The sequence below is a fragment of the Pseudoalteromonas marina genome, from assembly GCF_000238335.3.
GTDB classification, from domain to species: domain Bacteria; phylum Pseudomonadota; class Gammaproteobacteria; order Enterobacterales; family Alteromonadaceae; genus Pseudoalteromonas; species Pseudoalteromonas marina.
Genome location: NZ_AHCB03000006.1, coordinates 172,399 through 403,084 on the forward strand (window position 1 = coordinate 172,399; position 230,686 = coordinate 403,084).

At 39.4% G+C, this 230,686-nt stretch carries 203 protein-coding genes, 1 tRNA gene and 1 pseudogene (2 of these 205 running past the window's edge); 81 read left to right on the forward strand and 124 right to left on the reverse strand.

The window, feature by feature from the left end; translation table 11 throughout:
- Window positions 1-841 carry the 5' portion of a cysteine--tRNA ligase gene (cysS, locus tag PMAN_RS09725; RefSeq protein ID WP_010557191.1) on the reverse strand. The gene continues 539 nt to the left of window position 1, outside the view, so the window shows 841 of its 1,380 coding nt (coding positions 1-841); its start codon is at window positions 839-841; its stop codon lies beyond the left edge, outside the window.
- A 132-nt stretch (window positions 842-973) separates the two neighbouring features.
- On the opposite strand from cysS, the gene PMAN_RS09730 reads away from it, so the two are divergent.
- Together PMAN_RS09730 and PMAN_RS09735 are read left to right on the forward strand one after the other, a co-directional pair.
- Window positions 974-1,465, forward strand: a complete 492-nt coding sequence (locus PMAN_RS09730) for a peptidylprolyl isomerase (RefSeq protein ID WP_010557192.1) — start codon at window positions 974-976, stop codon at window positions 1,463-1,465.
- Window positions 1,466-1,554: 89 nt separating this feature from the next.
- A complete protein-coding gene (locus PMAN_RS09735; RefSeq protein ID WP_010557193.1) occupies window positions 1,555-2,292 on the forward strand; it encodes a UDP-2,3-diacylglucosamine diphosphatase in 738 nt (245 codons plus the stop codon).
- Between the two features lie 103 nt (window positions 2,293-2,395).
- Here PMAN_RS09735 and PMAN_RS09740 read toward each other — a convergent pair whose 3' ends face one another.
- The 3 genes from PMAN_RS09740 to miaE all read right to left on the reverse strand — a co-directional run bounded on the left by PMAN_RS09740 (window position 2,396) and on the right by miaE (window position 7,442).
- A complete protein-coding gene (locus PMAN_RS09740; protein ID WP_010557194.1) occupies window positions 2,396-4,309 on the reverse strand; it encodes a sensor histidine kinase in 1,914 nt (637 codons plus the stop codon).
- Complete coding sequence (locus PMAN_RS09745) at window positions 4,296-6,521, reverse strand: EAL domain-containing protein (RefSeq protein ID WP_010557195.1); 2,226 nt, start codon at window positions 6,519-6,521, stop codon at window positions 4,296-4,298. Before PMAN_RS09745 ends, PMAN_RS09740 begins: the two co-directional genes overlap by 14 nt.
- Before the next feature lie 162 nt (window positions 6,522-6,683).
- Complete coding sequence (gene miaE / locus PMAN_RS09750; RefSeq protein WP_010557196.1) at window positions 6,684-7,442, reverse strand: tRNA isopentenyl-2-thiomethyl-A-37 hydroxylase MiaE; 759 nt, start codon at window positions 7,440-7,442, stop codon at window positions 6,684-6,686.
- Window positions 7,443-7,647: 205 nt separating this feature from the next.
- Between miaE and PMAN_RS09755 the strand changes: the two genes are divergently transcribed.
- On the forward strand, window positions 7,648-8,247 hold the full coding sequence (locus PMAN_RS09755; RefSeq protein ID WP_006793888.1) for a Yip1 family protein: 600 nt from the start codon (window positions 7,648-7,650) through the stop codon (window positions 8,245-8,247).
- Window positions 8,248-8,336: 89 nt separating this feature from the next.
- On the opposite strand, the gene purF is transcribed toward PMAN_RS09755, so the two are convergent.
- The 10 genes from purF to PMAN_RS09805 form a co-directional block, all read right to left on the reverse strand.
- Window positions 8,337-9,863 carry an amidophosphoribosyltransferase gene (gene purF / locus PMAN_RS09760; RefSeq protein ID WP_010557197.1) on the reverse strand — a complete coding sequence of 509 codons (1,527 nt, stop codon included), beginning with the start codon at window positions 9,861-9,863 and terminating at the stop codon, window positions 8,337-8,339.
- Between the two features lie 18 nt (window positions 9,864-9,881).
- The gene (locus PMAN_RS09765; RefSeq protein ID WP_006793890.1) at window positions 9,882-10,376 is read right to left on the reverse strand and encodes a CvpA family protein; all 495 of its coding nucleotides are present in this window, start codon (window positions 10,374-10,376) and stop codon (window positions 9,882-9,884) included.
- 184 nt (window positions 10,377-10,560) lie between these two features.
- Window positions 10,561-11,250 (reverse strand): SPOR domain-containing protein, encoded by a 690-nt coding sequence (locus PMAN_RS09770; RefSeq protein ID WP_010557198.1) that lies wholly within the window; start codon window positions 11,248-11,250, stop codon window positions 10,561-10,563.
- Window positions 11,251-11,261: 11 nt separating this feature from the next.
- Complete coding sequence (gene folC / locus PMAN_RS09775; RefSeq protein ID WP_010557199.1) at window positions 11,262-12,527, reverse strand: bifunctional tetrahydrofolate synthase/dihydrofolate synthase; 1,266 nt, start codon at window positions 12,525-12,527, stop codon at window positions 11,262-11,264.
- A gap of 24 nt (window positions 12,528-12,551) precedes the next feature.
- Window positions 12,552-13,427 carry an acetyl-CoA carboxylase, carboxyltransferase subunit beta gene (gene accD, locus PMAN_RS09780; protein WP_008128641.1) on the reverse strand — a complete coding sequence of 292 codons (876 nt, stop codon included), beginning with the start codon at window positions 13,425-13,427 and terminating at the stop codon, window positions 12,552-12,554.
- 150 nt (window positions 13,428-13,577) lie between these two features.
- Window positions 13,578-14,372 carry a tRNA pseudouridine(38-40) synthase TruA gene (gene truA, locus PMAN_RS09785; RefSeq protein WP_010557200.1) on the reverse strand — a complete coding sequence of 265 codons (795 nt, stop codon included), beginning with the start codon at window positions 14,370-14,372 and terminating at the stop codon, window positions 13,578-13,580.
- Between the two features lie 155 nt (window positions 14,373-14,527).
- The gene (locus PMAN_RS09790; RefSeq protein WP_198434406.1) at window positions 14,528-20,467 is read right to left on the reverse strand and encodes a FimV/HubP family polar landmark protein; all 5,940 of its coding nucleotides are present in this window, start codon (window positions 20,465-20,467) and stop codon (window positions 14,528-14,530) included.
- Window positions 20,468-20,816: 349 nt separating this feature from the next.
- The gene (locus PMAN_RS09795) at window positions 20,817-21,833 is read right to left on the reverse strand and encodes an aspartate-semialdehyde dehydrogenase (protein ID WP_010557202.1); all 1,017 of its coding nucleotides are present in this window, start codon (window positions 21,831-21,833) and stop codon (window positions 20,817-20,819) included.
- Between the two features lie 45 nt (window positions 21,834-21,878).
- On the reverse strand, window positions 21,879-23,000 hold the full coding sequence (locus PMAN_RS09800; protein ID WP_010557203.1) for a 4-phosphoerythronate dehydrogenase: 1,122 nt from the start codon (window positions 22,998-23,000) through the stop codon (window positions 21,879-21,881).
- Window positions 23,001-23,152: 152 nt separating this feature from the next.
- Complete coding sequence (locus tag PMAN_RS09805; protein ID WP_006793898.1) at window positions 23,153-25,375, reverse strand: TonB-dependent receptor; 2,223 nt, start codon at window positions 25,373-25,375, stop codon at window positions 23,153-23,155.
- Between the two features lie 461 nt (window positions 25,376-25,836).
- Between PMAN_RS09805 and PMAN_RS09810 the strand changes: the two genes are divergently transcribed.
- Window positions 25,837-26,982 carry a porin gene (locus tag PMAN_RS09810; protein ID WP_010557205.1) on the forward strand — a complete coding sequence of 382 codons (1,146 nt, stop codon included), beginning with the start codon at window positions 25,837-25,839 and terminating at the stop codon, window positions 26,980-26,982.
- A gap of 12 nt (window positions 26,983-26,994) precedes the next feature.
- The gene (locus tag PMAN_RS09815) at window positions 26,995-27,402 is read left to right on the forward strand and encodes a type 2 periplasmic-binding domain-containing protein (protein ID WP_008130121.1); all 408 of its coding nucleotides are present in this window, start codon (window positions 26,995-26,997) and stop codon (window positions 27,400-27,402) included.
- Window positions 27,403-27,615: 213 nt separating this feature from the next.
- Here the strand turns inward: PMAN_RS09815 and PMAN_RS09820 are convergent, their stop codons facing one another.
- From PMAN_RS09820 to rlmE, 8 genes are all read right to left on the reverse strand, one after another.
- Window positions 27,616-29,241 carry a methyl-accepting chemotaxis protein gene (locus tag PMAN_RS09820; RefSeq protein WP_010557206.1) on the reverse strand — a complete coding sequence of 542 codons (1,626 nt, stop codon included), beginning with the start codon at window positions 29,239-29,241 and terminating at the stop codon, window positions 27,616-27,618.
- Window positions 29,242-29,531: 290 nt separating this feature from the next.
- A tRNA-Leu gene (locus PMAN_RS09825) sits at window positions 29,532-29,616 on the reverse strand.
- 66 nt (window positions 29,617-29,682) lie between these two features.
- On the reverse strand, window positions 29,683-30,036 hold the full coding sequence (gene secG, locus PMAN_RS09830; protein ID WP_006793902.1) for a preprotein translocase subunit SecG: 354 nt from the start codon (window positions 30,034-30,036) through the stop codon (window positions 29,683-29,685).
- 1 nt (window position 30,037) lies between these two features.
- Entirely contained in the window at window positions 30,038-30,787 is a 750-nt protein-coding gene (tpiA, locus tag PMAN_RS09835; RefSeq protein ID WP_010557207.1) for a triose-phosphate isomerase, read from the reverse strand.
- A gap of 71 nt (window positions 30,788-30,858) precedes the next feature.
- Entirely contained in the window at window positions 30,859-32,208 is a 1,350-nt protein-coding gene (gene glmM, locus PMAN_RS09840) for a phosphoglucosamine mutase (protein ID WP_006793904.1), read from the reverse strand.
- A complete protein-coding gene (gene folP / locus PMAN_RS09845; RefSeq protein ID WP_010557208.1) occupies window positions 32,205-33,053 on the reverse strand; it encodes a dihydropteroate synthase in 849 nt (282 codons plus the stop codon). Before folP ends, glmM begins: the two co-directional genes overlap by 4 nt.
- Window positions 33,054-33,166: 113 nt before the next feature.
- Window positions 33,167-35,110 (reverse strand): ATP-dependent zinc metalloprotease FtsH, encoded by a 1,944-nt coding sequence (gene ftsH / locus PMAN_RS09850; protein ID WP_033019700.1) that lies wholly within the window; start codon window positions 35,108-35,110, stop codon window positions 33,167-33,169.
- Between the two features lie 66 nt (window positions 35,111-35,176).
- Window positions 35,177-35,806, reverse strand: a complete 630-nt coding sequence (rlmE, locus tag PMAN_RS09855; protein WP_010557209.1) for a 23S rRNA (uridine(2552)-2'-O)-methyltransferase RlmE — start codon at window positions 35,804-35,806, stop codon at window positions 35,177-35,179.
- 87 nt (window positions 35,807-35,893) lie between these two features.
- Between rlmE and yhbY the strand changes: the two genes are divergently transcribed.
- The gene (gene yhbY / locus PMAN_RS09860; protein ID WP_006793908.1) at window positions 35,894-36,190 is read left to right on the forward strand and encodes a ribosome assembly RNA-binding protein YhbY; all 297 of its coding nucleotides are present in this window, start codon (window positions 35,894-35,896) and stop codon (window positions 36,188-36,190) included.
- Between the two features lie 82 nt (window positions 36,191-36,272).
- Here yhbY and PMAN_RS09865 read toward each other — a convergent pair whose 3' ends face one another.
- Together PMAN_RS09865 and PMAN_RS09870 are read right to left on the reverse strand one after the other, a co-directional pair.
- A complete protein-coding gene (locus PMAN_RS09865; RefSeq protein WP_010557210.1) occupies window positions 36,273-36,782 on the reverse strand; it encodes a SixA phosphatase family protein in 510 nt (169 codons plus the stop codon).
- A complete protein-coding gene (locus PMAN_RS09870; RefSeq protein WP_010557211.1) occupies window positions 36,779-37,933 on the reverse strand; it encodes a serine hydrolase domain-containing protein in 1,155 nt (384 codons plus the stop codon). The genes PMAN_RS09865 and PMAN_RS09870 overlap by 4 nt, the downstream gene beginning before the upstream one ends.
- 112 nt (window positions 37,934-38,045) lie before the next feature.
- Between PMAN_RS09870 and PMAN_RS09875 the strand changes: the two genes are divergently transcribed.
- From PMAN_RS09875 to PMAN_RS09900, 6 genes are all read left to right on the forward strand, one after another.
- Window positions 38,046-38,849: a hypothetical protein gene (locus PMAN_RS09875; RefSeq protein ID WP_008127968.1), complete on the forward strand. Its 804-nt coding sequence runs from the start codon at window positions 38,046-38,048 to the stop codon at window positions 38,847-38,849.
- A gap of 91 nt (window positions 38,850-38,940) precedes the next feature.
- Complete coding sequence (locus tag PMAN_RS09880) at window positions 38,941-39,798, forward strand: MipA/OmpV family protein (RefSeq protein WP_008127970.1); 858 nt, start codon at window positions 38,941-38,943, stop codon at window positions 39,796-39,798.
- Window positions 39,788-40,171: a DUF3019 domain-containing protein gene (locus tag PMAN_RS09885; protein ID WP_010557212.1), complete on the forward strand. Its 384-nt coding sequence runs from the start codon at window positions 39,788-39,790 to the stop codon at window positions 40,169-40,171. The genes PMAN_RS09880 and PMAN_RS09885 overlap by 11 nt, the downstream gene beginning before the upstream one ends.
- Window positions 40,172-40,192: 21 nt before the next feature.
- Window positions 40,193-40,897, forward strand: a complete 705-nt coding sequence (locus tag PMAN_RS09890; RefSeq protein ID WP_010557213.1) for a response regulator — start codon at window positions 40,193-40,195, stop codon at window positions 40,895-40,897.
- A gap of 19 nt (window positions 40,898-40,916) precedes the next feature.
- A complete protein-coding gene (locus PMAN_RS09895) occupies window positions 40,917-42,209 on the forward strand; it encodes a sensor histidine kinase (RefSeq protein WP_010557214.1) in 1,293 nt (430 codons plus the stop codon).
- 204 nt (window positions 42,210-42,413) lie between these two features.
- Window positions 42,414-43,766 carry a sodium-dependent transporter gene (locus PMAN_RS09900; RefSeq protein WP_010557215.1) on the forward strand — a complete coding sequence of 451 codons (1,353 nt, stop codon included), beginning with the start codon at window positions 42,414-42,416 and terminating at the stop codon, window positions 43,764-43,766.
- Window positions 43,767-43,823: 57 nt separating this feature from the next.
- Here PMAN_RS09900 and PMAN_RS09905 read toward each other — a convergent pair whose 3' ends face one another.
- Window positions 43,824-44,270, reverse strand: coding sequence for a GNAT family N-acetyltransferase (locus PMAN_RS09905; protein WP_010557216.1), 447 nt, complete (start codon window positions 44,268-44,270; stop codon window positions 43,824-43,826).
- 101 nt (window positions 44,271-44,371) lie between these two features.
- A complete protein-coding gene (locus PMAN_RS09910) occupies window positions 44,372-45,115 on the reverse strand; it encodes a sporulation protein (RefSeq protein ID WP_006793918.1) in 744 nt (247 codons plus the stop codon).
- A gap of 266 nt (window positions 45,116-45,381) precedes the next feature.
- Between PMAN_RS09910 and PMAN_RS09915 the strand changes: the two genes are divergently transcribed.
- Window positions 45,382-46,959, forward strand: a complete 1,578-nt coding sequence (locus PMAN_RS09915; RefSeq protein ID WP_010557217.1) for a cation:proton antiporter family protein — start codon at window positions 45,382-45,384, stop codon at window positions 46,957-46,959.
- Window positions 46,960-47,288: 329 nt separating this feature from the next.
- Window positions 47,289-47,504 (forward strand): DUF3820 family protein, encoded by a 216-nt coding sequence (locus PMAN_RS09920; RefSeq protein WP_006793920.1) that lies wholly within the window; start codon window positions 47,289-47,291, stop codon window positions 47,502-47,504.
- 103 nt (window positions 47,505-47,607) lie between these two features.
- On the opposite strand, the gene PMAN_RS09925 is transcribed toward PMAN_RS09920, so the two are convergent.
- The 6 genes from PMAN_RS09925 to ilvY all read right to left on the reverse strand — a co-directional run bounded on the left by PMAN_RS09925 (window position 47,608) and on the right by ilvY (window position 53,034).
- Window positions 47,608-48,852, reverse strand: a complete 1,245-nt coding sequence (locus tag PMAN_RS09925; RefSeq protein WP_010557218.1) for an ATP-binding protein — start codon at window positions 48,850-48,852, stop codon at window positions 47,608-47,610.
- A 21-nt stretch (window positions 48,853-48,873) separates the two neighbouring features.
- A complete protein-coding gene (locus PMAN_RS09930) occupies window positions 48,874-49,566 on the reverse strand; it encodes a response regulator (protein ID WP_008130048.1) in 693 nt (230 codons plus the stop codon).
- Between the two features lie 14 nt (window positions 49,567-49,580).
- Window positions 49,581-49,961 carry a DUF3019 domain-containing protein gene (locus PMAN_RS09935; RefSeq protein WP_010557219.1) on the reverse strand — a complete coding sequence of 127 codons (381 nt, stop codon included), beginning with the start codon at window positions 49,959-49,961 and terminating at the stop codon, window positions 49,581-49,583.
- A gap of 1 nt (window position 49,962) precedes the next feature.
- Window positions 49,963-50,682: a MipA/OmpV family protein gene (locus PMAN_RS09940; RefSeq protein WP_010557220.1), complete on the reverse strand. Its 720-nt coding sequence runs from the start codon at window positions 50,680-50,682 to the stop codon at window positions 49,963-49,965.
- Between the two features lie 287 nt (window positions 50,683-50,969).
- Window positions 50,970-52,016 carry a GGDEF domain-containing protein gene (locus PMAN_RS09945; RefSeq protein ID WP_010557221.1) on the reverse strand — a complete coding sequence of 349 codons (1,047 nt, stop codon included), beginning with the start codon at window positions 52,014-52,016 and terminating at the stop codon, window positions 50,970-50,972.
- A gap of 112 nt (window positions 52,017-52,128) precedes the next feature.
- Entirely contained in the window at window positions 52,129-53,034 is a 906-nt protein-coding gene (gene ilvY / locus PMAN_RS09950; protein WP_008130052.1) for an HTH-type transcriptional activator IlvY, read from the reverse strand.
- A gap of 134 nt (window positions 53,035-53,168) precedes the next feature.
- On the opposite strand from ilvY, the gene ilvC reads away from it, so the two are divergent.
- The 4 genes from ilvC to PMAN_RS09970 all read left to right on the forward strand — a co-directional run bounded on the left by ilvC (window position 53,169) and on the right by PMAN_RS09970 (window position 58,942).
- Entirely contained in the window at window positions 53,169-54,641 is a 1,473-nt protein-coding gene (gene ilvC, locus PMAN_RS09955; RefSeq protein WP_010557222.1) for a ketol-acid reductoisomerase, read from the forward strand.
- A 178-nt stretch (window positions 54,642-54,819) separates the two neighbouring features.
- Entirely contained in the window at window positions 54,820-56,733 is a 1,914-nt protein-coding gene (locus PMAN_RS09960; RefSeq protein WP_010557223.1) for a methyl-accepting chemotaxis protein, read from the forward strand.
- Window positions 56,734-56,852: 119 nt separating this feature from the next.
- A complete protein-coding gene (locus tag PMAN_RS09965; RefSeq protein ID WP_010557224.1) occupies window positions 56,853-58,028 on the forward strand; it encodes a tetratricopeptide repeat protein in 1,176 nt (391 codons plus the stop codon).
- Window positions 58,025-58,942: a M20/M25/M40 family metallo-hydrolase gene (locus tag PMAN_RS09970; protein WP_010557225.1), complete on the forward strand. Its 918-nt coding sequence runs from the start codon at window positions 58,025-58,027 to the stop codon at window positions 58,940-58,942. Before PMAN_RS09965 ends, PMAN_RS09970 begins: the two co-directional genes overlap by 4 nt.
- Here the strand turns inward: PMAN_RS09970 and PMAN_RS09975 are convergent.
- A complete protein-coding gene (locus PMAN_RS09975; RefSeq protein WP_006793932.1) occupies window positions 58,915-59,229 on the reverse strand; it encodes a GIY-YIG nuclease family protein in 315 nt (104 codons plus the stop codon). The two genes, PMAN_RS09970 and PMAN_RS09975, sit on opposite strands and share 28 nt — an antisense overlap.
- A 107-nt stretch (window positions 59,230-59,336) precedes the next feature.
- Here PMAN_RS09975 and PMAN_RS09980 point away from each other — a divergent pair, with 107 nt between their 5' ends.
- A complete protein-coding gene (locus PMAN_RS09980) occupies window positions 59,337-59,696 on the forward strand; it encodes an outer membrane protein assembly factor BamE (RefSeq protein ID WP_006793933.1) in 360 nt (119 codons plus the stop codon).
- Between the two features lie 53 nt (window positions 59,697-59,749).
- Here the strand turns inward: PMAN_RS09980 and PMAN_RS09985 are convergent, their stop codons facing one another.
- Window positions 59,750-60,073 carry an RnfH family protein gene (locus tag PMAN_RS09985; RefSeq protein WP_008130063.1) on the reverse strand — a complete coding sequence of 108 codons (324 nt, stop codon included), beginning with the start codon at window positions 60,071-60,073 and terminating at the stop codon, window positions 59,750-59,752.
- A complete protein-coding gene (locus PMAN_RS09990; RefSeq protein ID WP_006793935.1) occupies window positions 60,070-60,510 on the reverse strand; it encodes an SRPBCC family protein in 441 nt (146 codons plus the stop codon). Before PMAN_RS09990 ends, PMAN_RS09985 begins: the two co-directional genes overlap by 4 nt.
- A gap of 145 nt (window positions 60,511-60,655) precedes the next feature.
- Here PMAN_RS09990 and smpB point away from each other — a divergent pair, with 145 nt between their 5' ends.
- Window positions 60,656-61,135 (forward strand): SsrA-binding protein SmpB, encoded by a 480-nt coding sequence (smpB, locus tag PMAN_RS09995; RefSeq protein ID WP_006793936.1) that lies wholly within the window; start codon window positions 60,656-60,658, stop codon window positions 61,133-61,135.
- A 421-nt stretch (window positions 61,136-61,556) separates the two neighbouring features.
- On the forward strand, window positions 61,557-64,148 hold the full coding sequence (locus PMAN_RS10000) for a TonB-dependent receptor (RefSeq protein WP_010557226.1): 2,592 nt from the start codon (window positions 61,557-61,559) through the stop codon (window positions 64,146-64,148).
- Between the two features lie 62 nt (window positions 64,149-64,210).
- Here the strand turns inward: PMAN_RS10000 and PMAN_RS10005 are convergent, their stop codons facing one another.
- The 13 genes from PMAN_RS10005 to PMAN_RS10070 form a co-directional block, all read right to left on the reverse strand.
- Complete coding sequence (locus tag PMAN_RS10005; protein ID WP_006793938.1) at window positions 64,211-64,816, reverse strand: peroxiredoxin; 606 nt, start codon at window positions 64,814-64,816, stop codon at window positions 64,211-64,213.
- Between the two features lie 234 nt (window positions 64,817-65,050).
- Window positions 65,051-65,764 carry a fatty acid metabolism transcriptional regulator FadR gene (gene fadR / locus PMAN_RS10010; RefSeq protein WP_006793939.1) on the reverse strand — a complete coding sequence of 238 codons (714 nt, stop codon included), beginning with the start codon at window positions 65,762-65,764 and terminating at the stop codon, window positions 65,051-65,053.
- Window positions 65,765-66,124: 360 nt separating this feature from the next.
- Complete coding sequence (locus tag PMAN_RS10015) at window positions 66,125-66,448, reverse strand: hypothetical protein (protein WP_008128449.1); 324 nt, start codon at window positions 66,446-66,448, stop codon at window positions 66,125-66,127.
- A 102-nt stretch (window positions 66,449-66,550) separates the two neighbouring features.
- Window positions 66,551-66,700: a hypothetical protein gene (locus PMAN_RS10020; RefSeq protein ID WP_168371063.1), complete on the reverse strand. Its 150-nt coding sequence runs from the start codon at window positions 66,698-66,700 to the stop codon at window positions 66,551-66,553.
- A 90-nt stretch (window positions 66,701-66,790) separates the two neighbouring features.
- A complete protein-coding gene (locus PMAN_RS10025; protein ID WP_198434407.1) occupies window positions 66,791-67,267 on the reverse strand; it encodes a hypothetical protein in 477 nt (158 codons plus the stop codon).
- Complete coding sequence (locus PMAN_RS10030; RefSeq protein ID WP_198434408.1) at window positions 67,227-67,664, reverse strand: hypothetical protein; 438 nt, start codon at window positions 67,662-67,664, stop codon at window positions 67,227-67,229. Before PMAN_RS10030 ends, PMAN_RS10025 begins: the two co-directional genes overlap by 41 nt.
- A 424-nt stretch (window positions 67,665-68,088) precedes the next feature.
- Entirely contained in the window at window positions 68,089-68,520 is a 432-nt protein-coding gene (locus PMAN_RS10040) for a hypothetical protein (RefSeq protein WP_010557089.1), read from the reverse strand.
- 87 nt (window positions 68,521-68,607) lie between these two features.
- Entirely contained in the window at window positions 68,608-68,907 is a 300-nt protein-coding gene (locus tag PMAN_RS10045) for a hypothetical protein (protein WP_242032463.1), read from the reverse strand.
- 238 nt (window positions 68,908-69,145) lie between these two features.
- Window positions 69,146-69,721, reverse strand: coding sequence for a hypothetical protein (locus PMAN_RS10050; protein ID WP_010557087.1), 576 nt, complete (start codon window positions 69,719-69,721; stop codon window positions 69,146-69,148).
- A 136-nt stretch (window positions 69,722-69,857) separates the two neighbouring features.
- A complete protein-coding gene (locus PMAN_RS10055) occupies window positions 69,858-70,262 on the reverse strand; it encodes a hypothetical protein (RefSeq protein ID WP_010557086.1) in 405 nt (134 codons plus the stop codon).
- Window positions 70,263-70,375: 113 nt separating this feature from the next.
- Window positions 70,376-70,912, reverse strand: coding sequence for a hypothetical protein (locus PMAN_RS10060; protein WP_010557085.1), 537 nt, complete (start codon window positions 70,910-70,912; stop codon window positions 70,376-70,378).
- A gap of 107 nt (window positions 70,913-71,019) precedes the next feature.
- Entirely contained in the window at window positions 71,020-71,397 is a 378-nt protein-coding gene (locus PMAN_RS10065) for a hypothetical protein (RefSeq protein ID WP_010557084.1), read from the reverse strand.
- Between the two features lie 125 nt (window positions 71,398-71,522).
- Window positions 71,523-72,077 carry a hypothetical protein gene (locus PMAN_RS10070; protein WP_010557083.1) on the reverse strand — a complete coding sequence of 185 codons (555 nt, stop codon included), beginning with the start codon at window positions 72,075-72,077 and terminating at the stop codon, window positions 71,523-71,525.
- 319 nt (window positions 72,078-72,396) lie between these two features.
- On the opposite strand from PMAN_RS10070, the pseudogene PMAN_RS19220 reads away from it, so the two are divergent.
- From PMAN_RS19220 to PMAN_RS10085, 3 genes and pseudogenes are all read left to right on the forward strand, one after another.
- Window positions 72,397-73,275: pseudogene (locus tag PMAN_RS19220) on the forward strand (integron integrase).
- 240 nt (window positions 73,276-73,515) lie between these two features.
- Complete coding sequence (gene dsbB, locus PMAN_RS10080) at window positions 73,516-74,034, forward strand: disulfide bond formation protein DsbB (protein WP_010557082.1); 519 nt, start codon at window positions 73,516-73,518, stop codon at window positions 74,032-74,034.
- A 5-nt stretch (window positions 74,035-74,039) separates the two neighbouring features.
- Window positions 74,040-74,342 carry a DUF6170 family protein gene (locus PMAN_RS10085; RefSeq protein ID WP_010557081.1) on the forward strand — a complete coding sequence of 101 codons (303 nt, stop codon included), beginning with the start codon at window positions 74,040-74,042 and terminating at the stop codon, window positions 74,340-74,342.
- A gap of 10 nt (window positions 74,343-74,352) precedes the next feature.
- Here the strand turns inward: PMAN_RS10085 and PMAN_RS10090 are convergent, their stop codons facing one another.
- Complete coding sequence (locus PMAN_RS10090; protein WP_008127623.1) at window positions 74,353-74,649, reverse strand: ComEA family DNA-binding protein; 297 nt, start codon at window positions 74,647-74,649, stop codon at window positions 74,353-74,355.
- 317 nt (window positions 74,650-74,966) lie between these two features.
- Here PMAN_RS10090 and PMAN_RS10095 point away from each other — a divergent pair, with 317 nt between their 5' ends.
- Complete coding sequence (locus PMAN_RS10095) at window positions 74,967-75,281, forward strand: YebG family protein (protein WP_008127619.1); 315 nt, start codon at window positions 74,967-74,969, stop codon at window positions 75,279-75,281.
- Between the two features lie 72 nt (window positions 75,282-75,353).
- On the opposite strand, the gene putP is transcribed toward PMAN_RS10095, so the two are convergent.
- Window positions 75,354-76,832 (reverse strand): sodium/proline symporter PutP, encoded by a 1,479-nt coding sequence (gene putP, locus PMAN_RS10100; RefSeq protein ID WP_010557080.1) that lies wholly within the window; start codon window positions 76,830-76,832, stop codon window positions 75,354-75,356.
- 332 nt (window positions 76,833-77,164) lie between these two features.
- On the opposite strand from putP, the gene PMAN_RS10105 reads away from it, so the two are divergent.
- On the forward strand, window positions 77,165-78,388 hold the full coding sequence (locus tag PMAN_RS10105; protein ID WP_010557079.1) for an EAL and HDOD domain-containing protein: 1,224 nt from the start codon (window positions 77,165-77,167) through the stop codon (window positions 78,386-78,388).
- A 64-nt stretch (window positions 78,389-78,452) separates the two neighbouring features.
- Here the strand turns inward: PMAN_RS10105 and PMAN_RS10110 are convergent, their stop codons facing one another.
- The 10 genes from PMAN_RS10110 to ccmA are packed head-to-tail and all read right to left on the reverse strand — an operon-like array spanning window position 78,453 to window position 86,170.
- Window positions 78,453-79,184, reverse strand: a complete 732-nt coding sequence (locus PMAN_RS10110) for an MlaA family lipoprotein (protein ID WP_008127611.1) — start codon at window positions 79,182-79,184, stop codon at window positions 78,453-78,455.
- A 9-nt stretch (window positions 79,185-79,193) separates the two neighbouring features.
- Window positions 79,194-80,444 carry a c-type cytochrome biogenesis protein CcmI gene (gene ccmI, locus PMAN_RS10115; protein ID WP_010557078.1) on the reverse strand — a complete coding sequence of 417 codons (1,251 nt, stop codon included), beginning with the start codon at window positions 80,442-80,444 and terminating at the stop codon, window positions 79,194-79,196.
- Window positions 80,445-80,906, reverse strand: a complete 462-nt coding sequence (locus PMAN_RS10120; RefSeq protein WP_010557077.1) for a cytochrome c-type biogenesis protein — start codon at window positions 80,904-80,906, stop codon at window positions 80,445-80,447.
- Window positions 80,906-81,475, reverse strand: a complete 570-nt coding sequence (locus PMAN_RS10125; RefSeq protein ID WP_006791390.1) for a DsbE family thiol:disulfide interchange protein — start codon at window positions 81,473-81,475, stop codon at window positions 80,906-80,908. Before PMAN_RS10125 ends, PMAN_RS10120 begins: the two co-directional genes overlap by 1 nt.
- Window positions 81,472-83,442: a heme lyase CcmF/NrfE family subunit gene (locus tag PMAN_RS10130; protein WP_010557076.1), complete on the reverse strand. Its 1,971-nt coding sequence runs from the start codon at window positions 83,440-83,442 to the stop codon at window positions 81,472-81,474. Before PMAN_RS10130 ends, PMAN_RS10125 begins: the two co-directional genes overlap by 4 nt.
- Window positions 83,443-83,444: 2 nt before the next feature.
- Complete coding sequence (ccmE, locus tag PMAN_RS10135; RefSeq protein WP_006791393.1) at window positions 83,445-83,924, reverse strand: cytochrome c maturation protein CcmE; 480 nt, start codon at window positions 83,922-83,924, stop codon at window positions 83,445-83,447.
- On the reverse strand, window positions 83,921-84,124 hold the full coding sequence (gene ccmD, locus PMAN_RS10140; protein WP_006791394.1) for a heme exporter protein CcmD: 204 nt from the start codon (window positions 84,122-84,124) through the stop codon (window positions 83,921-83,923). The genes ccmE and ccmD overlap by 4 nt, the downstream gene beginning before the upstream one ends.
- Before the next feature lie 2 nt (window positions 84,125-84,126).
- Window positions 84,127-84,864: a heme ABC transporter permease gene (locus tag PMAN_RS10145; protein WP_008127600.1), complete on the reverse strand. Its 738-nt coding sequence runs from the start codon at window positions 84,862-84,864 to the stop codon at window positions 84,127-84,129.
- Window positions 84,864-85,550: a heme exporter protein CcmB gene (gene ccmB, locus PMAN_RS10150; RefSeq protein WP_006791396.1), complete on the reverse strand. Its 687-nt coding sequence runs from the start codon at window positions 85,548-85,550 to the stop codon at window positions 84,864-84,866. The genes PMAN_RS10145 and ccmB overlap by 1 nt, the downstream gene beginning before the upstream one ends.
- Entirely contained in the window at window positions 85,550-86,170 is a 621-nt protein-coding gene (gene ccmA / locus PMAN_RS10155; RefSeq protein ID WP_096801179.1) for a cytochrome c biogenesis heme-transporting ATPase CcmA, read from the reverse strand. Before ccmA ends, ccmB begins: the two co-directional genes overlap by 1 nt.
- 113 nt (window positions 86,171-86,283) lie before the next feature.
- Between ccmA and fliK the strand changes: the two genes are divergently transcribed.
- Together fliK and PMAN_RS10165 are read left to right on the forward strand one after the other, a co-directional pair.
- Window positions 86,284-88,908, forward strand: coding sequence for a flagellar hook-length control protein FliK (gene fliK / locus PMAN_RS10160; protein WP_198434409.1), 2,625 nt, complete (start codon window positions 86,284-86,286; stop codon window positions 88,906-88,908).
- A 2-nt stretch (window positions 88,909-88,910) separates the two neighbouring features.
- The gene (locus PMAN_RS10165) at window positions 88,911-89,219 is read left to right on the forward strand and encodes an EscU/YscU/HrcU family type III secretion system export apparatus switch protein (RefSeq protein ID WP_008127583.1); all 309 of its coding nucleotides are present in this window, start codon (window positions 88,911-88,913) and stop codon (window positions 89,217-89,219) included.
- 31 nt (window positions 89,220-89,250) lie between these two features.
- On the opposite strand, the gene PMAN_RS10170 is transcribed toward PMAN_RS10165, so the two are convergent.
- Window positions 89,251-89,787 carry a thioesterase family protein gene (locus PMAN_RS10170; protein ID WP_010557072.1) on the reverse strand — a complete coding sequence of 179 codons (537 nt, stop codon included), beginning with the start codon at window positions 89,785-89,787 and terminating at the stop codon, window positions 89,251-89,253.
- Between the two features lie 107 nt (window positions 89,788-89,894).
- On the opposite strand from PMAN_RS10170, the gene PMAN_RS10175 reads away from it, so the two are divergent.
- Window positions 89,895-90,389, forward strand: a complete 495-nt coding sequence (locus PMAN_RS10175; protein WP_008127581.1) for a hypothetical protein — start codon at window positions 89,895-89,897, stop codon at window positions 90,387-90,389.
- A 25-nt stretch (window positions 90,390-90,414) separates the two neighbouring features.
- On the opposite strand, the gene tyrR is transcribed toward PMAN_RS10175, so the two are convergent.
- The 4 genes from tyrR to bcsE all read right to left on the reverse strand — a co-directional run bounded on the left by tyrR (window position 90,415) and on the right by bcsE (window position 95,516).
- Entirely contained in the window at window positions 90,415-91,971 is a 1,557-nt protein-coding gene (gene tyrR, locus PMAN_RS10180) for a transcriptional regulator TyrR (RefSeq protein ID WP_006791402.1), read from the reverse strand.
- Window positions 91,972-92,142: 171 nt separating this feature from the next.
- Window positions 92,143-93,723, reverse strand: coding sequence for a cellulose biosynthesis protein BcsG (bcsG, locus tag PMAN_RS10185; RefSeq protein ID WP_010557071.1), 1,581 nt, complete (start codon window positions 93,721-93,723; stop codon window positions 92,143-92,145).
- The gene (locus PMAN_RS10190) at window positions 93,720-93,896 is read right to left on the reverse strand and encodes a hypothetical protein (RefSeq protein WP_006791404.1); all 177 of its coding nucleotides are present in this window, start codon (window positions 93,894-93,896) and stop codon (window positions 93,720-93,722) included. Before PMAN_RS10190 ends, bcsG begins: the two co-directional genes overlap by 4 nt.
- 3 nt (window positions 93,897-93,899) lie before the next feature.
- Window positions 93,900-95,516 carry a cellulose biosynthesis protein BcsE gene (gene bcsE, locus PMAN_RS10195; RefSeq protein WP_010557070.1) on the reverse strand — a complete coding sequence of 539 codons (1,617 nt, stop codon included), beginning with the start codon at window positions 95,514-95,516 and terminating at the stop codon, window positions 93,900-93,902.
- Window positions 95,517-95,631: 115 nt separating this feature from the next.
- Between bcsE and bcsR the strand changes: the two genes are divergently transcribed.
- From bcsR to PMAN_RS10255, 12 genes are all read left to right on the forward strand, one after another.
- Window positions 95,632-95,826: a BcsR/BcsP family cellulose biosynthesis protein gene (bcsR, locus tag PMAN_RS10200; protein ID WP_006791406.1), complete on the forward strand. Its 195-nt coding sequence runs from the start codon at window positions 95,632-95,634 to the stop codon at window positions 95,824-95,826.
- A 15-nt stretch (window positions 95,827-95,841) separates the two neighbouring features.
- Window positions 95,842-96,555, forward strand: coding sequence for a cellulose biosynthesis protein BcsQ (gene bcsQ / locus PMAN_RS10205; protein ID WP_010557069.1), 714 nt, complete (start codon window positions 95,842-95,844; stop codon window positions 96,553-96,555).
- A 2-nt stretch (window positions 96,556-96,557) separates the two neighbouring features.
- Window positions 96,558-99,230, forward strand: coding sequence for a UDP-forming cellulose synthase catalytic subunit (bcsA, locus tag PMAN_RS10210; RefSeq protein WP_010557068.1), 2,673 nt, complete (start codon window positions 96,558-96,560; stop codon window positions 99,228-99,230).
- Window positions 99,223-101,469, forward strand: coding sequence for a cellulose biosynthesis cyclic di-GMP-binding regulatory protein BcsB (bcsB, locus tag PMAN_RS10215; protein WP_010557067.1), 2,247 nt, complete (start codon window positions 99,223-99,225; stop codon window positions 101,467-101,469). Before bcsA ends, bcsB begins: the two co-directional genes overlap by 8 nt.
- Window positions 101,469-102,599, forward strand: coding sequence for a cellulose synthase complex periplasmic endoglucanase BcsZ (gene bcsZ, locus PMAN_RS10220; protein WP_010557066.1), 1,131 nt, complete (start codon window positions 101,469-101,471; stop codon window positions 102,597-102,599). The genes bcsB and bcsZ overlap by 1 nt, the downstream gene beginning before the upstream one ends.
- A complete protein-coding gene (locus PMAN_RS10225; protein ID WP_010557065.1) occupies window positions 102,590-106,408 on the forward strand; it encodes a cellulose synthase subunit BcsC-related outer membrane protein in 3,819 nt (1,272 codons plus the stop codon). The genes bcsZ and PMAN_RS10225 overlap by 10 nt, the downstream gene beginning before the upstream one ends.
- Window positions 106,409-106,656: 248 nt before the next feature.
- Window positions 106,657-108,141 (forward strand): peptide MFS transporter, encoded by a 1,485-nt coding sequence (locus PMAN_RS10230; protein ID WP_006791412.1) that lies wholly within the window; start codon window positions 106,657-106,659, stop codon window positions 108,139-108,141.
- Window positions 108,142-108,316: 175 nt separating this feature from the next.
- The gene (locus PMAN_RS10235) at window positions 108,317-111,070 is read left to right on the forward strand and encodes a metallophosphoesterase (protein ID WP_010557064.1); all 2,754 of its coding nucleotides are present in this window, start codon (window positions 108,317-108,319) and stop codon (window positions 111,068-111,070) included.
- Between the two features lie 306 nt (window positions 111,071-111,376).
- Window positions 111,377-112,423: a 4-hydroxyphenylpyruvate dioxygenase gene (gene hppD / locus PMAN_RS10240; protein WP_010557063.1), complete on the forward strand. Its 1,047-nt coding sequence runs from the start codon at window positions 111,377-111,379 to the stop codon at window positions 112,421-112,423.
- 135 nt (window positions 112,424-112,558) lie between these two features.
- Window positions 112,559-113,872 carry a fumarylacetoacetase gene (gene fahA / locus PMAN_RS10245; protein WP_010557062.1) on the forward strand — a complete coding sequence of 438 codons (1,314 nt, stop codon included), beginning with the start codon at window positions 112,559-112,561 and terminating at the stop codon, window positions 113,870-113,872.
- 142 nt (window positions 113,873-114,014) lie between these two features.
- The gene (locus PMAN_RS10250) at window positions 114,015-115,175 is read left to right on the forward strand and encodes a peptidoglycan DD-metalloendopeptidase family protein (RefSeq protein WP_010557061.1); all 1,161 of its coding nucleotides are present in this window, start codon (window positions 114,015-114,017) and stop codon (window positions 115,173-115,175) included.
- Window positions 115,165-115,641 carry a bactofilin family protein gene (locus PMAN_RS10255; protein WP_010557060.1) on the forward strand — a complete coding sequence of 159 codons (477 nt, stop codon included), beginning with the start codon at window positions 115,165-115,167 and terminating at the stop codon, window positions 115,639-115,641. Before PMAN_RS10250 ends, PMAN_RS10255 begins: the two co-directional genes overlap by 11 nt.
- A gap of 1 nt (window position 115,642) precedes the next feature.
- Here PMAN_RS10255 and PMAN_RS10260 read toward each other — a convergent pair whose 3' ends face one another.
- Window positions 115,643-116,116, reverse strand: a complete 474-nt coding sequence (locus PMAN_RS10260) for a hotdog fold domain-containing protein (protein ID WP_006791419.1) — start codon at window positions 116,114-116,116, stop codon at window positions 115,643-115,645.
- Window positions 116,117-116,298: 182 nt separating this feature from the next.
- Between PMAN_RS10260 and PMAN_RS10265 the strand changes: the two genes are divergently transcribed.
- From PMAN_RS10265 to PMAN_RS10280, 4 genes are all read left to right on the forward strand, one after another.
- Window positions 116,299-117,474 (forward strand): multidrug effflux MFS transporter, encoded by a 1,176-nt coding sequence (locus tag PMAN_RS10265; protein WP_021032448.1) that lies wholly within the window; start codon window positions 116,299-116,301, stop codon window positions 117,472-117,474.
- Window positions 117,475-117,658: 184 nt separating this feature from the next.
- Window positions 117,659-119,503: a S8 family serine peptidase gene (locus PMAN_RS10270; RefSeq protein WP_010557058.1), complete on the forward strand. Its 1,845-nt coding sequence runs from the start codon at window positions 117,659-117,661 to the stop codon at window positions 119,501-119,503.
- Window positions 119,504-119,595: 92 nt separating this feature from the next.
- Complete coding sequence (locus PMAN_RS10275) at window positions 119,596-120,240, forward strand: LysE family translocator (RefSeq protein WP_033035729.1); 645 nt, start codon at window positions 119,596-119,598, stop codon at window positions 120,238-120,240.
- A 66-nt stretch (window positions 120,241-120,306) separates the two neighbouring features.
- On the forward strand, window positions 120,307-120,771 hold the full coding sequence (locus PMAN_RS10280; protein WP_006791424.1) for a methylglyoxal synthase: 465 nt from the start codon (window positions 120,307-120,309) through the stop codon (window positions 120,769-120,771).
- A 10-nt stretch (window positions 120,772-120,781) separates the two neighbouring features.
- Here PMAN_RS10280 and yegD read toward each other — a convergent pair whose 3' ends face one another.
- From yegD to PMAN_RS10310, 6 genes are all read right to left on the reverse strand, one after another.
- A complete protein-coding gene (gene yegD, locus PMAN_RS10285) occupies window positions 120,782-122,146 on the reverse strand; it encodes a molecular chaperone (RefSeq protein WP_021032449.1) in 1,365 nt (454 codons plus the stop codon).
- A 63-nt stretch (window positions 122,147-122,209) separates the two neighbouring features.
- Window positions 122,210-123,052 carry a DNA ligase gene (locus PMAN_RS10290; RefSeq protein ID WP_010557055.1) on the reverse strand — a complete coding sequence of 281 codons (843 nt, stop codon included), beginning with the start codon at window positions 123,050-123,052 and terminating at the stop codon, window positions 122,210-122,212.
- A gap of 33 nt (window positions 123,053-123,085) precedes the next feature.
- Complete coding sequence (locus PMAN_RS10295; RefSeq protein ID WP_010557054.1) at window positions 123,086-123,742, reverse strand: HAD family hydrolase; 657 nt, start codon at window positions 123,740-123,742, stop codon at window positions 123,086-123,088.
- Between the two features lie 57 nt (window positions 123,743-123,799).
- On the reverse strand, window positions 123,800-124,099 hold the full coding sequence (locus PMAN_RS10300) for a hypothetical protein (RefSeq protein ID WP_006791428.1): 300 nt from the start codon (window positions 124,097-124,099) through the stop codon (window positions 123,800-123,802).
- A gap of 114 nt (window positions 124,100-124,213) precedes the next feature.
- A complete protein-coding gene (locus PMAN_RS10305; protein ID WP_033018864.1) occupies window positions 124,214-126,496 on the reverse strand; it encodes a TonB-dependent receptor in 2,283 nt (760 codons plus the stop codon).
- A gap of 416 nt (window positions 126,497-126,912) precedes the next feature.
- Window positions 126,913-127,773 carry a mechanosensitive ion channel family protein gene (locus PMAN_RS10310; RefSeq protein ID WP_010557052.1) on the reverse strand — a complete coding sequence of 287 codons (861 nt, stop codon included), beginning with the start codon at window positions 127,771-127,773 and terminating at the stop codon, window positions 126,913-126,915.
- 310 nt (window positions 127,774-128,083) lie between these two features.
- Here PMAN_RS10310 and PMAN_RS10315 point away from each other — a divergent pair, with 310 nt between their 5' ends.
- From PMAN_RS10315 to PMAN_RS10330, 4 genes are all read left to right on the forward strand, one after another.
- Window positions 128,084-130,225 carry a M3 family metallopeptidase gene (locus PMAN_RS10315; RefSeq protein WP_010557051.1) on the forward strand — a complete coding sequence of 714 codons (2,142 nt, stop codon included), beginning with the start codon at window positions 128,084-128,086 and terminating at the stop codon, window positions 130,223-130,225.
- 101 nt (window positions 130,226-130,326) lie between these two features.
- On the forward strand, window positions 130,327-131,175 hold the full coding sequence (locus tag PMAN_RS10320) for a carboxylate/amino acid/amine transporter (RefSeq protein WP_010557050.1): 849 nt from the start codon (window positions 130,327-130,329) through the stop codon (window positions 131,173-131,175).
- A 74-nt stretch (window positions 131,176-131,249) separates the two neighbouring features.
- Complete coding sequence (locus tag PMAN_RS10325; protein ID WP_010557049.1) at window positions 131,250-132,575, forward strand: glycerophosphodiester phosphodiesterase family protein; 1,326 nt, start codon at window positions 131,250-131,252, stop codon at window positions 132,573-132,575.
- Between the two features lie 81 nt (window positions 132,576-132,656).
- On the forward strand, window positions 132,657-133,391 hold the full coding sequence (locus PMAN_RS10330) for a dienelactone hydrolase family protein (RefSeq protein ID WP_010557048.1): 735 nt from the start codon (window positions 132,657-132,659) through the stop codon (window positions 133,389-133,391).
- Window positions 133,392-133,410: 19 nt separating this feature from the next.
- On the opposite strand, the gene PMAN_RS10335 is transcribed toward PMAN_RS10330, so the two are convergent.
- Window positions 133,411-134,334, reverse strand: coding sequence for a LysR family transcriptional regulator (locus PMAN_RS10335; RefSeq protein ID WP_010557047.1), 924 nt, complete (start codon window positions 134,332-134,334; stop codon window positions 133,411-133,413).
- 165 nt (window positions 134,335-134,499) lie between these two features.
- Here PMAN_RS10335 and PMAN_RS10340 point away from each other — a divergent pair, with 165 nt between their 5' ends.
- From PMAN_RS10340 to PMAN_RS10360, 5 genes are all read left to right on the forward strand, one after another.
- The gene (locus PMAN_RS10340) at window positions 134,500-135,183 is read left to right on the forward strand and encodes a type 1 glutamine amidotransferase domain-containing protein (RefSeq protein ID WP_010557046.1); all 684 of its coding nucleotides are present in this window, start codon (window positions 134,500-134,502) and stop codon (window positions 135,181-135,183) included.
- 129 nt (window positions 135,184-135,312) lie between these two features.
- A complete protein-coding gene (locus tag PMAN_RS10345) occupies window positions 135,313-135,894 on the forward strand; it encodes a rhomboid family intramembrane serine protease (RefSeq protein ID WP_006791437.1) in 582 nt (193 codons plus the stop codon).
- Window positions 135,895-135,935: 41 nt separating this feature from the next.
- On the forward strand, window positions 135,936-136,778 hold the full coding sequence (gene yghU, locus PMAN_RS10350) for a glutathione-dependent disulfide-bond oxidoreductase (RefSeq protein ID WP_010557045.1): 843 nt from the start codon (window positions 135,936-135,938) through the stop codon (window positions 136,776-136,778).
- Between the two features lie 159 nt (window positions 136,779-136,937).
- Window positions 136,938-138,239, forward strand: coding sequence for an MFS transporter (locus PMAN_RS10355; protein ID WP_010557044.1), 1,302 nt, complete (start codon window positions 136,938-136,940; stop codon window positions 138,237-138,239).
- A gap of 223 nt (window positions 138,240-138,462) precedes the next feature.
- Complete coding sequence (locus PMAN_RS10360) at window positions 138,463-139,839, forward strand: FG-GAP repeat domain-containing protein (protein WP_010557043.1); 1,377 nt, start codon at window positions 138,463-138,465, stop codon at window positions 139,837-139,839.
- 57 nt (window positions 139,840-139,896) lie between these two features.
- Here the strand turns inward: PMAN_RS10360 and PMAN_RS10365 are convergent, their stop codons facing one another.
- Both PMAN_RS10365 and PMAN_RS10370 read right to left on the reverse strand, forming a co-directional pair.
- Entirely contained in the window at window positions 139,897-140,352 is a 456-nt protein-coding gene (locus PMAN_RS10365) for a hypothetical protein (RefSeq protein WP_008132298.1), read from the reverse strand.
- 12 nt (window positions 140,353-140,364) lie between these two features.
- The gene (locus PMAN_RS10370) at window positions 140,365-140,640 is read right to left on the reverse strand and encodes an EF-hand domain-containing protein (protein ID WP_008132299.1); all 276 of its coding nucleotides are present in this window, start codon (window positions 140,638-140,640) and stop codon (window positions 140,365-140,367) included.
- A gap of 292 nt (window positions 140,641-140,932) precedes the next feature.
- Here PMAN_RS10370 and PMAN_RS10375 point away from each other — a divergent pair, with 292 nt between their 5' ends.
- Window positions 140,933-141,787 (forward strand): PA4780 family RIO1-like protein kinase, encoded by an 855-nt coding sequence (locus tag PMAN_RS10375; RefSeq protein ID WP_008132303.1) that lies wholly within the window; start codon window positions 140,933-140,935, stop codon window positions 141,785-141,787.
- A 33-nt stretch (window positions 141,788-141,820) separates the two neighbouring features.
- Here the strand turns inward: PMAN_RS10375 and PMAN_RS10380 are convergent, their stop codons facing one another.
- The 4 genes from PMAN_RS10380 to PMAN_RS10395 form a co-directional block, all read right to left on the reverse strand.
- Window positions 141,821-142,492 (reverse strand): response regulator, encoded by a 672-nt coding sequence (locus tag PMAN_RS10380; RefSeq protein WP_006791444.1) that lies wholly within the window; start codon window positions 142,490-142,492, stop codon window positions 141,821-141,823.
- 74 nt (window positions 142,493-142,566) lie between these two features.
- On the reverse strand, window positions 142,567-144,009 hold the full coding sequence (locus PMAN_RS10385) for an ATP-binding protein (protein ID WP_010557042.1): 1,443 nt from the start codon (window positions 144,007-144,009) through the stop codon (window positions 142,567-142,569).
- Between the two features lie 140 nt (window positions 144,010-144,149).
- Window positions 144,150-146,075, reverse strand: a complete 1,926-nt coding sequence (locus tag PMAN_RS10390; protein ID WP_010557041.1) for an alpha/beta hydrolase family protein — start codon at window positions 146,073-146,075, stop codon at window positions 144,150-144,152.
- Window positions 146,076-146,118: 43 nt separating this feature from the next.
- The gene (locus tag PMAN_RS10395) at window positions 146,119-146,727 is read right to left on the reverse strand and encodes a flavin reductase family protein (protein WP_010557040.1); all 609 of its coding nucleotides are present in this window, start codon (window positions 146,725-146,727) and stop codon (window positions 146,119-146,121) included.
- Window positions 146,728-146,912: 185 nt separating this feature from the next.
- On the opposite strand from PMAN_RS10395, the gene PMAN_RS10400 reads away from it, so the two are divergent.
- From PMAN_RS10400 to PMAN_RS10410, 3 genes are all read left to right on the forward strand, one after another.
- Window positions 146,913-148,442, forward strand: coding sequence for a cryptochrome/deoxyribodipyrimidine photo-lyase family protein (locus PMAN_RS10400; protein WP_010557039.1), 1,530 nt, complete (start codon window positions 146,913-146,915; stop codon window positions 148,440-148,442).
- Window positions 148,443-148,444: 2 nt separating this feature from the next.
- Window positions 148,445-148,582 carry a DUF2256 domain-containing protein gene (locus PMAN_RS10405; protein ID WP_010557038.1) on the forward strand — a complete coding sequence of 46 codons (138 nt, stop codon included), beginning with the start codon at window positions 148,445-148,447 and terminating at the stop codon, window positions 148,580-148,582.
- Between the two features lie 125 nt (window positions 148,583-148,707).
- Complete coding sequence (locus tag PMAN_RS10410; protein ID WP_010557037.1) at window positions 148,708-149,145, forward strand: OsmC family protein; 438 nt, start codon at window positions 148,708-148,710, stop codon at window positions 149,143-149,145.
- A gap of 69 nt (window positions 149,146-149,214) precedes the next feature.
- On the opposite strand, the gene PMAN_RS10415 is transcribed toward PMAN_RS10410, so the two are convergent.
- Window positions 149,215-149,394: a 2TM domain-containing protein gene (locus PMAN_RS10415; protein WP_006791451.1), complete on the reverse strand. Its 180-nt coding sequence runs from the start codon at window positions 149,392-149,394 to the stop codon at window positions 149,215-149,217.
- Between the two features lie 218 nt (window positions 149,395-149,612).
- Between PMAN_RS10415 and PMAN_RS10420 the strand changes: the two genes are divergently transcribed.
- Window positions 149,613-150,377: an EAL domain-containing protein gene (locus tag PMAN_RS10420; protein WP_010557036.1), complete on the forward strand. Its 765-nt coding sequence runs from the start codon at window positions 149,613-149,615 to the stop codon at window positions 150,375-150,377.
- An 87-nt stretch (window positions 150,378-150,464) separates the two neighbouring features.
- On the opposite strand, the gene PMAN_RS10425 is transcribed toward PMAN_RS10420, so the two are convergent.
- The 4 genes from PMAN_RS10425 to PMAN_RS10440 all read right to left on the reverse strand — a co-directional run bounded on the left by PMAN_RS10425 (window position 150,465) and on the right by PMAN_RS10440 (window position 160,527).
- Window positions 150,465-155,792 carry a DNA repair ATPase gene (locus tag PMAN_RS10425; protein WP_010557035.1) on the reverse strand — a complete coding sequence of 1,776 codons (5,328 nt, stop codon included), beginning with the start codon at window positions 155,790-155,792 and terminating at the stop codon, window positions 150,465-150,467.
- 80 nt (window positions 155,793-155,872) lie between these two features.
- Window positions 155,873-157,975, reverse strand: coding sequence for a flotillin family protein (locus tag PMAN_RS10430; RefSeq protein ID WP_010557034.1), 2,103 nt, complete (start codon window positions 157,973-157,975; stop codon window positions 155,873-155,875).
- 62 nt (window positions 157,976-158,037) lie between these two features.
- Entirely contained in the window at window positions 158,038-158,658 is a 621-nt protein-coding gene (locus PMAN_RS10435; protein ID WP_010557033.1) for an OB-fold-containig protein, read from the reverse strand.
- A gap of 381 nt (window positions 158,659-159,039) precedes the next feature.
- Window positions 159,040-160,527, reverse strand: coding sequence for a dipeptidase (locus tag PMAN_RS10440; RefSeq protein WP_010557032.1), 1,488 nt, complete (start codon window positions 160,525-160,527; stop codon window positions 159,040-159,042).
- A gap of 170 nt (window positions 160,528-160,697) precedes the next feature.
- Here PMAN_RS10440 and PMAN_RS10445 point away from each other — a divergent pair, with 170 nt between their 5' ends.
- The gene (locus tag PMAN_RS10445; protein ID WP_010557031.1) at window positions 160,698-160,868 is read left to right on the forward strand and encodes a DUF2986 domain-containing protein; all 171 of its coding nucleotides are present in this window, start codon (window positions 160,698-160,700) and stop codon (window positions 160,866-160,868) included.
- A 31-nt stretch (window positions 160,869-160,899) separates the two neighbouring features.
- On the opposite strand, the gene PMAN_RS10450 is transcribed toward PMAN_RS10445, so the two are convergent.
- The 3 genes from PMAN_RS10450 to PMAN_RS10460 form a co-directional block, all read right to left on the reverse strand.
- Complete coding sequence (locus tag PMAN_RS10450; protein ID WP_010557030.1) at window positions 160,900-163,029, reverse strand: TonB-dependent receptor; 2,130 nt, start codon at window positions 163,027-163,029, stop codon at window positions 160,900-160,902.
- 108 nt (window positions 163,030-163,137) lie between these two features.
- Complete coding sequence (locus PMAN_RS10455) at window positions 163,138-163,329, reverse strand: helix-turn-helix transcriptional regulator (protein WP_008132333.1); 192 nt, start codon at window positions 163,327-163,329, stop codon at window positions 163,138-163,140.
- Entirely contained in the window at window positions 163,326-163,754 is a 429-nt protein-coding gene (locus tag PMAN_RS10460; RefSeq protein ID WP_010557029.1) for a hypothetical protein, read from the reverse strand. Before PMAN_RS10460 ends, PMAN_RS10455 begins: the two co-directional genes overlap by 4 nt.
- Window positions 163,755-163,996: 242 nt before the next feature.
- On the opposite strand from PMAN_RS10460, the gene PMAN_RS10465 reads away from it, so the two are divergent.
- Window positions 163,997-165,913: an alpha/beta hydrolase family protein gene (locus tag PMAN_RS10465; protein ID WP_010557028.1), complete on the forward strand. Its 1,917-nt coding sequence runs from the start codon at window positions 163,997-163,999 to the stop codon at window positions 165,911-165,913.
- Window positions 165,914-166,209: 296 nt separating this feature from the next.
- Window positions 166,210-167,412, forward strand: coding sequence for an MFS transporter (locus tag PMAN_RS10470; RefSeq protein WP_010557027.1), 1,203 nt, complete (start codon window positions 166,210-166,212; stop codon window positions 167,410-167,412).
- Between the two features lie 58 nt (window positions 167,413-167,470).
- Here PMAN_RS10470 and PMAN_RS10475 read toward each other — a convergent pair whose 3' ends face one another.
- From PMAN_RS10475 to PMAN_RS10490, 4 genes are all read right to left on the reverse strand, one after another.
- Window positions 167,471-168,517 (reverse strand): NAD(P)-dependent alcohol dehydrogenase, encoded by a 1,047-nt coding sequence (locus tag PMAN_RS10475; protein ID WP_010557026.1) that lies wholly within the window; start codon window positions 168,515-168,517, stop codon window positions 167,471-167,473.
- Between the two features lie 135 nt (window positions 168,518-168,652).
- Window positions 168,653-169,366 (reverse strand): DUF1499 domain-containing protein, encoded by a 714-nt coding sequence (locus PMAN_RS10480; RefSeq protein WP_010557025.1) that lies wholly within the window; start codon window positions 169,364-169,366, stop codon window positions 168,653-168,655.
- 88 nt (window positions 169,367-169,454) lie between these two features.
- Complete coding sequence (locus tag PMAN_RS10485) at window positions 169,455-170,795, reverse strand: DUF1501 domain-containing protein (protein WP_010557024.1); 1,341 nt, start codon at window positions 170,793-170,795, stop codon at window positions 169,455-169,457.
- A gap of 10 nt (window positions 170,796-170,805) precedes the next feature.
- On the reverse strand, window positions 170,806-172,713 hold the full coding sequence (locus tag PMAN_RS10490) for a DUF1800 domain-containing protein (RefSeq protein ID WP_010557023.1): 1,908 nt from the start codon (window positions 172,711-172,713) through the stop codon (window positions 170,806-170,808).
- Window positions 172,714-172,880: 167 nt separating this feature from the next.
- Between PMAN_RS10490 and PMAN_RS10495 the strand changes: the two genes are divergently transcribed.
- On the forward strand, window positions 172,881-173,096 hold the full coding sequence (locus PMAN_RS10495; protein WP_006791468.1) for a hypothetical protein: 216 nt from the start codon (window positions 172,881-172,883) through the stop codon (window positions 173,094-173,096).
- Between the two features lie 62 nt (window positions 173,097-173,158).
- On the opposite strand, the gene PMAN_RS10500 is transcribed toward PMAN_RS10495, so the two are convergent.
- From PMAN_RS10500 to hrpB, 6 genes are all read right to left on the reverse strand, one after another.
- Window positions 173,159-174,709: a sensor domain-containing diguanylate cyclase gene (locus tag PMAN_RS10500; protein WP_010557022.1), complete on the reverse strand. Its 1,551-nt coding sequence runs from the start codon at window positions 174,707-174,709 to the stop codon at window positions 173,159-173,161.
- A 98-nt stretch (window positions 174,710-174,807) separates the two neighbouring features.
- Entirely contained in the window at window positions 174,808-175,779 is a 972-nt protein-coding gene (locus tag PMAN_RS10505) for a sensor histidine kinase (RefSeq protein WP_008132344.1), read from the reverse strand.
- Window positions 175,772-176,323 carry a heme NO-binding domain-containing protein gene (locus tag PMAN_RS10510; RefSeq protein WP_006791471.1) on the reverse strand — a complete coding sequence of 184 codons (552 nt, stop codon included), beginning with the start codon at window positions 176,321-176,323 and terminating at the stop codon, window positions 175,772-175,774. The genes PMAN_RS10505 and PMAN_RS10510 overlap by 8 nt, the downstream gene beginning before the upstream one ends.
- A gap of 9 nt (window positions 176,324-176,332) precedes the next feature.
- Window positions 176,333-177,448, reverse strand: a complete 1,116-nt coding sequence (locus PMAN_RS10515) for an HDOD domain-containing protein (protein WP_010557021.1) — start codon at window positions 177,446-177,448, stop codon at window positions 176,333-176,335.
- Between the two features lie 109 nt (window positions 177,449-177,557).
- A complete protein-coding gene (locus PMAN_RS10520) occupies window positions 177,558-178,022 on the reverse strand; it encodes a nuclear transport factor 2-like protein (protein WP_010557020.1) in 465 nt (154 codons plus the stop codon).
- A 94-nt stretch (window positions 178,023-178,116) separates the two neighbouring features.
- Window positions 178,117-180,543 carry an ATP-dependent helicase HrpB gene (hrpB, locus tag PMAN_RS10525; protein ID WP_010557019.1) on the reverse strand — a complete coding sequence of 809 codons (2,427 nt, stop codon included), beginning with the start codon at window positions 180,541-180,543 and terminating at the stop codon, window positions 178,117-178,119.
- A gap of 273 nt (window positions 180,544-180,816) precedes the next feature.
- Here hrpB and PMAN_RS10530 point away from each other — a divergent pair, with 273 nt between their 5' ends.
- Window positions 180,817-181,014, forward strand: a complete 198-nt coding sequence (locus PMAN_RS10530; protein ID WP_002958133.1) for a CsbD family protein — start codon at window positions 180,817-180,819, stop codon at window positions 181,012-181,014.
- Between the two features lie 66 nt (window positions 181,015-181,080).
- Here PMAN_RS10530 and PMAN_RS10535 read toward each other — a convergent pair whose 3' ends face one another.
- The 12 genes from PMAN_RS10535 to PMAN_RS10590 form a co-directional block, all read right to left on the reverse strand.
- The gene (locus PMAN_RS10535) at window positions 181,081-183,342 is read right to left on the reverse strand and encodes a xanthine dehydrogenase family protein molybdopterin-binding subunit (RefSeq protein ID WP_010557018.1); all 2,262 of its coding nucleotides are present in this window, start codon (window positions 183,340-183,342) and stop codon (window positions 181,081-181,083) included.
- Entirely contained in the window at window positions 183,339-183,836 is a 498-nt protein-coding gene (locus tag PMAN_RS10540) for a (2Fe-2S)-binding protein (protein ID WP_006791476.1), read from the reverse strand. Before PMAN_RS10540 ends, PMAN_RS10535 begins: the two co-directional genes overlap by 4 nt.
- 196 nt (window positions 183,837-184,032) lie before the next feature.
- The gene (locus tag PMAN_RS10545) at window positions 184,033-184,728 is read right to left on the reverse strand and encodes an aspartate/glutamate racemase family protein (protein ID WP_010557017.1); all 696 of its coding nucleotides are present in this window, start codon (window positions 184,726-184,728) and stop codon (window positions 184,033-184,035) included.
- 79 nt (window positions 184,729-184,807) lie between these two features.
- The gene (locus PMAN_RS10550) at window positions 184,808-185,158 is read right to left on the reverse strand and encodes a hypothetical protein (protein ID WP_010557016.1); all 351 of its coding nucleotides are present in this window, start codon (window positions 185,156-185,158) and stop codon (window positions 184,808-184,810) included.
- 79 nt (window positions 185,159-185,237) lie between these two features.
- Window positions 185,238-185,561: a hypothetical protein gene (locus PMAN_RS10555; protein ID WP_010557015.1), complete on the reverse strand. Its 324-nt coding sequence runs from the start codon at window positions 185,559-185,561 to the stop codon at window positions 185,238-185,240.
- 140 nt (window positions 185,562-185,701) lie between these two features.
- On the reverse strand, window positions 185,702-186,091 hold the full coding sequence (locus PMAN_RS10560; protein WP_010557014.1) for a hypothetical protein: 390 nt from the start codon (window positions 186,089-186,091) through the stop codon (window positions 185,702-185,704).
- A gap of 8 nt (window positions 186,092-186,099) precedes the next feature.
- The gene (locus tag PMAN_RS19155; RefSeq protein ID WP_010557013.1) at window positions 186,100-190,788 is read right to left on the reverse strand and encodes an RHS repeat domain-containing protein; all 4,689 of its coding nucleotides are present in this window, start codon (window positions 190,786-190,788) and stop codon (window positions 186,100-186,102) included.
- Window positions 190,789-190,803: 15 nt separating this feature from the next.
- Window positions 190,804-191,634 (reverse strand): hypothetical protein, encoded by an 831-nt coding sequence (locus PMAN_RS10570; protein WP_010557012.1) that lies wholly within the window; start codon window positions 191,632-191,634, stop codon window positions 190,804-190,806.
- Between the two features lie 170 nt (window positions 191,635-191,804).
- Entirely contained in the window at window positions 191,805-194,438 is a 2,634-nt protein-coding gene (gene metH, locus PMAN_RS10575; RefSeq protein WP_010557011.1) for a methionine synthase, read from the reverse strand.
- 10 nt (window positions 194,439-194,448) lie between these two features.
- Window positions 194,449-195,519, reverse strand: coding sequence for a homocysteine S-methyltransferase family protein (locus PMAN_RS10580; protein ID WP_010557010.1), 1,071 nt, complete (start codon window positions 195,517-195,519; stop codon window positions 194,449-194,451).
- Window positions 195,509-196,456: a homoserine O-acetyltransferase MetA gene (gene metA / locus PMAN_RS10585; RefSeq protein WP_006791480.1), complete on the reverse strand. Its 948-nt coding sequence runs from the start codon at window positions 196,454-196,456 to the stop codon at window positions 195,509-195,511. Before metA ends, PMAN_RS10580 begins: the two co-directional genes overlap by 11 nt.
- A 174-nt stretch (window positions 196,457-196,630) precedes the next feature.
- The gene (locus PMAN_RS10590) at window positions 196,631-197,932 is read right to left on the reverse strand and encodes a M24 family metallopeptidase (RefSeq protein WP_010557009.1); all 1,302 of its coding nucleotides are present in this window, start codon (window positions 197,930-197,932) and stop codon (window positions 196,631-196,633) included.
- Between the two features lie 176 nt (window positions 197,933-198,108).
- Between PMAN_RS10590 and ettA the strand changes: the two genes are divergently transcribed.
- The 5 genes from ettA (at window position 198,109) to PMAN_RS10615 (ending at window position 202,734) form a co-directional block, all read left to right on the forward strand.
- Window positions 198,109-199,782 carry an energy-dependent translational throttle protein EttA gene (gene ettA / locus PMAN_RS10595; protein WP_033035741.1) on the forward strand — a complete coding sequence of 558 codons (1,674 nt, stop codon included), beginning with the start codon at window positions 198,109-198,111 and terminating at the stop codon, window positions 199,780-199,782.
- A 305-nt stretch (window positions 199,783-200,087) separates the two neighbouring features.
- On the forward strand, window positions 200,088-200,456 hold the full coding sequence (locus PMAN_RS10600) for a PilZ domain-containing protein (protein WP_010557007.1): 369 nt from the start codon (window positions 200,088-200,090) through the stop codon (window positions 200,454-200,456).
- 53 nt (window positions 200,457-200,509) lie between these two features.
- Window positions 200,510-201,418: a histone deacetylase family protein gene (locus tag PMAN_RS10605; RefSeq protein WP_010557006.1), complete on the forward strand. Its 909-nt coding sequence runs from the start codon at window positions 200,510-200,512 to the stop codon at window positions 201,416-201,418.
- Window positions 201,419-201,480: 62 nt separating this feature from the next.
- Complete coding sequence (locus tag PMAN_RS10610; protein WP_010557005.1) at window positions 201,481-201,978, forward strand: TlpA family protein disulfide reductase; 498 nt, start codon at window positions 201,481-201,483, stop codon at window positions 201,976-201,978.
- A 90-nt stretch (window positions 201,979-202,068) separates the two neighbouring features.
- Window positions 202,069-202,734: a hypothetical protein gene (locus PMAN_RS10615; protein ID WP_010557004.1), complete on the forward strand. Its 666-nt coding sequence runs from the start codon at window positions 202,069-202,071 to the stop codon at window positions 202,732-202,734.
- A gap of 1 nt (window position 202,735) precedes the next feature.
- On the opposite strand, the gene pdxR is transcribed toward PMAN_RS10615, so the two are convergent.
- The gene (gene pdxR, locus PMAN_RS10620; protein ID WP_010557003.1) at window positions 202,736-204,196 is read right to left on the reverse strand and encodes a MocR-like pyridoxine biosynthesis transcription factor PdxR; all 1,461 of its coding nucleotides are present in this window, start codon (window positions 204,194-204,196) and stop codon (window positions 202,736-202,738) included.
- 104 nt (window positions 204,197-204,300) lie between these two features.
- Here pdxR and PMAN_RS10625 point away from each other — a divergent pair, with 104 nt between their 5' ends.
- Both PMAN_RS10625 and PMAN_RS10630 read left to right on the forward strand, forming a co-directional pair.
- Window positions 204,301-204,876 carry a GNAT family N-acetyltransferase gene (locus tag PMAN_RS10625; RefSeq protein ID WP_010557002.1) on the forward strand — a complete coding sequence of 192 codons (576 nt, stop codon included), beginning with the start codon at window positions 204,301-204,303 and terminating at the stop codon, window positions 204,874-204,876.
- On the forward strand, window positions 204,876-205,463 hold the full coding sequence (locus tag PMAN_RS10630) for an FMN-binding negative transcriptional regulator (protein WP_010557001.1): 588 nt from the start codon (window positions 204,876-204,878) through the stop codon (window positions 205,461-205,463). The genes PMAN_RS10625 and PMAN_RS10630 overlap by 1 nt, the downstream gene beginning before the upstream one ends.
- A gap of 1,026 nt (window positions 205,464-206,489) precedes the next feature.
- On the opposite strand, the gene nqrM is transcribed toward PMAN_RS10630, so the two are convergent.
- From nqrM to PMAN_RS10685, 11 genes are all read right to left on the reverse strand, one after another.
- Window positions 206,490-206,702: a (Na+)-NQR maturation NqrM gene (nqrM, locus tag PMAN_RS10635; protein WP_010557000.1), complete on the reverse strand. Its 213-nt coding sequence runs from the start codon at window positions 206,700-206,702 to the stop codon at window positions 206,490-206,492.
- Window positions 206,703-206,803: 101 nt separating this feature from the next.
- A complete protein-coding gene (locus PMAN_RS10640) occupies window positions 206,804-207,832 on the reverse strand; it encodes an FAD:protein FMN transferase (protein WP_008129520.1) in 1,029 nt (342 codons plus the stop codon).
- Window positions 207,833-207,945: 113 nt separating this feature from the next.
- Window positions 207,946-209,169, reverse strand: coding sequence for an NADH:ubiquinone reductase (Na(+)-transporting) subunit F (nqrF, locus tag PMAN_RS10645; RefSeq protein WP_010556998.1), 1,224 nt, complete (start codon window positions 209,167-209,169; stop codon window positions 207,946-207,948).
- A 17-nt stretch (window positions 209,170-209,186) separates the two neighbouring features.
- Entirely contained in the window at window positions 209,187-209,795 is a 609-nt protein-coding gene (gene nqrE / locus PMAN_RS10650; RefSeq protein ID WP_006791490.1) for an NADH:ubiquinone reductase (Na(+)-transporting) subunit E, read from the reverse strand.
- A gap of 10 nt (window positions 209,796-209,805) precedes the next feature.
- A complete protein-coding gene (locus PMAN_RS10655; protein WP_006791491.1) occupies window positions 209,806-210,438 on the reverse strand; it encodes an NADH:ubiquinone reductase (Na(+)-transporting) subunit D in 633 nt (210 codons plus the stop codon).
- Window positions 210,438-211,187 (reverse strand): Na(+)-translocating NADH-quinone reductase subunit C, encoded by a 750-nt coding sequence (locus PMAN_RS10660; RefSeq protein ID WP_010556997.1) that lies wholly within the window; start codon window positions 211,185-211,187, stop codon window positions 210,438-210,440. The genes PMAN_RS10655 and PMAN_RS10660 overlap by 1 nt, the downstream gene beginning before the upstream one ends.
- On the reverse strand, window positions 211,180-212,394 hold the full coding sequence (locus tag PMAN_RS10665) for an NADH:ubiquinone reductase (Na(+)-transporting) subunit B (protein WP_006791493.1): 1,215 nt from the start codon (window positions 212,392-212,394) through the stop codon (window positions 211,180-211,182). The genes PMAN_RS10660 and PMAN_RS10665 overlap by 8 nt, the downstream gene beginning before the upstream one ends.
- 1 nt (window position 212,395) lies before the next feature.
- Window positions 212,396-213,739, reverse strand: coding sequence for a Na(+)-translocating NADH-quinone reductase subunit A (locus tag PMAN_RS10670; RefSeq protein ID WP_006791494.1), 1,344 nt, complete (start codon window positions 213,737-213,739; stop codon window positions 212,396-212,398).
- A 510-nt stretch (window positions 213,740-214,249) separates the two neighbouring features.
- Window positions 214,250-215,443 carry an enoyl-ACP reductase FabV gene (gene fabV, locus PMAN_RS10675; protein WP_010556996.1) on the reverse strand — a complete coding sequence of 398 codons (1,194 nt, stop codon included), beginning with the start codon at window positions 215,441-215,443 and terminating at the stop codon, window positions 214,250-214,252.
- 113 nt (window positions 215,444-215,556) lie between these two features.
- On the reverse strand, window positions 215,557-215,868 hold the full coding sequence (locus PMAN_RS10680; protein ID WP_033035747.1) for a BolA family protein: 312 nt from the start codon (window positions 215,866-215,868) through the stop codon (window positions 215,557-215,559).
- Between the two features lie 78 nt (window positions 215,869-215,946).
- Entirely contained in the window at window positions 215,947-216,540 is a 594-nt protein-coding gene (locus tag PMAN_RS10685) for an alpha-ketoglutarate-dependent dioxygenase AlkB family protein (RefSeq protein WP_010556994.1), read from the reverse strand.
- A 42-nt stretch (window positions 216,541-216,582) separates the two neighbouring features.
- Here PMAN_RS10685 and PMAN_RS10690 point away from each other — a divergent pair, with 42 nt between their 5' ends.
- From PMAN_RS10690 to PMAN_RS10705, 4 genes are read left to right on the forward strand one after another with little or no spacing between them, the layout of a single operon-like run.
- Complete coding sequence (locus PMAN_RS10690; RefSeq protein WP_010556993.1) at window positions 216,583-217,725, forward strand: methyltransferase; 1,143 nt, start codon at window positions 216,583-216,585, stop codon at window positions 217,723-217,725.
- A gap of 2 nt (window positions 217,726-217,727) precedes the next feature.
- On the forward strand, window positions 217,728-218,288 hold the full coding sequence (locus PMAN_RS10695; protein WP_010556992.1) for a YajG family lipoprotein: 561 nt from the start codon (window positions 217,728-217,730) through the stop codon (window positions 218,286-218,288).
- 2 nt (window positions 218,289-218,290) lie between these two features.
- A complete protein-coding gene (locus PMAN_RS10700) occupies window positions 218,291-218,911 on the forward strand; it encodes a peptidylprolyl isomerase (protein WP_010556991.1) in 621 nt (206 codons plus the stop codon).
- Window positions 218,912-218,957: 46 nt separating this feature from the next.
- Window positions 218,958-220,337, forward strand: a complete 1,380-nt coding sequence (locus PMAN_RS10705; RefSeq protein ID WP_010556990.1) for an AmpG family muropeptide MFS transporter — start codon at window positions 218,958-218,960, stop codon at window positions 220,335-220,337.
- Between the two features lie 74 nt (window positions 220,338-220,411).
- On the opposite strand, the gene PMAN_RS10710 is transcribed toward PMAN_RS10705, so the two are convergent.
- Window positions 220,412-220,651 (reverse strand): helix-turn-helix domain-containing protein, encoded by a 240-nt coding sequence (locus PMAN_RS10710; protein WP_006791502.1) that lies wholly within the window; start codon window positions 220,649-220,651, stop codon window positions 220,412-220,414.
- Between the two features lie 448 nt (window positions 220,652-221,099).
- On the opposite strand from PMAN_RS10710, the gene PMAN_RS10715 reads away from it, so the two are divergent.
- Window positions 221,100-221,288, forward strand: a complete 189-nt coding sequence (locus tag PMAN_RS10715) for a hypothetical protein (RefSeq protein ID WP_006791503.1) — start codon at window positions 221,100-221,102, stop codon at window positions 221,286-221,288.
- Between the two features lie 44 nt (window positions 221,289-221,332).
- On the opposite strand, the gene erpA is transcribed toward PMAN_RS10715, so the two are convergent.
- Window positions 221,333-221,671, reverse strand: a complete 339-nt coding sequence (erpA, locus tag PMAN_RS10720) for an iron-sulfur cluster insertion protein ErpA (RefSeq protein ID WP_006791504.1) — start codon at window positions 221,669-221,671, stop codon at window positions 221,333-221,335.
- Window positions 221,672-221,992: 321 nt separating this feature from the next.
- Between erpA and PMAN_RS10725 the strand changes: the two genes are divergently transcribed.
- The 5 genes from PMAN_RS10725 (at window position 221,993) to PMAN_RS10745 (ending at window position 228,593) form a co-directional block, all read left to right on the forward strand.
- Window positions 221,993-223,675 carry a chloride channel protein gene (locus tag PMAN_RS10725; RefSeq protein WP_006791505.1) on the forward strand — a complete coding sequence of 561 codons (1,683 nt, stop codon included), beginning with the start codon at window positions 221,993-221,995 and terminating at the stop codon, window positions 223,673-223,675.
- A 15-nt stretch (window positions 223,676-223,690) separates the two neighbouring features.
- A complete protein-coding gene (locus tag PMAN_RS10730; RefSeq protein ID WP_006791506.1) occupies window positions 223,691-224,125 on the forward strand; it encodes a CopD family protein in 435 nt (144 codons plus the stop codon).
- 116 nt (window positions 224,126-224,241) lie between these two features.
- Window positions 224,242-225,258: an aspartate carbamoyltransferase gene (locus PMAN_RS10735; RefSeq protein WP_006791507.1), complete on the forward strand. Its 1,017-nt coding sequence runs from the start codon at window positions 224,242-224,244 to the stop codon at window positions 225,256-225,258.
- 33 nt (window positions 225,259-225,291) lie between these two features.
- Complete coding sequence (gene hemL, locus PMAN_RS10740; protein WP_010556989.1) at window positions 225,292-226,572, forward strand: glutamate-1-semialdehyde 2,1-aminomutase; 1,281 nt, start codon at window positions 225,292-225,294, stop codon at window positions 226,570-226,572.
- Between the two features lie 179 nt (window positions 226,573-226,751).
- A complete protein-coding gene (locus PMAN_RS10745) occupies window positions 226,752-228,593 on the forward strand; it encodes a methyl-accepting chemotaxis protein (RefSeq protein ID WP_010556988.1) in 1,842 nt (613 codons plus the stop codon).
- 71 nt (window positions 228,594-228,664) lie between these two features.
- Here the strand turns inward: PMAN_RS10745 and mrcB are convergent, their stop codons facing one another.
- Window positions 228,665-230,686 carry the 3' portion of a penicillin-binding protein 1B gene (gene mrcB / locus PMAN_RS10750; protein WP_010556987.1) on the reverse strand. It continues 321 nt past the right edge of the window, so only the last 2,022 of its 2,343 coding nucleotides appear in the window; its start codon lies off the right edge, out of view; the stop codon is at window positions 228,665-228,667.

Here is a 230,686-nt window from a genome sequence, read left to right on the forward strand (position 1 = left end):
GCACATCGCGTACAGTAAAAAAATTATCTAACGATTTAGACATTTTTTCTTTATTTACTTGTACCATACCCGTATGGATCCACGTATTTACATACTCACCATTATTGGCACAGCATGACTGCGCAATTTCATTTTCATGGTGCGGAAACTGTAAATCAGACCCCCCACCATGAATATCAAAATGTTCACCTAAATGCTTTGAGCTCATAGCTGAACATTCAATGTGCCAACCTGGGCGCCCTTCTCCCCATGGAGATGACCATGAAGGCTCGCCGGCTTTGGCTTTTTTCCATAAAACAAAGTCCAATGGGTCATCTTTATCTTGCGCAACTTCCACACGCGAGCCTGACTGCAACATTGTTAAATCTTGCTGAGAGAGCGCGCCGTATTGCTCAAACGTTGATACATCAAATAACACGTCACCATCAGCTGCAACATACGCATGCCCTTTAGCTATTAAACGCTCAACCATTTCAATAATTTCACCCATGTGCCCTGTCACTGTCGGTTCTACATCGGGGCGTAACATGTTTAGGCTATCAAAATCTTCATGCATGGCTTTGGTCATGCGCAGTGTTAAATCGTTTATTGACTCTTTATTTTCATTTGCACGTTTAATAATTTTGTCGTCAACGTCGGTAATATTACGCACATATTTTAAATTGTAACCAATATGGCGAAGGTAGCGAACAATGACGTCAAAGCCAACAAATGTACGCGCATGGCCGATATGACAGTAATCGTAAATGGTGATACCACACACATACATGTCGATTTTACCATCGACCATAGGTTTAAATTGTTCTTTTTGTCGCGTGAGTGTGTTGTATATTTGTACCATTTAGTTGGTGTCCTTCACTATTATCAAGAAAATGTATGTTACCACTTGAAAAGCATGGGCTCTAGCGCTTTGTTAATCTTAGCTAACTAAGATAAAATAGTGCGACTATTTAAACCAGATATAGGAAAGCACATGGTTGTTCTACACACAAACTTTGGTGACATCACCATTAAAATGTTTGAGCAAGAAGCTCCAAACACAGTAAAAAACTTTTTAGAGTATGCAAACGCAGGTTTTTACAACGGTACAATTTTTCACCGTGTAATTGATGGCTTTATGGTTCAAGGTGGTGGCTTTGTTTCAGGTATGGAGCAAAAAGACGTTAACGATCCAATTCAAAACGAAGCTAACAACGGCCTGCCTAATAAAGTAGGTACTTTAGCTATGGCACGCACGCCAGATCCACACTCTGCTACAGCACAGTTTTTTATTAATGTTAACAACAACGATTTTTTAAACCACAGCAGCGAAACGTCTCAAGGCTGGGGTTACTGTGTGTTTGCTGAAGTAGTTGAAGGCATGGACATTGTAGAAAAAATTAAAGGTGTAGCTACTGGTAGCAATGGTTTTCACCAAGATGTTCCTCTTGAAGACGTGATCATCGAAAGCGTTACTGTTAACTAATAGTTCGCTTACCCACATAACGTGGAGTATCAGCGGGTGTCATTGCAACATGCATGCGCCCGCTTTATTTTTATCGAAAAGATATCCCTATGACTCAAAAAACGTATTTTATTGCTGATTTACATTTAACTGAAAACAGACCTGATATTAGCGCTGCTTTTTTTAAGTTTTTAGAATCTAACATTTTGAATCAAGACGTTGATGCGCTTTACATTTTAGGTGACTTTTTTGAAGTATGGGTAGGTGATGACTACGTCACTGAACTTGCGCGCAGTGTAGCTACAAAGCTTAAAGCAATAAGTGATTCAGGTATTCCCGTCTATTTTATTCATGGTAATCGCGACTTTATCCTGCGAGAACACTATGCAAATTTAGCAGGTATGACACTGTTAGATGAGCAAACTGTTATAGACCTTTACGGCACACCCACTGTTATTTTACATGGGGATGAAATGTGTACCCAGGATATTGAGTATCAAAAATTTCGTAAAAAAAGCCGCGGTTGGTGGTGGCCAAAATTAATGCTTGCCATGCCATTATGGTACCGAAAAAAAATAGCTCGCAATGCCCGTGAAAAAAGTAAGCTTAGCCAAGCAGATAAACCGATAGAAATTTTAGACGTTGTTGATGATGCTGTCCTTTCGACATTTAAGAGGCACAAAGTTGTTAACATGATCCATGGTCATACGCACCGACCAAATATTCATACATACTCACTAAATGGACAAACGCTTACACGAACTGTTTTAGGTGACTGGTATGAACAAGGCTCCTACTTAATTGTGACACCTCAAGAACAAAGGCTAATAAACACACCATTTAAATGAGCTATATAAAGCCATTTTTAGAGCCTCAAACCCTAAGTGTAGTTCATTTAAGGCCCTATATAGCATTTAAATAATACGTTAAAAGTTAAATGTGGGTACTCACTTAATTTTTAGGCAACGTAATTGTAAATCGAGTTTTAAATTTATCCTCCCATTGAGGATCAGACTCTAAAACCAATTGCCCTTTTAAAATTTTAGTGACCCATTGAGATACCATATAAAGCCCAAGCCCTATGTTCCCTTTACCGCGCGCTGATGTATGAAAGGGCTCAAAAATAACAGATTGCTGCTGCTGATTAATCCCGCATCCGCTGTCTGATACGATAATATTTACATCTCCCTTATCACTTTCCTCAACCTTAATTTCAATCTCACCAGATTGATTCTCTTCAAAAGCGTGGTTAAGCGCATTCATTATAAGGTTTTCAATAACCTGTGAAATAATCCCAGGGCGACTTTTAAGCGTGCAGTTATCATTAAATAGGGTTTTAATTTTAACCTTTGAGGTTTTTAATCGAGAGTTCAGAGTAATCAACAACTCTTTTATTATTGCTTCAATATTACATTCAATAAACTCTTCATTATTTCTATCTATAGCCATTTTTTTAAAGCTTTTTACAAGCACAGCAGCTTTATCTAGGTTTACTCTGGCTAAGCCTAAATTATCATCTAAGCTTGATACGCTGTTCTCTAGCAGAGACTTTGTTAAGCCAGTTTTTATACCTTCATTGAGGCGGCTCATCACCGACTCAGCGTTAGTAACAGAAATAATAGCACCGCCAATAGGCGTGTTCATCTCATGAGCTACACCCGCAACAAGCATGCCTAATGAAGATAATTTTTGCGCTTCAACAAAGCTATCCTGCAAAAGTTGCTGCTGCCTAATGGTATTTGAAAGTTGATTATTGACAGAATCCAGCTCCAACTTTTCAGCGCGTAACTGGTCAAATAAATCTTTTAGCGTTTTTGTATAGCAATATTCTCTGTATAAAATAAAGCCACCAATAAACAAAAGAATAATGCCGCCAATACCAGCATAACCTAGCGCCGTAAAGTGTATTTTATTCATCAATTTATCTTTACTTTTGATGTAAATATAAATGACTTCATTAAGGGTTTCATTATGCCTTTTTGAAAAAAGTGCGGGCAGCTTGTCTAACGAATAAATGTTTGAATCAAAATATCTTACTGTATTTTCTTGTTGGTTTTGCATAGACTCCCAGAGTGATGGGTTATAACTAGCAATTGTTAGCTCTGGCAATCCAAGCATAAACCCCCACTCTTTAGACTTATCATTGTTGAAAATCCAATACCCATCTTTATTTACAATATTAATTTGAGCGTTTTCAGAAGAGTAATTTCTAATTTTCTGAAAAAAGTCAGATAAGTTAAAATTAATTATAATGAGGCCATCAACTATATATTCGCTTGAGCTGGTTCGATAAGTAACTCTAATGGTGGGTTCGTATGGCTCAACTATTGAACCATACTCCATATTTAAATCAATTCTTGATAAAAACGAATCAGGTGCCTCTATCGATATGCCTTGCCTAAAATAATAGCGCGATATTTTGTTTTGTAGTTCACTTTGCTCAATTACTTTAGCTTCTCCATCTTTGAAGTCGACCCTAAAGCGCTCGTTTCCTACAATATCAATCCATCGTATTTGAGATATATTAGGTGACAATTGGCCAAAACTGATAAAGTACTCATTAATGGTGTTTATCGACTTTGAATCTCTAAACTCGTATCTTGGCAAGCCGCCTCTTTTTAAGTTTTTGTTATTTGCTAGAACCTGTGTTAGTTTTTTTATGCTACTTAGCTCTTTTACAAACTCTGTCTGCACTAACGATAGTTTGTCGTCCTGATAATCTTGAACAAGCGTAAGCCTTGATTGGTAAATTTGCCAATATACTAAAAAACTAATAACGCCAGCAGCAACCATAATAAACAATGCTTTAATATATAGCTGTTTATTATTTAAACTAACAGAAAGTCTATGATCAAACTTTTCCATATTGCTTTAACCATGTTGTTAAATCGTCAAAAAACAGTGGTTTTGAAAAGTAATAACCTTGGGCCACATCACAGCCTATTTTTTTAACCCATTCACACTGTTCTAGTGTTTCTACACCCTCAACAATAATAGAAAAATTAAATCGTCTGGCTAAGTTTACAATCATTTCTAGGATGTATTGGTTATTAGCATTGCGCTCAATATCAGTTAAAAAACATCTGTCTATTTTTAAAATATTTGCAGGTATCTCAGTTATGTGTGAAATAGATGAATAACCTGTTCCAAAATCATCAATACTTACTTTAATACCCAGCGCCATAAATTCATCTAACGACTCTCTAATTAAGTCGTAATTACTGATCGCTTGGGTCTCAGTAATCTCTAGCTCAAGCATTTCTGGAAGTATATTGGCATCTTTTAACTTATGAAGGACTTTTTTGCAGTAATCAGGGTCAACCAAATCAAAGGCAGATGCATTAAAAGCAATAGGCAGATTTACGCCTATATCACTTAACTTATGAATGGTCGAAATTATCTTATCGAAAATAACGCTGTCTAATTCACTAATTAAACCAGCTGTTTCAGCAAGTTCAATAAATACTTCTGGACTTACAAAACTACCGTCTTCTAATTGCCAACGAGCCAATGCCTCAAAGCCCACAGGGGTTAACGTTGCTAAGTCCATTTTCGGCTGTAAGGCTACTTGTAAAGTACCAGCACCAATTACTCTTCTTAATCGGGCCATTAAACTATATCGGTTAGTTAATGCTTCTGTTTTTTCTTGGGTATGCTTTATATATTTTAAAGATGCGGTTTGGCTATCACTTAAACTAGATTCAGCAATGCTTATTATTTTTTCGGGTACAATATTTAAAACAGAGCTTAGCGCTAAATCAAGAATTCTCAAATCAGCATATTGTTTTACAGAGGTAATTATACATTTTTGCCTTATCAGGCTAGCTATCATTTCGTCGGTTATATCGAAGTTTGCGTTTATAAGTAATCCAAAGCTACTGTTATTGATAATGGCAATACGCGCTGAATAACCATCAAAAATAGTCATTAAATTTTTATAAACTTCTTTTAATAGCTTTTGACAAAAATCGTGACCAAACGAAAAAGCTTTTTCTTCAAATTGCTCAACTTCAAAAACTAACAAACGTGTTTGGTACTGCTCGTGCAGGTTCATATTTTTTATTTCACGAGTGAGCCAGTTACGATTATGCATGTTTAACGACACATCGGTATATGCAAGTTCAGTAAGCTTGTTAAGCAGTGCTATATTACTAAACCCTGTGCTTACATTTTCACTGAATACTTTTAATAAATATTCATTTTGCTCTGATATTTCATTGTCCGACTGAACAATCGTTATATAGCTTTCCCCAGCTATTTCTTTGTTGCAAAAATAAAATATCGTGTGGTGCTCAGAAAAAATGTGCCTTTTTTCGTCCAAAGCTCGCTCAAAATCACTGTAGATTTGTGGAAGCAAAACCCTATCGTCAATAAGCTTTCCTTCAAACCCATCAAAACAACCATTAGCTGTCGAAATATGCGCTCTGATAATTTCGCCATCACTTTGAGTAGAGCACATAATCCCTCCTCCCTCAGTGACGTTTAAAATATTACTGATTTCTTCTAAAACAGCTTTAGAGAAAGATCCCATATCGTGTTTACTGTTTATGCTTCTTGAAGCATCTAAAACAAGTTGAAGACCTTTTCTGGCTGAAGATATTTGTGAAATGTATTTCCAGGTGCGTAAGTTGCTTGTAACAATAGATTGTAATTTTTCAGCAGAGACGTCTGATTTATTCCAATATTCGTCTATATCAAGCGTTTTCATTATTTGCTGTTCGGGAGCAAAGCCTGGTTGACCTGTAAGTAAAACAATACGCATGTCTGCGTTACCAATCACCTCTCTTATAGTACTTACAAGCCTAAGACCTGAGTCATCATCTTCCATAACAACATCTATAAAGGTGAGCGCTATATCTGGATGCAAACTGAGCACTAAAGCTGCTTGTGAAACCGAGTTAGCTGTGAGAACTTCTATTTCACAATTATCCTCTGGTGTCATTTCTTTTAAGCTATTAGTTAAAGCAAGCTGGTAATTTATATCGTCCTCAACAGTGAGCACTTTTATTTTTTTTATTGTTGAGCTGTCTTCTTCACGCTCCTCATCAAATACAAACAAACTGTTGCTATCGGACATCCTACACCGCCTATATAAAAAATATACAACTAAATTTAATAGATATAGTTCGTAAATTTGTATGTAACTATTTACTATATATATAGTAGAAGGCGATTTAAGTTTGGTCTAATTTTTAGTGCTTTATCTCATCAGTTACGCAAAAAATAAAGCACAGGGGGATTATGCTGGCGTGCCACTATGAAATTTGAAGTCTTCATCTGCCGATACAATAAGTTCAGCTTCAATTTCACCAAATTCCTTAACCCTTTGCGTAATATCGAAATCGGCAATTTCTTGAGCTAAGGCTAGATAATCTTGATAATGACGTGCCTCTGAGCGCAGTAGCGAAATATAAAAATCACCTAGACGTTTATCTACATGGGGCGCCAACTTTGCAAAACGCTCACACGAGCGTGCCTCAATGTAAGCACCTACAATTAATTTGTCGACAAGTGCATTTGGCTCGAATGTTTTTACATTTCGTAACATCCCTTTAGCGTAACGACATGGTGTAATACTTTGGTACTCTACACCGTACTCATCCATTATTTCTAAAACTTGGTAAAAGTGATGTAACTCTTCTTTTATGAGCAACACCATTTTGTCAATTAAGTCTTGCCCGTAAGGAGAGTTAGACTTAGGAATGATTGATTTAGTGAGCTTGTTTTTTGCTGCTAAATCACGCCAGTTACCTTCACGTTTATAAATAAGTGTTTCGAATGGTTTAAGCCAGGCTAAAAGTGCATCACCGCTTTCTTTATCTACTGCATACTTACGAATTAAAAACATTGCTGACTGAGCTGCTTTTAACTCACAAATTAAGTGATCTATTAAAATAACTGACAGATTTTCTTTTTTGATTGCTTTATCTACCCACTGAGTCGGTGTTTTGCACAATAAAAAGTCGTGAATAGGCTCTAACAGCTGGCTATGTGACACGTTTGATACTCGTTGCTAATTAAAATTAAAGAACCTGTATTTTAACACGAATTCACGGTTTGATTAAATCAAAGCCAACTTCATTTATTTGTTAAAAATTAGTTAACTTGACTTTGTACACTATGTGGCCCATAACTGTAAATGAACTGTATAAATAATACACTACAACAAAAACAATAATACCTTCCTAAACGGAGTACACACTATGATATTAAACCACCTATGGGGCTTATACGCTCACCCACTTGAAGAGTGGCAAACAATTGATAACCGACACGAAAGCTTGACCTATAGCTTGTCACACATTTTACTTATTGCTTTGTTTCCATCAATAATGGGGTATTACTCGTCTGTTTACTTGGGCTGGAGCATTGGCACTGGTGGTCTAGTATTTTTAACACATGAGAGCGCGCTATTAATAGCTATAGCCATGTATGTAGCTTTAATTATAGGTGTATTTGCACTTGCCTATTTAGCCCATTGGATGGCCGTTACTTTTGGCTCTAAACCCACCTTTACTCAAACGCTTGAACTAGCGGCTTACACAGCAACACCTGTATTTATGTCTGCGCTTGCCGCTTTTTGGCCTGTACTTTGGTTTGTTGTATGTGCTGGTATTGTTGCACTAGCCTACTCGGTTTATTTACTTTATACCGGAGTACCTATACTCATGCACATACCTGAAGAACGTGGTTTTATTTATGCAAGCTCGGTCGTTACTTGTGGGCTTATCCTACTAGTCATCATATTAGCTGCCACTGCGATTCTTTGGACAAATGGCATTGTAAGCCCCATGTTCACATAATAAATTTTAAGTAACTCGATTAAGTAATGTTCAACCAACAAAAAAGGAGCTAATTAGCTCCTTTTCTAAAATTAAAATACTCGAAAGAATTAATCTGTCTCGTTTTCTTCTTGGTTATGTATCTCTAACCCTGATGACATAGCGGTTTCGCGTGTGCTTTTAGCTGTATCGTTTCTCAGTTTATCTATTCGGTTTAAATAGTTTTGATCTATATCACCTGTTATATATTGCCCGTCAAACACAGAAGTTTCAAATTGAGTTATTTCTGGATTTTCTTGGCTTACAGCGGCCATTAGATCTGTTAATGACTGAAAAATCAATCCGTCAGAACCAATACTTGCGTTTATATCTTCAACCTCACGGCCATGCGCAATAAGTTCAGCTGCCGATGGCATATCTATACCATAAACATTTGGAAAGCGTATTTCAGGAGCTGCTGAGGCAAAGTATACATTTTTAGCACCAGACTCTCGCGCCATTTCCACAATTTGCGCTGATGTGGTACCGCGCACTATAGAGTCGTCAACAAGTAATACATTCTTACCTTTAAATTCACGATCAATTGCGTTTAGCTTTTGACGCACTGACTTTTTACGCATTTCTTGACCAGGCATAATAAACGTACGGCCAATGTAACGGTTTTTGACAAAGCCTTGGCGGTACGGTAAATCAAGTACGCGAGCAATTTCAAGCGCGACGTCACACGAAGTTTCTGGAATAGGAATGACAACATCAATGTCTTTATCTGCCCACTCACGTGCTATTTTTTCACCCAGTTTGGTACCCATGTTTACGCGTGTTGCATAAACCGACATTCTGTCTATTGTTGAGTCTGGACGAGCAAAATAAACAAATTCAAAAATACAAGGCGAGTAAGACACTTTATCTGCACAATTTAATGAGTGAAACTGTCCATCTTCCGTCACAAAAATAGCTTCACCTGGGGCTACATCGCGAATAAACTCAAAGCCATCAGGTTTTAGTGCCACACTTTCTGAGGCAAACATGTACTCTGTGCCTTTTTCAGTCTCGCGTTTACCAAAAACAAGAGGGCGAATACCGTTAGGATCACGAAACGCTACAACGCCGTGACCGATAATCATAGCAATGGCTGCATAGCCACCCGTTACTTTTTTGTTTACCTCAGCAACGGCTGTAAACACATCTTCTGGGTCTAGGTGCAACTTGTCTGAGCGACTAAGCTCATGTGCCATAATATTCAGCAATATCTCAGAATCAGACGTTGTATTAACATGTCGACGTGCTTCTGAAAATAACTGTTCTTTTAGTTCTTCAGCATTTGTAAGGTTTCCATTATGCGCAAGGGCGATACCAAATGGTGAGTTTACATAAAAAGGCTGTGCCTCAGATGAACTAGAAGAGCCTGCTGTTGGATAACGTACGTGGCCAATACCAATGGTACCTTGTAGTCGCTTCATGTGACGTGTGTGAAATACATCTTTCACTAGGCCGTTTGCTTTACGTAAGCTAAACGTATTATTTTCAATGGTAATTATTCCCGCGGCGTCTTGCCCACGATGCTGCAAAACAGTTAAGCCATCATATATCGCCTGATTCACAGGAGACGTTCCGACTATTCCAACGATACCACACATGTAATTTATCCTCGCCGATTAACGGTTTACTGAATTTAAAAAGCTGGAGTTGTTTTCGAGGTACGAAAAAAACCATTCAACAACAAAGCCAAATTCTGGAATCAAAATAGAATTACCCCACCAGTGCGTATTAGGTGCACCAGTAAAAGCATCAAGAAAGAAGAGTAACGCGCTCACGACCAACACGCCTCGTAGAGCACCAAACACTATGCCAAAGACACGGTCAGTACCCGATAAGCCAGTACGAAGTACAAGCTGACCTAAAATATAGTTTAGTAAACCGCCTAACAGGAGCGTCGCAAAGAAGAGTATGGCAATGGCCGCCGCATTTCTTAAAAGGGGTTCAGAAATGCTTGTTAGGAAGGAAGCTAAATATTGGTAAAATAAACTTGAGATGATAAACGCGCCTGCCCATACCGCTAATGACATAGCTTCTTTTACAAAGCCGCGTATTAAACCGATGATGGTAGACAGTGCAATGATGCCAAGAATGGCGTAATCAACCCAGATCATAATAACCAATTAGTCGCTATTTTGGGGCGCATTCTATACCCAAACATCCTCAGTATGCAAGTTTAAACGGGAGATAACCGCAGCCAAACTGAAACATTTAATTAACATTTTGACGGTTAATAAATTGACCTAAGTAATTGTGTAACATCAAAGAAAAAGGCCTTATTGTTTAAGGCCTTTTTAATTAGTTAGTTACTTCGTATTGGGTTATTTTACCGTTAAGCTTAGTAAGCTTTTTAAGTTCTGGTAATTGCTTTTCCAACTCAGTTTTATCAAGTGACGGACCAACAAATACTTTTGTTAGCGTTCCGTTGGGTGTTTTTATAGGTTTAGTAAACGTATTAAACCCTTTTGAAGTTAATTTAGCCTGTAATGCTTTAACATTTGCAGCATGAGAAAAACTACCTAACTGCACCACGTAGGCCATATCAGTTAGATTTTCCTCACTTTTACGCGGCGTAATAGGCTTAGGTGCCTCTTTAACTACTTTTTCGGGAACCTTAGTCTCTTCTTTCGCTTTAGCAACTTGCGGTTCAGCAATATCAGTTTTTGTAGCTTTAGGTATAACTGACGCTTCAACTATTTTCTCTTCGCTAGCAAAGTTGCTTTGTGAAATAGTATCGTCTTGCTCTAAAACGTCATCATCAGGAGAAATATCTTCAATGTTATCTTGCTTTAACGGCTCAGCTATAGCTACTTGATCATTAATTGAGTCTTGCAAGTCAATCGTTTTGAACTCAGGTCGCTCTGGGATCGCTTTAAAGCCTTCCTTGTAGTGCACTTTTTCACCATCAAGTATGTTTGGGATAAACACAATAGCTGCGATCACCACAATACTTGTTCCAACTAAGCGATTTATAAAACTTGAGTTCACCGATATCCTCTCTATTTTTTAAAATAATTAATAGCATCTGCTACTGTAAAAAATGAACCAAATACAATTAAAATAACATTGTCTTGCTGCTTAGGTAAAATAACACTCAGTGCTCGTTCAACGCTTTCAAAGCTTTGTACCTTGTCGTGAGTAGATACGCTTTGTAGGGCTTCTTTTAAGTTATTAGCACTATCACCACGAGGGCCGCCTAAGCTAGCAAGAAACCAATCATCAACAAGATGGGCTAGCTCTTTGAGCACCGCTGCTTTATCTTTATCAGCAAGCATAGCGGCTAATGCATGAACTTTAAAGCCTTTATCTTTGTAACTTAATAACTTATTGGCTAAATAGCGAGCTGATTCTGGATTGTGAGCGACGTCTGTAAATACCAATGGCTCTGTGCTTAATTGTTCGAAACGCCCTTCCACCACCAAGTTAGCTAAGCAATTCTTTATTACATCAACATTGGGTAATAAATTTAAAACGCTCAACACTGTTAGAGCAGTCGCTGCATTTTGCGCGGGTATTGCAGGCTTATTGAGTGTCAGGTTATGTTTTTCAAACTGCCAATTAAACGTTTTGTCGTGCTCTTTAAAAATAAAGTGAGTGCCTGATAATGTCATATTGGCACTAATCTCGTTACCGTAATCAATCATTGTATGCGGGATAATTAAGTCCCCAATGATAGCGGGGGTATCTTTGCGGAATATACCTGCTTTATCGTACGCCACCAGCTCTCTGGTATCGCCAAGGTATTCTTTGTGGTCTAAATCGATAGTTGTAATCACACTTGCGTATGGCGTTACTATATTTGTTGCATCAAAACGCCCGCCTAAGCCAACTTCTAATAATACATAATCTACTTCAAAGCGCTTAAAAATAGCCAGTGCCCCCAACGTACCGTACTCAAAATACGTAAGCGGTGTGCTACCCCGGCCTTGCTCTAGCGTGTTGAAGGCATCAACATGGTATTGATCATCAAGCTCTTGACCATTTATGCGAACACGTTCGTTATATCGAATTAAATGAGGAGAGGCGTAAGTACCTACGCTGTAACCTTGTGCAAGTAGTAGCGATTCTAAACAGCGCGCAGTCGTGCCTTTGCCGTTTGTGCCGCCAATAAGAATAATTTTGCTGGAAGTGTTTAATAAGCCAATGTTGTTGGCAACAGTAGCAACGCGTTCAAGACCCATTTCAATGTTGGCTGGGTGAACACTTTCTAAATAAAAAAGCCAATCATCAAGGCTTGATGATTGGCTAGGGATTGTTTTTGTCATAGCATAAATCAGAAAAGCTTAAATTTACGCTACTCTATGCTCTTGTTCAGTAGAAGGCAAGTTCATAAATTTAGCAAGCACACGTGCTAACGTATCACGCATTTCACGGCGGTCAACAATCATGTCTATTGCACCGTGCTCAAGTAAAAACTCACTACGCTGAAAACCTTCTGGTAAGGTTTCGCGCACTGTTTGTTCTATTACTCGCGGGCCAGCAAAGCCAATTAAGGCTTTTGGTTCAGCAACGTTAATATCACCTAGCATTGCTAATGAAGCCGATACACCACCCATTGTTGGGTCGGTCATTACCGAAATAAATGGCAACCCTTTTTCGCTCATTTTAGCAAGTGCTGCACTGGTTTTCGCCATTTGCATAAGCGACATAAGTGCTTCTTGCATACGTGCACCACCTGAGGCAGAAAAGCACACTAATGGCATGTTGTGCTCTAAACATTGGTCTACGGCATCAACAAACCGTGCACCAACAACCGAAGCCATTGAACCACCCATAAATGAGAATTCAAAAGCAACCGCAGCAACAGGAATGCCTTTTAAGCGGCCCTTCATTGCAACTAGCGCGTCTTTTTCGCCACTTGATTTTTGGGCTGCGCTAATACGGTCTGAGTATTTTTTAGAGTCTTTAAACTTTAATACATCTTTAGGCTCGTGCTCAGTACCAAGCTCCGTGCGGTCACCTTCATCTAAAAAGTGCTCTAAACGTTTACGGCCGCTCACACGCATGTGATGGTCGCATTTAGGACATACGTTTAATGATTTTTCTAGTTCAGCTTTATATAAAATTGAATCGCAAGCTGTACATTTAGCCCAAACGCCTTCTGGAATTTCTTTACGACCTGACGACTTAGTCGTTTTAGGTAAGATTTTTTCTAACCAACTCATTTGCAACTCTCTTAATGCTGTTCTGTGTCGCGAGTCTGCTAATAAGTAGCAGACAGATTTTTTCAATTAAAACATGAATTACACAAACACGGTATAAAAAACTGGTCTTAGTAGTTAGAGGAAATTAAATTTAGCTATTAATAATTCTAACTAAATATCAACATCAGGTAAAAATAATGGCCCTAGTGGGGTTTTAGGAATATTAAACTGCTCTGGGTAATCAACATCGACTAAATACAAACCAGCGGCTTTAGCTGTTGCACTCGCTTTTGCACGCTCTTTAACATCTAATAGTTCTTTTAACCATATAGGTTGGTGCTTGTGTAAGCCAATATCCATTAAGCAACCGGTTATATTACGCACCATATGATGCAAAAATGCATTCGCCTTAATATCAATTACAACGTAATCACCTTGGCGCTGAACAGATAAGTGATGAATTGTACGTTTAGCGGTATTAGCTTGGCAGTGTAATGCTCTGAATGATGTAAAGTCATGCTCACCAATTAAATGCTGACACGCCTCTTGCATTACCTTTTCATCTAGCTTGTGATGGAAATGAGTAACACCCTCGTTCATAACTGCTCCACGGTATGGATAGTTATAAATAACGTAGCGATACCTTCTTGCGGTTGCACTAAAACGTGCATGAAAGTCTTCTGCAACAGGTTGAGCAAATCGAATAGCAATATCTTTAGGTAGCAAAGTGTTCATACCCATAGTAAACGCGACCATTTCACGAGATGCATTGGTTTCAAAATGAACAACTTGGCCTGTTCCATGCACTCCTGCGTCAGTTCGCCCTGCACACACAATTTCAACTGGGTGGTTACAGATACTCGACAGCGCCTTTTCTACTTCTTGTTGTACGCTATTTACGTGCGATTGACGCTGCCAACCACTATAACGTGCGCCATTATATTCAACCCCAAGTGCTACTCGCATATTTATCGTTTTACCTACTGTACTAATTAACGGCGCATTTTATGCTATCTCGCGGCGCAATAAAAGCGACCGTGATGTAATCATATAAAAACAATAAAAAACCCATAATCAGCATCACCAATTATGGGTTTATCGTATTGAAATTAACACAAATGCTATTGTTGTAATTTTGCTTGCAAACTAAGCGCTTCTTCTTGAACTTCTTCAGGCCCTTTTGCTATTACGTCTTCAATCACCTTAAGCGCGGAATCGAAGTCGTCAATTTCAATATAGGCACGTGCTAAATCCAACTTAGCGGAATAACCTCCACTCTCAGCATCAACGTCTGTTGGATTATCACCAGCAAGCAATGCATCAAACTCACTTAAACCTAAATCTATATTTACGTCATTGTAAGGCTCATGCTCAAGTTCAGCATCGTCACTTTGCTCAAGTAATGAGTCAATATCTACAAAATCGTCTTCACCTAAAGGTTTTGCGTCTTCAGGGACTGGCTCTTTATGATTGAAGACTTCTTCATCAACTAAGTCTTCTTTCAATAAAGAATCAAAGTCAACATCAAACTCGCTGCTATCTTCTATAGCAAGTTCATCGGGAGCGGCTAACTCATTGAGCAATGAATCGAAATCGGTTTCACTTAAATCAGCCATAAATTCATCATCAAGTGCTTCATCTGATACAAGGTTAGTATCACCCTGAGAGTTAACTTGAGTTAGTTCAGCTTCACGATCAACATTAGTTTGTTCATTTATTTCATCGTCCGATTCACTTATAAATGCTGGATTGTCTAGCCCAACGCTGCTATCAGGCGCTAAATAGTCCGCATCAGCGTTATTCGACTCTGTGAGTAAATCATCAAGAGTGTCATCGTTTAAGTCGTTAAGATTGTCGAGCTCACCATCTAGTTCATTAAATTCATCAATTAACAGGTCGTCATTAAAGTTAGTTCCCGCGCTGTCTATATCATCTTCAGCTGAATTTTGATTATCAGCTTCGTTGTTATCAAGCTCTGAAGCTAACGTATCGTCACTGGTTATTTCACTATTATCTTCACCTGAACCTGAGAAATCAGCACCATTATTCGGTCTATTAGGAAGTAGCTCTTCAACTTCTTCTGATGAAACCGCATCATCGCTAACTTGAGCAATTGATCCCTCAACCTCGTCATTGATTTCAAGCTCAGAATCTAGCTCATCTAGTTCATCTAGTTCATCTAGTTCATCTAGTTCATCTAGTTCATCATCAACAGTTTGCTCGATGCCTAAATCAGATGATTCAAACTCTACGCTATTAGGTAAATCAGTGCTATCAGCGTCATCATCTGAAACTGGCACCTCATCTATTTCAACAGGTAAAGGATCAAGTTCTAAATCAACACCGGTTTCTGCTAAATCGTTTTGTGAGTATTCAAGGTTTTCTTCTAAAAATTGTTTTTCATCAGAAGCTTCAGACGCTGATACTTCAATCTCGTCATTAGCTTCTAGCACTAACTCTGATTCATCAAACTCATTATCAAGTAATGGTTCATTATCAAAGTCATCCTCTAGGCTATCTAAATCAAAATTTGATGAAAGTGCTTGCGATAGTTCTTGCTCTGTTTGGCTTGGTGATAATTCTGGTTCATGCTCAATGTCGACTTCCTGAGCAATCGCACTGCCGCCATCATCTAAATCTTGTTCAAATTCTTTAGTATCCGTTCTCTCAATGTCGTTTGGGGGCGTTTCTAAAACTTGCTCTTCAACGCCTTCGACACCCACTGAATCAAACTCTAAATCAGCGCCTAGTAATGAATCTTCGTCCGTATCCTCTGGGACTAAAACGTTGGCTTCTTCATTAATTTCAGGCTCTAAACTTGACTCGTCAAAATCGCTATCAATTAATGGCTCATCATCAAAATCATCTTCTAAGCTATCTAAATCAATATTTGATGAGAGCGCTTGCGATAGTTCTTGCTCTGTTTGACTTGGTGATAGTTCTGGCTCTAGGCCTGCATCTAAAGTTTCATCAATTGTGGTATCACTAACAACTTCATCTAAATTTAATCCATCTAGCTCTTCGTCGTTATCAGAATCACCATCTGGCGTCTCTGAAACAAGCTCCTCAAAGTCTTCTGCATTGACAGAATCAAATTCTAAGTCGGCGTCTAACCCTGCTAAATCAACCTGTGAATCATCAAAGTCCTCTTGCGATAACAATGCTTCATCTGTAATTTCTGGTAGTGGTTCTTCACTTTCTGAATTAGTATCAAGTCCAGAATCTGACTGTTCAAACTCACTATCGATTAACGGCTCATCGTCAAAGTCATCTTCTAGGCTATTTAAATCAATACTTGATGAGAGCGCTTGTGATAATTCTTGCTCTGTTTGACTTGGTGATAGTTCTGAATCAAGTTCTTCATCAGCCAGCACATCGATATCATTATCCGAAAAATCTGAAACCTCTTCTGCAAACTCTCCGTCATCATCTAATTCATTATGCTCTTCTTTTGTCGCGAATTCTTCAGCATCGCCTACCGCCAATAGCTCATTGTCATCAATTATTGGGGCTTCATCAAAATCAGCAGTGGCATGGGGCTCATCATCAAGTTCCTCGTCAAAGTTACTCAAGTCTGCGCCCTTAGAAGTAGAGTCAGCTAAATCTTTTTCTGTTTGACTAACAACATTTTCACCTTCATTGTTAGTAGCCTCTTGCGTTTCAGCCCCTTGATCTTCAGCTATTTCTAACTCAGGGTAATCGTCTAACTCTTCACTAGGCGTTATTGATTCTGTTTCTAGTAATTCATCCTCAAGGGATAAATCAGAGTCTGTGTCTTCTGCTAATGGATCATCACCTAGATCAACTTCAACCTCTTCAATTTCATCGTCCAGATCATCAAGTGTCCAATCAGGGCTTTCTACGTATTCTGAGTCTTCTGGTTGTTGTAATTCATTTAAGAGTTCGTCTACACTTTGCAACGCATCATCGTTATATTCATCTAGTAAATCTTCTGGATCTAAAAGCGTGTCTGATGTGTCTGTAAAATCATCGGCCCCAAAGTCTTCAAGCACTTCATTAGGCTCTAGCTCTTCTTCAAGTGCTGGCTCCTCTTCAAGTGCTGGCTCCTCTTCAAGCTCTGGCTCATCTTCAAGCTCTGGCTCCTCTAAAAGCTCAGGCTCTTCTGCAAGCTCTGGCTCCTCTACAAGCTCTGGCTCCTCTTCAAGCTCGGGCTCTTCTTCAAGCTCTGGCTCCTCTTCAAGCTCAGGCTCTTCTTCAAGCTCTGGCTCTTCTGCAAGCTCTGGCTCTTCTTTAAGCTCGGGCTCCTCTACAAGCTCTGGCTCATCTTCAGACTCATTCTCCGATTCAGATTCAGATTCAGATTCAGATTCATCAATCAAAGCTGAAGCTAAAGATTCGACATCATCAACATTTAACTCTTCTTGTGCATCAGCTAAATCATCGACAGAACCGGCCAAAGCAGTATCAATGTCATCGTTTTCTTCGACTAACGACTCTGTTAGCGTTTCATTAGCTGAATCGTCATCTGCTTCATCAATTAAGCTGTCGATGTCATCCAAATCAAAGTCATCGCTTTCTTCAACTAACGACTCTGTTTGCGCTTCACTTACGGAATCTTCATCTGCTTCATCAATTAAGCTGTCGATATCGTCCAAATCAAAGTCATCGCTTTCTTCAACTAACGACTCTGTTTGCGCTTCACTTACGGAATCTTCATCTGCTTCATCAATTAAGCTGTCGATATCGTCCAAATCAAAGTCATCGCTTTCTTCAACTAACGACTCTGTTTGCGCTTCACTTACGGAATCTTCATCTGCTTCATCAATTAAGCTGTCGATATTGTCCAAATCAAAGTCATCGCTTTCCTCGACTAACTCATCAGTTTGCGTTTCATTAGCTGAATTTTCATCTGCTTCATCAATTAAGCTGTCGATATCGTCCAAATCAAAGTCATCGCTTTCTTCAACTAACTCATCAGTTTGCGCTTCATTTACGGAATCTTCATTTGCTTCATCAATTAAGCTGTCGATATCGTCCAAATCAAAGTCATCGCTTTCTTCAACTAACGACTCTGTTTGCGCTTCACTTACGGAATCTCCATCTGCTTCATCAATTAAGCTGTCGATATCGTCCAAATCAAAGTCATCGCTTTCTTCAACTAACGACTCTGTTTGCGCTTCACTTACGGAATCTTCATCTGCTTCATCAATTAAGCTGTCGATATCGTCCAAATCAAAGTCATCGCTTTCTTCAACTAACTCATCAGTTTGCGCTTCATTTACGGAATCTTCATTTGCTTCATCGATTAAACTGTCGATATCGTCCAAATCAAAGTCATCACTTTCTTCAACTAACTCATCAGTTTGCGCTTCATTTACGGAATCTTCATTTGCTTCATCAATTAAGCTGTCGATATCGTCCAAATCAAAGTCATCACTTTTTTCAACTAACGACTCTGTTTGCGTTTCATTAGCTGAATCATCATTTGCTTCATCAATTAAGCTGTCGATATCGTCCAAATCAAAGTCATCACTTTCTTCAACTAACGTATCCGTTGGCGTTTCATTAGCTGAATCATCATTTGCTTCATCAATTAAGCTGTCGATATCGTCTAAGTCAAAATCGTCACTTTCTTCAGAAGTTTTATCAGACGTGTCTACTGGTTCGGCACTCGTTTGATCAAGTAAATCATCTATATCAAAATCATCGGTCGCAAGCTCTTCGCTCAATGCTGCCATTTCATCGTTAGATTCTAAACTATCACTTTGTGGCTCTTTTTCTGCTGGTGAATCAAACTCAGGTAAGCTGTCATCTTCGTCAAATAGGCTATCTAAGTCATCATTACTTAAAATATCATCAGTGCCAGACGGTTCTTGGTCTAAATCTAAATCAATATCGTCCAAGCTATCATCAGCACTGTCGTCAAATCCTTGTTGCGTGAAAATATCGACTTCATCGTCTTCGTCACTTTCATCATCAAAAACAATATCGTCGCTAAGAAGGCCTTCTAACTCGTCTTGATCAAGTAAGTTATCTGAATCATCAAGTTCGTCTGAGTCATCTTCTAATAAATCATCATCTGGAAGCATGTCACCTTCGAGGTGATCATCTAATTGAACGCTCAAGTCATCCAATGGATCTGGAATGATTGGGTCATCAAGTGGATCAGTTGCTAAGTCATCCTCATTAGAATAAGTTGGAGTTTGCGGTAAAAATTCATCATCTGCTTGAGACTCTTCTTGATTGCCTTTTCTTTTACGAAGAAACATAACAATTGCAAAGATAATCAATAATCCGGGAATGAACATTAACAGCCCAAGCACAATAGGGTTTGACAACAAGGCTAGTAAGTCAAAACTGCTTTGAGGTTCAACCTCTTTAGCTTTTTGCTGGGCAATTATTTCATTTTGTTTAAGTATTAATTCCTTTAGCTGCAGCTGTATTTCACTATCTTGCCCTAATTGTTGGCGAACATTTTCGAGCTCTTTAGAAATTCCAGTCAGCTGTTTTTTAAGGTTATTATTCTCAACTAAAATCTCTTCAACATTTGTTACTGAACTTTTAAACTGTTGCTGTAACTCAACTAATTTATTAGTTTGGTCGGTTTTGATTTCTTTTATTTCTTTTTGTAACTCTTTTTTGGCGTCGTCTACATCAACTTTACGCGCTTGTGTAACTTGTGTTTGAGCTGATGTTATTTCAGTTTGTGTAAGTGTTCCGTTTTTTTTCTTTTCCCATAACTCGTCATCTTGCTCAGAACGCTGCCTAGCTAGTTGAGTATTCACACGTCTAATTTCAGATAAAGTGGGTATTTTTAAATAGGCCCCACTTCGCATATGATTGAGGTTTTGATCTAAAAATGAGTCGGGGTTTTTGTTATACAAGGCCTGCATAACTTGATAAATACTTACAGAGTTATCTGGACGCACTTTTACGGCTATGCGCCAAAGTGTATCGGTGGGTTTAATCGGACCAATAGACCGCCCTTGAGCACCATAGTCAACGCCTTTAGGCCCCTTTAATTGGGTACTATCTTGTGTATATACAGGCGTTACTACCAGTGCAGACGCTAATATTATAAGTATAGCCAAACCGCGCATGCTGATCCTTTAATGTCTAAATGTTACAAAGCACTCATAAATAGGTGCGTAAACATTGATTACTCTTGCCTTATCAGTCTAATGACTGACTCACATTTGTTATTACAATCTATTTTTGTTGCAAGCTCTATTCCAATTACAAACTATAAACCACTTAGGGCACAATATCCATTGCAACACATTGAAAAGAAATACCTTAACAACACATTTTTAATATTAATTTATTGAGTATTATCAGTAACTTTATTAAATATTATAAAAAACGGCAAAAAAGTGGCACTCTATTTAAACAAAAAGCGGCAAACACATAGTGCTTACCGCTTTTAAAGAGTGCTTAACATTTAAAATGTTACATATAATTTTCTATTAACTCTTCAGCTATTTGAACACTATTGGTTGCAGCACCCTTGCGGGTATTATCACTAACAACCCACATATTTAAGCCATGAGGGTGTGAAATATCAGCGCGCAAACGGCCAACATATACAGTATCGTTGCCACTGGCATCGGAAACCGCTGTTGGATAATCACCTTCATCGTCAATTAGCTCAACGCCTGGTGCATCATTTAACAGCTGTTTAACGTGTTCGAAGTCGTATTGCATACGTGTTTCAATATTAATAGATTCAGAATGACCAAAAAACACAGGAACACGCACACACGTTGGGTTTATTGCGATTGTTGTATCACCTAATATTTTGTGCGTTTCGTTTACCATTTTCATTTCTTCGCGGGTATAGCCGTTATCTTCAAAGCAATCTATTTGCGGAATAACATTAAAGGCTATTTGCTTAGGAAATATTTCATTATCCATTGGGCGTGCATTCATCAAGTTAGCTGTTTGCTTTGCTAACTCATCAACAGCTTCTTTCCCAGCCCCTGATACCGCTTGGTAAGTTGATACATTTATTCGATCAATACCATACGCATCGTAAATTGGCTTTAATGCCAACATCATTTGAATAGTCGAACAATTTGGGTTTGCAATAATATTACGATTTCTAAAGTCGGCAAGACTTGAGGCATTCACTTCTGGAACAACAAGGGGGATTTCAAAATCATTTCTAAAATGCGAGGTATTATCAATAACTATACAACCTGCATCGGCTGCAATTGGGGCATATTTTTCTGAGACGCTCCCACCGGCAGAAAACAATCCAATATGCGCTTGGCTAAAATCAAAGCCTTCAACGTCTTGTACTTCAATTGTCTCACCACGAAACTTAATGTCTTCACCTGCACTGCGGCTGCTCGCAAGCAAAAATAGCTGATCAACCGGAAATTTACGATCTGCTAAAGTTTCGATAATTTGACGTCCTACTAAACCAGTAGCACCAAGTACGGCAACGTTATATTTTTGCGACATATTTTTTCCTCTTTAAACGATATTAAAACACCGTTAAATTAATAATTAGTTGGTTAGTTTAAAACCAAGTTGACCTAAGGCAGCTAACTGCGAGCCATCACCTTTAACGGTTAAGGTGCTAAATTCTCTTCTTACAGGATAGTTTTTACGTAAACTATCAAAACCATCCGACTCTAGATGACGAAGTAAAATCCCATCATCCCTTCTTACATCGTAAATTGTGTGCACTAAACGTGCGATGTCTTGCTCTGTAAAACTCTCAGCAATAACCACTTGCGTTATAGCTGGTACGGGCAAAAAATCGGTTAAAGATTTTGAAGCCTCAACGCCTTTAAGCTCACACAGCTTTTGGTAAAGCATTTGTGTGCCTCTGGCCTTGCCTTCAAGTGTATGGCCTGCAATATGCACACTGGCATAGCGTACATGTGCAAGTAAGTCTGTTAAAATATTAGGTTCATTTTCCCACACATCAAGCACTAAATCTAAATCAGCCCCTGCTTCCATTAAATCTAGTAAAGCACTATTGTCAATAACATCCCCTCGGCTGGCATTAATTATCGTAGTACCCGGTTTTAAGGCGTTAAGCCTTACTTTATCCATCATGTGAAGTGTTTTATGTGGCCCTTTTTTAACAAGTGGCACATGGAAAGTTACAATATCTGATTGTGCAAGTAGTTCATCTAACTCTACATGCTCATTCAATAACCCTTGTGCATGTTTTAATGGATCGCACAAAAGCAGCTTTACATTTAATGCTTTTAACTTTTTAGCCAAACAACTGCCAATACTCCCGACCCCTACTATGCCAATAGTTTGGCCTGTTAATGGGCGGGCATTTTCTTGGCTTAATGCAAATAAACTACTAATAACGTACTCTGCAACAGCAACAGCATTACACCCTGGAGCACTTGTAAAAGCGATGTTTTTGTCTTGTAAAAGATCTGTATCAATATGGTCGATACCAATAGTCGCAGTACCAACAAAACTTAATTTATTCGCTTTTGCTAATAGCTCACTAGTAACATTGGTAACTGATCGTGTGAGTAATACTTCTACGTCTATCAGTTGGTCAGGTTTTAAGTTACGTCCATCAAACCGCTCAACCTCACCAAAATCTGAAAAGTACTGCTCAACTAAAGGCATGTTTTGATCGGCAAGAATTTTCATCACAGAGTCCATTTGGCAATTAAGGGCGCTATTGTATCGAACAACCAGACCTTTGCACAAACTAAAAAGGCCGAATCAAAAACTGATCCGGCCTTTTTAGCAAAATAAAATATAATGTTTAAATTACATTGTATTTTTACGCAAACTTCAGTTTATAACTCAAAATCTTTTTTGAATTTTAAACCAAATTCGCTGCGATCATTACTTCTCATAACACCAACAAACCCTGATTGCTGTAAACGACCTACATCGTATACTTCATTCAGTACGTTTTCGCCATAAAGTGTTACTTCCATATCGCCATATGCGTTAGTGTAAGAAATATTAAAGCCAACTAGCTCACGCGAATCAATCGTTTCACTCTGGCTATAAACTGACTGACCTTGCATTTCACTACGGTATGAATAATTAGCATTTAGTGCAACCGTTGCACCACTGTCTAAATCCATAAAGTATGATGGGGCAACCATTACAGTCCAACGAGGTGTTAATGCCGGTGAATCACCTTTACCAATACCTTGAACACCCGCATCAACCTCAGTGATCTCTGAATCTAAGTAACCTACCGCACTTCTTATTGTGAAGTCGTCAGTAATTGCAACGGTGGTTTCAAGTTCTATACCTTGCGCTTTTGATTGGCCTGCATTTTCAACAATAGTTACAAAACCACCACCCGCTGTTGGGTCTGAAAACGGAAGTGCTAAATCAGTGTAATCAGTAACAAATACCGCTAGCATCATAGATACGTTTTCGTGTACTTGGCCTTTTAAACCCATTTCGTAGTTTACGGCTTTAGTTTCGTCGAACGATACAAACTGATCAGGTCCACCAAATGGACGTGGTGGGAAGCCACCAGTTTGATAACCTTTTTGAATTTGACCATAAACGTTCATGTTGTTACTGATTTGGTAAGATGCATTAATATCCCACGTCACAGCGTCAAACTCTGCACTTACGTATTTACGTTCAGCAAATGTAGGGAAAATCGCATCGGCATCTTTCTCATCTTTTGAGTATCGAAGGCCACCACCAATACTTAAATCATCTGTTAAATCGTAACTTGTATTAAAATATACAGCGTATGAGTTTGTTTCTTGGTTTATTTCAAAGTCACCATAGCCACCAAATGAAGGTGTAACACCATCATTTAATAAACCATTAGGTGTGTTGAATGGGCTAAATACAAATGGACCAGAACGCGTAAAGCCATCTTCATTAAAGAAGTAAAGGCCTGATACAAAGTCCATATTGTCGTAAGTCGCATTTAGTTGGATTTCAAACGAGTACTGGTCTGCACCACCCTCTTCTGGGAACTCAGATAAGTTAAGAGGTGACGCATCATCATCAAGTCCACCTTCGTATTCAGAAGTGCGATAACTCGAAATAAATTTAGCCGTGTACGTATCATCGATTGCCCAATCAGCAGTAAATGACGTACCCCACCCTGAGTAAGACGTAGATTCAATACCAGCAACGGTAGTGCCTAGATCATCAGGGTCTGATGGGATCATGTCCTGTGTTAATAAAGGAAAGTCACCATTAAATACATCATTTGCATCAAGCGGCTCAGTTAACTCAATAGTGTAAGGAGATTGACCCGACTCGTTATCAACACCATCAAGTGAAAAAGTAAACGCTAAATCGCTATTAGCCTGCCATTTAAGGGCTACGCGGCCGCTAAACTCTTCTTCTTCACCAATTTCTTTTTCAGGGTTCGTAAGGTTTACTGCTTCGCCAACGCCGTCACGTGTTTTGTATGACGCACTTGCTGACATACTCAACTCATCATTCAATGAGTTATTAAAGTACACATCGCCTGCAATACGGCCACGGCTACCTAACTTTGCAGACGTTGTTAAAATACCTTCATCGCCCGGCTGTTTTGTAATAACGTTTACTGCGCCACCTAACGTGTTACGGCCATATAAGGTACCCTGTGGGCCGCGCAGTACTTCAACACGCTCAACATTTGGTAATGATAAGTTAGACCCCATTTGACGACCTAAGTAAACCCCATCAAGGTATACACCCACACCTGGGTCAGTAGTAATAATGTGATCTTGTAAGCCAATACCACGGATAAATACAGAAGCATGGGCTGCATTGCCTACACCGTAACGTGTGATATTTAGATTAGGGACGTATTTACCAATATCTTCAAGGTTACTCATATTGGCTTTATCAATTAAGTTAGCACCAATTGATGTGATAGCGGTTGGAGATTCAAACAAGCTCTCTGTACGTTTACGAGCTGTAACTTCAATTTTTTCAAACGCATCTTGCTTTGCTGTTGTTTTGGTTTCTTCAGCGTTTACTGAGGTAGTCAGGGCAGCAACTATTGCTAGGCTTAACTGTGAGAGTTTGCGTAGTTTCAAAATATTCTCCAAAGGATACCGTAAATTATTTATTATGCATTTACTGGTGCAACCAGTAAGTTTTGGGCATAAAAAAAGATGCGTGGTAGCATCTTTCCTCTGGAAGGGCATTATATTACACAATTGTGAATTTATGTATTTATTTTTTGATAAAAGTAAAAATGTACCTAACGGAGGAAATTTAACACATTGCAGCGATACTTACTTCTTATGCAATTACGGCATAAAACCTCACGCTATAAATATATGTTATGAAATTAAATTGGTTGCAACTTATTTTGATATTTTACTTAAAATCATTAACCTACATTAAAAATTTCAAGTATATACCGCAAAAAACAATAACAAAGTATTAAGTTTATTAATTTTTATTACTAACTTGCTAAATTGATTAGATATAGCTCTATTTCACTTCTATAATACGCTTGAATCAACATCTAATTAACTAATAGGAAATACATATGAAAAAGCTATCTGTAGCAGTAGCATTATGTGCGGCTTTAGCAACAAACTATGCTAGCGCCGAAGTTCGAATTAATGGCTTTGCATCAATTGTCGGTGGAAAGAGCCTTGATAGTGACAGCACCTTATATGGATATGATGATGACATTTCATTTAAAAACGAAAGTGTCTTTGCATTACAGCTATCAGCTGACCTAATGGAGAAACTAACGGCCACAGCTCAAATTGTTGCCCGTGGTGAAAATGATTTCGACGCAGAATTTGAATGGGCTTACGTAACTTATGAACTAAGCGACGAGTTACAAATTAGCGCGGGTAAAATGCGAGCTCCATTTTTCCGCTATTCAGACTTTTTGGATGTTGGTTACGCTTATCGTTGGGTACGCCCACCTCAGTCAGTTTATGGTATTCCTTTTTCTACATATGAAGGTTTAAGCTTATTGCACAATACACAGCTTGGCGATTGGGATTCAACGGTACAACTAATGTACGGAAGCTACGATGGCGAATTAGATGCGATTACTGAAAAAACTCAAGGCGAACTTAACGATTTTGCAGGCATTAACTGGACACTTGCATATGACTGGTTCAGTGTACGTGCTGCATACTTGGTTGCAGAAACATCATTTGCACTTGACGGAACAGACCCTAGCGGTGCTGCGTTAAATGGCTTAGAAGCGGCACTTCGTGCAAACAGCTTAAACACGTTAGCTGACGATATTGCAATTAACGAAGATGACAGTTACTTCCTAGGCTTTGGCTTCTCAATTGATTATGATAATTTCTTATTCGACGCTGAATATACACAGTTTGAAGTAGAAAACAGCATTTTGACTGAGCAAACACAATACTATGTATCTGTAGGTTATCGCTTGGATGACGTTATAGTTCATTTTACGTATGAAGATAATGACGACAAACATGATGCATCTCGCTTCGATCCAATTGCAACAGTACCAAGTCTGAATGCTGCTATAAACGGTGCATTGACAGGTGTTCAAGCGCAAAGCAATGTATACACTATCGGCGCGCGTTATGACTTCCACCCTTCTGCAGCATTTAAAATTGACTTTAGCCGCTTTGAAGACGATGTAACCGATACAGAAACTGATGTTGTTGCTGTTGGCGTTGATCTTGTATTTTAATTGGAGCAGATAATGAAAAAATTAATTTTAGCTAGTGCACTTTCATTGTGCTCAATTAATGCTTTTGCAGAAGTTGCAGTAATAGTTAACGCTGGTAACGCAAATGCTTTAGATGCAGATACAATTAAAAAGATATACCTTGGTAAAGCCAAGTCATTTGGTGATGGTACTAAGGTAAACCCAGTAAACCAAGATGGTACCGCTGCTGCAGATGAGTTTAACGATAAAGTTGTAGGTAAATCTGGCAGCCAGCTTAATGCTTACTGGTCTAAACTTGTATTTACAGGTAAAGGGACACCTCCAGAGAAATTAGGCTCAGATCAAGCTGTAATAGATTTTGTAGCAGCTAATGCTGATGCTATCGGTTATGTAGATAGCGCAAAAGTTAGTGACAATGTAAAAGTGGTTGCGACCTTTTAGCCGTTAGCCCGTAAATTAAAAAAACCACCAAATGGTGGTTTTTTTGTACCTGTAAAAAGTTATGTCTGTTGGCTTAACAAGTTAATCTCGTGTCCAATCTTGCGTTCTAAGTTGTTCTATTGTTGCAGGCTGGTGAGACATACCTAGCTAGCCTTCAAAACAACAAAGCCTCCAAAAGGAGGCTTTAATAGAGACTTTAGCTGTTCAGGTTAATTATTCAATTCTGAATTTGGCTGTAGCGTCTAATAAGTTATCTGATAAGTAATGTAGGTTTTTAGCTACATCTCTTACAGCCAGTAATGAGTCCATGGTATCTTCAAAAGAAACATGCATATTAGATACATTTTCTACAACCATGGCTGCAACCGATGTTTGCTCTTCAGTTGCTGCTGCTATTTGTGAGTTCATGCCATTTATTTCTAGCATTTGCTCAGCAATCTTCTCAATTGATATTCCTGTTTTTTCAGCCGCTGTTGCATTATCTGTTGCCATATCTCGAGCTGAAGTCATCGCGGTAACCGAATCGTTAGCTGCGGTCGTTAAAGCACCTAACAATTCGCGTATTTCATTCGTTGAATGGGCGGTTCGTGAAGCAAGTTCTCGTACTTCATCAGCTACTACCGCAAACCCACGGCCATGCTCACCAGCACGCGCAGCCTCAATAGCCGCATTAAGCGCAAGTAAGTTGGTTTGATCGGCAATTGAAGTAATTACATTCAATATTTGTGATACGTTTTTTGTATCGTCCGCAAGTTTATTAATTGTTGTTGCTGCTTGGTTAATTTCATCACTTAGCGTACGAGATGCATTGACAGACATTTGTACCTGGGTACGGCTTTGCTCTACTTCTTTTTCTGCCGTTTCAGCCGCATGTGATGCATTTGCTGCAGATTGAGAAATATCACCAACGCTTTGCTTCATCTCTTCCATTGATTGCTTAACAATTTCAGCATCTGTTGTTTGTTTTGTTGTTGCGCGTTCAGCCTGCTCCATACCCTGTACTAAACGGGTAGAGTTTTCCATCAATGGTTCACATACAGCAATTACTTCAAGTACGGTTTCTTTTAACAGCGCAATAAAAGCATTAAAGTTAATAGAAACTTGGCCAATTTCATCTTTAGAATTCACGGTTAATTGAGTACTTAAAGAGCCTTTTCCATTTGCTAATAAGCTTAAATTATTTGCAGCATCGCTTGCTGATGAGCCAATATTTTTAGCAATCCAAATCGCCATAAATAAAAGCAGTAATAAAGATACAATAGATACAACAAGCATTAAAGTAAGCGCATTATCAGAGCGCGTATTAGTGCTTTCAACTAATTCAAAAAAACGGTTGTCTGCCTTTTGTTGGGCTGCTTTAAAGCTCTCTAAAACAGAACCATAAAGACTTGTTTTTAACTGGGCTTGCTGCTGAATTTTACTAAAATCGGCAGTGCCATTTACCATACCATTAGCAATTGTAGCTGATATCTTCTCGTAGTCGGCTAATTCTTTCACTACATCATTGCTAATGTAGCTATTACTCATTTGCTTGATTAAATTTATGTTTGATTCAATTGTTTTGTAAGTATCATCAGCTTTAGTTATTAAGTCTTGTTCGCCAAATGTAACTGCTTGGGTGTAAAGCTCATCTAGTTTTTCTAACAGCCCTACGTTCGCTGATGTTAACTTTACAACCTTATATGAAGAGTTGCCCATTTCATCTAAAGAAGCTCTATTATCATCTATGGCAAGAAAATTAATTAATACCATAATTATAAAAGCAACAACTGCAATACATGTTATTGCATGTATTTTTTTAGTTATGCTTAGGTTTTGAAAAGAGAAGCCTGAAGCCATACTATTTACCTTTTTGAGTTATCTAAATATATTATCGGCTCAATACTGATAAGTGTGAGTTAAATTTGTAAAATTTCTAGTTTTTTTTTTATTTTAATCATTAATTAAGCTAAAAACTGAAATTAACACAAGTAAATTGACTTTATTGGGTACACGATGTGTTTCCTGTTAAAAATATCACCAAAGAATCTAAATTATTGTTATAACCAAACGTTTTAAGTGCAAAAAACAACCAAAGCAAATTTTAGGTATAAAAAAACCAGTAACATAATTGCTACTGGTTTTAAATTTGGTGCGGATGGGGGGACTTGAACCCCCACGCCCTAAAGCACTACCCCCTCAAGGTAGCGTGTCTACCAATTCCACCACATCCGCATTTTAAATTTTTGTTCGCTTGTTTTATCTGTTTGAGGTTAACAAATAGCTGAACAGTAAACTGTATTAGTTTGGTACGTCTGAGTTACTTTCTTTGTTAGAAGTAACTGGAACATCTTCTTCAACCGGCACTACTGTTTCTATAGCTGGTGCTGCTTCTAGATTTTCCCATTCATCAGTCTGTTTTATCTGACCGGCTGTTAAGTTACCTAGAACAATACTCAACACAAAAAAGACTGTAGCTAGGCTTGTTGTTGTCTTTGTCATAAAGTTACCAGCACCTGAAGAACCAAACACAGTCCCAGAAGCGCCTGCACCAAATGAAGAACCCATATCAGCACCTTTACCTTGTTGGATTAAAACCATACCAACTAAAGCTAAAGCTACAACTAAATAAACTACTAATAAAATTTCGTACATCTTATACGGTCCCTTTTGCACTGTTACAGATAGCAACAAAAGATGCTGCTTTTAGACTGGCGCCACCAATAAGGCCACCATCAATATCTGGTTGTGCAAATAATAATTCGCTATTTTTTTCGTTAACGCTTCCACCATATAAGATGGTAAGCCCTTGTGCTAAATCACTGTCTAAAGACGCAATTTTGTCACGGATAAATTTATGAACAGCTTGTGCCTGTTCTGGCGATGCAGTCTTACCTGTGCCTATGGCCCAAACGGGCTCGTATGCTATCACAGAATCTTTCAGCGCTGCTACACCTAATTTTTTAATTACCGCATCTATTTGAGCAGCAACTACATATTCTGTTTGTCCACTTTCTTGCTCTGTTTCACTCTCGCCAACACAAAGAACGGGAATTAAACCAGCTGATTGAGCTCTAGCAAATTTATCAGCAATAACATCGCTGCTTTCGTTGTAAATACTACGACGCTCTGAATGGCCAACTAGTGCATAATTTACGCCAAGGTCTTTCAGTAGTTGTGCATCAACTTCACCGGTAAAAGCGCCAGGCATGTTTTCAGATACAGTTTGAGCACCTGTTATAACACCGCTTGCAATCATTGCTGAAACAAGTGGGAATGGAGGAAATAAAATAACATCTATTTCTGGTGATTTAATACTATTTATAGCATCCGACATATCTTTGACTAGCTCTATTGAGCCATTCATTTTCCAATTGCCAGCGACCATTGCCTTACGTATTGCCATTTTCCACTCCACATTAGAAAGCGGGCGAGATATTAACTTTTCTCGCCCAAAGTTACAAGAGGTTATTGTTATCAATCAGGTTGTTTGCTCATAGATTCGACAATCTCTGCAATCTTACGTGCACTGTCTAATACTATTTTTTCTTGCTCTGCTTCAACCATAACACGAACGACAGGTTCAGTGCCTGATTTACGGAGTAAAACGCGGCCTTTATTGCCTAAGTTTTGTTCCACTTCTTCGACTGCCGCAAGCACTTTTGGCGCCGTTGTAGGATCGGTACCCGGTGTATAACGCACGTTAATCATTTTCATTGGGTATTTTGTAAACCCGGCGCCTAAATCTTGAAGCGTTCTATTTTGTGCAACCATAGCAGCCAGCACTTGCAAGCTTGATATAATACCATCACCCGTTGAAATTAAGTCTAGATTGAGTACATGGCCTGAACTCTCTCCACCAATTTTCCACCCTTTTTGCTGAAGTAATTCCATTACATAGCGATCGCCAACTTTGCTTCTAGCAAACTCAATGCCTTTTGCTTTAAGTGCATTTTCAAGGCCCATATTTGACATAACAGTACCAACAACACCGCCACCTAAAATATGATCGTTCGCTGCCTGACAAGCAATTATATAAACTAAGTCGTCACCATCAAATACACGGCCATTATGGTCAACCATCATTACACGGTCGCCGTCACCATCATAAGCTATACCTACATCGGCTTTATGTTCAAGTACTTTGCGTTTTAACGTGTCTACATGAGTTGCACCGCATTCATGGTTTATATTTACACCATTTGGCTCACATGCATGCGTAATTACGTCAGCGCCGAGCTCACGCATAACTGATGGGGCAATATGATATGTTGCGCCGTTAGCGCAATCTACAACCACTTTTAATCCCTCTAAAGACAACCCTTGTGGAAATTGACTCTTACAAAACTCAATATAACGTCCGTCTGCGCTTGCCAAGCGTGTTGCTTTACCTAACTTATCTGAGGCCACACAGGTCATTTGCTCATCAAGCATTGCCTCTATTTCAAGCTCTACAGCATCATCAAGTTTTAAACCTTGACCATTAAAAAATTTGATACCGTTGTCGTAATATGGATTATGTGATGCGCTTATTACAATACCGGCTTCAGCCCTAAATGTTTGTGCTAAATAAGCAACGGCCGGCGTAGGCATTGGGCCAAGCAGAACAACATCAATACCGGCGGCTATTAAACCTGCTTCAAGGGCTGTTTCAAGCATGTAACCAGAAATACGTGTGTCTTTACCAATAATAACTTTTTTTGTTCCACCTTTTGATAGCACACGTCCTGCAGCCCAACCCAGTTTCATTGCAAACTCAGGGTTGATTGGCGCTGTTCCCACTAAACCACGTACGCCATCTGTGCCAAAATACTTTCTTTGTTTCATTCTATTATTCCTTTTATACACGCTTGGTAAACACCAAGTACATCTGCAGTTTCTTTTACGTCGTGAACGCGTATTATTTTTGCACCATTTTGTGCGGCAATAAGTGCGCCAGCTAAACTGCCGGCCATTCGTTCGCTTGTGTCTCTGTTTAACAGGTTACCAATCATCGACTTGCGAGAAAGCCCTGCTAATAATGGCAAGCCTAATTTATTAAAATCATTAAACTTGGTCAAAATTTCGTAGTTATGGCTTAATGTTTTTCCAAATCCAAAGCCTGGGTCAAGAATAAGCTGCTGAGTTTTTATTCCCATCGCCTCACAGGCACTAACGCGACGTTTAAAAAATTCATTAATATCGCCAATTAAATCATTATATTGTGGAGATGTTTGCATACTTCGGGGCTGACCCTGCATGTGCATTAAGCAAATTGCGATATTTTCAAATTGTGAAACAACATTCAGTGCGTCAGGCTCTTGTAATGCGCGAACATCATTTACCATATCTGCACCAGCTAAAATAGCCTGCCTCATCACCTCAGCTTTACTCGTATCGACAGAAATAACACAATCACTCTGAGCACGTATAGCTCTTATTATTGGAACCACTCGTTCAAGCTCATCATCAAGGCTAACTGCCTGAGCACCAGGTCGAGTAGACTCACCACCAATATCTATTATTTTTGCGCCATCAGTTAATAGCTGTAATGCACGCTGCACAGCGATGCTGGGCTCTATAAATTTACCACCATCTGAAAATGAATCTGGGGTTACATTTAATATACCCATAATCACAGGCTCAATTAAATTTAGTTCTCGACCATTTGGTAAGTTAATAATGTTGTTCATAACGAGCCTTGTTTGCTTTTCAGAATTCAAACAAATCTAACTAAAAATTAGAGCGAAATTGAAACCGATACAAAAAAGCCCCGAAGTACGGGGCTTTTTGAGTATTTTAACGATTATTCGGCTTTGTCATCAACATTTGTTTCATCTTTTTTAGATGATTCTGTTGTTGATTGACTTTCATCACTAACAGATTCCTTTACAGAATCTGTTTGTGGTGCTTTTGGCTCATGGCGGTCATGAGCATCGCGTGGCTCACGCACTGGCTGGCGCGCCATTAAGTCGTCAATTTGCTTAGCATCAATCGTTTCGTATTTCATTAACGCGTCTTTCATTGAATGAAGAATATCAATATTCTCTTTCAATATTTTTTCGGCACGTTCATAGTTTCTATCTGAAAACAAACGAACCTCTGCATCAATTACTTTAGCTGTATCATCCGACATGTTAGATGCACGACTACCGCCACCACCCATGTACATTTCGTTTTGATCTTCGGCGTAAAGTAGTGGTCCTAATTTTTCGCTTAAACCCCAATGTGTAACCATTTTGCGTGCTATGTCTGTTGCACGTTCAATATCGTTACTCGCACCGGTAGTCACTTTATCGGCACCGTAAATAAGTGCTTCAGCGATTCGACCACCATAAAGGCTAGAAATCATTGATTCTAATAGCTCTTTAGAATGACTAACACGATCTTGTTCTGGTAAATACATAGTCACACCTAGCGCACGGCCACGTGGAATGATAGATACCTTATAAACAGGGTCATGCTCTGGCACCATGCGACCAACAATTGCATGGCCGGCTTCGTGGTATGCCGTCATTTCTTTCTCTTGCTCGCTCATCACCATGGTCTTGCGCTCTGCGCCCATCATGATTTTGTCTTTAGCAGCATCAAACTCAGCCATATTTACAACACGTTTGTTACCACGTGCAGCATAAAGTGCAGCTTCGTTGACTAAGTTAGCTAAATCAGCACCGGAAAAACCGGGTGTACCGCGAGCAATAACAGCTGCATCAACGTTGTCACCTAATGGTACTTTACGCATGTGCACTTTAATAATCTGTTCACGACCGCGTATATCAGGTAAACCAACTTCTACTTGACGGTCAAAACGACCAGGACGAAGTAATGCAGGGTCTAATACGTCTGGGCGGTTAGTCGCAGCAATAACAATAATGCCTTCGTTACCACCAAAACCATCCATTTCTACCAGCATTTGGTTTAATGTTTGTTCGCGCTCATCGTTACCGCCGCCCATACCTGCGCCACGTTTACGACCTACTGCATCAATTTCATCGATGAAAATAATACAAGGCGCTGCTTTTTTGGCTTGTTCAAACATGTCACGTACGCGCGATGCGCCTACACCAACGAACATTTCAACAAAGTCAGAACCCGAAATTGTAAAAAAGGGTACTTTTGCTTCACCGGCAACGGCCTTAGCAAGCAACGTTTTACCTGTACCTGGCGGTCCAACCATAAGTACACCCTTAGGTATACTACCACCTAATTTTTGGAATTTAGACGGGTCGCGCAGGAAGTCCACCAATTCGGTAACGTCTTCTTTTGCTTCATCACAACCAGCAACATCAGCGAACGTAGTTTTAATTTGATCTTCGCTCATTAGACGTGCTTTGCTCTTGCCGAATGACATAGCGCCTTTGCCGCCACCGCCTTGCATTTGACGCATGAAGAAAATCCACACACCAATAAGCAGTATCATCGGGAACCAAGAAATAAATATGCTTGCTAAAAATGATTGTTCTTCAGGCTTTACACCTTTCACGTTTACATCACTTTTAAGTAAGTCATTTAAAATGTCTTTGTCGTAGATTGGCATAATGGTTTGAAAGCGCTCACCATTATTTTTAGTACCTGTGATTGTTCCACTGGTGCTCTCGATTGCCACTTCTTGTATTGAGCCATTTCGGGCATCTTTTACAAACTGACTGTAACTTGTTTGACGGTCGATTTGCTCGCCACCATTAAAGCTCTGAAAGACTGACATAAGCACAACTGCAATGACCAGCCATAGTATTAAATTTTTCGCCATATCGCTCAAGGGGTTAACCTCTTGTATCCAATTAATTTAAATTCAACTAAACGCCAAGCAACTGTACTACAGTTTGTATCCAGTCGCTACTATATATACTTCCCGAGAACGGGCACGTGAGGCATCAGGTTTGCGTATTTTCACTGCTTTAAAACTATTACGTACTTCCTGCAAGTATTGATCAAAGCCTTCGCCTTGGAAAACCTTAACAATAAATGCACCATTTTTCTTTAGAACTTGATTACACATATCTAGCGCAAGCTCAACTAAATACATACTTCCAGCTTGGTCCACTGAGTTATTACCACTCATATTCGGTGCCATGTCAGAGAGTACCACATCAACATTTTTTCCATCAATGCGTTTTAATAAAGCATCTAACACGGCTTCTTCACGAAAGTCACCTTGTAAAAAATCAACTCCCGCTAGAGAGTCCATAGGTAAAATATCACAAGCAACAACTTGCCCCTTGTCACCTACCTTCTCGGCTAAATACTGTGACCAACTACCCGGGGCAGCCCCTAAATCCACCACAGTCATACTAGGGCGAAGTAACTTGTCTCTATTTTGTACTTCATCTAATTTAAAAACCGCTCTTGAACGCCAGCCTTTTTTTTGCGCTTCCTGAACATATTTATCATCAAAATGTTCTTTCAACCATCGCTGTGAACTGGCTGACTGTTTTTTATTTGTCATAAATTACACGCAACTAATTAGTAATATTCTCTAGATGGCGTTAGAATACCCTTAATTCAAGCCATATTCAGCAAAATTTGTATAAACATGACATTATCAAATAAACAAAAGCAGTTTTTAAAAGGCGAGGCACATAGCCTTAAGCCTGTAGTTTTACTAGGTTCTAACGGTTTAACCGAAGGCGTAGTGATGGAAATTCAAAGTGCACTAGAAATTCACGAATTAATCAAAGTTAAAGTACCAACTGACGATCGTGAAACCAAAGCGCTTATTTTTGAAGCTATCGTTCGTGAAACAGGTGCGACAAAGCTTCAAACAATTGGCCACACTATTGTGCTTTATCGCCAAAGCCCTGAGAAAAAAATTCAACTGCCGCGTAACTAATTTACTTTCTGAGTAAATTATTGCGCTTAATAAAAAAACCAGCTATCAGCTGGTTTTTTTATTATTTATTTAGCCCTGAATTCTAAAAAGTAAAATTCATTTCTAAGTCTTTGAGTAAATATTTAATTTCTGCATGATGCTTTTTTTTGCTTAACAAGAAATAGCGTGAAAACTGCATTTCACTCATTGGTTCTATTTCTTCATTTGAAAGCAACGTTGCAAGTTCTGGAGTTGTATTGCTATGACCAATCACAGCAACTACGCCATTCAAAGACACTATCTGGCTTTTTAAATCTGCCAAATCTCTAGCATTGTAAATCTTTATTTCAGAATCAAAATGCGCAGCAAGTGGGCCTGCTGTTTGTAAAGTACGTTTATAGTTACTACTAAATACATGTACTTTATCAAATTGCTTAAATAATGTGACTAGCTGCTCTGCCCGTTTATAGCCTTTTTGGGTTAACCCTGGGTTTTTACCTGCTAGTTTTTCACTATGGCGAAAAAGGTATATTTTTTCTGGAGCCGAAAATACATATTGGCTATTAAATAAAACTGCACATAACAAGATAAAAACACCGTATTTTACTTTCATATTGTCTGCTCACGTTTGTACGTCAACAAACGATTAATAAACTCGGTTGTTAACTCATTAATTAACCCTGTCTCGGCGTTTAACACTAAGCTAAAGCCAATATTTAAATGGGGGAATACCACCAAATCACTTCGGTATCCTTGCACCCAACCACTATGATAATACAAGGTTTCATTATCGTAATTGTATACTCGCCAGCCTAAGCCGTAATAAGCTTCGTGTAACTGTTTTTTCCACACCCTGCGGTACATTTCTTTTTTAGTGCGTGTATAGGGCCGAGTTTGTTTAGACAAAGCATCAAGTGACAACACTTCAGGATATTGACCTAATTGTGCCTTTAACCAGATAGCCATATCGCTTGCACTAGCATTAACACCAGCTGCTGGTCCAACTTTGTAGTAATTTTTTTTCAGCTTTGCAGTGTACCAACGTTTTTTTCCACGTACGTGCGGTAAAGCGTAATTACTATCAACCACCATGGCTTCATAACCCAAGCTAGCATCAATCATATCAAGTGGCTGAAAAATGCCTTCATTTAGCCATTGTGAATAATCTTTATTTGTACTTTTTAAAATAACATCATCAATTAAACTAAACATGACGTTTTGATAACCGTAGCATATACCAGGCTCGCAAATAGGTTTAACCGTCACTAACTTTTGTACTATATCGGGATAATCCATTCGCGACTCAATTAAATTGTCATATGCGTTTGGCACCAAGCCGCTAGAATGGCTAAGTAAGTGATAAACTTTTAAGTTTTTTTCGTATTCTGTGCCTATAAAATCAGGTAAGTAATTACTGACGGAGTTATCTAATTTTATGAGCCCATCACTAGATAATTTTGCAGCCAGAGAGCCTGCAAATGTTTTAGACACCGACGCCAGTCTAAAACGAGTGTGAACATTAACCTTTTGACCATTTCGGGCTTTTGTTCGTCCGACCGCATGGATGTAATCACTATTGCCTAAGTTAACTATCGAAAGTGCAGCCCCTGGAATGCCTTTACTCGTGAGTTTTTTTTCTGCGTAACGGCCATACTTTTTTACAAAACTATCCCAATTTGGGTCTTGCTGCGCTGCAAAACTAACGGTTGCATACACAAAACACACTGCAGTTAAGCAATACTTTAAAAGTGGTAAGCGCTTCATTTTTTAATACTTTATCTTTTTAACTGCCTCTGTATGCATAATATCATGAACTTTTCTTTGGACTAACGTACAATACAAAAATTATTGTACTTTTTGTGGGTGTTAAGTATTTATGCGTTTTTTAGTTGTATTACTTTTTGTTTTATTTTCATCAGGTTGTGCCATTACCAAACAACCAGCAGAACCTTTGGCTATGCCGTTAAAGCCAGCATTAACAACGCAAACGTATCAGCTTAAATACCAAACAGATCATGCTTCACCAAAAGTGAAGTCGGTGCAATTGCCTGCACACAAAGTTTTACAAAATCAAACTGTAAAAATAATTACCGATAAAGCAAGTGTAACCGACACTCTACTATCGCAAATAAGCCAAGCACTTAACGATAAACAGCTTAAAGTTACGAGTAAAAATAACAGTGATTACACGCTGACTATTCAAAAGCTCGACTTAACATTTAAAGAAAACACACAGTATTCAATTGCCACACCTGAAAAGCCATTTGTCTTGTTTGAAAATATTGCAAAGCAATACCCAACGCAGCAATGTGCATCTATTTTTGCAGAAGTTAATATGCGTTTAACACACAAAGCGTCTGGCGATGTGGTGTGGTTTGCAACGTCGTCGATAGATAGCGCCAGCTTTCACCGAGAGCCGCTAATTTACAGCTTAAGTGAAGAACAAAGAATTACAAACGAACTAGAGGTTGTTGCATTTATCCACCAGCAAAACACAGAAGAAGCACGTTTAGCTAGAGTGGGTAAAGAGGTGAAAATCCCTGAGTATCAAATGCTGTCTAAATTATCTAGCCTAAGTAAGTTAAGTGGTCCGTGTAGCCGCACAGAAGTCAGTGCTCTAACACCTATGATGCAATTTTACTTAAGCAGTATCTTAATAGATAAAATTAAAGTTCAGTAAAAGTAACATTTACTACATTTTTTTACAGATTAAGGGTACACCTTAACAATATACTACGCACTATAACAACAAACAATCAGGCTCAACGTGGATGAAATATACCTTACTTAACCGTACTCTTTTTAGTATTGTCTTGTTCAGTTTGAGCCTTATAGCGACCTCAGCCCAAGCAAGTAATCGTTATTATGCAGACAACACCCTTGAGCCAACTCAAGGCTTTGCATGGGACTGGAGCGCAGGGGCAAGTTATTTTGTAGAAGATACCTACCTAGTCGGCACTAATGCCTACGACACCGATTTAGAGCTCGATTTAAGCCTTGCTGTATCATACGACCGATTTTATCTCGACTTTGACCATAACCAACTCAGTGGTGGTCTTATTATCGGCTATAGTATCATTGATAAGTATGATTGGGGCTTGGATATACTGGGCACGAACACCCAAGCAGGCTTTGACGAGAAAGGCCTTGGCTTTTATAACAGTGGTGTAATTGCAGAGCTTGATGGCATAAAGTCTCGTCGCTATGATTTTGGTGTTGGTCTAAGGCTTACACGCCGATTCGAAAACTCTCAAATTTCATTTGAATACCTTTATGATGTTTCTGGCGCCCATAACAGCTGGGTTGTTAACACCTTCTTTAGCCAAATTTTACCGTGGCGAAACTGGGAATTTAGATCCGGTGTTGGCGTAAGTGCTTATTCAGCTGATTTTACAAATTATTATTTTGGCATTGACCAAGAAGAAGTAGCCGAAAACCGACCTTTTTATGATGCACATGCAAGTACCAGCCTAATATTTGAATTTCATGCTGAATACCCAATAAGCCAAGATTGGGTTTTTCTAGCTGGCTTTCTTTCCACATGGTTTTCAGCAGAAATCGACGACAGCCCAATTATTTCTCAAGGGTATCAGCATAAAGCCAAGGTAGGCCTACGTTATGTTTTTTAGATGGTTTTGTTTACTAATAATTTTTCCTGTATCAGCGCTTGCGCAATCTAGCGATACACAAAATACTTTAACCGCGGTTCCTGATACGTGCGTAGCTCTTCGTGAAAGCCGCGATTGTTATGCCGACGTTGTTATTACGTGGCACCAACCCATTATTGGTAATTATTGCCTACGCGATGCAACATCAAAATACATTATGCAATGTTGGCTCAAACAGCAACAAGGCACATTAAATTACGCGTTTGATTCTAAGCAAAGTATCGCATTTGAACTATTTGATAGTAATACATCAAAAATAATTGGCACTGCAGAAGTAAAACTTCAGTGGGTATATCAAAACAGACAAAAAAAGCGTCGCTGGCGATTATTTTAGCCACTGCATTAAGGATAATTTATGGATAATTACGGCACTATTTTATTAGTAGAAGATGATGCATCATTGGCTCAGTGGGTAGCCGAATACCTAACTGAACAAGGCTACACTACCCATGTTTGTCACCGAGGTGATGAAGTTGTCAGTCAGGTAAAAACCTTGAACCCAAACATTGTCCTACTTGATATTATGTTACCTGGTCAAGATGGCATTAGTGTATGTAGAGAACTTCGTAGCTTTTATAATGCGCCTATTATTATGCTTACAGCACGTGATGAAGAAATGGATGAAGTTATAGGTTTAGAGGTCGGTGCGAGCGATTATATAATGAAACCAGTACGCCCGCGCGCTTTGCTCGCTCGTATAAAAGCGGCACTTCGTCAAAGCAGTGAGCCCAATAAATTGGAAAAAGTAGAAACCACAATTTCGGTCGGTTCGCTTAATATTAATACCGAATCGAGAAACGTGAAATTTAACGGCCAAGACGTTAATATTTCCAGTGCAGAATATTTACTCCTGCATTATTTGGCAAGTAATGCAGGGCAAGTTGTATCACGTGACGCGGTTTTTAAAGCCACTAAAGGGCGTGAATACGACGGACTTGATAGAAGTGTCGATGTGCTTATTTCTGCACTAAGAAAAAAGTTTAGCGACGACCCACAAAACCCTGAAAAAATTAAGACAATTTGGGGGCGTGGTTACTTGCTCGTCTCTACTGCATGGTAACTTACAGCTGTATGCTTAAATGAAAAAGTTTTACATATCACTACTTGGCAGCGCACTGATATCTATTGTGGTTTTAGGGTGGCTTATAGACGCCTTTAGCCAGCAAGCACATACCCCACAAGACGAATTTAGTGTGCAAAGTAAAATGATGATGGGATTTAGTAAACAACTGGCAAATATTCCCACCTCTGAACGTGGCGCATATGTTAAGCAGCTAGGTGAAGAGTTTGATCTATCAATCGATTATAAACCTAATGAATCACTTGCTTTACCTCCTTCATTATTACTTCAAATGCATGCTGTTGGCGGATTGATTTTAGAAGATCAGCAAGGTTTTTATATGCTGTATAGTAACCAAGCGCTAAACCCCTTTCATATTTCTATGCGACTTAAAAAAAGCGCAGACACCGATAAACGAAACGATATATTTTTAACTTTGCTTTTTTATGCTGGCTTATGCATTTTAATGGGATTCATTATTGCGCCACTCGCTAAGCGACTAAGTGTACTCAATGAGGCTGCTAAACAGTTTGCATCAGGCAATACACAAGCCAGAATTAACGCCTCGCATTTTACGTATATAAGAGATGTAGAGTTAACGTTTAATCGTATGGCGAGCCAAATAGAAAAACTTGTCGCTGAAAATAAGTTAATGGCATCAAGTTTATCGCACGATATACGCACCCCTATTGCCTGTCTTCGCTTTGGCTTAGATGCCGCCTTAGATACCCATGATGAGAAAAAAATAAAAACCTATTTAGAGCGCATGGAAAACGATTTAGATCACATGGAATCCATGCTTAAAAGCTACTTAGCGTTTGCAACACTTGAGCAAAACGCAAACAAATTGACGTACTCTTCTACAAATATAAAGCATTACCTTGAAAACATTTTAGTTCAGCTTGCCCCAAAGTTAGAATCACAAATGCTAACTGTTGACCTTAATAGCTCAACTGACATTATTGTGGCCGACCTTCATTGGTTAGCACGTGCTATTACAAACCTGCTGACCAATGCATGCGATTTTGCCGAACAATATATCTACTTGAGCGCCAAGGTTCACGAACGCCAACTTATCATAACTGTTGAGGATGATGGCCCAGGGATTGCTCAAGAAAACTTTAAAAATGTATTAAGCCCATTTTTTAGAGAAGAAGATCATAGAAACCGCGCAGATAAAAGCTATGGCCTTGGCTTGGCTATTGTTGAAAAGGTCGCTGACTGGCATAACGGTACTATTTCTGTCAGCAAAAGTAAGCACTTAGGCGGAGCCTGCTTTACCCTTAGTATTACCCAGCATTATAAATCGTAAAGTATAAATTACGCGGTGTAATTAACATTTTTAAAACAAAATCAACCCATTAATTTTAATCTACTCCTAACATTTACTAAAAACAGCGCATTAATCACACCACTGGAAAACTAAATTATGTGGGATAAGCAAATAAGCACTTTTTATTTTTTTACATTTCCAGTAGATTGTCAGCGCCGTTAAAAAACAGAGAAGTATAATAATATGAGCGCAGTTAGAGGCGAGTTTAGTTCTCGCTTTGGATTTATTATGGCCGCCGCCGGCTCTGCCGTAGGTTTGGGCAACATATGGGGCTTTCCCACACAAACAGCCAGTAATGGTGGTGCCGCATTTTTAGTTGCCTATTTAGTGTTAGCTTTCTTTTTAGCTTATCCTGCGCTAATGGCCGAACTCATGATTGGTCGACACGGACAAGCTAACGCCGTCGTTTCTTTAACTAAAGTATCTAACAAACCTTGGCAAAAACACTTTGCATTTATTGTCGGCTTTGGGGGTATTTTATGCGCCGGCTTTATACTTAGTTTTTATGCTATTGTTGCAGGTTGGATGCTCAGCGCAACAGCCCAACCTATCGCCGCCTTGGCCGGAGCCGACGCAGCATCAACTTGGCTAAGCGAGCAATCACTTACTCGCAATGTTATTTTTACCCTTGTTTTTATTGTTTTAACAATAGCAATCATTAGCCGTGGTGTTGAAAACGGTATCGAAAAATGGTCAAAGCGCTTGATGCCCGCTTTATTGGGTATTTTATTTTTATTAATTGCTTATGTACTGACTCAAGAAGGTGCAATGGAAGGGTTAAAAGCCTACTTGTTACCTGACTTTTCGTCTATTTTTGACACCCAGTTGATTGTTAGCGCATTAGGTCAAGCGTTTTTCTCATTATCGCTTGGCACAAGCGTTATGATTATATACGGCTCGTATATTAGTAAAAAAGAAAACCTAGTCTCTCTCGGTGCATACGTAACGTTAATTGATGTGTTTATTGCCTTTGTTGCTGGTTTACTTATTATTCCTGCTATGTATGTAGCTCAAGCACAAGGTGTTGAGATATTTTCTGCCAGCGGAAAATTGCTCTCAGAAGATACTTTAGTATTTCAGGTATTACCCGCTTTATTTGATGGTATGGGCAGTGTAGGTTTATTTGTTGGCTTTGCATTTTTTGCCCTAATGAGTATAGCTGCGCTCACTTCGTCAATATCAATGCTTGAAGCACCTGTTTCCTATGCTGTAGAACGCTTTGCCTTGAAGCGCATTCAAGCAACGTGGGTCATTGGCGCCTTGATAGCAGTTGTTAGCATTACGATTGTGTGTAACCTAGGCGCATTATTTGGTTTAGTGATCACACTTACCACTAAGGTTGCGCAACCATTACTTGGCTTAATGTGCTGTATTTTTGTAGGCTGGATTTGGTACAGAAATTCATTACTACAAGCCATTCAACAGGGCAATCCCGAGGTACAAACTACGCTATTTTGGAAAATATGGCCTTGGTATACTAAGTTTGTGTGCCCTATCGCAATAGGTGCTGTGTTTGTCCACTCGTTATTAAGCTAACAACTCATATAAAAGCCCACACTTGTGGGCTTTTATATGAGTATAAATTTAACTAGCCTAGTTAATTTTTAGTATCATATCTTGATGCGGTATACCGTCCTCTAAATATGCATCCCCTGTGCACTTAAAACCAAATGACTTATAAAAGTCCAACAAATAGGTTTGCGCACCGATAACTATGTCCCGTTCAGGCCAATGCGTTTTACAACACGCAATTGCCTGTTCAACCAATTTATTAGCGATCCCCTTTCCTCTGTGATGCTCACTCACTAAAACACGTCCAATTGCGCTGTACTGTCCGTTTTTTTCATAACAACGGGCGTAGCTCATTAACTGCATATTATCTAACGTATAAATATGCTGAGTAGTTTCAGAATTATCAACATCATCCAGCTCAGGGTAAGGGCACTTTTGCTCTACAACAAATACGTCTACGCGCCCTTTCATAATTGAAAACAAGGTATGAGGGGTCAGTTTATCAAATGGTTCACAGTTAAAATGCATGGTAATCCTTAAACAAAAACCCAGCAGAAGCTGGGTTTAGTATCGCTATAGTACGAAATGAAAATAAAATTACATTCATCGCTGTATAGTGTAAAAAAGTATTAAGCGAATAAACGCTCTAACTGATCACATAACTGAGACAAGTTTACATGGTCATGTTCAATGGTTACATCAATATACCCATCGCCTCTAAATGCACGGTCAAGCTCAATTAAAACGTGAGTTTTGTGGGCTTCTGGTACAAATGACAACTCGATTTCTTGAATTCCAAATAAACTTCTGCTGTTAGGTTTATATTCAAGCTCTTGGTAACACCCTGAAACAGAAGCAAATGTAGAGGCACGTAAAAAACCTTTTTCAACATCGGCTTTAGATAAACTAAAACCTAATTTATCCATTGCCTGCATACACGTTTTCACTGCTTCATTTGGGTAAATATGAAGATGGTCTTTGTCTGTTGGATCTAGTGCTAAATCAATATCTAGTCCGGTTTCTAACCAAACATGGGACTGGTTGTAACCCGCGTTAATTTCAGTGATCGGTGTTTCTGAATGCAAACGCGCTTCAAAAGGTATGCTTTTTACGTCACCGGGTTCCAACTTACCTATATCGGTAATTCGCCATTGATCAATTACATGATTAGTAAAATAATCACCTTCATCTCCAGCCACTTTAACACGGGTCATTAGTAGTAAATCTAAGCCTGCAATTTCTTGGCTAACGTCACCCGCTGTAATGACAATATTAGCGTTAAAAAGTTGACCTGGTTGCAGATGTTCAGTCTCTAAAATAGTGTCAACTTTTGCTGCACCAATACCCACTGATGCTAAAATCTTTTTAAACATATAATTCTCCTTAAGCTGAGCCGCTCTTAAATATGCCCTAACTTAAACGTCTTCGTTATCTCATCTTAACCATAATTAAAAGCCGTTGTCAGTTTAAAAGTAGGATTTAAATGCTTTTAAGGGTTAAATACGCATAATTTGTGCATTTATCATCCAAGCAAGGTGTTAAAAGCGACTAAATAAACAAAGCTCAAGTGGTAATTTAATTTTCATTAATCGCTGTTTTTAGCTACACTGCAGTACCAAATGATGTAATTTTAAGTATTATGGAACTAATCTACTTTGCTACCGCATTTGTGTGTGGTTTTGCCATTTATCAATTAAAACTTCCCCCTCTTATTGGCTTTTTGCTGGCGGGCTTTGCGCTGAATCTAGCTGGTTATAAAAGCACAGAATTACTTGATACAATCGCCGCATTGGGCGTTACTTTATTGCTGTTCAGTATTGGCTTAAAACTTAAAGTAAAAAGTTTAATAAAACCCCAAGTGTGGGCACCTGCTTCCCTTCATATTATATTTAGTAGCGCTATTTTTAGCGGTTTCATGTTGTTATTAGGTGTGTTTGCCCTACCTCTTTTTGTTGACTTAAGTTGGCAAAGTGCCTTGTTGGTCGGCTTTGCTCTTAGCTTTTCAAGCACTGTATTTGCGGTAAAAGTATTAGAAGAGCGCGGTGAAATGGCCAGCCTACACGGTAAAATCGCTATTGGTATACTTGTAATGCAAGATATTTTTGCGGTTATATTTTTAGCTATTAGTACAGGAAAAGTACCCAACATTTGGGCGCTGGCTATTGTTATTGCCTTGCCTTTAATACGCCCTATTATGTATTTTATGCTCAACCGTTCTAAGCATGGTGAATTGCTGCCCTTATTTGGTTTCTTTTTTGCGCTTGTTGCTGGTTATAACGCATTTGAATTTGCAGGCCTTAAAGGTGATTTGGGTGCGCTGATCATAGGCATGATGTTTGCTCCACATAAAAAAGCGGGCGAGCTATCAAAATCCTTACTCAACTTAAAAGATATTTTACTTGTCGGTTTTTTCTTAAGCATTGGTTTAAATGCTGAATTAACAGTTGATTCGCTTATCATTGCCATTGTGCTTATTTTTGTACTCCCTGTTAAAGTTATTCTTTATTATGTGTTTACTAACGCGTTTAAATTACGAGCACGTACCTCGCTACTTACCGCATTTACCTTATCTAACTACAGTGAATTTGGCTTGATTGTATGCGCTGTTGCAGCTTCAACAGGTATTATTACCCCTGAATGGTTAGCCGTTATGGCTATTGCGGTATCTATTACCTTTGTTATTGCCTCCCCCCTTAACAAACGCTCTAATGAATTATATGTAAAAGTAGAAAGCTGGTTAGTAAAGTTTGAAAGCAAAACACGCCTAGCCGAAGAATTACCAGTAAACCTTAATGATACAAAAATTGTTATTTTTGGCATGGGTCGTATTGGCACCGGTGCTTATGAAACTATTAATATGACTCACCCCAATTTAGTAGCGGGTATAGATATAAAACCCGAAGTTGTCGATAAACATATAAGTAGAGGCCGTAAAGTACTGATTGCAGACGCTACCGACCCTGATTTTTGGCAACGTGTAAACCACTCTCACGTTGAAATGGTCATGTTAGCAATGCCAAAACACATGCAGAATATTTTTGCATTAGAGCAGCTTCAAGCGTCAGGCTACACAGGGCAAGTTACTGCAATTGCAAACTACCCAGATCAGCAAAAAGAGCTTGAAAGTATGGGGGTGCACTCAACGTATAACTTTTACTTAGAAGCCGGTAGTGGTTTTGCTGAACATGTAAAACAAGAATTGTTTGGTGAAAAATAGTATTTACTATGTGTAAAGGCACAAAAATAATTCTTTTTCATTAGTAAATAAATAAAAAGCAATTGTATTTACATTCCTTTACAAGTGCATGCACCACGTTTGCAAAAAACAGGTAAACTGTCTTCGTTGGTTAAATATAACCCATGTTAAATACAACCTAGTTAGACTCCAGCTAACAAAAGTTGTGTCGGGCTTTTTACACCAACAAAAATTCTTAAATCAGAGGGCCTACTCCCTCACTCAATAGGCTGTTTCTTGCCCGTCACAGCCTATTTTATTACTCTAAAATACCTTACACTAACCCCATTGATACACCAAAAAGCAAACCTATGGATCCGGAACAATTAAAAATTGCCATAAACACTAAAATGCCGTTTGGAAAATATTCAGGTCGTCCATTATTATTACTTCCCGAACCTTACTTAGTTTGGTTTAAACAGCAAGGTTTTCCAGATTCAAAACTAGGCAGTCAGTTAGCTATGATGTACGAGGTTAAGCTAAATGGCTTAGAGCAAATGCTTATGCCATTGCTAGAAAAAAAATAAAATTTTACGAAACTATTTTATAAATTGGCGGTCTATTTAATTGCTACTTGTTGATTTTGGTTTTAACCACAAAAAAAGCGCCTTTTGGCGCTTTTTTTATTTTTTAGTTTTGCTCTATGGGTAAGCTAATAATGAACTTTGCTCCACCTAAAGACGAATGTTCAATACGATAACTTCCCTGATGCCAAGCAATAATTTTAGCAACAATCGCTAACCCAAGGCCAAATCCACCTGTTTTTTTGCCTCTACTTTTATCAAGCCGAGTAAAGGGCTTAAATACGTTTTCTCGCTCTATTTCAGCAATGCCCCTGCCATCATCTTCAATTACAAACTGTACTTCGTTATGCTGAGTAACAAGCGATATTTTAACTTGGCTATTAGCGTATTTAATTGCATTACCAATTAAATTTTGAAAAGCGCGCGCCATAAAATGCGGATCACATTGGTAAATCAGGCTACTTGGTAATGCTTCATCCAAATTAATTTTCTTATCAAAATTAAGCTTTTCAACGCTAACTTTTATTAACTCAACCAAATCAGTTGGGTATGGTTGTAGGCTAGGTTGTTGAGAGTCTAGTTTTGCGTAGTCAAGCATCTCAGAAACTAAACTTTCAAGCTCATTAATATCGCTGTTCATATTAGCAATATAAACTTCACTTTTTTCATCTGATAAACGTTCATCTAGCATTACTGTTGCAAACTTTAAGCGAGCTAAGGGGGTTCTAAATTCATGAGAAACCGACGAAGTCAGCTCTTGTTGAGCGTTTAATAAAAAACTGATGCGTTGTTGCATTAAACTGAGTGTTTCAGTAATTGGTAAAAAAAACGACTTGGAAGTATCAGAGAGTTGAAAGTCTTGAGCACCTTCAACGGCTTTACATGCATTACGCAATTTAGAGAAGTCACGCCAAAGTAGAAAGCTCCATAAGCCTACAGGAATCCCCACAATAGTGAGCAATAATACGTATGGCCATACAGAGGTCGATACGGGGGTATCTAACCCTATAGGCCCTACCTGCAAAAGTTCATTGTCATTGAGGGTAATATACCAAACAACTCGCTGTTGTTTGTCATATAAATATAGATAGTGCTGACTATTTAACTGAGCCAATTGTTCTTGAGGTAGTGCTAAATCAGCACGACTAATAACAAAGCTGTTGTAGTGCTTCTTTAATTTTGCTAGTCCATTGGGTGTTTGTGAAAGCAGCCAAAGCGACTGCCCAAATTTGTCATCAAGAAAAACGTGCTGTTGCGATTCATCATATGGCCATAATTGTTCTATAACACCGCTAACAACAAACAATGAAACCACAATATAAATATATAAACTTGCAAACAGCTTTCCCATTAATGCCTATTAACCTTGTATTTAAAGATCCCACGCATCGGAAACAAATAAGTAGCCTTGACCCCATACTGTTTTTATACGAAATGGCTTGTCGCTATTATCACCCAGCTTTTTTCGAATACGCGACACGCGAACATCAACGGTGCGATCGAGCCCGTCATATTGGCGACCAATCATATGTTGGTGTACATGCTCTCTACTAAGCACTTGGCCAGCGTTTGAGGCTAACAACCAAAGTAACTCAAACTCATGTGACGTTAACACAATCTCTTTGTCAGATAATTGCACTATACGGCTAGTCTTATCAATGATTAAATCACCAAACTGTAATTCTTCACTCGTTTTTGTCACTGTTTGACCTCGGCGTAATAGCGCATTGACTCTTGCGAGTAACACACGAGGCTCAGCTGGTTTAATAACATAATCATCTGCGCCAAGTTCTAAACCCAATACTTGGTCAAAATCTTCGCTTTTAGCGGTTAACATTAAAATTGGTAAAGAAAACTTATCACGCACTTGACGACACACGCTAAATCCATCTTTGCCCGGCAACATAACATCTAAGATCATTAAATCGGCGTGATTATTTTCTAAATAACTAAACACCTCATCACCACGTTCTAAAACTGCGACTTCTAATCCATTATGTTCAAGGTAATCTTTTGTGAGTTGCTGTAAACCAAGATCATCTTCAACAAGTAGAATTTTTGGCATTGATTGCTCCTAATTTAAAAAAAGCTCCATGGTGAACGAAGCCGACGCCTACTTTTTTGTACATGAGTACTTTGTACTTCAACCTGTGCTTTAGCTATTAACACGCCAGATTCCGAATTGATTAAGGAGTATATGGTTTCGACCTGAACACGCGCTTTATAATTAAACTCTCCTGCGCGCTGCTGTTGCCAGCAATGTATCTTTTTACTCTGTTCATATATGCAAACATCCCCCACCACATCGCCCTGCCATTCAAACTTTAAATCAAGATCGCAAAAGTCCTGTACCTGAGAAATGACACATACTTTGGGTGACACAGTAAACGACGCAGCTTGCGCATTACTGAGGGGGATAAGTAGTGGCGCTAAAAATAAAATGACCATTAATTGTTTCATATTAAAAAGTGCGTTCGAATCCTATAAATGCAGTCATTGAATAGTCACGCTCTAAAAGCGGACTATCATTAATAGCCGAGTAGTCATAATAAGCTAAATGGAAACGAACAGAATATTCATCTCTTAAGGGTAATCGCCCATCAATTTTTGCATAAGGTTGCCAACTGCTGGCAACCTCAACTTCGCCCAATAAAGTTTCGCCGTCTTTAAGGCCATAATAATAGGTATTTAGTTCCGCAGATTTATAATTTAATCCAAACGATGGTTTAATATTTACGGGCCCAAGTTGAGTATGGTATTGCCACTGTAATGCACCGCGAACACCGTTATAAACATTTGTCACATCATGCAGTAGTTGAACAGAAAACACATGGTGATCACTCACATAATGATAAGCAAGCCCTGTGTCTAAGGCTAGGTGGCGTTTATGTAGGTCATTTAAATTAACATTTTTTACTGATGAGGCCTCTGCAGCATGCAAATAAAAAGGGCTATCTGCACTGCTGCTTTGCAGCGTAAGCACATTACTTGGATGCCAATCTATAAAAAAACGAGACTCAGTATTAAGCTCGCTAACAATGTTTAATTGATGTTTAGAAGTTTGAAGTAAAGAATAGCCTAAACGGCCATTATCAAAAAACCAATCTTCAGCATAAAACGCTATTTGAGGAATAACGACTAAAGGAACATTATCACCACCACGCACAGGATTAGTGATCACACCGACCCCTGCGTTAATACTAAAAATTAGCTGATGAGATTGAACATGCTGCTCTGAGAACTCTTGATCCGAATACGTATTTGGCTTGGCACTTAACGTAAAACAAGTGAGCAAAAAATTTAAACAAAGAATGGTAAATAGAAAGAAATTAAACCGCATCAGCGTAAATCAGAGCATAAAATTATTCATTTACGGATAGTAACAAGGTTACCTAAAACTATCTGTAGCTGATTACAATCATTCACACTTTTTATACACAAAGTAAAAGTTTAAACCCCTTATAAAAATTAGATATCAGGGGCTATTTCTACTCGGTTGCGTCCATGTGTCTTAGCAATATAAAGTGCTCTATCGGCACGCTCAACCAGCACTGAGCTTTTTGTAAACGGTCGTAGCATAGCTAAACCAAAGCTTGCTGATATTGCACGTTTGTTATTTACATCTTGTTTTTTACGAATAGCTAATTTCGCAATTTCTTGCCTTATACACTCAGCAAAAGCAACTAAATCATTTATGGTGTCAAAATAAGCAGTAATACAAAACTCTTCTCCGCCATAGCGATACACTTTTGCTTTGTCGGTTAAATTTTCTTTTACTTTTTTTGCCACTAGCTTAATAACTTCATCGCCTTTTTGATGGCCAAAGTCATCATTAAATCGCTTAAAGTGATCAATATCAAACATAATCAGTGCAGCAAGGGAGCTTTCTGTCGTTTGCTCTGAGTACTCACGGCAAAAGTCATTAATATCAGAGTCAAATTTACCTCTGTTATAAAAACCTGTTAATGGGTCTGTGTCGGCAGCTTCTTTAGAAAGATTAAGCGCTTCTTTTAAGTCTTTAATTTCATTATATGCAACCGATAGCTTTGTTTGAAATTCGCGAGCAGAGTCTTGCATTGCAATTGACTCATCAGTCAAACGCTCAACACAACCAAGAATATCGTTAAAAGAGTTAGTATCTATCAGGCTGTTTATTTCGTTCTGCGAGTCAATAAGCGAAGTACTGAAACTTTTAGAATGACCAAGTGTGATACTTATATCTTGCTGGATATTTTCAACCGTATTATGAAATTTATCCGACATTTCCTGAAAAAGAGCTAAATCTTCATCACTAAGATGCTTATCAAATATTTCTTTTGCTTTACTTTGAGTGCATGTTTGGTGCTCTGAAATAACTTGATCTAATTCAATGTTTAAAGACGGTTTATTACCCTGAAAATAGCAATACCAAATAGCATAATTAATAGGTGTTACCGGCATACGGTACTTCACCATCATGGGTACTGCTTTTTTTAAATACTGAGCGGAATGAGAAAGTGATACAGCATTATTCATAAAGAACTCTCAAGCGTCATTTTTATTATTAGCATTCAATGTTAAGTAATAGTAAACCTTTACGCAAGCCATAATAATACTATTTTATGAACTTATTTAACGGTAAAAAAATCTAAATCGCTTTTGCGTCTAAAGTTTGTGCAATATTCCACAAAGCACTAATAGCGGGGTCGTTGAGCTCTTTTCTTAAAACTGCTAAGCCAATGTCAAAGCCTTCAGGGGCTTGCATTTTTGGTGTGAGTATCTGTACTTTGTCTTTTAGTGGACTGTTATCTAATACTATTTTAGGAACCATTGCTACACCAAATCCTAGGCTAACCATAGAGACCATTGCCTCATGCCCCGCCACTTGTGCATAAATTTTTCCGTGAATATTGTTTTTTCGCCACCACATTTCTAGGCGCTGCCTAGAAAAACCCTGTTCAGGCACAATAAACTCTAATTCAGACCAATCAAGCTCTGTATTGTTTGATGTTAATTTTTCAGTAATCGTACATTGAACTTTTGGCCCAATAAGCACTAATGGTGAATGGCCTATATCTACAAAAGCAATTTGCGCAGGTAATTTTCCAGGTTTAGCTGCTATTGCCATTGATTCATGACCATCGAGCACACGGTTTATAGCTAGTGCAGGGTCGCCCGTATTTAAAGTTATTTCTATATACTGATGCTGCGCTCTGAGTTGCTCTAAAATTTGATGCAAAAAACTATAAGAGGCGGTAACAGAGCAATAAATACTGACTTTTCCATAAATATGTTGCTGTGGCTCTTTCACATTAGCTTTAAATCTTTGCCAGTTAGCAAGGGTAGCAGTGGCGTAATCAATAAAAGACTCTCCCTCTTTTGTTAATTTTACACTGCGGTTATCGCGCATAAATAGCGCAACGCCCACCTCTTCTTCTAGGTGTTTAATATTACGACTTAATGTAGGCGCACTCACATGGCAAAGCTCACTTGCTCTAGCAAAGTGCAGTGTTTTAGCCAACGCTAAAAAATATTTTAAATGCTTATGATCCATAGCAACACCAGTATTTCATATTTTGAAATACTTTAATTCAAATATATCATTTTACGCAAGTAACATTTTTAAATATGGTGTTTACAAGCGCAAAATACAGCGCATCTAACAAACATATTTATAGGACACTAACAATGGCGAATTACTTTAATACCTTACCTTTACGCGAACAATTAGCGCAATTAGCGCAATGTGAATTTATGGACGCAAGCGAATTTACAGACGGTGTTAACGCACTTAAAGGTAAAAAACTAGTTATTGTAGGCTGTGGCGCACAAGGTTTAAACCAAGGCCTTAACCTACGCGATTCAGGTTTAGACGTGTCTTATACGTTACGCGATTCAGCTATTGCTGAGCGCCGCCAATCATTTTTAAACGCATCTGAAAACGGCTTTACTGTAGGTACTTACCAAGAGCTAATTCCAACAGCTGACGTAGTACTTAATTTAACGCCAGATAAACAGCACACAGCAGTCGTTAACGCCATCATGCCGTTAATGAAGCAAGGTTCTACACTTGCTTACTCACATGGCTTTAATATTGTTGAAGAAGGCATGCAGGTTCGCGAAGATATCACTGTAATCATGGTTGCACCTAAATGCCCAGGTTCTGAAGTACGTGAAGAGTACAAACGTGGCTTTGGTGTACCAACACTTATTGCCGTTCACCCAGAAAACGACCCACAAGGTCATGGCCTAGCACAAGCTAAAGCCTACGCTGCTGGCACAGGTGGTGACCGCGCAGGTGTGCTTAAATCGTCATTCATTGCTGAAGTTAAATCAGACCTTATGGGTGAGCAAACTATTTTATGCGGCATGTTACAAACGGGTTCTATTTTATGTTTTGACAAAATGATTGAAAAAGGAATTGATGCAGGTTACGCATCTAAACTAATTCAATTTGGTTGGGAAGTGATCACAGAAGCTCTTAAATACGGCGGCGTAACAAACATGCTTGACCGTTTATCTAACCCAGCAAAAGTGAAAGCATTTGAACTTAGTGAAGAGCTAAAAGTTATTATGCGTCCACTTTATAATAAGCACCAAGACGACATCATCGACGGCACATTTTCACGTGTAATGATGGAAGATTGGGCAAACGATGATGCTAACCTTCTTAAATGGCGCGCAGAAACAGCTGAAACTAATTTTGAAAAAACACCCGCTGGTGATGTAGAAATTTCAGAACAAGAATTCTTCGACAACGGTATTTTGATGGTCGCTATGGTTAAAGCAGGTGTTGAACTTGCATTCGAAACTATGACTGCGGCTGGCATTATTGAAGAGTCTGCATACTACGAGTCGCTTCACGAAACACCACTGATTGCTAATACCATTGCACGTAAAAAGTTATTTGAAATGAATCGTACTATTTCAGACACTGCTGAATATGGGTGTTACTTATATAACCATGCTTGCTTACCATTACTTGCTGACTTTATGAAAAATATCGACACCGATGTAATTGGTAAAGGCTTAGGTGAGCAAAGTAACCAAGTAGACAACAAAGCGTTAATTGAAATTAATACAGCGCTGCGTGAGCACCCGGTTGAAATAGTAGGCGCTAAATTACGTGGCTATATGTCAGCCATGAAAAAAATTGTTTAACGTTATCCTTTAAGTTTCGCTTGTTAGAAACCAAGCTCACATGCTTTGCGTGTGGGCTTTTTTATGCCCTATAGTTTAGTTAAAAAAGGGCTATTTTCATGTTCATTCGCATTATTTAACTCTAAATAAATTGTGTGCTAACATCATATTCTACTTCGTTGTAAAAAATTATTATAAAATGATACAAAAACTCTCTATTACCCAAAAAATCACAGCACTTGGCAGTGGCATCGCTATTTTTGTTGCAGCGCTCATTGGTATTACATCGTTATACAGTTCTGAAGATATAATAGAACAACGCATGATTGAGTCAGAGCTACCAGGTAAGTTGCAAACAATTAGTAACCACATTGGTGGTGAAATAAACATGCTAATTGGTGCTGCAGAGCAACTCTCATCTAACGAGTTTATTTTACAATGGTCACAAACTAATAATAACGATGCATTGCTTTTAAAAGAGCTAAACCGCTTGGTAGAACAATACGACCTAGCCACTGCATCGTGGGCTAACCGAAACACCGCACAATACTGGAATCAGGATGGTTTTTTACGCGTATTAAAAAACGATGAAGCCGATGGGTGGTTTTTTGCCTTCAAAGAATCAAGAAAACCCTACTCTATCAGTATTTACCAAGAGTCAGTGAACGACGTAAAAATGTTCATTAACCACCAACAAGTTAATGGTAAAGGTTTAGCAGGACTTGCAAAAAGTATCACTGACATGCAAAAGCTACTGCAACAATTTAAAATTGAGCAAACAGGGTTTGTATTTATTGCTGATAAAAGCGGCCTTATTCAATTGCACAAAGATTCAAATAAAGTAGCAAAAGCAAACATTGACTCGGTTTATGAAGCGAATATCAGTAATCAAATATTAAGCTCGAATGGCTTTAAGTTAAAAGAAATCGACCTCGATGGCCAAGCCACCCTTGTAGCAGCAACCCCAATAGAAAACACCGACTTATTTATTGTGGCTCAAGTACCAAAAAGTGAAGTATTTGCAAGTGTAAGCACGCTTCAGTGGCAAATATTTACATTTACTTTAATCATTGCCTTAATTGCTAGCCTGATTAGTTACTTATTAGCGCGTTCGTTGTCTTCGCCGTTATTTAAAATGGGCGAATTATTCTCTCGTTTAGGTTCTGGCGACGCAAACTTAGCATACAGGTTACCCGAATCAAGCCAAGCCGAGCTTAATAACTTAAGCGCGGGCTTTAATCAGTTTATTAGTAAAATTGAGGTAGCCATTGGCCAAGTTGCTACAGAAAGCCATGATATAAAGCGCAGTTCTGACCATGTGTTTGAACAAGCTAAACGTAATTCTCAGGCTATAGACAGCCAAAAAGAACAAACTATTTCTGTAGCCGCAGCCATTAACCAAATGGGTGCAACAGTGCAAGAGATTGCTCAAAGCGCAGCTAACGCCGCCAAGCTTACCGATAGCAGTCGCGAAAACACAATGCAAAGCCACAATCAGGTAATGCAAAGCCAGGCAACCATCTCTGCGCTTGCAAGCGACATTGACGGCATAACAGAGCAAGTGTCACTGCTCTCTAAAAAGACGGTTGATATTGCTAGTATTATTGATGCGATTCGCAGTATTTCAGAACAAACAAATCTATTGGCGTTAAATGCGGCAATCGAGTCTGCTCGTGCTGGTGAGCATGGTAGAGGGTTTGCTGTTGTTGCCGATGAGGTAAGAGCGCTGGCAAACCGCACTTCACAATCAACCAACGAAATTCAATCAATGATTGAAGAGCTGACCCAAATATCAGATGACGTAGTAAAAGATATTAGCCAGTCAAAAGATAAAGCGCAGCAAAGTGTGGGGGCAATGCAAAACTCCGTTGAGTTACTTGATGTGATTAGCGAAACATCTAATCAAATAAATGACATGGCAACCCTAATTGCAACGGCTACCGAACAACAAAGTAATGTAGTAGCCGATGTAGGGCGTAATATTGAGCAAATTAGCGAAATTAGCGACAACGCCATGAGTGAGCAGATGAATACTGAGCAAGCTATTCGTGACCTAGCAAGCAGCGCTCAAACATTAGATGCCTTAGTGGCAACCTTTGAAAAGCACCGTTAAAACCTCTGAACTATACCAATTCGCTTAATCAATGATCCCAATGGGTTGATATCAACGCGAATTGGTATTAAACACCTCCTCTAAACAAAATTGCGACTACAATTAGTTTGGAGGTGGTTATGCAAACCAATCAATTTAAGTTTTTGATCATATTTGTAGGGCTGTTTACGCTGAGCGCATGCAGTTCAACACCGCTTGTCGCACCACCAGTTAAACTGCTCCAAATAAATTCGTTTGAGTCACATACTCTAGAATCACCAGAAGAAATATTTACTCTTAGCGACAGCCTCAAGCAGCAGCTCAAAAGCCATTTAAAAAGTAAGCAATCTACCCAAACGCTAGCACACAATATATTGAGCTTTTTACTTAAAAATGGTGATGATTCGCTTTCATATCAATCGGGGGCAACCCTCACCGCATCACAAACCTTTAAAAACTTAAATGCAAATTGCTTATCCCTCTCTATTTTAGCGTATAGCCTTGCTGACTATTTAGGTATAAAAGCGCGGTTTAATAAAGTTCATATCCCAGAATATTGGGCTCTTAACAATGGATTTAACTTACTGACAGGCCACATTAACTTAAGTATTGATACCGCCACTGAACCTTCTAACCAGTCGGTATTTATTTACCAAGGCAAAAAACGCTTAATAATAGACTTTGACCCTAATAGCCGCCAGGCTCGCTTTAAAACAACACCTATTAGCAAAAACACTATCACAGCCATGTTTTATAACAATAAAGGGGCTATTGCACTTGTTAATAGGCAGTACGACTTAGCTTATAACTACTTTAGCCACGCAGTTAAAGCCGACCCTAATTTCAGTGCTGGGTGGGGGAATTTAGGCGTATTGATTAGACAATTAAACTACTTAACTGAAGCTGAAAAAGCCTACACCCACGCAATATTGCTTAATCAAAACAACAATACTGCACAAGGTAACTTAGCTGTTTTGTATCAGCTAACAGGCCGTTCGGAGTTAGGCACTGACATCTTAAAAAAATTACACATCAAGCGTCAAAACAACCCTTATTACCATGTATCCCTTGGTAATACAGAGTTTGAGCAATCTAATTTTGCACTTGCATTAGCACATTATAAAAAAGCCTATAGCCTTGCGCCTTCATTACACGAAAGCCACTTTGGTCAAGCTAGCGTGTACTTTAAATGGGGAAACACCCAAAAAGCGATATACCATCTTGAACAGGCAGGCAAAAAAGCTGACTTTTTACATGACAAAAAACGTTATGAGAGTAAATTAAACGCATTACTTTCATTAACAGCAAAACTATGACCATTAAATACTTTTTATGCTTAATTTTAATATGTGTGTGCACTAATAGTTATGGAAGTGCCCTACACACGCAGCTTATTGATGATTTAAACCATTTAGCAAGCAATGCGCTCATGGGCCGAAAAACAGCAACAGAAGGTGCAGTGAACACGCGAGCATACCTACATAGTAGGCTTTCTAAGTTTAATCTAAATGTAAGTGAGCAAACGTTTACTTATAAGTCAGGCATTTTTGAGCATGCACAAGGCATTAATATTATTGCAGTGCCCACCAAATCAACGCAACGTCAAAAAATAGTTATTACAGCCCATTACGATCACCTTGGTAAGCGAGGTGGGAAATATTATTTTGGGGCAAACGACAATGCAACAGGCGTTGCTGCCCTGCTTTACTTGGCGTCTTCGTTACAAAATAAAGAATTCCCTTACGAATTGGTATTTGTATTAACTGACGCAGAAGAAAATGGCTTACATGGCAGTAAACACTTTGCACAAACGCTTAACTCGAATAACATTTTAATGAATATAAATTTAGATATGCTTGGGGTGAAAAAACATAAATCCCGCGTGTATGCATTAACATCCTACTCATTAAAACAAAAACTTAAGCCCGTATTCACCGCCTTAAATAACACTAAAATAACAATCAAACCTGTCTATTCGTCAAAACAAATGAATCGGCTAATTAAATCACAAAATATTGATTGGCATAAGGCAAGCGATCATTATTCATTTGCGCAAAACAACATACCGTATGTTTACTTTGGAATGGGTCACGACCCTCACCACCACACAACTAAAGACACCTTACAGCACATTGATATACCTATGTATGTAAGTACCGTACTCGCAATAGAGGGCTTTATTAAAAAGTTAGCGCACCATCATTATGATGATTTAAACGCTGAAACATAAGCCTCTTTTTTTGCCCTTGGTAACTTTTTTATTTTACACTCAAGCTTACTCGCTTCGCTTTTACTCCCAACTTCCTGCTGATGAATAAGTATAAGAGGCCCTTTACCTTTTAAATTTTTCGCCCCTTTACCCGCTTGATGCGTTGCAAAGCGCTTATCTACATTAGTAGTAATGCCGGTATACCAGTGCCCAAACCGTGTTTGCACTATGTACAAGTGCCATAAAGTGCCTGAAGTATGTGTTTTTGGCTCTAGGGTTTGTAAACTTTTTTCATTATTGGTGGTCAAAATATTACCTTAATACCCTTAACTCAAAACAATTGCTTAAAAGGGTTTTACCTTCAGTGACTAATCGGTATCATGCAGATTATAAAAAATAAGGATCACAACAAACAATGCAGTCGTTAAAAACTTTTTCTCTTTGGCTTATCGTCGCTTTAACACTTAGCTCTGCAGCAGGTTGCTCTAGCTGGGTATACAGAATAAACATCCCTCAAGGTAACTTTTTAGAGCAATCGGATGTTGAAAAGCTTCGTGTAAACATGACTCGAGACCAAGTTATTTATGTATTAGGCCGTCCTATTGCCACAGATGCTTTTGATAACAACACATGGCGTTATGTTTACAGCTTCAATAAAGGCCGTGAAAACGAGCAACATAAAGAGCTAGTGATTAACTTTGAAAATGAAAAACTTGTTTCGCTTTCAGGTGACTACGATCAGCCAGAAAATTTTAACACCCCTTTAGAACAATAATATTGTCGCTAAAGTAAAAAGGTAAGCTTTGCTTACCTTTTTTTATACCTAAATTACCGCTCGAGTGGGCGACCGCCCGTTATTTTATTGGCTCGGCCTTCTTCTTTTGCCTTTTCAGCGCGTTTTCTTCGTGCATCTTTAGGGTCTGCAATTAATGGACGGTATATTTCAATACGATCCCCATCTTTTAATTCGTAGTTTGCCTTAACCGTTCTATTCCATACACCTAATGTAAGTGCATTTGCGTCTATCTCAGGGCACTTTTCAATAATACCCGACTGAATAACCGCTTGTTCGGCCGTGCAGCCTGGCTGCACCTCAATCGATAAACAGGTTGCAGTGGTGGGTAAAGCAAACACAACTTCAATGTTAATCATATTCGCGCTCCGTATACTTCTTTAGCTCGCGAAGTAAAGGCACTTACCATATTTTTTGCAACATCATTAAAAATTTTACCAAACGCGAGCTCAATAATTTTGCTCGAAAATTCAAATTCAAGCTCTAAATAAACTTTGCATGCATGCGCATCTAATGCTTGAAAATGCCAACGCCCTTTAAGCGTTTTAAATGGACCATCAACCAGTTTTAATAACACGGTTTGTTCGTCTATAAAGGTGTTTTCGGTGGTAAACCACTTTTTTATACCCGCCTTAGATATTTCTATACTCGCGGTCATGTTATTATGCTGCTGCGAAACAATTTTTGAATCAGAACAATTTGGTAAAAACTGAGAATAAGCTTCTACATCATTAACTAGATCAAACATTTCTTTAGTGCTGTACATAACCAGCGCACTTTTTTCTATTTGTGGCATACTCACTCCCAAATGTGTGGGCGAATTTTAGCAAGCTTTGTTCGTTTCCCCAAACTTTCATGACGCATAAATTAGATCTAATTTTTTAAAATCATTACTAAAAATCGATGTAAAACATCTCACATTACGTATATTATAGGGCACTATGGCTAAGAAAAATTCATCAAAATCGACAAGCAATACCATCGCGCTAAACAAAAAAGCGCGACATGAGTATTTTTTACACGATAAGTTTGAAGCAGGTGTCGAACTACAAGGCTGGGAAGTAAAAAGTATCCGAGCTGGTAAAGTAAATATCTCTGAAACTTATATACACCTTAAAAACGGCGAAGCATTTTTACTTGGTAGTCAAATTCAACCATTAAATAGTGCCTCTACTCACGTTATTTGCGACCCTATGCGTTACCGAAAGCTTTTACTAAGCAGACGAGAACTTGACCGCTTAGTGGGAGCAACTGAACGTGACGGCTATTCATTAGTGGCTACAGCCATGTATTGGAAAAAATGTTGGGTGAAACTTGAGTTTCATTTAGCAAAAGGTAAAAAAATGCATGACAAACGCGAAGACGGTAAAAATAAAGACTGGTCGCGCGAAAAAGAGCGCTTAATGAAGCACAAAGTTTAAATAAAACGCCTAACTCAGTTAGGCTTTTTTTTATAAAAAAACCAAACGCCATTTGTTTTATTAATACACAACAAGACCATTATTCAGCCTAAATATACCTATAAATAATTTATTACAATTTTATTGTGAGTCAATTAATTTAATTATTACTCTCAATGAGGTTGTATTTTTTATTTCTAAAATAAAGCATATGCGCCTATTTAAACCTGCTTCAGCGCATAACATCTGCTTTAAAATCATCCAAAATCACACTAAAACCCATACTAAAATCACATTTCAGTCTCATTGCTAACACTTAAGTTACATGATATTAATGTCGTCGCTTGTTATATCAATCCGCTTAAATATGGGATTTATTTAACAATTTAAAAGGATTGGTATTGAGCAACTAAACTTATTACATATCAACAAGGATTTAAGGATGAAGCAATCAATTGCATTTACGCCAAGTATTATTATTGGCGCAACACTTTCATTATCAGCGGGCTTTACAACAACAACTTACGCCGCTGAAGAAGCAAAAAAAGTAGAACGCATTGAAGTTACAGGCTCGCGTATTAAACGCTCTGACATTGAAGGCCCATCACCGGTGCAATCAATCAGTAAAGCCGATATTGAAAACATGGGTTACGATAACCTTCAACAACTACTCGAAAGAATGCCTGTTGCAGGCAGTGGTACTTTTTCTACACGTGGTAACAACCAAGATTCGACGGCAAATGGAGCTGCCGCTGTAAGCTTGCGAGGCTTAGGTGCCGACGCAACACTTGTACTGATTAACGGGCGCAGAGTCTCAATTAGTGCGTTTGCAGAAGGGATAACTAATTCATTTGTCGATATAAACAGCATTCCAGTATCGGCTATTGAACGAATCGATATTTTAAAAGACGGAGCATCTGCAATTTATGGCTCTGATGCTGTAGCCGGTGTTGTTAACGTTATTTTGAAAAAAGATATCGATGGCGTAGAAGTAAACTTAGGGTACGGCGGCACTGACGGCCCTAACTATGAAGAAACAACAGCAAGTGTTGTTTGGGGTACCACTAGCGAAAAAAGCAGTGCGTCAGTAATCATTGATTACTTTAAAAACACATCGCTTTCATCAGATGAAATGGGCCGCTTGGGTACCGCAAACCAATCTCCTTATGGCGGTGAAGATTTCCGTTCATCTCGTGGCTTCCCTGGCTACTTTTACGTTGATGGTGTAAAAACAATTGACCCAGATTGCCCAGCAGAAAACGCAACTGCAAGCGGAAGCTGTTTATTTGATTATGGCCCGTTTGGCTACATAGCCCCAGCTGCTGAGCGTATTGGCGCAATATCGCAATTTGAATATCGTTTTGACAATGGCATTACGGGCTTTTTAGAAATGGCCGTTCAGCACAATACGTCGGTTGCAGCGGGTGCACCAACCCCACTTGACGAAGATGCAGGCCTAACGGTACAAGCAAATCATCCAAATAACCCATTTGGGCAAGACATCGAAATTGGCCGCTACCGTACTGTAGACGCGGGTGCCCGCCAATGGGATATTGAATCAGACACAATGCGAATTGTAGCTGGCTTAAAAGGCGAAATTAACGACTGGAGCTGGGAAACAGCAGTACAAAAAGGTCGCAGTAAATCAATGCAAACCGGCGACCGCTCGCAAGGTTGGGTTCGTACAGATTTTTTACAACAAGAAATTGATGCAGGTAATTACAACCCATTCGGCGGTACATACAACGATCCGGCAGTTGTAGACAGAATTACCACCAGCCTTGTTCGTCGTGGCGAATCGCATATGACTTCATTTGACGCAAACATTACTGGTGAAGCATTTAGCTTTGGCGACGATGTTGTGATGATGGCCGCAGGTATCGAATACCGTGAAGAAGACGTCAGTGATATTCCAGATGATCAATTCCAACGTGGTTTAATATTTGGTACTGAATCTGTATCTGCATCAGCAAACAGAGACCAGTACGCCGCGTATGTTGAGTTTTCAATTCCACTTGCAGAAACCCTAGAGCTACAACTGGCAGGTCGTTACGATGACTACAGCGACTTTGGCACCACTACCAATCCAAAGGTTGCACTTCGCTGGGCACCAACCGATGAAATTACGGTTCGTGGTTCATGGGCGCAAGGCTTTAGAGCCCCTTCTCTTGCACAAGTTGGTTTAGGTCCATCTCAAGAAAGTCAGTTTTTTGTAGACACGTACCGCTGTCAAGCAACAGGGAAAGACTGTAGCGCACTTGATTACAACATTGAGTTTGCAGGTAACCCCGATCTACAACCAGAAGAATCTGAATCTTGGAACGTTGGCTTTATTTGGGCACCAACAGCCGAATTTGGTCTGAGCGTAGACGTGTGGAGCATCACACAAGATAACAAAATTGACGAGCAAGAATTTGGCCCTATTTACGCCTCTGAATGTAATAACCAAAACAGCACAGTATGTGTTCGTTTATCACCAAATGGTGGCGATGCGTTAGGTACTATTCAAAAAATATTTAGCACCTTTGAAAACGTATCATCGCAAGAAGTGTCGGGCGTTGATATTTCAACAAACTACAATCACTCGCTTGACGATTTAGGCTTATTAAAATTCAATTTAGAATGGGCATACCAAGATAAATTTGAAAAAGATGGCCGCGATTATACCGGTGAATATGGGTACCCAGAGCACCGCTTTATCTTCTCAACAAACTGGGAAATGGGCGCGTTTAACACTAACTTAAACATTAGTTATGTTGGTGAGTTTGAAGATACACCAGATATCGACTTCGATGGTAACTTAGATTTCGATACTAATACATCACGTATGGTTGACTCGCAAACACTGGTTGATTTACAAACGTCTTACCGTGTTTCTGACTCTGCTAAAGTATCGTTAGGTATTAATAACTTATTTGATGAAGAGCCACCATTTGCAATTGGTGACGGTGATTCTGACTTATACGGTTACGCCTCGGGTGTACATAACCCACGCGGTCGTTATATTTATACTAAAGTAAGCTTTTCTTTCTAAACACTACACAAACAAAAAAACCGCCAACTGGCGGTTTTTTTTATTTAAACAAAAGGGCTAAATTATAGCTCGCCTTCGTTTTCAGAAAGGAACTTTGCAACACCTTCAGGGCTTGCATCCATACCTTTTTTACCTTCAGTCCAACCAGCAGGACAAACTTCACCGTTCTCACTGTGGAACGCTAGTGCATCAACCATACGGATCATTTCGTCAATGTTACGACCTAGTGGTAAATCGTTAACTACTTGATGACGTACGTTACCTTCTTCGTCGATTAAGAACGAACCACGAAATGCAACACCCGCTTCAGGATGTTCAACGTCGTATGCTTTACAAATTTCGTGTTTAACGTCTGCAACTAGTGCGTATTGTACTTTACCAATACCGCCATCAGCTACAGGCGTGTTACGCCATGCATTATGAGAAAACTGAGAATCGATAGAAACACCAATTACTTCAACGCCACGCTTTTTAAACTCTTCAAAACGCTTATCAAATGCAATAAGTTCAGAAGGACATACAAACGTGAAATCTAATGGGTAAAAGAAGATTACAGCTTTTTTACCTTTAATTGTTTCGTGTAGATTGTAGCTATCTACAATTTCACCATTACCTAAAACTGCTGCAGCGGTAAAGTCTGGTGCCTGGCGGCCTACTAATACACCCATTTTATTCTCCAAATATTTTGAGTTTGTTTTCAATTGCTTTCGCAATGCTGGTACATATATGGGCGCTAAAAGTTAAAAACCAATAGCGCCTGCACATAATTGTTTTGTATATTAGATATAAACTTTTAAAAAAGATAATCGTATTTACCGATGTGGGCAATCGAAAATACCGAACAGTAAATTAAAACACCGCAAATACAAAAAAACCTGCATATGCAGGTTTTTTTAAAATGTTTAGTCCATTATATCCGACGGCATATCGCCACGAATTTTCTGCCAAATTTCACCGGTTTGATGACCATATTTACGCATCATCGAAATTGCACCGTCGTGTTCATTATTTTGCGCTAATACAGTTAAATCTTTATAAAACTGGCGGGCAAGCTCGCGGGTACCCGGATCTGAAAAGTAATGACAACCGATTTTAGAATAGAACCCTCTAAAACCGTTTAAAATTAAAACATAAATTCGGTTATTACCTGCAACGGCCAATTCATGATGCACTTTATAGTCATAATCAGCAAATGCTTGTGCCGTATCTTCAAGTTCGTGACTTAATGATAAAATTTCAATAACACGCTCAGGGTTAAGCTTAATTGCAGCACGGGTATAAATAGCACTTATATTTGTTCGTGCAGACAATAGCTGATCTGTCAGCTCAGGCATTTTATCTTCATCTAAACGTGCTAACGTTTCTAATATATTTAAGCCCGACGTTTCCCAAAAGTTATTAACCTTTGTTGGTTTGCCGTGCTGAATAGTTAGCCAGCCGTCTCGCGCTAAACGCTGTAACACTTCGCGTAATGTGGTTCTTGTTACGCCAATTAACTCAGAGAGCTCTCTCTCAGCTGGTAGAATTGAACCTGGAGGGAAATCGCCATTCCAAATAGACTCAACTATGTATTCTTCAGCAAATCCTGCTGGGCTTTTCGCTTTAAAAATTCTCATCCAATTCCCACTCGAATTAATCTACAACGTTTCGCTTACGCGAATAACTGACTGATTGTACCAGACGAAACTCAACTAACAAGTAAAGTAAGATATATTGTTAAATTGAACATACACATCAAGGTAAAGTTACTGAACGGCAAGAGCGACTGGCCATTTAAAAGGAACAAAAATCGCTTTTAATAAAACAAATTCATTGAAAATATCAAATTACGATCAGGTTAAACATGGAAGAAATGTGCAAACAACGAGAATTAATTTAGTGGCTGAACTAACAGCCAATTGTAGACATTGAAGATTTTTAATGTCTGAAGTCAAGATTTGACTCCATTCACTTTTTATATGCAAAATACTCCGCAACTAGTTGAAAAATGGTGTGAACCATGATGCAACGTAAAAAATTAAAAGAAAACTATAAGCTAACAAAAAGCCTTTGAAACACTCTTTTAGATCTGCGGCTTCATGACCATGTTTTGCCTTTTTAAAGCCTAAATAACTAGGCACTGGGTAAGTAAGCATTACCGCTACAATAATCCAATTTGCTACAACTTTATCTGAATCGGGGGCATCGAAAATAAAAACTGACATGAACAACGAAACTGGCCACGCTACTATCGCGATAGCAGGTAAAAACGCCAAAGCTAATAATGGAATTGATAATGGATGGCTGTGAGTTTGCTGCATAATTTCCTTTGCATATAACGCCCTAATAATGGGCAAAAAATTGTTGGCTAAAATGTTGAGGAACGAAAACAGCCAACTGTTTTTTGTCCTTATTAATTAGCGTTAGCTTACATTTGTATATTGGGGCATACCAACTAAGTCAATGTCTATATTCTTAGTCATTGCGCCATGTGTCCATCTTAACTCTAATTGTCGAACAGCATCAGCAAACCTATTAGCACTTTCAAAGTCTGAATAGGTCGTTATTTTCATGTCTGGAAATAACCTAGGAAGTTGCTCATTTGGAGTATCATACGGCACCTCATGAGTTGCTGTCGTTTTATGGGGCTTAGCATGAGCTAACTAATTTCGGAATTTAATCATTTCTTGTATTGTCTGCCAAGGCTGAGCAGAAAAATCAGCGTCTATACCTAGCTCTTTAGAAACCAATATGATTTTTCCAATGATCGATGTAGATTCAAAGTTTTTCCATTGGTTTTTAAACAACTGAGAACCATATACATTTGCCATAGCCTCTACAGAGAAAACTGAAAAGATCATCGATGGTATTATCCATCTAAATTTATGACCAGCTTGCTCTTCCTCTGCCATTCTTAATTGGTTTGCAGCTATGGAATGAAGAGGAATTATCTCTGGGCATTCAACTGTAACTTTTACTTTTTTGGTACGACTCAATCTGAACTCTCCATGTAAGCTAACGCCGCAAATAAACGGCAAAAAATAGCTGGCTATAATTTGAGAGGCACGAACAAAGCCAACTGTTTTTTGTCCGTACTTTTTAATTTGCTTTGTTAGGTGCGTAAGAATCCAAATACTCACCTACTCGACCACCAAATAGCGAAGGTGATGTATTATGTATTTTACGTTTAGCATATGAGCAAGACTCTTTAACTCTGATGCTGCTCTCAGATTGCCATAATGCCGCGTCTGTATTTTTTACTATTTCTTCTAATGGCTGCTTGCTGATGATAACTGCTTTATCGATGAGCTGTTTGTTACTTAAGTACCACTCATTTATTTCTTCTTGGGTTGCGCTATCACAGTATTTTTTTAAAGATAATATGTAGCTAAAAACCTGACGAGCTCTAAATGCAGCATCTTCATATGAACAAACACCATCTCGTCTTTGCTTGCCCTCTGGGACTGGTTCACAAGGTTCCACAGCAGAGACTCTAAATGAAAAAAGCAGAAGCAAAGTTAGTAATACGATCTTCATTGGCACCTAACGCCCGCTTAAGCGGAAAAATATTGTTGGCTACAATGTTGAACGGAGTGAAAACAGCCAACTGTATTTTTTCCGTTTGAAGTACTTGTTATATGGTTTTATTAGGGCGTATCCGCTTAAAAAACATTGTATACGTGACTGTAAACCAATCATAATTTACACTAACTAATTCCCAGCCTTGTTTTCCTAGTTCTGTGCAGCGAGTTTGTAACCTAACAAATTTGGTGGAGCGAAATGTAAGAAGACCACCAACTTTTTCTACTTTATACTCAAATATATCCATATACTTCTATCCTGTGATCCATATAACGCCTGGTTAAGAGGCTAGTTTAGCTTGCTAAAATGTTTGCCGAAGGCTCGAGCAAGCTATTACGAGACCTTCTTAAACCACTTGTTAAGTATTTACTTGAACAAGTTACCTTTTTTGATAACGGACCTCAAATTTACCCTTGTCTGCCTTTATATAAACAGAATTAGTTAATGACACTGATTTATAATTATCTAAGTCTTGAGCTAGCATCTCTGAGTTGTCGTATTTAACAAGTGTATTTGGAAGACAACTTTTTAAGTTAATGTGCACTTTAGTTAAAGCAGCAGAAGGTAATCCCGTGTGCTCTATATGGAGATATGAATTAACATTACTTCCAGAAATATTCATATCAAACCTTACAAGCTCAACCCTATTAATTTGAGGGATTTCTAGTTCTTTTAAGTTTACTGGACATTCGGCTAAAACTGGAATTCTTAATGTTCCATAAGCCTCATCGATTGCTTCATTTTTTGAAGCATCTCCGCATGAAATAAGGAGCATTATAGTGGTAATGATTAGACTAGATTTAAGATACATGCCGATCCTTGAACTAAATACCTAACGCCCAAATAACAGGCTAAAAATAGTGGGCTAAAATGGAGCGAAGCGAACAGCCCGCTGTTTTTAGTCCTTGTTGATTTGCTTGTTAGGGCTTAATGCTCGAATAGATTTTAAGAACTCTTTACTAAAATCGAGGTTAGCCCAAATTAATTGAGTACCACCACAATAACCCGTTATCCAATTAGAGTCGTCTGTAAAAGCAACATACTCTTTCCCCAATGAAAAAGACATTCCGTGACATGCATTAACGTCCATTGCGGAATATATGACTTTTGTGTAATTGCCCTTAAGCATACTTTTATTGTCTAAAGTGATTTTTTGATAAGGTCTATTCTCTTTATCAAATAAAATCTCCAACTTCATAATACGCCCATTTAGCACATTACTAGCGTTACTGAAATGCACAGAAGGTGGTTGTTCTGCACAACTGCAAGCAAGGGTGTTAGCACTAAACAGTATAAAAGAAATAAAAAACGCTAAACGATACACCAAATTCTCCCTTGAGCCCTAACGCCCAAATAAGGGGCTGATTAACTGTTGGCTAAAATGTGAAGCGAAGCGAAACCGAGCCAACTGTTAGCAGTCCCGCTTAATTTTCTTGTTATACACCGCTTTCACAATGTTTTGCAATGAAAGCCTCAATCATTGCATCAAACGATTTATATGCTGGATTGTGTGGATGAGTACGACCTATGAATACATTTTTATCGCTATTGTATATAGACAATGACTCTTTATATTTTATACAACCATTTACATAACCATTATCTGTAACGTAGGCATTGCCCATAGAAAATAAAGCTTTTGAAACACCCCAATAATCTCCATCCTCTTCAAATGCTTTAGCGGCTAACTCAAAGTGTTTAATTGATTTAGATGCCGTAGGATCATATTCATTGTGTTTTATATAAAAGTCTTTGTGTTCGCGGTAGCTTCTATTTTTATAAAACAACCCTAAGAAAGTATGAGCTTCAGCCACACCATAAATATTTTTTGATTTTTCAAGATCAGCGAGCGCCTCTAATCCAAGCTTTTCAGCCGCTAAACCTCGCCCATGCGTTCCCATTAGTTGATATGCGTAATTTAGTTTAGTCATAGGATCGCTTGTATATGGAACTCCTGCCGCAGCACAGCCGAGTAAAAACAAAGTGATTAGTGAAATAATGATCAGCTTCATGCCAAACTTTCCTTAGGTGTATAACTTCTAAATAAGGGGCGCAGGCATGTGGGGCATAATGGCGAAGCCGTCCCGCATGTATGCGTCCCAGCGAACGTAGTGAGTGACTTAATTTTTTTGTTAGCTCGCTTTCTGATTAATCCCACCATAGTAGCAACTTATTGTTTATGACATCACTTTCTGGATTAAAGACCATGCCTTGGTTAGTAGCTTCTTTATTTGCAATATTCAATATTGCTTCCCTTTCGTTTTGCGTAGTAGGTAAAGATATTTCCAAAGCGTCTGCGTAAGGTCCACCTTCTTGTTGGATTCGGTTGTTACTGTCATAGATTGCACTCTTGGGAATAGTCACTTTAACTGCTCCAATGCTATACAGGTTTTCTACAAACCTAATAGCGTCTTGCGTACTAGCAAATCTATTTCCTGCAAGAGCGTGCTTGTTGTTATTTGATATAAGCCATTCCCGAGCCTCGGGTGACTTTGGATAGATGAAATAAGCTATCGCTACCAGAACGAACACGAGTAAAAAAATCTTCAACACTTGAACAATCCTTTGAGAGCTAACGCCACAATAAGCGGCCAGATAATGGTTGGTTATAATTGTTGAGGAACGAAACACAACCAACCGTTAGAGGTCCGCTCTTAATTGCCTTGTTATCTAGCTAATTTAATAGTTTCGAAAGCTTTTACTGCTTGCTCCAAATAAAGCTCATTAAACTCAACCAAATCTTGAGTGTGCAAGCTAACTATTTTTGAATTAAATATATAACAGTACATTACACCGTGTGCTTTTTTTAAGCCTAAATCACCACTCCAATCGACTTTAGCCACAGGTACGTCAGATATTGTTATAAATTCGACGTCGCCTTGTTTAAAGTTATTTCTTTTTCGAGCAACACCAGATAAAAATTGAGCGAGGTACTGAGCTGCACCTTCTTTAAGTTCATCATCACTCATTTCAGGAAAAGGCTTACCAGGATTCCAAATTGTTATTTGCAACAAGGTCGCATCGTTTCCATCTCCATGTAAATGTCGAAAAGCTATTGCTGAAGTTCCTGGTCCCATACTTTGTTCAAATGGACCTTCAAAACCAGCTGGGATTTTAATAGAGGCATCGGCAAAAGAATACTCATCTGCACCGGTGGAAATGGAAATAAAAAACAACGCGAGAGAAATAAGAATCCGATTCACGTAACACTCCTTGCTAGATAACGCCCAATTAACAGGCAAAAAATAGTTGGTTAAAATAAGCGACGAAGGAGCAAAACCAACTGTTTTTGTCCTTGTTTAATTGTTTGTTAGGTAACATTTACCACGTTAGCCTTACTTTTCGACTGCCATAACCAAATAGAAGAACCAATACAGAAACCTAGAAATAATGTTTGAAGTTGTAAAGCAGAACTATCCGAAAGAACGTTTAATAAATAAAAAGCAACAGAATTAATTGCTACGTCGCTAAGCATTATAACCAGTGTTAACACCAAACCAGCGTTACGCCATTTAATTAACAAGTAAACAGCCACAATATCTATAACAGCCAACGCTGTCCAATAAATATTAACCCATTCAGGAGCAAATTTATAAGGCAAGAATCCATAATATAAATTATCAAATATGTGAGTTGCACCACCTATAAATAGGCAGAAACACAAAACGAAAATTACTACTCTATCCATGAGTCTATACACCTGATTTGTTACCTAACGCCCGCATAACGGGCTAATAAAGCTTGGCTACAATTGGTGAGGCACGAACCAAGCCAAGCTTTATTAGTCCATGCGTTAATGCGTTTGTTATTAAATTAAATACCAGCAACTTCTTTAATAAAACGGCTTACTACTTTTTGAAGCTCTTTTTGAGCTCCCCACTGGTTATCGTAAGCTTCAAAAACATTAAATTTGTCGTGCTCAAAAGCATACTCAATATTTTTTTCTGCTTGTTGATATTTTTCAATAGCAGAAATTAATTCGGCGTTTAGAAGGGGCTTGTATACATTTAATGAGTCGGAAATTGTCTTTTGGAATTGTTGATTTATTTCAGCTGAACCCTCAGTACACGTTTCATCTGGAATATTGTTCATGCGATTAAATTCTCTATCGGATAATTTAGATGAAACTTCGATTGCGTCAGCTAACGATTTAGATAGCTGTATTAGACTTTCTTTATTTATTTCCCAAACTCGATCTTTCCTTTGCTTTCTAACCGAGTCGAAGTGAATAGCAGTAGCTGTAATTGTTGCAGCTGCAATTATCAGATTAAGAGTAAATGTATGGTCAAAATCAAATTTTAAATCGAAGACTAGATACCAGACTGTTAGACAAAAACCTGTTAGAAGCCCGAGAATATATTTAATCATTTACACCTATCTTGATTGATTTACATAACATGTTTATAGCGAGCTAATCGCGCGTATTTCTACCATAGCGTAGCTCGTTTTCTTATTGGTTTATTTTTAACAAACTTGCCAACTAATTGCCAGTGTTATTAAAATTCATACATGCGCGTTTTCTTCTCAGTATAAAACGAGCGACTGGGTCGTTTTATACTGAGAAGAAAACGAGCGACTGGGTCGTTTTATACTGAGAAGAAAACGAGCGACTGGGTCGTTTTCTTGACTATGCGAGCGACTGAGCTATAACTGTATATACATACAGTCCCAATTCGATGGATTGAAAATGAAAACTCGTTCTGCGTATTTAAATTACATTGCGGACTATATGCTCACTCGACAGTATTCACTAAGAACTATTAATGCTTATTTGAGTTGGATCACAAAATTTATTCACTTTCACAACAAACGCCACCCAAGCTCAATGGGAAATTCAGAAGTCGAAGCGTTTTTGGACCATATTGTATTAAAACGTAACATGTCAGCTAAAACACAAAGTGCAGCTTTAAATGCGCTAGCTTTTTTATATAAACATATTGTCAAAAATGAACTTTCGTTAAACTTGAACTTTGTACGAAGTAAACGACAACCCAAATTACCTGTTGTGATGGAAGCTGTGTAACTGCGAGTAAAAGACGTTGATTTTGATTATAAATGTATTCAAATTTGGAACGGGAAAGGCAATAAGCATCGTATCGTTACCCTTGCAACTGAGTTACTCCCGTTACTTAGAAATCAAATAATGCAAGTTGAAGAATATTTGCAATTAGATTTACAAAACGAACAATATGCAGGCGTATGGATGCCAAACGCTTTAGCCCGTAAATATCCGTCAGCTAACAAATCACTCGCGTGGCAATACTGATTTCCTTCCTATAAATTAAGTAGTGATCCTGAAACTGGCGAGATACGGCGTCATCACTTCCATCCTACATGTGTTAGGAAAGCGGTTAAAAAGGCATTAAAGCAAACCAATATTACAAAGATTGTGACGCCTCATACCTTTCGTCATTCTTTTGCAACACACTTATTACAAAGTGGAGCAGATATAAGAACGGTGCAAGCTCAGTTAGGTCATACAGATGTTAAAACCACGCAGATTTACACTCATGTTTTACAGCAAGGGGCAAACGGTGTTGTTAGCCCATTAAGCAAAATTTTCTAGCGTAAAACCCGCCATGAGGCAAACAAATGGACAAAACACATATTTTCCAGTAGCAAGAATGTAAATCCATCAAAACCACAATATGCATAAAAACATATCACAAAGTATTTCAATATAGCCTTTTAAAGTGCAGGGACATTTTTTGCAGGGTAACAATAAAACTTTTTATATACCTCTTTTTGTTGCCGCGTACTTTTTCGTGCGTCATAATCTAACGCCTTATTTATTAGCGGACTTTTTATGAACTGGCTTGCGCATTTACCGACTCAACGAACACCTTGGCTTTTATTCACTGCGATTGTTTTTATGCTAGAAGTAACCGCATTGTTTTTTCAATATAAAATGGGGTTAGCGCCCTGCATTATGTGTATTTATCAACGTACCGCGGTGTTAGGATTACTTGGCGCGGGTATTGTTGGGTCAATTAATCCACAAAGTAAAATAGTGCGTATAGTTGCTTACATTGCTTGGGGAGTATCGAGCATTTGGGGGTATTTAATTGCCCGTGAGCACATAGATATGCAAACGACAACAGATCCGTTTGCGTTTAGCTGCGAGTTTGAGCCTAACTTTCCATCGTTTATGCCGCTGCATGAATGGATACCGAGCTTTTTTGAAGCCACTGGCGATTGCGGTAACATAGATTGGGAGTTTTTATCGCTCAGTATGCCGGCTTGGATGGAAATTATTTTTGGGCTATTCGCTCTAACATTTTTTATTGTATTAGGTAGTCGCTTAATACTAAAAAGAACGGTTTAATAATTATGTTTACCTTTTTTTCTAGCCAACTTAAACAGTTGCAACATTTAAAAATACGCGAGAGACAGCTTGTTATAGCACGTTCTTTATCAATGCTGTCACCTACCGACCGTGTATTACTGCGTATTATAAAGATATTACTATTAAGCCCGTTGTTTTTAATATTTACACTTTTTGAAGGTTGGATAATCATTCCCTTTTTAATACTCGGAGGGCTTTTTTATCCGTTATTAACCGCTCCGGTCGATATAAATTTTGCCAGAAAAAACTTAGACGAAGCACTACAACAACATGAAAAGGGCGCTTAGCGCCCTTTTGCTAAAGTTTAACTTTTCCTTCTAACTTACCCATTACTTTTTTGCCAATCCCCTTCACTTTGGCCAAGTCCTCAAGGCTTGTAAATGAACCATTTTCATCTCGGTAATTTACTATTGCTTGTGCTTTCTTTTTACCAATTCCAGGAAGTTTAGCCAACATTTTTGCATCTGCATCATTAATACTTACCGCTTCGATGGGAGCCATAGATTTGCTCACTTCAGGTAATTGCGCGTAAGAGGTAGTAATGGGTAGGATACTTAGCAAACTTGCTATAAGTAAAAGTTTAAATATTTTCATTTATTCGTCCTTATTGTCCATTTTAGAACATATTTATTTTAATTATTAGGGAAGACCATAAATGACAAACGCGAGGCTAGCCACTTTGGAAGTACCTAAATGCATTATCACTTTTATCCGAAATCCTTAAAATGCAGCTGGTACAACCAAGTGATATATTAAATAAAGTTAAGTTACCGTTTTTTGTCAAATTTAAGACACTTAAAAATTACAACTCTGCGCTTGCATATTTACTTGCAAACCTTTACTGTATATAAAAACAGTAATCTTATGGTTTTTTATAAACCACAGTGCCAAGCAAGTTTGCAGGAGAAATCATGGCTGTTGTTGTTAAATATGTTGTAGAACGAAACGGAGTCGAGCGTATGACGTTTACTACTAAGAAAGAAGCTGATGCCTATGACAAAATGCTAGACATAGCAGAATCACTTGAGCTGATGCTAGAAAAAGTAGACGTGCCATTGAGTGAGCAACAAATAGAATCGCTTGCGTTAGAAATAGCAAAAAGTAAAGACGACTTTATGTCGGTACTTAAAGGTGCTAAAGAGCCTACGACTAAAGCGGCAAGTAAAAATAAAAAATCAGATAACGTTGCATCTATTGACGATAACAACGCTAAACAAGCAAGCTAAACATTTTGCAAATAAAAAGGGAGCAACTTAGTTGCTCCCTTTTTTATAGCTTTTATAAAAAACGAATATTAATTAAAGCTCTTTTTCAACTTCATCAAATAACGTTGTTATATCTGAGTTAGGCTCATTGGTTGCTAAACTTACAACTACAATAGCAATACTTGCAAGTATAAAGCCTGGGACAATTTCGTACATTACGCTACTTAAACTTTCACCGTTGATTGTGAATGGGCCGTAAATCCATAGTAAAACAGTAACTGCACCCACAACCATACCTGAAAGCGCACCCGCAAAGTTCATACGTTTCCAGTAAAGGCTAAACAATACAAGCGGTCCAAATGCAGCACCAAAGCCTGCCCATGCATTACTCACTAAGTCTAAAATAGAGCTGTCTCTATCGTATGCGAGGTAAATAGCAAGTATTGCAACAATAGACACACTAATGCGCCCTACTAATACAAGCTCTGCGTCACTGGCTTCTTTACGTAAAAATGTTTTGTAAAAATCTTCAGTTAGTGAGCTTGAGCTTACTAATAGCTGAGACGAAATTGTACTCATTATTGCAGCTAATATTGCCGCAAGTAAAAAGCCAGCAATAAGTGGATGAAACAACAGCTCTGACAGGATCAAGAATATAGTTTCAGGATCATCCACAACTATATTATTTTCATAAGTGTATGCTGCACCAAAAATACCCGTACCTACTGCACCAATTGCAGCGACAATCATCCAAGACATACCAATACGACGTGCTGTTGGCATATCTTTAACACTGCGCACCGACATAAAGCGAACAATGATATGTGGTTGACCAAAGTAACCCAAGCCCCACGCCATTGCTGAAATAATACCTAGCGCAGACCCTGCGCCTATCCAACTTAGCATGTCTGGATTAACACTGTTTAGGGTTGACTGCAGTGGTTGCTCTAATAAAGAGTAAGCTACAGCGGGTACTAAAATAAGTGCTATAAACATAATACAGCCTTGCACGAAGTCAGTTAAGCTAACCGCTAAAAAGCCGCCAAAGAGTGTATACAAAACAACAACACCCGTTGTGATGTATAGCCCCATTTCGTAGCTTAAGCCAAATGAGCTTTCAAATAGTTTACCACCGGCAACAACACCTGAAGAGGTATACAGTGTGAAGAACACAATAATTACAACAGCCGACACAACACGGAGTAAATTTGATTTATCGTTAAATCGGTTAGAAAAGTAATCAGGGATGGTAATAGAGTCATTCGCTTTTTCAGTGTAAACCCTTAAACGCGGCGCGACTAAAAAGTAGTTTAACCATGCACCGGCAATTAAGCCAAATGCAATCCACGTGCTACTTAAGCCAGTAACAAACATGGCGCCAGGTAACCCCATTAAAATCCAGCCACTCATATCTGAAGCACCCGCTGAAAGTGCTGCAACACTTGGCGACAAGTTTCTACCACCCAGCATATAACCAGAAACATCACTTGTTGACTGCTTATAGGCATATAAACCAATACCTAACATAACAACAAAGTATAGTGACAATGAAATAATCATTCCTGTTTCCAAATTCGCCTCCATAAAACAATTAAAAGTAGCAGGCTTTTGATCCGAATATTGACTCTTAAAATTTTATAATAAAGTCACTATTAGGATAAAAGCATTCCTTCGGACTATATCATGCTTGTAACAAAAATCTCTATTTGTTGTATTTTCTTAGTTTAAAAATAATCATGTTGAAAACAATTGCTAAAAAAACTTTTTTACACGCAAAAAAATAGCCAAACGCTTTTATTTAATAATGATATTTTATTATTTAGTAAAATATACAGCATGCTATTTTGTATGTTTTCTAATATATTATTACAATAGCGACTGACTCGACTGACACGGATTTTTTTATGTATTTTTATGCTGCGCGCCAACCTATTTTAAATCGTGATAAAGAGCTTATCGGTTATGAGCTTTTATTTCGTGATGGCGTAGATAATGTATTTCCCAATATAGATGGTGACGAAGCAACTACACGCTTAATTGAAGGCAGTCAGTTTAACTTTGGTTTAGAAGACTTAACCGATAACAAACCGGCTTATATTAACTTTACACTAGAAACCTTACTTAAGGGTTACCCTACCCTGTTAGGTAAAGACACCATTGTTGTAGAAATACTTGAGACAATTCAACCGGGTAAACGTTTACTTGCGATTGTTAAAAATCTCAAAGACAAAGGCTACACCATCGCGCTCGATGATTACATTCACCAGCCGGTATGGCGCCACTTTTATCCGTTTATCGATATTATTAAAATCGACTTTTTAACGTGTGATTTAGCAACAATAAAAACTATTATAAAAGAGCTAAAGGCGCACCCTCATATAAAGCTTTTAGCTGAAAAAGTAGAAACCTACGAAGCATATAGCTTAGCGTTAGAGCTTGGCTTTGATTATTTTCAAGGGTTTTTCTTTTCAAAACCAGAAATGGTGCAAAGTAAAGCGTTACCACCATCAGAAATGGCACTTGCAGAATTACTTTACCAAACGTCAAGCGTAGAGATGGACCTAAAAAAAATCACCGATGTATTTGAGCGCGACGTAAACCTGTCTTACAAACTACTTAGATACTCAAACTCAGCAGCCTTTGCACGACGAGCTGAAATAAGCACTATAAAACAAGCACTTATTGTTTTAGGTGCCCAAGAGATCAAAAAACTTCTCTCTTTGTTATTTGCTGCACAAGTATCGGCTGATAAACCGGTAGAGTTAATTAGGCTATCACTTACACGCGCTCGCTTTTGTGAACTGTTAGCTATTTCACATGGCCAAATGAAAGACACCGGCATGGCATTTTTAACCGGTATGATGTCGTTAATGGATGCTATTTTAGATGAAAGTATGCAAAGCGTGATGCAAAAGCTTCCTTTATCTAACGATATTAAGGCAGCTCTGTTAGATAACGAGGGGTTATTAGCGCAATACTTGAACCTTGTTAAACATTACGAAAAGGCTGATTGGTCACAAGCAAACGACATTTCAACAGCACTTAATATTGCCGATAAAGTACCTGATGCGTATCACGAGGCACTTAGTTGGGTGAACGAGCAAATGAGCTTGATGGTTAATACCTAATACTTGCCAAGCATTATTCTATAAAAACGCCAGCATTAAGCTGGCGTTTTTATTTTGATTTGGCTTATAAACTTTCTAAAAAATCTTCATCAAAGTCGGCAGGCTCTTCTTTAATTGGCGGGTTGCCATCGTAAAGTTCGAATAACTGACGCTGAAAATAAATATCTTTTACAAATAAATACGGGTCAAGTGAATCATTTAAAAGGCCTTCTTGCGCCATTAATGAAGCACGCGCTTCTACCGCTTTTAACGCAAATACTAGCACCGTTTGTGGCGTAGTTAAGGCAATTTCAGGCAGAACAAAGTTGTCTACTACGTCACCGGTTAAGTTTCTTGCTGTAGTAGGCCCCATTGCAGGTAGCATTAAGTATGCACCATCACCAATGCCCCACACACCCATTGTTTGGCCAAAATCTTCATCTACTCGATTTAAGCCAAGCGAGCTAGCTACATCAAAAATACCAAAAATGCCCACGGTAGAATTCACTAAAAAGCGCGCAAGGCTAACACTTGCATTACCCGGTTTACCCTGTAGCCCCGCATTTACCATATCAACCGGTGCCGTTAGGTTATCAGTGAAGTGAACAATGCTTTGACGCACAGGCACAGGAGTCACAGCAACATAACCAACCGCTGCTGGGCGAAGTATGTAAGCGTCTAAAACATCCATATTAAAGTCATACAACGGACGGTTAATACTTTGCAGTGGATCTCTTTCATCAACTTTGCTTTCTGGTACTTGCGCACAACCGGCCAGTATCAAAAAGCTTAAAAAAGCTAAACTTTGTCTTAACATTTTTCGTCCTTAAGGTATTAATGTATCTATTTTAAGTTGGTATTCACTTACACTTTCACGCTTTAATGAGCCAGAATGCCCTTCTAATTCACCTGAACTTGGCATAACAGAGTCATCAAGCGAAATACGCGCCGATATAATAATATCTTCTGCGCTAGATAAGTTCATACCTTCAACCATGGCAGTACTGTCGTTTAACTCAACTGTAACAGGGAATGAATATGAAGTGAGTTTTACAGCAGCAATCGGCATTGGCGAACCATTTGCCGCTTTTGCAAATACAAATAAAGTCCCCTTTTCAGGCAGTTTATTTATAAGCTCACTGGCAACATTAACGGTAACAGCAATGCTGTTGGCTTTAGTTACTGGCATTACCGAGCCTTCGCTTTGCATTTGCAGTTCAATATCTGCAATACGCTGAGATATTAAACCATAGCGAGAATCATTTTTTTCCATACTGGCTAGCAATACTTCAAAGGCGGCTTTAGCTTGAGGCCAGTCTTTTCGCTCGTAAGCAATGAGCGCTAATAACGAAATAGCATCTAAGTTTGTCGGTTCTGCGTTTAATACTTTAGACAACATACCCGCTGCACGCGTCATATTCGCTTCGCTGCCTTCAAGTAGCAAAATTTGGCTGTAACTTATTAACACCTGTTTATTATCAGGGTTCATGCGCAGTGCTTTATCAAATGATTGCTGAGCCATATCAAACTCATTCAGTGACATAGCAACACGACCAAGTAACATCCATGCCATTTCATCATCGCCTGAACGGCTTAACTTGGTGCGTAACGCCAGTGCAAATGCTTGTAGCTCGTTTTGAGTAAGCTGCTCGCCTTTTTGCATCACAGCGCGCTCACCGTATTCGGTCAGGTTATCCATGGCATCGTGCCATGCTGAAATTTGCTGTTGACTACCCGTTAAACTGTAAAAAATACCGCTTAGTGCAATAACAAATGCGCCGCCTGTCAGGGCAAAAATACGGTTGTTACCTTTGCTAATTAATGATTTTTCTGGTGAAAGCTCATTAAGCAACCGGCGTTTTAGTTCAACTATCGATTCAGAATAGTTAGCATCATCTATACGTTGATTATCTAAATCGGTCTTTAAATCAACCAAACGTTGTTCGTAAATACTTATAAGCTCGGCATTTGCGTTGTGAGTAATTGTTTTAACACGCTCTTTTTGTAAAAAAGGCAGCATAACAAACGCCAGTGCAATCAGTGTGAGTAAAGCAAAACACGCCCACATTAAAATCATTTAATTTTGCTCCTGACGTTTATTTTGTTCAATTAGCTTATTTAAAAGTACTTCATCTTGGTTGCTCCAGGTCTGCTTTACAGACGCTTTACGCTGACGAATGACAATAAAACCAAACCCAACAATAACAATTAATACCGGCAATACCCAAAGCACCAGTGTTGCAGGGGTCACAGGTGGGTCGTAATGAACAAAGTAACCATAGCGGTCAATCATGTAGTCAATAACTTCATCTTTTGTGTTGCCTTCTTTAACTAGCTCTACCACTCTTTCACGAAGGTCTTTGGCAACAATAGCGTCAGAATCAGCAATGTTTTGATTTTGACATTTAGGGCAACGAAGTTCTTTTGTAAGCTCTTCAAAACGAACCGCTTGCTCGTCGGTATCAAATACGTAGCGATCAGTTTGCCCTAATGCACTCGTAGTCAGTAAAAGGCTGAGTGAAAACAATAGCCACTTCATTATTTTAGCTCCTGCATCATAGGTGCAAATTTAGAACGCCATACTCGCGGATTAATATCACCGGTATGATGTAGCAAAATAGTGCCGTTTTTATCGATTAAAAATGTTTCTGGCGCACCCGACACACCCAAATCTAACGACAGCGTTCGATGTAAATCCAAAATATTAAACTGATAAGGGTTACCCGCACGCTCAAGCATATCTTGTACTTCAGTACGTAGTGCTTGCATGTCAAACGGACCATCAAAGTCGGCGTCGTAGCCTTGCACATAATACAAGCCAATAATTTTAACGCCTTGCTCTCGCAGCTTTGTTAAGTAGCCCAGCTCAGCTAAACAAGTTGGGCACCAAGTGCCCCATACATTTAGTAAATATACCTCGCCTTTTAACGCTTCGTTAGTCCATTGCTTGTTGTCTTGCATTAAATCAGGAAGCGTAAAAGCAGGCATTTCATGGCCTATTCGCCCAGTTTGTATTTCGCGTGGGTTTGCAAATAAACCTTGGTATAAAAACACACACACAAAAGCAAATACTAAAAGAGGCGCTATGGCTAACAATTTACGGTTCATAACACACTCTCCGCTGCTGCTTTTCGAGCTGTTTTTGCAGATGTACGGTAACGTTTATCAAACAAAATCATAAACCCTGCAAGTGAAATTAATACACCACCAATCCATAACCAACGCACAAACGGCTTGTGGTATATGCGCAGAGACCAAGCCCCTTGGCTTAATTGCTCGCCTAGAGCAAGGTATAAATCACGTGTGAAGCCAGCATCAATGGCGGCTTCTGTCATAAATTGCATGCCAATATCGTATTTACGTTTTTCGGCGTATAAACGAGTGACTACATCATCGTTTTTTAGCACCGTAACAACACCAGCATGGCCACTGTAATTAGGTCCACGAATTGTTTTAACACCTTCAAAGCGATAGTTGTATTGATTAAGCTGCACTATATCGCCTTTCTTCATCGATACATCACGCTCAACAGAGTACGCAGAGGTTAACGCAACACCCGCAATAACAAATGCCATACCAATGTGGCCTAGCACCATTGCCCAATAACTAACACCTAAGCGTTTTAACCCTTCTTTTAATGTGCCATGCACTGCGGCTTTAGTGTAAATGTCAATCAAGGTTGAAACAGCAACCCACACACCCAGCGTTGTTGCTAATAGCGTAAGTGGTGTCACTTCGTCGTAAGCTGAGAACAACCATACACAAGTAATCGCCACACTGGCCAAAATACCTACAACAATTTTATTTTGCAAAAACGCCCATTTGTTTTGCTTCCAGCGTAAAAAAGGACCAATGCCCATTAAAATAGCAAATGGCACAAGTAGTATTGCAAACATTTTATTAAAGAACGGTTCACCTATAGAAATACTACCCAAGCCCATTTCTTTGTGCACCATAGGCAATAAAGTACCCAATAATACAATTAAGGTCGCCACAACTAAAAAGATATTGTTTAGCCACAATGCCACTTCGCGCGATACAAATTTGTAGCGTCCTTCGCTATGAACTTGCGATACGCGTAATGCGTAAAGCGCCAAACCACCGCCAACAACTATTCCTAAAAAGGCCAGTATAAACAGGCCTCTGTCGGGATCAGTTGCAAACGCATGAACTGATACAATAATACCTGAACGCACAATAAACGTTCCCAGCAAGCTTAACGAAAATGCTGCAATTGCCAGTAATACGGTCCACGATTTAAAAATGCCGCGCTTTTCTGTCACGCTTAGCGAGTGAAGTAAAGCGGTTGCAACAAGCCAAGGCATAAGGGACGCGTTTTCTACTGGATCCCAAAACCACCAGCCACCCCAGCCAAGCTCTGCATAAGCCCACCAACTGCCAATAGTAATACCTAAGCTTAAAAAGCCCCACGCGGTCATTGTCCACGGACGTGACCATTTAGCCCACGTGTTATCAAGCTTACCTGTTAACAGTGCTGCAATAGCAAACGAAAAAGCAACCGATAGCCCAACATAACCCATGTAAAGTAATGGCGGGTGAATGATCATTCCGGGGTCTTGTAAAAGCGGATTCAAATCTCGCCCTTCTACCGGAAAATAAGGAAGTAAACGTTCAAATGGGCTTGATAATAGTAAGGTATACATCATGAAACCAACACCTAAAAAACCAAGCACGCCTAAAACACGGGCACGTAGAACCCAAGGTAATGACTTTGAGCGAGCAGCAACGACGGCAGTCCATCCTGCTTGCATAACTAACCAAAGCAATATTGCTCCTTCATGGCCGCCCCAGGTCGATGTTATTTTGTAATACCATGGCAGTGTGCTACTCGAATGATACGCCACATAAGATACGGTAAAGTCGTCAGTTAAACTTGCGTAAATAAGCGCAGCAAACGAAATTAATACAAACGCAAACTGACCAATAGCTAAAGAGGGGGCAGCACGCATTAAGCGAAGATTACCGGTATGCGCGCCCCAAAGTGGAAAAATACATAATAAAACGCTCAGCACCATGGCGAGCGTTAAAGAAAAATAACCAATTTCTGGGATCATAGCTAATTACCACTATCTAAGTTGTATTTTGGTTTTTCATGCTTAATACCTTTAACCGCTTCAGCAACTTCTGCAGGCATGTATTCTTCATCATGCTTGGCCAGTACTTCAAACGCTTCAATGACATTAGGCTCAATTAAAACACCTTGCGCAACAATACCCTGCCCCTCACGAAACAGATCAGGCAATATCCCCTGATATTTCACAGTCACTAATGGACCTGTATCAATTAATTTAAAACTCACTTCTAAGCTTTGCTCGTTTCTTTCAACAGATCCTGGGACTACCATGCCACCAATACGAAGCTTTTGACCAATAAAAGGTTTTTCTTTGTTTGGGCCTTTGCCATCAATCAATTCGCTTGGGGTATAAAATAGGTTTATGTTTTCTTGTAAAGCATAAAGCACTAAGCCTATGGCAGAACCCAAACCAAATAAAATAGCAACAATCACTAATAAGCGTTTTTTACGTCTAGGGTTCATGATGCTTGCTCCTGCTTGGCTTGTTTTATACGCTCTTCACGCACAATCTGTTGCTCTACTGAAGCCATAATATGCTTAGTATCTCTTAAAGAGCTCACTAAAATACCCAGTAAAATAAGTGCGCATGTGCCAAATGAAAGCCATACATAAAATCCATAGCCTCCCATTGCAATAAAATCAGAAAAAGAGTCAAACTGCATAATTACCCCCTATTAAGCAACTGGCGCACCCATGGGCGATGCTTTTCACGTTGCAAAATTTCATTTTTAAGACGAATTAAAGTGACTGTGCCAACAAACGCTGCAAAGGCTAAAATATTTACCATTAATGGCCAAAACATGCTTGGGTCGACCGCATTGGTATTAAATTTAGTGATGCTTGCTCCCTGATGGAGGGTGTTCCACCACTCAACCGAAAAGTGAATGATTGGTAAATTGATCACCCCTACAATCGCTAAGATAGATGCAGCACGGCCCGCTGATTTTTTATCTTCAAAAGCGTGGTATAACGAAATTACGCCCAAATATAAAAATAATAAAATAAGCTCCGATGTGAGTCGTGCATCCCACACCCACCAAGCGCCCCACATAGGTTTACCCCAAGCAGCCCCGGTTATAAGTGCTATTGCAGTCATACATGCGCCAACAGGTGCAATTGCTATAACGGCAAGTTCTGCGTTTCTGAGTTGCCATACAAGCGCAACAATGGCAGCAATGGCCATAGAGGAATATGCCCCCATTGATAAAATGGCAGAAGGAACGTGAATAAAAATGATACGGTAGCTGTCTTTTTGTTGGTAATCGGCAGGTGCAAAACCAAGCCCCCACACCCAACCAACGAGCATACTAACAACCGTAACTACGGCAAAATAAGGCAGTAACGTATTGCATAACTGGTATGCACGCTCTGCTTTAGCATAGGGATGTAACCACTTCCACATTAACTTATACTCACTTTTAAAGCTGACGATATGGCGATTGGTGCGCTAATAATAGCGATGACTAACATAGCACCAAGGATGGCAAGTTGCCCGCTATAATCCAGCGACATAACACTGGTGTCGATAGCCGACGTTGCAAAAATTAGAACAGGAATATACAAAGGCAGTACGAGTAAACTCATCAAAATACCCCCTTTTTGTAGCCCAACAGTAAGCCCAGCACCTATTGCACCAATAAAACTTAATAACGGTGTACCCAATAATAACGTTAAAACAGTGGCCACCAGCGCATTACTATCTAAATTAAGTAATAACGCGAATAACGGGGTCATTAATACAAGGGGCAACCCCGTCACAACCCAATGTGCAGCCACTTTTGCAAGCACTGTAAGTGACAATGGGTACGATGAGGCAATTAACTGTTCGAGAGATCCATCATTAAAGTCATCTCTAAACAGTTTATCTAAACCCAACATGGTAGAGAGTAAAGCTGCAACCCAAATGATACCGGGCGCCATTCTAGCAAGCAGACCGGGCTCAGGACCTATTGCTAACGGAAACAAAGAAATAACAATTAAAAAAAACAATATTGGGTTTACAATTTCAGCTCGCTGGCGAAAGGCAAGCTTTATATCTTTCGTAAAAACCGCACTGAATAGTAACCAATAAGAGTGTTGACGAGTCATCAGTGGCGGTACTCCAATGTGATTGTTTGTAAATCACTAAAGTGAGCAGTTAGGTCTTGGTGGGTAGTTAATAATATGGCGCCATTATTATCTAGATGTTGAGTAAATCGCTGCTGTAAAAACGCAACACCGCTTTTATCGAGCGCAGTAAATGGCTCGTCTAACACCCATAAATTTGCGTCGCTTAGCCAAAGTCTAACTAATGCAACTCGTCGTTGCTGGCCTGCCGACAGCATTCTAACAGGCACATCTTCAAGACCGACCAAGCCTAGTTTTGCTAAAATTGGGTACAGGTCAGGCTCATTTGAATAACCGTTGATCCGTAACCAAAAGCGTACATTTTCAACAGCGCTCAACTGAATGTTAACACCCGTTTTATGGCCTATAAAAAGTAAGTCGTGGGCGAACTCTTCATAGTATTTATTTATTGAGCGTTCTTGATACAAAACCTCGCCTTCATCAGGCGCAGAAAAGCCAGCGATGATACGCAATAACGATGTTTTACCAGCCCCATTAGGACCCGCTAATTGCATGATTTGACCGCTTTTAAGGCTAAAATTAAGGTCCGCAAACAAACAACGTTCTTGCTTGATGCAGGAGACGGACTTAATGTGTAACAAGATGACGATTCTCTCTGCCAAAAATTAGGCGTTAGTCTACCATAATGATAGGGTAATACGAATATTGCTTTAAAATCGATTCACTTAAAATAGAGAAAACTTGATTTAAAATAATGAATACGCCAACGCAAATAACATTATCCAATTCATTGGTTATCAATTCATCAACTAATAACCAAACCAATGAGTTACCACAAATACCAAGTGAAGTACTTGCGGCTAAAAACATTCAATTTTCAAAAGACTCTATCACGCTAGAAGTGCTGGTTAATAAGCAATGGCAAACGCTCAGACTAGGCACAAGCAATGCCCCTCAATCTTTAGATAAAATTGCTAGCGCGCGCATTCAACTAAGCGAAGACGGAAAGCAGCTATATATTTTGCCAAATGTAGCAACAATTAAACTTAACCAGCCTGCCCAATTACAACGCTTATTAAATTTTATTAGTACCGGTGCAGAGGTTGAAAGCAAGCCACTTTCAGTTCAGCTTGCTTTAGCGCCTGCACCAAAGCTAATTATTGATAAGCTCAATGCTAGTATTGCCATAAATAAAGATGTTGCTCAGCTACTCAGCACAGAGCAACCTTTAAAACTAGCCATAAGTACCAACAGTAAAGGCGCACAAATTGATGTTATTAACCGCTTTGCTGATACCGTTCACACCCAGCCTTTAAGCCAAACAAAGCTGGTTAAAATGCTAGCAAGCTTGTTACCCAATGCACAACTACAGGCAACGCCTAAATTAGCCATTTTAACGCATCCGCAAAAATCAGGCTCTTTCACCACGCAAGTATCAAACACGCAGCTTGCTGAACTGCCTAACTCGCCTGTGAAAGTGACTGTTGCAAATCAAGCCGATAAGCTTGTAATAACAACACAAGCTCAAAGCGTAAAAGTGATGCTGAGTAACTCTTTTACTAAACCTTTTAATGAATTACTTACTGCGCAACACGCTAATTTACAAACCGCGCCAGCGCAGCTTAATAACACCGCTAAAGTAAGTCCGCTGGTGAGTACTAATAGCCCTATAAAGTCTTGGCTGCAAACTAGTTTTAGTGATTTAAAAACACGAATCAATGATGCAGTAAATTATTTTGAAAACAAATCGTTTGCAAACGAAAACAAAACTCAAATCGCACCATCACTCACTTTACAAAAACAGTTTATCGCCCCGTCCCCACTAACAAGTAGAATTAATTTAATTGAAAATGCAGGTATACAAGTTGCTAATAGTGCGCAAAAGCCAAGTACTGAACTTGTTAATATTTTACCTAAGCATTTTTCTCAATTACCCCCTATTGTGCAGTTAACACAGCTAATAAAAGCAAATGTTGCTATTTGGCAACCTCCTGGTGGCAAAGTTATCAGTAGTCACTTGCCTATACCCAATGCTAATACAACAAATACACCAGAAAATAAGCAGCCACCAATCGAAAAAGTCTCAGCCCACAGTAAAACAGAGGTAGGTACACAATCAGGCGCACTGTTAAGTGCTCAAATAAAAGCAGAACCCGCAACCAAAAATACAGAGCAAGTATTAAAAAACCAAACAGTGCAAGTTCAATCCACCTTGAGTAATGACCTACAAAAACAAACGACAATTAAAGAGTTAAACTCTCTTCCTGTTACAAAAGTGGGGCTTAGCCATGCTCAACAAGCTAATGCAGATAATAAACTGGCTACACTCCCTACCCTAAAAGCCAATAGCCCAGCAACCCAACAAAAACATGCTGTAACTTCTATACCAGCAAGTAACCCCCTATTTAGTGCAGTATTTAGTAACACAACGACTATTGCCTCACCAAGCCAAATGTTGCAACCTATTGAAGCTAAAATATTAACGCCGCTTTTAAAGCTGCCACCATCGCATGATTCAACTCACAAACTCACTGAAGAAAAAATTTCATTGAGCAGTCAAATAGCCGATATTCAAGTGAAAGCGACTAAGCAAACACCTGACCTTAATGCGCTGGTTAATCAAGCTTTTAATCGTATGGTATCAAGCAGCAACGTTAGCCCGACTGCCGTACAAAGAGAGATATTAGCGACGCTGCAACCTCACAGCCTCACGCATGACACCCTGCAAAGTAGCTTTACCAAAGGGCTTGAGCAGCTAGCGGTTAGTATTTTGGCGGCGCCTATTATTAACCAGTCTGTAACCCCAATTACCTTTGACTCAAAAACAGGCATAGATGCATTACTACAGGTGCTTATGCCTACGTTTAAAGCTGGCAAAGCAAGTTCAAAAATACTAGATCAACTTCAGCAATCACAAGTGCAAGCGCTTGCTGGAGAGATTACTCAGGTTAAAAACGCGCTCACACAGGTAAGTGTTTCAACACCAAGTCAGCAACCCGAAAGTAACCCGCTGGCACAGTTTTTACTTCCGATGAAATTACCGCCAGAAGCAGCCCAAACAGAAATAACGCTAGGGCAATATAAAAAACCATCGGCCGATAAACTAGAGCCTAAAAATGTCTGGTTTGTTAGATTAAATTTTGATTATGCAGATCTCGGTCAACTACAAATTACCGCCGAGCTAATGGACAAGTCGCTCGATTGCCAATTATTAGCATCAAGCCAAGAAGTGAGTGCCATTGCCCACCCTCACCTTGATAACCTGCGCTCAAAACTGGCTAAACACGGCTTACAAGTTGCTGAACTAAACCTAAAACGAGGGGAGGCAACCCATGCTGCTTTTTATAAATCCCATGCAATTATTAATATTAAGGTGTAGCTATGAGTGATTCCCCTAAGAGCAAGTCGGCAATTGGCCTTTTATACGAAGCAGGAAGCACGCCTTCAGTGAGTGTTAAGGGGTTTGGGGAGTTGGCGGAAGAAATAATCGCTGCAGCAAAACAAAAAGGGATCATGATCCACGAAGATCCCGATTTAGCTAAAACCTTATCGCACCTCGAATTAGGTGAAGAGATTCCAAAAGAGCTTTATTTTGTGATTGCAGAACTGATTGCGTTTTCGTATGTATTACGTGGGCAGTTCCCACCAGGGTGGCAGGACTTTCAAGGTAAGCTAAATATAAAAGCTTAAAATTGAAAAAGGCGCAAAGCGCCTTTTTCATTTACTTTGGTAAATTAGTCATTTTTTTCTGTTCAAGCATTTCTTTCCAATGCATTACTTCGCTGGGTAAAATAGGGGTTTTACCTTCAAAGCCAGCCACTTCAAGCATTTCTTCAATACTTATAACACCTTTTTTGCTTTTAAATACGCCACGTACGTACGCAATCGCATGCAAACCACGATCAGAATGAAATTTCTGCTCAATGTAAAAATACTTATGATCCCAGCCCACTAACTTAGTGCTAATAGTGTAGTTTTGCATGGGCTTAATATCACGAATGTAAGTAATAGCTGTTGCATTAACAATAGGAAACCAACGTCGTTTCATTATTTGTTTTAGCAAACCTACTCGCTCAGTCATCCACGTACGCGACAAGTCCATCATGGCCAAATAGCGCGAATTAGTTAAATGTAAATTAATATCACAATCGGTAGGAAGTGCTTTGTAATCAATATCTACCGTATCGAGTAAATCTTGATAGTGTTTATTACGCTTAATTTTAAAAAATAATAATAGGAGTCGAATATATAAGTTCACAACAAAGGTCTTACCAACAAAATTTTACTGAGTGTATCACAAGCACTTGCTAAGACGTATGTTCTCCCTTACTCTTTATTACTCATATATATAAAAATAAAATGCTTATGAAACCTCTACTACATATAATTACGTTTATTGGATTACTCGTACCAAGCTATTCAGCGCTAGCTGATTTTTCATTACCCGGCAAAGGCACTATTACCTACTCAACGGGTATACAAAAAGAATTTGACTTTGGTTTTGCTTGGCAACAAAAAGCTGAACAATTTAAAATTGGCGCTAAAAGCTACAATATGCAAAGTATTCCAAGTTCATACTCAGTTGCAATTACACTATCAAAAGATGAAAGCCAGGTATGGGTTCAAGAGTTTAACAATGGTTTTATTGAAGGGTTTAATTGGCAAATTGGTGAGCATACTGTGTCACTAAAAAAACAAAAGTTTAGCGACCGAGTAAAAGGCGACTATGTAATCGAGCTTAACAACCGTAGTTACTTTTTTACGCGCAACAATGCCAGTATTGTTATTAACTTTAATGAAGACGGTATAGAAACGATTGCTATTGATGGTGTTACAAAAAACATGGGGACTAAAAGCTAGTCCCCTGTTTTAATTTTAGAGTCATCTAAACCTTAACGGTTTTTCTGTTTATACCGTAGTCACGCAACTTATTTGCCACTGCGGTATGACTAAGCCCTAAACGTTTGGCAAGTTGCCTTGAACTTGGGTAAGCAGGATAAAGTTTACGCAGCAACGTTGCCTCAAAACGCTTCACAGCTTGATCAAGCGAGCCTTCAAAGTCCGACTCCAAATACCCTAACTCATGTGTAAACGTAGGTAGTTGTAAATGCTCTAAACGCAACTCGCTATCATCTAACAATGAGACTGCGCGGTAAATAGCATTTTCAAGTTGGCGAACATTACCCGGCCACGGATATTCTTGTAAAAAACTCAAACACTCTTGTGATAATAACGGGATAGCATGGCCATTTTGCTGGGCATATTTTTGGATAAAATGCTCTGCCAGAGGACCCACATCGGCTTTGCGGTCTCGTAACGGAGCAATTTCGAGAGTTAATACATTAATTCGGTAGTACAAGTCTTCTCTAAACACACCTTCTTGTACCATTGCGGGCAAGTCTTTTTGAGTAGCGGCTACAATACGAACATTAACTTTTACTTCGTTCTCATCGCCTACTTTTCTAAACGTTCCGTCTTGTAAAAAGCGCAAAAGTTTAGTTTGTAGCTGGGTCGACATTTCACCCACTTCATCTAAAAATACGGTACCGCCGTCAGCTTGCTCTAGTACACCGCGTTTAGGAGCTGCATTTTCTTCGTAGCCTGCATAACCAAAAAGCTCAGACTCCGCTACATCATCAGGTAACGACGCGCACGAAAGCGCAATAAATGGCTTCACAGAACGGTTTGACGCATAATGACACGCTCGCGCAAGTAACTCTTTACCTGTGCCTGTTTCACCCGTGATGAGTATGGGTGCTTCTAACTGTGCCATTTTTCGTGCTTCACGTACAACACGACGCATAGCAGTACTAAAGTTATGAATGGTGGCAAAGCTTTCTTGTCCGTAGCGCCTAAATGCACTAACTTGCTGACCTAAACGACTTTGCGACTTAATATTAATAACCGCACCAGCTAAAACATCGCCTTCACTGCCTTGTGGCACGGCAATTGGTAAAATATCTGCAATAAAGTCTTCGCCAGCTACTTCAACCCGAGTGGTTTGGCCTAACACTTCCTTGCCCTCTAACCAACGCGTAAAGTTAAAGCCCTTTAGTAGGTTATTTATGTTAGCGCCAATAACTTCTTTTTCACTTAACTGCAGGTCTTTACAGGCAGCATCGTTGCATAAACGTACCCAGCCCTTAGCATCAATAGAAATAACACCATCAGGTAATGCACGTAACAAGGTATTTAATTCGTTATGCTCTCGCTCAGAAGGGAGAAATGCGGTAGTGCGTACATCATGCACACCATCAATCAGACGGATAGAAGGCATGATTTTTTGAAACTGCTCAAACTCTATTTCTGGAAAGCTCACATACATACGGCAATTGACAGAATCGACCTCAATACCTTTTAAATCAACACTGTAGTTAACTAAAATATTAAGGATTTCTTGGGCTATACCGATCCTATCAGCACAGTGAATATCTAGACGCATACATCCTCAAAGCAGGAAAAACTAAATTAGCCGAATAATACGCTAAGTCGCTTTGATAAGGTAGCTTATTGTAAACATTTTTGGACAAGTCTGCGTTTTAATTAACACATAAGAATAACAACATAAACACGCTACACAGCAGAGCTAGCCTGCTGCATAGCTAAATTACTTTTAACCTTGAGGGTAAGCAGACCATTCTTCACCATCAAGTTGTATGTAAGGTCGTTTATTCACATACATCATGATTGTGCCCGCATTTTCAGCAACTTTTGGTGCTTTTGGCAAGTTTTCAACTAAATTGGCAATGCTGTTATTACCCCCAAAAACATTTGTCTCAAGTGTTTTTGCAACAATTTCAGATAAGGCAAAGTAACTAGTCGATTCGTTAATCATAATTTGCGAATAACTTTTAACGTCTGGACCAATAAATTTAATAGCAGCTGGTACAGATACAATAGTAGGGCTTGGTATTTCACGAAGACCAGCAAACTGTACCTTGTCACCTTTTAATGCTGCACCATGTTCAGGTACTATCATTAACATGACATTACGGCCGCGCTTTTTAAGGTTTTGAATAAAACGCTTAATATCAGATAATAAATTAGCGTGCCTGATTGGGTAACTTTCAAGGCTATTCATGCGTTTTTTATTGGCCAGCTGGTTACCATCGTGAAGGCTTGTTGTGTTGTAATACATTGCACACGGCTCACAATCTTGCGCTTCATTTTTAAGCCAACTATCTAGCACTGCACCGTCAGAATAAATAGGACTGTCATCAAAGCCGTATTGCGCTACTGGAAGTGAATCAATATTAAGTGGTTTATCGTTTAGGCCACCAAAGCGATTAACCAAGCCTTTAAAGTCATCGAAGTGGCCATCGTGGTTCATCACAACGCTGCTTTGATACCCTAATTTTTCTAAATTTTTAAATAGATAACATTGCTCTGGTGCATCACTAAATAAAGCTGTTTGGCTTGTTTGCCCACAACTTGCGCGTAAAAGCCTTATAGCTGCAGGCCCACTGTAAGATGTTGCTGAGTTAAAATCTGAAAACACCACATCAAAATCATTAAACATGTCTTCAACACTAACGCCAATAGCGTTCAAGTCATCAATCGCCATTGAACAAATATTTAAAACGATGACATCGAACAGTTCGCCATTAACTTGCGAAGGAAAATGGCTAATTAAATGGCTTTGTTGTTGATAAAAGTCTGACAATTTTTGATCAGGTGTTTGGCTTTCGCGCGTAATGACTTGTGCTTGATTAGTAGGCTCATTTCTAATTGTTGTATTTGTAGAGTAGGCATTTACTACTGTGCCTGATTGTTCACCCTCTCCTTGCCATCCTATCAAAAGCAGCCCAACAATTGTTATTGTTGTAAAACGTAACCACTGAGATGTATACCAAAAACACACGGTAATAACGAATAATGCCAATAGCATATCTACACTGATGACACGTGCTAAAAGTTCAAAAAAATAGCCAAAACTGAAATCTTGAACATTATCAGCTTGCTTTGTCAGCCTATTTATTGGGGGCAACCAAGAGTCTTGGTAAAATATGACAATCGCAAAAATACCACCAAGTACATGTTTTAACTTTTCAATAATCGCTTTTTTAAATTTGATTGCTAAAAGTGCTGCAAGGGCTGCATTGGTTAATACATTAAAATCAATTGCGCCGTAATAAAACAAGGCAAATTTAGCTAAGAAATAAAGATTCCACGCTCCTAAACCTGATAATTTCACTGCTCATCCTTCTTTTTTTTATTCGGTGTATAAGGTTCAAGTACTTCGTGTTTAAAAGTAAGCTTGTAATAATATGTTTTTACTCTGGCCAATATTTGAGTTGCCGACATACAAAGCACAATACCGACTATAATTGCCAAAATAACGGTAATAAAAAGCTGATTAATACTCATTGGTTAAGCCTTTAATCTCATTACAAATGACACAGCATCGGGGCGCGCATCATTTGTAAACTCAGGAGTGTCTAACGACTCAGTAATCCCTTTTGACACACCGGGTTCAAACTTATAGCTATCATTCTCTGTTAACTGTTTAGAATAATCAGTAACCTGTTTACCGCTATAAAGCCGCCTTAATTGCTTACATTCTTGCTGTATATGAAAATGATCTGAAATAACATTTTGTTGCACAAAAAAGTCACTCGTTTGTAGCTTGAATAAATGCTTGATTGCATTATTTACGTCGTTCTCTCTACACGCATGCAAGTACAAATACACGGTGTTGTCTGCAAGGCTAAATACATCCCCTTCACGCTTAATATGAAACAAGTGTAAAGGGTGAATGGGCTCTATGCGGGGTAGTAACTCAAGCTTAACCAACACGCCGCTAACCCCAAGATTAACAGCCGAGTCACTATGAACCTCCACTTGGCGCGTAAATTCATCAAAAGGTAAATAGCCTTTAGAAAACGTATTTTCAGTATATTTCAGAACGTGCTCGACAGATGGCGGTAACGGTCTAGAAAATTGAAACCCTTGAATAGATTGAATTTGAGATAATAATCGCGAAGGTTCAGAAAAGCTATACAAAATAAGGTTAACGCCTAAAGTTAAAAATAAACATTCATCTTGATGGCGAATAACGCCATCGACATTTTGTACTACCAATTTTAACCAACGACCACAGCTTTTTCTAAGTTCAAAGCATTGCTTACCAAGTAGTGCTAAATCTGTGTAACGCGTCACAGCAAACACCAATGTCGCCGCTTTTAATTTGGGGCCTTTGTCAAACAGCTCACTATTGTCTTTTGCGGTATAATAATGCGTAGGCAATTTTGTACCGATTGGTACCGCACTTTGTACTAACCAGACATCGTCTTCATCTGGAAAATGCGAGCCATTGAATACTTTTAGATCGTTTACAGTTCCCTCTTGTACCAAAAACTGATTATCTTCAAGCGACAGTTGAAACTGCATATCAGCAAATACACCCGTAGTGTGGTGCCAATAATCGTACTCTAAAACGCGGGTAGCAGAATCATTATCTACGAAAATTAAACCATCAAAAGATTTATTAAGCTGCCTTATTAAAAATCGATAGTGTGTTACTTCTGGACCAGATAGCAAAAATAATAAGGTAACCCCTGTTTTTTTTGCAAACTCACTGTAATCGTTCATTATTGTTTTTGTGCTAGCTTCGATTGCTGCACTAAGTAGCTCTGTGTTGAAGTGGATAAACACTAGCGCATTTTTTAATTTTTTATACGCGCCTATCTCTTTAATTATACCTTTGTTTATTCGCTCTATTGAGTAATGCTGTGTCTCAGATGAGAGAGAGAATGGATGAACTTTACTACGTTTGTACGCAGTATTAATTGCTGCAGAAAATGACGACTCAAAGAAAGATTCAACGTCTTGAGAAACAATGTAAATATCGTTTGCGCAATTTTGGTTAATTGCATGTAAAGCAAATTCAATTACAAAATTATCTAAAGGGGCTAAAACAGCATAACTTGAAGCCGATTTTAACTCTTTTGCAGCCGGCTCTAAACCCGTTATGTTAAAGTTATGCACTTAAAAAGCCCTCAAAAAAAATACTTTTTTACTAGTTTTGCCTGCTATTCTATATATAATAGCCAAATATTGTCCACTTTTAATAAAAATAAATATTACGCTTACAAAGGTTGTAATGAATAATTTAGCTACAAAAAGCTCACAAATACTCACATCAAGTGACATAGAAAACCTAGCTCGCCGTTTTGGTGGGAAAAGTGACGACTATATAGAAATTATGAATACACAAAAAAATCAAAAAACAATTAACAAGTATGCGCTATTGAAAGAAATTGATGACGCATTAAAAACATCTAAAGAAAAAAAATAAAAAAGGCAAACTCCATTGCAAAGGATTTTTATTAAAGGTATCAAAGGCGGCATAGGTAGCACATCAGTTGTTGCAAACTTAGCGTGCGTTTTGAAAAAATCTGATGTTGATGTGGTTGCCATAGACCTAGATACTAAAAGTGACCTTGGTTTACACTTTGGCCTTAAGTGGACAGCCACAAAAGGTTGGAGCAACGAGAGCACTTTTGACGATGCGTTATTACATTTTCGTAAAGACAGCGATGGCGTTCTTTTTTTACCCCATGGCGATAATGAATCAACGTTAGATGAAATTATAGCCACAATTAACAATTGCAAAAATCTGGATTATAAAGAATCTGCTTGGATAATATTCGATTGCCCTTCACATATTAATATTTCTCACTACCCGTTGGAAGAAAACGATATTGTTATTGAGCTAGTCACTTGCGATGCAATTTGTCATAGCCTCATATACAAGCGCCTTCAAACTCTTAAGTCAGTAGAGTCAACTTGGAAACACTTTTTTGTCGTTAATCGTTACAACGCAGCCTCAGTGTTAGAATTTGATCTATTTTCTCTTTGGCAATCTACATTGCCATTTATGGCGCCGTTTTTTATTAACAGCGATGAAGTTATTAAAGAGGCCACAGCTAATCGTAATGTAGCCCTTAATTGCGCACCATACAGTGTAGCGAACGATGACTTTGAAACACTAGCTGGTTGGCTTGTAAGTAAGGCGGCGAACTGACGATGAGCTTTACTCTTTTTTACAAAAGGCCCATACACAGCACATTGTATATTCTATTGAGTATATTATTCACTGATAAGCTTGTGCGTTACATTTTATTTAAATTTCATAGTTACTTTAACCAGCACAAGGTTAATGTAATTGAAGCATTTTTAATGCCCTTTATAACTTTGTTCGGTTCATTATTTGTAAATATAAAAAAGAACAAAGAAAACTTTGAGTTAGCGTTATATAACTATTATCCACACTTAAGGTTACCATACAGAACTTATATCTATTCCAATATTATACGCTTTGTTATTCAGAGCATATTTTTGCTTTTTGCTGTTCATAAACCCAGAAAAAAATCAGTGTCCATAAAAAAGCATGCTGTAAATTATTTTTATGACGGGGTCAGTTACAGCCTAAGGCAACTTCGTTGGTACGACCTTAAATTAGGCCGATTAATAAGGCGCCTTTTTTCCAAAAACAACAAGCCTAAAAAAAGTGCTTTTAAAACAATGGCAGACGCTCGTATTTGGCAGAACAAACTTATTAAATACATCGTTGTTGCACTGATATTATTCTTGCTTGCCATATTTGTTACCATTCCCTTTAGCCTTGAAGCGCAAGCAGTGTTTATTAGCTTTATTTTACTGGTTGCTTACGCGCTCAAACGCGTAAAAGGCCATATGGCCACGATTGTAATGATCACCTTATCTGTCACTACATCTTCGCGGTACTTGTGGTGGCGATACACTGAAACACTTAATTGGGATGACCCTTTAGCACTTACATTAGGTGCAGGCTTGTTACTAGCAGAAACATACGCATGGATGGTACTTATTTTAGGTTTTTTTCAAACCATTAATCCACTTGAAAGAAAACCTGTCATGTTGCCAAAAAATACTGATCTATGGCCAACGGTAGATATTTACATTCCTACTTACAATGAACCTTTAAGTGTTGTAAGGCCGACTACCCTTGCCGCTTTAAGCATAGATTGGCCAGCAGATAAACTAAAAGTCTATATTTTAGATGATGGTAAACGCCCTGAGTTTGGTGAATTTGCTAAACAAGTGGGTGCGGGTTATTTAACAAGACCAGATAATAACCATGCAAAAGCCGGAAATATGAATAGTGCTATGCGCTACACAGATGGTGACTATATTGCCATTTTTGATTGCGACCACGTACCTGCTCGTTCATTTTTGCAAATGACCATGGGACAGTTTTTAAAAGACAGTAAAGTGTGTTTAGTCCAAACACCACATCATTTTTTCTCCGCAGACCCATTTGAGAGAAACTTAAATAACCACAGTCAAATTCCAAACGAAAACATGCTGTTTTACGGGCTTATTCAAGACGGAAACGATATGTGGGATGCTACGTTCTTTTGTGGTTCGTGTGCGGTACTCAAAAGAGAAGCGCTTGATGAAATAGGTGGCTTTGCTTTTGAAACCGTCACCGAAGATGCTCATACTGCACTGCGAATGCAACGCGCAGGTTATAAAACTGCCTATATAAATATTCCTCAAGCTGCTGGCCTTGCCACTGACAGTTTATCGGCTCATATTGGCCAGCGAATTCGTTGGGCACGGGGCATGGCGCAAATATTTAGGCTCGATAACCCGCTGTTAGGCAAAGGCTTGAACATTCCTCAGCGACTTTGTTACTTAAACGCTATGCTGCATTTTCTATCAGGTATTCCGCGCATTGTATTTTTAACCGCGCCACTGGCACTCATATACTTTAATGCATACATTATTTACGCGCCATTTTTAGCTATTTTTATCTACGTTGTACCTACACTTATTCAAATAAAAGCAACTAACTCACGAATACAAGGTAAGTATCGCTATTCGTTCTGGGGCGAAGTTTACGAATCTGTGCTTGCTTGGTACATATTAAAGCCAACAACAGTTGCTTTGTTTAATCCAAACAAAGGTAAATTTAACGTTACCGAAAAAGGTGGATTAAACGATAAAGAGCATTATGACTGGGGTATTTCTAAGCCATATTTGGTTTTACTCGCCATTAATTTAGTAGGTATGTTAATCGGTATTTTACGCCTGTTTTTTGGCGACCCTACGCAAGTTGGTGTACTGCTGATTAGTATGGGGTGGGCGCTTTATAATATTATCATTTTGGGTGCTGCGGTTGCCGTGGCAGCAGAAGCACGCCAAGTTAGGCATTCACACCGCATTAAAGCAAACTTCCCAGCGGGAGTTCGTTTAGCAAATGGCCACACGTTAAAAGTAAAAATTACAGATTACTCCGATAACGGCGTAGGAATAGAAACCGACCATGCACATGCTTGTCGTGTAAACGATAAAATAGAATTATTAATGAGCCGCGGTAATAAGCAATTCTCGTTTACTACCCATGTTTGTAATACTCGGGGTAATCAAATTGGCTTAACCATTAAAGATTTATCTCTTGAAAAACAGCGCGCGTTTATACAATGTACATTTTCACGAGCTGATGCGTGGCTTGACTGGCAAAATAACTTTAGACATGACCGCCCATCTTACAGTTTTAAAGAAGTGCAAAAAACAAGCCTTAGAGGGTTTAGTAATTTGCTATTTCATGCGCCACGAGCGCTCCAACCGACCATTCAGTTTATTACTGATATAGTTGTATACGTAAACTCATTTACTCCAAAAAGACCAATAGTGCATAATAATTATGATTAAAAAGTTGCTTAATATATCCCTAACATTGTCGCTTATTTGTTGTGCTTTCTTTGCGCATGCAATTGAGCCATTACAAAATAAATCAATGTTCATTAATGGATACCCTGAGAGCGCTCAGGTGTCGAGTTTACGTTTAGAGTTTGAAGCGTTAGGCTTTACAGGTTTTAGGCTCAACGGGGTAAATAATAACTCCCGCGTTGACTTTACAAACCGAATAGATAAATTGAGCACCAATTTAAAGCTTAACTTTTCGTATACTAACTCGCCTTCATTAATCGCGAATGTTTCGCACTTAAAAGTATACTTTAATGATAATTTAGTCACTGTTTTACCTATTAACGAACAACTTAGTATTGTAAAGAACACAGTGCAGCATAGCCTCGATCTTAACGCTAAATACATTCAAGATTACAACCAAGTCCGCTTTGAATTGGTTGGTTATTACGACCTTAGATGTCAAGACTACTTCAGCCGTACTATTTGGACAGAAATAAATAAATCAAGCAACATAACGCTCGATCAAAAGCAACTCGCTATCGATAGCCGTTTAGAATACCTCCCAGAGCCGTTTTTTGATGAAAAAGATTACAATAAACTTAACCTACCCTTTGTATTTGCTAAAACACCCAACACCCAAGCAATTGAAGCAGCAGCAACGCTATCGAGTTGGTTTGGAGCCCAAGCTGATTGGCGTGGATTTAATTTTCCCGTAACGTTAAATAAATCGCCTGATCAACACAGTGTGGTTTTTATTACTAATGATTCAAAACCTGATTTTTTGAAAGATTACCCAGATGTTGAAAAACCAACGATTGAAATTATTTCAAACCCATTTAATCGTTACTATAAAATGTTACTCATACTGGGCCGTGATGAAGCTGATTTAAAAACAGCGGTGACTGGCCTTGCGTTTGGCCACAAAGTAATGACTGGAAGAAGCGCAAGTATTGAAGCCATAAATCAGTTGCCACTTCGAAAAGCTTATGATGCACCACGCTGGCTTAGAAGCGATCGTCCAGTGCATTTTGACGAGCTTATTGACTACCCTACGCAACTACAGGCGCAAGGCCTTAATAATGGTCCAGTAAAACTAAACATTCGCTTTGCACCTGATCTATTCACGTGGCGTGAAAGAGGAATACCTATTACTCTTCAGTACCGTAGCACGCCAGAATCAGAAGCCATCGACTCTCGTTTAAATATGCTAATAAACCAAGAGTTTATAAGTGGCTTTTTACTCGATAAAAACAACGGTTTATTACAAACAACGCAAGCGTTGTTGCCACTAGTTGCCAATACCGACACCACACAAAGCACAGAAGGTTTTTCTGTCAATGGCATTAATTTAGCTAACAGAAATGAGCTTAACTTTGACTTTAGGTTTGGTGTACTCAAAAAAGGCGAATGTGCTGTTGCACCTCCTGGCGGTGAGTTTGGTGTTATTGATGGCGATTCAAGCATTGACGTAAGTGAATTTGATCACTATATCGCATTACCAGATCTGAACGTATTTGCTAATAGTGGCTTTCCTTTTACCAAATATGCTGATTTACAACAAACACTTGTGCTTATTGATGAAAACCCAACACCAAATGCTTTAACCGTTTTATTTAACTTAACGGGTCACTTTGGCGCGATCACCGGTTACCCAACCCATAGAATGAGTGTTGCTCATTTAAATGAGGACGCTGATTTAGATGATAAAGACATACTCGTTATTGCTAAACCTAACAGTATTGCTAATGACTTAGATGAAGATGCACAAACAAATGTTTTGCTTAACAATAATCAGCGCGCAATTAAACAAGCAATTTATAATGGTGCATACGACGAACAAACGACCGATAAAGTAGAGGTTAGTATTAAAAGTAGTGGCGATATGGCTGTTATAACAGGGTTTCAATCACCGTTTGACTCAGACCGCTCTATCGTCTCGTTGAGTGCTACGACGCAAAATGCATTTACTATACTTGACGATGTTCTAATGAACTCAGAAAAATTAGCTCAAGTAAAAGGTAGTGCAGCCATTATCAACTCACAGGGTATTAAAACCATTCAAGTAGATGAGCAATACTTTGTAGGCCATATCCCAGTCCATACATTAGTGTGGTTTCACTTATCTGATCATCCATTTATTTTGGCATTACTGTCTATTTTAACGCTATTGCTGATCTCATTTATCTTATGGCGATTATTACAAGCACTAACTTACAAGCGTTTAGCTGAAGGAGACGAATAATGAAATCACTCGTTAATATGTTTTTTACTGTGATGGCACTATTTGCTTTCAATGCCAACGCACAAGTTGAACAGTGCGAACCTTGGCAGTCGTGGCAAGTGTTTAAAAATCATTTTATAAGCCAAGACGGCCGCGTTATTGACTTGGGCAGTGATCAAAGTATCACAACCTCTGAAGGCCAATCATATGCACTATTTTTTGCGCTTATTGCCAACGATAAAGCCGCTTTTGATTCTGTTTTAAATTGGACCCAAGAGCATTTATCAGAGGGCGATTTAAGTACGCGTTTACCAGCATGGAAATGGGGACTAGATAAAAACCGCGTAGGGGGTATTTTAGATTCAAATCCTGCGTCAGATTCAGACCTATGGATTGCCTACAGTTTATCGCAAGCGGCAATTTTATGGGATGAACGCCGCTATAGTATTTTAGCCGCAGTGCTTGCTCAACGTATAATCAGAGAAGAAACCGCCTACATAACGGGCCTTGGCCTGTCTTTACTCCCCGCACCTGCCGGTTTTGAGTTTGACAATGAGCGCTATAAGCTAAATCCTAGCTACTCGCCGTTATTTATTTACCAGCAATTTAAAAAGCTTTATCCACATTCACCGTGGCATCAACTGCACGAAGGATCAGCTAAGCTAATTTTAGATACCGCACAGCAAGGCGTTAGCCCTGATTGGGTTATGTTTGATTCAAACCGCGGTTTTTACTACGACAGAAAAAATACAGATTTAGGTAGTTATAATGCAATTCGTGTTTACCTTTGGGCAAGTATGATGGCAAAAGATGCACCCTACAAACAAGAGCTTCTTACTCAGTTTGCACCGTTTGTGGACACTATTGAAGAGCGTGGCCACGTCCCTTTAAATACGTATGCTCAATCAGGTAAATCTGAAAAAAGAGGGCCTTTGGGCTTTAACGCAGCCCTGCTGCCTTTGTTAGCAGAGCAAGGTAATGATGAGCTGGTAATGGCCATTCAGCAAAAGCTAATGATTGATAAGTCTTTTACACAAACTCGTTATTACGACAGTGTATTGCATTTATTTGGTGAAAGTGCTGTAAACAAGCGCTTTAAAATAACGGCTGATGGAACGCTACAACCGACTTGGAGCACTGAATGTCGTTAAGGTTGGCCTTAGCTTGTACATTGGCACTAAGCACTAATTTAAATGCCGCAACAATAAATGATATTGATACACAATCGGTTGATTGGTTATTAAACCAAATTAGTATTGGTGAAGCACAACAAAACAAAAGACTTGTTGAAGATAGCCTGCAAAAATTGGTTGCAATTGCCCCTTCGCGAATAGAAACGCAATGTGCGCTTGCACATTACGACTTTACCAATGGCAATACAGACCAGGCAAACTTGTTATTAAATAAGCTTGATAACCAACTAACACAACAAACACCTTGCGTAAAAAAACTCAAGGTTATGTCTCGTATTCAAGGTAAAGACAAGGCAGTAATTCAAGAAGCAAAGCTGCTTGCTCGTGCCGGTAGATATGAACAAGCACGTCAAATTTACAATAAAATATTTAATGATGTTTATCCTACTTTAAACTTTGAGCTTGAGCATTTAAGCTGGTATGCACAAGACAGCGCTCAATGGCAAGGGGTTAAAAATGGTTACAAGCAATTATTAAAACGCTATGACAACCTAGGCACTATAGAAGTTGCTTATGCCAGACATTTGCTAAGACGTAACCCACGCGATAAAGCAGCTATGCGTATTTTAAGTAAGTATGGATCGACATCGGGTTTTAGTGATGAAGTTGAAGGTATTTGGCTCTCTGCACTAAAAAATATGCCCATAAACAGTAATACTGACAAGCAATTTCAGCAATACTTTATACTTTACCCGTTTAGTAATAAGGGAGAGTTACAGTATCAAGACTTTAAAAAGCAATTAAAAGCACGCCAAAAATTATTAGCCGACCCGGCTTATCAGCTTTGGTTAAAAGGCAATAAGCTACTCGAACAAGAAAGATTAAATGCAGCAGAACCTCTTCTATTAAAAGCATTAAAAGGCCGCCCTACTGACGGCGAAATAATGAACAGCTTAGGCATACTTTACCTACAATTAGGGGAGCATGGTAAAGCCTATAACTATTTTACACGTGCACAAAAATACACTGCCGACTTTGCAGAGCGAAATACCCTTAAAAGCATGGCTAAAACAGCTAAGTTTTGGCTATATATTCGCCAAGCAAGAGACGCTATAGACAGCAGTGAATTTAGAGTTGCCAAATTAAAACTCGATTTAGCCGCCGCATTAGAAGAAGAACCTAATACCGTACTGGCTAATCGTGGTACCTTACAATTTGCCCAAGGGCTATATTCACAAGCTGCGCTTACCTACCAAGTGGTGCTTAAAAGCGAGCCGTTAAACGAAGGCGCCCTATTTGGCTTACTCGAAATTGCAAAGCTTGAACAAAGTGAAAAAACGCTCACCTCTTTTTTTAATCGACTTTCATTTTCACAAAAAGAAATATTAAGAGCGTCATATTTAAGCTCATTAAGTAGCGTGTATAGAACTAAGGCAACAAAGCTAACTGAAGCTGGTGAATTAGAAGAGGCTGAAAAAATATTAAAAGAGGCTATTCAAGCAACACCAGAAGAGCCTTGGTTATATTACGACTTAGCGTTTATATATCAACAAAAAGGACTCACCGACAAAGCCCGCTCATTGTTTAATAATGTATTGTGGCAATTTCCGCTAAATTCACAGCTTAGGTATAGCCATGCACTGTTTTTGCGTGCTTTAGACGATTACCAAGGTGCGCTTGCTACGCTTCAGTATATTCCATTTAAATCTCGCGATGCTGACATTGTATCTCTTGAACAACAGTTACAACTTAATGAGTCTTTAGCACAAAGCGAACGTTTTATTAATTCTCAAAATAAAGCGGCTGCTATTTATCACTTAAGTGCGTTAGAAGCACAAAATTTAACTCCACCAATGAAAGCGGAGCTAGCACGAAGCTGGTTTAGCATAGAAGAACAAAACCACGCTTTAAAACTCATGCGTGACGCATTAGCTGAAGACCCCTCATTATCAGCCTATTGGCATATGTTGTATGGAGAATGGCTTTTAGCACAGGGTAATAAAGCTCAGACTACTGATTGGTTCAATCGTTATCGGCTTCCTGAAAATGCCTCTGAGAGTGAAATAGACCAGTTTGTGCAATTACAAAATGCCTATTACTCTGAGTATTTTAGTGGCAGTGATCTTATTGCGAAGCTAAATCAGCTTGATCAAAAATACCCAAGTTCATCAGCAACAACAACTGCGCTAATAAATGCAAACTTAGCACTTGATCAAAACCAATCAGCGATTATTTTATACGAACAAAAACTAAAAAATAATCAGTTAATTGAACCTCAAGCTTTAATGGCAATATCCAAAGCCTATAGAGCGCTTGGGGATGATTTCCAAGCAAAAGAGGTCACACAGCTCGCCATTGAACAAAGTACAACGCAAGAAAGTTATTTTCAGCGTCAAATTATGGAATCGTTAAACGATTTTAATTACGCAGGTGATGCCCTTTACTTAGCCGAGCAACTTATTCAAAAAGCACCTAATGATTTAGAGCTTCGTTATTTAGGCGCGCAAGTTGCTGCTAATTTTAATGAAACAGAGCAAGCACAAACGTGGTACGCACAAACGCTTTCACCTAATCGTCAACTAAATGAAAAAGAACTCTACGCATCACTTTCGCGCATTAATGAAAACGACGAGTGGTATATAAACGGTGCCAAACGAGAACTACTCAGCCAACAAAACAAAAACCAAGCCTACATTGCTGTTGGTGTAAATTTTAGCGGACAAGTAAGTACTGAAAGTGAGGCTACATTGGGCGCTGGTTTAGTCCCTATTGAAGCGTACTTTCCGCTTTGGCAGGGGCAAGGCTTTGTAAAAATAGATCCTACAAGTATTAGCGCGCAAACAACACGATTTGACGAGCAATTTGCTGGCAGTCGATACGGTCAAGGCGCTTTGTGTATATTTACCTGTGGTATTGACGAGGTAAGTCCCGAGCAAGATGGCGTTGATATTGGCATTGGTTGGCAAAACGAAAACTGGCGCGTAGATATTGGCACAACACCACTGGGCTTTTTAATCGAAGACATTGTATGGGGTGTTAATTACTCGGACGACTTTGGTGACTTTGGCTATAGCCTTGAGTTAGAAAAACGACCAGTAACCAGCTCAGTACTCGCCTATGCTGGTCTTGAAGACGTTAATACCGGTAAAATTTGGGGGGGTGTTCGCTCAACTGGTTTAACCGCAAATGTTTCTCATGATTTAGGCGGCGATTGGGGGTTTTGGTCTAGTGCTGACTTTACATTATATAAAGGTCAAAACGTAAAAGATAACCAGCGCTACCGCTTGATGGGCGGTACCTATTATCGTGTAATAAGCAATCAAGATCGCGAATTTACAGTGGGTGCAAGTTTATTGCATTGGGCGTATAAATTTAATTTAAGTGAAGAAACCTGGGGCCACGGCGGCTACTACAGCCCACAGAACTATATTGGGTTATCGGTTCCTTTGACCTACGATGCACGATGGGGTGATGACTTTGTATACCGCGTAAAAACAGGCGTGTCGTATTCGCAAACTAAAACGCAAGCCATCGACTTTTTCCCTAATGATCCTGACCTTCAAGCTGAAGCCTTTGTTCGCCAACTTGAAACCGGTGTAGACCCTGCCTTTGATTCAGATACCAGTTCGGGCGTATCGTACAACTTAGAAGGCAGCTTTGAATACAGAATAACCCCACATTGGTTCTTTGGTGGTTATTTAGCTATTGATCGTTCTGACTTTTACGAACCTAATTTTGGCCAACTGTATATCCGTTACTACTTCAATCCTGTTTACGGGACACTCGAATTTCCGGGTACACCTATTATCCCTTATGCTGAGTTCTAACTTAGCATAAGGTGATACACCGCTCAGTACTTCCCCTCGCCTTGAGGTATATGTATACTTGAGCGCAATTGTAGCTAGGATAAGGGTGTGTCTCTTACCTTGTGGTGTTATAGCCATACAGCAAATCATTATCTTAGATACAAATAATATACTGGTGGTCGAGCACTTTAACCTTATAAACAGGCTAACTGAGCTAAAGCAAAAAATTATAAGGCCATCACAACAATTCTTTAAGTTAGGAAGTAAATATGAGTTCAGCTCCAGATAGTGGCTGGTTTGGCCACCCTAAAGGACTTTCGACATTGTTCTTCACTGAAATGTGGGAACGAATGAGTTATTACGGTATGCGAGCTATGCTCGTATTATTCATGACAGCAAGCTTACAACAAGAAGGCCTTGGCTTTACGGTTGCATCAGCGGCTGCAATTTATGGTTTGTACACAGGTGCGGTATACTTTTTAGGCTTACCTGGCGGTTGGTTAGCGGATAGATTATTTGGCGGCCAAAAAGCGGTTTGGTACGGTGGTATTATCATTATGTGTGGCCACATTATTTTGGCCGTTCCACATGAATATTCATTTTTTATTGGTTTAATTTTTGTTGCAACAGGTACGGGCTTACTCAAGCCAAATATCAGTGCAATGGTAGGCCAGTTATACAGCGATGCTGATGAGCGTCGTGATGGCGGTTACGCTATTTATTACATGGGTATTAACATGGGTTCTTTAATAGGTTACTACGTATGTGGTTACTTTATGGAGAACGTAGGTTGGCACTGGGCATTTGGTGCAGCAGCTGTTGGTATGGCCATTGGTTTAGTACAATACAAAATTACCCTTAATAACTTACCAGAGCACAGCGCTTTACCTGCTAATCCATTAAGCGCTAAAGGCACTTCACGTACATGGGGTGCTATCGCATTATTTGTAGCTGTTGTTGCGGGCGTTACCATAGCCGCTATGACGGGTGCTATCATTATAAACCCTTCGGTTGTAGCCGGTTATACAGCTGTTGCATTTACTATTATATTCTTTGTGTACTTTGGCCTGATTTATTTTAAAGGTAAATTAACAGGCGAAGAAAAACAAAGAATGTGGGCACTATTTTTAGTGTGTGTTGCCTCTGCATGTTTTTGGTCTGGTTTTGAGCAAGCAGGTTCTTCATTAAACCTATTTGCCCGCGATTACACCGACCGACTTATAGGTACTTTTGAAATTCCAACTACATGGTTTCAATCTTTAAATTCACTATTTATTATTGTTTTATCGCCATTTTTTGCTGCGCTTTGGATAAACCTATCTAAAAAAATGATATCGCCTACTTACAGCGTAAAATGTGCATTTGGCCTGATCATCATGGCCTCAGGCTTTTTAGTCATGTTTATGGCAGCACATTATGCAGCAGAAGGCTTAAAAGTAGCGCCTTACTGGTTGGTTACTACGTACTTTTTACACACAGTGGGTGAGCTTTGTTTAAGCCCTGTTGCATTAAGTGCAGTAAGCAAGTTATCGCCGCGTCGCTATACGGGTCAAATGATGGGTGTGTTTGTTTTAACTTACTCTATTGGTAATATTATCGCAGGTTTACTTGCTGGTAACTTTGATCCAAATAACGTTCAAGAAATCCCTACCCTATACTTACAAATTGCATTATTTAGCATTGGTGTAGGTATTGTTTTAGTGCTTATGAGCTTTAAAGCGAAAATATGGGAAAAACAAGGATTAGAGACCTAATTCGGTTAATCCTTTTGTACTAATAATTATTTACTGCATATTCTAAATGTAGTAACAAATAAAAAATGCCCCCATAATTGTTATGGGGGCATTTTTATACAGCTATGCTCCCATACTTTTAACTGATATTATGCATTAATAAATTGTTAAATTAGACACCCGAGGACTGCTGTATATGTTATTGGACAAGTTATTAAAAATAGCTGCAATACCATTTTTGCTCTTTATGTTAAGTGCATGCGGTGGTGCGAGTGATGCAGTAACGGTTAACCCAAATGATCCTGTTGAACCCGAGCCAACCCTACTTCCTTTAACTGCTGCTAACGGCTTAAACTCAACGTTAGATAACGGGGGGTTTGAATTAATTATCCCTGCGAATATAGCTTCATCAAATAGCGAAATCACTTACGAAAAAACGACGCTAGATGATGCCAACGCACAGTTAAACATTATCTCTGATTTACACACCCTTATACCCGACCCTGACATTTCATTTTCAGACTCCTTTACCATTAGAATAAAAATACCTGAAGACTATGTACTCGGTGGGCAATTATTCATAGCCAGACAGTTAGGCCTAAATAGGTGGGAAACGATTACTAACTCAACCGTAAGCGATGATTATGTCAGTGCACAAGTGAATCAAGTCGGCACGTATGCAATTCAAATGCAGCGTAAAGAAGCATTCGCCGATATTGGTCCAACATGTGAAGCGAGCGCAACAACACAATCGGTACGCTTTGTTCATGTAGCAGACTTACATGCTCGTTTTGGGTATCAGGAACAATACTTTAGCCGTATTAAAGCCTATTACAATCAAGTCGCCAACCAAACACCACATACCCTATTTACCAATGGTGGTGACGATTATGAAAAAGGCACGGTAGCAGAGCAACTTTCACAAGGTACAGCAACCGAAGAAGCCATTAAAGCGATGCAGTTTGACATTCGTGTTGTGGGAAACCACGACTATGCATGGGGGCCTGAAAAGCTACTGAGCTATTCGCAAGATGATAAAGCGATTGTGCTTGCAAGTAACACTCGCTATGAAGGGGAGCAACTTCAAGATTTTGCCGCTGTGAGCTTTGCAAAAGTGCAAGTGGGCTGTGTTACCTTAGGTGTATTTGGCATGACGTCGGTGCCATGGAATGAATTAGATGAGCCACAGCAAGACGATCCAATCCCAGATTTTATAAAACAATTTAAAATGAGCTGGGAGTGGCAACAAGTCGCACAAAGCATTGTAAACCAATACCGTGATGATGTTGATTACATGGTAATGCTAAGCCATCTAGGAGTAGGCCTAGACACAGATATGGCAACTGACGTTGCAGGTATTGATTTAGTATTAGGGGGCCATACCCATGGCGGCGAAAGCTTTGATACACTAGAAAATGGCGCCATTGTTATTCAACCTGACTTTTATGCAAAAGGGATAACCGACTTAACACTTGAGTTTAATTTAGCTGATAAAACATCACCTGTTGTGAACTATCAAACGATTGCCACTGAAACTATTACTGAACGTGATGAACCAACAAAGCAAGCCATTGATGAAATTATGGGCCGTTACGCGCCTGATGCACAAACCGAAATAGCTATTTCAGAAAACTACCCTAGTGCAATTGAGTTAGCTGAAATAACAGCATTAGCCGCGCAACACGAAAGTTCAATCACAGCTGCACTTTTAAACCCCGAACTGGTTCAAAAACGTTGGACACCCGGCACGCTCACACAAGAAGATTTTCACGAAGCATTTTACGTAGAAAGACAGCCTTCAAATACACCCGGTTTTAACGCAATATATAAAGTGACAGTAACAGGTACAGACTTAACGTCTATGTATGCAAGCCAACCGGACTGGTTTTTACTTACACCGGATAACATTCAAGCAACCAGCAATTATGATGTCGCTTTATTTAAAGGCGCAGCGCTTAACCCTGAATTATTTTTTAATGGTGTCACATTTTCAAACGTAGAACCCATTGCCGAAGCATGGTGGTTACTAGATCAGTACGCCCGATTTAGAACAAGCCAGTGCTTATACCTAGATACCAACAGTCAACTGTTTTCATGTACAAACGAAGAAAACATAACGGTATGGAATTTTGATAATGCAGCAAGCCCACTTACAGCAGATTTTGGACCTTCAGTACTCAGTTACTTCGATCCTGAAGAAAAAGACTGGGGCCCAGAAGAAACTCAATATAAAACCACTACCGAACTGGGCATTAGTGATTTGAGTGATGGGCCGTCAGGTGTAATGGCATTTTCAAGGCATGCACCAACCGAAGGCCTACATATTAACTTAAACACACCCGCTAACGGCGATTATGCCGCTGATGGCATGGTTTCAGACTACACACTTGTAATGGATTTATACTGGCCAGCAGAAGGCCAAGATATTTACCGTGCGGTTGTTCAAGCGGATACCGTTAACTACTTAACCGACGATGCCGACATATTTATTGACCCAAGTGGTGGTTATGGTAAATCAACCAGCGACAGCGGCTATTTTGGCAATACACAACCAGACTCTTGGCATCGTGTCGCTTTAGTATTTTATACTGCACCTACCAATGGCGTATTTGAAGTGTACATAGATGGCGAACTAGTGGGTGTAAAGGAAGATGGAGAAATAAACAACCGCTGGGCACTCAAAGACGCAGTGCTGCTGTTTAATGATGACAACTTTGAAACCGAGCCTGGCTACTTAAATGCCATGCTTTATGCCGGCCGTGCAATGAGCCGCGACGAAATAAAAAGCTTAGGTAATGCGCAGCAAAAACTCACTTATGAGCAAGCAACACGCGTACTTAATCAAACCATTGAACGCCATTACCAAGCTGCGCCTGAAATAAAACCAAACGTGTGGTTACAACAGCGAAGCAAGTTTTTTGGTGAACATGCCAAAAGTGTAAACAATTAATTACACTTACCCCTGTTTCATACCACTTCAAAAAAGAGAGTTTAGCTACTTAAACTCTCTTTTTTATTACTATAATTCATAAGCTTAATAAAAAAACAGCCACTAAAACTGCTTACTTTTACAACGTAAAAAATTTTCTACTGTATTGACTCAAAACAACTTGGCCACAAACGTCCTATAAAATTTACACACCACTCAATTACTAAATACCTGGCTGCTCTTCCCCTAAATCTAATTCTGGTTAATTATCTTGCCATTAACAAAACAACAAATAATCACAGTGCTTAAATTGTGGGAGTAATTAAAATGAGTGAAGTAAATAACTATTTAGGTTTAGTCGGTATTGAGTTTACTGAATACGCCACGCCTGATGCAGATTACATGGATAAAGTATTTACTGACTTTGGCTTTTCAAAGCTTAAAAAGTTTAAAGGTAAAGACATTGTTTATTACAACCAAAACGACATTCACTTTTTACTGAACAACGAGCGTGAAGGTTTTTCTGCTGAATTTGCTAAAAGCCATGGCCCTGCAATTTGTTCAATGGGGTGGCGTGTAGAAGACGCACAAAAAGCATTTGAAACTGCAGTAGAGCGCGGTGCAAAACCTGCAACCGATTCTACACACAAAAACCTTCCTTACCCTGCAATTTACGGTATTGGCGATAGCCTAATTTACTTTATTGACCAATTTGGCGATAAAGGCACCATTTATGAAAGTGACTTTGAAGATTTAGCAACGCAAACGGTTGTTGAAGACAAAGGCTTTAAGCGCATCGACCACCTAACTAATAATGTTTATAAAGGCACAATGGAAACATGGGCAAACTTTTATAAAGATGTGTTTGGTTTTACAGAAGTACGTTACTTTGACATTAAAGGTCAAAAAACGGCGCTAATTTCATATGCGCTTAAATCTCCATGTGGCACCTTCTCAATTCCAATCAATGAAGGTAAAGGCAACGACAACAACCAAATTGACGAATACTTAGGTGAGTACAATGGCCCAGGCGTTCAACATTTAGCATTTTTAACTGATGATTTAGTTAGCTCGCTAGACAAGCTAGATAAATCAACTATTGCAACGCTAGATATTATCCCTGAATACTACGACACCATTTTCGACCGTGTGCCGTGGGTAAAAGAAGACAAAGACAAAATTCGCGAACACCAAATACTGGTTGATAGCCAAAGCGAAAATTGTTACCTACTACAAATTTTCTCTAAAAACTTATTTGGCCCAATTTTTATAGAGATGATTCAACGCGTTGATGATGGCGGTTTTGGTGAGGGTAATTTCCAAGCGTTATTTGAATCAATTGAACGCGATCAAGAGCGCCGCGGCGTTTTATAATCTTTTTGAGTAAATTAAAAGCAGCGACCTTCGCTGCTTTTTGTCGTTTTAATATTTAAAATGTATGGCTTAAAGTGCAAGTATGCTTAAATAAATACTCCATTGTTGCCATACAGTTAAACCAAAGGAAATGTAATGAGCCTAATTAACGAAACCCATGATATTAATTTAACAAGCTGGGTAGAGTCAGCGAATGTTGCCAATTGCGACTTCCCTATTCAAAACTTACCATTTGCCGAGTTTCGTCGCAAAGGCACTAACGAAGTATTTCGTGGCGGTGTTGCGATAGGTGATCAGGTTATCGACCTTGCAAAACTAAATGAGCTAAATATATTTACAGGCGACGCTAAAATAGCACTCGATGCAGCGAGCGAGTCAACGCTAAATACATTTATGGGTTTAGGGCAGCAATACTGGTCAGCACTTCGTTTAGCCCTTTCAAAAGCATTACGCGAAGGCGCTGAATGTCAAAAAGATATTGCGAGCGTATTAATATCGCAAGCTGAAATTGAATTTTCATTACCATGTCGTATTGGTGACTACACCGACTTTTACACCTCTATTTATCATGCAACGGCAGTAGGTAGTTTATTTCGCCCTGATAACCCACTATTGCCAAACTATAAATGGGTACCGATTGGTTACCATGGCCGCTCTTCATCTATTGATGTGTCTGGGCAAACATTTCACCGTCCTAAAGGACAAACTAAAGCACCTGATGCCGATGTACCCTCATTCGGCCCATGTAAACGCCTTGATTACGAGCTAGAGCTTGGCATTTACTTAGGTAAAGGAAATGCGCTTGGCGATGCAATTGCAATCGAAAATGCAGAAAACCATGTATTTGGTTTTTGTGTATTTAACGACTGGTCTGCCCGCGACTTACAAGCTTGGGAATACCAACCATTAGGTCCGTTTTTAGCGAAAAACTTTGCATCAACAGTGTCTCCTTGGATTGTTACAACAGAAGCACTCGCACCGTACAGAACAAGTTGGACCCGTGATGAAAACGATCCTCAACCTATGGAATATCTAGAATCTGCCGCTAATCGCGAGCAAGGTGCATTTGATATTCAAATGGATGTAAAAATTCAAACCGAAAAGATGCGTAGCGAAGGGCACTCTCCCACCCGCGTATCTACCTCTAGCTTTAAGCACTCTTACTGGACTGTAGCTCAAATGGTAACTCACCACACAGTTAACGGGTGTAACTTTATGCCGGGTGATATGCTGGGTTCGGGTACGCAATCGGGCCCAACACATGAAGAAGCGGGCTCTTTGCTGGAGCTATCTCGTGGCGGTAAAGAAAAGATAACGCTAAGCAATGGCGAACAACGCAGCTTTTTAGAAGATGGCGATAACGTTATTATGCGCGGCTGGTGTGAAAAAGAAGGCTTTGCGCGTATTGGTTTTGGTTCAGTTGAAAGCACGGTTTTAGCCGCAAAATAATCTCAATCAAGCATACTTAAATGAAAGGGCTGCTTTTAAAAGCAGCCCTTTTTTATTAATTTTTGAACAGTTACAATTTTTTTCTGGCTTTTTAAGCTCAGATTGATACATTATTCCGGTTAGTAGCCAGTGTTTATATGCCATGTCAGTATTTATAAAGTCTTACAAAAAACTTTTTCCAGCTCGCCAACTCCTTATTCGTCAAAATGGCGAGGTTAAGCATGTTGTTTTAGCGCCTTGGTTACAACTTTTTGCAATAGTGCTTATTTTAGCAACACTTGTCTGGGTGAGCATTTCTAGCTTTCGTGTATACACACAAACTAACCATATCTCTGACATAGAAAAAAATCAGCTTAACAAACAAGCACTATGGGAACAAAAAGTTAGCGAGCAACAACGTCTTCACGAGCAACAACTCAAACAGCTAGTAACTCTTGAACAAAAACAAGCGCTACTTCAAAGCATGATCGAATCTTTACCTGCTTCAATCAGTCAAGACGTTATTCAGTTAGGTGAAGAGCTTGAGTCACCTATTAACGAAAATAAAAGCGAATTTCATGACCCCTTAGTTGATGAAGACCCAAATGCTAAGCAAGTTAATTTAGGTAAGCCTATTAGTTTTGAAACACGTTTGGCACATTTAAATGAGCAATACGAACAAAGCTTTAATTACCTAGACAAAAAAATAAACGAACGACATAACGCTATTTTAGCCATGCTTAAAGGCGCAGGCCTTGATGCCGCTTTGGAAGAACACCTAGCAATTAACTCTTTGCATATTGCTCAAGGTGGCCCGTTTGATGTATTCGATGAAACAAATATACCCGGTCATTTTTTGGCTATAGTTGATAAGTTAGTCGCGTTAAATAATCTAGAAAATTTATTAACTGAATTACCTAACACCCTGCCCTTACCCGCTGCAAAATATTATATTTCAAGTAGCTTTGGCTTACGTAAAGACCCAATGAATAATCGCCGAGCATTTCACAAAGGCGTAGACTTAGCGGGTTGGCACAAAACCGAAATTTTTGCTCCGGCCGACGCTGTGGTTCTTCGTGCAGGGCGTAATGGCGGATATGGTAACTTTATTGAACTTGAACACAAAAATGGCCTAGTAACTCGCTTTGGTCATTTAAATAAAATAAAAGTAAAAAAAGGCCAGCACATTGCCAAACACGATGTAATTGGTTTAATGGGGAGCACTGGTAGAAGTACTAGCACTCATTTACACTACGAAGTATTGGTTAATGGCGAACAAGTCAATCCTCTAAAAATAACAAAGGCGCTTTCTCGTGTTCGGTAGAAAAAAATCAACAAGTACTAATCTAAGAAAGGTTAATCATACCCCCTCTATTATTTCTGAAGATGTGCGCCTTACTGGCACTTTAATAAGCCAAGGTGAGGTTCAGCTTGATGGCCGCATAGATGGCGACATAAAAGCCGAGCAGTTAGTTATAGGCTCCTCCGGTGTAGTTGAAGGAATTGTTGAAGCAGTAGGCATTGTTGTTAAAGGCACTGTTATTGGTTCTATCAATGCAAGCGAAGTAAAAATACAAAGTGGTGCTCACGTCCATGGCGACGTATTTCATGATTCATTGAGTATAGATGCTGGCGCTATAATTGAAGGCAACTTAAAGCAACGCACTGAAAAAGAGACAGTAGAGTTAACTGCTGAACCAACTGAAAAAGAAGTTAAAACACTGATTGAAGAAGATGACAGCGGCTTGTCGTTTGTAAATAAACAAGCCACGGATAAAAGCGAGCGGTAGGCTATTTTTTCTCAGTAATATACATTGTAATATCTGCAGTGAATACGAGTTCGTTGCGGGTATTATAAAGCTTCACTGGTACTACTAAGTCTTCTTTATCAATCCACTGGCGTGGTAAATCAATTTCAGCAATAGCCGTAACGTCTGTATCAACCTTTGCCAAATATTGCACGGTCATTCCCTTTGGTATCCAACGATGGGTTTTTACCGGTACAGTCGCGTCAACCATCACCCCTGCACATAACTCAGCCAAATTACACTGCGCAATTGCATGAATGGTTCCAATGTGGTTATGAACACTACGACGATTTTTAACAACAGCACTACAGTGCCCTTCTCGCAGATCTAATACATAGGGCTTCATTGAGCCAAAGTAAGGTGCTTTAAAACAAACAGCTTTAGTAAAAAGCCAATTGCCAAAGGGTAAGTTTTTAAATTTATGCCACGTTTTAACTAGTGGTGATTGATTTGCCATTTTTATTATCCAGTTACAGTTACTTTATTAACGCTAACACATCAGACCAGTTTAAAAAAGCCGTTTTAATTACTGCTTTTATTATGTGTTTAACAAAAAATACGAATGACGACGTATGCATAGGCCAAAAGCCCTTTCTTTTTTACGAGTGCCCCCCTAAAATACGCGAAAAAGGAGACTCAATGCATACACAGCCCGCAAAACCTAATCTAACTTTATTACTTATCTTAGCGTTGCTCGTTATTTTTTGCCCTATGGCTATTGATATTTATCTGCCCGCTTTTCCTACCATAGCAGAGCAATTTTTGGTGACTGAGCAACAAGTGCAGCAAACTGTTGCCATTTTTATGTTAACCGTTGGACTAGGTCAATTAATTGCAGGGCCATTAGCAGATAGATTTGGCCGAAAGCCTGTCGCATTAGTAGGTATTAGCTTATATGCAGGCTCTGCGTTACTTGCTTACTGTGCCCCTTCGTTTGAAGTATTACTTTCTGCTCGTGCATTACAAGGGTTAGGTGCATGCGCCACATTTGTTGTCGCTTTCGCTATTGTAAGAGATAAATTTGGTAGCGAACGTAGCGGCCAAATTATTACTTACTTAAATGGCATTGTGTGCTTTATTCCTGCGTTAGCGCCCATTTTAGGTGCTTGGTTAACTGTTAAGTTTGGCTGGGAAATGAACTTCTTATTTTTAACTGGGTTTGCATTGGTAGGCTTTATTGTTACGTTTTTCTTTTTTAGAGAAACACGACCAGCTGATAGCGTTTATCAGGGACATATTCTCGATTTAAGACGCTTTATACCTATTATTTCAACGCCACTATTTTTATTTAATAGCTTGCTTTGCATGGTTACTATGTCGGTTATTTTAGTGTTTGTCACCCTAGCACCTGGCTGGATAATTACTGAGCTTGGCGGAAGCGTAGCTAATTTTACATTTTGGTTTTCACTAAATGCCGTTTTAAGCATTATTGCCAGTTTTATTATGCCACTGTACATTAAACGCCACCCCAAACGCGCTTTAAAAATAGGGTTACTGCTATTGGTTGGCTCGGGATTACTTATGCTCCTGTTTAGCCAATATAAATCGGCTTTGGCGTTAATGATCCCCATGTTTGTGGCTGCATTTGGTTTTGCGCTAACTCTTGGCTCTGCAGCAGGTAGAGCATTAAGCTTGTTTCCTAAACAAGCGGGCACAGCTTCAGCGTTGCTTGGTGCAATGCAAATGAGTGGGGCAAGTTTGCTGGTATTTATTACTCAATTTTTACAGTTGCAGACCCCTATATTAATTGGCGTCCACTTTTTATTATTGGTCCCTTTTAGCTATTTATTGCTTCGCAAAGCGCAGTTTTCATAACCCCCAACAAAAATTCATCATTAATGGGTAAGTAATTTTTATTTACCCCCTTTCACTGCACATTAATTACCCAATCAGAATTATTTCGTTTTTATTAACAATTCACTGTTGCAATCTAGGTACAACTGCTCTATCGTTAAATTAAGTTAACAGGTGGTTAACAAAATAATTCTAGGATGTAAAAATGAAAAAAAACAAACTTGCCTTAGCATTAATTTTATCTGGTCTATGTACTGCAGGTAATGCAAGTGCACAAAACGAACGTTTCATAATTCAAGTCGATAACAACAAAAAAGGTGTAGTAAAAGCACTTACTAAAAAACTCGGTGGTGATATAAAAGTTGACGGTAATGGGTTTATTGCCGCTAAATTTACTGGTCACGATTTAGCAAGCTTAAAAGGTTTGCTAAATAACCCTCACATAAAACTTATTGAAGAAGACCAAAAACGTGTTCCTTTATCATTATTCAATGATGACGCTGGCAATGCAATGCAACAACAAATTACACCGTATGCTGTTTATCAATCTCAAGCTGATCAGGTAACATTTGACGCAAATGCGGGTATGAAAGTATGTGTTATTGACTCTGGTTTAGACAGCACAAACCCTGATTTCATTTGGGGAAATATCACTGGCGATAATGACAGCGGCACAGGTAACTGGTTCGATAATGGCGGACCACACGGTACTCATGTGGCGGGTACCATAGGCGCTGCAGATAACAACTTAGGTGTTGTAGGCATGGCACCAGGCGTTGCTATGCACATCATAAAAGTGTTTAACGAATCTGGCTGGGGTTATTCATCAGACTTAGCACAAGCTGCTAACTTATGTTCTCAGGCAGGTGCAAATATTATCAGCATGAGTTTAGGTGGTGGTGGCTCAAATAGTACTGAGTCAAACGCTTTTGCTGATTTCACTAACGCTGGAGGCCTTGTAGTTGCAGCGGCAGGTAACGATGGCAATAACGTTCGTTCATATCCAGCTGGCTATCCATCAGTTATGATGGTAGGCGCAAATGATGCAGATAATCAAATTGCTGACTTTTCACAATTTCCAAGCTGCTCATCAGGCAAAGGTAGACGTGTTACAACTGACGAAACAGTATGTGTTGAAGTGACTGCTGGTGGTGTAGATACGCTTTCAACATACCCTGCTGGCATGGCATCCGCAGCAAATATGTCTGCTGACGGCACACCCTACGCTTCATCCGCAATGGAAAATACTGGTCAAGCATCAGCATCTGCGTACTTTATGGGAACTGCACAAAATATTGATAATGGTGCTGCTGGGAAAGTATGTTTAATCGACCGTGGTGTCGTTTCTTTTTATGACAAAGTAGCAAACTGTGAAAACTCAGGTGGAATAGGCGCTGTTATCATTAACAACGAAGCTGGTATGCTTTACGCAACACTAGGCGATACTAACAATACAACAATTCCGGCTGTGGGTGCCGCATTTGAAGATCGCACTGCACTGCTTGGCAGCACAACGATTACAATAGATATTGGCGCATCAGATTATGGATTCATGAGTGGTACATCAATGGCAACGCCTGCAGTGTCGGGTATTGCTGCTCTTGTATGGTCAAATCATACTGACTGTACGGGTACAGAGATTCGTGATGCTCTAAAGGCAACTGCACAAGATCAAGGCGCAACAGGGCGTGATGATTACTTTGGACACGGTATTGTAAAAGCAGCCGATGCTGATGCCTATTTAACTGCGAATGGTTGTGCAGGTAATGATAATGGGGGCGGTGGTACCGACCCAGAGCCTGTAGGTGACATAACGCTTTCTGCTTCAGGTTATAAATCAAAAGGCACCAAGTATGTTGACCTTAATTGGGCTGGCGCAGCAACAAGCCAAGTTGATGTTTACCGCAACGGAAGCAAGGTGACAAGTACAGCTAATACTAATAGCTTTACTGATAGAATATCGACCAAAGGTGGCGGCACATATACCTATCAAGTATGTGAAGCTCAAAGCACAAGCGCTTGCTCTAACAACTCAACCGTTACTTTTTAATAAAACGTAACTTAAAAAAGCGGGCAACAGCCCGCTTTTTATTTACCTAGTTGCTTGATAAACTCACTCATATTTAACAATCAATTCTAATAATGATTAATCCCGATTTTCTCTTCTCTTTTTTAGTTGCTAGTTTTTTAATGGCGGTTGCCCCAGGCCCTTCGAATGCATTTTTAATGGCACAAACATTTGCAAATGGCCGCACTGCGGGTATGCAAAGTGCGTTTGGTTTTGCATTAGGTGGGGTTGTACATACCTTTTTTGCAGTAATAGGCTTAAGTGCTATTTTAAAAGCATCACCCGCTGCCTATAGTGCTGTTCAATATACAGGTGCAGCTTATTTGTGTTATTTGGGCTTTATGATGATAAAAAGCACGCTAAAAAACACAGCTACTGCCACACAAACACAAAGTGAAGATAAGCCACACGTAAGCACTGCTAAAAAATCTAATGTGATGTTTCAAGCCATGATGACCGAGGTACTTAACCCTAAGGTCGCTTTATTTTTTATTGCATTTATTCCACAGTTTGTAGACCCGAACTTATCATCAGCCACTTTTCAGCTCGCATTTTTTGGCCTGCTGTACCCTATTTTTGCTTTTCCAATAGACTGCACGTATATTTATTTTGGCGACAAGATCGCACAGTTTTTTAGGCAGCATCCAAATAGTCAACTTTGGATTGATAGAGTAACGGGAATAATATTTATTGCCCTCGCTATTAATCTACTATTATAACTTTCCTAAATTTTGCTAACAGTTGGTGTAACTATGAGCATTTAGGCACAAATAAAAAGAATTAATATGGAACAAAAAACGCAATCTCTCCCTGCAAAGAAAAATATTGCCCTTGTTGCTCACGATGGCAAAAAAGCCGCGCTAAAGCTGTGGTGCGACAAACATAAAAATACACTTAGCAAGCACACCTTATACGGCACAGGTACAACGGGGCATTTAATTCAAAAAAGTACAGGGCTTGATGTTGTTCAGCTTTTAAGTGGCCCAATGGGTGGCGACCAACAATTGGGCGCAAAAATAGCAGAACATGAAATTCATGTTTTAATATTTTTTTGGGACCCTTTAGCTTCTCAGCCTCATGACCCTGATGTAAAAGCATTACTGCGCTTAGCGGCAGTGTGGAATATTCCTGTAGCGTGTAACGAGGTAAGTGCTGATATGCTGTTAAGCTCTCCTTTAATGGAAAACGAGCTTGAGCGTACCTTGCCAGATTACGAAAAATACCTCGCAACCCGACAAATAAGTCTTTAAGCCTTTTAAGTTACTTATAAAGCATGCTGGCCCATTTCGTCAGGCCAGCAGTTACACTACCAAAATGGTCACCATTAACCATATTAATATTACCTAAGTGCTCGCTAAGTGCTGCTTTGATTAGAGGAGACTGCGCACTGCCCCCCGTTAAATAAATAACGTCTGGTGTTGTTTGTGCATCACTTATTGCTTGTTTTGCCAAAGTAACTATTTGGCTAATACTACTTTCTACAGCTAGCGATAAATCATGAACAGATAAGTTTTTACTAAGTTCAGTATCTAAAAAGCGCAAGTCACAGTTAAAGTCATGTGTTGACGAAAGGGCTATTTTTGCGGCTTCACCTTGTTGAACAAGTTGATGCCCTTGCTTATTTTGTTGTAAGTGAATTAAGCGTTTATATAGGTCTGGTGCACTTACATCTCGCAACTGTGCATTAAGTTCACGCGCCTGACTTTCACTGTAAAATTGGCTTTGCAAATTAACATCGTTAATTTTACATGCCTGCCAAAACGGCTGATTTGGCAAAGGTAATCCCGATTTAAATGTGCTGCCAAGCCCTAATAAGGGCATTAACCCATGAAAGCTCAATGCAATATCTAAATCGTTTCCGCCAACGCGTTTACCGCTGTGAGCTAAAAAGTCGTTATCGCGCTGACTATTTCCTCTAAAACTTGGGCCCATTTGCACAAACGAACAATCACTGGTCCCCCCACCAATATCTATAACCAACACTTTCTGATCGTGTGTTAAATCACTTTCGTAATCGATACCTGCTGCTAGCGGTTCGTATAAAAAATTAACGTCTTTAAAGCCTGCACGTTTTGCAGCTCGCTCTAAAATACCCACAGCTTGCTGGTTCGACTGTTCACCGCCTAACGCCTGAAAGTTTACAGGCCGGCCAATAACAGTTTGAGTAAGTACTTTTTCTAAAGACTGCTCTGCGCGTTGTTTTATTTTTAAAATCATTGCCGTTGCAATGTCTTCAAAAAAGTTAATTTGGCCTTGCTTTAAACCGGTTGCACCAAAAAACGATTTGGGTGACTTAACAAAGTACCCTTCCTCAGGAAATTGAACGTATTCACTAATTGCTTCACGACCAATAAATAAGGTCTCATCTGAAGGTTGTAAATCAAGGTCTGATTTAATTCGAGGCAGCGAGTTTAAAAGGGCTTGGCGCTGAGATTTAAAATCTTGTTCATGCGCGGTTCCTTTCAAATGCTTAGCAACAAAATCAACCACCAAAGCACTGTGATGCGTATAAAGTGTAGAAGGTAAGTAATGCTTGCCTTGCTCTAAAGGCACTAACTGAACATTATTATTGTTCATTACACCCATAGCACAATTTGAACTACCGTAATCAAAACCTACAAACATATACCACCACACATTACCAAAAAGGCCGCGCAATTTAGCATATTTAAGATCACTTTTAAATTGCTATATGCTTTCTCGCACTCTTAAAAAGCTAGCAAAGCGAGGAAGGCCATTTTTAGTCACCCCATGAAAACGATAGGTAACGGTGCTACCAATGGCCGGTGGATTTTGACGTTGTGCATCGCTAAATCCTGTACCAATTGAAAATAGCTGCCCAGAGGCTGACTTAACGCGGAGCGCACCCAGCATCCCCGTGTATTTCCCTTTACCCGGCAAATGAGCAATGACAACCGCCTCAGCATCAAGGTAAGGCTTTAACTTTAACAAAGCACCACTGCGTCCACTTTTGTGTTTTGCATCAGCTAAGTGCAACATAACGCCTTCTGCACCCTGCGCAGTTATGTTATTAAAATAGTCAGAAAGCTGTTTGTTATTTTTAAATCGACGCTGATTAACAGCTTGGATATGGGGCTGATTAATATGTGTAACAAGTTGGGAATAATTTTTATAACGCTCGCTAAAAGCTAAGGTTTTATCTGGCATATCAAATATCTTGTAAGTGACGGCTTGCCAGTCTTTGTTATTTGGGATTCTAGTTCTTACTATACCGCTTAATGCAGCAAAGTGTTCTCGTTTGCTCCAAAGCTCGCCATCTAACCACGTATTGGGCAGGGATGCAGTAAACCAATGTGGTGCATTAATTATATTCCCTTTGCGAGTAACAAACTGTGTGCCCGTCCATATGGCTCTTACACCGTCAAATTTTTCGCTGACTAAATAGGCACTAATATCATTGTGCTTTTCTTCATCATACACTTTGGCTAATAATACAGAAGGCTGAGAAGTATAAGCCGAGCAGCTAAACAAAATAACCGTAATAAATAACATCCATTTTATAGCAATCATTAGCGCATCCAAGCTAGGTAATAGTGACTTACACTATAGTTGAGATTGCACCCATTGCCAAAACTCATCAAGGTCACCCATGCAATAGGTCGCTTTGCTAAAGTCATGATCTTTGGTGTGGCTATTAGCAATAGCAACCACCCTTAAACTTGCATTATTTGCGGCGCTTACGCCTGTAAATGTATCTTCTACGGCTATCGCATTTTCTGACTTTACGTTTATTTGCTTTAAAGCGAGTAGATACGGGTCGCCTGCAGGCTTAGGGTTAATTACATCGTCTTTAGTAACAAGAGTATCAAACAGCTCATAAAACCCTAATCCTTTTAGAATTGGCATAGCTTCGCTTGTTGCACTTCCGGTGACAAGCGCCATTTTTAAGCCACTATTTTTAACCGCTTTTAGCGTTTGTTCTACATATGGCATAAGCGGTGGTAAGTTCGTTTTGACGTATTCACCAAATAATCGATATTTTTCAGCAGCTAAAAACTCAGCACTGACTGATAAATTATTCTCACTTTTAATTTCAATTGCCGCTTCTAGTGTAGGACGCCCTGAAAACCGCTGACAAAATTCATCTTCTAAATAACTTACCTCAAATGGCGCTAACAATGTGCTCCAACATACAAAATGCATCGCTTCTGAATCGACTAGCGTGCCATCCATATCAAATAAAACGGCCTGTAAGCTCATGATCTCTCCTTAAATTAAAGTGCTAAAAAAAGGTGCTAGAGCACCTTTTTTTCATTATTACTGGGTTAAACCCGCCGGCGGCTCACCAAAAGCTTCTTCACCGGTTTCAATATCAACTAACTCATAGCCACGGGCTTTACGAACCACCTTAAGTACAGGTTTTTCAAAAGCAGTTTTTAAGCGCTCCGAGTCATCTTTTAACTCATCAAGGGTTGTACCAAACGGTGCTGCGCCTGTTTCTGACCAGTTAGTTACTTTACCATTTAGGTTATATTCTACTTCGTGTATTTGATATTGCGCCGCTTCATCTTTTGTTGCTTCACAAAAAATCACACGGTAATTCCAAAATCCAGCCATTATATTTCTCTATCAATAAACCAATTATGCGCTACTTTAACAGCTCTAAAAGGGATCACAAAATAAAAAGCCTGCACAAGGCAGGCTTTTAAATGTAAATTTCTAATCAATTAATTAGAAAAATTTAACTTTAAATTCAGCACCAACATAACGCTCTTCATTAACAATACCCGTGTTATTGTTAAAGTCGATAGCGCCTATTGCTTGTTGCTCATCAAATAAGTTACGAACAAAACCAGCAACTTCATATTCGTAGTCACCTTCTGCCCATCTGTAACCTGCACGAAGACCAACTTCAGTTAAAGGCTTGCCTTCAAACTCTACCGATTCATATAAGAACATGTTAATTTTGCTGCGGTAAGATATATCACCGTTTGCAAAGAAATCACCATCTTCAAGCTCTTTAGTGTAACGAAGCGTAAAGTTAGAGATCCACTCTGGTGCATGCGGTAAGCTGTTACCGTCTAAAATTGCACGATCTTCAGGCCCAAAGGCACCTGCAACTTGGAAAGTTGGATCTGTCACTGTACATTGGCCACACACAGCTACCGCTAAGTCATTATCTTTAAGCTCAGTTTTGTTATAGCTTAAGTTAAATGTTGCATTAAGCTCGTCGCTTAATACCCACTCAGTGTCTAACTCAAAACCGTAGCCTGTCGTTTTGTCTGCATTAATTAAGCGGTTAAAGTTTGCACCACCACCTACAGCGGTCAATTGCTGATCGCTCATTGTGTAGTAGAACACAGTTGCATTTACACGACCTTGTCCGTCTAGCACGTCTGATTTAATACCTGTTTCGAATGAAGTCACTGTTTCAGAATCAGCGGTTGTTACTTCATCACCAAACAAAATACGACCTTGCAAGCTTGGTGCACGGAATGTGTTAGCTACACGGCTGTACCAGTTTACGTCTTCGTTTACTTTGTAGTTAGCAGATAAATCCCAGCTCACGTGGCTATCGCTAACATCTTGCTCGATAAATAAAGCACCACCGCCAATAGGGCTTAGTGTACGATCTGCAGAGAAGTCTTTTTCATCATCAGAGTAACGAAGGCCCGCTGTTATTTTTAAATCATCAGATACAACATAATCAACAGAGCCAAATACTGCCCAAGCAGTTGTATCTTGTTGCTGTTTAACATACCCATTTAAAGCGCCGGCAGGTGATGAAAACGTATCATAGCTAAAGTTTTCAATTGTTAGCTCTTCGTCAAAGTAAAAAACACCTACTTGATAGTTTAAGTCGCCATCAAAGTTACTTGATAAACGAAGCTCTTGAGTAATTTGATCTTGCTCAGGAATACCATCGGCACTTTCTGAAGGGAAAGGAATAAAGCCAGGCCCCATGTAATCAGGAAGGAATACAGCACCGTAACCACCGTCAATATCACCACGAGAGTATATTTCAGCGCTTTCCCATGCAGAAATAGACGTTACAGTGTGGTTTTCAAGATCCCATTCAAGTCTTAGGCTCATACCCTCAGATTCTACTTGTTGAGTAGAACGAGCACCGGCATCTTGGTATACAACATCGTGCTCGTAGTTATCGACTAATTCGTTAGAACCAGACTCAATAACATTTGCACGAAACGCGATAGGTGAACCATCTAAATCACGTGTGTGATAGTTTAATAAAGCAGAAAAATCATCGCCTTCGTATAAAAACTGAATACGTGCTGCTTTTTCAGTATAACCGCCCTGTTGATCTTTAGCTTCAAAACCAGGTGCTTGGTTATCAATGTAATCATCTTTATCTTGCCATAATAATGAAACGCGAGCAGATAAACGATCTGTTAACGCACCGCCTACAGCACCTTCAGTATCTACAGCGCCACGGCTACCGTATGAAACCGCACCGTAACCGTCAAACTCTTGGCTAGGTTTAACTGAGTCAAATTTAACAAGGCCTGCAGGCGTATTACGGCCAAATAAAGTACCTTGCGGACCACGTAATACTTCTACGCGTTCAACATCAAATACAGGAAAGCCTTTTAAAATCGCATTTTCTTGAACAACTTCATCAACTACTAACGATACAGGTTGAGACGCATTTAAATCGAAATCTGTGTTACCTAAACCACGTACGTAAAAACGTGGGAAAGAACGGCCAAATGAAGATTCGATAGACAAGCTTGGAATTTTTGCGTTCATAAAACGAATATCCATGCCTGCCGAGCTGTATGCATCAAGGTTATCACCTTGCAGTGCAGATACAGCTACAGGAACCTCTTGAGCATTTTCTACACGTTTACGCGCAGTAACTTGAATAACTTCTAATTGGTTATTTTTTTTAGCCGTTTCTTCTTCAGCAGCAAATGAAGAAACAGAAGTGCCAGCAGCAGATAATAGTGCGGCATTAATGATTGTCGCTATTGCAGATTTTTTAATTGCTTTCATGTCGGGTTTTAACCTTTTGTATGCACTCTTGTTCAACGGTTTTTTGTGTTGCGCAATGTATTTATTGCGGGCTCGTACAATTTTTCGCGACTTGGCTATATGCGCGCGGACCTCATTATCGAGAGTACAAAAACGAAATAATAAGGCTGAACGAACGTAAGAGATTATACCACTGTGTAATAATTTTACTGCATAAAACTTTTCAATTTCTGAAACTTTTTTGCAACATTTAACCACAAGATAGCGACTTTTTATTACTTTTTAGATGTAAAAACCTAATTATAAGGACATATGTCCTTATCAATAAAACTACAAATAAAGTAGCAGTTTTAACGTTTTAACTAAAAAACCTAACTTAGGAACAATTTTTGCTAAGGTGAAAAACCGCACTAGGCGGTTTTTTCCTCAATGCTTTATCACGTTCGTTTTAAGGCTATTTCTCCATCTATATGAATGTCTCGTTGAGGGAACGCAATCACTACATTATTTTGCGCAAATACATCGTACAGACTAAAGCGAATATCACTGCGCACGGTTCTAAGCATGGTTTCAGATTCAGCACATACCCAAAAAACAGCGTTAAAAACTAATGAGCTATCGGCAAAGTCGTCAAATAGCACTGCCGATTTTGGTGTTTTTAAAATCGCTTTATGCTCATCAAGCACCTGTTGGATGAGCTTTTTAACTAAAACTACATCCGATCCATAAGCAACACCAACGCTTACCGACGAGCGTGCATTCCCATCAATTAACGTCCAGTTTGTTACGGTGTTTTCTAATAATTGGCTGTTGGGGATCAACATATGTACGCCATCATTTCGACGAATCCGCGTTGAACGTGTATTAATAGTTTCGACGACGCCTTTTGCACTGCCTACTTCTAAAAAGTCACCTATTCGAATAGGACGCTCCCACATTAATATCCAACCGCTTATAAAATTATTAATTATATTTTGCGCACCAAACCCCACACCTATTGCAATAGCACCCGATACAAATGCAAAAGCCGTCAATGGAATATTTAATACTTCTAGCGAGGTAAAAACTAAAATGGCGATACTTAAAATAAAATAAATACGCGTAAATAAATGAACAGCATCTTGGCTTATTTTCTTGGCGAGTAAAGTTCTTTTTATTAACTTACCAATGTGTGTCACCACAAACCACATTGCAAATAAAATAAGTGGTACCTGAATTATTTTTGCCACTGTGAGTTGTATATCGTTGTAACTAAATACAACAAAAGAAAGGATTTCGTTTATTTGTTCTAAATTCATTTATTTTCCAATCAGGGGGTCTTTAATATTATTATAGAGTGAATGTGTTTTAATTAACTAACATTAGCACGCCACAATGCAATTTAACTGACTTTAAAAATTGCACTTTGTTATTTTGCAGTACTTGTGCCACCAAAAAACAAACAACACAAGCTACTTTTACCTATCTAAACATCTATTTTTAGCTAATTTGCGTTTAAATCCTGCATAATCTCGATAAACTTTATTGTATATAAATCAAAATTTGGTAAGTTAAGTGGGTTTTTCGACTCGAAAAGCCTATCCCGGCTAATCTTTCTATGGAGTTATTATGCGTAAAACCCTAATCGCCACTACAATTGCTAGTGCATTATTACTATCTGCCTGTTCAGAAAATAAATCAGAAACACAAACAATGGCAAAAGAAAGCGCAGCACAAGTGCAAGACGTAAACGCAAGCAATGTGTTATTCAAACCAAGTCCTTTACAATACATGGCACCTGAGTTTGATAAATTTGGTACTAAAGATTACGAAGCTGTATTCGACGCGGGTATTGCAGAGCATACAGCTCAAATTCAAGCAATTGCTAATAACCCAGAGCCAGCAACATTTAAAAACACATTAGTTGAAATGGAACTATCTGGTGAGTTATTGAACCGTGTATCAACGGCATTTTATAACTTATCGGGCTTAATTTCAGATGACGAATACCAGCGCATTAGTAAAAAAATGGCGCCAGTATTATCGGCTCACTCTGATGACATTTATTTAAACGGTGCTTTATTTGAGCGCGTTCAAACAATCTACGATAACCAAGCAGCACTAAGCGCTGAAGATCAACGCCTTGTTGACTTTTACTACAAGCAGTTTGTAAAAGCCGGTGCTAAATTAAGTGACGAAGAAAAAGCAAAAATGCGCGAAATTAACGCACAACTTGCTAACTTATCTACTGCGTTTTCGCAAAACGTTTTAAAATCGTTTAAAGAAGACGTGATTGTTGTTACTGACAAGTCTAAACTTGCAGGCCTTTCTGAGGGTGAAATTGCAGGCCTAGCAGCTGCAGCTAAAAAAGCAGGCAAAGAAGGTTACATGATCACGCTTGTGAACACCACGCAACAGCCTATTTTATCAAGCCTTGAAAACCGCGAGTTACGTGAGCAAATTTTTACTGCCTCAGCAAACCGTGCAGCACAAACAAATGGCCCTATCATCATTGAAGAAACAAACTTACGTGCACAAAAAGCAGAGCTTTTAGGCTACAAAGATTGGGCTTCGTATGTAATGACCTCGCGTATGGCGCAAACAACTGAAAATGTATACGGCATTTTAGATGACCTTGCCCCTAAAGCAGTTGAAAAAGCAAAAATTGAAGCAGCAGCTATCCAAAAAGTAATTAATGATTCGGGCGAAAGCTTCGAACTTAAACCTTGGGATTGGGCATTTTACGCTGAAAAAGTACGTGCTGAAAAATACGACCTAGACCCTGCGTTAGTTAAACCTTACTTTGAAATGAGCTCAGTAATTAACGATGGCTTATTCTTTGCGATGAATAAACTATACGGTATTACGTTCAAAGAACGTCAAGACTTACCGGTTTACCACGAAGATGTAACCGTTTATGAAGTATTTAACGCTGACGGCAGTGCAATTGGTTTATTTTACATGGACCCATACGCACGTGAAGGCAAGCGTGGCGGCGCATGGATGAGTGCATATGTAAGCCAAAGCGGCTTAAAAGGCACTAAACCTGTTATTTATAACGCGCAAAATATTCCAAAGCCTGCTGAAGGCGAGCCAACGCTTATGACCTTTGACGAAGTGTCGACTATGTTCCATGAGTTTGGTCATGCGGCTCACGGTTTATTCTCAGATGTTAAATACCCAAGCCTTGCTGGCACTGCAACAGCGCGTGACTTTGTTGAGTTTCCATCTCAAGCACATGAAGATTGGATGATTGAGCCTAGCGTACTTGCTAATTACGCTAAGCACTACAAAACAGGTGAGCCAATTCCACAAGCATTGCTTGATAAAGTATTAGCATCGCAAAAATTCAACCAAGGTTTTGGTACGACTGAATATTTAGCGGCTGCTTTACTGGATATGGAATGGCATTCATTTGGTTCAGATAAGAAAATCAATGATGTTCAAGAGTTTGAAAACGCAGCGCTAAAAGCTCATGGTATTGATTACTACCCTGTACCACCGCGTTATAAATCAAACTACTTTAGCCATACATTTGCCGGCGGTTACTCTGCGGGTTACTACGCATACCTTTGGACTGAAGTATTTGCAGCCGATGCATTTGCACACATGGAAAACAACGGTGGTTTAACACGTGAAAACGGCGACAACTTCCGTAAAGAAATCCTATCAAAAGGTAATAGCCGTGACTTAATGCAAAGCTACATTGAGTTTAGAGGTCAAAAACCAACAACCGACGCACTACTTAAGCGCCGCGGTTTGGTAGAATAATAACTTAACTTATTATTTTTAATATAAAAGCCCGCTTGCGGGCTTTTATTGTTTATACCTTAATTTATAACAGATAAACTTAGCCAATTAGTTATTACAAAATGATGGTTATGGGCTATTTATTTGCAGTGACCCTACTTTGGGCATTTTCGTTTAGTTTAATTGGCGTATATTTAGCTGGGCACGTTGATGCATGGTTTAGCGTATTAATCCGTGTTGCGCTAGCTACATTGGTATTTTTACCGTTTATCAAACGCCTTCCTCCCGCCACCGCAATCAGGCTTATGTTGATAGGCGCTGTGCAACTTGGGGTTATGTACAGTTTTTACTACCACTCATTTTTGTTTTTAAGCGTCCCTGAAGTATTGCTTTTTACGGTTATGACGCCGCTCTATATTACTTTATTAAACGATACCCTTAACAAACAGTTTAATCCGCAATTTTTTATTGTTGCCTTAATTGCCGTGCTGGGTGCAGTAGCAATTCGTTATGAAAATCTCGACAATGACTTTTGGCTAGGGCTGTTGCTTGTGCAAGGAGCCAATTTAAGTTTTGCAACTGGGCAAGTTACTTACAAACGGTTAATGCAAGGCAAGCAGCTTGACGACAAGGCGGCATTTAGCTGGTTTTTTATTGGTGCGCTTTTTGTTGCAGGCTTATGTTACGCATTATTTGGTAACCCGAGCAAGCTGCCAAGCACAAATACACAATGGGGGATTTTAATTTATTTAGGGATAGTGGCCTCAGGCTTGGGTTATTTTTTATGGAATAAAGGCGCAACGCTTGTCAATGTTGGGGCGTTAGCGGTCATGAATAACTTACTCATCCCTGCCGGTATTATTGTTAATATTGTTATTTGGAATAGAGATGCCGATATTTTTAGGCTAAGTATTGGTGCAGCAATAATGCTTTTAGCGTTAGTGGTTAATCGGATAATGACGAAAAAATAAGTTCACTTTTCTGTCGCTTAATTGTCATTAAGAGTTACTAAGGTAGTGCAACTTTTATTTTTTAAGGATAAACAATGAAGCGTATTACCTTATCTGCCAGTTGCCTTCTAATTGTTGCACTTACCGGTTGTGACGATGAAGTTAAAGTAGTCGAAAAAGACGTTTTAGTAACTAACACTGAAGTTGAAATTGTAGAAGTACCCACGCCAGTAGTTGTAGAAGTTGCCCAAGGTAGCAATGTTCAACTTGGCACACGCCCTGATTATTTAATTAACGACATGGCGCCAAGCGAGTTAAAAACACAATTAGCATCATGCCAAGATGGCCCATTTTACACGACAGACTTTTCAATTGGGCATCGCGGTGCCCCAATGCAATACCCTGAACACACTAAAGAATCTTATATTGCAGCAGCGCGAATGGGCGCAGGTATTGTAGAGTGCGATGTAACGTTTACAAACGATAAAGAACTAGTGTGTCGCCACTCACAATGTGACTTACATACCACCACTAATATTTTAGCTATCCCAGAACTTGCCGCCAAATGCAGTGTGCCATTTACCCCAGCCGATCCAAATACCGGGACTCCCGCTTCAGCAAAGTGCTGTACAAGCGATATTAGCCTGAGCGAATTTTTAACCCTTGAAGGGAAAATGGACGGTGCGAATCCTAAAGCCACCACAGTGGCAGAATACCTTGACGGCACCCCAAATTGGCGTACCGATTTATACTCAAAAACAGGAACGCTATTAACCCACAAGCAAAGTATTGAGTTATTTAAAGAGTTGGGTGTAAAAATGACCCCAGAGCTTAAGTCGCCTCAAGTTAGCATGCCTTTTGATGGTATGAGCCAAGAACAATACGCACAAAAAATGCTTGATGAGTACACGCAATTAGATGTTCCCGCAAATCAGGTATACCCACAATCGTTTAATTTAGACGATGTTAAATATTGGATTAACACCAACCCTGAATTTGCAGATCAAAGTGTTTATTTAGATGGTCGCGATAGTGAAGCTGGTTTTGACCCGAGCAATCCAGCAACATGGCAACCAAGCATGGCTGAACTGGTTGCTGACGACGTTAAAATACTTGCGCCTCCCATTTGGATGATGCTTACCATCGATAACGATAACAATATTGTTCCTTCACAATACGCAATTGAAGCAAAAGCGGCAGGTTTGAAGCTCATAGCATGGAGCCTTGAGCGCTCAGGGCCGCTAAATGAAGGGGGTGGTTATTATTATCAGTCAATTGCTGATGTAATCAATAACGATGGCGATATGATGACTGTAGTTGATGTTTTAGCAAAACAAGTGGGGGTAATGGGTATATTTTCTGATTGGCCGGCCACGGTAAGCTACTACGCAAGCTGTAATAAAATGCCAGCTAGCATTTAAAAACGCATTTCAGCGGTCGTTTATTCTGCTGCGCTCAGTTACCATAAAGAAATTACCAAACCTTTTTAACTGAGCGCTTTTATGATCATCCAACAACATAATACCGACTTACCAACGCCAACAGGCCGAATGCGAACCACAGTGTATCGTCCACAAGCGGATGGGCAGTTTCCTGCCATTGTTTTTTATTCTGAGATTTTTCAGCAAACGGCTCCTATTGCTCGAAGTGCCGCACTTTTGGCAAGCCATGGTTTTGTTGTACTCGTGCCTGAGGTATTTCATGAGTTAAACCCTATCGGAACTGTACTTGCTTACGATGATGCAGGTAAAGACAAAGGCAATGCGGATAAGTGGAAAAAACCGCTTGAGCATCACGATAGCGACACACAAACATTAATCGATTTTGTAAAATTGCAGCAGTATTGCTCAGGTTCAGTGGGGGCGATGGGTGTATGTATTGGCGGACATTTAGCTTATAGAGCTGCACTTAATCCCCAAATTAAAGCAGCGTTTTGCTTATACGCAACGGATATTCACAGCAATACATTACCAGCTCAAGAAGGAAACAATTCATTTGAGCGCATGGCCGATATACAAGGTGAAATACATTTTATTTGGGGTAAACAAGACCCTCATGTACCACAAGAAGGCCGCAGTAAAATTTATCAGCAATGTGTAACGACAGGCATTAATTACCAGTGGCAAGAAGTTAACGCGCAACATGCCTTTATGCGTGATGAAGGTGAGCGATACGACGGTGCATTGGCAATCGCAATGTACCAACAAGCCGTGGCGCTATTTAATCGCACTTTATAAACACTTGAAAAACGTCTTACTAAGTACTTTTCAGCATACCCAGCGCGGTATGCTGCTTTACAAAGTACGCTTTTAAATAATCGATAAATAACCTAAGTTTTTTAGAGCCTGTAGCACCTGGCGGAAACACCCCGTAAAGCTCAATATCTTTAGTTTTGTAATCGTCTAATATGATCTCTAGTAGCCCAGCTTGCACCTTTGGCCAGGCATCATATAAGGGAATACGGCCAAGACCATGCCCTGCCTCTACAAATGCCGTGCGTGCTGCCGCATTATTTGTGCTTAAACCACCTTGCATTGTAATGTCGTGCTTTTTGCCCTCTTTTTGAAGCGTTAAAGTTTTACTCCCCAGCTGATACACAACCCATTTATGCGCTTTTAACTCAGCTGGCGTTTTAGGTTTACCAAAATAGTTAAAGTAATCTGAAGAGCCACAAATACAGGTACTCATTGTGGTCAGTTTTGTCGCTTGTAAGTTTGAGTCACTTAACGCAACACCTCGAATAGCAATATCAAAACCATTTTTTATTATATCTACTACGTCGTCGGTCAGCTGTAGGTCGATCTCAATTTTTGGATATTGGCGCTTAAACGTATTTATAGCGGGTACAATTAATTGCATCCCTACATTAACGGGGCAACTCACTTTAAGTAAACCTTGCGGCTCGCTTTTTATATTCTCTATTTGTTGATTAGCGGCATTGGCTTGCTCAGTAATAACGCGACAACGCTCGTAGTACGCTATACCGGCCTCTGTAAGTGTCATTGTGCGAGTAGAGCGGTTTAAAAGTGTAACTTCAAGCTGGGTTTCTAATTTTTTTAAGTGATAGCTTGCCACAGCACGTGTTAAACCTAATTGCTTCGCAGCGCCTGTTAAACTTCCCTGCTCTACAATTTGTGCAAACACCACCATACTTTTTAATTGCTCGAATGACACTTTCATGGCTTTTCCGCCTAGTTAAAATTCAACTCATTCATTGTATCAATTATTAAACCAATAAAGTCAAATTTATCATCGTTGTTTAAAGTAATTTAAATGCATATAGTAATGATACGAGTTTGGTGAATACCAAATAGTAATTAACTCAATTATCGAAGGAATATAGTTATGGCTAAAAAAATACTTATGGTACTTACTTCACATGCGGATCTTGGTAACACAGGTGAAAAAACCGGTTTTTGGGTTGAAGAATTTGCAGCACCTTACTATGCATTTGTTGATGCTGGCGCTGAAGTGACACTTGCGTCTCCTGCTGGTGGCCAACCGCCAATTGACCCTACAAGCACACTTGCTGATTTTCAAACCGATGCAACTAAACGTTACGATGCAGACAGCGCAGCACAAGCGCTAATGGCCAACACACATGTACTAAGCGAAGTAAACTCAAGCGATTACGACGCAGTATTTTACCCAGGCGGCCACGGCCCATTATGGGATTTAGTAGATAACACCGATTCTGTATCACTAATTGAAAGTTTTGTTAAAGAAGAAAAACCAGTTGCTGGCGTATGTCATGCAAGTGCTGTGTTTTTAAATGTTAAAGATGCAGACGGCAATGCATTGGTAGCAGGTAAAAAAGTAACTGGCTTTACTAATAGCGAAGAAGAAGCCGTACAACTGACTGACGTAGTTCCTTTTTTAGTGGAAGACGAGCTAATCAAAAAAGGTGGCGACTACCAAAAAACCGAAGATTGGGGTGTACTTGCCCTAGAAGACGGTTTGCTGATCACGGGTCAAAACCCTGCAAGTTCAGAGCTTGCTGCTAAAAAACTATTAACTAAATTGGGTTAATAGTATTTAAATACTAAGGTTAACGCGGCCTTAATTAAGCACAGCATTTGAGCTGTGCTTTTTATTTGCTTTTCATTACCAAATACAATTCCTATACTGGCAACTGTTTAAGGTCAATTAAGGAAATTTATGACAACCAAGCCTACGTCTCTGTCATTACTAACAACGACTCGCTTTGCTATATTTAGCATTGTCGCTGCTTGCTTTGTACTTCAAGTTATTAATAGCCTTCCTGGTATAAACCTCAATGGTTTAGGTATTTACCCGCGCAGCATACAAGGTTTAATAGGCATACTTTGCGCTCCGTTTCTACACGGTAGCTGGTGGCACTTTGCCAGTAACATGCTGCCTTTTGCGGTGCTCAGCTGGCTCATTTGTCAATACAGTGTTAAACGGTTCTACTCTGTATTTATTTTCACCGCACTTGTGGGCGGGTTATTAGTGTGGGCATTTGGCCGTAGTAGCCTTCATGTTGGTTTGAGCGGCGTAATATACGGGTTGTGGGGTTTTATTCTCTGCTATGGCGTGGTCAGGCGTTCGCTAAAATCAATCGTAATCGCTATCGTTGTTGCCATACTTTATAGCGGATTTATTTGGGGCGTATTGCCGCAACGCTTTCATATTTCGTTTGAAAGCCACTTATTCGGAGCCCTAAGCGGGTTGTTTTTAGGTTATAAATTAGCAAAAGCAGATAGACAAAAAGGTTTGTAAAAAACTATTTTAAGTGAATCAATCTAACAGTGAGGTTATTTATGAGCGATACAAACGATTACACACCAGCCAAAGTGTGGACGTGGGAAAGTGAAAGTGGCGGTAAGTTTGCCAGTATTAATAGACCCATAGCTGGGGCAACTCATGACAAAACCTTGCCTATTGGCGAGCATTCATTTCAACTGTACTCGCTGGCAACGCCTAATGGCCAAAAAGCCGCTATTATGTTTGAAGAACTTTTAGAGCTTGGCCTTAATGATGCGCAATACGATGCTTATCTAATTAATATTGGCGAGGGAGATCAGTTTGGTTCTGACTTTGTTGATATTAATCCAAACTCAAAAATTCCTGCGTTACTCGATCACTCAACAACACCGCCAACTCGTGTATTTGAGTCTGGCTCTATTTTACAATATTTAGGTGAAAAGTTTGACGCACTTATACCCAAAAGCCTTGTAGCAAAAACCGAGTGCCGTAACTGGTTATTTTGGCAAATGGGCTCTGCACCCTACTTAGGTGGCGGATTTGGCCACTTTTATAGCTATGCGCCAAGTAAGATGCAATACCCCATTGACCGCTTTACTATGGAAACCAAACGCCAACTCGATGTACTTAATCAGCATTTAAGCAATAACGACTATATGGCAGGTGATGAATATTCAATTGCCGACATTGCTATTTGGCCTTGGTATGGCTCACTTGTATTAGGCGACTTATACGATGCTGCTGAGTTTTTAGACGTTGCCTCTTATACGCATGTTGTTAGGTGGGCCAAACAAATCGCTGAGCGTCCAGCGGTTAAAAGAGGTCGCCGTGTTAATCGCACATGGGGGCCCGAGGAAGAGCAATTAGCCGAGCGACATAGCGCAGACGACTTTAAATAAAGTGCTACAACGCACCAAAAAAGCCAGCTTAAATGCTGGTTTTTTATGTCCGCTATAAATATGGCGCTAATAAAATGATCACCTCACCCTGCCTGAAAGTAGAATATTTAATCATATCAATCTAGTATAAATTTACTTACCTAAAAACAGTGAAAAGCCGTGGTCAAACTAACAAAAGAGCAAATTTATAAGCGCCTTAACAATGAAGAAGATGCTAAAGCTTGCAAAGAAATTGATGAGTCTGCATGTAAAGAGGTGCCCGGTAACTTCATTATTTTATTACTAAGCCAGCTGTTTAGTAAGTTTGCAGACGCACTACTCAATCCCAAAGTTACGCTTCCCTGGTTAATGCATAGCTTAAACGTACCTGGCAGCTTTATAGCGTGGCTTGTGCCAATAAGGGAGTCTGGCTCTTTACTTCCGCAGTTGGCCATTGCCGATGTGATCCGCAAATTATCTGTTCGTAAATGGGTGTGGGTAATTGGCGCTATTGCGCAATCGATATGTATATTAGCCATGGTAGGCGTTGCTTTTGTATTAGAGGGAAAACAAGCAGGCTTCGCTATTTTAGGTTTGTTAATATTATTTAGTTTAGCACGAGGCTTTAATTCAGTAGCAGCAAAAGATGTACTGGGTAAAGTGATCCCCAAAAAACAGCGAGGCAATATTAGCGGCTTAGCGGCAAGTATTGCAGGTTTGGCAACCCTAACCTTTGGACTACTGATGTGGTTTTTTTCACAGCAGAAAGAACAAAACACGGTATTAATTGCCTTGGTATTGGGCGCAATAATGTGGATTGTGGCGGCCTTTTTTTATAGCCGCATAAATGAATACAAAGGGGCTACCGACGGTGGGAAAAACGGGCTACTGCATGCATTTACAAAACTTAAAATCCTTTACCAAGATAAGCAATTTGCCCACTTTGTTGTCACACGTGCTTTTTTATTGTGCTCAGCTTTAAGCTCGCCATTTTATATTATTTTAGCGAGTCGCCAATCGTTTGAGTTTTCGTTACTTGCAACATTTATTGCTGTATCGGGGTTAGCCAGTTTAGTGTCCGCGCCAATTTGGGGGCGATTAAGCGACCTATCAAGCCAACGAGTTTTAGTGCTTAGTGCCATGCTAGTAACTTTTAATGGTTTAACGGTATTTGTTATTGCAACCTGGTTTAACCATTTGTTGAGTGCTTGGTGGTTGCTGCCTACACTTTACTTTTTACTCTCTGTTGCTCACCAAGGTGTACGCCTTGGCCGCAAAACGTACTTAGTCGATATGGCACAAGGAAACAAGCGCACCGACTATGTTGCAGTAAGTAACACGGTTATTGGCGTGCTTTTACTCCTGTTAGGCAGCATTGGATTGCTTGAGAGCTTTTTATCTACCGCTGAACTTATTTTGCTCTACAGCCTGCTTGGGTTTTGTGGCGCCATTAGTGCATTATTTTTACCTAAAATAGAGTAATTCTAACCATACCAACTTGCACAAATACCTAAAGCAGCTTACTTGATTAAACTGCACTGTGGACAATAAACCTATCTTTAGCAAATATGCTCAGCGCTTAGGTTAATTAAGCTAACTAGCATAAACATTTTATTACAATTACTTACACCCTAACGTTAGTTTTTGCCGTAGGCTGAAAAGAGTTAAATATTCGCCTACTTAAAACTATACAAAGGGATTTACCATGTTAAAACCGTTTAGTGCATTACTTATATTGCTTGCGCCTAGTACTTTATTAGCGCAAACCATGTCGATTAAAACCACTGAAGGGTTAGTAACAACCGACTCGACAACGTTATTTGCTTTTAACAAAGAGCTTAAACAGCTAGAACGCATTGATTTACTATCAGCACAAAACTCTCAGCTCGCTCTGCCTGACAATGCAATTGGTTTTGACGTGGCAACACTTGCTAATACAAATGATAAGCAAGCGCTTGTGGTAGCTAGCGATGGCATTTACAAAGCGGATAAAGAAAAACCTTCACTTTTATTTGCATATACATCAGTAATAAACCAGTTAGAAGTAACAGAGTTTGAAAAAATAAACTTTATCATTGATGCCAACAAAGATGGCCTGAGTGATATTTTGCTCCCAGACTTAAACCAAACAACCCTTTATATTCAAACTAACAACGGCCAATTTACCCCTCATACTTTTGAAAAAAAGACGCAGTTTACTGGTGATTTTTCAAAAGATGGTCTCACCCTTGAAGTTGATATTAATAACCAACCTACAATTACGGATTTTAATCACGACGGCCTAAATGACTTAGTGTTTTTAAATAAACAAGGCGCCAATGTGCTTTACGCAAATACTAATGGTTACAACAAAGCCATGGCTGACGTTAATTTTAATATTGAGTTGGGCGAGCTTAGTAACGGTGAAAAACGCAAAATAAAGCAGCTTCTTGATATAAACAACGATGGCTATTTAGACTTTATTACCAAGCAATATAAGCCAGTGGAAGGTATGGATTCGCTCGATATTGACATAGCGCATAACCTTTATTTAGGTAATAAAACAGGGTTTAGTAAAACACCTATTAAATTGTTAAATACCAGCGGCCCTAGTCAGCTTGTATTTGAAACAGACTTTAATAACGATGGCTTAATAGACCTGCAAACAATGGACTTAGACATTGGCCTTGGCACTATTGCCTCTATGGCTATGGGCGGTGGTAAAACTGACGTAGATGTAGAGATGAATATTTATAAGCAACAAACCGATGGCTCATTTGCTAGTAAATCAAGTATAGAGATTGACCTTGAGATGGAAATAAATATGAGCAATGGCGATGCAACCCCACCCTTATACATAGGCGATATAAACGGGGATGACAAAACTGATGCGGTATATAAATACAGCAAAAAAACGCTCTATGTGTACTACGGCGAAGAGGACAATTTGCTGAACAAAAAGCGTAAAAAAATAAAATTAACCCTACCTAAAAAAAGTAAAGATATTTTGTTAGTTGACATTAACCAAGACGGTAAAAAAGACTTTGTATTTAAATTTACCGAAGAAGATGGCACCAGTAAAATTAAAACCCGCTTAAACTAACCACCTACACAAAAAGCCCAGTATTACTGGGCTTTTAATGTTAGCTTTTACATATATTTACGCTTTAATACTGAGTAACGAATCAGATTCAGACAAGCCAAACTTTTCTTGAACAGCCGATAGTATAGCGTCTTTATCTTCATCGTTTATTTGGCTTGAATACTGCTCTAGTAATTCATCAAGGTAACTTACTACATCTTCTGTATTAACTTGCTCTAGTGAATTTTGTGGCGGTGGAGGCGGTCTTTGCCCTTCAGGTCGGCCAGCATCACCAATACTTTTAGCATCAAATTCAAGCTCGCTCATTAATTCTGCCAGCTCTTTAGTGGGTGAAATACCCTGCTCTTCAAACGCAGCTTGAATGCTCTTTGCATCTTCAGAGGTTAAGTTTTCGGGATCAAATTGCGCTAGCGTTTCTTTTACAAAATCACTTTGTTCTGATGTTAGCGATACAGCTTGGCTTTTTTGCTGCGGCATAAAATTAGTAGCGTTATTGTTTATTGAATTGATCATGTTAGTTTCCTTTCAACGTTCACGACGAGGTGGTTTATGTTCACTTAATTCTTGCTCGCTGATTTCCCCATTACCGTCAGCATCAATTTCATCAAAAATAGTCTGTGCGTCACCGTGAGGTGGCTTTTTAGTATTAAATTCATCAAAACTAATTGCACCATTGCCATCGGTGTCGAGAGTTGAAAAGTCTGGCTTAGGCGGTTTGTTATTACTTCCTTTTGCAGCAATATTGGCCGAAAAAACAATGCTAAGTAATACAATCATTGCTGTTGATGTTAAATGCTTCATAGTAATAACCTTATATTTAGGGCGTGTTGATACCGTAAACTTACACCTTAAAAACGCAAAAAATGTGCAAATAATAAGGAAGTATTAAATAATTTAAAAAATTGATGTGTTCTAGGGCGTTCTGGTTGCTCAATTTACAATCAGCAGATAAGCTAACGCAAGCATGTGTAAATGCGCGTAATACTGCCCTTAATTCTCAAAGCTGATATACTGCTTGAGTATATAAAACAACTAATTACAGAGCACTTTCTTAAATAATGATTAATAACCAACTCCACTTAGCAGGCAAGCTGTGAAAACACCAAAACGCTTACAACCCCTTATCGATGACGGTTTAATTGACGAAGTACTTAGCCGACTAATGAGCGGTAAAGAAGCCGATGTATTTGTAGTTCGCTGTGGTGAACACATTCGGTGTGCAAAGGTTTATAAAGATGCTGTTAAACGCAGTTTTAAAAAAGCCGCACAATACCAAGAAGGCCGAAAAGTTCGCGGTGGTCGCCAAGCTCGCGCAATGGGAAAACGCTCAAGTTACGGGCGCCAGTTAGAAGAAGAAATTTGGCAAAATGCTGAGGTTGATGCTCTTTCTCGTTTAGCTAGAGCCGGTGTGCGTGTACCCGATACATATTTTTGTGTTGATGGTGTTTTACTTATGGAGCTTGTGTCTGACAGCGAAGGCGATGTTGCGCCGCAGCTAGGCCATGTAAGTATGAGTAAAGAGGAAGCTATAAAACAACATACACTGATGATGCATTACATTATGCTTATGCTGTGCGCGGGTATTATTCATGGAGACTTATCAGAGTTTAATGTGCTTGTTGACGATAAAGGCCCTGTGATTATTGATTTACCGCAAGCTGTAAATGCGTCTGCTAACAATAGCGCTGAAGCCATGTTTGCTCGTGACGTAAACAACATGCGTCGTTACTATAGTGAGTTTGCACCTGAGTTGTTAAATACCCAATACGCTAAAGAAATGTGGGCGCTATTTGAAGAGGCAAAACTTACACCTAATTCTATACTCACCGGTGAATTTGAAGATGACAGCGAAGAAGCTGACGTTGATTCAGTACTAGACGAGATACAAGCTGCAGCCGATGAAGAGCAAGAGCGACTAGCGCGCATTAACTTTTCAGACGAAGAATAAAACGCCAACGTTTTTGTTAATCGCTTTGTTCCCTTATTGCGGGTGTACAAAGCGATAACCTACCCCATAAACAGATTGAATCACACTCTCTGTTTTAGTTAATTCATCCAGCTTTTTACGCAATTTTTTTATGTGGCTGTCAATCGTTCTATGACTCACAATACGCTGATCGGTGTACATGGTATCCATTAAGCTATCTCGTGAATAAATTCTACTCGGGTTATTAAACAAAGGTTTAAACAACTGAAACTCAAAGTTAGTTAGCTCAATGTCGTTATCTTGGTATTTTACTTTATAGGTGGTTTCATCTAATTGCATTACCGATGTTTGTACTGCTGAAACGTTGAGACGCCTTAAAATAGCTTTTACCCGCGCAACCAACTCTGCGTAACTAAACGGCTTACAAATATAATCATCTGCGCCTAACTCAAGCCCTAGCAAGCGATCTATCTCTTCTACTTTGGCCGATACCATAATAATAGGCACATTGGAAAAACGCCTAATCGCTTTACATAATTCGATTCCGCTTTGACCTGGTAACATTACGTCTAGCAAAATAAGGCTTGGCCTATTAATTTCAAGCCATGGAAGTACGTCATTCCCATGGTGTATTTGATGAGTATTAAAATGATGATTCATTAAAAAATCACTCATTAGATTAGATAATTTTTCTTCATCTTCAACTATCAAAATGTGTTCACTCATTGGCACCTCTATTCGTAACGTAAATTCAAACCACTTAATAAAGTAGGCAATTTAAAGATTAGGTTTAAACATTGTTAAATGGTTGGCAGGCGTATAATAATAGCTAAACCACCTAGGTCCGCTTTTTCTGCGACTATCTCACCATTATGACCTTCAACTATATGTTTACAGATTGATAAACCAAGGCCTGAACCACCTTCTTGGCGGTTACGCGCACCATCAACTCGATACAGGTATTCAAACAAATGCGCTAAATGTGAAGACTCTACCCCAACCCCATTATCCTCAATACTCAGCTCAATAAATGACTGCCCTTTTTTACTTATGTTTTTAGCAGTTATTGAAATAGTCGTGCACTGAGCATAATGAACTGCATTCATTAAAATATTATCAAACAACTGCAGTAGCCGTGTTTTATCAGCCTCAACATTGGCGTATTGAGCGCTATTTAATAGATATAGTTTGATTGTATGCTGCTCAAATATAACCTGATATTTTTGCTCGATTGTATTTAACAGTATTGTTAAATCGGTTGGCTGCATGGTGTAATGCATCCCCCCTAATTCGGCACTATTTAGCATATGTAAATCATCTATTAGGCGCTTTAAATGCATCGCCTCATCATTAGCTGAACTAATATTTTGGGTGTTAGGCTCACGTACGCCAAGTAACATTGCTTCAAGTTCACCCAGCAAAATACTCATTGGTGTTCTTAATTCGTGAGAAATATTAGCTAACCAGCGTTTACGTACTTGCTCATCTTTAGCTAGTGTAAAGGCCAGTGTATTAAAATCTTCACTTAATTGGCCTAATTCGTCTTTTCTATCAAGAGTCAGCTTAGTAGTGAAGTGACCTTGCGTAAGCTGATGCATCCCGGTTGCTATTTTTTTTACCGGGCTTACTAAATGCCGTGATAGTAAAAAAGTTAACAGCAACGTAAATAACGCAGCAGCTATAGCAATAAACCATAAGTAGTCTGTTTGCTGTTCTAAAAAATCAAGCTCGTAGCCATCAACCAAATTATCTCTTTTTGAAACAGCTAAATAACCAATGACTATATTGTTAACAGTAATTGGCGTATTGATATAGGTGAGTTCATCGAGATAACGCCCTCTTATCGGTTGCTTATTTTTATCAAGTAACGCGTAATGAGCAATATCGTTTGGTCTGGGAGGGCCTTTCATATCAAAGCGACCGCGTTCAGGTGGTGGTGGCCTCATTGACCGGCCTCTAGGACTTGGGCGTTCTGCAAATTCAGAAAATTGGCTGCTTTGTAACTCGGCTTCAACAAGGCGTCTAAAGCTTTTATTGTCACGGATGACTTCGTCCCACGAGGCACTGCTTTCGTATTGCTTTGCGAGCTTTGCTAGAAGCGGCTCAAGTGCTTTTATTTCTTTTGCATTCACATAATCAATAACACCTTGGCCTATGCTCCATTGTATGAGCACCACCAGCCCCGCAATAATGCTAAAGGTAAAGCTAAACAAAATTAAAAAAAGTTTATTGTGAATTTTCATGGGGAAGCGTTCACCTTAAAATTAAACCGCCACTTATAACTTGGCCATATTTAAATAAGTTTAACAACTAAACGTGCAAACAATGTGCACCTACTTAAAAAATTGTACAAAAAAGGCGACCTAAGTCGCCTTTGTATTGTTTAGTTTTTTAAATGTTTATCAAAAAAATCTAAAAAAGCCTGCAGCGTTTTAACGCGATGTGCTTGATGCGATAAATAATGATCGCCATCTTCTAACTCAATATAAGTAACGTCTTTATTTTCATCGTCTAATTCATCTTCCATTTCCCGACTATGGTAAACAGGCACTACACTGTCATCACTGCCATGAACCAATAATATAGGTCGGTTAATCTGCTTTGCATACGTTACAGGAGAGTTAGCTTCTAGCATATCGTCGTCTGTACCAAACTGTTTTCTGACTATTTCTTTATTGGTAAAGTAACGCGCTTTAAAAACAAGGTGTTCTAAATCACTTACGCCTGCAAAACTGGCAGCACATTTAAATGTTTCAGGGTGCTTAACAACCGCCATTAACGCTGCATAACCACCATAACTTGCGCCACCAATACAAATTTTTTCAGGTTGTGCAATACCTTGTTCAATAAGCCAATTGGCGCCATCTTGTAAATCGTCTTGCATGGCTAAACCAAAACCCTGAATAGATTGCATTAAAAACTCATAACCATATCCGCTTGAGCCTCTAAAGTTTGGCTGTAATACAGCGTAACCATGATAAGCCAATAATGCAGTCCAATAATCAAAGTTAGCGTAATCTCGCGCCATTGGACCACCATGCGGAAATATTATAGTGGGTAATTTATCGCCCTTTTCATACCCTACAGGCAACGTTAAATAACCTTCAATGGTTAATCCATCTCGCGCTTTATAACTAATGCGTTCTTTACCGCCGTATACTGTTTCATCAATTTGCGGATAGGCATGAGCAAGTAAAGACAATTCATTTTTAGTTCTATCGCCAAGAAGGTACATGCCAGAGGTGCTGTCTGAGGTAAAGTAAACAATATACTTTTGTTGGTCTTCGGTGGTGCTTACAATGTCAAGATCGTACTCATCTTTAGCGAGCGATGCACGTAGCGAACGGTACAATTTATCTAAATCTGCATCCCAGTAGTTTACCCCGTCCTCTAAATGAGAATCAGTAAAGCCTGCAACCTCACCTGTTTTGCTAGAATAAAAAATAGAACCATCAAAGTCGTATTTATCATTACTGTAAATTAACTCGCGCTCTTTAGTAGTTAGGTTAAGTCTAAACAATGCATCTCGCCCGTTGTGCAAAGCCGAGATATATAAAAGGTTAGGGTTTTTATCAAACCCTAATATAGAAATACTTTGCTCACTAAATACTTCGTAATCAAATAACGTGTCCCAGTCTCCGGTCTCAGCGTTAAGTAATTCATAAGTAAATTGAGTATCGTCCATTATTTTAGCGATTCGCACATTGCCTTGTCTGTCGGAAAACCACGCTGTAACATTATTACGAGGCCTTTGTATTTGCGTTCTGCGCAATGTGGTTAGGTCTAACTCGTATACCGCAGGAGTATTAGCTATTTTAAAGTCACCCTGCACTAAAATTTTATTTTTTTGCTTAGGTAAAAAACTAACAATTTTATCGGCAAACTGTGGCTGTCTCTCGCCACGAGCGGCATTTCCCCTCATAGCCAACTTAATGCCTTTATCGTTAGTTAAGTTATAAGCATACATAAGAGTTGAAGTATATTTAGCACCACCAAATTGGTACTTTATATGGCGTGCACCAAGCAACAGAACATCATCATTCGCCCAGCTATACCAGTCAAAAAATACAGTTTGGTTGTCAGACTGTAAAATAGGGGTAATAACACCTGTTTTAAAGTTTTTTACCATTAGAATTAAAGTGCCTTTGTTGTTTCTTACAAAGGCAAGGTTTTCACCATTAGGCGAAAGCTTTACTTGGCTAAAGTCTTTTAAGCCCGCAAAGGCTTCTATTGGCAATTTTTTATCTTGTTCGGCGAGAGTATTAAAGCTAATAAGAGTGATCAATGCAGCAGCAATAAGTTTACGCATCAAAAGTCCTTTTATTTTTATGTTTTTAAATCAGGTCCGTATTCTATAACTGAGGGCGCTTAAGAACAAATTTATCTTTTGTCGTACTAAAGTAATCGCCACCCATTTTCCCTACAGCCTCTAATCGAGCAGGATCAATATAACCGTTTACTAATATTGCATCATCAACGCATATACCAACTATATCCAATAACATCATTTTTCCGCCACCGGTTTTTTCTGAAACCGTAATTACCTCACGCAAGGTACATTCATAGCGTACTTTAGAAGCCTCGACACTTGGCGGGCTCACTAATGTACTTGGCGCCTGTTGTATATTTGCTTCATCAAACTCGCTTACGTTATTAGGGTAATTGGCACAGCTTTGGTTCATTTGTTCAACTAAGCTATGGCTAACAATATTGACCACGCACTCTTTAGTCGCCAGTAAATTAGTTAACGTGTCTTTGTTAGCGTGATCACGCGGATTTACCTGAGTAACACTTAATACAGGGGGATTACAGCTTGCTACGGTAAAAAATGAGTACGGGGCAATGTTCGCAATCCCTTTTTCGCTTAACGTGCTGATCCATGCAATTGGGCGCGGGCTTATACCGCCCACTAAATATGAATATACATTGTGATCAGCATTGCTAGTTAAATCTAAAAACATGTTTTTCCTTTTTATTATTAAAACTAAATCGCAATTTGAAACCTTTACGTACTAACAACTTTAACTTTTTTATTTTAGTGCGTTTTTTGTAGCAAACAGTACACGTTAATAAAAATACAAACGCAATAAAACACCAAATAAAGTGAACATCAATATACTAATTTAAGCTAAGAGTCGTAAATTAAATGCGTGAAAAAATAAATATAGTGTGGTTTAAACGCGATTTACGCTTAAGCGATCATCAGCCATTAAAAAGTGCGTTTGACACTGGCCTACCTACCTTACTAATTTACAACTTTGAACCACTTCTGCTTGAGGATGCACATTATAATGAACGACACTGGCGCTTTGTGTACCAGTCTATTGTTGATTTAAACTCTCAATTAGCGCGCTTTAATGCAAAGGTGTATATATTCAATGAGAACATGCAAACTCTGCTTCAAAGGCTTGATGGGCAGTTTGAAATATCACATATTTTTAGCCACCAAGAAATAGGGCTAAATAATACCTTTGAACGCGACTTAGCAATTAAAGCTTGGTGCCACCATAACCATATTAACTGGCAAGAGTCGCCAACAGGCGCTGTTATTCGTGGTAAAAAAAACCGTGACAATTGGAACGAACGCTGGCAAAAAACAATGCAGGCTCCGCTTGCTATACCCAATTGGAAGAATGTTAATACCGTCAAACTTAAAAATTATAACAATCCAGAATTACCTGAAACTTACACTCAAGATGATGACAATTTTCAGCAGGGCGGCCCGCTTCATGCTAGAGAAGTTATGCAAAGTTTTTTTACCCAACGCGGTAAAGGCTATCAAAAAGGAATATCTAGCCCTAGCTTAAGCCGCACCCATTGCTCTAGACTATCGCCATATTTAGCATGGGGAAATATAAGCCTTAGGCAAGTTTATCAAACTGCGATTGACGCTTATCATTCAAACCATCCTGATAAAAAAGGTTGGAAGCGCCCGCTTGCTGCTTTTGTATCTCGTTTGCATTGGCATTGCCACTTTATGCAAAAATTTGAAAGCGAATGCACTATGGAGTTTAAAGCATTAAACTCGGGCTATCATTCATTTCCGTATCGTACCGATAAACATGTAAAGCGTGACATTGAGCGCTGGGCGCAGGGGCAAACAGGCGTGCCTATAATAGATGCATGCATGCGCTGTTTAAAGGCCACCGGTTATATTAACTTTAGAATGCGCGCTATGTTGGTGAGCTTTGTAACACACCATTTAAACATAAGCTGGCAGCAAGCAAGCTTTCCGTTAGCTAACTATTTTTTAGACTTTGAACCAGGTATTCATTATCCGCAAATTCAAATGCAGGCATCGGTTACGGGTATTAATACCATTCGCCATTACAACCCGATAAAGCAATCTGAAGATCAGGACCCAACAGGCGCCTTTATAAAAAAGTGGTGCCCTGAACTTGAAAAGCTCCCTATTGAATATTTACACGAGCCGTGGGAGCAAACACCAATGGAAGCGCTTTTTAACGATTTTAAACTGGGTGAAGATTACCCCGAGCCTATGCTTGATTTAACACTCGCCTCAAAAGACGCCCGCGAGCGATTATGGCAATACCGAGATCGTCCTGAAGTTAAACGTGCCATAGGAAAAATACTTAGAAAGCATGTTGCAATCACACCTAACACAAGCAAAGTAAAAAATAAAAACACCGCTAAAAATAACACTCAGGTTAAGTAACTATGGCGCATAAAAAACTAAACCTACCGCAAAAAATTTGCCCTATCTGTAATAAACCATTTACGTGGCGTAAAAAATGGCAACGAGATTGGGACAATGTCATTTATTGCTCAGAGCGGTGTAAACGAAATAATAAGTGATTGCAATTTACTGGCGTCTATTTTGCAACATCATCTGAAATTAATGTTTTTTCGGTTTTATTTAAGCTTTTTGTAAATAACGCTTACCTAATCTGAAAAACTTACATTTAAACAAGGAGAAGATGATGACGATTAAAAAAACGGCAAACTCAAACTGGTCTGGCGATATTAAAACAGGCAAAGGCAGTATTTCAACGCAAAGTGGTGCACTTGATAAACAGCCGTACGGCTTTAATACCCGTTTTGAAGATGAGCCAGGCTCAAACCCTGAGGAGCTAGTAGGTGCCGCACACAGTGCCTGTTTTAGCATGGCGCTGTCGCTTGCATTAGGTGATGCTGGTTTTACAGCCGATAAAATTGATACCAAAGCAACGGTAAGCCTTGATGAAGTAGACGATGGCTTTGCAGTGACGCATATAGCACTTGAAGTAAAAGCACGTATTAGTGACATAGCTAATGAGCAGTTTCAGGCCTTATGTGAGCAAACTAAAAAAGGCTGCCCTATCTCAAAGCTGCTTAATACCGAAATTTCACTTAAAGCAACACTCGATAACGCCTCATAACCAAACCATAGTTATTTTCAATAATATGCAACTTAAGCCAAGTGAGTTTTTTACTTGGCTTTTCATTCATTAGCCAACCCTTTTTGAGTTGTTTAAATCTAATAAATCGTTAAGTAGTGCAATCCCCATACCCAACGCCGGCCATATTACCCATAAATAATTTGGCGAGGTAATTAAATTAATGACTGTTAACAATGCTAATACAGCTAAATAACGCTTTAGATTTTCAAAAAATGTTGATGTATTCATATTTACTCTCCTCTTTGTGTATAGGGTTATTTTTAAGCATAAACAAAACAAATACAGCTGTTAAAAGTCACTCAATATTATGACAAGTGTCATTAATTAGGGCCTACTTATTAATTATTTCTTACTACTTAAAATATAAAAACTCATACTTTAACTTGTTTGTGTTAAGATCGAACTTAAACTAACCTTAAATGCTTATATTAAAAAGGCCGAACTAAATGAATGAAAAATCAACAAATTGCACAAAAGTTACCTGCAGTAACTGTGAAGATGCAAACACACTTGAGTTTGATTTTTCAATGGCGTTTCAACCGATCATAAATTGCCAAAGCAACAATATTTTTGGCTACGAGGCATTAGTGAGGGGACTAAACGGCGAATCTGCTTATTCTATTATTTCTAAGGTAAACGAAAGTAACCGCTATGCGTTTGACCAGCTTTGCCGTATTAAAGCAATTGAACTTGCCGCCAAACTAGGCATTACCTCAATGCTAAGCATTAACTTTTTACCCAACGCTATTTATAAGCCTGAGCGCTGCATTCGTACTACATTAGAGGCGGCTAAAAAGTATAATTTTCCTATTAAAAACATCATGTTTGAATTTACCGAGGTAGAAAAAGTAGAAGATACTGCACATATAAAGCGTGTAGTTGATTATTATCAATCATTAGGCTTTAAAACCGCCACAGACGACTTTGGTGCAGGTTACTCTGGCTTAAATCTACTTGCTGACTTTCAAACAGATATCATTAAGCTAGATATGGCACTTATACGAGATATAAACAGCGATAAAAAACGCCAATTAATAGTAACCCACTGCCTAAATATGTTTAGAGATTTAAATATTACAGCACTGGCTGAAGGTATAGAAACAGTAGAAGAATACGTGTGGCTTAAACACGCGGGGGTTGAATTAATGCAGGGCTACTTATTTGCAAAGCCTGGCTTTGAGTGCTTACCCAATGTGAACCTTGATTTGTAAAGTAGAGAATAATCGCACACCTTAAATTTATACAAAGCTTGATTAATGCCGCTCATTGTAAAACGGCATTAATCTGTTAAGTCTAACCTACTGCTTACCTGACCATGCCTTCACTAATTGGGTTAATTGCTGTTTTATATCATTATTAGCAATTGCCTGACTTAGGGTTTCAGTTAACACTTTAATTTCGTCCTGATTAGTATTTTGTGCAATAACCTCACCTAACTGCTGCCCAAACATCGTAATTGTTTGATTAACATTATTAGCATTGAGTGTTTTATTGAGTTCGCTTAACTGAGAATGTGCGCTACTTTTCTCAATGACACTAATTAGCTCTGCTACACTGCTTTTATCTGGCGCTTGGTGTAATAAGCTTTGAAGTGTTTCATTAAGTAAATTAAAGCTCTGACGGTTATCTAAATTGGCCAAACCTTCGCCAACCGTGCCAATTGATGCATTGTAATCATAACTTAAGTTACTTTTACTGAGCTTACTTGCAATGCCCTCTAACGCCTCATGCAAATATCCCATTTGCTCAACCGCCATCATTACCGGGCTACCTGCACCATCAAGTTTATTTAACCTAACAAAGTCACCTTTAATTTGCTCATAGCGCGCTTGTTCTTGCGCTGTGGCGGTACCTCGCAGTTCACCTAACTTAAGTAGATTCTCTTCAGAACCTTTACTGAGTGTTTGAGCCTCACCTCGGTAATGATCGCAAATTAAATTCTCGAGCTCTTCGTCATTCATAGCTGCTACAACTTTTTCAGCCATTTTATTCATATTACGGTAGCTACCTTGTAGCTTGAACGGCGGCTCTGTACGGTAGTTGTTGTCTTGCGCAGCTGAAGCAATATATTGCGCATTTACTTTTAATACGGTGTCTCTAATAGTGATCAGTTTATTAATTACCGCTTTAATTTCGTTTGCCTCAGCTTGTGAGTAACCATACTCAAGCTCGTTAAGTGGTATATCTTCACCTTGGCAAATACGCACAAATTTGTATAAATCGTCCATATTTCTGTTTGCCAGCGGTGCAAGCACGGAGTTAGATGTAAGGGCATTTTCTATAAAGCTCATTGCAAACTCTTGCTCGCACCCTGCTAACGTATCACCTAAGTTATAAATATCGGCACGGTTAGCAAGCATATCCGGTATATTAAAGCTCTCACCCGATTCGGTATAGGGGTTACCCGCCATAACCACAGCAAACTTTTTACCACGTAAATCATACGTTTTACTTTTGCCATTCCACACGCCATCAATTCGGCGCGAGCCATCACATAGCGAAATAAACTTTTGTAAAAATTCAGGGTTTGTATGCTGAATATCATCTAAATAAAGCATTACGTTATTGCCCATTTCAAAGCTTTGATTGATTTTAGCAATCTCTTTTTCGGCAGTTGCGTTAATGGCTTGAGATGGGTCAAGTGATACTTGGTCGTGCCCTATTGACGGGCAATTTACTTTTACAAATGTTAAGCCTAGGCGGTTAGCCACGTATTCAACTAACGTAGTTTTACCATAACCAGGCGGCGATATAAGTAATAGCATCCCCATTAAATCGGTGCGTTTGTTTTTACCCGCTGAGCCAATTTGTTTTGCTAAGTTATCGCCAATAATTGGAAAGTACACTTTATTAATAAGCTGGTTTCGCACAAATGAACTCAAAGGCCGCGCTTTAAATTCATCTAATTGTAAGCGCTCTTTTTGCTCAGCTAAAATTTCACTGCGTAGAGAATGGTATTGCTCAAAGGCAGGGACTTGTTCAGTAATATACTCTCGCGTGCGTGCATAAAACGACGCATAATCAACTTGAAGTGTTTGCTCACTTATTTGCTTATGCTGCCCCATTAATCCACTAACAGTGTAATCGGCATTTACATCTAAAACGCTGTATTTGAAAGAAGTAGAGGCTGTTAAATGAAGGTAATTCGCAGCTTCAGCTTGAACTTCAGCGCTAATATTACTGTGTTGTAAACAATAGGCATTTAGCCAACTTAAATAAAGTAGACCGCGCTCATCTGTGCTATTAAGTGTGGTATTAGCTTGGGTTAGCTCTTTGCTAAACCCCTTACTATTTGCATCACTATTAAACTGCTCGGCGAGGTTTTTAGCTTGCTGAGATACTATAAACAGAGGCTCATCTGCACTTTTTTGCTGCGCCAATTGCTTAATTAAATATGCTGCGCTGAGCTCACTTGATAAATTACTAAAGTGCACAAGCATACGAGGTATCGTATTTAAAAACTCGCTGATATATTCACTCAGTTGAGATGTTAAAGCGCTAATAAAGTTAATTGCGCCAAAGTGCGTTTCCATCAACAATGCATTTTTTGCTTGGTGATAAAAAGTAGCCAACTGTTCTGCTGACAATTGTGCGCTGTAAAGCTGCGCTACTACCCTACAACTTACTGGGTAAATGAGTAAATCAAGGGTGCTTTTTTGATTAAGTAAAGACTCTATTATTGCGCTTGCGTCATGATCGTGAATGCCCTTTTCGTAACCTTCTTGGTAACGGGGCTCTGCAAATTTTTGCACTACATTTAAAAGCGTACCGTTGTCTTTAGCTTGCTGTAATTGTGTAAATGTAAGTGCATGCTCACTATTTTCGCAGGCTAATAACATTTGTGCAGCTAAATATTCACCACGATAAATAGCGCTGTTTTCAGACACGAGCGCTTGCTGCCACAAGTGACGGCTTTGCGCTAATGTTTCAACACTTTTTGCGTCGGTAATCGGCTCAAAGTAATCGGTCCCTGTTAAATGCAGCATTAGCTGCTCATCACGAGGCAGTAACGTTAAATCAAGTAATTGTTTATTAACACTAAATGCGTGTTTACCTATACTTACCGTATTACCGCCATCGGTAAATATATCTTGTTTATCACGTAATGAGCGAATGCCCTGATCTTTGCTTGCTTTTAGTTTTGACTGAATATCATCGGCACGTATTTCGTCGCCAATATCTTTTAACTCTTGCGTAAGTGCTCGTAACTTACTGATCATCGGATCAGCTGCAAAGTAGGTGTTTAATGCATCTAACTCAGTGAAGCTTTGCGAACGTCGATTAACGCCCTGTAAAATACGCTCTGCGGCATTTGCTAAATTAAGCGCACGTCGCTGACGCGCATCAATTAGGCTTTGCTTATGTGCTTCAAAGCTTTCATAAACGTCATCGCGCTTGGCTATTATTTCACTAAGGTATTCATCAAAATCGCTAAATTGCGACTCGAGCTCTTCTAGCTGTATTAGCAAACGCGATAATTGATCGTCACACGCCTCAGGGGTTTTTGCATTATTTAATGCATTAGTAATACTTTGCGAAAACAACTTAAAACGAGCGGCAAACTCAGCTTTAGCCTCAACACTGCCTAAGCTTTTTTGACGTATTTCTATGCCTGCTTTTGCCCTATTAACTAACGCATATACACCGCTAATATCTTCTAAAATTTGGGTGCGAATACGGCTATCGTCTATGTCTAAATCAAGCATTGTGTGGTTAAGTAAATCAAGTTCCACACTTTGTTTATCAAGCTCAGCAACATAGGTTTTGAGTTCGGTTACGCTTTCACTCTTAGCACTTAACTCTTCGAGCTCTTTTAACTTTTTATGATACGGCTCGAGTGCTGTTGATTGCTGTAAAAAAGCTGCAGTAGCTTGGCTTACACCGCTCAAATGCTCATCTACATCAGCTTGTAACTGGTTAAGCGCATCGGTGTCTATGTACTTAATATCTTCAAGGCTGATTATTTGCCCTTTTAGTACTTTTAACGCGTCTATTGCCGTAACAAATTCAGACACCGCTTTAAAGCTATCGGGGCGAACCTCTCGTGTTACTTCTGTGTACTGTTTAGTTATATCTGCAAGTGCTTGCTTAGCTTTGTTCTGTATTTCAGTTACTTTTTCAAACTCATCAAGTACTTGTTCTGCTGTCTCAAAAATACTGTGCAAGCTTTGCGCTATGTCAGCAAACTCACTTTCGTTGAGCCAATGGTAGCGATCAAATATATTTCGGCTCAGCGAAATCATATCTTCGTAGTGAAACAAACTTGGGCTTTGCTCGTTAATCGCTTTGCATACGCTATATAAATCTGAAATACCGCGTACTAAATCGGGGTTACCAATTTTTCCAAAAAAACTCGTTAAAGCAGGTGCATTGGCGGCAAACTCAGCTGATACAAATGGGCTTTGCCATATTTGGATTGGGTGTACGCGTTCAGCTTGTTCGTTATCGGCTTTGAAGGTTAACGCTATGCCATCGTTGTAAATACCATAACCGTGACAGTAGATTGGGTTTTGTAAGTTTTTATCAATAATATTGTAAGCAAATAAAGCATAGCGTCCTTCGCTTGGCTCATAAAATACATACAATACATCTTCGCCATTGGGCGATTTAACTTGGCGATGAAATTCTAAATCATCAATTTGTTCTTCAAATGAGCGAGCCTGTCCCGACTGCAAATAGTAACCACCGGGGAAAATAATACCATGGTCTTCAGGCAGCGTAACACATGCGCTACCAATGGCATCTTGACGCGTAACCTGCAAAGTGCGGCTGTTAAAAATAAAATAGCGCCACTGCTTTTCTCGGTATGGCAAAATTTTAAGTAAAATCAAGTCACCCACTTGCGCGTATTCAACCTCGCTATCAGCAAGCGATTGGTTTTTATCTTCAACAGGTTCTTGATGAATGCCTTCGCCGGTTTCGGTGCTGTTTTCTATTTTTATGGTGAGTGTGCCACCAATGGTTTCAACAAATACGGTATCAGCAATATTTATATGACCGTGACGCCCTTCAACATGGTCACTGCGGTCTGTTTCTTGCCATTCAAAATCATAATCGTGTGCATGCTTTATATCGCGTTCACCGCGATTATCAATATAATGAATAGTGTTATCTGGGTGTATCTCCCATCTAAACACTCGCACGTCAGAGAGCTTTTCACCAATCTGAAACAACGCAAATAACTTACCGTTTTGTTGATATAAGTGCTGTAGCTTGGTTTGCTTGTAGTAAGTATAAAGCTCTTCAAAATCTCTAATAAAACGGGTATCGGTTAAAAATAAGGTTTTTTCTGGGTAGGGTTCAATCTCAAAGTGGTCCTCTTGCTGAACCAATTTGTGCACACTAAATACATCATCAATTGAGGTTTCTTTTTTCAGACCCAAAAACACGTTGTAAGCAAAAATAACCTTGTCGCCTACAATCACAATATCGCGAGGCGTACAGTTTTGCTCGGTGCGCGCACGCACGCGCCCTTTAACTTGAAGCTCTGTACTACCAAACTCGCTAATACGCTGCGAATTAACGTTATCTGTTTGCGTTTTGAGTGTTGCGCCAAAATTATTTAAGCGACGCTTAATTAAATCGTACGATCCCTGCTCTAAAGCATGTTGTGTTGAGTCCGTCATTAAACCTTTCCTGCAGTATTACTTTTGTATGTGTGATCAAAAAAGCCGTAAATAAATTACGGCTATAGATTGAGAGGGAGTTAGTCTTGCGGGTCGAGTTTTATTTTCTCGTCAAGGCCGCTGCCCATATTGCTCCCTAGCATACTTAGTAATTGGCTTTTTTCAGCCGCTGTGGTGTTACTCAATTGCTTTAATAATTTACTCATATTAAGGTTTTTCATGGTTTCAGCTGAGCCGTTAGCGCCCGCTAATACTCCTTTCAAATCCTCAATTAAATTGCGATCGCCATTTAAGTGATCTTTAAATACAGTTTGTACTGTTTTGCTTTCATCTACTAAACCATCTATTGATTTACCTAAGCTAATAGCACTCATAAACTGGTTAAAGAACTGGCCATCGCCGCCCATAATATTAATATCGGCATCGCCTAGTGCTTTGCTCATCACTTGAGCTTGATGCTCTGCTATGTCTTTACCTGCCTCAATTTTAGCCAGCACTAGCTCTTTTTGCTGGTTTAGTTGTAGTGTAAAGCTTTCGTAGTCACGGGCATCTTGGTCCATCGCATTAAGCGCTTGTAGTTTTTCTTCAAGACCTTTGGCCTCTGCAAGCATTTTACGTTCAAGGTTAATGGCTTCAACTTCACCTTGTTTCTCATTCGCATCAGCCATGGCTGTTTGCACTTGCGCTTGAGATAGCCCTATTTCACGGTTACCTTGTGCTTCTGCTTCTAATTTTTGACGCAATACTTTAGCGTCTACTTCACCCTGCATTGCGTTTGCTTGTGCTTTAGCTGTTATAACGTCAGCTTCAGCTAAGCCCTGCGCTGCGGTTTCAACTTGTTGTGCTTGAGCAAGTATCTTTTTAGACTCTGCTTGCTGGTTAGCAATACGCAGTTCTGCATTGGCCATTGTTTCAAGTTCACGAGCTTTAAATTCAGCGGCTTGCTCTTGCGCTTTAGCGGCTTCAATATCTTTAACTAGTGCTTCTTCTGCTTCTGCTTTTGCACGAATAATAATGGCGTCTTTTTCACGCTCTGCACCCGCTAAAACCTGCACATCTTTAATACGCTCTTGCTCTTCAGCTACCGACTTTTCTACTATTACGCGATCGCGCACTACATCAGCAATTTCTTTACGTTCTACTTCAAGTGCTTTTTCTTTATTAATTCGTAAAATTTCAGTTTCTCTTTCTCGTTCAATCACTTCTATTTCACGAGAGCGTAAAACTTTTTCTTCCTCAATACCCAGTACTCGCAGTCGGTTTTGCTCTGCAATATCAAGCTCTCGTTGCTTGTTTTGCTCGCTAATTCCAATTGACTCTTCAGATTGAATACGCGCCTGCTCTGATTTTAAACGCTCTTCGTGGCGTACTTTTTCAGCTTCGGCGTGTTCACGCGCTTTAACGGTTTCAATTTCACGAACTTGACGCGACATTGCATCTTGCTTTTGGCGTTCTATTTCAAGTGATTTCTCAGTGGCTTCTTGGTTTTGTATTTCTACTTTTGCGCGCTCATCACATTTTAATTGATTGGTTAATACATTTTGCGCTGCCGTCATTTCGGTAATACGACGAATACCTTCTGCATCAAGAATATTTTGTGAATCAAGCTTTTCAATCGACGTTTGTTCTAGGTAATCAATGGCAACATCTTCAAGTGTATAGCCAGATAAGTCCTGCCCTATCACTTCTTTAATGTTGTCTCTAAATTCGTTTCGGTGAGTAAATAACTCAACAAAATCCATTCGCTTACCAACCGTTTTAAGTGCCTCTGAAAACTTAGCTTCAAATAATTCTTGCAGCGTTTCATGCTCTGATGCACGTGCACAACCTACTTGCTTTGCTACACGTAAAATATCGTCTTTGTTTTCATTAACACGAATATAAAACGTAATGGCGATATCGGCACGTATATTGTCTCTACAAATCAAGCCGCCTTTGTCTTTACGTTCAAGTACCATGCGCTTTGTTGAAATATCCATCACTTCCATTTTATGGATAACAGGGTAAACAATGCCACCGGTAGTGGTAACGTCTGGCTCACTTTTCATTTTATTTATAATGAGAGCTTGGCCTTGTTCCACTTTGCGATAAAACTTGCCAACAATTAACAAAATAGCAAAAATGACCGCTATCGCTATACCTACAAACGTTAATATAGGTAGTAAGTTATCTAAAAATTCCATGTTATGTCCTAACGTAATTATCGATTTATTATGTGTTATTTACAGCAAAAAACGGCGTTGTGTTACCAAGGTTTAGCAGTAACAATATAACAATGCTGCTTTTTTATATGCTCAAGTAATATTACCGTATCACCTGCGCTGAAGGGGTATTCATCATGCGATCTAATTTCAATGAGTTGCTCAGTGCCTTGAAAATTAACTCTGCCTTGACCAAACGTTGGTGTCACTTTTCCAGTAACAACCGTGCATTCAAGACCCAATAAGTCGCTACTGCGAGAAGTTTCTACACTTGAGAAAAAGCGTTGTAATGGTTTTGAAATAATTACTGCAATTGGTAAAGCAATAATCGCGCTTACTACCAGCATCACAAAGCCAAACACATAAAATAAAACACCATCACCAAGTAGGTAAGCAAAAAACTTATGTGCATAAATACTAATTAGCCAGCTAAGCATAACCACTAAACTAATTGATACCGTAATAGGAATACTGCCAAAACCAAAGTTTGACGCTGAATGGGCGCTATTTGAATTAGATGAACTGGGCTCTATGTCTAAATCAGATTCAAACATATCAATGTCAGCAAAGCCTAATAAAGTGATCACCCAAAAAAGGATTACAACCAAAAGCAGGGCCGTGAAAATAATGGTAGGAAACGTAAGTGCTAAATTCAAAAAGTCCATATTACTGCTATCCATCTGTATTAATACATTTACACAGTATGATTTTTACCATTTTGAAGAGAGTTTGTTAAGTTTTTTATAATAATTAGCCAGTGGTTTATAAAGAATTGTAAATAGCTCACCTCTATTTTTATTACCTCATTATAAACCCACTATTTGTAGGCATTTTTCAACGGTCAATTTAGCTCACTTACTTTTAGATTGAAATATTCTATCTGCACGTATGACTTTTTAACGATAGCTACTATATCACTGCAAGTTACACTGATAATAATAACTACGATCAATACAATATTCGCTTAGTGGTCCAATTTTAACAGATACAAAAAAGCCGCCTTACTAGTTAAGCAAGGCGGCTTTCATATTAAAACACTTATGAGCTTACATATTACCAAGCTCAATCATCATTGCGGTATACATGCGTAAATTAAGCTCTAATTGCTCAAGTGTAATAAATTCATGCTCAGAGTGGCCTGTATAACGTTTACCAGGCATTGAAGGTCCAAACGATACTGCATTATCAAATAGTTTTGCGTTAGTGCCTCCGCCAATTGATACAAAATCGGCTTTTTCGTCGCCGGTAAAGTGCTTAAATATATCAAGTAGCTTTTGCGCATGCGGCGCATTGTCTAACAGCATAGGATTACCTATCACTGTATCTATACTCTCGAGTATAACGTTATTGTTAGCTTGCCATTGATTAACGGCTGTCTCTATTTGTTGCTTTAATACATCTTCACTTTTACCAACAGGGCGACGAGCATTAACAGCTAACGTTAGCTTATTCCCGCTGCGCTCAATGACGGTTGGGGCTACGGTCATTGGGCCCATAAAGTCATGCTTATAGGCAATATCGCCAAACTGCTTACCGTGAAGATCTAACCCTATCAGTTGATTTACAAATTTAATAAGCTGTCCATCGCTATTGTTTTCAAGTGCGATTCCATCAAATAGCTCGGCTAAATGTGCAATGGCGTTCACGCCAGATTCGGGCTCAGAAGAATGGGTAGACATGCCCTTTACATTAATGGCAATGGCGTTATTTTTTTTACTAAAGTTAAATTCAACTTGATTTAGTTGCTTTGCTTTTGTTTTTAGTTGGTTAACTAGCGCATTGTTTGCATTATGCAGTACTAAACTTGCATCTTCTGGTATTTGGCTTTTGAAAGCACCACCAGCAAGGTCGCTTACATACACTGCTTTTTGATCTGATATGGCATTAAATGTAGGAGAAATTAAGCTCCAACCTTTTTCAGCAACCACTACCGGGTATGATGCATCAATGGTTACTGCATACTTTGGTTGCTCGTATGTTTTCATGAACTCAGTAAGTGGGCCCCAATCAGACTCCTCAGCCAGATAAATCATCAGCTCAATGCGGTTATTGAGCTCTATGCCTTTATCTTTAATCGCTTTCATGGCGTAAAGCGCAGTAGCGATAGCGCCTTTGTCATCTTCGGTACCACGGCCTACTAATTTACCCGGCTCTGAGGTATCAATAATAAAGGGGTTTTGCTTCCACTTACTCGCATTAGCTGGCTGCACATCACCGTGTGTTACCACTGTTACCTTGTCTGTTTGTTTACCCATGCCAATAAGCACGGTGTAACCAAGGTCTTGGTAGTCGAACCCAAGCTCGGCAGCTTTCATTTTTAATACCGATTTAAAGTTAATAAAATCTGGGTTTTGTGGTGCGGGTATTGAATCTTTATTTACTGTAGGAAAAGCAACTAAGTTAGTTAGCGTGTGTACTTGCGCATTTTGGTAGGTATTTACAGCGTAATCGGCAACATTATCAATATTTTTATGTAACTGTGCGTGCGCGCTAAATGCGAACAAAAGAGCACTGGCTAAAGCTAACTTTTTCAAAACTTATTCCATTTAATTAATAACTAAGGGCTTTAATTATAGCGCCCACACGGCATTACAAATAGCGCTTTGCGGTAATTTAACAAACTATTAAGTGTAAATATTTATATGGCGGCTTTAATATGGATAGCGGTATAATAAGCGGCTTAAAATAATTGGGGTAAATCAGTGTGAATCGTCGTAAAAAAATAGTCACTAAGTTTCAAAAGAAAGACAAACGCGCTAACGCTAAATTACACAAAAGTAATAAGCCCGCGTATATATCAAAAGCAGAGCGCGAAAAGCTAGAACAACAAGCAGAACAATCAACCCAAATTGAACAAAACCAAGAGCAGCCGTAACCTGCTCTTAGTTGTAAATTATATAATCGCCTTAAAATGCGACACTCATCCCTATATTAAACGAACGCCCCTGCCCTGCGAGCTGCTCAAAACCCGTGCTTTCGCCTTTTTTAAGCTGCGCAATGCTCACCCCACCAAGCGGTAGCTGATAGTATTCGTCAAACAAATTACTCACTTGTGCACTTAACGTTAAGTCGCCCCATGACGCTTTTGAACCTAAATTTACAATGTTGTAGCTATCGGTTTGGTTTTCTAATCGGTTGTTATCGACGCGTGTTTTAGCATCATTCCATTGCCACGACAGCGTATTTTCAAAGCGGCCCAGTTGTTGGCTTATTTCAAGCTTAGTATACAGTGGTTTTATTTGATAAAGCGGCTGGTTGGTATCATCTCGCTTTGCACGTGTATTAGTAATATTTGCATTTAATTGCCAATTACCGAGTGCTTTAGATTGATGAATATTCGCGGCTAAATCTAACTTAACCCCATACAATACGGCATCCGTATTAGTAAATTTAAGTATGTTACGTGCTGTGTTTTCTAAGCCAAATCGATTAAAAGACCTGACGAGGTCTGCATCAATGTAGTCAGATGCATTGGTATACCAAATGTTAGCACTTACTTGCCAGTCGTCGTTTTGAGCCGATTTAATATAAGTAGAGCTTATTGTATGCGCGGTTTCTACTTCTAAATTTTGGTTGCCTATATAGCCATTGCCATCACCGTACCAACCAATCATGGTGGTTGCCATATTGCTCACACCCCAGCTGTATCGCTCATACAAATTAGGTGCTCTGTTTTTGCGAGCAAGACCAAGCTGTAGCTCGTCAGTATGAGTAAGCTGATAATTAAGTAGTACACTGATATCAACCACCGTGTCTGATTTATCGTGCTCTTTGCTATTAAAAGCAGCAGCGGCACTTGCGTTACTGGGCTGCATTGGCATGGCGCTCATAGCCATCATTGCCATACCTTCGTTATATGGCTGAACATCGTCAGCACGAGTATTTACATGCTCAACACGTATACCTGAATTTAACCACAACTTAGTATTTATTTGGCTCTCAAATTCTGCAAATGCTGCAATACGCTTACGCTGACCATTATTTATATTAATGTAATCGTTTGGGCCCATCATGGCGGAACCTTCAACAGCAGACCACCAATCATCAATTCGGTAATCATAAAATGCTTGCCCAAGTAATAGGCTGCTATTGCTACCTAGGTTTAAACGCCATTTAATTTGAGAGCTTATATCGCTCGCATCTGTATTCATTGGCATCATGCCTGTTTTTTCAGCGCTAAAAAAACCCATTTCGTGTTTAACATCATGCCAATTAAGTTGGGCTTCCAATTCACTGTTTTCCAATACACGCTTGTACTGGGCCGTTGCGCCATAACTTGTGTTATCAGTCATATCCATATACTGATTGGCGAAGCCCTGATAAGGTATTTTTTGATGTGTAAGCTTAATTACAAACTGTTGTTTTTCGTCTCGTATTGCTGCAGAAAGCGCATGGTTTTGCACGCGATATAAGGTATCTAATACCAAGTCTCCATTTCCGTCGTCGTAACTTTTGGCATCACTAAACGCACCTTGGTAATTAAAACTCAGGGTATTGCTCGCAATACGTGCTCCTACCCCCACTTTTCGCGCATTGTTTACGCTATTATATTGAGCAGATACATAGCCTGAGTGCCAGTTAAGCTCATTACTTTGGCTATACTGTGGTGAAATAGTATTTACGCTTATCACCCCGGCAATATTATTGCCACCGGCACTTACCGCTGATATACCCGCAATAACATGATAAGCCGTAATTTGATTAGCAGAAACATACGAAAGCGGAGGGTTCATATGATTAGCACATGCCGCTGTAACATCAGCCCCATCGACTAATACTTTTACTCTATCCCCCATCAAGCCATTTAAAATAGGCAAATTAGACACCCCACCTGCAGCAGAAAAATCCACCCCTAAATCATTTAGTAATGATTCTGCAGAGCCAAGTGCAAGGTGTTTATTTTGCGAATGTCCCTGAACCTCAATAACTTCTAAAGAGGTGTCTTCTGCAAAGACTACTGAAGAAAATATGCTGCCTACAAAAAAAGCCAAAGGCGTTAATAAATATGTGTTTTGAGTGTTGCTTAAATCTGCCATTTTATAATTATGCCACTGTAATAGTTGGACTAATTATAATTCTTGAGGCTAGAATAAAAGCGCGACAAATTGTCGCACTTTACTCATTTTATTTTAAATACGACGGCGTTATTCATCATCAAAAATATCTTCTATTTTTAATTCAAATAACCGCGCTGCTTTAAACGCCAAAGGTAAACTGGGATCAAACTTGCCTTTTTCTATTGCGTTAATAGTTTGGCGTGATACATCTAATAATTCTGCTAGTTTGGCTTGTGTTAAATTTCGTTCAGCCCTGAGTACTTTTAAGCGGTTTTTCATTCGTCGCCCTCATCACAGCTGTAGCGTTTGTTAAGTATGTAGGTACTAATTAAATAAACCGCGCCCATTAAAAACATCAAGTCTGGTATGTCAGCCCGCACGCTAATAATGCCACTTAATTGTAAGTTACTATATGCAAGCCCACCGACCACAACCGCCCCAAGCGTAAAACCCATTGCACTTAAATGTATTTTTTGCTGTAACTCATCAAGCCCCTGTAAGTTGCGTTTATTAGCTATGATCATTGCAGTGCCCACAACAACATTTACGACAATAAAAAAGCCACTCACCACGTTATTATGATCCCAAATTAAAACCGGACCAAACGAGCAAATGGCTAGCGATAGTAACCAAATAAGCGTCCACTTAGCTAAATTAGTCGTGTTTATTTTTTGACGCTGCTTTAACGTTAATTGTGTTTGCATTTTTTAACCCTCTCAAAAAGTAAAGTGTACTTTACTATACTTGTACAAAAACAACCGCAAGTCAAATAAGCTTTACATAAAGATTGGCTTTATTGACATTACAATGTGTTACAAATCTCCAGTAAAATGTATCCAGCAGCACTTCTAAAAAGATAAAAATAACAATAGAATTACGTTATTAAATATTAAGTAACAAGTAGCCATGATATTTAATAAATACTCTAAAAAATTAAGGATATAAAATGTTAATTACAAGGCTTATAGTTTTATGCTTATTGTTATTAAGCTTTAACTCATATAGTAAAAATACGTTAGAAGATTTCTTTGATAAAAGCGGATACGTTCAAGTTAAAATTTCACCTAGTGGGAAATATTATTCACTCACTTACAGAGAAGATACTGAAGTAAAGCTGGTCATCCTTGAAAGAGAATCAGGAAAAACAACGGCCGCATTTGCATTTGGCGAAAATCAAAAAATACGTAATGTCACCTGGTTAAATGACGAAAGATTTATGATGTCAGTAGCTAAAACAGTTGGCTTTTTAGATACCAAAGGCGGACGCCCATATTATGTTGTTGCTAATTACGATGGTTCAAAAAGACGTGAAATTCTATTCTCAAACACGTCAGTTTTAGAAGTCATTAGCACCCTTCCAAATGATAAAGAAAACATTCTAGTCGCCAAAGGTCACTTTAATGATGACTTTGCCGTTAATGTTCATAAATTAAATATTTATAACGGAAAAATGGATTATGTAGGCGGCCAACCTAAAGACGACGTATTTGGTATAACTACCGATATTTCGGGTAACCCTAGATTGGCATTTCATTATGAAGAAGATGAAGAGCAAGAGCTTGGCAAAGGCGATTTAAGTGTTTATTTTAAGAAAAAAGTGAACAGCGATTGGCAGTCTTTAAATCTTGCTAAACTGAACTTTGAAAAAGGAGATGCGTTAGGTTTTTTAGGTATGAACCTAGAGGGTAACGAGGCCTTCTTAATGAGTGACTCGGGCAGAAAAACTACTGCTATTTACAGCCTTAACTTTGAAAGTGAAGAACTGACACTTTTAGCGTCAAATGACAGTGTTGATATTTCAACGCCAATATTTGGTCCTAACAGAGATGTTATAGGGGCTACGTTTGACCCTGATTACCCTCAATATCAATACTTTGATGCAAAGGGTGAAAATGCAATATTTAAAGAGCTAAGTGACACATTTAAAAATTACCGATTACAATTTACAAGCCACTCTAAAGAAAAAGGTCTTTCTGTGTTTTCTGTAGAAGCTGATAATTCGCCAACTACTTTTTACTTGTACGATACTAAAAATAAAAAAGCGACTTTTATTGCCTCAAGTGCTCCTCAGATAGATAAAAAAAGCCTCTCTATGACTGAACCTTTTAAAATAAAAGCAAGAGATGGCGTTGAATTAAACGGCTATTTAACCATACCAAAAGGAGCTGCTGATAAAAACTTACCTGCAATTGTTTACTTGCATGGCGGCCCACATGGACCTAGAGATTTCTGGCAATACAACCCTGAAACTCAGTACATGGCTTCATTAGGTTACGCTGTACTTCAAGTAAACTTTAGAGGGTCTGGTGGCTATGGCAGCGAGTTTGAGGAAAGTGGTTATAAAAAATGGGGACGCGAAATGCAAGACGACGTTACCGATGCCACTTACTGGGCTATTAATGAAGGGATAATAGATAAAGATAAAATATGTATCTATGGTGGTAGCTACGGTGGTTACACTACGTTAATGGGCGTTATTAGGGAGCCAGACCTGTACAAGTGTGCAATTGGTTATGTGGGTGTATATTCAATTCCAGAAATGAAAGAAAGCGGCGATATCCCCACCAGAGAGTCAGGTCGAAAGTATTTAGACATGGTTCATGGTACCAACATGGAAGATATGCAAGCTCGCTCTCCTTCATTTAATGTTGATAAAATTAAAGCCAAGCTGTTTATTGCCCATGGCGAGGACGATGTAAGGGTTCCTATGGAACAATATGAAGCATTAACATCAGCGCTTGATAAAATAGGCTATCCATATGAGTCAATGGTGAGAGACGAAGGGCATGGATTTCATCAACCTAAAAACATCTCTGATTTCTACACAAAAATGGCTGAATTTTTTGCAGAGAGCCTAAAATAATACGCCAATAAAATTGTGCCAGCATAAATGCTGGCACTTTCATCCGCTCCACTAAAAAACAATCTTACATAGCTTCCACTGCTTTTAATAGCATCCAAAAGTTATGCCCACCAGCATTAAATAATATAAATCGTATTTATTTAACTCTATCTAATGACTTAGCCTACCGCTTAACTTAAACTAAATGCCTCAAGTTTTTCTATATTCATTTCATAATTTTTTACATTTATAACCCATAGTGCTTTTTTGCTCTGGCGTTACTTTTTATATTTAAACATCTAATTCAAAGGGGGTTTATGAAACCTGATGTTACATCAATACCCAATCAGCTAAATAAAACGGCTATTTTAATTGTGCTGGCGTTAGGCACCTTTATTTTAGGTTTATCTGAATTTTCGATGATGCCAATGTTGCCCCTCATAAGCGAAACATTTGGTACTACACCTTCTCAAAGTGGTTATGCTATAAGCGCGTATGCTATAGGCGTAGTGGTTGGTGCACCTGTGTTAATGCTTTCAACGGCTAATATGCGAAAACGAAAAGCACTGCTGATTTTTTTAAGTTTAATGTGTGTATCTAATGGGCTTAGTGCATTGGCTACGTCGTTAGAGCAGTTAATCATATTTAGGTTTTTGAGTGGATTGCCCCATGGCGCTTATTTTGGTGCTGCCATTTTGCTTGCATCTGATATTGCGCCGCAAGGTAAACGAGCCAGCTTTATGTCAAAAGTATTTATGGGATTAACCATTGCAACTATTGTTGGTGTGCCCGTTGTAACATTGGTAGGCCAAAATTTAAGTTGGCGTTACTGTTTAGCTGGTGCCGCAGCGATTGCTTTTGTTGCATTTATTTTAGTTTATAAAGTCGTGCCCAACATAGACAACGCTAAACCCTCTAACTTATTAAACGAGTTTGGTGTGCTCAAAAACAAGCTCGTATGGTCAATTCTAGGCATTGTTATTATTGGCTTTGGTGGTGTTTTTTGTATTTATACCTACATTGCTGACACCATTTTAGATGTAACAAATACAGCGCCTTATACTATCTCGGTGGCAATGGTAATGTTTGGCATTGGCTGTACACTGGGTAATTACGTTTTAGGAAAAGCTGCAGACAAGTCGGCAATAAAAACAACAGGCTTTGCGCTTGTATGCACTATTATTTTTGCATTTGCTTATGTTTCGGCAAGTTATAATATTTGGGTGCTTTATGCGGTTATTTTTTTCATCGGATGTAGTGTCGGTTTAGCGACATTAATTCAAAGCCTACTCATGGATGTAGCACCTGAGGGTCACGCGATGATAGGCGCATTAGTTCAATGTGCATTTAATACAGCAAACGCAATTGGCCCGTGGGTAGGTGGAATCGCGATTGCCAAAGGGGCTGCGCCAAATCAAACTGGCTATGTGGCTGCGGCATTATTTTTAGGTGGCTTAGGAATGTGGTTGCTGAGCTATTTACAACTTAATAAGTCACCCAATTTAAACACAGTTAATTAATCACAACACAAAAAGAGCGACTGATAAGCCGCTCTTTTACTTTCATATCAATAAATTTTTACGAATCTAACGACGCCATATCAATGACAAAACGATAACGTACATCTGAATTTTCCATACGTTCGTATGCAGTGTTAATTTCGTCAATGTTAATCATTTCACACTCAGGTAATACATTGTTTTCACCACAAAAATCGAGCATTTGCTGAGTTTCTGCTATACCACCTATAAGTGAACCTGCAACCTGACGTCGTCCCATTAATAATGGCACTGTATTTAACTCTTCAACAGGCCCCACTTGACCAACAATAATTAATGCTCCATCTATGTCTAATAGCGGTGTATAAATTGATAGGTCGTGCTTAACTGGCACTGTATCAATGATCACATCAAATGCTGACTGTGATTCTTTCATTTCGTCATCATTTGTTGAAACTAAGTAATGCTGGGCACCAAGTTTAACAGCATCTTCTTTTTTAGATTCGCTTCGGCCTACAACAGTTACCTCAGCACCCATTGCTACGGCATTTTTTACCGCCATATGACCTAAGCCACCAAGGCCTACAACTGCAACACGGCTGCCTTTTTTAACGCCCCATTTATGTAGTGGAGAATACGTAGTAATACCTGCACATAACAACGGTGCAACGCGTGAGAGATCTAAACTCTGTGGTATTGAAAGTACAAACTCTTCACGAACTACAACATGCTTAGAGTACCCACCTTGGGTCATTTCTCCGGTTTCTCTGTCTTTACCGGCATATGTGCCAACCATGCCCTCACGGCAAAATTGCTCTTCATTATTGCCGCACTGATCGCAGCTTTTACACGAATCAACCATACAGCCTACGCCAACGGTATCACCTTGTTTGTATTTTTTAACATCGCTACCAACCGACTTAACTTTGCCAACAATTTCATGGCCTGGCACGAGTGGGTATTTTACACCGCCCCAATCGTTTCTAACGGCGTGTAAATCTGAATGGCACACTCCGCAGTATAAAATTTCAATTTCTACATCGTTATTTCGTAAATCGCGGCGTTCAAACTCAAACTCTGTAAGCTCAGACCCTTGGCTTTTTGCAGCATATCCTACTGTTTTCATCATAACTCCATAGTTGTTTAAAAATTTAAAACGCATTGAGTATGTACTTTGAGGAGTGAATACAAACTGAAAAGCAGCCACAAAAAAGCCCAAATATTATTTGGGCTCAATCACATACTAATAATTAAGGTAGTGTTACTTAGTAAGCTCTGCGTTAATTTCGTCAATTAAAGTATTAATGCGCTCGGCATTTTTACCTAAATCGCTGCGACCAACACGTGATTTACTTCTTATATCAACAAATCGCTCAGTACCTTCATCAACAATACGAACAACAACATCGTCTTTAAAGCCAAACCACGTTGTGGTGTCTGTTGCTTCTATTAAACCAAGTGGTTTATTAGCGCTTACCAATTCCCAGCCTAAGTTTTTAATTGCTTGCTCGGTTGCTGCAATTAAATCACTTTGCGACTGTGCAAAGTTAAGGGTTGTTAGTTCTGGGTAAGCTTTACGTTGTTGTACCGCGGTTTCTTCCCCTGCGTATTCAACTGGATTTGGTGCGTCAGCGCGAAGTGGTGCAATAGCAACAAACTTAGGCGGGTTAACCAAGTCAGTTGAAATATCATGAATTGGCGGTACATTTTTGGCTTTATTCATCATGTTAAGCGGCATAGCAATAGCAACCACAGAAAATACTACAGCAACGATAGCACTACCAAATGAAGCGGTTTTACGCATAAATATTAACTGTACTAGCAGTAAAACAAGTGCTGCACCACCCACATACACGCCGTATCTAAAGCCTGTAAAAGCAAGGCCTAAATCAACCACGCCAAACTTGTATAAAGGGCCAGGTAATACAACCAGTAAAAAGGCGATTAAACTCACCAAGCTGACTAAAATCTTCATTATTGTGCTCCATTTTGTGTGTAATTGTTATTTTGTAAACAGCACTTATACTGCACGTGCTTGATTTTGGTTTACCATTAGCAACTAATTACATAAAAAAGTCCAATGTTGTGCGATCAAAGTTAGTAAGATTAGGAAAAATATCGCTCAATTCAGATGATGGAACACCAAACCATTGCGCCAATGAGGCAAAGTATTGCTCATTTGCCACGCTTGGGATGAGCCTGCCACTGCCAACGTCTTGCGGGCCGTCTAAATGCTGCGTTAAAAATTCACCATAAATATCGCCTCCTTTAACCGCTCCTCCCATTACTAGTTGATTGCCAGCCCAACCATGATCGGTGCCATCACCATTTGAGGTCAGCGTTCTACCAAAGTCCGACATCGTAAAGGTCGTTACTTTGTCTGCCATATTTAGCTCTTGCATTGCGCTATTAAATTCGCTCAAGCTTTGCGCTAATGAATTTAACAAAAGCGGGTGGGTTTCTAATTGGTTGTCGTGGGTGTCAAACCCGCCCATTGAAACAAAAAACACTTGGCGCTGTGTTGCTAAAGTAGACTGCACACTAATTGCTTTTGCCACTGCGGCCAATTGCTGAGAAACACTAGAATCGCTAAATGGTGTTATCAGCTCTGGGGCAGTCTCTAACGCATTGTTCATAGTTTGAGTATTGTTAATAGCCGAATTAAAGCTTTTGGCATAAGCATCACTAAGCGGATGATGAGTATTGCCCATTATACGATTCATAATGTTAGTTACATGGTCTGTGCGTGGTTGATAACCGCCAAATGCATTTATACGACTAATCCCACTTTTATTTAGTGCAAACGCTTTTGTTTGGCTGCCTGTTTGCCACAGATTAGTTCCATCTAACGACACATTGGCAGCAAACTGATCCTGCTGATTTAAACGCTCTAACAAACGTGCTCCCCAACCACTGTTCAGCGACTGTTTTTCACGGCCATACATCCAAGATGCTTGCTGATCATTATGAGAAAATAAGTGCTTAGGTAACACCACTGCATTATTTTTGTAATCGTTATAACTTGTTGGCGCAAGCAAGGTACCCACCCCACCAACAAACGCTAAATTAGATTCATTAAAAACACGTTGAATAGGCGACAATGATGGGTGCAACCCTACACCACCTGCAAACTGGGTTGCAGTATTTAAAGTAATTGGCGATGCAACCGCTAAATTTTGTCGGCTTTGTTCGTACAAACTACGCTGCTCGCCTTCAAGGGGTACCAACATGTTGAGTGAATCGTTACCGCCATATAAAAAAATGCATACTAGTGCTTTGTAGTCGCCTAGTTCAACTGCATTAACAGAGCCTGTAAGCGCTTGTAGTTGCAAACTAGTCAGTGCGGCTGCCGATACACCGCCTTTTAAACATAACGACAAAAATTGTCTTCTATTAATGCTCATTATGTCTCTCCTAGTACTGCAAATTAAATTCAGGTGAAATAGCAATCATATAAAGTAAATACGATACCCGTTCGCGATATTGATCGTCATCAAAATAGGCATCTAAATCTAATAATGCTTGGCGTGTGTCACTACTCATAGAGCCTGCAAAATACAGTACGTTGTATTGATCGAGTAAGTAGTTAACCCCATTGTTTTGCAAAGTATTCATATCGTTAATGATGTAAACATAAATACCGCTTGGATTTAAATCCGTGTGTGCCTCGGCAGTACTCCACACTAAATCGGCAAAGTGCTCGTTCATGGTGCCTATAATCGTTGCATCGCCGGCTATTTGTAGCTCAGGAGCCACTAATGAATTTGTTCGCAACTGAGCAGGCTGGTAGTCAGGTCTAAAAAAGTTAAACACCGAACTCGACTGCATAGGCCCTTGCCCATATCGGTCAACTAAATTCCATGTTTTGTAATAACCTTCGGGTGACCTTGCGTTTAGGTTTCGCCAAAATTGGACTGTTTTAAGAAGCGGTTCTTTTATTTTACCTTGGTAGCTTAATACACTGCCATAATGACGAGCTTCATCATCTAAATATATAGCTTTTACTACTGCTGCTAGATCACCTCGAACGCCTTCGCCATTATCATTAAATACACTGGCAATTCGCTCTACATATTGCGGCGTAGGGTTTGATGTAATTAGTCGTTGTATTAACTGCTTACTGATAAAAGGCGCTACATTTTGATGGTTAAATAAATTATCAAGCGCTAGTTGTAACGACTCTTGCGCACCATACCCTTGGGGAATAATGTCGCCGTTTAATAACATTTTTTGCTTTTGTGAATGGTACTCTTCAAATGCTTGCATGGGCGCAACATAGTCGCGACTTTTGCGCTTAAATGTTTCACTGCCTGCAAATGTCCACCCTGTAAATACACGAGCAAACCCTTCTATTTCTGCTTGGCCATACGTTGCAATAGTATTACCGTTAGCGTCTAATTTAGCGGTACCGTCTTGGTTTAGCTCATCAAGCCCGATAGTAAATAACTGCATAACCTCACGGGCATAGTTTTCATCGGGGCGAATATTAAGTGCATCATCGGCCTTTTCGTTACCCAAATGGCTAAGATAAGTGCCCATGATTGGCGATAAAGTTACCGCCTCAAGTAAATCACGAAAATTACCAAATGCATGCGTTAGCAGTAAATCGTAATATGTCACCATGCCCTCAGGCTGAGAGCGTAAATCGTTATTGAGATCAGACACTACAAGTATTTCACTCAGCGCAAAGGCCACGCGCTGGCGTAGTTGATCGTCGCTTTGCATTACGGCTTTCCACCACGCGTCTATTCGGCTTATATACCTAAAATCTTCATCGTCATTAGTAAACACCATATAGTCACGATGATAGTTAATGGGCAATGCCAGTTGGGCATCAAGCCATTGCAGCTCACTTTGACCTTGCGCGTTTTGTATTTCTACAAGCGTTGGCCCCATGCTTCCTTGATGCAACAACCGAGCTGCAGAAAATGCATCCATGCTATTACGGGCAAAAAAATTGATCGTTTTAACGGTAGTGGCCCCTTCGTTATCGGTCGCGGTAACATTAAACGCATACTCTGAAGGCGTGTAAGTTAGTGCATCAGCCAATTTAACGCTAACTGAGCTTGCGTTTACTGACTCACTTAACACCGTAGGCCCCGAAGTTTGTTTCCAAATTACACTTGCGATGCTGCCATCAGCATCGCTGGCTGTTGCTTTTAGCTCAATAGTTTGGCTTTTTGTGATATCACTGGGTAAGCCCGACAGGGTTAAAGAAGGAAGTTTGTTACCATTAACGGTTGGGGTATCATCTGAGCCAGAACCACCGCAGGCACTAAGAAAAAAGACTGAACTTACTATCAAAACTAATTTATAATGCATGTTAAATCGCCATGATATTTTGGTTTAAGTAAGCAATTGCCTACTTAGTTTAATGCATTAATTGAAACACAAAATTTACATTTTTTCCTTTTATTTTTTGTAATCGAAACTTGACTAACGTTCAAAATTGCACAAACTACGGGGGTTAAACAGCCAGAGACTCATACATGAAAACAGAAATTAGTTATCGTTTTGAATCATCGCAAGTGGCCAACCGTTTTTTACATGAGTTAAAAAACTGGCCAGTGAACGATGTTAAAACACGTCTTTTTAATGGAGGGGATAGCGTAAAAGTAAGCTATGATTACGACGAAACAGGCTTCGATTATACCATTGCCGAGCTTGATGATTTAGCCGAGCAACATGGAGGAAAAGAAGTTTAGTGCAACGTAATATGTATTAAACTTTTTAGCATTAATAGTAACAATTCGCGATGCTGGTTTAATTATATTGATTTAATTAAGGCTCTGTCTCTTCCGGTGTTTTTTGCCTCGTACAGCATAACGTCTGAATCTTTAATTAATGATTTGGCTGTGATGCTTTCATTATCCATAGCCTTTGCCGTTGCAAAAGCACAGCCTACACTTATAGTTAAAACATCACTTACTTTAGAGCCTTTGTGAGGTAATTTAAGCGCATTTACATTTTTTCGTAATTGTTGAGATATTAGTTCAAATTGCTCAAACGAAAGCTGGTTAAACAGCATTATAAATTCCTCACCTCCATAACGTGCTGCTATACCATTATTTGATTGGGCAGTTTCTTTTAAAACACCACATAGTGCTTGTAAGGCACAATCTCCTTCTTGATGACCATAACAGTCGTTGTACAACTTAAAGTAATCAACATCAATTAGCATTAATCCCAACGTTGTTTTTTGATTGTGTGCAGCATGCCACTGTAATGTGTAAATTTCTTCAAAGGCACGTCGGTTATAAATTTGCGTTAACTCGTCTATTTTACTTATTTTTTCAAGTTGTTCGTTTTGTTTTTTGACCTCTTTTATTAAGGAATTAAAACCATTTATAAGTACACGCATTTCTAAAAACTGATTTTTAAAATGAAGCGGTTGAAGGTCATTTTTAAGTAACATTAAATTGATTGCCGATGCGCCATTAATTAATGGTGTAATAAAAAAACGATTAACAACAAAAAAACCTATTAAAGAGGCTACAAAAAACATTATTAAAATAATAATTAAATACAAGTCAAATAACACAGGCAACCTTTGATGGTGATGATCAATATTCATTGTCAGTAATGGGTTACCATTTATGTCTAGCAATATTCTTTGTCGCTCAGTGGCTATTCCCTCATTTTGGATTCCACCATTTAAAACAAGTAAATTTTGTGTTGCGCTATCGTCATTTATTATTGAGTAGCTAAGTTTTACTTGCGCCACTTCTGCCATCATAGCAACTTGTGATTTCCTTACTTTTTTAATAAAAACAATACTACCAACAGGCTCTCCTGTTTTATTTGTTCGTTGAATTACGTGCGATGCAAACATAACAGGACCATGCTCTGTTCTTAAAAAACCGAAGCGTTCTGACGTATTTTTTTTATAAGGTAGGATAGTACGGTTAGGTAAATGAGTATTTAGATCAAATTCTGGCAGCTCAAAGGATTTCTCCTGAATGTAATCAAAAGTATGCCCATAAACTTGTTTAAAGTTCATGTCGTAAATAAATACACCATCTATTTTGAGTGATTTAAAGGTATCGTCCACATAATTTGACTCAATATAGTCTTTATCAAAGCTCGTCATGAAATCGTAAGAGTCATCCCACACCGCATAATCGTAATTTAGGGTTTTTAAGAAAACAAACTCTCTGTTTAATGCAATTTCTAGGCTTAATAACTCTCTATTTTGGTAGTCTTTAATGTTTTCATTTATAGTTGGTAACGTAAAAAAGTATCGATAGCTAACCAATAAGCTAGTCACAAAGCACATTAAAATTAAAGTACCTATTATTACAAAAAATCTTAATGTCATTATTAGGCCCTAGGGTGTGAAGTAGCTTAATTTATTTTCTGAATAGCGCTTATCTATAGTTTTTTAAATGTGCTTGGGTTTCTTCTGCGCCAATATAATTAGTTTAACGATGATTCCGGCATTAATGTTATTGGCATGGTACAGCGCATTAGCGTACCTTCGCCAAGCTCACTTTCTACCTCAATTGAACCATTATGCTCTTTTAGCACGTTATAAACGATGGCCATTCCCATCCCCGTTCCCTTCCCTACTGGTTTTGTTGTATAGAATGGTTCAAAAATATGGCTTTTAGTTTGCTCGTCCATTCCACAGCCATTATCAGCAATTTCAATATAAATATTTTTTTCGTCTGAAAATAACTTGATGACTATTTTACCTTGCTTGCCATCAACTAAATCACACGCATATTTTGCATTTAGCAGTATATTTACAAACACTTGGTTAATTGCCGATAAATTACAATAACTCAATGGCAGCTCTTCATAATCACATTCCACCTGACAACTTTTTAGCTGATTGGCGAGTAACTTAATGGCACCATTTAATGACTCAGTAATATCAGCCATAGCCAATAAGTTATTTTTCGGTCTGGCAAAGTTAAGCAAATTATTTACTATGGCAGCGATACGTTGAAGTCCCTCATGAGTGTCGCCGAGCAGTTCATCTAAATCTTCTAAAATAAAATCTATATTCGTTTCTTGGTCGAGCTTAACCAATTGTGCTTCAAGCTCTGAAGCCGAGATAGACTTATCTATGAACTGCTTAGATATCTGCATTAATGAATGAAGTGTTGGTTTAAAGTACTTAATGCTTTCTACATTACTCATTACATAAGCAAGCGGGTTATTTATTTCATGTGCTACGCCTGCCGATAACGTACCGAGTGTTGCCATTTTATCGGTTTGCATTATGGTTACCTGCTGGCTTTTTAGCATGCTCAGCTTTTCTTTTAACTCTTGATTAGCGCAAAATAACTTACGTGTTTTATCTTCAAGTAAAACTTCTAACTGATCTCTTGCCGCTTTTTCACGCAAATACGCTTTTTTGTAGTTATAGTCGTCTTCAGCCATTTAAAGCCTCATACTTCACTTCAATAACGCACTTGTCGCAGCCGTCGTGCATACATTCAACATGGTTTAAAGAAACATCAATACCGTAGTGCGAAGCCGCACCATAAATAAGCCCTTCTGCGCACATACATAACTGCCTTTTAGAACGGTAATGCATTAAAATAAATCCATCTTCAATCAGTTTAGACTCTATTTCTGGTAGGTTTGGTTCATGGTATAGCTTAGCGACTTCAACATGAATGACCTTATCAATCCCCATTATTAACTCTGCAAAACTATTAAAGCCTTTCGCAACCGTTGGGTGGCTTCTGTTTAAGTGGCCAAACAAATACTCACCAAATGCTTTTAATACTTCAGGCATAGTCATCGATAGGGCTGTCGCTACATCTTGGGCTAAACCAATTATCTCTTCATCTGGGTAACTTTGTGCAGAAATATACACACGGCCATCAGGGGCGTTTTTTTCAAGTAACTCATCCCATGCCGCCATACCGCACTTTTCAATAACCAGTGCCTCTAAGCCTCTAAAAATTATGCCTTTCATGTTTTATCCTTATTTATTACTTAACCACCATTGCTCTATGTCGGGAAATAGCGCTAAGTCATCTATAAAATCAAACTCTTCAAGATTAAAGTTAAACGCATTATTGCAAAACATATGTTCAACAATTATGTGAATCACGGTTAATGATATGCTTTTTTGTGAGGGTAATTCATCAATCAATTGCGCATCGACTATTTTTTGGTCAAACCCCCAAAGCGCCAGTAAATAAGCACTTAACACAAACTTAGGTACAACTTCGTTATCTAAGTCGCCATGAGGATCACTCGTTGTAATTAACTCACCTATAACACTTAATAACCCTACAGCACATGCGAGTAATTGAGTTTGGCGATCTTGCTTTATATATTTTGCTAACGATTGCGATAACTCTGCTTTTTTATAGCCTTTGTCTATTAAGTGATTAATTGCTTTTTGTTTATTTTTAATAAGTAACTGATGAGATAACTCTGAAAAAACCACAATTGCTCTGAGGTTTATTAAGCCAATCCTTACAATCGCTTCTTTAACACTCGAGGTAGTACTATCAAACCCCATAAAAGCCGAGTTAGCAATTTGTAAAACTTTACCAGCCAGTAAAGGGTCGTGCCTAACATCTTTTTCTAAAATAGAAATATTAGGCTCATTTTTATTAAGTTCATTGAGTAGGTTTTGCTTTACCTCACCTAAAAACGGAAGCTCAGAGAGTTGCCCTAAAATAACGCGATGCTCACTGCTAATAGGAAGTGTTTTTAAAACAACAGCACTATTTATTACACTCTCTAAATGAGACTGAGCAAAAGGCTTAACTAGGTGAAAATGGATTACATTATTTAATTGTAGCTGGTAATTTCCACTCATATCACCTGTTAATAAACACCTAAGCGCAGATGGGCAGAGCTCTTTAGCTTGTTCTAAAACGTTTTTCCCCGTGGGAAGTTGCATCATCGAATCACAAAAAATAATATCAGGTAAGGCGTTGTTATTTATTTGCTGTTCAAATTGAGTAGCAACTTGAACTGTGCACACATGAGCACTGGGGCATAAACGGTTAAGCGTGCGTATTAACGCACGTAACAGCAGTTCGTCGTCATCAATAATAAGAATATTGATTTTTAAATCATGCATCTACTACACCTAAAGCTATAACGTACTAGTTTATAATTAAAGCGTAGTATATTTTTATCAATACCCCTACTTTCAAAGGCGCTAATTAATAAAAAGTAAATGCATGGTTTTATTCATGATATTTACGGATCATCGCCACTTTACCGTTTTCAACTTCTATTACTTCCATCATTACTGATGTGTACTCTATTGGCTGCTTACTTTGTGGGTGAATGCCTTTAGCGTGGTTTTTATAACGAATCGCAAAACCGCTATCGTTAAATATAAAAGTATTGAGTAGCTCACTTTCATAGTGGGTATGCGCGCCTAAGTAAAAGCTCATGCCTTTGCGCATTAGTTTTTTGCCCTCGGCAGTGCGAGAGTCATCTACTTGATACGGTATGTGCTGACTGCCAACATCGTCCGTTAATAAGCTAAGGTAGGCTTCAAGCTCTTTTTCAGTTGCGTTAGGCGCTTGCGTTGCGGTCATGGCGCTGTAGTAATGCTGTGCAAATTTGTTTAAGTCCAGTGCCTCTTCAGCATCAACCAAAAAGGTACTCACTAATAGCAAAGCTAATGTAAATAGTCGTTTCATCACTTCTTCCTTGTAGTTAAAAGTATTGATTTATTTATAGGTACACTATATTCATATGCTCAAAAATAAAACAAATATTTTTAAGTTAATAAACCTACATTTTGCTTTTTACTCTATTGGTTGCCGCGCTGTTGGCTGGATCGTCGGGCCAAAAATGTTTAGGGTAACGACCCTTCATTTCTTTTTGTACATCGCGATAACTACTAGCCCAAAAGTGCGCTAGATCTTGCGTAAGTTGTAATGAACGCTTACCTGGCGAGAGTAATTCCATAAGCAGTGGCAGCTTGCCATTTGCAAGCATTGGCGTACTTGTTAAACCATACACTTCTTGCATGCGCACGCTTAACTTTGCGGGGCCATCTAACTGGTAATTAATTTTTATATTTGAGCCACTCGGTACCGTTAACCTAAGCGGTAACAATGTTTTTAGGGCTGTTTGCTGTGTCCAGTCAAAACAATTTTGCAGTGCTTCAAAGTAGTTAAACTTTTTAAGCTGCTCCAGCGTTTTTATATCCTGTAAATATACGCCTAACCAATCATCAGCTGTTTTGATAAGTTGCTGCTCGCTTATTGCCGGGAACGTATCAGTCATAAACTGACTGGCTAAACTCATGCGTATTAATAATTGCTGCGCGTCGGGTTGTTCATTAAATAATGCAAAACCATGCTTGGTAAATAAATTAAGCCACGCTTTAGCGCGCTCGGTTTTATCAAGCTTTTGCTTACTTGGTTGGCTTGTAAGCGTAATAGCGCCGAGCTTTACTTCGTCTTGATGAATAAAGCGTGCGGTTTTTTCATCAAATTCACAGCGGGTAAGCGAAGTAAACAAATGCGGTAAGTAATCTTGTAGCTCAAATGGGCTAAGTGCGGTGGCTGCAAAAATACGCGTGCCTTTATGGCCGCCCATGCTTGCAATAGCAAGGTAGTCATCGTTATGCCAGTAATCGGTGTTTAAATCAGCGCCCGCACCATTGGCAAGTAAGTAGCCATTACCGCGTTTTTTTGCAATGCGATCGGGGTAAGCTAATGCCACCAGCAAACCTAAATACTCGGTGTTTAGCTCCCTGTTACTGTCGGTTACTTTTAAACGGCTTTGCCAGTATTTTAACTGCTGTTTAAATACTGGGTGTGGCCTTTGCTGTTGGCTATGTAGCGCCAAGCTTAGCTCGTTGGCGCTGTTTATTCGGCTCTCAAGCAGCGCCACTAAATAAAGTGCTAAGCGATAAATACCAGGGAGTTCTGCCTCAAGCGCTTGCGCTTTTAAAAGCATATGCGCTAAGCGAATATCCGCCCCAAAACCCAGCATGTTGTTGCCCAATTTGGTTAACTTGCCTTTGCCGTCAATGGCTTCAAGCATGGTTAGTAAGTTTGCCGCTTGCGTGCATTGCTGCGCTGTTGGCGTATCAAGTAAGGTGAGTTCGCTAATATTTGCGCCCCACTGTTTTGCCTCCAGCATAAGTTGGCTTATGTCTGAAGTGAGTATTTCGGGGCTATCGTGGCTATTACGTCGCTCAAATGTTTGTTTAGAGCCAAGCCTGTAAACAACACCGGGTTCTATTCGCCCTGCACGCCCTGCACGCTGCACAGCAGAGGAGCGCGATATACTTTGTGTTGTAAGCTCCGTTACGCCTGTTTTTAAGTTATAGCTCGCTGCGCGGCGTTTACCGCTATCAATAACAATGCGAATGCCTTCAATGGTTAAGCTGGTTTCGGCTACATTAGTAGTAAGCACAACTTTGCGCATGCCCTCAGGCGCAGGAGCAATCGCCGCTTGCTGATTGGCTTTATCTTGTTCGCCAAATAATGTGGCAACTAAGCAATTACTTGGTAAATCATTAAGGGCCTGTTGTACGCGTGATATTTCAAATTGACCAGGTAAAAATACTAATGCACTGCCGCTTTGCTCGTTTAGTGCTTGTTTTATTAAAGAGGGTATAGCATCTAACCATCGACTTTCATCTTTTATGGGTATGTATACTTCGTCTATGGGGTAGCTTCGCCCGCTTGATTGTATAACTGGGCAATCAAAAAATTGCGTATAGCGCTCGGTATCAAGGGTGGCCGACATAAGTAGTATGGTTAAATCGTCACGCAGTGCACTTTGAGTCTCTAAAGCAAAGGCCAGGGAGGTATCGGCTGCAATTGAGCGCTCATGAAATTCATCAAAAATCAGTAAATCTATATCGCTTAATTCGGGGTCGTTTTGTAGCATGCGGGTAAGCATACCCTCGGTGACTATTTCAAGGCGCGTATTACTGCTTACTTTACTCTCGCCGCGTACTCGCAAACCAACACTCTGGCCCACTTTTTCGTTTTGGCACTGTGCTAAGTAATTGGCAATATTACGTGCTGCTAAGCGGCGCGGCTCCAGCATTACAATACGTTTAAAATGGCCGTCGCGCATAAGCTGTAGCGGCAACCAGGTTGATTTACCTGCACCAGGCGGTGCTTGTAATAACGTTATAGGGTTACTTTGTAATGTAGTTAGAAGTTGTTGATATATGTTTTGAACCGGCAGCACTGCTATTTACCCAAAATTGCTTTGTATGCATTGTAACAAAAACCAAAAATAAACGCGCCGCAAAAGCTGTGTGGTTATAAAGGGCATCATAATCAGAAATAATTACAGACCGCTCTGTACATTTTTTAAGGACATGCGCGCTATATTAATTACTACTGCCTCAATAAAAGCATAACACCATGATTATAAATACAAAATTTAAATTTAACTTATTGGTACACGCCTTGCTCCTTTTATAGTGAACGTTAAATAAATCTAAGTAAGGAGAAACTTATGAACAGCGATCGTATGAAAGGTAATTGGAACGAACTTAAAGGTAAGGCGCAACAAAAATGGGGCGATCTTACTGACGACGATTTAGACAAAATTGAAGGTAGCCGTACAGAGCTAGTGGGTAAAATCCAGCAGCAGTATGGTAAATCTAAAGAAGAAGCAGAGCGTGAAGTAGATGAGTTTGAAAAAACTCACTAATCGCTAACTTCTAAAAAAACCGCCATTTGGCGGTTTTTTTGTTTAACGGCTAAAAAAGGACGTTATTTACGCTTTTAATTGGTTACCTATAGGCAGTTGCCTAATGCGTTTACCGCAGGCAGCAAAAATAGCGTTACACAATGCAGGGGCATAAACCGGTGTTGCGGGCTCCCCAACACCTGCAGGTGGTGCATCGCTTTGTATTATTTCTACTTCTACCTCTAAAGGTGAATCGCTCATACGCGGTACGCGGTAATCATGAAAGTTACTTTGCTGTACTCGGCCTTTATCAAAAGTAATACCATCGCTAATTGCAGTGGTAATACCGTAAATAGAGCCACCTTGCGTTTGGTTTTTAACGGTATCGGTGTTTACTACCGTACCCGCATCAATAGCCACCCACGATTTAATCACGTTTAAATCACCAGCGTCCGATACCTCTACCTCAACCACCGTAGCCACATAGGTTAAAAAGCTGCGGTGCGCAGCAATACCTAAGCCGCGCCCTTTTGGAAGTGTTCTCCCCCAATTTGCCATACTCGCTGCTTTTTCAATAACATGACGCAAACGGCTTGTTTCAAGTGGATAAACCGCTTTATCGCCACCGTAGTTATTATAGTTTGCGTTCTGGTTTGCAAAATCGATAGTACGCGCTGGCCCAATGGTTTCCAATAAATAATCTTTTGAGTCTTTACCCGCCTTGTGGGCAGCCTCATTTATAAATGACTGCACGGCAAACGCATGAAAAATATTTGTGACCGAGCGCATCCAGCCTATTCGGGCTTTTGCTGGTGCTTCACCTCGTTCCAGTTTCATATTGGGTGCTAAAATTGGATTATCAGTAAAACCTAGGTCTAGCTCAAAGCCACCAGGTGCAGATGCCCCTTCTTGAAAGGTAGACATAATTGGCGAAAACGCCGTGCGATGCAAGTAAGCCTCAATATTACCTTTTTCATTGAGTGACGCTTCAATATGTTGAGCCGATACCGCATGATAAAAACTGTGTTGAATATCATCCTCTCGAGTCCATTGAACGCGAATAGGTTTACCAGTTTTCATTGAAATGTAGGCGGCCTCTGCTGAAAAATCAGGTTTTGATTTACGCCCAAATCCGCCACCTAACATGGTGACATGCACGTTAATTTTACTCTCGTCCATACCCAGTAATGCAGCCACAGTTTTCATATCGGCTTGCGGGTTTTGCGTTGCAGCCCAAATATCTACACTGTCTTTATTGTATATTGCCGTGGCGCAAGGTGGCTCCATAGGTGCTTGAGTTAAGTGCGGCGCGTAATAGTCGGCAACTAATTTATTGCTCGATTTAGCCAATACGCTGGTGGTATCGCCTTTTTCGCGCACATGCGCTTGCGGCTCATTCACTGTTTGCAGTAACGACTTTTTAAAGCTCTCTGAATTATAATCGCCATTTTTACCATCATCCCACACCACGTTTAGTGCTTTACGCGCCTGCCATGCAGCCCAGGTATTTTTAGCAACAATAGCAATACCGCCTTTTGGCTGAAATTGCGGCGCACCTTTTGGTACAGGCATTTCAATAACATCAACTACGCCATTAATTGCTTTAGCGGCGCTGGCATCAAACGATTTAACTACACCACCTACTACCGGAGGACGCTCAATAATAGCCACCAGCGCTTTTGGTTCGCGTACATCGGCAGCAAATGTGGCTTTACCGGTTACTAAATCGGTTAAATCTATGTGCGCCATACCGGTATTTATATAACGCCATTCTTTACGTGTTTTAAGTGTTAGCTTATCAGGCTCTGGCGGTGTAATACCAAGCGCTAGATCTATTAAATCTTTATAGGCAAGCGTTTTACCCGAGCTGTGGGTAACCACGTGCTGATTAGCTTTACAGGTTTGTGGCTCAACTTTCCAATATTTAGCAGCTGCGTGCTGCATCATGTAGCGTACACTTGCGCCCATTTCGCGCAGGCGCTGCATGTTGTAGCGAATACTACGCGAGCCATCGGTATTTTGATCCCCGTATTTAGGGTCACCTTTACCTTGAATAACAACTACTTTATCCCATGCAGCTTCCATTTCGTCTGCCACAATTTGAGCAATGGCTGTACGAATTTGTTGGCCCATTTCAGAGCGGTGGCAGGTTATTTCAACCATACCATCGGGGCGCAGAGCTATAAATAAGTTAGCGCGCTTTGCTTGCTCAGAGGGTTGTTCTAACACGCCAGCAAACGCTCTTGGTGCACTGCCTACAAAATAAGTGCCTAATACTAATGCGCCTATTGCGCTGGTTTTTAAAAATTGGCGGCGGTTTAGGTCAAAGTACGTATTGTCGTTTTTCATACCTCTTCCCCTTGTTCATTTGGGTCAAAATACTCAACGCCCGCAATGGTTTTAGCCGCCGACTTAATCGCTTTATGAATACGCGGATAAGTGCCACAACGGCAAATATTGCCCGACATATTACTCACTATTTCATCATCAGTTGGATTGGGGTTAGCCGCTAATAAGCTTGCCGCTTGCATTATTTGCCCGCACTGACAAAACCCACATTGCGGCACTTTATGCTCAACCCACGCTTTTTGTACAGGGTGGTCGCCTTGCTCGCTTAGCCCTTCAATAGAGGTAATATTGCGCCCTACTACAGCCGATACCGGTAATACACATGAGCGCTGCGCTACGCCATCAATATGTATGGTGCACGCACCACACTGCGCCATACCACAGCCAAATTTAGGCCCTGTTAAATTTAATTCATCTCGAAGATACCAAAGCACCGGCGTTGACGGATCGCCTGTAAACTCATGTTTATTACCATTAACGGTAAGCGTGATCATATTTAACTCCTTGGCAAAGCGCTTTAAAGGAATTCCTTATTGCGCGAGAACGGTTTGAATACTTGCTACTTTTTTAGCCTACCACTTAGGATTGGTTTATTGAAATTTTTATCGGTAAGTGGCTTTAATAAGCATTGGCAAGTCGCTAAACATAAAAACCGCCCTATGGCGGTTTTATGTATAAACTAAATGCTAGTTATTTAGTTAGTGCTAATTTAACCGCGGCCTGTGCATGAATTTGGGTGGTATCGTAAAGGGGCACGGTTGTATGTTTCGGCTCTACTAATAAAGCGATTTCAGTACAGCCTAAAACAATAGCCTGTGCACCTTTTTCAAACATACGCTCAATAATATTTATAAACTCAGCTCGGGCTTCATCATTAATAATACCTTGGCATAACTGATTGTAAATTATGTCGTGAACACGCGCTCGCTCATTAGGCTCGGGTATTAACACTTCAATGTTATGCCTATCGGTTAACCGCCCTTTGTAAAAGTTTTGCTCCATTGTAAATTGCGTGCCCAGCAACCCTACTCGCGTTATTTTATCGTGTTTTAACTGATCTGCGGTTGCGTCAGCGATATGTAAAATAGGAATACTAATATTACTGGCGATATGGTCAGCCACTTTGTGCATGGTGTTTGTGCAAATAAGTAAAAAATCAGCCCCACCAGCCTCTACCGATTTAGCCGCCTCGGTAAGTAACTTAGCTGTTTGTTGCCAATCACCTTGATGCTGCAGCGTTTCAATTTCGGCAAAATCAACACTTATCATACAAATTTTGGCACTATGTAGCCCGCCCAATGAGTGTTTAACGCCTTCGTTTAAAGCCTTGTAATAGCTGGCTGTTGACTCCCAACTCATACCACCAAGCATGCCAATCGTTTTCATAAAATTGCCTTTTTAGTTTACTAAAAGAACTAAGCAGTCATCCTAAAATATCTTGATTAGCTGAGGGATTAAGCTATAGCTATTTTTTAATGCCTCGTTCGGTTTTACAAACGATTACAATAGCGGTAATAAAATTAAAGAAAATGCCAAGAACAAACCAAAGTAAAGCACTTCGACCTGTAGATTTAGCCCACCAAGCACTGAAAAAAGCAAAAAAGAATACAGCCAATGCACTACGATTAAATTCCTCTTCTAACTTTTCTGTGTCGTAAGACAAGCTCGATAACTTACTTTCTAACTCATTGACCTTTTTAGTTAATAGCATAATTTTTTCACTTTGCTCATTTTGTGCAGTGACTGTTTCTATAGGCTGAGCGTATGCCAATAATGAGCTTGCAACCCATATCATAATGCAGAGTATAAATTTCATTTTATTCCTTTAAATTATTTAAACTTAAACAGGAAATTAACCAAATGCGTTAATTGAGGTTGAGATAAAAAACCAGTATTTAAAGCTTTTCTTTGTTTATTAAAGCTCTTTCTTTAACTGCAGATTGGCGAATAAAAAACATTATTACGCAGCCTGCAATATTCCCACCTATTAATAAATTGAGTATGGCTAAAGTAGTTATTTGATTAACTTTTCTCTTAGATACAGCCCATAAATGCCAAAAAGCATAACTACAAAGGCCAAGTACTGCCAAAACTAGCGAAAATGGATGTACACTCCCTTTTTTGAGAACAATAAATACCATTCCAGAAGCAAGAATTAGTAAAGCCCAGATAGTTGACAGGCAAAAGGCAAGACGCGACCCCATTTTTTTTGACCCCATTATTTTTTCTCCGAACAGATTTTTTCAATGAGCCGCTTAGCCTGCCTTGAAAACAAACTCAAGTTACCAGAGCCAAAAAAAGCCCCACGAGTGCAACCTTCAGGTAAACACAGAGTGAGGCTTTAAACTGAAAATCGAAACTAAACTATTAAATTATCTAAATAGCTACTAAGCTCTTTAATTTGTTTTGCATCACAAAATATCTTAGTACTTTCACCACTGTCTAAATTAATTACTAAGCATTTCCATACCAAATAATTTTTGACTTCAATTGCTTTAATACTAGAAAGTTTTTTATGGTATGACAACTTCGTAATACCAATTATAATTTCTTTATTCTTAAAGCCCACTTTAGAAAATGAACCTGAGAAATAATTAATTTTTCCTTGGTTGTTATAAGTAAAACAACCAGCACATCTTATCAACTTTTCAAAATTAGTATTTATTCGGTTTCTGGTTACAAGAAGAGCCAAAAGACCGAAAAATAAATAATCTGCTATGATCGAACTTATTACTAAAAAAACTATCATTAAATATCCTACTCAAACCAAGCACTAACTCCGGTAACTATATCGGCTAATACATCTGTTTTATAAACTTCTCCATAGGTACCTGTTATTCCAGCTTCTGCGCCTACCCCTAAGGATAAACCGAACTCTCTTATAATCCCTTCGGTAGGCTCTCGCTTTCCATGAAATATATCTCGCGCGGCATCGACACCATGGTGTGATGCTGGTAAACCTATAGAGCCATTTACATTAGCCCCTGAACCACTCAATGCTAAACCATACCCACCAAAATCATCGATAGTCACATCATCACTTGTCCAAACTGCGTTCCAGAATAGGCCAAATCCTTTACCTGCACCGGCTCCTAGCTCTTTATTTGCGACATAAGCCAACTCTAAAGTATCAGAGTCAAACAGTATCATTGAACTCGCACTACCTTTACCAAAGAAAGTGAAACCACCGCCTACATTTATACCAATTGGCTCTTCACCACTGGGGTCAATAAATTTATGTGGATTATTATTAGCATATACGTAGCGATTAAAACCGTGCACGGCATTTCCACTTTCTTGGTGCCCCAAGAATTCTACCGGATCATTCGAATAAAAACGCCCGATAACTGGATCATAGTATCGTGCCTGCATATAACTCAACCCTAAGTCGGTGTCGAATTTATGCCCTGTGTACCCCACATCATCTTTGGGGGCTTCTATCGTTTCACCAAATGGACGAGCATGCTGTCGGCTTTCATCTATGCTTTGCGATGTTACATCACCATATTTAGCTATGAGTTTTTTACCTAAGTAAATATAGTTAGTACCTTCACCGGTTATGGTGTCACCTTTTTCTCTGTACAGTAATGTACCACCTTGGCTGTACATTGAATAACTTGTACCATTGATGTCAGTTTGTTTTACTCGGCGATTATGCCCGTCATATAGATAGCTATTGCCTTTTGCAGTGGTAAGTTGGTTAGCACGGTTAAAGTTAAGCGTATATGCGCCATTATCATTGATGTTCCCTCGATCATCATAACCTATTGAGCCGTATTGGCCATTTACGCCATTCACTTTAAATAAGCGATTTTTAGCATAATCATATTCATAGGTAAGTGTTTTATTTTTACTTTTATAGTATGTGATGTTTCCAAACCCATCGTAATGCATTTCACTCGAGCCGATTTCAGAGCCACCAGTGGTGCTTGTTAGGCGGTCTAGGCCATCATATTCTAAATTCGTCAAACTATATTTAGGGTTTTGGTCATCAATGATTGAGGTAACATTCGCATTATTATCGTAATCATAAGTCAATGACATAACCGTACTAGGTAGATTACTGCCACCGGCGCCTGTATCTTTTAAGCGTTTTGGCAGTAAACTATCTGTGTGTATTGTTGTTTCATGTTTTACACCGTTGCCATATGTAAATGATTTCAACAAACCATTTGCATAATATGTAGCACTTTTAGCAAAGCTTAAAGCAACAGTTCCACCATCATAACTTTGCGCTTCTGTTGGCTCACCAAAACTATTGGGCTGGAAATTTACAATAGTTCCATCGGGGTAACCTAAGTGCTCTAGCTGTTGTAAATCATTGTATTTATAATCAAGCATTAGAGGTGTTTCATCATCAACAAATAATTGTTCTTCTTCAAGAAGGTTTTGATTATTGTATTCGTAACGATGAACTACGCTGCCAGCTTCTAAAGTCAAAATGTTACCATTGTTATCCCGTTCGTAAATCACGTCTCCCGAGTTATCTGGGTAGTCAACTTTATGTAATTCGCCGTGACCATCATAACTAAAGGTGGTACTATTTTCTGGTTCTGAAATACGACATTCAGTATCATCAACTCCAGGTTTACTCCAAACTAATTCACCTAAAGCATTGTGTTTATAAAGCACGTTACCAACATCCTCACGAGTTACTAGGCATAATTGTTTATAATCATCATAGTAACGATTTTCATGAAAAGTTTTCAAGTTAGCATCGCTAGTATAACCATTTTGAGAAATTGAATTTACGTGTCCATAAACATCAACATCAATTGTTGTTGTGACATTTTCCGGTGATTCAATTCTAGTTATTACATCATAATTAGGAGAGCCAAATGCTTGAAACGAAGTAGTGGTAGTGTTTCCTTTTGCGTCGGTAACTTGAATTCTATTACCGGCTAAATATGCATAGGTGACTTGACCTAAACCACTAGTAGAAACTTCTTTAATACGACCAAACCCATCGTAAATAGTCTCTATACCATTTAAATTTATTTTTGAAGATGACCAAAATGATTCAAAAATCTTCTGGTTATTATAATCGTAGTTAAAGTTTTTATAACGCGTATCTGTACCATCTGTTTGAACAAGTTGTTTTAACCTCATCAAACCATCAAATATCTCGGTTACAGAGTAAACAGGCTCACTCTCGCAGCTACTTAGTTCAAGATCTAAATTACAATATTTGACAATCCGTTTAGGGCTTGTACCGTCTGAATAGTCCCAAGTGAAAAATTTACCATACCAATCATTACCAAACTTTTCGTCATTAGAATAACTTACAGCTTGAATAGCACCACTAGAGTGGTATGAAAAACTCGTTTGGTTTCCATTTAAATCAGTTGTTCCTATTTCCCAACCATTAGCGTCCAACTCCTTTGACATAGTAATATGATCATCGCCATACCTGGCTATTTTTCTTATCGTTTTTGCTATACCAAACTTATAATCTGAAAATAAAACAAATCGATTTCCTTGGTTATTAACCGCATTATATTCCTCTTTTATTATATTTCCTTCCGAATCATATTCAGGATAACGATTTACCCATCTCCCAAACTGTTTCTTCTCAAACGGTAAGCCTAACCCATCATATTGCCCTTTAGCTGTTACATCATCATGGTAGGTGATCTCTGAAATAGTTTGATAGCTGTTTTCACTATCATCTTCAGATACCATTACTGATGTTGGCAAACCCAATAACCAGTTATCACCGGTTTCATGTTGGTAGGATAACAGTGTAAATTTTGTTTTACCGCTAAAGCTTTCTTCTATCTTTGTTGGCTTCCCATACAAGTCATCAGATTCAAAACTTGTACTATATATACCGCCATCTTGCGAAATAATACGTCCTTTTAATCTTACTTTTGAAGTTAAAGATTTAGCTATATCTTCTGGGAAATCCAAGAAAGTAAATTCGCCTATGTCTGCTATTAATTCATAGGTATAGTTTATTTCTTTTGTAATAGAATCTTCATTCTCCGAATCATAGTTGGTGACAACTTCTCTCAATAACTTACCATGTTGAAATGATTTATCATCAGAAAAATATTTAATCGAAGTGTCCAAATCTCGAGTTGCTGTAAACTGGACCACGTTCTTTGAATTAAGGCTGCTATCTTTATAATCAAAAAACCATGTATTAGTATTATCAACACCATCATTCACTACTTTTGAATGTAACTTTCTATTTTCTCTATATGGATCGTTCCTCATACGATTAAATACTTTATACGAGTAAGATATTGTTCCCCCGCTTGGAAGGGTAACCATAGTAAGGAGTCTAGGACCATTATATTCGAAGTAATGAGGGTTACCTTCATCTCGATATGATTTCTTATCATCCAATGAAACTTCGCCATATTTATAACGCCAGACTTTTTCTCCAGAGGTAACTTCGCTTAAATAATACCTTCCATCCATCGGATTATCATAATAGCCATATTCAATAGACTGACCACCATCAACTGCTATATTTTTGATTCTCTCATTATATCTGCTAGGTGTTGATGAGAAGTAATTTACATCTATATTTGTACCGTCACTACGATTTATTTTGGTCAACCTTTGCTCTATATAAGGAACTCTTATATGCGATGCATTATGTCCTATATCATTCTTTGGCATAAAAAAGTTGCCATGAGATTCATAATCATAGGTAATGGCTGTCCCAAAAATGTTATTTACTTCTGAAGCAAATAGAGTTGTATTTCCTGTATGATTAAATTGATGACTTAAGCCAATATGACTATAAATAGCTTGAACAACGTCTATTCTATATGTAAGACCTTTTGGTGACTTTACAACAAAGCCGTTACCATCACTCGTACATGTTGCTATCCAGTCATTAGTTGTAACCCATTTAGCTGATGGATAGCGAGCATCGTCTGTATTTTTGAATAATTGCTGAGCTGACTGGCCCGGTATTTTTAAAGTCATGCCTGACCAATATTTCTTAGCGATCTGTATTCCACCGCTATTTAATGTAGAAGCACGGCCATCACCAGGGTATGGATCGTTACAGATTCCCGTTCTAGTTGTACTAACATGATCTATCAGCTTATCGTATTCAGCTTTATCAGGGGTCGCACTCCATCCTCTAGTTATGCCATAAGGTACAGTTGGTATTATTATCCTTGGAATCTCCAGGCGCCAGTTGCTCATACTGCCAATTTGACCGTTAAAACCCCAGACTCTCTCACTTTGCCCAAAACTTCTTGAAATCAAAATGTCCATACCATTTCCACCAGGAATGTGCATGTCTATAGATTCGTAACTCAGCTGACCATTTATAGGGTTAATATTCTCGCCTACACTTTGATACCCATTTTCAATAGAGTATTGTTCAGTAAACCCTTTGTAATCTTTTGCTGTTAAGCTCTCAACAGAGCTTGAAAAAAAGAGTATGACAAGTAGTGGTATTCCACATATCAAATTATTCATTTCTACTTAAATCCTTTATTTTGTCTCAGCCACAGGGCTACCTAATAGATCCGTGTGAACATAAATTATTCTTTTACCTGGCTCAATAACGTTAAATATTACTGAGCGTATATCACTATCTAAGTCGCCACTTTTGGTTGCGTAAGTACATACCTTTTTGCTTTTATTTATGTATATTGGATCAAAATATAAAAGCCATGGCTCTGATGAGTAACAACTCTTTTCTTTCTCAACTAGCCTAAACCAAACTTGTCCTGAGCTGTGAGATATTTCAAATGATGAGCCTTTTACTAAATCTCCACCATTTGGCTTAAAATACGGCGAACCTAACTTCACTTTACGTTTAATTTCTGGGCTATATAAATAGGGTGAATAAGTAGTTTGATCTGTAGAATTATTAACCCTTTTAGCCCTTACTCTAAATTTAATTGTCGAAAACGGAAAAGAACTGTAGGTATAGTAATTATGTGGTGAGTTACTTATTAACCTGTAGGAATTATTGTTCAGTTCAGATACTTCAACATCAATACTAAAACTAAAATGACCACGGCTACGCATATCGTACGAGTAAAGACTTCCTTGAGGTGGGAATATAGGAGATGGTACCGTGATTTCTCCTTCTAATGCCCAATCCCATGAAATCTTTAAGGCATCATTGTCTTGTACATATTTAAAATTAGTCGGAGCTGTTACCCCTTGGCTTGGAGGTGTAGGGGTTATAGGAATAGGATCTGGTGGATATACTGGCCCGCCTGTATAGGGTGGTAAATTAAAAACCCCACTGGCCTTAGCCCCTTCTGCATAAAACAATAAAAATAAACATACTATTAAAACTTTAATCTTCACACTTACTCTCTGTACACAAAAAAGAAACATAATAACATAAATAAGGTACAGAAAGTAAAGCGAACAATTACTTATAAACAATAAAACCTGTAGCCTAGCACTAAAAAACGAGCCTATTTTGGCTCGTTTTTCTTTTACTGATAGCTGACAACTAAAAACTGACCGCTTCGCTATGATTCCGGCTCATACCCCAAGTTAGGCGATAGCCACCTTTCGGCCTCTGCGAGCGTCATATTAGTTCGCTTGGCGTAGTCTTCTACCTGATCCTTTTGCACAGCGGCTACGGCGTAGTATTTTGCCTCTGGGTGTGAGAAATACCAGCCCGAAACAGCAGCTCCTGGCCACATTGCATATGAGCTGGTGAGCTGCATGCCAATGCGTTTTTCGGTATCGAGTAACTGCCAAATTTTCTTTTTCTCGGTGTGCTCTGGGCACGCAGGGTAACCCGGCGCTGGGCGAATGCCTTGGTAGTTTTCGCGAATTAGCTCATCGTTACAGAGGTTTTCATCGGGTGCGTAACCCCAATACTCTTTACGCACTTGTTCGTGCAGGTATTCAGCAAACGCTTCTGCGAGCCTGTCGGCAACCGCTTTTATCATTATTTTATTGTAGTCGTCTTGCTGTGCGTCGAACGCATTGGCTAGGTCGTCTTCTTCTAAACCGCCCGTTACTGCAAACGCGCCAAAGTAATCAGGTGTACCTTTTGGCGCAATGTAGTCAGCTAAACAATAGTTAGCAAAGTCGGTTTTTTCAGTTTGCTGGCGTAAATGGCACGAGGTGTTTAACAGTTCTTTACGGGTTTCGTCGGTGTAAATTTCTATGTCATCGCCCACGCGGTTTGCAGGGAATAAACCTATTACACCTAAAGGTTGCAAAGTACCTGACTTTTCGAGGTCGTCGAGCATGTCGTTAGCGTCTTTAAATAAGCTACGTGCTTGCTCACCAACGACTTCATCGTCCATTATGCGCGGATATTTACCGGCGATTGACCACGTCATAAAGTATGGGGTCCAATCTATGTATTTACGTAACGTGGCTGTTGATACATTTTTAAATTCGGTCACGCCCAGCTTTTTAGGCACTGGTGGCGTGTAGTTATCCCAATCAAGCTTGGCTGCGTTATCGCGAGCGCGCTGTATGGTAACCGGTTTTGAACGTGGTTTTTTGCGCGCTTGTTGCTCGCGCACTTTTACGTACTCGGCTTTTGTTTTTTCTAAAAAAGCTGGTTTTAGCTCTTTAGATAACAAGCTCGATACCACGCCCACCGCACGGCTGGCGTTATTTACATACACTACGCCTTTGTCGTACTGCGGCTCAATTTTAACGGCAGTATGCGCTTTAGAGGTAGTAGCGCCGCCAATCATAAGTGGGAGTTCAAAACCTCGGCGGGTCATTTCTTTGGCTACGTGTACCATTTCGTCAAGCGATGGGGTAATTAAACCCGAAAGGCCGATTATGTCGGCTTTTTCGTCAATGGCTGTTTGCAGTATTTTTTCGGCAGGTACCATTACACCTAAGTCGATTACTTCGTAGTTATTACATTGCAGTACTACGCCTACAATGTTTTTACCTATGTCGTGCACGTCCCCTTTTACGGTGGCCATAACCACTTTACCGTTAGTGGCACCTTCTTCTTTTTCGGCTTCAATAAATGGGTCTAGGTAAGCCACTGCGCGCTTCATAACGCGGGCCGATTTAACAACTTGCGGTAAAAACATTTTACCTGCGCCAAATAAATCCCCTACCACGTTCATGCCATCCATGAGTGGCCCTTCAATCACATGAATAGGTTTATCGGCAGCTGCGCGGCACTCTTCGGTATCTTCATCTATAAAGGTGGTAATGCCTTTTACAAGAGCGTGCTCTAAGCGTTTTTCAACAGGCCATGTGCGCCATTCTAAATCTTCTACGCGTTCGGCTTGTGCCATACCCGAAAACTTAGGCGCTATTTCTACAAGGCGCTCACCTGCACCGGGGTCGGTGTTAAGGATTACATCTTCTACTGCTTTGCGAAGTTCCTCGGGGATGTCGTCGTAAACCGCGAGTTGCCCTGCGTTTACAATACCCATATCCATACCCGCTTTTATTGCGTGGTATAAAAACACCGAGTGAATGGCTTCACGCACGGGGTTATTCCCTCTAAACGAAAACGAGACATTAGACACCCCACCCGACACTTTACAGTGGGGTAAGTTTTGCTTAATGCGGCGTGTGCCTTCTATAAATTCTACGGCGTAATTGTCGTGCTCTTCTATACCGGTGGCCACGGCAAATATATTAGGGTCAAATATAATATCTTCCGGCGGGAAGCCAATCTCTTCGACTAATATTTTGTAGCTGCGTGCACAGATTTCGTATTTGCGGTCTGCGGTGTCGGCTTGGCCGTCGGTATCAAACGCCATAACAACAGCAGCTGCACCAAAACGTTTAATAATTTTAGCTTGGTGTTTAAACGGCTCCTCCCCTTCTTTAAGCGATATTGAGTTAACAATAGCCTTGCCTTGAATACACTTTAAGCCTGCTTCTATTACTTCCCATTTAGAAGAGTCGACCATAATAGGTACTTTAGAAATATCAGGCTCTGAGGCAATTAAATTTAAAAACTTCACCATGGCCGCTTTTGAGTCCAGCATGGCTTCGTCCATGTTGATATCAATAACCTGGGCGCCGTTTTCTACTTGTTCGCGGGCAACATTCAGGGCGGTCTCGTAATCTTCTTCCATGATTAAGCGTTTAAACATGGCAGAGCCGGTTACGTTGGTACGCTCGCCGACATTGGTAAATACTGCAATTTGTTGGGTCATTGGCGGCTCCTTAATTTAAGTTACAGGCTTCAAGGCCTGATAAACGCATGCGAACATCAAGCTCTGGCAATGCGCGAGGTTTCACCCCTTCAAGCCCTTTAGCAAACGCACGAATATGCCCAGGCGTTGTACCACAGCAACCACCCACAATATTAATAAAGCCCGATTTGCCCCAATCTATAATCTCGGCTGCCATATCGCCCGCTTCTAGGTCGTACTCACCAAATTCGTTAGGCAAACCGGCATTGGGGTGCACTGAGGTAAATGTTTCGCATACGCGCGAAAGCTCTTCTACGTATTGGCGCAGTAAATCTGGCCCAAGGGCACAGTTAAGGCCAATTGAAATAGGCTTTATATGGCGAATAGAATTATAAAATGCTTCGGTTGTTTGCCCCGAAAGCGTACGCCCTGAGGCATCGGTAATAGTGCCCGAGATCATTACGGGTAATGTGCGCTCGGCTTGCTCAAAGGCTTCTTCTACTGCGAATGAGGCGGCTTTTGCATTTAGGGTGTCGAATATGGTTTCAATAAGTATTAAATCAGCGCCGCCTTCCATTAATGCAAGGGTAGACTCTACATACGCAGTAACCAGCTTATCAAACGTTACGTTACGGTAACCTGGGTCGTTTACATCTGGCGAGATAGAACAGGTTTTAGATGTTGGCCCTAAAACCCCCGCTACATAGCGTGGTTTTTCTGGATTTTTAGCGGTGAACTCGTCACATATAGCACGCGCGAGTTTTGCCGACTCTAAGTTTACCTCACGGCTTATACTTGCCATGTCGTAATCTTCCATCGAAATGGTGGTTGAGTTAAAGGTATTGGTTTCAATAATATCTGCACCGGCAGTTAAAAAGCCGCGGTGTATATCGGTTATTAACTCTGGCTTAGTGAGGCTTAATAAATCGTTATTACCTTTAATTAGCACGTGCCAATCTTTAAAACGCTCGCCTCGGTAGTCTTCTTCTTCAAGTTTATGAGTTTGGATCATAGTGCCCATAGCGCCGTCTAAAATTAAAATACGCTCTTTAAGCGCTTCACTTAGTTCGGCTTGTTTGTTGGCGGCTGTATTATTCGGCATAGTTGTTAGTCCTCACATCTTGGCTAACTAAATTAATATCATACGGTGTGGTTTGATACACGTAGTAATTTAACCAGTTCGAAAAAAGTAAAAAAGCATGGCTTTGCCACGTTTTTGACGGTTGCTTGCTTGCATCATCATCGGGAAAATAGTTTTCAGGTTTTGGCGCATCTGGGCTTTTTTGTAAATCACGCTCATACTCCCCTTTTAGGGTGTCGGCATCGTATTCTGGGTGGCCTGTTATAAATACTTGGCTACCCGATTTGTTTTTTAATAAGTAAGCACCCACTCGCTCAGAGCCTGCTAATACAACGAGATCGTCACACGCATTTATTTTTTTTATATCAATGTGCCCATAACGTGAGTGTGGTACTAAAAAGGTATCGTCAAAACCGCGGGTTAATGCCCCGTGTTTAAAGTGGCATTGGTGAGTAAATACGCCACACAGCTTATTGGGTTTTAAGTCGCGCTTTAAATTGTAGCTATGGAATAGCGCTGCATGAGCCGCCCAACACGAAAACAACGTAGAGGTAACGTGCTGCTCTGCCCAATCAATAATGACTTTAAGCTCTTCCCAGTAGGCAACATCTTCATACTCTAAATGCGCAAGCGGTGCGCCTGTAACAATAAGCGCATCGTAGTTGTTATTTTTTACCTCTGAAAAATAGCGATAAAAGGTATCTAGGTGTTCTTCTGAGTTATTACTGCTACGGTGAGTGTCTAGGCGCAGCAGCTCTACGTTTACTTGCAAAGGAGAATTTGCAAGTAAGCGAATAAACTGAACTTCGGTTTCTACTTTATTAGGCATTAAATTTAATATAGCCAAACGCATTGGGCGGATTTCTTGCGTTTTTGCACGGCTTTTTGGCATTACGAATACGTTCTCTTGGCGCAAACGTGCAATGGCTGGAAGCTCATCCTTTACGGTAATTGGCATATTTTTAACTCCTACTCATAAAAACTTGTGCTAATTATGAACTGAAAGCAAAAAATATCAACCTCTAGATGTATAGATGTCTAAATGAATTTATTCATTATTACTTAAGTATGTGGCAAGCAATGAGTCACTCCCTTAAAAAGAGGCTTAACTCACTGCATTTAAAATAATGAACTAATTATTGCCCACTAATATTAAATTTTGCTGAGGGGGAATTAAATACTCAGCGCCGTTTTTGGTAATTACAGCCATTTCTTCAACAGAAATGGTTTTAAACTCGGTGTTGTTTAAAGGCCAACTAAAAAAGCCATCAAAAGCAAACACCATTCCTTCTTTAAGTTTACGATGAGCAGCAGGCCTTACTTGGGCACTGCGAGAGCCACCTAAATTGGGCCCGGTATCGTGTGCAACATACCCAACTGGATGGCCGGTACTCCATGGCACAGGTTCTGAGTTGTATTTATTCATTAATACGGTTTGAGCTTGATCCACGTCTATCCCCCTTACGCCGGGTTTCATTGCATTAAATGCGGCAAAACCGCTATCTCGGGCATTAATCCAATATTGCTGAATGTTGGCTGGTGCAGAGGTTTCCCCTTCTTTAAGTACATAAGCAAAACGCTGAATGTCACTTACCCAGCGATTGTAGAGCTTTACGCCAAAATCAATTTGAATTACGTCGCCAGGCATAATGACTTTATTTGTAGAATGCGAATGCCCGCGGTCAGGGCCTGAATTTACGTTAGGATTTTGGTCGGCAGCCCATGCATCGGTTACACCTCGAGCTTTCATTTTAGCTTTTAAAAATTTAGCTACATCGGCATCGGTGGTTTTACCCGGAATAATAGTTTTATAAGCCTCTATTTGCCACGTTGCTGAAAGCATTGCGGCCTCTTTCATTATTTCAACTTCAGCAGGTAACTTAATTGAAAGCCATTGATAAACGACTTCTTCAGACGATACGAGCTTTGCTGTTTGCTTTGCGCCTAATAAGTTAGTTAATTGCTTGTATTGCGAGTGCGATAACCCATCTGCCTGTGCATTAAGATCAGAGACATTTATTGCTATACGCTCAAAGGGTTGTTTTTTTATAAACTCAGCCGCGTATTTTAACGCAGACACACTGCGTGGCACCGAGATCACTTTTTCATGTATGTTTAGCTCGTCGAGTGCTTTTGCTTCGCTTGAAGGTGAGTAGGCTACCGAATGAAACGCCCCTTTATTAAAATAAAATAAATATGCCGCTGGCGAACCTGCGTTTTCACAGCCAATATGATCAGCCAATGGGTCGATGTTATTTTCTCTACAAACAATAAGCCAAGCATCTACCTTAGCTGCTTTTAAAGCGTTTGGCAGGAGTTTATTTATTCTTTGTTTTCTTATTTCGGGCCAAGGAGAATCGACTGCGTTAGCTTTGGGGGTTGTGGTAAATAACGTAAGCAAAGCCAACATTATTATTACTTTTTGTATAGTCATGGGTTTTTCTTATTTTTACTATGGTTTAAATACGTTAGCACACCCAAATAAAACTATACATTTAACGAGATAAAACGATAAAGATATATTCCCACCCGCCATTCGTTGACTGTTTCACCTCTCAACAACTACAATACAACATTAAAATTTTTATTATTATTTGAAGGCTTTCCTCCATGGTTTTACCTGATAAGTTTATTTTCTCGATGAGTCGAGTATCTAAAGTTGTGCCGCCTAAGCGTACAATTTTAAAAGATATTTCATTGCACTTTTTTCCTGGCGCCAAAATTGGTGTACTTGGTTTAAATGGTTCTGGTAAATCATCATTGCTACGTATTATGGCCGGTGTTGACCAAGACTTTGAAGGTGAGGCACGCCCTCAGCCTGGTACTAAAATTGGTTACTTACCACAAGAACCAGTACTAGACGAAAGCAAAACAGTACGAGAAATAGTTGAAGAAGCTGTTGGCGAGGTAAAACACGCCCTTAATCGCCTTGACGAGGTGTACAACGAGTACGCAATGGAAGGTGCTGACTTTGACGCACTGGCTAAAGAACAAGGTGAATTAGAAGCAGTTATTCAAGCGCACGATGGTCATAATATCGATAACGTACTAGAGCGCGCTGCAGATGCACTTCGCTTACCTGAGTGGGATGCTAAAATTGAGCACCTTTCAGGTGGTGAACGCCGCCGTGTTGCTATTTGTCGTTTGTTACTCGAAAAACCAGACATGCTTATTCTTGATGAACCAACTAACCACTTGGATGCTGAGTCGGTTGCATGGTTAGAGCGCTTCTTACATGACTACGAAGGCACTGTTGTGGCAGTAACGCATGACCGTTACTTCCTTGATAATGTTGCTGGCTGGATATTAGAGCTTGACCGTGGTGAAGGTATTCCATGGGAAGGTAACTACTCTTCTTGGCTTGAACAAAAAGACGCGCGCTTACAGCAAGAACAAAAATCTGAAAAAGCACGTCAAAAATCAATTGCGCAAGAACTTGAATGGGTGCGTTCAAACCCTAAAGGTCGTCAGGCTAAGTCTAAAGCACGTATGGCGCAGTTTAGCGAGCTACAACAATCAGATTACCAAAAACGTAACGAAACAAACGAGCTATTTATTCCACCTGGCCCACGTTTAGGCGACCAAGTATTAGAAGTTACTAACTTACGTAAAAGCTTTGGCGACCGCGTATTAATAGACGACTTAAGCTTTACAATGCCTAAAGGCGCTATTGTGGGCATTATTGGTGCCAACGGCGCGGGTAAATCTACACTATTTAAAATGTTAAGTGGCGAAGAGCAGCCAGATAGCGGCAGTGTTAACGTTGGTGAAACCGTACAACTAGCAACGGTTGATCAGTTCCGCGACGATATGGACGAAAGCAAAACAGTTTTTCAAGAAATATCTGACGGACAAGACGTTTTAAAAATTGGTAACTTTGAATTCCCAAGCCGTGCTTACGTTAGCCGTTTTAACTTTAAAGGTAACGATCAGCAAAAGTTTGTAAAAGACTTATCGGGCGGTGAGCGTAACCGTTTACACCTTGCTAAATTATTAAAAGCCGGTGGTAACGTAGTGCTACTGGATGAGCCAACCAATGATCTAGACGTTGAAACACTTCGTGCGCTTGAGAATGCTATTTTAGAATTCCCAGGTTGTGTAATGTGTATATCGCATGACCGTTGGTTCCTTGACCGAATTGCTACGCACATTTTAGATTACCGCGACGAAGGAAAAATTAACTTTTTCGATGGTAACTATACTGAATACGAAGAGTGGCTCAAAAAGACCTACGGTGCAGAAGCTGCACAACCTAAGCGTATAAAATACAAAAAAATTGGTTAATAGCTAAATTAACTGAAATACCTTTAAAACCCTGCTTTTCGCAGGGTTTTTTTATGCCTTAAATAAACTATGTGTGTTTGTAGCTAGCAACTGTGTAATTTAAAGCTATGCTTATACCAATTTTATTTAAAAATATTATGCATTTGATTGATGTTGAATCACTCGCTAACTAAATAAAAAATTATTCACATAGAACAACCATATGCCGTAATTTTAGTGATTATTAATGAGTTGTTTTATTCGCACTATTACTGAACACTAATTTAATGCTATTGATATTACTAAAAAAACAATAAGGCAGAGTCATGCAAGAACGTCGTCAATTTTCACGTATTTTATTTTCAACCGATGCGCACATAATTTTTCAAGAAAATGAGTACCCATGTACCTTGCTTGATATTTCATTGCACGGCGCGTTAGTCAGTAAATGTGATGTGTTAAATGATCAAATAGAAAATGATGCCATACTGCGTTTTATTTTACCCGACAGCGAAATTGAAATAAAAATGGAGACAACGATTTGCCATGTAGAAGCCAATCACATTGGTTTAAAGTGTAAGCATATTGATATTGATAGTATTACCTATCTAAAAAGACTCATTGAACTCAACTTAGCGGACGATGAATTACTTCACCGCGAATTAGCCATGCTTATTCACGACTCACAAAAATAGACACTTTGAGGGGAGTTGATTACCATAGGGAAAACTTTATAGCCTGTGTGAATATGACTCTAAACCCTCATTTACCGTTAGTGTACCATCCAAACTACTCGTTTAGTTTTGATCCTAAGCACCGATTTGCAATGAGTAAGTTTGCTAATCTATACGCACACGTTAAAAAACTAGGCTTAGTTGGTAATAACCTCACACAACCTGTTTTAGGCTCTCCCGAGCCTTTAGAGTTAGTGCATTGCGACAACTACATTCACGATTTATGGAACAACCGCTTAGACGATAAAGCCATGCGTCGTATAGGATTACCTTGGTCAGCTCAATTGATGGCGCGCACATTTACTGCCCCGCAGGGCACATTACAAACCGCTCGCTTAGCGCTAAAACACGGCATAGCCTGTCACCTAGCAGGAGGCACGCACCATGCGCACTTTGATTTTGGCTCAGGATATTGCATGGTGAATGACTTAGCCTTTACCACCCAGACCTTGATTAATAGCGGCGAAGTAACCAACGTGCTTATTTTTGATTTAGACGTACATCAAGGTGATGGCACCGCTGCTATGCTTGCGCATCAGCCCTATGCTTATACCTGTTCAATACACTGCGAAAAAAACTTCCCGTTTAGGAAATCGGCTAGCGATTTAGATATTGGCTTAGCAAATCATATGCAAGATGCCGAATACTTAGCCATTGTTGACGATACCTTAAGCTACCTACTTAAAGAACTAAACCCAAGCTTAGTACTGTACGATGCCGGTGTAGATATTTGGCAAAACGATGGCTTAGGTAAATTAGATATAAGTTGGGATGGGATAGCTAAACGCGATCATTTGGTTTTAAAACGCTGCCTTGAGCACAACATACCAGTAGCAACTGTTATTGGTGGCGGTTACGATAAAGATCATCTTCGCCTTGCACAGCGCCATGGCATTGTAGTTGAACAAGCAGCACGCTTTTAATATGAAATAAAAACTTAATATTGTCGTTCTTATTTGCTAACTAGAATAAAAACGACACCACAATGAAACACATTTTTATAGTTATAACACTTACCATTTTAAGTTTTGCGGTATTTGCAGAGCAATCTATTCAAGACTCAAACCATCCTGAACTCCCTGCCTTAACATTAAACATGGCCGATGGTACAAGTATAAAAACACAAAACCTATTAGGCGAACCTTATATTCTGCACTTTTGGGCTACATGGTGTCCTTATTGCAAAAAGTTACAACCCGCCCTTCAAAAAATACACGACATGGGCTTAAACGTAATAGCTGTAAGTTTTAAAGAAGATGATAACGCCTCCCCCGCAAAAGCATTAACCAATAGGGGTTATACATTTAAAACCGCAATACAAGCAGATAAAATTGCGGCACAACTAGGAATACACGGCACACCCACTACGTTATTTATAAATGAAAAAGGCCATGTTGTTTGGGCTACTAATTCATCAGACCCAGATAATGCAAATATACATTTGAAAGCCCGCACTCTACTAAACTCAATTAAAGCTAAATAGCTTAATAATTAAGGGAGTTAATGCGCATTAAAATATGAGTTATATAAACTTTATACTACAATTTAAGCTCATAAATTAATTGGGGTTATTATGCGTTTACTATTTACTTTATTGTTGCTTTTGCTAAGTACTACAGCGTTTGCTGAAGAAGAAAAAGTAGAACTTCCACCATTAGATCCTAGCTACAATGCAGTTCACCCAATGGCACTAGTTAATAGAGGGTCTTCTATTTTTGCTATTAATCTTCCTTCTTATAGATCGCCACATGACTTGCAAGTTGTTTACGAAGTTAAAAATTCAAACGTTGCTTTTTTAAACTTTGCGAAAAATGCCGACATGATCACTATTAAGCCGCAAAAGTTTAATATTCAACATTTAATGCGCGGGGATGAAATAACAATTACAGCCGACATTTACGAAGGTGATTACCGCCAAGGGGGCACTTTAATTTATGAAGCTAAACAACTTGAGCTCGATAAGCAACTGTACGCCAGAGAACTTAATGAGCTAAGCGAATCTTCGCAATGGCATGAGTACGATATGATTGAGCTAAATGGTACAGAGCGTATTTATGTACATAAAATTCAAAAAGCACCAAGCTTCAACCACCTAATTTTTGTGGACTTGGTTAATGCCTGTATGCAGAAAGTTCGCACATCAAAACGAGTTCCTCCTGAAAACGAACTTACTTATAAATTTATAAACTGCGGAACCTTAAAGCCTCTTTTTTACGATGGCGAAAGTTTACTTAAATAAGCTAGTAAACATGTTTAGCAATTAACTCAAGCCCTTCTCGCGCGGCATGAGTTGATTGCCCTGCAAATCCCAACCGTATATAACTTTGCTTTTTTGGTATTAGGCTACGCGCGGCTTCTTGATAATAAAATTCAGGCTCTGCTTGAATATAAACTCCCTGCATTTGCAATGCGCTTTTTAAGCCATGCACTGGTTTGTTTAAATTAACCCACATAGCCATACCACCATCAGGTTTTACATATTCTATTGGTAAACCCTTTGATTGCATAAGGCTTAACTCGTTGTCCATTGCCTCGAATCTTTTCTTGTAGAGCTTGGTCATTCGCTTTAAGTGCGTCTCAAAACTCCCTTCCTTCATAAAGTGCGCTACAGCTAATTGCATAACAACATCGTTTTTATGATTCATTAACTGTTTCCAAGCACTTAGCTGCGCAATAACCTCTGGCGGTGCACAAATGTAGCCTATTCGAGCTGCAGAAAACATAATTTTAGAGAAAGTAGAGAGGTAAATTACAATACCGGCTGGGTCATCTGCTGCCATAGGCTGTAGTGGCTGACATTTATAGTGAAACTCATGATCGTAGTCATCTTCTATGATCATCACGCCATACTTATAACACAGCTGATAAATTTGCATACGCCGTGTAGGCGATAAAGTTACGGTTGTCGGATATTGATGCAGTGGAGTTAAGTACAGCATTTTAATTGAGTATCGACTAAGTTGTGCTTTTAAATCGTCAACACAAAGACCATGCTCATCTTGTTTTATATCTACTAATTGTGCACCGCATGCCGCAAAAGCTTTACGAGCTGGCGGATAACCTAACGTCTCAACCGCGACAAAATCACCTTTATTTATAAAAGCTTTTGAAATTAAAAATAATGCTTCCTGAGAGCCATTACATATTAGTAAATCAGTTACTTTAAGGTTACGTGCTTTGTGTAAATAGCTGCTTACTTGTTGCTTTAGCTCACTTACTCCGCTTATATCACCATAGTGAAACTTACTGGTATCTGCATGATTAAAGACATAACTTAAAGAGCGTTTAAATTGTTTATATGGAAAGCAATTAAGATCAGGAAGCCCTCCTGCAAAGTTATATTTGAAATCACTTAGGTTCATAGCAGGCGCAGGCACTGCTAACTCCTTGGCAAATTTATAGGGTTTAGGCGTTACAATAGGTACTTGCTTAGTATTAGCACTGCTTTGAATTGGTAGGGTTTGGGTTACCTTATATCCTGAGCGCTCATGAGACTCAACCCAGCCTTCAGCTACTAATAGCTGTAAAGCATTCATTATTGTATGGCGGTTTAGCTGGTAGGTTTGCGCCATTTTTCTGGCTGAGCTGAGCTTAGTGCCTACCGCAATATCGCCTTTAATAATTGCGCTACGAAGTGCTTGCGCTAGCTGCAAATACTTTGCTTTGCGCTGCTCATTAAACTCAATATTCAGCGGCTGCATATGCTTCCTTAATCTGGTATAGGTAAAAGTTACATTCTGGTTGTTTTTACCAACCCAAATAAGCGTACATTTGTTGCTCACAAATTGCAAAAATGGAGCCAATAATGTTTACTCTGCAAACACATAAAACAAACAAGGTCATTTTAGAGCCATTAAACCATAAGCACCTAAATGGATTATATAAAGCGGGCCAGCACCCTGATGTATGGCAGTGGGTATTAAGCAATTACACTAAAAGCCCTGAAATATTAAAAGAATGGTTTTTAACTCAGGCGCAATTTAATAAAAACGAGCAAGTTGTTTTCGCCATTATTGATAAAAACACACAGCAAGTAGTGGGCACAACACGGTTATTTAAGTTAGATACACATAATTTAAGCGCTGAAATTGGTCATACATTTATTAGTAATGACTGGCAGCGTACTTACATAAATTCACATGCTAAATACTTATTACTTAATTACGCATTTGAAAAGCTAGGTTTAGTGCGTATTTCATTTAATACCCACGAAAATAATAAAAAATCACGCAATGCAATTACGCGCTTAGGTGCACGTTTTGAAGGTGTGGCTCATAAAGATAGATTACTAAGTGATGGTAGCTTTAGAAGCACAGCAAAATTTAGCATAGTCGATGAGCAATGGCCGGATATAAAATCACAACTAGAGAGGAGGCTTTAATGTACCCTCCGATGCATTTTCAAGAACATAATATTAAACGTTTGCAGACTTTAGTTGAGCAGTTCCCTCTAGCGAGTATTTTAATGCCTTGCTCGCAAAGTGACTTAAATAATGTATGTCGAGTGCCTGTATTATATGAACACTCACGCGATGTATTTATTGCACACGTCGCAAAAAGTAACCCGCTAACGTACTGCGCTGGGCAGTCTATAAAATTATTATTTAACGGTGAAAACTGTTATCTATCTCCTTCGTATAGTAATAATAAAACTCTGCCAAGCTGGCTTTACTGCTCGTTAGAGGTACTTGCCAAGGTTGAAATAGTTGAGTGTAATAATCAAAAACATCATATTATGCAGAGACTAACATCGCATTTTGAAGAAAGTTTTGAGCCAAAATGGCAACTAAATGAAATACCAATCCAGTTACGTGAACAGCTTTACCAGCAACTATGCTTTATAAATTTTAAACCTATTCATTGGAGCGGTAATTTTAAACTAAGCCAAAACAAGCCTGAAGGTATAAGAATGGAAATTAAGAAAAGTTTAGTTAAAGCCAAAAAGCATACTATTGCTGATATGTTTTAGTTTATTATTTACACGTTTTGCAGCGTTTTTATGATGAAAGAAGCATAGGTAGAGTAAAAATAAAAACGGCTTAAACTCAATATAATTGAATTTAAGCCGTTTACACACTAATAATATCTTCACACACAATATAAAGATTCTGGTTTTAGACTGCGTGGCAATTGTAGGGAAATAAAAACAACCCAAGCTAAGTCACCACCGAACTTGAGTTGCCTTTCACACTGACAACATCTTCACACACAATATAAAGATTCTGGTTTAGATTGCGTGGCAATTGTAGGTAAATAAAAACAACCCAAGCTAAGTCACCACCGAACTTGAGTTGCCTTTCACACTGACAACATCTTCACACACAATATAAAGATTCTGGTTTAGATTGCGTGGCAATTGTAGGGAAATAAAAACAACCCAAGCTAAGTCACCACCGAACTTGAGTTGCCTTTCACACTGACAACATCTTCACACACAATATAAAGATTCTGGTTTAGATTGCGTGGCAATTGTAGGTAAATAAAAACAACCCAAGCTAAGTCACCACCGAACTTGAGTTGCCTTTCACACTGACAACATCTTCACACACAATATAAAGATTCTTTGTGTTAGTTAAACACTAACGAATTCTGGCCATTGCCTATAAACACATTTTACTTTGCTAAAGCTACTGATTAAGCTCTTAGCCGTGTCTATGGGTTAACTTTAGAGTTATTACTCAAATTTCACAAGCGATAAAAATAAACCTGATAGATGAAAAAAACTAAACTATAGACCTTAGTCTAATAGCCATGCTTTTAAGTAACGAAATATTTGCCTGTAAGGCACTCGGTAAATCTTTACTCTATTAGGCATAAAACAACTCAATGCCCCTGTATGAAACTAAGTAAACCATTATTCTTTAATGCTATTTATGACTGAACCAGTCTGTTTCTTATTAAGTAAAATGAATTTTTAAGCGGGATTTGTATTATTTCACTGAACAGCAGGCACAAAAAAAGCGCTATAAAAGCGCTTTTTGTTTAAAAAAAATATTTAAATTATTTGGTTTTCTTTCCAAGCTTGCTCTTTAGCTAAGCGCTTTTTTCGCTTGTCACAAGGATCATCGCAATCACAGGCTTTATCGATGCCTACCGAGCCTAATCCACCGCAGCTGCTGGCCATCGATTTTCTTTGCACGATCATACCTACAGCCATTGCTGTAACAATTAAAATTAGTAAGCCAAAAGTAAGAAAAAAAAGTGACATTGCTTAGCCCCTATTGATCAGCAATAAATTAAGCCCAAACTATTTTTGAGCAGTTAATATTATATACCCAACCTCTATGGAAATAAACCAGCTTTGAATACTTACAAGTAGGGTTCAAATGCAGGGCTTGAATACGTAACTAAGCCATCAGGCGATTTAGCAATTAAATACACTGCTAAGTTATTAGCTTGTGCATAAGCTTGTGCTTTTTCCATACCCATAACTGTTAAAGCAGTTGCTAAGCCATCTGCGGTCATTGCACTTGGGTGTAATACTGTTACAGAAACTAAGTCGTGCTTAATTGGCATTCCTGTTACAGGGTCAATCAAATGGGTGTATGTTTCGCCATCCATTATATAAAAGATACGGTAATCCCCAGATGTAGCAATTCCCATAGTGCCTGGTAGTAAAATTCGGTGCACTTCACGCTTACCTGGCTCTGCATCTGGTTGTTCTATTGCAATTACCCAGCCTTGTCCATTTGGCTTTTCGCCAGACATACGCAGCTCACCGCCAATCTCAACCATGTAATTAGTAATGCTATGGCTTTCTAGTAATTGCGCTACTTTGTCTATGCCGTACCCTTTAGCAGTTGCAGAAAATGATAGTTCTAGTCCATCAACTGTTTTTGCTAGACCTTGTTCATTTAATACAAGCTTATCTACACCAATATTTGCAACCATTGCCTGAAGCTCATCATCAGTGGGTCGTTTGGTCGGCTTTTTATCAGGGCCAAATCCCCATAAATCAATCAATGGTCCCATTGTTACATCAAGTGTATTAGTAGACTCACCGATACGAATGGATTCGCTTATAACAGCTCTGAAGCCTTCACTTATTGGCATAAATTGATTTGCAGGCAAGCGATTAAATGTATTTATCTCCGAGTCTTTGATGTATGTAGACATAGACTGGTTTACGTCGACTAATACAGCATCTATTTGTTCTTGTATTTGAAGAGCAGATATTGCCTCTTGCTCGTCATAATATTTAATATGATAGGTAGTCCCCATGGTTTTACCTTCTAAATAGGTTTCCTTTGGGACCGATTCTGCGCATCCAGATAACAGTAAAGTCAGCGTAATGATAAATAAGGCGATTATGCCCTGGGGAGTATTTACTTTGTTCATAACAACCCTACTTAATAGGTTAAAAATTAATATATAAGAATAAAAAAACCTCGTAACACAGAGTGCTACGAGGCTGATATTTTAACCAAAACTAATCTGTTTTGATATGCGTGTTAGCCACCGAAATCATCTAATAAGATATTTTCGTCTTCAACACCTAAGTCTTTAAGCATATTGATAACTGCCGCGTTCATCATTGGAGGACCACACATGTAGAACTCACAATCTTCCGGCGCTTCGTGGTCTTTAAGATAGTTCTCAAATAACACGTTATGGATAAAGCCAGTATAGCCTTCCCAGTTATCTTCAGGTTGTGGATCTGAAAGCGCTGTGTGCCAAACGAAGTTATCGTTTTCAGCAGCTAGGCCGTCAAAATCTTCAACGTAGAACATTTCACGCTTAGAACGCGCACCATACCAAAAACTCATTTTACGCTTAGAATTTAAACGTTTAAGTTGGTCAAAGATATGTGAACGCATTGGTGCCATACCTGCACCACCACCTACAAATACCATTTCAGCGTCAGTTTCTTTAGCGAAGAACTCACCAAATGGACCTGAAATAGTCACCTTGTCACCTTCTTTAAGTGACCAAATGTACGATGACATTTTACCACAAGGTAGGCTTAGGTTTCTTGGCGGCGGCGTAGCGATACGCACGTTAAGCATGATGATGCCTTCTTCTTCTGGGTAGTTAGCCATTGAGTAAGCACGAATTGTTTCTTCGTCTACTTTTGACTCCAGGTCAAAGAAACCAAAATGATTCCAGTCGCCACGATACTCTTCAGGAACATCGAAATCGGCGTATTTAACATGGTGAGCTGGTGCTTCTATTTGGATGTAACCACCCGCACGGAAAGGCACTGATTCGCCATCTGGAATTTGTAGCTTAAGTTCTTTAATGAAAGTTGCTTTGTTATCGTTAGAGATAACTTCACAGTCCCATTTTTTAACACCGAAAATTGACTCTTCAAGTTCAATTTCCATGTCATTTTTAACATTTACCTGACACGCTAAACGACAACCTTCGCGGGCTTCACCTTTAGAGATGTGATCAAGTTCAGTTGGTAGAATATCGCCGCCACCTTCTTTAATGTGAACGCGACACTGACCACAAGAGCCACCGCCACCACATGCAGAAGATACGAAAATACCCGACTCAGATAGTGCACCTAATAGCTTACTACCTGCTGATGTTTTAATGGCTTTGTCTGCATCGCCATTAATACCGATGATGATATCACCGCTTGCAACTAGTTTAGACTTAGCACCAATGATGATTAAAACTAGTATTACAACGATAGCGATAAAAACACCAACGCCTAAGAAAATATCCATGATTGACCTCGCTATTATTACAGTGAAATACCAGAAAATGACATAAAGCCAAGACCCATCAAGCCAACAGTGATAAAGGTAATACCTAAACCACGTAAACCATCTGGTACGTCTGAATACTTCATTTTCTCACGGATACCTGCAAGTAATGTAATTGCAAGCGCCCAGCCCACACCAGCGCCAATACCATATACAACAGACTCGCCGAAGTTATAGTTACGCTCAACCATGAAGGCTACCGCTCCAAAGATTGCACAGTTAACTGTGATCAATGGTAAGAAAATACCTAATGCGTTGTATAGTGGTGGAAAGAACTTATCTAATGCCATTTCAAGAATTTGCACTAGTGCTGCAATAACACCAATGAAAGTTAAGAAACGTAAAAAGCTAAGATCAGCTTCTGGGTAACCAAGCCACTCAAGTGAACCTGGTGCTAATACCGCGTGGTAAACCAAGTTGTTAACTGGTACAGAAATACCAAGTACAACAATAACCGCTACGCCTAGGCCAATTGATGTAGTTACTTTTTTAGACACGGCTAAAAATGTACACATACCTAGGAAGAACGCTAAAGCTAAGTTTTCAATAAAAACGGCTTTTACAAATAAACTAATATAATGTTCCACTTATCGCCCCTTACGCTTTAGCTTCTACTTGGTCTTTCTTATAAGTACGTAGTACCCAAATGAATAAACCAATGATGAAGAATGCACTCGGTGGTAAGATCAATAGACCCATAGGTTGGTACCAACCACCATTTTGTACTAATGGAATAATATCAACACCGAATAGTGAACCCTTACCGAATAGCTCACGAATGAAACCAACAGTAAGAAGAACTACAGAGTAACCTAAGCCGTTACCAATACCATCAAGGAAAGACATTAATGGTGGTGACTTCATCGCGTATGCTTCAGCACGACCCATTACGATACAGTTAGTAATAATCAGACCAACGAATACAGAAAGCTCTTTTGCCGTAGCATAAGAGAAAGCCTGCAGTACTTGGTCAACAACGATTACTAATGACGCAATAATCGTCATTTGTACGATAATACGCACTGACGATGGGATGTGATTACGAATAGTCGAGATAAAAAGGCTTGAAAATGCGGTTACCAAAGTCAATGCGATTGACATGATTAATGCGTTTTTTAAGCTAGAGGTTACAGCCAACGCAGAACAAATACCGAGTACTTGAAGTGCAATTGGGTTGTTAGCGAAAACTGGCCCAAACAGGACCGCCTTCATTTCTTTAGTATCAGCCATTATTTCAATGCTCCATTACGTACTTTAGCAAGGAAAGGGCCAAAGCCGTTTTCGCCAGTCCAAAAATCAACCGCGTGATCAACACCGTTAGATGTTAATGTAGCACCTGAAAGACCATCGATTTTATGCTCATCACCGCCCGCAGTTCCTTTAACGATCTGGATTGGTAATTCTTTACCTTCCCACGTTGCAGTCCACTGTGGGTTTTGAATTTCACCACCTAGACCAGGTGTTTCGTTGTGCTTATAAAAGATGATGTCTTTAATTGTTTCACCATCGCTTTCAAGCGAAATAAAACCGTACATCAAACCCCATAAACCATAACCCTGGATAGGAAGAATAATTGCATCTGTAGAGCCATCGTCTTTTTTAGAGATGTAAACAGGTGCACGCTTAGTGATACGTTGTATACCAGCGATGTCCTTAATTCCATTCTCTTTTAAAGATTTGCTCAGCTCTGCATCATATTTGCTTTTTTCAAAGTCAAAGTCTTCTACAGGGTCTGCAAAATCACCGCTTTGCATATCAATAAAGCGTGTTTCGATTTTAGCTTCAAACGTTTCAGCAACGTTATCAACTTTGCTAATACCCGCGGCTGCTAAAATATTGCTTTGAATATCTTTTGCTTTGTTTGCTTTTTGCAAAGGGCGAAGTTGCACTGACGTTAGCGATACAATTACTGCACACACCAAACATAATGAGACAACAACAGCTAGCGTTTTGCCAATTGATTCGTTATTACTAGACATTACGTGCCAACCTCCGCTTGATATTAGCTTGCACTACAAAGTGATCGAATAATGGTGCAAACAAGTTAGCAAACAAGATTGCCAGCATGATGCCTTCAGGGTATGCAGGGTTAACAACACGGATCATGATAACCATAAAGCCAATAAGCGCACCGTATGCTAATTTACCTTTATCAGTAAATGCAGCAGATACAGGGTCAGTAGCCATAAAGAACATACCAAATGCAAAGCCACCTAGCACCATGTGCCAGTACCAAGGCATAGCAAACATTGCATTAGTTTCTGAACCAATTGTGTTTAATATTGATGAAGTAATCACCATACCTAGGAATACACCTAGCACAATACGCCAAGAAGCAATGCGCACGTAAATTAAGAACAAACCACCAATAAGTACAGCAAGCGTTGACGTTTCACCCATAGAACCTTGGATAAAGCCGTAGAACGCATTCCACCACATTTGCATGTTAGCGTAACCTAAGTCACCACCTAACGTACCTGCAAATGCTTGACCTAGCATTGTTGCACCAGAGAACGAGTCTACGGCAGTCCATACTGTGTCACCTGAAATTTGCGCTGGGTATGCGAAGAATAAGAACGCACGACCTGCAAGAGCAGGGTTTAAGAAGTTACGACCAGTACCACCAAATATTTCTTTTGCGATTACAACACCGAAAGTAATACCTAGTGCAACTTGCCATAAAGGAATTGTGGCAGGCAAAATTAGTGCAAATAGCACTGACGTTACGAAGAAACCTTCATTTACTTCATGCTTACGCACAGAAGCAAACAACACTTCCCAAAAACCACCAACAACAAACGTTGTTGCATAAATAGGTAGGAAGAAACACGCTCCGTAGAACATTTTTGCGCCCCAACCTGCATCGGCAGTCAAGTCACCACCTAGTAGCTGGAACAAACCTACTTGCCAAATGTTAGCTAGCTCAAAACCATTACCAAGCGCCATAGCTGCTTGATGACCGATGTTGAACATACCAAAAAACATGGCAGGGAACGTCGCCATCCACACTAAAATCATCATACGTTTTAGGTCGATGTTATCGCGAACGTGAGTTGAACCTTTGTTTACATAACCTGGTGTGTAAAAAATAGTCGCGGCTGCTTCATACAGTGCGTACCATTTTTCGTGTTTTCCACCTGGTTCAAAATGCGGCTCGATATCTTCTAAGAAAGTTTTTAAACCCATTTTAGCCTTCCTTCTCGATCGTAGTTAAGCAATCGCGTAGGGCTGCGCCGTACTCGTATTTGCCAGGACAAACGAAGGTGCATAACGCTAAATCTTCTTCATCTAATTCAAGCGCACCTAATGAAATTGCACTGTCTAAATCACGAGACAATAAGTCACGTAATAATAGCGTTGGCAAAATATCAAGTGGCATAACACGCTCGTAGCTTCCAAGTGGAACCATGGCACGTTTTGAACCACCCGTAGACGTTGTCATTTTGAATAAACGACTCGGAGTAAGGTGAGACAAGAATGTACGCGTTACAGAGAATTTATCACTACCTGGTGCAATCCAGCCAAACAATTCCTTTTCGCGACCTTCAAGTAAAACAGATACTTGAACATGGTAACGACCTAAGAATGCATGAACACCAGACGACGTAGCACCTGCAAGTACAGAACCAGAAATAACACGGTTATCACCGTCTTCTAATTCCCCTGCCACTAAGTCATCTAATGAAGCACCTAATTGTGTTTTCACTAAACGTGGATTTTTAACGCGAGGACCTGCAAGAGAAACAACACGATCTGTGTAAATTTCACCAGTAAGGAATAGGTGACCATACGCAATAACGTCTTGGTAACCGATATGCCAAACTTGCTTGCTAGCAGATACTGGGTCAAGGTTGTGAATATGAGTGCCTACAAGGCCAGCCGGATGCACACCACCAAACTCATGTACTTCTACTTGAGCAATAGATGAGCTAGGGATTTGGCTGCCAGCTTGCTTACAAACAAATACTTTTCCATCGGTCAAACGCGATACAACAGCTAAGCCTGCTTCAAACGCTTGCGCATTTTCAGCAATAATCACTGCAGGATCTGCAGCAAGAGGATTAGTGTCTATAGCGGTAACAAATATAGAGCTAGGATTTGCATCCACAGCCGCTACTTTGCTGAATGGGCGAGCACGTAGTGCTGTCCATTGACCTGACTGAATAAGTACTTCTTTAGCTTTTTCACGATCCAAGCTTGTAAGCTCAGATTCAGAGAAAGAGTCAAAGGTGATTTGCTCACTGCCGTTTACTTCAATAACAACAGATTGCAGCACACGTTTAGCACCACGATTTATTTCTTTTACAACACCAGAAGCTGGTGCGGTAAACAGGACGCCTGGGTTCTTTTTGTCTTCAAAAAGTACCTGGCCTTTTTTAACTTGGTCATCCATACGAATATGCATGGTTGGACGCATACCTATAAACTCTTCACCTAGCACGGCTACTCTTTTGACGGGTGAACCGTCGTGAATAACTTGCTGAGGTGCGCCATCTAATGGTAAATCCAGACCTTTTTTTATGTTGATCATACGCACTTGCACTACATTAACGGAAAGAAACTGAAAAATCGTACCAACCACGTCGCCATTTAAGCTACCCCAAGTTATTTCAATGTATAAAAGAAAAACTCGCTTTGGTCATTAAACAGGCAACGCGGTAAAAACTCTTCACATATTGCCTTAATTTTAACACCATTGTGGGTGACTATGCGAGTGTATTTATGAAAATTATACGACTGAAACGCTTATTTGGTTTTGTTAGCTAGATTTAATAAAATTTAAGTTAGACCAAAGTGGTAGCTTAAGCAAAGAATGAGGTTTTTTAATTGATAAAAGTCGCATGAAGCGACTTTTAAATTAGGGCATGTTGAATTTATAGGATTAAAGCTTACTGAATCTTAAGGCGGTACCTGTTTAGCAATAATACTTATTTATGGGCAATAACCACACAACATCAGTTCTGTATTACCGAAATGCCAAACAGGTTACTTAACATTTTACCAAAAAAGACAAACAAGCCCTGACTATTCACTTAATTGATTAATCAATCATATTTGCAATTGCTTGAACTGGCTCTACATCTTGGGCGTAATCAACTGACTCAATGCCAAAACCAAATAAGCGTAAAAACTCATTGTGATAACCAACGTAATCTGTCAACTCGTCAATCGTGCTGGTATCTACTTTGTCCCATACTGCTTGGATACGTGCTTGAACATCGTCTTCAAGTTCTTTGTAGTTTTGAAATAAGTGTCCACCATCATCAAAACGCGGCGTTTCACCGTACAGGTTTTCGGTAAATAAACCATGAATTTGCTCAATGGTGCCTTCGTATGTTCCGTCCGCCTTCATTACCTTGAATAAAGCTGAAATATACAATGGCATAATTGGTATAGCAGAACTCGCTTGTGTTACAACAGCATTAAGTGATGAAACATACGCTTGACCATTTAACGCTTTAGTTGACTCTTTTATCGCAACCGTTGCACGGTCTAAGTCTTCTTTTGCTTTACCAATAGTCGCGTGCCCGTATATTGGCCACGTTAATTCTTTGCCTATGTATGTGTAAGCTGTGGTTTTAAAGTCATCTGCTAGCACGTCAGCGTCTTGAAGTGCATTAATCCACATTTCCCAATCTTCACCACCCATTACTTTAATGGTGTTGTCGATATCGTCTTGTGTTGCAGCCTCTACAGTAATTTCGTCAATTTCACGCTTTGACGTATTTAGATTTTTTGTTGTAACTGCGTTGCCGATTGGCTTTAACGTTGATGAGTAAACTTCACCCGTATTTGGGTCAGTACGACGAGGCGACGCTAAACTGTAAATGACCAGATCAACCTTGCCTAAATCTGCTTTAATTGTATCAATTGCTTTTTGTTTTATTTCGTTTGAGAAGGCATCACCGTTGATATTTTTAGACCATAACCCGGCTTCGTCTGCCGCATTTTGAAAAGCAGCCGTATTATACCAACCTGCTGACCCTGTTTTACGCTCGGTACCTTCTTTTTCAAAGAAAATACCCAATGTTTTAGCACCGCCACCAAATGCTGCCGTAATACGCGATGCCAAGCCGTAGCCTGTAGATGCACCAATAACTAACACATTTTTTGGTGCGTTTTTTAATGCACCTTGTTGTTTTACATAGTTAATTTGCTCTTGCACATGTTCTCTACAGCCTACTGGGTGAGCGTTTGTACAAATGAATCCACGAATTTTTGGCTTAATGACCATTGATGATCCTATATCTTTTACTATAAAAATTAGCGCTAGTTTAAAGGCTAATACTTAAAACACTGATCTGATCAGTTAAATATGGTTGTAAATAACTGTCAAACCTCAATTAATCAATCTAATTTAGATCCACCTAAACAGTTTGGCGATGCTGGCGCTTCGCCGTCATGTTCAGTGTATTCGTCAGGAGTGTAAGTATGAATAGCCAATGCATGTATGTGGTTTGCCAGCTCTTCTTTTAAAATTTCATTAATTTGACGATGGCGCTGCAAAAGGCGTTTACCTAAAAACTCTTCGCTTACCACAATAACTTTAAAGTGCGAGTCAGTGCCTTTGCTGTGCATATGACTTTCGTTAATAACATTTAAATGCTTACACGCAATAGCATTGCTGATTTTTTCTTGGATTTGTTGCTGCATTGACATATAAAACCATTATTTATAGCTAATTTATGAACTTATCATAGCAAGCAGCCCTGCCCGTTGGCTAACTAAATTACGCAACTAGCCTTGTTTTATATACCTAAAGGTTAAACTTATTCGCGGGTGCACTAAGCTGGTTTGCTTCAAAATAGCATGCTGAAAGTCTCGCTGGCTATTGCCACTCATAACCAAACAACTACCACTGTGTAATTTTAAATCCGTTATTTTATTACTGGTTTTGTCTTTTAGCTTTAATACCCGCTCTGCTCCAAGCGATATACACACTATAGTGGGCTGCTGGCCTAACTCAATTTCATCATCACTGTGCCATCCCATAGTGTCGTTGCCATCGCGATAATAGTTGACTAATAAAGAATTAAAAGGCTGCTTTAAATGTGCCTCTAACCTTTTTCGCATTGCCATTAATGCACTAGGCCAAGGTTCAGTTATTAACTTACTGTTTGAATAGCCGTATTCAATTTTATGGTCGCCAATAAAGCATTGCAGCCGTGGGATTGGTCCAGTTTTAGAGTAAACCGTGACTTCTGGCTGCTGCCACTTAAGGTTTTTTTGCAGATAATAAAATAAATCGAGGCTTTTTTGTGCGCTAAGCGCCTTTGTTTGATAAGAAAAGCCATTAGGCAACTGTTGGGGGTTGGCGTTTTGCCGTTGCATGTTAGAATTTACCTACATTAGTTTACTGATACAAAAACCACTATGACGACGCAAGCCCAGCTAGGCGATAAAACTTTTACTCTTGAACGCTTCCCTTTGGATCAAAAAAACCGCAGTTTACAAGCGTGGGATTCGGGCGATGAGTACCTTATCAATTATGTTAACGAACATCATCCTGATTGTCGCTCATTGCTTATTTTAAATGACAGCTTTGGTGCCCTTGCCTGTAGCTTTAATCAATTAACGGTTTGTTCAGTTAATGACTCGTATATTAGCCACCAAGCCGCAGCGTATAATTTACAAGAGAATAAGCTGTCTACTGTGCAATTTACGCAATTGGACAGCCTCTCGGCACTTCCAGAAGACGTAGATTTAGTGTTAATTAAAATACCACGTAATGTTGGCTTTTTGCAGTTTCAATTAAGTGAGTTAAGCGAAGTTCTTGCACCAGGCACACCTGTTATTGCAGCTGGTAAAACTAAAGATATTCACAACTCAACAATTAAGGCGTTTGAACAGTTTATTGGTGAAACTAAAACAAGCTTAGCGGTGAAAAAGTCACGCCTTATTTTAAGTAGCCCAAAAGGCGGCTATAAAGCTGCTGATTACCCTGTTTCATGGCAACTTGAAGGCACCGAGTTTACTATTACAAACCATGCAAATGTGTTTTCGCGTGATTCGTTAGATATTGGTGCGCGCTTCTTTTTTAACTACTTGCCGCAAACACCAAAAGCTAAACAAATTATTGATTTAGGCTGTGGTAATGGCGTAGTTGGTGTTATGACCTTAGCGCGCTGCCCTAAAGCCTCTGTAACGTTTGTTGATGAATCGTACATGGCGGTCGAGTCTGCACGACTTAACGTAGAGCAAAACATGGCAGAACGATTTGATGATTGCGAATTTATCGAAAACGATTGCCTAACCGGCTTTGAAAAAAACAGTGTAGATATGGTGCTATGTAATCCACCATTTCACCAGGCACAAGCGGTTACTGATCACATTGCTTGGCAAATGTTTAAACAAGCGAAAGACACGTTAAAAGAAGGTGGTGAGCTGCGTATTATTGGTAATCGTCATTTAGATTATCATGACAAGTTAAACCGAATGTTTGGTAACTGTAAGCTATTAGGTTCAAACAAAAAATTTGTGGTTTTAAGTTCAACTAAAAATAGTGGGGTGTTATAACAATGACAATAATAAACCGTATATTTGGCTGTGCTGCATTTTGTATTTTAGCAGGCTGTGCAAACCAACCAAGCCAAGTCATACTTAACCCGGTTTACCAAAGTGGCCAAGTGAGCACTTTAAATAGTAGCCTGAGCACGAGTGTTATTGATGTACGTGGCGATACTTCTACCCTAACTCTAGTTGAGTCAGACAAAACCAAAACATTTGCAAGCCAAGGTATTACAGAGTCGATTAAAAGTGCACTAGACAGTGCACTTAGTCGTAATGGCGCGAGCATTTCAAATTTAGCCACCACTCGATTTGAGCTAGATATAAATGCCTTACAAGCAGTGGTTACTGAAACCTTAGTAAGCCATAAAAGTGAAGCAAAAATTGAACTGAGTGTTCGCGTAATCCGTGCTACAAGTAATTTTACAAAAAAGTATAGCGGTAATGCAGCGCTAGAAGGCCCGCTTGGCCACGACAGAGCTAAAATAGAAGGTCAACTCAATAAGTTGACTGAACAAATGATAACCCGCATTGTGTCAGATCCTGAATTAATACAGTTTTTAGAAGGTTAACCATGAAACGACTTTTTATACTTTGTTTAGCTCTTTGTTTTAGCGCAGCAAGTTTAGCAGCCCAAGAGGGCAGATTTGTACAAAAAGACAATATGTTTCCACGTGTTGAAATAGTGACATCACTAGGCAGTATTATTGTTGAGCTAGACCGTTCTCGGGCCCCTATTACAGTTAATAACTTTTTGACTTATGTATCAGATAAAAGTTATCAGGGTAGTATTTTTCATCGTGTTGAGCGCGACGAAGAAAACGAACGCGATTTTGTTATACAAGGTGGTGGGTATGATAAAGACATGGAAGGCTTACATCAAAACGATCCTATTTTTAATGAAAGCGGGAATGGTCTAAAAAATGATATGTACAGTATTGCCATGGCATACCAAGACAGACAGCCGCATTCAGGTACTCGCCAGTTTTTCTTTAATATGGATAACAATAACCATTTAAATCCTGGAAGAGACTGGGGATTTGCGGTGTTTGGTACTGTTATGGATGGATACGAAACCCTTGATAAAATTATGGCTGTTAAAACAATTTACAACGAAAAAATTGGTTATGACTTTGTGCCAGAAACACCAGTGGTCATTTTAAATATTAAAATGATTGAGCCAACACCATTATAATTAATGAGGTGCGGTATAGCTGCACCCACTCGCCAATGAAGGCCCTATGAGCAACACTCTCTCTTTCAGCGAATACTTTTCGTATTTTAAAGATAAACGTTTAATTAATGTGTTTATTTTTGGTATTAGCAGTGGTTTTCCCTGGGTATTAATTGGCTCTGTAATGTCGGCATGGCTAAAAGATGAAGGCCTGAGCCGAAGCATGATAGGCTTATTCGGTATTGTATTTGGTGCCTACAGCATCAACTTTTTGTGGTCGCCCTTAATCGATCGTACAAAACTGCCTATTTTATATAAGTGGCTAGGCCAACGCCGTAGCTGGATATTGTTTTGCCAAAGCTTTATGTTTTTAGGCACATTACTTCTTGCTGGCCTTGACCTCAAAGCTAACTTGGCGATTGCTGCAGCACTGTGTTTATTAATTGCAATTGCATCTGCCACACAAGACATTGCGATAGACGCATTTAGAATAGATACCCTAAGCGAAAGTGAATCACACAAAGCAACTGCTGCCGCAGCCATGGCCACCTCAGGATGGTGGACAGGCTACGCGTTATTGGGTGCGATTCCATTTTATATGGCAGATATTCCTTCACTCGGTTGGCCACAAGTTTACTACTTTTTAGCTGCTGTAATATTGGTATTAATGGGAGGAGTGCTATTTGCTAAAGAGCCCGCCTCTAATAGAGAAGCCGTTCACGAAGAACTAGAACGTGTTTACATTGAAAAGCTTGCTACTATTAATCAAACACCTCTCAATAAAGTCGTTGCCTGGTTGGTTGTTACAGTAATTGACCCTTTTAGAACATTTTTTGCAAAGAACGGGGTTAAAACTGCACTCGCATTACTTGCTTTTATTTTCTTATTTAAAATTGGCGAAGCGTTTTTAGGACGAATGTCGATTGTTTTTTATAAAGAAATAGGTTTTAGCAATAGCGATATAGCTACTTTTTCAAAAGTTGGCACCGCAGTGCTCACCATTGCCTTTACCTTCGTAGGCAGCTTATTTAATCAAAAATATGGCATTGTGAAAGGGTTGTTTGTTAGTGGTGTAGCCATGGCTGCATCTAATTTAGCTTTTTCTGCTATTGCATTAGTGGGCCCTAACTTAGGTTTATATGCTTTTGCTATAGTAATTGATGGCTTTACACAAGCATGGTCTCTCGTTGCTATGGTCGCGTTTATATCTATGCTATGTGACAGAGCGTTTAGTGCAACACATTATGCGTTGTTGGCGTCGCTGGGGAATTTAGGAAGAACATTACTTTCGAGTTACAGTGGGGTTGTAATTGATGATTGGCTAATGGGAAATTGGTCGTTATTTTTTGTATTAACCGCTTTAATGGTGCTCCCCTCTTTACTATTTTTGTATGCAATAAGACACAAATTGTATGAGCTTGAGAAAAACTACCATAGTGGCCAATAAGCTTAATGCATCCATGCATTAATATTTTGCTTAGCACATTTAAAAAGCCCCTGAATGAACTAAGCAACACACTATTAATCTACTTTAAGCAGGCTTAGTGCTTCATGTGGGTCAACTTCTAGCGCTGTACAATAACGAACAAACTCAACTACATCTAAACGGCGTTCTTGATTTTCAATTTTGCCGATAAACGAGTGAGGCGTTCCAAGCACCTGTGCAAGGCTTCTCATTGTATGGCCTTTTTCATGGCGTTTGCTTTTAAGCCATGTTGTTAACTTAGCGTTCTCTTCTGAAGAAACAGTTTTCCCCATCATTTTACATCTCCTACTAGACGATTAGACAACACCACAAAAGCAGCAGTCGTTACCATAGCTGTAGGCAAGTAAGCAGTAACTTATGTTTTAAATAGCAATCTATCGCTTCTCAAAGCACTGGTTGCTACTCACTCCCACCCACATAGCTAAAAACGACGCTTAAAATGTGGTAAAAGGTTTTTGTTATTAGAATGAAATTTTGCCCGTCTCATTCTTGGATACATTATATACTATTAACACTTTGGTTAAATAGTTAATTGCTCGCCTTAGTCAAAATCAACCCCATTGAACATTTACAAACACTGAATATTTCAGCTAAGTTATCAAAAACATTAAAAATAATATTTTTATTATAAAAATATAAATAGGCATTTTTATAACAAATTTATTTCATGTTAATGTTATTCGTTTAATATTAGGCAATAATCAACACAAAAAAGGTTACATAATGTTCAGGCTTCTTTTTTTATTACCGATTATTTTATGTGCAGGGTGGTACTTATTCTTGCGCCATAATGGCGTGCCAATTAAGCAAGGTAAAAAAGGGTTTATGTATATTTTAGTACTATCTGCATTTGTACTGGGCTTTTTTGTATTGATGATGCAGATCACAGAGTATGCCCCCTCTAATTTATAGGCATAAAAAAAGCCGCTAATGCGGCTTTTTTTATTAGTCTGTGTTTACACACTAAAACTTGCACCACAACCACATGTGGTTGTTGCGTTCGGGTTAGATACAAAAAAGCGTGCACCTTCTAAGCCCTCAGTATAGTCAACTACACCGTCAACTAAATATTGAATACTCATAGGGTCAACCACTAGCGTTACGCCATTTTTTACAATTTCTAAATCGCCAGGATTTGCTTTTTCATCAAAAGTAAAACCGTACTGAAAGCCAGAACATCCACCACCCGTTACGTAAACACGCAGTTTTAGTTCCGGGTTTTCTTCTTCATCGATTAATTGTTTAACACGAACAGCTGCTGCATCGCTAAACTGAATTGGTAATTCTTCTGACATTTTAAAACCCTCAATATCGTAATGGCGTGATTATCTAATACCCGAGTGTTTTAATCAAGTATAGTCAATTAACGCTTTGCTCTAAGTTATACCCATAAATACATTAAAAATGACTGTATATCGCTTATATTGACTGAAAAAAACAGCACTTTAATATGCAACTAGTGACATGTTAAACAAGTAATTATTTTAACTAAAAAAACTTCGTTTTATTATTTGCCATAAATAGCTAATTTAAGTTAATAATTTTATAAAATCACAAGGACTTAGTGGTTGGCTTTTGCTAAAATACAGCTGAAAAATGCACTGAGGAAAAAATGCATGTGGCTGGAGCAGCTCAGGCGTCGACTCGCACAACCTAAAACATCTGTACAATTATGCCTTTTAGGCGTAGTTGCTGGGTTAATTGCTGCATTTTTTATTATTTTATTCCGCTTAACAATTCTATTTTTTCAAAGTTTATTTTTAGAAACCCCAGACGACTTTACAACCCTGCCAACTCTAGAACGTGTTTTAATGCCTTTAATTGCAGCATTTTTAATTGCGTCATTTGCCGCTTTTACTGGTTTCAAACATTATCGGTTAGGTATCCCATTCGTTATTCATCGTATTAAGCGTCATTACGGGCAAATGCCTTTATACAATACACTCAACCAATTTGTTGGGGGGGCTTTGGCATTAATCAGTGGTTTTTCGGTTGGGCGAGAAGGCCCATCGGTACATATGGGAGCAACGGGCGCCAGTATTTTAGCCGATAAACTCCACTTACCACACAATGCCATGCGTACATTAAGCGGCTGTGGTGTTGCTGCGGGTATTGCTGCATCCTTTAACACGCCTCTTGCCGCCGTTATTTTTGTTATGGAAGTCGTGTTAAGAGAATACAAAGTTCATATTTTTGTCCCTATTATGCTTGCTGCAGTAACAGGTGCACTTGCTACTCAGTTCGTATTTGGGGGAGGGTCAGAACTTGCACTCATAACAATTGCTCCTTTGAGTGGTTGGCACTATCCATATTTAATTTTATGCGGTATGGCACTGGGCGCTATTGCATACAGCTTTAATCAAAACTTAATGTTAATTATTAAAACATTTAAACCTTTAAGTATGTTTCCTCGTTTACTCATTGCAGGTTGTATCGCAAGTTTAATTGCTTATGCCGTTCCCCAAGCAATGGGATCTGGCATGAGCGCGATAGCTATTGCGGTGGAGTCGCCAGATAATGTGCAATTACTCACCACTATTTTAATTGCTAAATTACTAGCAACTTTATTTGCTATAGGTTTGGGTATACCGGGAGGGTTAATTGGTCCTGTTATTGGGTTAGGCGTTTTAGTTGGGACTATGATGGCGTTTTTTGCTCAGTTTATTAGCCCTGGTACTGATATTGCCGGAACTTATGGTGTATTGGGCATGGCTGGGTTAATGGCAGCCACATTACATGCACCACTTGCAGCTTTAACAACAGTAATGGAGCTTACATCGTCGCCAGAAATAATTGTCCCAGCCATGCTTGTGATAACAACAGCTTATGTAACCGCATTACAAGTATTTGGTAATCGCTCTATATTTTTGCAGCAACTTGATTTTCAGGGGCTTCCCTATCATGTTTCCCCTGCCACTGAGGCGCTGCAAAAGGTGGGAATTATGGATGATATGGATGAAAACTTTAAATTGCTTTTTTCAAACGACAAAGAGCAAATAAAAAATACACTCGATGCCATGGACAGCCAAACGCCATTGATTGTGTTTGACGAAGAAAACGGGTATCGACTTGCAGAATACGATTTAAGCTTAATGTCTGATCAAGCAATCAACCTGAACTATGTAAACTTACAAGGTATTAGCAGTCAAGCAACGTTAGCTGATGCCTTTGATATACTAAAAGATAAGCGCAGTGGCGCTTTATATGTATACAACCTGTTAGATAATCAACAAATAATGGGGCTGTTACGTTGGGATCAAATTCATCATATTTTAACCATCCGTAACAGCTTACTATAAATAATAAGGGTTATTATGAGCGCATTACTGATTTATAAAACGCTGCATATATTTTTTATGATTGCATGGTTTGCAGGCATTTTTTACTTACCACGGTTATTTGTTTACCACGCAATGAGCCAAGAGCGTGCATGTAACTCTATGCTAAAAGTAATGGAACGCAGGCTCCTTTATTTTGTAACGCCATTTGCTATTTTAACGGCTGTTTTTGGTGTACTAACGATTGTGGAATATGGCCGTGAATGGTTTAAATACAGTATGTGGCTGCACTATAAACTAGTGCTAGTTATAATTTTATATTTATACCACGCGTACTGCTTTAAATTACTAGCCGACTTTAAACACGACAGAAATACTAAAACAGATCGTTTTTACCGAATTTTTAATGAATTACCTGTTATTGCATTACTTATTATAGTTGCACTGGCAGTAATTAAACCGAGCCTTTGAGCTATTTGGTATAAAAAATACCATATTAATTACACACGACTTAAAATCTAATATGCGCGATTGCGTGCCCCATATTATGGATTATCGCGCCCTTTTGAAAAACTAGGAATAACCCCATGTTAAGTTTCCAAGGTGAACATATTCTGTCTGTTAATCAGTTAGACAGAGACTGCATTGAACGTATTTTTGCAGTAGCAAAAAAGATGGAGCCTTATGCTAAAAAGCAAAAGCAAACAACGGTGCTTGAGGGCGCCATTTTAGCTAATTTGTTTTTTGAACCCAGCACACGTACACGCGTTAGTTTTGGTACCGCGTTTAATCTGCTTGGTGGAGGCGTGCGTGAAACAACAGGCATGCAAAGTTCAGCTCTTGCTAAAGGTGAATCTTTATACGATACAGCGCGTGTTATTTCAGCTTATGCTGATGCGGTAGCTATGCGCCACCCAGACGCAGGCTCGGTTAGTGAATTTGCCGAAGGCTGTACCGTACCTGTAATTAATGGCGGTGACGGCCCAAATGAACACCCCACTCAAGCACTGCTAGATTTACTTACTATTGAACGTGAGTTACACCGCTTTGATCAAAACATTGATGGTATGCACATCGCTTTGGTTGGCGATTTAAAATACGGTCGTACTGTTCATTCGTTATCAAAACTATTGTGCCATTACAAAAACGTTAAATTTTCAATGGTGGCACCCGATGGCTTGCAAATGCCAACCAGTATTTTAGATGCAGTAGAAAATGCTGGCCATAAAATAGAGCTAGTGAACAAAATGGAAGGTAACTTAGCGGCCGATATCGTGTATCAAACACGTATTCAAGAAGAACGCTTTCCATCTCAAGAAGAAGCAAATAAATACCGTGGCGGATTTAGAATTAGCCAGTCAATTTATAACGCACACTGTAAGCCTAATTCAGTGCTAATGCATCCGCTTCCTCGTGATAGTCGTACTGAAGCTAACGAGCTTGATAACGACTTAAACAGCAACGACAATTTAGCTATATTTCGCCAAGTACAAAACGGCGTATTAATTCGTATGGCACTGTTTGCTTTAACACTCGGCGTAGAAAACAAAGTTGAGCAATATGAAGTAGACGTGCCTTGGTTTAGCCGCAAACGCGACAGCTAACCCTTTTTTAAGTGACAATTTATAGGATTTTTCATGACAATTAGCCAAGACTTATTTGAACGCGCTCAAACCTCTATTCCTGGTGGCGTAAATTCACCAGTGCGCGCTTTTAATGGCGTAGGTGGCACACCATTATTTATCACAAAAGCAGAAGGTGCATTCACCTTTGATGCCGATGGTAATCGTTATATCGATTACGTAGGTTCGTGGGGCCCAATGATCATGGGCCACAATCACCCTGCTATAAAACAAGCGGTTCATGAAGCAGTTGAAAACGGCCTTAGCTATGGCGCGCCAACTGAAGCTGAAATTTTAATGGCTGAGAAAGTAAAAGCGCTTGTACCTTCAATAGAAAAAGTACGCATGGTTAGCTCAGGTACCGAAGCAACTATGAGCGCAATTCGCCTAGCGCGTGGCTTTACTAATCGTGACAAAATTCTTAAATTTGAAGGCTGTTACCACGGCCATGCAGACTCACTTTTAGTTAAAGCGGGCTCAGGTGCATTAACTATGGGCGTGCCTAATTCACCAGGTATTCCTGAAGACTTTGCTAAACACACATTAACAGTATCGTTTAATAACATTGAAGAAGTGAAAGCTATTTTTGAAAAATACGCTGACGAAATTGCCTGTATTATCGTTGAGCCGGTAGCGGGTAACATGAACTGTATTCCACCTGTTGAAGGCTTTTTAGAAGGCCTGCGCGCAGTATGTGATGAATACAAATCGGTGCTTATTTTTGACGAAGTAATGACCGGTTTTCGTGTGGCTCTTGGTGGTGCACAAGCGTATTACAACATAAAACCTGACCTAACATGTTTAGGTAAAGTAATAGGCGGCGGCATGCCGGTAGGCGCATTTGGCGGCAAAACTGAAATTATGGATTACATAGCTCCTGTTGGCCCAGTATATCAAGCCGGAACACTGTCTGGTAATCCAATAGCTATGGCTGCAGGTTTAAAATCATTAGAGCTATTAAGTGAGCCTGGATTACACGACAAACTAGAAGCTATTTCAAAAGCAATATGTGAAGGCTTTGAAGCAGGCGCTAAAAAAGCAGGTATCGCACTTACAACAAACTACGCGGGTGGCATGTATGGCTTTTTCTTTACTGATGCTGAAAAGGTAACCACTTACAAACAAGCGACTGAGTGTGACCTAGAGCGTTTTAAACGCTTTTTCCATCTTATGCTTGAAGAAGGCGTATACCTTGCGCCATCAGCATTTGAAGCTGGTTTTGTATGCGCTGCGCACACGGAACAGGAAGTACAAGAAACTATAGCTGCAGCAGAGCGTTGTTTCGCAAAGCTTTAATCGCAAGTATTGCCTAAACGGGGTTTATATACCTACTTTTAAAACAGGCAATCAATACTAAAGATTGAAAAAGCCCTTTAAGGGCTTTTTTTATTTGTAAATTGATATAATTGAATGATAATTAAGCATAACAAGGTCTACTTATCTTCACCCTACTTTATTAAATACAAGAGAGTCTTATGTCTGGATTACGGCAGTTAGCTGCGCCTGCAATGCGCTTAATGGCGAATCTAAAATACAAAACTAAAATAAGCATCACGTTTGGCATTCTCTTGATCCCACTTGCACTAAGCATGTTTTTTTTGGTGTCGTTATTGAGTAAAAGTATTGATGTGTCGAAAATGGAACAACAAGGTTTAAAAGGCTATCGGGCAATACTTACCAATCAAATACAAGGGACAACCGATAAAAATATAAATGTGGCACGCTCGTTGGGCTTTAAAATTAAAGACAGCGAAGTAGACGATGTCCTTGAGCTTGTGTCTATTCAATCTAATTTAGCGCTAGATAGCGAACTTGCCAGCGCCTATTTAAATCGTGCATTGGTAACCCGTGTCCCTGCTTTTATCACTCAAATAAACCTAACCACCGCGAGCGCAAATACAGTACTGAACAATAACCAATTTACTCCAGATACCTTTATTGCACTTTCAAACCTAAGTAAATCGTTACCCCAATTTGAGCAGCAACTTTTAAAAACACTAGCTATTGCAACGTCAGTGGATAAATCGGTAAATAAAGCGCTTTCTCCCACTTTAAATGAACTACAAAAATCAGTCTCAGCATTTAAGAACGCGATAGATAAAAAACTACTGGAACCCGACGACATAGAATTAACTCTGCGTGAATTTTCAGCACTCACTGACAATGTTCAAAAAAATATTAGCGCTTTAATCAACATCAGTATTCCAACTCTAGAATCGTTAATTAGTAATAAAATACAAACCCAGCAGTGGACCAGAAACACTGTACTGATCGCCTCTATCATCAGTTTACTGTTTGCTCTTTATTTAATGGTTGGGTTTTATTTTGCAGTCGTTGACACCATAAGTCGCTTCACTAAAGCAGCCACTAAAGCAGCTAACGGTGACTTAAAGGCAACCCTTAACTCAATCGGGAGTGACGAAATGAGCGTTATTGCTGAGCAATACAACGCCCTACTCAATGCCTTTTCACATCTACTTTCAGATGTTAAAGCCAGCACCAAAGAGTTATGCGATGCCACTCAGTCTCTTTCGCATGCCAGTAGTCAAACCAGTGACGACGTAATAAAACAGCAAACACGGGTAAATGCAATTAGCCATGCATTAAGTGACATGGCGCAAACTGCACATACAATTGAAGAATCAGCCCATCAGGCAACACTTACTGCACAAAATGCCGCTGAGCATGTAAAACAGGGGTCGAGCAATACCATGGAGCTTGCTCAATACATGCAAGATTTAAAAATGGAGTTTACCGAAAGTCAGCAAGCACTTGACCGACTAGCTCAAGATAGCCAAGAAATTAGTAAAGTAAGTAAAGGGATCAGTGAAATTGCCGACCAAACAAACCTATTAGCACTCAATGCTGCAATAGAAGCAGCTAGAGCGGGTGAACACGGACGTGGTTTTGCGGTAGTTGCAGACGAAGTAAGAACACTTGCATTACGCACACAAACACAAACACAAGAAATTCACCAAATTATTAGCTCACTGCAAAAGGCATCTGACGATACACAAGTTAAAATGCGTTCAAGCGTTGAAAAAATGGAGTTATCTGTCGAAGCCGCAAACCAAACAAATACAGTACTGCAAAGTGCAGAAAGTAGTATGGGGGATATAAAGCATCAAGGCGAGGTCATCGCTGAACGAGTTAAACAGCAAGCCAACGCGACGACTCAGGCACTTAATGACTCGCAAGAAGTTAATAACTTAGCTGATCATACATTAGTGTCAGCGCAATCAACGCTGCAAGACGCCGAGCAGCTTTCACGCTTATCGAATGATTTAACAACGTCAATGCGCTTTTTTAAGTCTTAACTTTTAATATTTATAGCTTTAATATATATAAACAACAAAGCCGCTAAATAACGGCTTTGTTGTTTGAGTTATCATTTTATACAGCGCGGCCTTGGCTCAAATTCACTCACTCTTAATGGAAGCTGTATCACTTTCCCACATCCTGGAGGAGCTTGTTCACCTGTATGCTCGTTTACAAAGGCCCAACGGATTGAAGGGGGGCGAGTATCGGCAATGGCTTGTGGGTTGAGTGGTTTTAAATAACGGATATAGGCTTCTAGCGCCCCGACACTGCCAGTTAAACCGGTGCTTTTATTATCATCGCGGCCAAGCCATGCAACGGTTACCGTGTTTTGATCAAACCCTGCAAACCAGCTGTCACGTAAATCATTGCTAGTCCCTGTTTTACCAGCTAGTTGAATAGACGGAAAGTGTAAGTTTAACCGCTTTGCTGTGCCGTCTTTTGTTACACGCTTCATTGCATATTTGGTCATGTACACAGAGGCTTCATCAAAACGAGGCTCTGCACTTACTTGATGTTTGTATAGCACGTTACCTACAGAGTCAGTAAGTGCTGATATGGACGTCAACTTCTTATACTCACCGTCATTTGCTATGGTGGTGTAAAGCTGGGCAACATCAAAACTGGATAACTCTAAAGCACCTAAGAGTAAAGACGGGTACTCATCTATTTGACCTTCCACTCCGAGTGATTTAAGCGTGTTTGCAACTTTTTCCACTCCTATATCTAAGCCTAAATTAACAGCAGGTATATTAATACTATTACTAAATGCTTGATAAAGCGGGATTGCACCACGGTATTGGCGATCAAAATTTTCAGGCTGCCATACATTACCTTCTTCGTTTGTTACCTGTAACGGCGAATCATCAAGTAATGTAGCTAAATTATAATTTGGTGATTGTAGTGCTGTTAAATAAACTGCGGGCTTAACCAAAGACCCTATATTTCTTTTTGTATCCAGCACTCTATTAAAGCCTGAATATCGAACGTCACGCCCTGCTACAAGGGCCGATACGCCACCTTTATCTGAATTTACAGAGATCATAGCAACCTCAAGCTTATCTGTTTTAGGGCGTTTCTCTAAATAAGGTAAGCTTTTCTCAACCGAGTTTTCCATTGCTGTTTGTTTTTGTAAATCAAAGTAAGTAAACACCCTAACACCAGCATCTAGTATCTGCTGATCCGGTAGTAATTTATTTAATTCACGGTTCACCAGTTCTAAATACCCTGGGTATGATTTTTGTAAACTTTCTTTCATTGGCGCAATGTCAATTGAGCGCTTAAGGGATGCTCGGTATTCTTCTGTGCTTATTAATTTATTTTCAACCATGAGGCGAAGTACTAAATCGCGACGCTCCATAGTGCGCTCTTTGTAGCGGCGAGGATTGTAATAAGACGGCCCTTTCACCATCGCTACTAGCAACGCTATTTGATCGTATTCAAGCTCATCTACTGGTTTTGAAAAATAAAACTCAGACGCCAAGCCCATGCCATGCACGCCTTGGTTATAAGATTGACCTAAATAAACCTCGTTTAAGTAGGCCTCTAATATTTGGTCTTTTGAGTAACGATAATCAAGAATAAGCGCAATAAACGCCTCATTGATTTTTCGCAGCAGCGAACGTTCACGGGTTAAATATATATTTTTAGCGAGTTGCTGCGTTAACGTGCTACCGCCTTGGACTGTGCGCCCTGCTCTAATATTGGTATATAGAGCGCGTAAAATAGAAAAAACAGATACACCGTGGTGCTCATAAAAATTACGGTCTTCCACCACTAGCAAAGTGTCTTTTAACATAGCAGGAAACTTATCAAGGGGAACAAATTCTCTATCTTGCTTCGAATCGTTACCAATGCGGGCTATTTGAACAGGTTCTAATCGAGCGTTGTTCAAGCGCCTACCAAATTTATCTTTTACAGAGGCTACCTTTTGTCCCGCAAAACGCAGTTCAACAATCTTAGACTCCTCCAGCCCATCATAAAATTCAAACTCTCGTCGGTAAATTTTAATGCTATCAGCCGTTTTTACGTATTGGCCGGTCCGGCTGAGCCTATTAACAGATGAATAATTTAGACGTTCGAGTTCAAATTC

Excerpts from the sequence above, each read along its gene's own strand:
- yhbY (WP_006793908.1), top strand. The coding sequence starts at position 35,894 with ATGACATTATCAAATAAACAAAAGCAGTTTTTAAAAGGCGAGGCACAT.
- PMAN_RS10680 (WP_033035747.1), bottom strand. The coding sequence starts at position 215,868 with ATGTCAATGCAGCAACAAATCCAAGAAAAAATCAGCAATGCTATTGCG.
- hppD (WP_010557063.1), top strand. The coding sequence starts at position 111,377 with ATGAGTGAAGTAAATAACTATTTAGGTTTAGTCGGTATTGAGTTTACT.
- PMAN_RS10475 (WP_010557026.1), bottom strand. The coding sequence starts at position 168,517 with ATGAAAACAGTAGGATATGCTGCAAAAAGCCAAGGGTCTGAGCTTACA.
- PMAN_RS10095 (WP_008127619.1), top strand. The coding sequence starts at position 74,967 with ATGGCTGTTGTTGTTAAATATGTTGTAGAACGAAACGGAGTCGAGCGT.
- PMAN_RS10480 (WP_010557025.1), bottom strand. The coding sequence starts at position 169,366 with ATGAAGATTTTAGTCAGCTTGGTGAGTTTAATCGCCTTTTTACTGGTT.
- PMAN_RS10110 (WP_008127611.1), bottom strand. The coding sequence starts at position 79,184 with ATGTTAAGACAAAGTTTAGCTTTTTTAAGCTTTTTGATACTGGCCGGT.
- PMAN_RS10530 (WP_002958133.1), top strand. The coding sequence starts at position 180,817 with ATGAACAGCGATCGTATGAAAGGTAATTGGAACGAACTTAAAGGTAAG.
- ftsH (WP_033019700.1), bottom strand. The coding sequence starts at position 35,110 with ATGGCGAAAAATTTAATACTATGGCTGGTCATTGCAGTTGTGCTTATG.
- PMAN_RS10690 (WP_010556993.1), top strand. The coding sequence starts at position 216,583 with ATGACGACGCAAGCCCAGCTAGGCGATAAAACTTTTACTCTTGAACGC.
- PMAN_RS10380 (WP_006791444.1), bottom strand. The coding sequence starts at position 142,492 with ATGAGTGAACACATTTTGATAGTTGAAGATGAAGAAAAATTATCTAAT.
- rlmE (WP_010557209.1), bottom strand. The coding sequence starts at position 35,806 with ATGACAAATAAAAAACAGTCAGCCAGTTCACAGCGATGGTTGAAAGAA.
- PMAN_RS10000 (WP_010557226.1), top strand. The coding sequence starts at position 61,557 with ATGAAGCAATCAATTGCATTTACGCCAAGTATTATTATTGGCGCAACA.
- PMAN_RS09960 (WP_010557223.1), top strand. The coding sequence starts at position 54,820 with ATGATACAAAAACTCTCTATTACCCAAAAAATCACAGCACTTGGCAGT.
- PMAN_RS09730 (WP_010557192.1), top strand. The coding sequence starts at position 974 with ATGGTTGTTCTACACACAAACTTTGGTGACATCACCATTAAAATGTTT.
- PMAN_RS10370 (WP_008132299.1), bottom strand. The coding sequence starts at position 140,640 with ATGAAGCATTTAACATCAACAGCAATGATTGTATTACTTAGCATTGTT.
- PMAN_RS10510 (WP_006791471.1), bottom strand. The coding sequence starts at position 176,323 with ATGAAAGGCATAATTTTTAGAGGCTTAGAGGCACTGGTTATTGAAAAG.
- PMAN_RS10105 (WP_010557079.1), top strand. The coding sequence starts at position 77,165 with ATGTATTTTTATGCTGCGCGCCAACCTATTTTAAATCGTGATAAAGAG.
- PMAN_RS09880 (WP_008127970.1), top strand. The coding sequence starts at position 38,941 with ATGAAATATACCTTACTTAACCGTACTCTTTTTAGTATTGTCTTGTTC.
- PMAN_RS10365 (WP_008132298.1), bottom strand. The coding sequence starts at position 140,352 with ATGATCAATTCAATAAACAATAACGCTACTAATTTTATGCCGCAGCAA.
- PMAN_RS10250 (WP_010557061.1), top strand. The coding sequence starts at position 114,015 with ATGTCAGTATTTATAAAGTCTTACAAAAAACTTTTTCCAGCTCGCCAA.
- PMAN_RS10345 (WP_006791437.1), top strand. The coding sequence starts at position 135,313 with ATGACAACCAAGCCTACGTCTCTGTCATTACTAACAACGACTCGCTTT.
- PMAN_RS10120 (WP_010557077.1), bottom strand. The coding sequence starts at position 80,906 with ATGAAGTGGCTATTGTTTTCACTCAGCCTTTTACTGACTACGAGTGCA.
- PMAN_RS10190 (WP_006791404.1), bottom strand. The coding sequence starts at position 93,896 with ATGAGTATTAATCAGCTTTTTATTACCGTTATTTTGGCAATTATAGTC.
- tyrR (WP_006791402.1), bottom strand. The coding sequence starts at position 91,971 with ATGCGTCTAGATATTCACTGTGCTGATAGGATCGGTATAGCCCAAGAA.
- PMAN_RS09795 (WP_010557202.1), bottom strand. The coding sequence starts at position 21,833 with ATGTCGCAAAAATATAACGTTGCCGTACTTGGTGCTACTGGTTTAGTA.
- ccmI (WP_010557078.1), bottom strand. The coding sequence starts at position 80,444 with ATGATTTTAATGTGGGCGTGTTTTGCTTTACTCACACTGATTGCACTG.
- PMAN_RS10535 (WP_010557018.1), bottom strand. The coding sequence starts at position 183,342 with ATGAAAAACGACAATACGTACTTTGACCTAAACCGCCGCCAATTTTTA.
- PMAN_RS09810 (WP_010557205.1), top strand. The coding sequence starts at position 25,837 with ATGAAAAAGCTATCTGTAGCAGTAGCATTATGTGCGGCTTTAGCAACA.
- PMAN_RS09945 (WP_010557221.1), bottom strand. The coding sequence starts at position 52,016 with ATGAATAATGCTGTATCACTTTCTCATTCCGCTCAGTATTTAAAAAAA.
- PMAN_RS09930 (WP_008130048.1), bottom strand. The coding sequence starts at position 49,566 with ATGCCAAAAATTCTACTTGTTGAAGATGATCTTGGTTTACAGCAACTC.
- PMAN_RS10415 (WP_006791451.1), bottom strand. The coding sequence starts at position 149,394 with ATGAATACATCAACATTTTTTGAAAATCTAAAGCGTTATTTAGCTGTA.
- PMAN_RS10470 (WP_010557027.1), top strand. The coding sequence starts at position 166,210 with ATGAAACCTGATGTTACATCAATACCCAATCAGCTAAATAAAACGGCT.
- ccmD (WP_006791394.1), bottom strand. The coding sequence starts at position 84,124 with ATGCAGTTTGACTCTTTTTCTGATTTTATTGCAATGGGAGGCTATGGA.
- PMAN_RS19155 (WP_010557013.1), bottom strand. The coding sequence starts at position 190,788 with ATGAATAATTTGATATGTGGAATACCACTACTTGTCATACTCTTTTTT.
- PMAN_RS10725 (WP_006791505.1), top strand. The coding sequence starts at position 221,993 with ATGTGGCTGGAGCAGCTCAGGCGTCGACTCGCACAACCTAAAACATCT.
- PMAN_RS09865 (WP_010557210.1), bottom strand. The coding sequence starts at position 36,782 with ATGAAAGTAAAATACGGTGTTTTTATCTTGTTATGTGCAGTTTTATTT.
- accD (WP_008128641.1), bottom strand. The coding sequence starts at position 13,427 with ATGAGTTGGTTAGAAAAAATCTTACCTAAAACGACTAAGTCGTCAGGT.
- PMAN_RS10490 (WP_010557023.1), bottom strand. The coding sequence starts at position 172,713 with ATGCATTATAAATTAGTTTTGATAGTAAGTTCAGTCTTTTTTCTTAGT.
- PMAN_RS10665 (WP_006791493.1), bottom strand. The coding sequence starts at position 212,394 with ATGGGTTTAAAAACTTTCTTAGAAGATATCGAGCCGCATTTTGAACCA.
- PMAN_RS10670 (WP_006791494.1), bottom strand. The coding sequence starts at position 213,739 with ATGATCAACATAAAAAAAGGTCTGGATTTACCATTAGATGGCGCACCT.
- fabV (WP_010556996.1), bottom strand. The coding sequence starts at position 215,443 with ATGGTCATTAAGCCAAAAATTCGTGGATTCATTTGTACAAACGCTCAC.
- pdxR (WP_010557003.1), bottom strand. The coding sequence starts at position 204,196 with ATGCAGCCGCTGAATATTGAGTTTAATGAGCAGCGCAAAGCAAAGTAT.
- PMAN_RS10430 (WP_010557034.1), bottom strand. The coding sequence starts at position 157,975 with ATGGAATTTTTAGATAACTTACTACCTATATTAACGTTTGTAGGTATA.
- yghU (WP_010557045.1), top strand. The coding sequence starts at position 135,936 with ATGAGCGATACAAACGATTACACACCAGCCAAAGTGTGGACGTGGGAA.
- PMAN_RS10015 (WP_008128449.1), bottom strand. The coding sequence starts at position 66,448 with ATGCAGCAAACTCACAGCCATCCATTATCAATTCCATTATTAGCTTTG.
- metH (WP_010557011.1), bottom strand. The coding sequence starts at position 194,438 with ATGACCCAACAAATTGCAGTATTTACCAATGTCGGCGAGCGTACCAAC.
- PMAN_RS10390 (WP_010557041.1), bottom strand. The coding sequence starts at position 146,075 with ATGCGTAAACTTATTGCTGCTGCATTGATCACTCTTATTAGCTTTAAT.
- PMAN_RS10065 (WP_010557084.1), bottom strand. The coding sequence starts at position 71,397 with ATGGATAGAGTAGTAATTTTCGTTTTGTGTTTCTGCCTATTTATAGGT.
- PMAN_RS10695 (WP_010556992.1), top strand. The coding sequence starts at position 217,728 with ATGACAATAATAAACCGTATATTTGGCTGTGCTGCATTTTGTATTTTA.
- PMAN_RS10465 (WP_010557028.1), top strand. The coding sequence starts at position 163,997 with ATGTTAATTACAAGGCTTATAGTTTTATGCTTATTGTTATTAAGCTTT.
- PMAN_RS10435 (WP_010557033.1), bottom strand. The coding sequence starts at position 158,658 with ATGGACTTTTTGAATTTAGCACTTACGTTTCCTACCATTATTTTCACG.
- PMAN_RS10265 (WP_021032448.1), top strand. The coding sequence starts at position 116,299 with ATGCATACACAGCCCGCAAAACCTAATCTAACTTTATTACTTATCTTA.
- secG (WP_006793902.1), bottom strand. The coding sequence starts at position 30,036 with ATGTACGAAATTTTATTAGTAGTTTATTTAGTTGTAGCTTTAGCTTTA.
- PMAN_RS10730 (WP_006791506.1), top strand. The coding sequence starts at position 223,691 with ATGAGCGCATTACTGATTTATAAAACGCTGCATATATTTTTTATGATT.
- PMAN_RS09900 (WP_010557215.1), top strand. The coding sequence starts at position 42,414 with ATGAGCGCAGTTAGAGGCGAGTTTAGTTCTCGCTTTGGATTTATTATG.
- PMAN_RS10520 (WP_010557020.1), bottom strand. The coding sequence starts at position 178,022 with ATGAAACGACTATTTACATTAGCTTTGCTATTAGTGAGTACCTTTTTG.
- PMAN_RS10625 (WP_010557002.1), top strand. The coding sequence starts at position 204,301 with ATGTTTACTCTGCAAACACATAAAACAAACAAGGTCATTTTAGAGCCA.
- PMAN_RS09875 (WP_008127968.1), top strand. The coding sequence starts at position 38,046 with ATGCGTTTTTTAGTTGTATTACTTTTTGTTTTATTTTCATCAGGTTGT.
- PMAN_RS09915 (WP_010557217.1), top strand. The coding sequence starts at position 45,382 with ATGGAACTAATCTACTTTGCTACCGCATTTGTGTGTGGTTTTGCCATT.
- PMAN_RS10605 (WP_010557006.1), top strand. The coding sequence starts at position 200,510 with ATGACTCTAAACCCTCATTTACCGTTAGTGTACCATCCAAACTACTCG.
- PMAN_RS09935 (WP_010557219.1), bottom strand. The coding sequence starts at position 49,961 with ATGAAACAATTAATGGTCATTTTATTTTTAGCGCCACTACTTATCCCC.
- PMAN_RS10175 (WP_008127581.1), top strand. The coding sequence starts at position 89,895 with ATGAAACCTCTACTACATATAATTACGTTTATTGGATTACTCGTACCA.
- PMAN_RS10630 (WP_010557001.1), top strand. The coding sequence starts at position 204,876 with ATGTACCCTCCGATGCATTTTCAAGAACATAATATTAAACGTTTGCAG.
- PMAN_RS10315 (WP_010557051.1), top strand. The coding sequence starts at position 128,084 with ATGCGTAAAACCCTAATCGCCACTACAATTGCTAGTGCATTATTACTA.
- PMAN_RS10320 (WP_010557050.1), top strand. The coding sequence starts at position 130,327 with ATGATGGTTATGGGCTATTTATTTGCAGTGACCCTACTTTGGGCATTT.
- PMAN_RS10020 (WP_168371063.1), bottom strand. The coding sequence starts at position 66,700 with ATGAAAATAACGACCTATTCAGACTTTGAAAGTGCTAATAGGTTTGCT.
- glmM (WP_006793904.1), bottom strand. The coding sequence starts at position 32,208 with ATGAAACAAAGAAAGTATTTTGGCACAGATGGCGTACGTGGTTTAGTG.
- PMAN_RS10280 (WP_006791424.1), top strand. The coding sequence starts at position 120,307 with ATGGAACAAAAAACGCAATCTCTCCCTGCAAAGAAAAATATTGCCCTT.
- fliK (WP_198434409.1), top strand. The coding sequence starts at position 86,284 with ATGAATACGCCAACGCAAATAACATTATCCAATTCATTGGTTATCAAT.
- PMAN_RS09990 (WP_006793935.1), bottom strand. The coding sequence starts at position 60,510 with ATGCCACAAATAGAAAAAAGTGCGCTGGTTATGTACAGCACTAAAGAA.
- PMAN_RS10420 (WP_010557036.1), top strand. The coding sequence starts at position 149,613 with ATGAATGAAAAATCAACAAATTGCACAAAAGTTACCTGCAGTAACTGT.
- PMAN_RS10340 (WP_010557046.1), top strand. The coding sequence starts at position 134,500 with ATGGCTAAAAAAATACTTATGGTACTTACTTCACATGCGGATCTTGGT.
- PMAN_RS10165 (WP_008127583.1), top strand. The coding sequence starts at position 88,911 with ATGAGTGATTCCCCTAAGAGCAAGTCGGCAATTGGCCTTTTATACGAA.
- PMAN_RS09925 (WP_010557218.1), bottom strand. The coding sequence starts at position 48,852 with ATGGGAAAGCTGTTTGCAAGTTTATATATTTATATTGTGGTTTCATTG.
- PMAN_RS10515 (WP_010557021.1), bottom strand. The coding sequence starts at position 177,448 with ATGCATGATTTAAAAATCAATATTCTTATTATTGATGACGACGAACTG.
- PMAN_RS10505 (WP_008132344.1), bottom strand. The coding sequence starts at position 175,779 with ATGGCTGAAGACGACTATAACTACAAAAAAGCGTATTTGCGTGAAAAA.
- PMAN_RS09895 (WP_010557214.1), top strand. The coding sequence starts at position 40,917 with ATGAAAAAGTTTTACATATCACTACTTGGCAGCGCACTGATATCTATT.
- PMAN_RS10710 (WP_006791502.1), bottom strand. The coding sequence starts at position 220,651 with ATGATGGGGAAAACTGTTTCTTCAGAAGAGAACGCTAAGTTAACAACA.
- PMAN_RS10360 (WP_010557043.1), top strand. The coding sequence starts at position 138,463 with ATGTTAAAACCGTTTAGTGCATTACTTATATTGCTTGCGCCTAGTACT.
- PMAN_RS09920 (WP_006793920.1), top strand. The coding sequence starts at position 47,289 with ATGGATCCGGAACAATTAAAAATTGCCATAAACACTAAAATGCCGTTT.
- PMAN_RS10030 (WP_198434408.1), bottom strand. The coding sequence starts at position 67,664 with ATGAAGATCGTATTACTAACTTTGCTTCTGCTTTTTTCATTTAGAGTC.
- PMAN_RS10555 (WP_010557015.1), bottom strand. The coding sequence starts at position 185,561 with ATGGGGTCAAAAAAAATGGGGTCGCGTCTTGCCTTTTGCCTGTCAACT.
- ccmE (WP_006791393.1), bottom strand. The coding sequence starts at position 83,924 with ATGAACCCTAGACGTAAAAAACGCTTATTAGTGATTGTTGCTATTTTA.
- truA (WP_010557200.1), bottom strand. The coding sequence starts at position 14,372 with ATGCGAGTAGCACTTGGGGTTGAATATAATGGCGCACGTTATAGTGGT.
- PMAN_RS10500 (WP_010557022.1), bottom strand. The coding sequence starts at position 174,709 with ATGACATTAAGATTTTTTGTAATAATAGGTACTTTAATTTTAATGTGC.
- PMAN_RS10270 (WP_010557058.1), top strand. The coding sequence starts at position 117,659 with ATGAAAAAAAACAAACTTGCCTTAGCATTAATTTTATCTGGTCTATGT.
- tpiA (WP_010557207.1), bottom strand. The coding sequence starts at position 30,787 with ATGGCAATACGTAAGGCAATGGTCGCTGGCAATTGGAAAATGAATGGC.
- PMAN_RS10735 (WP_006791507.1), top strand. The coding sequence starts at position 224,242 with ATGTTAAGTTTCCAAGGTGAACATATTCTGTCTGTTAATCAGTTAGAC.
- PMAN_RS09910 (WP_006793918.1), bottom strand. The coding sequence starts at position 45,115 with ATGTTTAAAAAGATTTTAGCATCAGTGGGTATTGGTGCAGCAAAAGTT.
- erpA (WP_006791504.1), bottom strand. The coding sequence starts at position 221,671 with ATGTCAGAAGAATTACCAATTCAGTTTAGCGATGCAGCAGCTGTTCGT.
- PMAN_RS10225 (WP_010557065.1), top strand. The coding sequence starts at position 102,590 with ATGTCGTTAAGGTTGGCCTTAGCTTGTACATTGGCACTAAGCACTAAT.
- PMAN_RS09735 (WP_010557193.1), top strand. The coding sequence starts at position 1,555 with ATGACTCAAAAAACGTATTTTATTGCTGATTTACATTTAACTGAAAAC.
- PMAN_RS10335 (WP_010557047.1), bottom strand. The coding sequence starts at position 134,334 with ATGAAAGTGTCATTCGAGCAATTAAAAAGTATGGTGGTGTTTGCACAA.
- PMAN_RS10290 (WP_010557055.1), bottom strand. The coding sequence starts at position 123,052 with ATGATTGCTATAAAATGGATGTTATTTATTACGGTTATTTTGTTTAGC.
- PMAN_RS10590 (WP_010557009.1), bottom strand. The coding sequence starts at position 197,932 with ATGACTATACAAAAAGTAATAATAATGTTGGCTTTGCTTACGTTATTT.
- PMAN_RS09970 (WP_010557225.1), top strand. The coding sequence starts at position 58,025 with ATGACCATTAAATACTTTTTATGCTTAATTTTAATATGTGTGTGCACT.
- PMAN_RS10385 (WP_010557042.1), bottom strand. The coding sequence starts at position 144,009 with ATGAAAATTCACAATAAACTTTTTTTAATTTTGTTTAGCTTTACCTTT.
- fahA (WP_010557062.1), top strand. The coding sequence starts at position 112,559 with ATGAGCCTAATTAACGAAACCCATGATATTAATTTAACAAGCTGGGTA.
- PMAN_RS10005 (WP_006793938.1), bottom strand. The coding sequence starts at position 64,816 with ATGGGTGTATTAGTAGGCCGCCAGGCACCAGACTTTACCGCTGCAGCA.
- PMAN_RS10540 (WP_006791476.1), bottom strand. The coding sequence starts at position 183,836 with ATGATCACGCTTACCGTTAATGGTAATAAACATGAGTTTACAGGCGAT.
- PMAN_RS10090 (WP_008127623.1), bottom strand. The coding sequence starts at position 74,649 with ATGAAAATATTTAAACTTTTACTTATAGCAAGTTTGCTAAGTATCCTA.
- PMAN_RS10310 (WP_010557052.1), bottom strand. The coding sequence starts at position 127,773 with ATGAATTTAGAACAAATAAACGAAATCCTTTCTTTTGTTGTATTTAGT.
- ccmB (WP_006791396.1), bottom strand. The coding sequence starts at position 85,550 with ATGACTCGTCAACACTCTTATTGGTTACTATTCAGTGCGGTTTTTACG.
- PMAN_RS10580 (WP_010557010.1), bottom strand. The coding sequence starts at position 195,519 with ATGCCGAATAATACAGCCGCCAACAAACAAGCCGAACTAAGTGAAGCG.
- PMAN_RS10145 (WP_008127600.1), bottom strand. The coding sequence starts at position 84,864 with ATGTGGAAGTGGTTACATCCCTATGCTAAAGCAGAGCGTGCATACCAG.
- PMAN_RS10300 (WP_006791428.1), bottom strand. The coding sequence starts at position 124,099 with ATGGCTGGATTTTGGAATTACCGTGTGATTTTTTGTGAAGCAACAAAA.
- PMAN_RS09885 (WP_010557212.1), top strand. The coding sequence starts at position 39,788 with ATGTTTTTTAGATGGTTTTGTTTACTAATAATTTTTCCTGTATCAGCG.
- PMAN_RS10545 (WP_010557017.1), bottom strand. The coding sequence starts at position 184,728 with ATGAAAACGATTGGCATGCTTGGTGGTATGAGTTGGGAGTCAACAGCC.
- PMAN_RS10045 (WP_242032463.1), bottom strand. The coding sequence starts at position 68,907 with ATGAAGTTGGAGATTTTATTTGATAAAGAGAATAGACCTTATCAAAAA.
- PMAN_RS10130 (WP_010557076.1), bottom strand. The coding sequence starts at position 83,442 with ATGATCCCAGAAATTGGTTATTTTTCTTTAACGCTCGCCATGGTGCTG.
- bcsR (WP_006791406.1), top strand. The coding sequence starts at position 95,632 with ATGAATAATTTAGCTACAAAAAGCTCACAAATACTCACATCAAGTGAC.
- PMAN_RS10455 (WP_008132333.1), bottom strand. The coding sequence starts at position 163,329 with ATGAAAAACCGCTTAAAAGTACTCAGGGCTGAACGAAATTTAACACAA.
- hemL (WP_010556989.1), top strand. The coding sequence starts at position 225,292 with ATGACAATTAGCCAAGACTTATTTGAACGCGCTCAAACCTCTATTCCT.
- PMAN_RS10425 (WP_010557035.1), bottom strand. The coding sequence starts at position 155,792 with ATGACGGACTCAACACAACATGCTTTAGAGCAGGGATCGTACGATTTA.
- PMAN_RS10325 (WP_010557049.1), top strand. The coding sequence starts at position 131,250 with ATGAAGCGTATTACCTTATCTGCCAGTTGCCTTCTAATTGTTGCACTT.
- PMAN_RS10640 (WP_008129520.1), bottom strand. The coding sequence starts at position 207,832 with ATGAACAAAGTAAATACTCCCCAGGGCATAATCGCCTTATTTATCATT.
- PMAN_RS10295 (WP_010557054.1), bottom strand. The coding sequence starts at position 123,742 with ATGAGCTTACAGGCCGTTTTATTTGATATGGATGGCACGCTAGTCGAT.
- yegD (WP_021032449.1), bottom strand. The coding sequence starts at position 122,146 with ATGTTTGTAGGTTTTGATTACGGTAGTTCAAATTGTGCTATGGGTGTA.
- PMAN_RS10330 (WP_010557048.1), top strand. The coding sequence starts at position 132,657 with ATGATCATCCAACAACATAATACCGACTTACCAACGCCAACAGGCCGA.
- PMAN_RS10460 (WP_010557029.1), bottom strand. The coding sequence starts at position 163,754 with ATGCAAACACAATTAACGTTAAAGCAGCGTCAAAAAATAAACACGACT.
- PMAN_RS10085 (WP_010557081.1), top strand. The coding sequence starts at position 74,040 with ATGTTTACCTTTTTTTCTAGCCAACTTAAACAGTTGCAACATTTAAAA.
- PMAN_RS09800 (WP_010557203.1), bottom strand. The coding sequence starts at position 23,000 with ATGAAAATTCTTGCCGATCAAAACATGCCTTTAGTTGAGCAGTACTTT.
- nqrM (WP_010557000.1), bottom strand. The coding sequence starts at position 206,702 with ATGTCACTTTTTTTTCTTACTTTTGGCTTACTAATTTTAATTGTTACA.
- PMAN_RS09965 (WP_010557224.1), top strand. The coding sequence starts at position 56,853 with ATGCAAACCAATCAATTTAAGTTTTTGATCATATTTGTAGGGCTGTTT.
- PMAN_RS09815 (WP_008130121.1), top strand. The coding sequence starts at position 26,995 with ATGAAAAAATTAATTTTAGCTAGTGCACTTTCATTGTGCTCAATTAAT.
- PMAN_RS09905 (WP_010557216.1), bottom strand. The coding sequence starts at position 44,270 with ATGCATTTTAACTGTGAACCATTTGATAAACTGACCCCTCATACCTTG.
- PMAN_RS10410 (WP_010557037.1), top strand. The coding sequence starts at position 148,708 with ATGACGATTAAAAAAACGGCAAACTCAAACTGGTCTGGCGATATTAAA.
- purF (WP_010557197.1), bottom strand. The coding sequence starts at position 9,863 with ATGTGTGGTATCGTTGGAATAGTCGGAACGTCTCCTGTGAATCAGGCG.
- folP (WP_010557208.1), bottom strand. The coding sequence starts at position 33,053 with ATGAACAACATTATTAACTTACCAAATGGTCGAGAACTAAATTTAATT.
- ilvY (WP_008130052.1), bottom strand. The coding sequence starts at position 53,034 with ATGGATCATAAGCATTTAAAATATTTTTTAGCGTTGGCTAAAACACTG.
- PMAN_RS10050 (WP_010557087.1), bottom strand. The coding sequence starts at position 69,721 with ATGAAGCTGATCATTATTTCACTAATCACTTTGTTTTTACTCGGCTGT.
- folC (WP_010557199.1), bottom strand. The coding sequence starts at position 12,527 with ATGACAAAAACAATCCCTAGCCAATCATCAAGCCTTGATGATTGGCTT.
- PMAN_RS10700 (WP_010556991.1), top strand. The coding sequence starts at position 218,291 with ATGAAACGACTTTTTATACTTTGTTTAGCTCTTTGTTTTAGCGCAGCA.
- PMAN_RS10450 (WP_010557030.1), bottom strand. The coding sequence starts at position 163,029 with ATGGCAGATTTAAGCAACACTCAAAACACATATTTATTAACGCCTTTG.
- PMAN_RS09985 (WP_008130063.1), bottom strand. The coding sequence starts at position 60,073 with ATGATTAACATTGAAGTTGTGTTTGCTTTACCCACCACTGCAACCTGT.
- PMAN_RS09870 (WP_010557211.1), bottom strand. The coding sequence starts at position 37,933 with ATGAAGCGCTTACCACTTTTAAAGTATTGCTTAACTGCAGTGTGTTTT.
- PMAN_RS10485 (WP_010557024.1), bottom strand. The coding sequence starts at position 170,795 with ATGAGCATTAATAGAAGACAATTTTTGTCGTTATGTTTAAAAGGCGGT.
- PMAN_RS10745 (WP_010556988.1), top strand. The coding sequence starts at position 226,752 with ATGTCTGGATTACGGCAGTTAGCTGCGCCTGCAATGCGCTTAATGGCG.
- PMAN_RS09755 (WP_006793888.1), top strand. The coding sequence starts at position 7,648 with ATGATATTAAACCACCTATGGGGCTTATACGCTCACCCACTTGAAGAG.
- PMAN_RS10550 (WP_010557016.1), bottom strand. The coding sequence starts at position 185,158 with ATGAAATTTATACTCTGCATTATGATATGGGTTGCAAGCTCATTATTG.
- PMAN_RS09980 (WP_006793933.1), top strand. The coding sequence starts at position 59,337 with ATGCAGTCGTTAAAAACTTTTTCTCTTTGGCTTATCGTCGCTTTAACA.
- PMAN_RS10405 (WP_010557038.1), top strand. The coding sequence starts at position 148,445 with ATGGCGCATAAAAAACTAAACCTACCGCAAAAAATTTGCCCTATCTGT.
- PMAN_RS10615 (WP_010557004.1), top strand. The coding sequence starts at position 202,069 with ATGCGTTTACTATTTACTTTATTGTTGCTTTTGCTAAGTACTACAGCG.
- PMAN_RS10705 (WP_010556990.1), top strand. The coding sequence starts at position 218,958 with ATGAGCAACACTCTCTCTTTCAGCGAATACTTTTCGTATTTTAAAGAT.
- ilvC (WP_010557222.1), top strand. The coding sequence starts at position 53,169 with ATGGCGAATTACTTTAATACCTTACCTTTACGCGAACAATTAGCGCAA.
- PMAN_RS10600 (WP_010557007.1), top strand. The coding sequence starts at position 200,088 with ATGCAAGAACGTCGTCAATTTTCACGTATTTTATTTTCAACCGATGCG.
- dsbB (WP_010557082.1), top strand. The coding sequence starts at position 73,516 with ATGAACTGGCTTGCGCATTTACCGACTCAACGAACACCTTGGCTTTTA.
- PMAN_RS10655 (WP_006791491.1), bottom strand. The coding sequence starts at position 210,438 with ATGGCTGATACTAAAGAAATGAAGGCGGTCCTGTTTGGGCCAGTTTTC.
- PMAN_RS10230 (WP_006791412.1), top strand. The coding sequence starts at position 106,657 with ATGAGTTCAGCTCCAGATAGTGGCTGGTTTGGCCACCCTAAAGGACTT.
- PMAN_RS10070 (WP_010557083.1), bottom strand. The coding sequence starts at position 72,077 with ATGATTAAATATATTCTCGGGCTTCTAACAGGTTTTTGTCTAACAGTC.
- PMAN_RS09790 (WP_198434406.1), bottom strand. The coding sequence starts at position 20,467 with ATGCGCGGTTTGGCTATACTTATAATATTAGCGTCTGCACTGGTAGTA.
- ettA (WP_033035741.1), top strand. The coding sequence starts at position 198,109 with ATGGTTTTACCTGATAAGTTTATTTTCTCGATGAGTCGAGTATCTAAA.
- PMAN_RS10715 (WP_006791503.1), top strand. The coding sequence starts at position 221,100 with ATGTTCAGGCTTCTTTTTTTATTACCGATTATTTTATGTGCAGGGTGG.
- smpB (WP_006793936.1), top strand. The coding sequence starts at position 60,656 with ATGGCTAAGAAAAATTCATCAAAATCGACAAGCAATACCATCGCGCTA.
- bcsA (WP_010557068.1), top strand. The coding sequence starts at position 96,558 with ATGAGCTTTACTCTTTTTTACAAAAGGCCCATACACAGCACATTGTAT.
- PMAN_RS09890 (WP_010557213.1), top strand. The coding sequence starts at position 40,193 with ATGGATAATTACGGCACTATTTTATTAGTAGAAGATGATGCATCATTG.
- bcsB (WP_010557067.1), top strand. The coding sequence starts at position 99,223 with ATGATTAAAAAGTTGCTTAATATATCCCTAACATTGTCGCTTATTTGT.
- metA (WP_006791480.1), bottom strand. The coding sequence starts at position 196,456 with ATGCCAATTACCGTAAAGGATGAGCTTCCAGCCATTGCACGTTTGCGC.
- PMAN_RS09740 (WP_010557194.1), bottom strand. The coding sequence starts at position 4,309 with ATGGAAAAGTTTGATCATAGACTTTCTGTTAGTTTAAATAATAAACAG.
- PMAN_RS10275 (WP_033035729.1), top strand. The coding sequence starts at position 119,596 with ATGATTAATCCCGATTTTCTCTTCTCTTTTTTAGTTGCTAGTTTTTTA.
- PMAN_RS10495 (WP_006791468.1), top strand. The coding sequence starts at position 172,881 with ATGAAAACAGAAATTAGTTATCGTTTTGAATCATCGCAAGTGGCCAAC.
- PMAN_RS10260 (WP_006791419.1), bottom strand. The coding sequence starts at position 116,116 with ATGGCAAATCAATCACCACTAGTTAAAACGTGGCATAAATTTAAAAAC.
- nqrF (WP_010556998.1), bottom strand. The coding sequence starts at position 209,169 with ATGGATATTTTCTTAGGCGTTGGTGTTTTTATCGCTATCGTTGTAATA.
- PMAN_RS10040 (WP_010557089.1), bottom strand. The coding sequence starts at position 68,520 with ATGTATCTTAAATCTAGTCTAATCATTACCACTATAATGCTCCTTATT.
- PMAN_RS10395 (WP_010557040.1), bottom strand. The coding sequence starts at position 146,727 with ATGTTTTTAGATTTAACTAGCAATGCTGATCACAATGTATATTCATAT.
- fadR (WP_006793939.1), bottom strand. The coding sequence starts at position 65,764 with ATGAGAATTTTTAAAGCGAAAAGCCCAGCAGGATTTGCTGAAGAATAC.
- PMAN_RS09820 (WP_010557206.1), bottom strand. The coding sequence starts at position 29,241 with ATGGCTTCAGGCTTCTCTTTTCAAAACCTAAGCATAACTAAAAAAATA.
- PMAN_RS10660 (WP_010556997.1), bottom strand. The coding sequence starts at position 211,187 with ATGTCTAGTAATAACGAATCAATTGGCAAAACGCTAGCTGTTGTTGTC.
- bcsZ (WP_010557066.1), top strand. The coding sequence starts at position 101,469 with ATGAAATCACTCGTTAATATGTTTTTTACTGTGATGGCACTATTTGCT.
- PMAN_RS09765 (WP_006793890.1), bottom strand. The coding sequence starts at position 10,376 with ATGATCTGGGTTGATTACGCCATTCTTGGCATCATTGCACTGTCTACC.
- PMAN_RS09745 (WP_010557195.1), bottom strand. The coding sequence starts at position 6,521 with ATGTCCGATAGCAACAGTTTGTTTGTATTTGATGAGGAGCGTGAAGAA.
- PMAN_RS10610 (WP_010557005.1), top strand. The coding sequence starts at position 201,481 with ATGAAACACATTTTTATAGTTATAACACTTACCATTTTAAGTTTTGCG.
- PMAN_RS10400 (WP_010557039.1), top strand. The coding sequence starts at position 146,913 with ATGCGTGAAAAAATAAATATAGTGTGGTTTAAACGCGATTTACGCTTA.
- PMAN_RS10235 (WP_010557064.1), top strand. The coding sequence starts at position 108,317 with ATGTTATTGGACAAGTTATTAAAAATAGCTGCAATACCATTTTTGCTC.
- PMAN_RS10125 (WP_006791390.1), bottom strand. The coding sequence starts at position 81,475 with ATGAACCGTAAATTGTTAGCCATAGCGCCTCTTTTAGTATTTGCTTTT.
- PMAN_RS10560 (WP_010557014.1), bottom strand. The coding sequence starts at position 186,091 with ATGATAGTTTTTTTAGTAATAAGTTCGATCATAGCAGATTATTTATTT.
- PMAN_RS10305 (WP_033018864.1), bottom strand. The coding sequence starts at position 126,496 with ATGAAAGCAATTAAAAAATCTGCAATAGCGACAATCATTAATGCCGCA.
- PMAN_RS10685 (WP_010556994.1), bottom strand. The coding sequence starts at position 216,540 with ATGCAACGGCAAAACGCCAACCCCCAACAGTTGCCTAATGGCTTTTCT.